This is a genomic window from Exiguobacterium sp. MMG028 (genome assembly GCF_027947425.1).
GTDB lineage: Bacteria > Bacillota > Bacilli > Exiguobacteriales > Exiguobacteriaceae > Exiguobacterium > Exiguobacterium aestuarii_A.
Map to the genome: position 1 here is coordinate 1 of NZ_JAQJIN010000003.1, position 230,686 is coordinate 230,686.

232 protein-coding genes, 1 pseudogene and 1 riboswitch (1 of these 234 cut by a window edge) are annotated in these 230,686 nt (G+C 47.7%); of the genes and pseudogenes, 136 read left to right on the plus strand and 97 right to left on the minus strand.

All coding sequences use genetic code 11. The annotated features are described in order from the left end of the window. Positions 1 to 122: 122 nt before the first annotated feature. From PJK55_RS10635 to dnaA, 7 genes are all read right to left on the minus strand, one after another. The gene (locus tag PJK55_RS10635) at positions 123 to 1,112 is read right to left on the minus strand and encodes an HD-GYP domain-containing protein (RefSeq protein ID WP_271305791.1); all 990 of its coding nucleotides are present in this window, start codon (positions 1,110 to 1,112) and stop codon (positions 123 to 125) included. A 57-nt stretch (positions 1,113 to 1,169) separates the two neighbouring features. Beyond that, positions 1,170 to 3,740 carry a DNA gyrase subunit A gene (gyrA, locus tag PJK55_RS10640; protein WP_214696483.1) on the minus strand — a complete coding sequence of 857 codons (2,571 nt, stop codon included), beginning with the start codon at positions 3,738 to 3,740 and terminating at the stop codon, positions 1,170 to 1,172. A 22-nt stretch (positions 3,741 to 3,762) separates the two neighbouring features. Continuing rightward, positions 3,763 to 5,691 carry a DNA topoisomerase (ATP-hydrolyzing) subunit B gene (gyrB, locus tag PJK55_RS10645; RefSeq protein ID WP_214789921.1) on the minus strand — a complete coding sequence of 643 codons (1,929 nt, stop codon included), beginning with the start codon at positions 5,689 to 5,691 and terminating at the stop codon, positions 3,763 to 3,765. Positions 5,692 to 5,740: 49 nt separating this feature from the next. Beyond that, positions 5,741 to 6,859 carry a DNA replication/repair protein RecF gene (recF, locus tag PJK55_RS10650; protein ID WP_074034078.1) on the minus strand — a complete coding sequence of 373 codons (1,119 nt, stop codon included), beginning with the start codon at positions 6,857 to 6,859 and terminating at the stop codon, positions 5,741 to 5,743. 1 nt (position 6,860) lies between these two features. Further along, the gene (gene yaaA, locus PJK55_RS10655) at positions 6,861 to 7,076 is read right to left on the minus strand and encodes a S4 domain-containing protein YaaA (protein WP_015880213.1); all 216 of its coding nucleotides are present in this window, start codon (positions 7,074 to 7,076) and stop codon (positions 6,861 to 6,863) included. Between the two features lie 126 nt (positions 7,077 to 7,202). Beyond that, the gene (dnaN, locus tag PJK55_RS10660) at positions 7,203 to 8,342 is read right to left on the minus strand and encodes a DNA polymerase III subunit beta (protein ID WP_026824743.1); all 1,140 of its coding nucleotides are present in this window, start codon (positions 8,340 to 8,342) and stop codon (positions 7,203 to 7,205) included. A gap of 196 nt (positions 8,343 to 8,538) precedes the next feature. Next, positions 8,539 to 9,918 (minus strand): chromosomal replication initiator protein DnaA, encoded by a 1,380-nt coding sequence (gene dnaA, locus PJK55_RS10665; protein ID WP_214749500.1) that lies wholly within the window; start codon positions 9,916 to 9,918, stop codon positions 8,539 to 8,541. Positions 9,919 to 10,682: 764 nt separating this feature from the next. Between dnaA and rpmH the strand changes: the two genes are divergently transcribed. The 4 genes from rpmH to PJK55_RS10685 all read left to right on the plus strand — a co-directional run bounded on the left by rpmH (position 10,683) and on the right by PJK55_RS10685 (position 12,929). Beyond that, positions 10,683 to 10,817 carry a 50S ribosomal protein L34 gene (rpmH, locus tag PJK55_RS10670; RefSeq protein ID WP_015880216.1) on the plus strand — a complete coding sequence of 45 codons (135 nt, stop codon included), beginning with the start codon at positions 10,683 to 10,685 and terminating at the stop codon, positions 10,815 to 10,817. A gap of 154 nt (positions 10,818 to 10,971) precedes the next feature. Then, on the plus strand, positions 10,972 to 11,316 hold the full coding sequence (rnpA, locus tag PJK55_RS10675) for a ribonuclease P protein component (protein WP_147537828.1): 345 nt from the start codon (positions 10,972 to 10,974) through the stop codon (positions 11,314 to 11,316). Between the two features lie 105 nt (positions 11,317 to 11,421). Next, a complete protein-coding gene (gene yidC / locus PJK55_RS10680) occupies positions 11,422 to 12,282 on the plus strand; it encodes a membrane protein insertase YidC (RefSeq protein ID WP_214696490.1) in 861 nt (286 codons plus the stop codon). 101 nt (positions 12,283 to 12,383) lie between these two features. Continuing rightward, positions 12,384 to 12,929, plus strand: coding sequence for an HdeD family acid-resistance protein (locus PJK55_RS10685; RefSeq protein WP_214749509.1), 546 nt, complete (start codon positions 12,384 to 12,386; stop codon positions 12,927 to 12,929). 18 nt (positions 12,930 to 12,947) lie between these two features. Here the strand turns inward: PJK55_RS10685 and PJK55_RS10690 are convergent, their stop codons facing one another. Continuing rightward, positions 12,948 to 13,700, minus strand: a complete 753-nt coding sequence (locus tag PJK55_RS10690) for a nucleotidyltransferase domain-containing protein (RefSeq protein WP_271305792.1) — start codon at positions 13,698 to 13,700, stop codon at positions 12,948 to 12,950. A gap of 170 nt (positions 13,701 to 13,870) precedes the next feature. Between PJK55_RS10690 and mnmE the strand changes: the two genes are divergently transcribed. From mnmE to PJK55_RS10715, 5 genes are all read left to right on the plus strand, one after another. Continuing rightward, positions 13,871 to 15,250 carry a tRNA uridine-5-carboxymethylaminomethyl(34) synthesis GTPase MnmE gene (gene mnmE, locus PJK55_RS10695; protein ID WP_214749515.1) on the plus strand — a complete coding sequence of 460 codons (1,380 nt, stop codon included), beginning with the start codon at positions 13,871 to 13,873 and terminating at the stop codon, positions 15,248 to 15,250. Between the two features lie 15 nt (positions 15,251 to 15,265). After that, positions 15,266 to 17,152, plus strand: a complete 1,887-nt coding sequence (gene mnmG, locus PJK55_RS10700; RefSeq protein ID WP_214785436.1) for a tRNA uridine-5-carboxymethylaminomethyl(34) synthesis enzyme MnmG — start codon at positions 15,266 to 15,268, stop codon at positions 17,150 to 17,152. A gap of 4 nt (positions 17,153 to 17,156) precedes the next feature. Next, positions 17,157 to 17,873 (plus strand): 16S rRNA (guanine(527)-N(7))-methyltransferase RsmG, encoded by a 717-nt coding sequence (gene rsmG, locus PJK55_RS10705; protein WP_214696505.1) that lies wholly within the window; start codon positions 17,157 to 17,159, stop codon positions 17,871 to 17,873. Between the two features lie 80 nt (positions 17,874 to 17,953). Then, the gene (noc, locus tag PJK55_RS10710; protein ID WP_074034050.1) at positions 17,954 to 18,838 is read left to right on the plus strand and encodes a nucleoid occlusion protein; all 885 of its coding nucleotides are present in this window, start codon (positions 17,954 to 17,956) and stop codon (positions 18,836 to 18,838) included. A gap of 36 nt (positions 18,839 to 18,874) precedes the next feature. Beyond that, positions 18,875 to 19,657 carry a ParB/RepB/Spo0J family partition protein gene (locus PJK55_RS10715; protein ID WP_074034048.1) on the plus strand — a complete coding sequence of 261 codons (783 nt, stop codon included), beginning with the start codon at positions 18,875 to 18,877 and terminating at the stop codon, positions 19,655 to 19,657. On the opposite strand, the gene yyaC is transcribed toward PJK55_RS10715, so the two are convergent. Beyond that, on the minus strand, positions 19,630 to 20,256 hold the full coding sequence (yyaC, locus tag PJK55_RS10720) for a spore protease YyaC (RefSeq protein ID WP_271305793.1): 627 nt from the start codon (positions 20,254 to 20,256) through the stop codon (positions 19,630 to 19,632). The two genes, PJK55_RS10715 and yyaC, sit on opposite strands and share 28 nt — an antisense overlap. Positions 20,257 to 20,427: 171 nt before the next feature. Here yyaC and PJK55_RS10725 point away from each other — a divergent pair, with 171 nt between their 5' ends. From PJK55_RS10725 to PJK55_RS10840, 24 genes are all read left to right on the plus strand, one after another. Then, complete coding sequence (locus PJK55_RS10725) at positions 20,428 to 21,369, plus strand: mechanosensitive ion channel family protein (RefSeq protein WP_271305794.1); 942 nt, start codon at positions 20,428 to 20,430, stop codon at positions 21,367 to 21,369. Further along, entirely contained in the window at positions 21,359 to 21,562 is a 204-nt protein-coding gene (locus PJK55_RS10730; RefSeq protein WP_047795718.1) for a DUF951 domain-containing protein, read from the plus strand. Before PJK55_RS10725 ends, PJK55_RS10730 begins: the two co-directional genes overlap by 11 nt. 153 nt (positions 21,563 to 21,715) lie before the next feature. After that, the gene (gene ychF / locus PJK55_RS10735; protein ID WP_214696529.1) at positions 21,716 to 22,816 is read left to right on the plus strand and encodes a redox-regulated ATPase YchF; all 1,101 of its coding nucleotides are present in this window, start codon (positions 21,716 to 21,718) and stop codon (positions 22,814 to 22,816) included. A 131-nt stretch (positions 22,817 to 22,947) separates the two neighbouring features. Then, positions 22,948 to 23,235: a 30S ribosomal protein S6 gene (gene rpsF, locus PJK55_RS10740; protein WP_074034039.1), complete on the plus strand. Its 288-nt coding sequence runs from the start codon at positions 22,948 to 22,950 to the stop codon at positions 23,233 to 23,235. Positions 23,236 to 23,272: 37 nt separating this feature from the next. After that, the gene (ssb, locus tag PJK55_RS10745; protein WP_015880231.1) at positions 23,273 to 23,782 is read left to right on the plus strand and encodes a single-stranded DNA-binding protein; all 510 of its coding nucleotides are present in this window, start codon (positions 23,273 to 23,275) and stop codon (positions 23,780 to 23,782) included. A 43-nt stretch (positions 23,783 to 23,825) separates the two neighbouring features. Further along, positions 23,826 to 24,056 carry a 30S ribosomal protein S18 gene (rpsR, locus tag PJK55_RS10750; RefSeq protein ID WP_015880232.1) on the plus strand — a complete coding sequence of 77 codons (231 nt, stop codon included), beginning with the start codon at positions 23,826 to 23,828 and terminating at the stop codon, positions 24,054 to 24,056. Between the two features lie 151 nt (positions 24,057 to 24,207). Beyond that, positions 24,208 to 26,199 (plus strand): DHH family phosphoesterase, encoded by a 1,992-nt coding sequence (locus PJK55_RS10755; protein ID WP_271305795.1) that lies wholly within the window; start codon positions 24,208 to 24,210, stop codon positions 26,197 to 26,199. After that, the gene (rplI, locus tag PJK55_RS10760; protein ID WP_214696532.1) at positions 26,196 to 26,639 is read left to right on the plus strand and encodes a 50S ribosomal protein L9; all 444 of its coding nucleotides are present in this window, start codon (positions 26,196 to 26,198) and stop codon (positions 26,637 to 26,639) included. The genes PJK55_RS10755 and rplI overlap by 4 nt, the downstream gene beginning before the upstream one ends. A gap of 17 nt (positions 26,640 to 26,656) precedes the next feature. Continuing rightward, complete coding sequence (gene dnaB, locus PJK55_RS10765) at positions 26,657 to 28,009, plus strand: replicative DNA helicase (RefSeq protein ID WP_015880235.1); 1,353 nt, start codon at positions 26,657 to 26,659, stop codon at positions 28,007 to 28,009. A 158-nt stretch (positions 28,010 to 28,167) separates the two neighbouring features. Next, positions 28,168 to 29,457, plus strand: a complete 1,290-nt coding sequence (locus tag PJK55_RS10770; RefSeq protein WP_271305796.1) for an adenylosuccinate synthase — start codon at positions 28,168 to 28,170, stop codon at positions 29,455 to 29,457. A gap of 121 nt (positions 29,458 to 29,578) precedes the next feature. Next, entirely contained in the window at positions 29,579 to 30,289 is a 711-nt protein-coding gene (gene yycF / locus PJK55_RS10775) for a response regulator YycF (protein ID WP_214696534.1), read from the plus strand. Between the two features lie 3 nt (positions 30,290 to 30,292). Further along, positions 30,293 to 32,134, plus strand: a complete 1,842-nt coding sequence (gene walK, locus PJK55_RS10780) for a cell wall metabolism sensor histidine kinase WalK (protein ID WP_271305797.1) — start codon at positions 30,293 to 30,295, stop codon at positions 32,132 to 32,134. Then, complete coding sequence (gene yycH / locus PJK55_RS10785) at positions 32,134 to 33,516, plus strand: two-component system activity regulator YycH (protein WP_271305798.1); 1,383 nt, start codon at positions 32,134 to 32,136, stop codon at positions 33,514 to 33,516. Before walK ends, yycH begins: the two co-directional genes overlap by 1 nt. After that, positions 33,503 to 34,327 carry a two-component system regulatory protein YycI gene (locus PJK55_RS10790; RefSeq protein ID WP_214785439.1) on the plus strand — a complete coding sequence of 275 codons (825 nt, stop codon included), beginning with the start codon at positions 33,503 to 33,505 and terminating at the stop codon, positions 34,325 to 34,327. Before yycH ends, PJK55_RS10790 begins: the two co-directional genes overlap by 14 nt. A 13-nt stretch (positions 34,328 to 34,340) precedes the next feature. Further along, on the plus strand, positions 34,341 to 35,132 hold the full coding sequence (locus tag PJK55_RS10795) for an MBL fold metallo-hydrolase (RefSeq protein ID WP_271305799.1): 792 nt from the start codon (positions 34,341 to 34,343) through the stop codon (positions 35,130 to 35,132). A 51-nt stretch (positions 35,133 to 35,183) separates the two neighbouring features. Then, on the plus strand, positions 35,184 to 36,443 hold the full coding sequence (locus PJK55_RS10800) for a S1C family serine protease (protein ID WP_271305800.1): 1,260 nt from the start codon (positions 35,184 to 35,186) through the stop codon (positions 36,441 to 36,443). A 37-nt stretch (positions 36,444 to 36,480) separates the two neighbouring features. Continuing rightward, positions 36,481 to 36,642 carry a CxxH/CxxC protein gene (locus PJK55_RS10805; protein ID WP_214696548.1) on the plus strand — a complete coding sequence of 54 codons (162 nt, stop codon included), beginning with the start codon at positions 36,481 to 36,483 and terminating at the stop codon, positions 36,640 to 36,642. An 83-nt stretch (positions 36,643 to 36,725) separates the two neighbouring features. Then, entirely contained in the window at positions 36,726 to 37,205 is a 480-nt protein-coding gene (rlmH, locus tag PJK55_RS10810; RefSeq protein WP_214749538.1) for a 23S rRNA (pseudouridine(1915)-N(3))-methyltransferase RlmH, read from the plus strand. A 150-nt stretch (positions 37,206 to 37,355) separates the two neighbouring features. Continuing rightward, positions 37,356 to 38,306, plus strand: a complete 951-nt coding sequence (locus PJK55_RS10815) for a hypothetical protein (RefSeq protein ID WP_271305801.1) — start codon at positions 37,356 to 37,358, stop codon at positions 38,304 to 38,306. 27 nt (positions 38,307 to 38,333) lie between these two features. Then, the gene (locus tag PJK55_RS10820) at positions 38,334 to 38,888 is read left to right on the plus strand and encodes a GNAT family N-acetyltransferase (protein ID WP_271305802.1); all 555 of its coding nucleotides are present in this window, start codon (positions 38,334 to 38,336) and stop codon (positions 38,886 to 38,888) included. Positions 38,889 to 39,060: 172 nt separating this feature from the next. After that, positions 39,061 to 39,306 carry an acyl carrier protein gene (locus tag PJK55_RS10825; protein WP_271305803.1) on the plus strand — a complete coding sequence of 82 codons (246 nt, stop codon included), beginning with the start codon at positions 39,061 to 39,063 and terminating at the stop codon, positions 39,304 to 39,306. Then, positions 39,303 to 40,709, plus strand: coding sequence for an AMP-binding protein (locus PJK55_RS10830; RefSeq protein WP_271305804.1), 1,407 nt, complete (start codon positions 39,303 to 39,305; stop codon positions 40,707 to 40,709). Before PJK55_RS10825 ends, PJK55_RS10830 begins: the two co-directional genes overlap by 4 nt. Positions 40,710 to 40,758: 49 nt before the next feature. Next, positions 40,759 to 42,210 carry an MBOAT family O-acyltransferase gene (locus PJK55_RS10835; protein WP_271305805.1) on the plus strand — a complete coding sequence of 484 codons (1,452 nt, stop codon included), beginning with the start codon at positions 40,759 to 40,761 and terminating at the stop codon, positions 42,208 to 42,210. Between the two features lie 21 nt (positions 42,211 to 42,231). Beyond that, positions 42,232 to 43,143 (plus strand): hypothetical protein, encoded by a 912-nt coding sequence (locus PJK55_RS10840; protein ID WP_271305806.1) that lies wholly within the window; start codon positions 42,232 to 42,234, stop codon positions 43,141 to 43,143. Between the two features lie 11 nt (positions 43,144 to 43,154). Here PJK55_RS10840 and PJK55_RS10845 read toward each other — a convergent pair whose 3' ends face one another. Beyond that, the gene (locus tag PJK55_RS10845; RefSeq protein ID WP_271305807.1) at positions 43,155 to 43,412 is read right to left on the minus strand and encodes a hypothetical protein; all 258 of its coding nucleotides are present in this window, start codon (positions 43,410 to 43,412) and stop codon (positions 43,155 to 43,157) included. Positions 43,413 to 43,484: 72 nt separating this feature from the next. On the opposite strand from PJK55_RS10845, the gene PJK55_RS10850 reads away from it, so the two are divergent. Further along, positions 43,485 to 43,979 (plus strand): peptide-methionine (S)-S-oxide reductase, encoded by a 495-nt coding sequence (locus PJK55_RS10850; protein WP_271305982.1) that lies wholly within the window; start codon positions 43,485 to 43,487, stop codon positions 43,977 to 43,979. 19 nt (positions 43,980 to 43,998) lie between these two features. On the opposite strand, the gene PJK55_RS10855 is transcribed toward PJK55_RS10850, so the two are convergent. Then, positions 43,999 to 44,241: a hypothetical protein gene (locus tag PJK55_RS10855; protein ID WP_271305808.1), complete on the minus strand. Its 243-nt coding sequence runs from the start codon at positions 44,239 to 44,241 to the stop codon at positions 43,999 to 44,001. Between the two features lie 19 nt (positions 44,242 to 44,260). After that, positions 44,261 to 44,893 carry an HNH endonuclease family protein gene (locus PJK55_RS10860; RefSeq protein ID WP_271305809.1) on the minus strand — a complete coding sequence of 211 codons (633 nt, stop codon included), beginning with the start codon at positions 44,891 to 44,893 and terminating at the stop codon, positions 44,261 to 44,263. A gap of 268 nt (positions 44,894 to 45,161) precedes the next feature. On the opposite strand from PJK55_RS10860, the gene PJK55_RS10865 reads away from it, so the two are divergent. Together PJK55_RS10865 and PJK55_RS10870 are read left to right on the plus strand one after the other, a co-directional pair. After that, a complete protein-coding gene (locus PJK55_RS10865; RefSeq protein WP_015880257.1) occupies positions 45,162 to 46,355 on the plus strand; it encodes a DUF4317 domain-containing protein in 1,194 nt (397 codons plus the stop codon). Positions 46,356 to 46,369: 14 nt separating this feature from the next. Beyond that, a complete protein-coding gene (locus PJK55_RS10870; protein ID WP_271305810.1) occupies positions 46,370 to 46,798 on the plus strand; it encodes a hypothetical protein in 429 nt (142 codons plus the stop codon). Between the two features lie 195 nt (positions 46,799 to 46,993). On the opposite strand, the gene PJK55_RS10875 is transcribed toward PJK55_RS10870, so the two are convergent. Further along, positions 46,994 to 48,439 (minus strand): DEAD/DEAH box helicase, encoded by a 1,446-nt coding sequence (locus PJK55_RS10875; RefSeq protein ID WP_271305811.1) that lies wholly within the window; start codon positions 48,437 to 48,439, stop codon positions 46,994 to 46,996. Positions 48,440 to 48,548: 109 nt separating this feature from the next. Then, the gene (locus PJK55_RS10880) at positions 48,549 to 48,920 is read right to left on the minus strand and encodes a hypothetical protein (protein ID WP_214696593.1); all 372 of its coding nucleotides are present in this window, start codon (positions 48,918 to 48,920) and stop codon (positions 48,549 to 48,551) included. Between the two features lie 120 nt (positions 48,921 to 49,040). Between PJK55_RS10880 and PJK55_RS10885 the strand changes: the two genes are divergently transcribed. From PJK55_RS10885 to PJK55_RS10900, 4 genes are all read left to right on the plus strand, one after another. Beyond that, a complete protein-coding gene (locus PJK55_RS10885) occupies positions 49,041 to 50,117 on the plus strand; it encodes an alpha/beta hydrolase (RefSeq protein ID WP_271305812.1) in 1,077 nt (358 codons plus the stop codon). Continuing rightward, positions 50,114 to 52,888, plus strand: a complete 2,775-nt coding sequence (locus tag PJK55_RS10890; RefSeq protein WP_271305813.1) for a glycoside hydrolase family 3 protein — start codon at positions 50,114 to 50,116, stop codon at positions 52,886 to 52,888. The genes PJK55_RS10885 and PJK55_RS10890 overlap by 4 nt, the downstream gene beginning before the upstream one ends. A gap of 244 nt (positions 52,889 to 53,132) precedes the next feature. Continuing rightward, the gene (locus PJK55_RS10895; RefSeq protein ID WP_074036883.1) at positions 53,133 to 53,399 is read left to right on the plus strand and encodes a CD3324 family protein; all 267 of its coding nucleotides are present in this window, start codon (positions 53,133 to 53,135) and stop codon (positions 53,397 to 53,399) included. Positions 53,400 to 53,519: 120 nt separating this feature from the next. Then, the gene (locus tag PJK55_RS10900; RefSeq protein WP_271305814.1) at positions 53,520 to 54,170 is read left to right on the plus strand and encodes a FusB/FusC family EF-G-binding protein; all 651 of its coding nucleotides are present in this window, start codon (positions 53,520 to 53,522) and stop codon (positions 54,168 to 54,170) included. A gap of 98 nt (positions 54,171 to 54,268) precedes the next feature. Here the strand turns inward: PJK55_RS10900 and PJK55_RS10905 are convergent, their stop codons facing one another. Continuing rightward, positions 54,269 to 54,712 (minus strand): hypothetical protein, encoded by a 444-nt coding sequence (locus PJK55_RS10905; RefSeq protein WP_271305815.1) that lies wholly within the window; start codon positions 54,710 to 54,712, stop codon positions 54,269 to 54,271. Between the two features lie 157 nt (positions 54,713 to 54,869). Between PJK55_RS10905 and PJK55_RS10910 the strand changes: the two genes are divergently transcribed. From PJK55_RS10910 to PJK55_RS10930, 5 genes are all read left to right on the plus strand, one after another. Next, the gene (locus tag PJK55_RS10910) at positions 54,870 to 55,535 is read left to right on the plus strand and encodes an HAD family hydrolase (RefSeq protein ID WP_271305816.1); all 666 of its coding nucleotides are present in this window, start codon (positions 54,870 to 54,872) and stop codon (positions 55,533 to 55,535) included. 61 nt (positions 55,536 to 55,596) lie between these two features. Then, positions 55,597 to 56,091 carry an LURP-one-related/scramblase family protein gene (locus PJK55_RS10915; RefSeq protein WP_271305817.1) on the plus strand — a complete coding sequence of 165 codons (495 nt, stop codon included), beginning with the start codon at positions 55,597 to 55,599 and terminating at the stop codon, positions 56,089 to 56,091. 13 nt (positions 56,092 to 56,104) lie between these two features. After that, positions 56,105 to 56,647: an NUDIX hydrolase gene (locus tag PJK55_RS10920; protein ID WP_271305818.1), complete on the plus strand. Its 543-nt coding sequence runs from the start codon at positions 56,105 to 56,107 to the stop codon at positions 56,645 to 56,647. Continuing rightward, complete coding sequence (locus tag PJK55_RS10925) at positions 56,622 to 57,191, plus strand: DUF1349 domain-containing protein (RefSeq protein ID WP_271305819.1); 570 nt, start codon at positions 56,622 to 56,624, stop codon at positions 57,189 to 57,191. Before PJK55_RS10920 ends, PJK55_RS10925 begins: the two co-directional genes overlap by 26 nt. 161 nt (positions 57,192 to 57,352) lie before the next feature. After that, complete coding sequence (locus PJK55_RS10930) at positions 57,353 to 59,743, plus strand: carbohydrate binding domain-containing protein (RefSeq protein ID WP_271305820.1); 2,391 nt, start codon at positions 57,353 to 57,355, stop codon at positions 59,741 to 59,743. A gap of 47 nt (positions 59,744 to 59,790) precedes the next feature. Here the strand turns inward: PJK55_RS10930 and mprF are convergent, their stop codons facing one another. Then, on the minus strand, positions 59,791 to 62,283 hold the full coding sequence (mprF, locus tag PJK55_RS10935) for a bifunctional lysylphosphatidylglycerol flippase/synthetase MprF (protein WP_271305821.1): 2,493 nt from the start codon (positions 62,281 to 62,283) through the stop codon (positions 59,791 to 59,793). Positions 62,284 to 62,455: 172 nt separating this feature from the next. On the opposite strand from mprF, the gene PJK55_RS10940 reads away from it, so the two are divergent. The 4 genes from PJK55_RS10940 (at position 62,456) to PJK55_RS10955 (ending at position 65,342) form a co-directional block, all read left to right on the plus strand. Next, the gene (locus tag PJK55_RS10940; protein ID WP_214749608.1) at positions 62,456 to 63,004 is read left to right on the plus strand and encodes a bifunctional transcriptional activator/DNA repair enzyme AdaA; all 549 of its coding nucleotides are present in this window, start codon (positions 62,456 to 62,458) and stop codon (positions 63,002 to 63,004) included. Continuing rightward, positions 63,001 to 63,894, plus strand: coding sequence for a DNA-3-methyladenine glycosylase family protein (locus PJK55_RS10945; RefSeq protein WP_271305822.1), 894 nt, complete (start codon positions 63,001 to 63,003; stop codon positions 63,892 to 63,894). The genes PJK55_RS10940 and PJK55_RS10945 overlap by 4 nt, the downstream gene beginning before the upstream one ends. Continuing rightward, the gene (locus PJK55_RS10950; protein ID WP_271305823.1) at positions 63,881 to 64,363 is read left to right on the plus strand and encodes a methylated-DNA--[protein]-cysteine S-methyltransferase; all 483 of its coding nucleotides are present in this window, start codon (positions 63,881 to 63,883) and stop codon (positions 64,361 to 64,363) included. The genes PJK55_RS10945 and PJK55_RS10950 overlap by 14 nt, the downstream gene beginning before the upstream one ends. Before the next feature lie 115 nt (positions 64,364 to 64,478). After that, positions 64,479 to 65,342: a DegV family protein gene (locus PJK55_RS10955; protein ID WP_271305824.1), complete on the plus strand. Its 864-nt coding sequence runs from the start codon at positions 64,479 to 64,481 to the stop codon at positions 65,340 to 65,342. Between the two features lie 26 nt (positions 65,343 to 65,368). On the opposite strand, the gene PJK55_RS10960 is transcribed toward PJK55_RS10955, so the two are convergent. Continuing rightward, positions 65,369 to 65,911: a histidine phosphatase family protein gene (locus PJK55_RS10960; protein WP_271305825.1), complete on the minus strand. Its 543-nt coding sequence runs from the start codon at positions 65,909 to 65,911 to the stop codon at positions 65,369 to 65,371. Positions 65,912 to 66,022: 111 nt separating this feature from the next. Here PJK55_RS10960 and PJK55_RS10965 point away from each other — a divergent pair, with 111 nt between their 5' ends. Next, the gene (locus PJK55_RS10965) at positions 66,023 to 68,902 is read left to right on the plus strand and encodes a DUF3427 domain-containing protein (RefSeq protein WP_271305826.1); all 2,880 of its coding nucleotides are present in this window, start codon (positions 66,023 to 66,025) and stop codon (positions 68,900 to 68,902) included. Positions 68,903 to 68,921: 19 nt separating this feature from the next. Here PJK55_RS10965 and PJK55_RS10970 read toward each other — a convergent pair whose 3' ends face one another. After that, positions 68,922 to 69,335, minus strand: a complete 414-nt coding sequence (locus PJK55_RS10970; protein ID WP_271305827.1) for a (deoxy)nucleoside triphosphate pyrophosphohydrolase — start codon at positions 69,333 to 69,335, stop codon at positions 68,922 to 68,924. A gap of 218 nt (positions 69,336 to 69,553) precedes the next feature. Here PJK55_RS10970 and PJK55_RS10975 point away from each other — a divergent pair, with 218 nt between their 5' ends. Continuing rightward, complete coding sequence (locus tag PJK55_RS10975) at positions 69,554 to 71,053, plus strand: malate:quinone oxidoreductase (protein ID WP_271305828.1); 1,500 nt, start codon at positions 69,554 to 69,556, stop codon at positions 71,051 to 71,053. 70 nt (positions 71,054 to 71,123) lie between these two features. Here the strand turns inward: PJK55_RS10975 and PJK55_RS15190 are convergent, their stop codons facing one another. From PJK55_RS15190 to adhP, 5 genes and pseudogenes are all read right to left on the minus strand, one after another. Then, a complete protein-coding gene (locus PJK55_RS15190; RefSeq protein ID WP_442899509.1) occupies positions 71,124 to 71,561 on the minus strand; it encodes a methyl-accepting chemotaxis protein in 438 nt (145 codons plus the stop codon). 99 nt (positions 71,562 to 71,660) lie between these two features. Further along, positions 71,661 to 72,038 (minus strand): annotated as a pseudogene (locus tag PJK55_RS15195) (PAS domain S-box protein); the annotation flags it as partial. A 112-nt stretch (positions 72,039 to 72,150) separates the two neighbouring features. Continuing rightward, entirely contained in the window at positions 72,151 to 72,678 is a 528-nt protein-coding gene (locus tag PJK55_RS10985) for a CarD family transcriptional regulator (RefSeq protein ID WP_271305830.1), read from the minus strand. Between the two features lie 107 nt (positions 72,679 to 72,785). Beyond that, positions 72,786 to 73,211: a MarR family winged helix-turn-helix transcriptional regulator gene (locus PJK55_RS10990; RefSeq protein WP_214746526.1), complete on the minus strand. Its 426-nt coding sequence runs from the start codon at positions 73,209 to 73,211 to the stop codon at positions 72,786 to 72,788. A gap of 112 nt (positions 73,212 to 73,323) precedes the next feature. After that, positions 73,324 to 74,355: an alcohol dehydrogenase AdhP gene (gene adhP / locus PJK55_RS10995; protein ID WP_271305831.1), complete on the minus strand. Its 1,032-nt coding sequence runs from the start codon at positions 74,353 to 74,355 to the stop codon at positions 73,324 to 73,326. A 194-nt stretch (positions 74,356 to 74,549) separates the two neighbouring features. Between adhP and PJK55_RS11000 the strand changes: the two genes are divergently transcribed. The 4 genes from PJK55_RS11000 (at position 74,550) to PJK55_RS11015 (ending at position 77,637) form a co-directional block, all read left to right on the plus strand. After that, positions 74,550 to 75,290, plus strand: coding sequence for a hypothetical protein (locus PJK55_RS11000; protein ID WP_271305832.1), 741 nt, complete (start codon positions 74,550 to 74,552; stop codon positions 75,288 to 75,290). A gap of 109 nt (positions 75,291 to 75,399) precedes the next feature. Beyond that, entirely contained in the window at positions 75,400 to 76,146 is a 747-nt protein-coding gene (locus tag PJK55_RS11005; protein ID WP_271305833.1) for a methionine ABC transporter ATP-binding protein, read from the plus strand. Further along, a complete protein-coding gene (locus PJK55_RS11010; RefSeq protein WP_271305834.1) occupies positions 76,139 to 76,801 on the plus strand; it encodes a methionine ABC transporter permease in 663 nt (220 codons plus the stop codon). Before PJK55_RS11005 ends, PJK55_RS11010 begins: the two co-directional genes overlap by 8 nt. Before the next feature lie 20 nt (positions 76,802 to 76,821). Then, positions 76,822 to 77,637, plus strand: a complete 816-nt coding sequence (locus PJK55_RS11015) for a MetQ/NlpA family ABC transporter substrate-binding protein (RefSeq protein WP_271305835.1) — start codon at positions 76,822 to 76,824, stop codon at positions 77,635 to 77,637. A 32-nt stretch (positions 77,638 to 77,669) separates the two neighbouring features. Here the strand turns inward: PJK55_RS11015 and PJK55_RS11020 are convergent, their stop codons facing one another. The 3 genes from PJK55_RS11020 to PJK55_RS11030 all read right to left on the minus strand — a co-directional run bounded on the left by PJK55_RS11020 (position 77,670) and on the right by PJK55_RS11030 (position 79,881). Then, positions 77,670 to 78,506 (minus strand): aldo/keto reductase, encoded by an 837-nt coding sequence (locus PJK55_RS11020; RefSeq protein WP_271305836.1) that lies wholly within the window; start codon positions 78,504 to 78,506, stop codon positions 77,670 to 77,672. A gap of 78 nt (positions 78,507 to 78,584) precedes the next feature. After that, the gene (locus PJK55_RS11025) at positions 78,585 to 79,547 is read right to left on the minus strand and encodes an HAAS signaling domain-containing protein (RefSeq protein ID WP_271305837.1); all 963 of its coding nucleotides are present in this window, start codon (positions 79,545 to 79,547) and stop codon (positions 78,585 to 78,587) included. Continuing rightward, complete coding sequence (locus PJK55_RS11030; RefSeq protein WP_271305838.1) at positions 79,534 to 79,881, minus strand: PadR family transcriptional regulator; 348 nt, start codon at positions 79,879 to 79,881, stop codon at positions 79,534 to 79,536. The genes PJK55_RS11025 and PJK55_RS11030 overlap by 14 nt, the downstream gene beginning before the upstream one ends. A gap of 138 nt (positions 79,882 to 80,019) precedes the next feature. On the opposite strand from PJK55_RS11030, the gene PJK55_RS11035 reads away from it, so the two are divergent. Beyond that, the gene (locus PJK55_RS11035) at positions 80,020 to 80,421 is read left to right on the plus strand and encodes a hypothetical protein (RefSeq protein ID WP_271305839.1); all 402 of its coding nucleotides are present in this window, start codon (positions 80,020 to 80,022) and stop codon (positions 80,419 to 80,421) included. A gap of 38 nt (positions 80,422 to 80,459) precedes the next feature. On the opposite strand, the gene ahpF is transcribed toward PJK55_RS11035, so the two are convergent. The 4 genes from ahpF to htpG form a co-directional block, all read right to left on the minus strand. Next, positions 80,460 to 81,983: an alkyl hydroperoxide reductase subunit F gene (gene ahpF, locus PJK55_RS11040; RefSeq protein WP_074036831.1), complete on the minus strand. Its 1,524-nt coding sequence runs from the start codon at positions 81,981 to 81,983 to the stop codon at positions 80,460 to 80,462. Positions 81,984 to 81,994: 11 nt separating this feature from the next. Then, positions 81,995 to 82,558, minus strand: coding sequence for an alkyl hydroperoxide reductase subunit C (gene ahpC / locus PJK55_RS11045; RefSeq protein ID WP_015880295.1), 564 nt, complete (start codon positions 82,556 to 82,558; stop codon positions 81,995 to 81,997). Positions 82,559 to 82,891: 333 nt separating this feature from the next. Further along, positions 82,892 to 83,689 carry an HNH endonuclease gene (locus PJK55_RS11050; protein WP_271305840.1) on the minus strand — a complete coding sequence of 266 codons (798 nt, stop codon included), beginning with the start codon at positions 83,687 to 83,689 and terminating at the stop codon, positions 82,892 to 82,894. 96 nt (positions 83,690 to 83,785) lie between these two features. Then, positions 83,786 to 85,654 carry a molecular chaperone HtpG gene (gene htpG, locus PJK55_RS11055; protein WP_271305841.1) on the minus strand — a complete coding sequence of 623 codons (1,869 nt, stop codon included), beginning with the start codon at positions 85,652 to 85,654 and terminating at the stop codon, positions 83,786 to 83,788. Between the two features lie 277 nt (positions 85,655 to 85,931). Between htpG and gloA2 the strand changes: the two genes are divergently transcribed. From gloA2 to PJK55_RS11075, 4 genes are all read left to right on the plus strand, one after another. Next, on the plus strand, positions 85,932 to 86,312 hold the full coding sequence (gloA2, locus tag PJK55_RS11060; protein WP_333781803.1) for an SMU1112c/YaeR family gloxylase I-like metalloprotein: 381 nt from the start codon (positions 85,932 to 85,934) through the stop codon (positions 86,310 to 86,312). Positions 86,313 to 86,375: 63 nt separating this feature from the next. After that, positions 86,376 to 87,362, plus strand: a complete 987-nt coding sequence (locus PJK55_RS11065) for a LacI family DNA-binding transcriptional regulator (protein WP_271305843.1) — start codon at positions 86,376 to 86,378, stop codon at positions 87,360 to 87,362. A 128-nt stretch (positions 87,363 to 87,490) separates the two neighbouring features. Further along, the gene (locus tag PJK55_RS11070) at positions 87,491 to 88,876 is read left to right on the plus strand and encodes a PTS transporter subunit EIIC (protein WP_214876023.1); all 1,386 of its coding nucleotides are present in this window, start codon (positions 87,491 to 87,493) and stop codon (positions 88,874 to 88,876) included. A gap of 62 nt (positions 88,877 to 88,938) precedes the next feature. Further along, on the plus strand, positions 88,939 to 90,375 hold the full coding sequence (locus PJK55_RS11075; RefSeq protein ID WP_271305844.1) for a glycoside hydrolase family 32 protein: 1,437 nt from the start codon (positions 88,939 to 88,941) through the stop codon (positions 90,373 to 90,375). A 32-nt stretch (positions 90,376 to 90,407) separates the two neighbouring features. Here the strand turns inward: PJK55_RS11075 and PJK55_RS11080 are convergent, their stop codons facing one another. After that, positions 90,408 to 91,034, minus strand: a complete 627-nt coding sequence (locus tag PJK55_RS11080) for a TetR/AcrR family transcriptional regulator (protein ID WP_271305845.1) — start codon at positions 91,032 to 91,034, stop codon at positions 90,408 to 90,410. 123 nt (positions 91,035 to 91,157) lie between these two features. Between PJK55_RS11080 and PJK55_RS11085 the strand changes: the two genes are divergently transcribed. Beyond that, positions 91,158 to 91,907 (plus strand): SDR family NAD(P)-dependent oxidoreductase, encoded by a 750-nt coding sequence (locus PJK55_RS11085; RefSeq protein WP_271305846.1) that lies wholly within the window; start codon positions 91,158 to 91,160, stop codon positions 91,905 to 91,907. 33 nt (positions 91,908 to 91,940) lie between these two features. On the opposite strand, the gene PJK55_RS11090 is transcribed toward PJK55_RS11085, so the two are convergent. Next, complete coding sequence (locus PJK55_RS11090) at positions 91,941 to 92,267, minus strand: hypothetical protein (RefSeq protein WP_224863094.1); 327 nt, start codon at positions 92,265 to 92,267, stop codon at positions 91,941 to 91,943. A 122-nt stretch (positions 92,268 to 92,389) separates the two neighbouring features. Between PJK55_RS11090 and PJK55_RS11095 the strand changes: the two genes are divergently transcribed. Next, entirely contained in the window at positions 92,390 to 92,803 is a 414-nt protein-coding gene (locus PJK55_RS11095; RefSeq protein ID WP_271305847.1) for a hypothetical protein, read from the plus strand. Positions 92,804 to 92,838: 35 nt separating this feature from the next. Continuing rightward, positions 92,839 to 93,288, plus strand: a complete 450-nt coding sequence (locus tag PJK55_RS11100; protein ID WP_271305848.1) for a hypothetical protein — start codon at positions 92,839 to 92,841, stop codon at positions 93,286 to 93,288. Positions 93,289 to 93,307: 19 nt separating this feature from the next. On the opposite strand, the gene rluF is transcribed toward PJK55_RS11100, so the two are convergent. Beyond that, positions 93,308 to 94,018 (minus strand): 23S rRNA pseudouridine(2604) synthase RluF, encoded by a 711-nt coding sequence (rluF, locus tag PJK55_RS11105; protein ID WP_015880301.1) that lies wholly within the window; start codon positions 94,016 to 94,018, stop codon positions 93,308 to 93,310. 92 nt (positions 94,019 to 94,110) lie between these two features. On the opposite strand from rluF, the gene PJK55_RS11110 reads away from it, so the two are divergent. Beyond that, positions 94,111 to 94,935, plus strand: coding sequence for a hypothetical protein (locus tag PJK55_RS11110; RefSeq protein ID WP_271305849.1), 825 nt, complete (start codon positions 94,111 to 94,113; stop codon positions 94,933 to 94,935). On the opposite strand, the gene PJK55_RS11115 is transcribed toward PJK55_RS11110, so the two are convergent. Both PJK55_RS11115 and PJK55_RS11120 read right to left on the minus strand, forming a co-directional pair. After that, positions 94,901 to 95,551: a C39 family peptidase gene (locus PJK55_RS11115; RefSeq protein WP_271305850.1), complete on the minus strand. Its 651-nt coding sequence runs from the start codon at positions 95,549 to 95,551 to the stop codon at positions 94,901 to 94,903. The genes PJK55_RS11110 and PJK55_RS11115 overlap by 35 nt on opposite strands. A gap of 73 nt (positions 95,552 to 95,624) precedes the next feature. Continuing rightward, positions 95,625 to 96,998 carry a YjiH family protein gene (locus PJK55_RS11120; RefSeq protein WP_271305851.1) on the minus strand — a complete coding sequence of 458 codons (1,374 nt, stop codon included), beginning with the start codon at positions 96,996 to 96,998 and terminating at the stop codon, positions 95,625 to 95,627. Between the two features lie 260 nt (positions 96,999 to 97,258). Between PJK55_RS11120 and PJK55_RS11125 the strand changes: the two genes are divergently transcribed. The 5 genes from PJK55_RS11125 to PJK55_RS11145 all read left to right on the plus strand — a co-directional run bounded on the left by PJK55_RS11125 (position 97,259) and on the right by PJK55_RS11145 (position 103,592). Next, positions 97,259 to 98,251, plus strand: a complete 993-nt coding sequence (locus PJK55_RS11125) for an LLM class flavin-dependent oxidoreductase (protein WP_214778607.1) — start codon at positions 97,259 to 97,261, stop codon at positions 98,249 to 98,251. Positions 98,252 to 98,388: 137 nt separating this feature from the next. Beyond that, the gene (locus tag PJK55_RS11130) at positions 98,389 to 101,559 is read left to right on the plus strand and encodes an EAL domain-containing protein (protein ID WP_271305852.1); all 3,171 of its coding nucleotides are present in this window, start codon (positions 98,389 to 98,391) and stop codon (positions 101,557 to 101,559) included. Between the two features lie 16 nt (positions 101,560 to 101,575). Continuing rightward, entirely contained in the window at positions 101,576 to 102,316 is a 741-nt protein-coding gene (locus PJK55_RS11135; protein ID WP_271305853.1) for a hypothetical protein, read from the plus strand. Beyond that, a complete protein-coding gene (locus PJK55_RS11140; protein WP_271305854.1) occupies positions 102,304 to 103,161 on the plus strand; it encodes an MBL fold metallo-hydrolase in 858 nt (285 codons plus the stop codon). The genes PJK55_RS11135 and PJK55_RS11140 overlap by 13 nt, the downstream gene beginning before the upstream one ends. Further along, the gene (locus tag PJK55_RS11145) at positions 103,161 to 103,592 is read left to right on the plus strand and encodes a GNAT family N-acetyltransferase (protein ID WP_271305855.1); all 432 of its coding nucleotides are present in this window, start codon (positions 103,161 to 103,163) and stop codon (positions 103,590 to 103,592) included. The genes PJK55_RS11140 and PJK55_RS11145 overlap by 1 nt, the downstream gene beginning before the upstream one ends. A gap of 24 nt (positions 103,593 to 103,616) precedes the next feature. On the opposite strand, the gene guaC is transcribed toward PJK55_RS11145, so the two are convergent. From guaC to PJK55_RS11180, 7 genes are all read right to left on the minus strand, one after another. Further along, positions 103,617 to 104,600 (minus strand): GMP reductase, encoded by a 984-nt coding sequence (gene guaC / locus PJK55_RS11150; RefSeq protein ID WP_074036799.1) that lies wholly within the window; start codon positions 104,598 to 104,600, stop codon positions 103,617 to 103,619. 203 nt (positions 104,601 to 104,803) lie between these two features. Next, on the minus strand, positions 104,804 to 106,861 hold the full coding sequence (locus PJK55_RS11155; protein WP_214695630.1) for a PAS domain S-box protein: 2,058 nt from the start codon (positions 106,859 to 106,861) through the stop codon (positions 104,804 to 104,806). A gap of 108 nt (positions 106,862 to 106,969) precedes the next feature. Continuing rightward, positions 106,970 to 108,154, minus strand: coding sequence for an MFS transporter (locus PJK55_RS11160; protein ID WP_271305856.1), 1,185 nt, complete (start codon positions 108,152 to 108,154; stop codon positions 106,970 to 106,972). Positions 108,155 to 108,308: 154 nt separating this feature from the next. Further along, positions 108,309 to 110,318: a catalase gene (locus PJK55_RS11165; protein ID WP_271305857.1), complete on the minus strand. Its 2,010-nt coding sequence runs from the start codon at positions 110,316 to 110,318 to the stop codon at positions 108,309 to 108,311. 133 nt (positions 110,319 to 110,451) lie between these two features. Beyond that, positions 110,452 to 111,105, minus strand: a complete 654-nt coding sequence (locus PJK55_RS11170) for a hypothetical protein (RefSeq protein WP_271305858.1) — start codon at positions 111,103 to 111,105, stop codon at positions 110,452 to 110,454. 45 nt (positions 111,106 to 111,150) lie between these two features. Beyond that, entirely contained in the window at positions 111,151 to 112,353 is a 1,203-nt protein-coding gene (locus PJK55_RS11175; RefSeq protein WP_271305859.1) for an NAD(P)/FAD-dependent oxidoreductase, read from the minus strand. Positions 112,354 to 112,451: 98 nt separating this feature from the next. Further along, a complete protein-coding gene (locus tag PJK55_RS11180) occupies positions 112,452 to 115,958 on the minus strand; it encodes a lamin tail domain-containing protein (protein ID WP_271305860.1) in 3,507 nt (1,168 codons plus the stop codon). Positions 115,959 to 116,333: 375 nt separating this feature from the next. Here PJK55_RS11180 and PJK55_RS11185 point away from each other — a divergent pair, with 375 nt between their 5' ends. The 6 genes from PJK55_RS11185 to PJK55_RS11210 all read left to right on the plus strand — a co-directional run bounded on the left by PJK55_RS11185 (position 116,334) and on the right by PJK55_RS11210 (position 121,444). After that, positions 116,334 to 117,095, plus strand: coding sequence for an alpha/beta hydrolase (locus tag PJK55_RS11185; RefSeq protein ID WP_271305861.1), 762 nt, complete (start codon positions 116,334 to 116,336; stop codon positions 117,093 to 117,095). Between the two features lie 129 nt (positions 117,096 to 117,224). After that, positions 117,225 to 118,880 carry a glycoside hydrolase family 13 protein gene (locus PJK55_RS11190; RefSeq protein WP_271305983.1) on the plus strand — a complete coding sequence of 552 codons (1,656 nt, stop codon included), beginning with the start codon at positions 117,225 to 117,227 and terminating at the stop codon, positions 118,878 to 118,880. A 54-nt stretch (positions 118,881 to 118,934) separates the two neighbouring features. Beyond that, positions 118,935 to 119,273 (plus strand): hypothetical protein, encoded by a 339-nt coding sequence (locus tag PJK55_RS11195; protein ID WP_271305862.1) that lies wholly within the window; start codon positions 118,935 to 118,937, stop codon positions 119,271 to 119,273. 57 nt (positions 119,274 to 119,330) lie between these two features. Beyond that, on the plus strand, positions 119,331 to 119,534 hold the full coding sequence (locus PJK55_RS11200) for a YwbE family protein (RefSeq protein ID WP_015880320.1): 204 nt from the start codon (positions 119,331 to 119,333) through the stop codon (positions 119,532 to 119,534). A 1-nt stretch (position 119,535) separates the two neighbouring features. After that, on the plus strand, positions 119,536 to 119,703 hold the full coding sequence (locus PJK55_RS11205; protein ID WP_015880321.1) for a hypothetical protein: 168 nt from the start codon (positions 119,536 to 119,538) through the stop codon (positions 119,701 to 119,703). A 268-nt stretch (positions 119,704 to 119,971) separates the two neighbouring features. Continuing rightward, complete coding sequence (locus tag PJK55_RS11210; protein WP_271305863.1) at positions 119,972 to 121,444, plus strand: alanine/glycine:cation symporter family protein; 1,473 nt, start codon at positions 119,972 to 119,974, stop codon at positions 121,442 to 121,444. Positions 121,445 to 121,494: 50 nt separating this feature from the next. Here PJK55_RS11210 and PJK55_RS11215 read toward each other — a convergent pair whose 3' ends face one another. Next, positions 121,495 to 122,295 carry a formate/nitrite transporter family protein gene (locus tag PJK55_RS11215; protein WP_271305864.1) on the minus strand — a complete coding sequence of 267 codons (801 nt, stop codon included), beginning with the start codon at positions 122,293 to 122,295 and terminating at the stop codon, positions 121,495 to 121,497. 93 nt (positions 122,296 to 122,388) lie between these two features. Then, entirely contained in the window at positions 122,389 to 122,778 is a 390-nt protein-coding gene (locus PJK55_RS11220; RefSeq protein WP_271305865.1) for a VOC family protein, read from the minus strand. A gap of 80 nt (positions 122,779 to 122,858) precedes the next feature. On the opposite strand from PJK55_RS11220, the gene PJK55_RS11225 reads away from it, so the two are divergent. Genes PJK55_RS11225 through PJK55_RS11235 form a run of 3 tightly spaced genes read left to right on the plus strand, consistent with a single transcriptional unit; the run spans position 122,859 to position 126,145 of the window. Beyond that, the gene (locus PJK55_RS11225; RefSeq protein ID WP_271305866.1) at positions 122,859 to 123,977 is read left to right on the plus strand and encodes a GTPase; all 1,119 of its coding nucleotides are present in this window, start codon (positions 122,859 to 122,861) and stop codon (positions 123,975 to 123,977) included. Between the two features lie 14 nt (positions 123,978 to 123,991). Then, entirely contained in the window at positions 123,992 to 125,134 is a 1,143-nt protein-coding gene (locus PJK55_RS11230; protein ID WP_271305867.1) for a YcjF family protein, read from the plus strand. A 48-nt stretch (positions 125,135 to 125,182) separates the two neighbouring features. Beyond that, positions 125,183 to 126,145, plus strand: a complete 963-nt coding sequence (locus PJK55_RS11235) for a 2-hydroxyacid dehydrogenase (protein WP_271305868.1) — start codon at positions 125,183 to 125,185, stop codon at positions 126,143 to 126,145. A gap of 37 nt (positions 126,146 to 126,182) precedes the next feature. Here PJK55_RS11235 and PJK55_RS11240 read toward each other — a convergent pair whose 3' ends face one another. The 4 genes from PJK55_RS11240 to PJK55_RS11255 all read right to left on the minus strand — a co-directional run bounded on the left by PJK55_RS11240 (position 126,183) and on the right by PJK55_RS11255 (position 128,748). Then, positions 126,183 to 126,788, minus strand: coding sequence for a general stress protein (locus PJK55_RS11240; RefSeq protein ID WP_271305869.1), 606 nt, complete (start codon positions 126,786 to 126,788; stop codon positions 126,183 to 126,185). A 12-nt stretch (positions 126,789 to 126,800) separates the two neighbouring features. Continuing rightward, positions 126,801 to 127,316, minus strand: coding sequence for a general stress protein (locus PJK55_RS11245; RefSeq protein ID WP_214695665.1), 516 nt, complete (start codon positions 127,314 to 127,316; stop codon positions 126,801 to 126,803). A 113-nt stretch (positions 127,317 to 127,429) separates the two neighbouring features. After that, complete coding sequence (locus PJK55_RS11250; protein ID WP_271305984.1) at positions 127,430 to 128,332, minus strand: hypothetical protein; 903 nt, start codon at positions 128,330 to 128,332, stop codon at positions 127,430 to 127,432. A 2-nt stretch (positions 128,333 to 128,334) separates the two neighbouring features. After that, entirely contained in the window at positions 128,335 to 128,748 is a 414-nt protein-coding gene (locus tag PJK55_RS11255) for a methylglyoxal synthase (RefSeq protein ID WP_026824646.1), read from the minus strand. A 222-nt stretch (positions 128,749 to 128,970) separates the two neighbouring features. On the opposite strand from PJK55_RS11255, the gene PJK55_RS11260 reads away from it, so the two are divergent. Both PJK55_RS11260 and PJK55_RS11265 read left to right on the plus strand, forming a co-directional pair. Then, positions 128,971 to 130,722, plus strand: coding sequence for a mechanosensitive ion channel (locus tag PJK55_RS11260; RefSeq protein WP_271305870.1), 1,752 nt, complete (start codon positions 128,971 to 128,973; stop codon positions 130,720 to 130,722). 103 nt (positions 130,723 to 130,825) lie between these two features. Next, positions 130,826 to 132,304 carry an HD-GYP domain-containing protein gene (locus PJK55_RS11265; protein WP_271305871.1) on the plus strand — a complete coding sequence of 493 codons (1,479 nt, stop codon included), beginning with the start codon at positions 130,826 to 130,828 and terminating at the stop codon, positions 132,302 to 132,304. 31 nt (positions 132,305 to 132,335) lie between these two features. Here PJK55_RS11265 and PJK55_RS11270 read toward each other — a convergent pair whose 3' ends face one another. Beyond that, entirely contained in the window at positions 132,336 to 132,638 is a 303-nt protein-coding gene (locus tag PJK55_RS11270) for an AzlD domain-containing protein (RefSeq protein WP_271305872.1), read from the minus strand. Further along, positions 132,635 to 133,366, minus strand: coding sequence for an AzlC family ABC transporter permease (locus PJK55_RS11275; RefSeq protein ID WP_271305873.1), 732 nt, complete (start codon positions 133,364 to 133,366; stop codon positions 132,635 to 132,637). Before PJK55_RS11275 ends, PJK55_RS11270 begins: the two co-directional genes overlap by 4 nt. Before the next feature lie 115 nt (positions 133,367 to 133,481). Here PJK55_RS11275 and PJK55_RS11280 point away from each other — a divergent pair, with 115 nt between their 5' ends. Beyond that, a complete protein-coding gene (locus PJK55_RS11280) occupies positions 133,482 to 134,183 on the plus strand; it encodes a CBS domain-containing protein (RefSeq protein WP_271305874.1) in 702 nt (233 codons plus the stop codon). On the opposite strand, the gene PJK55_RS11285 is transcribed toward PJK55_RS11280, so the two are convergent. Together PJK55_RS11285 and PJK55_RS11290 are read right to left on the minus strand one after the other, a co-directional pair. Then, positions 134,166 to 134,501: an antibiotic biosynthesis monooxygenase gene (locus tag PJK55_RS11285; RefSeq protein WP_074036751.1), complete on the minus strand. Its 336-nt coding sequence runs from the start codon at positions 134,499 to 134,501 to the stop codon at positions 134,166 to 134,168. The genes PJK55_RS11280 and PJK55_RS11285 overlap by 18 nt on opposite strands. Positions 134,502 to 134,577: 76 nt before the next feature. Continuing rightward, the gene (locus PJK55_RS11290) at positions 134,578 to 135,417 is read right to left on the minus strand and encodes a M15 family metallopeptidase (RefSeq protein ID WP_271305875.1); all 840 of its coding nucleotides are present in this window, start codon (positions 135,415 to 135,417) and stop codon (positions 134,578 to 134,580) included. A gap of 174 nt (positions 135,418 to 135,591) precedes the next feature. Here PJK55_RS11290 and PJK55_RS11295 point away from each other — a divergent pair, with 174 nt between their 5' ends. After that, the gene (locus PJK55_RS11295) at positions 135,592 to 135,810 is read left to right on the plus strand and encodes a hypothetical protein (RefSeq protein WP_271305876.1); all 219 of its coding nucleotides are present in this window, start codon (positions 135,592 to 135,594) and stop codon (positions 135,808 to 135,810) included. Between the two features lie 55 nt (positions 135,811 to 135,865). Then, positions 135,866 to 136,333: a hypothetical protein gene (locus PJK55_RS11300; RefSeq protein WP_271305877.1), complete on the plus strand. Its 468-nt coding sequence runs from the start codon at positions 135,866 to 135,868 to the stop codon at positions 136,331 to 136,333. A gap of 17 nt (positions 136,334 to 136,350) precedes the next feature. Here the strand turns inward: PJK55_RS11300 and PJK55_RS11305 are convergent, their stop codons facing one another. Continuing rightward, the gene (locus tag PJK55_RS11305; protein ID WP_271305878.1) at positions 136,351 to 137,454 is read right to left on the minus strand and encodes a glycerol dehydrogenase; all 1,104 of its coding nucleotides are present in this window, start codon (positions 137,452 to 137,454) and stop codon (positions 136,351 to 136,353) included. Positions 137,455 to 137,826: 372 nt separating this feature from the next. Between PJK55_RS11305 and PJK55_RS11310 the strand changes: the two genes are divergently transcribed. The 5 genes from PJK55_RS11310 (at position 137,827) to PJK55_RS11330 (ending at position 141,614) form a co-directional block, all read left to right on the plus strand. Beyond that, a complete protein-coding gene (locus PJK55_RS11310) occupies positions 137,827 to 138,486 on the plus strand; it encodes a type 1 glutamine amidotransferase domain-containing protein (RefSeq protein ID WP_271305879.1) in 660 nt (219 codons plus the stop codon). Between the two features lie 109 nt (positions 138,487 to 138,595). After that, positions 138,596 to 139,021 carry a DMT family transporter gene (locus tag PJK55_RS11315; RefSeq protein ID WP_271305880.1) on the plus strand — a complete coding sequence of 142 codons (426 nt, stop codon included), beginning with the start codon at positions 138,596 to 138,598 and terminating at the stop codon, positions 139,019 to 139,021. A 14-nt stretch (positions 139,022 to 139,035) separates the two neighbouring features. After that, the gene (locus PJK55_RS11320) at positions 139,036 to 139,710 is read left to right on the plus strand and encodes a Crp/Fnr family transcriptional regulator (protein ID WP_271305881.1); all 675 of its coding nucleotides are present in this window, start codon (positions 139,036 to 139,038) and stop codon (positions 139,708 to 139,710) included. Between the two features lie 11 nt (positions 139,711 to 139,721). Next, on the plus strand, positions 139,722 to 140,195 hold the full coding sequence (locus PJK55_RS11325; protein ID WP_224863036.1) for a DMT family transporter: 474 nt from the start codon (positions 139,722 to 139,724) through the stop codon (positions 140,193 to 140,195). A gap of 90 nt (positions 140,196 to 140,285) precedes the next feature. Next, positions 140,286 to 141,614 carry a hemolysin family protein gene (locus PJK55_RS11330; RefSeq protein ID WP_271305882.1) on the plus strand — a complete coding sequence of 443 codons (1,329 nt, stop codon included), beginning with the start codon at positions 140,286 to 140,288 and terminating at the stop codon, positions 141,612 to 141,614. Between the two features lie 10 nt (positions 141,615 to 141,624). On the opposite strand, the gene PJK55_RS11335 is transcribed toward PJK55_RS11330, so the two are convergent. Continuing rightward, positions 141,625 to 142,809, minus strand: a complete 1,185-nt coding sequence (locus PJK55_RS11335; RefSeq protein WP_271305883.1) for an amidohydrolase — start codon at positions 142,807 to 142,809, stop codon at positions 141,625 to 141,627. A 128-nt stretch (positions 142,810 to 142,937) separates the two neighbouring features. Between PJK55_RS11335 and PJK55_RS11340 the strand changes: the two genes are divergently transcribed. Further along, the gene (locus PJK55_RS11340) at positions 142,938 to 143,486 is read left to right on the plus strand and encodes a LemA family protein (protein ID WP_015880351.1); all 549 of its coding nucleotides are present in this window, start codon (positions 142,938 to 142,940) and stop codon (positions 143,484 to 143,486) included. An 18-nt stretch (positions 143,487 to 143,504) separates the two neighbouring features. Then, positions 143,505 to 144,392, plus strand: coding sequence for a zinc metalloprotease HtpX (htpX, locus tag PJK55_RS11345; protein ID WP_074036728.1), 888 nt, complete (start codon positions 143,505 to 143,507; stop codon positions 144,390 to 144,392). A 285-nt stretch (positions 144,393 to 144,677) separates the two neighbouring features. On the opposite strand, the gene nagE is transcribed toward htpX, so the two are convergent. Genes nagE through PJK55_RS11360 form a run of 3 tightly spaced genes read right to left on the minus strand, consistent with a single transcriptional unit; the run spans position 144,678 to position 147,522 of the window. Continuing rightward, positions 144,678 to 146,168: an N-acetylglucosamine-specific PTS transporter subunit IIBC gene (nagE, locus tag PJK55_RS11350; RefSeq protein WP_271305884.1), complete on the minus strand. Its 1,491-nt coding sequence runs from the start codon at positions 146,166 to 146,168 to the stop codon at positions 144,678 to 144,680. Continuing rightward, positions 146,165 to 147,013, minus strand: coding sequence for a PRD domain-containing protein (locus PJK55_RS11355; protein WP_271305885.1), 849 nt, complete (start codon positions 147,011 to 147,013; stop codon positions 146,165 to 146,167). Before PJK55_RS11355 ends, nagE begins: the two co-directional genes overlap by 4 nt. A 20-nt stretch (positions 147,014 to 147,033) precedes the next feature. Then, the gene (locus PJK55_RS11360) at positions 147,034 to 147,522 is read right to left on the minus strand and encodes a PTS sugar transporter subunit IIA (protein WP_214785528.1); all 489 of its coding nucleotides are present in this window, start codon (positions 147,520 to 147,522) and stop codon (positions 147,034 to 147,036) included. Between the two features lie 458 nt (positions 147,523 to 147,980). Here PJK55_RS11360 and PJK55_RS11365 point away from each other — a divergent pair, with 458 nt between their 5' ends. Together PJK55_RS11365 and PJK55_RS11370 are read left to right on the plus strand one after the other, a co-directional pair. After that, positions 147,981 to 149,897: an endonuclease MutS2 gene (locus PJK55_RS11365; RefSeq protein ID WP_271305886.1), complete on the plus strand. Its 1,917-nt coding sequence runs from the start codon at positions 147,981 to 147,983 to the stop codon at positions 149,895 to 149,897. Positions 149,898 to 149,960: 63 nt separating this feature from the next. Next, positions 149,961 to 150,488, plus strand: coding sequence for a hypothetical protein (locus tag PJK55_RS11370; RefSeq protein WP_271305887.1), 528 nt, complete (start codon positions 149,961 to 149,963; stop codon positions 150,486 to 150,488). 181 nt (positions 150,489 to 150,669) lie between these two features. Here PJK55_RS11370 and PJK55_RS11375 read toward each other — a convergent pair whose 3' ends face one another. Then, positions 150,670 to 151,242 carry a hypothetical protein gene (locus PJK55_RS11375; RefSeq protein WP_271305888.1) on the minus strand — a complete coding sequence of 191 codons (573 nt, stop codon included), beginning with the start codon at positions 151,240 to 151,242 and terminating at the stop codon, positions 150,670 to 150,672. 143 nt (positions 151,243 to 151,385) lie between these two features. Between PJK55_RS11375 and PJK55_RS11380 the strand changes: the two genes are divergently transcribed. Genes PJK55_RS11380 through PJK55_RS11390 form a run of 3 tightly spaced genes read left to right on the plus strand, consistent with a single transcriptional unit; the run spans position 151,386 to position 154,032 of the window. Next, a complete protein-coding gene (locus PJK55_RS11380) occupies positions 151,386 to 152,036 on the plus strand; it encodes a response regulator transcription factor (protein ID WP_271305889.1) in 651 nt (216 codons plus the stop codon). Beyond that, on the plus strand, positions 152,033 to 153,301 hold the full coding sequence (locus PJK55_RS11385) for a sensor histidine kinase (protein ID WP_271305890.1): 1,269 nt from the start codon (positions 152,033 to 152,035) through the stop codon (positions 153,299 to 153,301). Before PJK55_RS11380 ends, PJK55_RS11385 begins: the two co-directional genes overlap by 4 nt. Beyond that, complete coding sequence (locus PJK55_RS11390) at positions 153,292 to 154,032, plus strand: AAA family ATPase (protein WP_271305985.1); 741 nt, start codon at positions 153,292 to 153,294, stop codon at positions 154,030 to 154,032. Before PJK55_RS11385 ends, PJK55_RS11390 begins: the two co-directional genes overlap by 10 nt. 112 nt (positions 154,033 to 154,144) lie before the next feature. Here the strand turns inward: PJK55_RS11390 and PJK55_RS11395 are convergent, their stop codons facing one another. Together PJK55_RS11395 and tnpB are read right to left on the minus strand one after the other, a co-directional pair. After that, positions 154,145 to 154,582, minus strand: coding sequence for a hypothetical protein (locus PJK55_RS11395; protein WP_271305891.1), 438 nt, complete (start codon positions 154,580 to 154,582; stop codon positions 154,145 to 154,147). 240 nt (positions 154,583 to 154,822) lie between these two features. Further along, positions 154,823 to 155,995, minus strand: a complete 1,173-nt coding sequence (gene tnpB, locus PJK55_RS11400; protein ID WP_271305892.1) for an IS200/IS605 family element RNA-guided endonuclease TnpB — start codon at positions 155,993 to 155,995, stop codon at positions 154,823 to 154,825. Positions 155,996 to 156,162: 167 nt separating this feature from the next. On the opposite strand from tnpB, the gene PJK55_RS11405 reads away from it, so the two are divergent. From PJK55_RS11405 to PJK55_RS11420, 4 genes are read left to right on the plus strand one after another with little or no spacing between them, the layout of a single operon-like run. Next, entirely contained in the window at positions 156,163 to 156,837 is a 675-nt protein-coding gene (locus tag PJK55_RS11405) for an ABC transporter ATP-binding protein (RefSeq protein ID WP_271305893.1), read from the plus strand. Continuing rightward, positions 156,834 to 157,841 carry an ABC transporter permease gene (locus tag PJK55_RS11410; RefSeq protein ID WP_271305894.1) on the plus strand — a complete coding sequence of 336 codons (1,008 nt, stop codon included), beginning with the start codon at positions 156,834 to 156,836 and terminating at the stop codon, positions 157,839 to 157,841. The genes PJK55_RS11405 and PJK55_RS11410 overlap by 4 nt, the downstream gene beginning before the upstream one ends. Beyond that, a complete protein-coding gene (locus PJK55_RS11415; RefSeq protein WP_271305895.1) occupies positions 157,838 to 158,449 on the plus strand; it encodes an SAM-dependent methyltransferase in 612 nt (203 codons plus the stop codon). Before PJK55_RS11410 ends, PJK55_RS11415 begins: the two co-directional genes overlap by 4 nt. Before the next feature lie 16 nt (positions 158,450 to 158,465). Beyond that, positions 158,466 to 159,128, plus strand: a complete 663-nt coding sequence (locus PJK55_RS11420) for an NAD(P)H-dependent oxidoreductase (RefSeq protein WP_015880376.1) — start codon at positions 158,466 to 158,468, stop codon at positions 159,126 to 159,128. Between the two features lie 38 nt (positions 159,129 to 159,166). Here PJK55_RS11420 and PJK55_RS11425 read toward each other — a convergent pair whose 3' ends face one another. Together PJK55_RS11425 and PJK55_RS11430 are read right to left on the minus strand one after the other, a co-directional pair. Next, positions 159,167 to 159,802 (minus strand): nitroreductase family protein, encoded by a 636-nt coding sequence (locus PJK55_RS11425; protein ID WP_271305896.1) that lies wholly within the window; start codon positions 159,800 to 159,802, stop codon positions 159,167 to 159,169. Beyond that, positions 159,799 to 160,245: a MarR family winged helix-turn-helix transcriptional regulator gene (locus PJK55_RS11430; RefSeq protein ID WP_078146066.1), complete on the minus strand. Its 447-nt coding sequence runs from the start codon at positions 160,243 to 160,245 to the stop codon at positions 159,799 to 159,801. The genes PJK55_RS11425 and PJK55_RS11430 overlap by 4 nt, the downstream gene beginning before the upstream one ends. Before the next feature lie 180 nt (positions 160,246 to 160,425). Here PJK55_RS11430 and PJK55_RS11435 point away from each other — a divergent pair, with 180 nt between their 5' ends. From PJK55_RS11435 to PJK55_RS11455, 5 genes are all read left to right on the plus strand, one after another. Next, entirely contained in the window at positions 160,426 to 162,609 is a 2,184-nt protein-coding gene (locus tag PJK55_RS11435; RefSeq protein ID WP_442899507.1) for a malate synthase G, read from the plus strand. Next, positions 162,606 to 162,902 carry a hypothetical protein gene (locus tag PJK55_RS11440; protein WP_015880380.1) on the plus strand — a complete coding sequence of 99 codons (297 nt, stop codon included), beginning with the start codon at positions 162,606 to 162,608 and terminating at the stop codon, positions 162,900 to 162,902. Before PJK55_RS11435 ends, PJK55_RS11440 begins: the two co-directional genes overlap by 4 nt. A 75-nt stretch (positions 162,903 to 162,977) precedes the next feature. After that, positions 162,978 to 164,246: an isocitrate lyase gene (aceA, locus tag PJK55_RS11445; RefSeq protein WP_214746768.1), complete on the plus strand. Its 1,269-nt coding sequence runs from the start codon at positions 162,978 to 162,980 to the stop codon at positions 164,244 to 164,246. Between the two features lie 216 nt (positions 164,247 to 164,462). Beyond that, on the plus strand, positions 164,463 to 165,788 hold the full coding sequence (locus PJK55_RS11450; RefSeq protein WP_271305898.1) for a PepSY-associated TM helix domain-containing protein: 1,326 nt from the start codon (positions 164,463 to 164,465) through the stop codon (positions 165,786 to 165,788). Further along, positions 165,785 to 166,222 carry a hypothetical protein gene (locus PJK55_RS11455; protein WP_271305899.1) on the plus strand — a complete coding sequence of 146 codons (438 nt, stop codon included), beginning with the start codon at positions 165,785 to 165,787 and terminating at the stop codon, positions 166,220 to 166,222. Before PJK55_RS11450 ends, PJK55_RS11455 begins: the two co-directional genes overlap by 4 nt. A 24-nt stretch (positions 166,223 to 166,246) precedes the next feature. Here PJK55_RS11455 and PJK55_RS11460 read toward each other — a convergent pair whose 3' ends face one another. Further along, complete coding sequence (locus tag PJK55_RS11460) at positions 166,247 to 166,510, minus strand: LlsX family protein (protein WP_271305900.1); 264 nt, start codon at positions 166,508 to 166,510, stop codon at positions 166,247 to 166,249. Between the two features lie 65 nt (positions 166,511 to 166,575). Next, positions 166,576 to 167,772 (minus strand): LysM peptidoglycan-binding domain-containing protein, encoded by a 1,197-nt coding sequence (locus PJK55_RS11465; protein WP_271305901.1) that lies wholly within the window; start codon positions 167,770 to 167,772, stop codon positions 166,576 to 166,578. Between the two features lie 265 nt (positions 167,773 to 168,037). Between PJK55_RS11465 and PJK55_RS11470 the strand changes: the two genes are divergently transcribed. Next, positions 168,038 to 168,787: a FixH family protein gene (locus PJK55_RS11470; protein ID WP_271305902.1), complete on the plus strand. Its 750-nt coding sequence runs from the start codon at positions 168,038 to 168,040 to the stop codon at positions 168,785 to 168,787. A gap of 33 nt (positions 168,788 to 168,820) precedes the next feature. Here the strand turns inward: PJK55_RS11470 and PJK55_RS11475 are convergent, their stop codons facing one another. After that, on the minus strand, positions 168,821 to 170,446 hold the full coding sequence (locus PJK55_RS11475) for an ABC-F family ATP-binding cassette domain-containing protein (RefSeq protein ID WP_214790196.1): 1,626 nt from the start codon (positions 170,444 to 170,446) through the stop codon (positions 168,821 to 168,823). Between the two features lie 187 nt (positions 170,447 to 170,633). Between PJK55_RS11475 and PJK55_RS11480 the strand changes: the two genes are divergently transcribed. Further along, entirely contained in the window at positions 170,634 to 171,275 is a 642-nt protein-coding gene (locus tag PJK55_RS11480; RefSeq protein WP_271305903.1) for a hypothetical protein, read from the plus strand. Between the two features lie 38 nt (positions 171,276 to 171,313). Here PJK55_RS11480 and PJK55_RS11485 read toward each other — a convergent pair whose 3' ends face one another. The 4 genes from PJK55_RS11485 to PJK55_RS11500 all read right to left on the minus strand — a co-directional run bounded on the left by PJK55_RS11485 (position 171,314) and on the right by PJK55_RS11500 (position 174,181). Continuing rightward, entirely contained in the window at positions 171,314 to 171,763 is a 450-nt protein-coding gene (locus PJK55_RS11485) for an SACOL1771 family peroxiredoxin (protein WP_442899508.1), read from the minus strand. A gap of 52 nt (positions 171,764 to 171,815) precedes the next feature. Continuing rightward, a complete protein-coding gene (gene pepT / locus PJK55_RS11490) occupies positions 171,816 to 173,054 on the minus strand; it encodes a peptidase T (RefSeq protein ID WP_271305905.1) in 1,239 nt (412 codons plus the stop codon). Between the two features lie 102 nt (positions 173,055 to 173,156). Next, complete coding sequence (locus tag PJK55_RS11495; protein ID WP_271305906.1) at positions 173,157 to 173,831, minus strand: LrgB family protein; 675 nt, start codon at positions 173,829 to 173,831, stop codon at positions 173,157 to 173,159. Next, complete coding sequence (locus tag PJK55_RS11500; protein ID WP_271305907.1) at positions 173,828 to 174,181, minus strand: CidA/LrgA family protein; 354 nt, start codon at positions 174,179 to 174,181, stop codon at positions 173,828 to 173,830. The genes PJK55_RS11495 and PJK55_RS11500 overlap by 4 nt, the downstream gene beginning before the upstream one ends. A 119-nt stretch (positions 174,182 to 174,300) precedes the next feature. Here PJK55_RS11500 and PJK55_RS11505 point away from each other — a divergent pair, with 119 nt between their 5' ends. Continuing rightward, the gene (locus PJK55_RS11505) at positions 174,301 to 174,786 is read left to right on the plus strand and encodes an AAA family ATPase (RefSeq protein ID WP_271305908.1); all 486 of its coding nucleotides are present in this window, start codon (positions 174,301 to 174,303) and stop codon (positions 174,784 to 174,786) included. 39 nt (positions 174,787 to 174,825) lie between these two features. Here the strand turns inward: PJK55_RS11505 and PJK55_RS11510 are convergent, their stop codons facing one another. Together PJK55_RS11510 and PJK55_RS11515 are read right to left on the minus strand one after the other, a co-directional pair. Then, positions 174,826 to 177,978, minus strand: coding sequence for an efflux RND transporter permease subunit (locus PJK55_RS11510; protein WP_271305909.1), 3,153 nt, complete (start codon positions 177,976 to 177,978; stop codon positions 174,826 to 174,828). A 29-nt stretch (positions 177,979 to 178,007) separates the two neighbouring features. Then, entirely contained in the window at positions 178,008 to 178,574 is a 567-nt protein-coding gene (locus PJK55_RS11515; protein ID WP_271305910.1) for a TetR/AcrR family transcriptional regulator, read from the minus strand. 228 nt (positions 178,575 to 178,802) lie between these two features. On the opposite strand from PJK55_RS11515, the gene PJK55_RS11520 reads away from it, so the two are divergent. From PJK55_RS11520 to PJK55_RS11530, 3 genes are all read left to right on the plus strand, one after another. Next, entirely contained in the window at positions 178,803 to 179,864 is a 1,062-nt protein-coding gene (locus PJK55_RS11520) for a Fe(3+) ABC transporter substrate-binding protein (RefSeq protein ID WP_214876230.1), read from the plus strand. Between the two features lie 133 nt (positions 179,865 to 179,997). Continuing rightward, a complete protein-coding gene (locus tag PJK55_RS11525; RefSeq protein ID WP_214876232.1) occupies positions 179,998 to 181,635 on the plus strand; it encodes an ABC transporter permease in 1,638 nt (545 codons plus the stop codon). Next, complete coding sequence (locus PJK55_RS11530) at positions 181,635 to 182,342, plus strand: ABC transporter ATP-binding protein (RefSeq protein WP_214785559.1); 708 nt, start codon at positions 181,635 to 181,637, stop codon at positions 182,340 to 182,342. The genes PJK55_RS11525 and PJK55_RS11530 overlap by 1 nt, the downstream gene beginning before the upstream one ends. A 49-nt stretch (positions 182,343 to 182,391) precedes the next feature. Here PJK55_RS11530 and PJK55_RS11535 read toward each other — a convergent pair whose 3' ends face one another. From PJK55_RS11535 to PJK55_RS11545, 3 genes are all read right to left on the minus strand, one after another. Continuing rightward, entirely contained in the window at positions 182,392 to 183,291 is a 900-nt protein-coding gene (locus tag PJK55_RS11535) for a class F sortase (protein WP_271305911.1), read from the minus strand. A gap of 19 nt (positions 183,292 to 183,310) precedes the next feature. Next, positions 183,311 to 184,651, minus strand: coding sequence for a copper amine oxidase (locus PJK55_RS11540; RefSeq protein ID WP_271305912.1), 1,341 nt, complete (start codon positions 184,649 to 184,651; stop codon positions 183,311 to 183,313). 88 nt (positions 184,652 to 184,739) lie between these two features. Beyond that, positions 184,740 to 185,519, minus strand: a complete 780-nt coding sequence (locus tag PJK55_RS11545; protein ID WP_271305913.1) for an AraC family transcriptional regulator — start codon at positions 185,517 to 185,519, stop codon at positions 184,740 to 184,742. Positions 185,520 to 185,643: 124 nt separating this feature from the next. Here PJK55_RS11545 and PJK55_RS11550 point away from each other — a divergent pair, with 124 nt between their 5' ends. Both PJK55_RS11550 and PJK55_RS11555 read left to right on the plus strand, forming a co-directional pair. After that, positions 185,644 to 187,293: a glycoside hydrolase family 13 protein gene (locus PJK55_RS11550; protein ID WP_271305914.1), complete on the plus strand. Its 1,650-nt coding sequence runs from the start codon at positions 185,644 to 185,646 to the stop codon at positions 187,291 to 187,293. Positions 187,294 to 187,396: 103 nt separating this feature from the next. After that, a complete protein-coding gene (locus PJK55_RS11555; protein WP_271305915.1) occupies positions 187,397 to 187,903 on the plus strand; it encodes a flavodoxin domain-containing protein in 507 nt (168 codons plus the stop codon). Here PJK55_RS11555 and PJK55_RS11560 read toward each other — a convergent pair. Then, the gene (locus PJK55_RS11560; protein ID WP_271305916.1) at positions 187,867 to 189,465 is read right to left on the minus strand and encodes a glycoside hydrolase family 55 protein; all 1,599 of its coding nucleotides are present in this window, start codon (positions 189,463 to 189,465) and stop codon (positions 187,867 to 187,869) included. The genes PJK55_RS11555 and PJK55_RS11560 overlap by 37 nt on opposite strands. 261 nt (positions 189,466 to 189,726) lie before the next feature. Here PJK55_RS11560 and PJK55_RS11565 point away from each other — a divergent pair, with 261 nt between their 5' ends. The 4 genes from PJK55_RS11565 to PJK55_RS11580 all read left to right on the plus strand — a co-directional run bounded on the left by PJK55_RS11565 (position 189,727) and on the right by PJK55_RS11580 (position 191,521). Then, positions 189,727 to 189,927 carry a cold-shock protein gene (locus tag PJK55_RS11565; protein ID WP_015880427.1) on the plus strand — a complete coding sequence of 67 codons (201 nt, stop codon included), beginning with the start codon at positions 189,727 to 189,729 and terminating at the stop codon, positions 189,925 to 189,927. 117 nt (positions 189,928 to 190,044) lie between these two features. After that, on the plus strand, positions 190,045 to 190,458 hold the full coding sequence (locus tag PJK55_RS11570; protein WP_214760730.1) for a pyridoxamine 5'-phosphate oxidase family protein: 414 nt from the start codon (positions 190,045 to 190,047) through the stop codon (positions 190,456 to 190,458). Positions 190,459 to 190,636: 178 nt separating this feature from the next. Continuing rightward, positions 190,637 to 191,143 carry a DoxX family membrane protein gene (locus tag PJK55_RS11575; RefSeq protein WP_271305917.1) on the plus strand — a complete coding sequence of 169 codons (507 nt, stop codon included), beginning with the start codon at positions 190,637 to 190,639 and terminating at the stop codon, positions 191,141 to 191,143. Positions 191,144 to 191,224: 81 nt separating this feature from the next. Further along, positions 191,225 to 191,521, plus strand: a complete 297-nt coding sequence (locus tag PJK55_RS11580; RefSeq protein ID WP_271305918.1) for a DUF3817 domain-containing protein — start codon at positions 191,225 to 191,227, stop codon at positions 191,519 to 191,521. A 21-nt stretch (positions 191,522 to 191,542) separates the two neighbouring features. Here PJK55_RS11580 and PJK55_RS11585 read toward each other — a convergent pair whose 3' ends face one another. Further along, on the minus strand, positions 191,543 to 192,796 hold the full coding sequence (locus tag PJK55_RS11585) for an MFS transporter (protein ID WP_271305919.1): 1,254 nt from the start codon (positions 192,794 to 192,796) through the stop codon (positions 191,543 to 191,545). Positions 192,797 to 192,906: 110 nt separating this feature from the next. Here PJK55_RS11585 and PJK55_RS11590 point away from each other — a divergent pair, with 110 nt between their 5' ends. Beyond that, the gene (locus PJK55_RS11590) at positions 192,907 to 194,097 is read left to right on the plus strand and encodes a helix-turn-helix domain-containing protein (RefSeq protein ID WP_271305920.1); all 1,191 of its coding nucleotides are present in this window, start codon (positions 192,907 to 192,909) and stop codon (positions 194,095 to 194,097) included. A 4-nt stretch (positions 194,098 to 194,101) separates the two neighbouring features. On the opposite strand, the gene PJK55_RS11595 is transcribed toward PJK55_RS11590, so the two are convergent. Together PJK55_RS11595 and PJK55_RS11600 are read right to left on the minus strand one after the other, a co-directional pair. Beyond that, entirely contained in the window at positions 194,102 to 195,109 is a 1,008-nt protein-coding gene (locus tag PJK55_RS11595; protein ID WP_271305921.1) for a S66 family peptidase, read from the minus strand. Between the two features lie 63 nt (positions 195,110 to 195,172). Further along, positions 195,173 to 195,499: a winged helix-turn-helix transcriptional regulator gene (locus tag PJK55_RS11600; protein WP_214790236.1), complete on the minus strand. Its 327-nt coding sequence runs from the start codon at positions 195,497 to 195,499 to the stop codon at positions 195,173 to 195,175. Between the two features lie 106 nt (positions 195,500 to 195,605). Here PJK55_RS11600 and PJK55_RS11605 point away from each other — a divergent pair, with 106 nt between their 5' ends. Beyond that, entirely contained in the window at positions 195,606 to 196,409 is an 804-nt protein-coding gene (locus tag PJK55_RS11605; protein ID WP_271305922.1) for a VOC family protein, read from the plus strand. A gap of 13 nt (positions 196,410 to 196,422) precedes the next feature. On the opposite strand, the gene PJK55_RS11610 is transcribed toward PJK55_RS11605, so the two are convergent. Both PJK55_RS11610 and PJK55_RS11615 read right to left on the minus strand, forming a co-directional pair. Continuing rightward, positions 196,423 to 197,415 (minus strand): 5'-3' exonuclease, encoded by a 993-nt coding sequence (locus tag PJK55_RS11610; protein ID WP_074034157.1) that lies wholly within the window; start codon positions 197,413 to 197,415, stop codon positions 196,423 to 196,425. A gap of 199 nt (positions 197,416 to 197,614) precedes the next feature. After that, positions 197,615 to 198,937 (minus strand): hemolysin family protein, encoded by a 1,323-nt coding sequence (locus PJK55_RS11615; RefSeq protein ID WP_271305923.1) that lies wholly within the window; start codon positions 198,935 to 198,937, stop codon positions 197,615 to 197,617. Positions 198,938 to 199,126: 189 nt separating this feature from the next. On the opposite strand from PJK55_RS11615, the gene PJK55_RS11620 reads away from it, so the two are divergent. Next, on the plus strand, positions 199,127 to 199,924 hold the full coding sequence (locus tag PJK55_RS11620; protein ID WP_271305924.1) for a glucose 1-dehydrogenase: 798 nt from the start codon (positions 199,127 to 199,129) through the stop codon (positions 199,922 to 199,924). Between the two features lie 33 nt (positions 199,925 to 199,957). Here the strand turns inward: PJK55_RS11620 and PJK55_RS11625 are convergent, their stop codons facing one another. Beyond that, on the minus strand, positions 199,958 to 201,913 hold the full coding sequence (locus PJK55_RS11625) for an ATP-binding protein (protein ID WP_271305925.1): 1,956 nt from the start codon (positions 201,911 to 201,913) through the stop codon (positions 199,958 to 199,960). Between the two features lie 189 nt (positions 201,914 to 202,102). On the opposite strand from PJK55_RS11625, the gene PJK55_RS11630 reads away from it, so the two are divergent. Then, a complete protein-coding gene (locus tag PJK55_RS11630) occupies positions 202,103 to 202,423 on the plus strand; it encodes a PadR family transcriptional regulator (RefSeq protein ID WP_214760747.1) in 321 nt (106 codons plus the stop codon). Continuing rightward, the gene (locus PJK55_RS11635; protein ID WP_271305926.1) at positions 202,420 to 203,451 is read left to right on the plus strand and encodes a DUF4097 family beta strand repeat-containing protein; all 1,032 of its coding nucleotides are present in this window, start codon (positions 202,420 to 202,422) and stop codon (positions 203,449 to 203,451) included. Before PJK55_RS11630 ends, PJK55_RS11635 begins: the two co-directional genes overlap by 4 nt. A gap of 32 nt (positions 203,452 to 203,483) precedes the next feature. On the opposite strand, the gene PJK55_RS11640 is transcribed toward PJK55_RS11635, so the two are convergent. The 4 genes from PJK55_RS11640 to PJK55_RS11655 form a co-directional block, all read right to left on the minus strand. Beyond that, positions 203,484 to 204,176 carry a LutC/YkgG family protein gene (locus PJK55_RS11640; RefSeq protein WP_271305927.1) on the minus strand — a complete coding sequence of 231 codons (693 nt, stop codon included), beginning with the start codon at positions 204,174 to 204,176 and terminating at the stop codon, positions 203,484 to 203,486. Next, positions 204,176 to 205,576, minus strand: a complete 1,401-nt coding sequence (locus tag PJK55_RS11645; protein WP_271305986.1) for a LutB/LldF family L-lactate oxidation iron-sulfur protein — start codon at positions 205,574 to 205,576, stop codon at positions 204,176 to 204,178. Before PJK55_RS11645 ends, PJK55_RS11640 begins: the two co-directional genes overlap by 1 nt. A gap of 2 nt (positions 205,577 to 205,578) precedes the next feature. Next, positions 205,579 to 206,316 (minus strand): (Fe-S)-binding protein, encoded by a 738-nt coding sequence (locus PJK55_RS11650; RefSeq protein ID WP_214695834.1) that lies wholly within the window; start codon positions 206,314 to 206,316, stop codon positions 205,579 to 205,581. Between the two features lie 228 nt (positions 206,317 to 206,544). Beyond that, positions 206,545 to 207,828: an NCS2 family permease gene (locus PJK55_RS11655; RefSeq protein ID WP_214747100.1), complete on the minus strand. Its 1,284-nt coding sequence runs from the start codon at positions 207,826 to 207,828 to the stop codon at positions 206,545 to 206,547. 245 nt (positions 207,829 to 208,073) lie between these two features. On the opposite strand from PJK55_RS11655, the gene PJK55_RS11660 reads away from it, so the two are divergent. From PJK55_RS11660 to PJK55_RS11680, 5 genes are all read left to right on the plus strand, one after another. Then, positions 208,074 to 208,307, plus strand: coding sequence for a hypothetical protein (locus PJK55_RS11660; RefSeq protein ID WP_214876283.1), 234 nt, complete (start codon positions 208,074 to 208,076; stop codon positions 208,305 to 208,307). Positions 208,308 to 208,317: 10 nt separating this feature from the next. Further along, on the plus strand, positions 208,318 to 209,277 hold the full coding sequence (locus PJK55_RS11665; protein ID WP_214695838.1) for a LacI family DNA-binding transcriptional regulator: 960 nt from the start codon (positions 208,318 to 208,320) through the stop codon (positions 209,275 to 209,277). Positions 209,278 to 209,344: 67 nt separating this feature from the next. After that, positions 209,345 to 209,626: a HesB/YadR/YfhF family protein gene (locus tag PJK55_RS11670; protein WP_074034990.1), complete on the plus strand. Its 282-nt coding sequence runs from the start codon at positions 209,345 to 209,347 to the stop codon at positions 209,624 to 209,626. Between the two features lie 97 nt (positions 209,627 to 209,723). Continuing rightward, positions 209,724 to 209,858, plus strand: coding sequence for a hypothetical protein (locus PJK55_RS11675; protein ID WP_256441184.1), 135 nt, complete (start codon positions 209,724 to 209,726; stop codon positions 209,856 to 209,858). Between the two features lie 94 nt (positions 209,859 to 209,952). After that, positions 209,953 to 210,882, plus strand: coding sequence for a manganese-dependent inorganic pyrophosphatase (locus PJK55_RS11680; RefSeq protein ID WP_271305928.1), 930 nt, complete (start codon positions 209,953 to 209,955; stop codon positions 210,880 to 210,882). Positions 210,883 to 210,969: 87 nt separating this feature from the next. On the opposite strand, the gene PJK55_RS11685 is transcribed toward PJK55_RS11680, so the two are convergent. Genes PJK55_RS11685 through PJK55_RS11695 form a run of 3 tightly spaced genes read right to left on the minus strand, consistent with a single transcriptional unit; the run spans position 210,970 to position 214,337 of the window. Continuing rightward, positions 210,970 to 212,094 (minus strand): DUF418 domain-containing protein, encoded by a 1,125-nt coding sequence (locus PJK55_RS11685; protein WP_271305929.1) that lies wholly within the window; start codon positions 212,092 to 212,094, stop codon positions 210,970 to 210,972. A gap of 20 nt (positions 212,095 to 212,114) precedes the next feature. Beyond that, positions 212,115 to 213,668, minus strand: coding sequence for an ABC-F family ATP-binding cassette domain-containing protein (locus PJK55_RS11690; RefSeq protein ID WP_074034179.1), 1,554 nt, complete (start codon positions 213,666 to 213,668; stop codon positions 212,115 to 212,117). Positions 213,669 to 213,728: 60 nt separating this feature from the next. After that, entirely contained in the window at positions 213,729 to 214,337 is a 609-nt protein-coding gene (locus PJK55_RS11695; protein WP_214746901.1) for an NAD(P)-dependent oxidoreductase, read from the minus strand. A 126-nt stretch (positions 214,338 to 214,463) separates the two neighbouring features. After that, positions 214,464 to 214,565, plus strand: a riboswitch (purine riboswitch). Between the two features lie 77 nt (positions 214,566 to 214,642). On the opposite strand from PJK55_RS11695, the gene PJK55_RS11700 reads away from it, so the two are divergent. From PJK55_RS11700 to PJK55_RS11715, 4 genes are read left to right on the plus strand one after another with little or no spacing between them, the layout of a single operon-like run. After that, positions 214,643 to 215,224 (plus strand): xanthine phosphoribosyltransferase, encoded by a 582-nt coding sequence (locus tag PJK55_RS11700; RefSeq protein WP_271305930.1) that lies wholly within the window; start codon positions 214,643 to 214,645, stop codon positions 215,222 to 215,224. Then, on the plus strand, positions 215,221 to 216,525 hold the full coding sequence (locus tag PJK55_RS11705; RefSeq protein ID WP_271305931.1) for a nucleobase:cation symporter-2 family protein: 1,305 nt from the start codon (positions 215,221 to 215,223) through the stop codon (positions 216,523 to 216,525). The genes PJK55_RS11700 and PJK55_RS11705 overlap by 4 nt, the downstream gene beginning before the upstream one ends. Before the next feature lie 34 nt (positions 216,526 to 216,559). Beyond that, positions 216,560 to 217,207 (plus strand): NAD(P)H-binding protein, encoded by a 648-nt coding sequence (locus tag PJK55_RS11710; RefSeq protein ID WP_271305932.1) that lies wholly within the window; start codon positions 216,560 to 216,562, stop codon positions 217,205 to 217,207. Further along, complete coding sequence (locus PJK55_RS11715) at positions 217,204 to 217,596, plus strand: RDD family protein (protein WP_214746912.1); 393 nt, start codon at positions 217,204 to 217,206, stop codon at positions 217,594 to 217,596. The genes PJK55_RS11710 and PJK55_RS11715 overlap by 4 nt, the downstream gene beginning before the upstream one ends. A gap of 21 nt (positions 217,597 to 217,617) precedes the next feature. Here the strand turns inward: PJK55_RS11715 and PJK55_RS11720 are convergent, their stop codons facing one another. Then, positions 217,618 to 218,883: a purine/pyrimidine permease gene (locus PJK55_RS11720; RefSeq protein ID WP_224862935.1), complete on the minus strand. Its 1,266-nt coding sequence runs from the start codon at positions 218,881 to 218,883 to the stop codon at positions 217,618 to 217,620. A gap of 73 nt (positions 218,884 to 218,956) precedes the next feature. Here PJK55_RS11720 and PJK55_RS11725 point away from each other — a divergent pair, with 73 nt between their 5' ends. Further along, the gene (locus PJK55_RS11725) at positions 218,957 to 219,661 is read left to right on the plus strand and encodes an alpha/beta hydrolase (RefSeq protein ID WP_271305933.1); all 705 of its coding nucleotides are present in this window, start codon (positions 218,957 to 218,959) and stop codon (positions 219,659 to 219,661) included. 34 nt (positions 219,662 to 219,695) lie between these two features. Here PJK55_RS11725 and PJK55_RS11730 read toward each other — a convergent pair whose 3' ends face one another. The 3 genes from PJK55_RS11730 to PJK55_RS11740 form a co-directional block, all read right to left on the minus strand. Next, positions 219,696 to 220,874 carry an MFS transporter gene (locus PJK55_RS11730; protein WP_271305934.1) on the minus strand — a complete coding sequence of 393 codons (1,179 nt, stop codon included), beginning with the start codon at positions 220,872 to 220,874 and terminating at the stop codon, positions 219,696 to 219,698. Positions 220,875 to 220,991: 117 nt separating this feature from the next. Beyond that, positions 220,992 to 221,783, minus strand: coding sequence for an endonuclease/exonuclease/phosphatase family protein (locus PJK55_RS11735; RefSeq protein WP_271305935.1), 792 nt, complete (start codon positions 221,781 to 221,783; stop codon positions 220,992 to 220,994). Between the two features lie 53 nt (positions 221,784 to 221,836). Beyond that, entirely contained in the window at positions 221,837 to 223,465 is a 1,629-nt protein-coding gene (locus PJK55_RS11740) for a PTS transporter subunit IIBC (RefSeq protein ID WP_214876304.1), read from the minus strand. 221 nt (positions 223,466 to 223,686) lie between these two features. Here PJK55_RS11740 and PJK55_RS11745 point away from each other — a divergent pair, with 221 nt between their 5' ends. From PJK55_RS11745 to PJK55_RS11755, 3 genes are all read left to right on the plus strand, one after another. After that, on the plus strand, positions 223,687 to 224,451 hold the full coding sequence (locus tag PJK55_RS11745; protein WP_214785593.1) for a TrmH family RNA methyltransferase: 765 nt from the start codon (positions 223,687 to 223,689) through the stop codon (positions 224,449 to 224,451). Then, complete coding sequence (locus PJK55_RS11750) at positions 224,411 to 224,968, plus strand: GNAT family N-acetyltransferase (RefSeq protein ID WP_214785594.1); 558 nt, start codon at positions 224,411 to 224,413, stop codon at positions 224,966 to 224,968. The genes PJK55_RS11745 and PJK55_RS11750 overlap by 41 nt, the downstream gene beginning before the upstream one ends. Before the next feature lie 87 nt (positions 224,969 to 225,055). Beyond that, positions 225,056 to 225,547, plus strand: a complete 492-nt coding sequence (locus PJK55_RS11755) for a hypothetical protein (RefSeq protein ID WP_271305936.1) — start codon at positions 225,056 to 225,058, stop codon at positions 225,545 to 225,547. 26 nt (positions 225,548 to 225,573) lie between these two features. Here the strand turns inward: PJK55_RS11755 and PJK55_RS11760 are convergent, their stop codons facing one another. Beyond that, on the minus strand, positions 225,574 to 226,071 hold the full coding sequence (locus PJK55_RS11760; protein WP_074034204.1) for a hypothetical protein: 498 nt from the start codon (positions 226,069 to 226,071) through the stop codon (positions 225,574 to 225,576). Between the two features lie 111 nt (positions 226,072 to 226,182). Between PJK55_RS11760 and PJK55_RS11765 the strand changes: the two genes are divergently transcribed. Continuing rightward, positions 226,183 to 226,839 carry a TVP38/TMEM64 family protein gene (locus PJK55_RS11765; protein ID WP_214876315.1) on the plus strand — a complete coding sequence of 219 codons (657 nt, stop codon included), beginning with the start codon at positions 226,183 to 226,185 and terminating at the stop codon, positions 226,837 to 226,839. Positions 226,840 to 226,868: 29 nt separating this feature from the next. Here the strand turns inward: PJK55_RS11765 and queF are convergent, their stop codons facing one another. The 4 genes from queF to queC are packed head-to-tail and all read right to left on the minus strand — an operon-like array spanning position 226,869 to position 229,160. Further along, on the minus strand, positions 226,869 to 227,357 hold the full coding sequence (gene queF / locus PJK55_RS11770) for a preQ(1) synthase (RefSeq protein WP_015880473.1): 489 nt from the start codon (positions 227,355 to 227,357) through the stop codon (positions 226,869 to 226,871). A gap of 11 nt (positions 227,358 to 227,368) precedes the next feature. Then, on the minus strand, positions 227,369 to 228,079 hold the full coding sequence (queE, locus tag PJK55_RS11775; protein WP_271305937.1) for a 7-carboxy-7-deazaguanine synthase QueE: 711 nt from the start codon (positions 228,077 to 228,079) through the stop codon (positions 227,369 to 227,371). Further along, positions 228,061 to 228,519 carry a 6-carboxytetrahydropterin synthase QueD gene (gene queD / locus PJK55_RS11780; RefSeq protein WP_015880475.1) on the minus strand — a complete coding sequence of 153 codons (459 nt, stop codon included), beginning with the start codon at positions 228,517 to 228,519 and terminating at the stop codon, positions 228,061 to 228,063. Before queD ends, queE begins: the two co-directional genes overlap by 19 nt. Beyond that, positions 228,516 to 229,160, minus strand: coding sequence for a 7-cyano-7-deazaguanine synthase QueC (gene queC / locus PJK55_RS11785; RefSeq protein WP_271305938.1), 645 nt, complete (start codon positions 229,158 to 229,160; stop codon positions 228,516 to 228,518). The genes queD and queC overlap by 4 nt, the downstream gene beginning before the upstream one ends. 217 nt (positions 229,161 to 229,377) lie before the next feature. Here queC and nhaC point away from each other — a divergent pair, with 217 nt between their 5' ends. Further along, on the plus strand, positions 229,378 to 230,686 hold the 5' portion of the coding sequence (nhaC, locus tag PJK55_RS11790; RefSeq protein ID WP_214746942.1) for a Na+/H+ antiporter NhaC. 68 nt of this gene lie beyond the right edge of the window; only the first 1,309 of its 1,377 coding nucleotides appear in the window; the start codon lies at positions 229,378 to 229,380; its stop codon lies off the right edge, out of view.

A 230,686-nucleotide genomic window follows, 5' to 3' on the forward strand; every position in this document is an offset into this window, starting at 1 on the left:
AGCGACTCATTTATAATAGCATCTGACTTTATATTCGTCAACTATAAAAATAAAGTTTTTTAAAAAAGAATAAATAAAGACGATTCCTATCATTTTTGATGAGAGAAATCGCCAGTCTCTTCTTATTGAAACGATACAATTTTCACTTCAGCCAAACGTGATAAATCATATTCAGTCTCATCCGTATCTTCTATAACAATAGGTCGCTCAATACGATTCGTATAGGCGTGAATCTTTCCCCGCACTCCGCTACTCAATAAAACGGTTCGACCGATTTCATAAAATCCGAGCAACGTAGCGAGAAGCGACAAGGCCTCCTCGTCATAGGCTTTATTCTGCCACATATAGAAGTATGCTTCTTCTGGCGAAAGTGGTTTTCGAAACGTTCGAGGTGCGGTTAACTGACAGAATCGATCAGCGACAATAAATAGAGGAGACGCGGGATTCAACTCCCGCTCGGTTAGACGTTTTGGAAAACCGGATCCATCTAGACGTTCGTGATGCTCTGTGATCAATTGATAGACACGCCCTCGTAGCGTTTGGTTACTTGGAAGCATCGCTGCCGAGACGAGTGGGTGTTGGTATAGTAGCTCCCGTTCCATTTTTGTGAAATAACGCATATGAGACCATTTTCGAATTTTAGCGTAACTTGCATCAGCGAAATAAGAAGCAATTCCGTAATCAAATTGAAGTTGGTGCTCATCCCCTCGATATTTCGATAAGGCGCGTGCGACGAGTGCTCGATAAATCGCATGGTAGATGACATGGTTTTTTCGCAAAGGTTGATTCGTAAAAAAATGAACAACTGCTGAAAGCGGGAGTTCCTGACGAAATAGTTGATGAATGAATTCTAAACCTTCGTAAGGATTCGGGGCGATTCGCTCTTCCCACTGATTATAATGTTTCTCATATTGTAGAACCTGTTCGCAAAGAAGCTTTTCTTCTATAGAAGTGAAGATGAATTGTTCAACAGGTGCAACATCAATTGCTTCAATCTTTAAGAAACGGAGCAAACGTAGATGTTCATTTGTTAAATGAATTCCTGCCTCTAAGGAAGAAACGGGTGACAATAACGTCATACCAACATGTACAGCGGATAAGTTCAAACGCACGCGAATCCCTCCTATATATGAAAAAGGTCGAACGGAAACACCGTTCGACCTCTCGTCTTACTCATTCACATCAGACGATTCGTCGGCTTCAGGTGCTTCTACCTCAAACCCATTCTCCAAATCGACTGCTGATTCCTCTTCTAACTCATCTTTTTTCAATTTTGCGATAGTCGCTAGACGATCGCCATCTTCAATGTTCATCACTTTCACACCACGTGTGCTTCGACCCATCTGAGAGATAGTTTGCGAATCGATTCGAATCGCAACGCCGTGTTCAGTCATCAACATGATGTCATCATCTTCATCAACAACACGCATACCCACGACTGTTCCACGATCTGTCTTAATTCCAATGATTCCGGAACCGCCACGACCTTGTGTACGGAACTGCTCCATAGCCGTACGTTTCCCGAATCCTTTTTCAGTGATAATCAAGACGTCTTGCGTTGTGCGAACGATTTCCATTGAGACTACCAAATCATCGTCTTTCTTCAAACGAATTGCACGAACACCACGTGCCGTACGTCCCATCGATCGAACTTCTCCTTCGAGAGGGAAACGAATCGACATTCCTTGGCGAGTAACAATCAACATTTCATCATCGCTCTTCGCAAGGCGGACGGTGACGAGCTCATCTGTTTCATTCAAGCTGATGGCACGAAGACCGTTTTTGTTGATTCGAGCGTATGCCGAAAGTGGTGAACGCTTAATCAAACCTTCTTTTGTAATGAAGACAAGAGACAATTGCTCATCTGCCACTTCTTCTTCCGATTCATTTTGCGCATCTTCTGCTACCGTTTGGTTTGCCAGGTAACTGTTGAAATCGACAGGAATCATTGTTTCAACTTTTTCACCTTTATCAATTTGAAGCAAGTTAATGATCGGCATTCCTTTTGCGGTACGACTCATCTCAGGAATTTCATATCCTTTAAGACGGAAGACACGACCGAAGTTCGTAAAGAAGAGAATCGTATCGTGTGTCGATGCTGACAGCAAACGAAGTACGAAGTCTTCATCGTTCGTTCCCATACCTTGTTTCCCACGTCCACCCCGACGCTGTGCGCGGTATGAATCGGATGGAATTGACTTGATGTAACCTTCGCTCGTTAACGTGATCATCATGTCACGAACCGGGATTAAATCTTCATCTTCAAGTTCAACGATGTCTGTACGAATCACCGTACGACGTGCGTCACCATATCGCTCTTTGATTTCAAGCAACTCGTTACGAATGATGTCGAGAAGCAACTCCTCATCACCAAGAATCGCACGAAGTTCCTCAATCAACGCTTTCACTTCACGGTATTCACCTTCGATTTTCTCGCGCTCCAAACCAGTCAATCGTTGGAGACGCATATCTAAAATCGCTTGCGTTTGCTCAGTAGAAAGTCCAAAGCGAGCAATCAACTTCTCACGTGCCTCGTCACCAGTACGTGTACTACGAATGATAGCGATGACTTCATCCAAGTGATCAAGGGCAACACGAAGTCCCTCTAAGATGTGGGCACGTGCTTCCGCTTTATCCAAATCGAATTGCGTACGACGACGTACGACTTCTTTTTGGTGTTCGATGTAGTAATAGATGGCTTGTTTGATGTTCAACGTTTTCGGGCGACCACCTACGAGGGCAAGCATGTTCACTCCGAACGTCGTCTGCATCGGCGTTTGCTTATACAAGTTGTTCAAGATGACACTCGCATTCGCATCCCGACGAACTTCGATGACGACCCGCATCCCGTTACGGTCGGATTCATCACGCAAATCTGTGATTCCTTCGATTTTTTTATCACGTACCAAATCGGCAATTTTCTCAACGAGACGTGCCTTGTTGACTTGATATGGGATTTCATGAACGAGGATCCGTTCACGACCGTTTTTCAACGTTTCGATTTCGGCTTTCGCACGCATCGTAATCGATCCACGTCCCGTTTCATAGGCACGACGAATCCCACTACGTCCCAAAATCTCTCCCGCTGTCGGGAAGTCAGGGCCTGGGATGTGTTGCATCAATTCAGCAATCGTGATGTCCGGGTTATGAGTAAGAGCCAACACCCCATCGATGACTTCATTCAAGTTATGCGGAGGAACGTTCGTTGCCATCCCGACCGCAATCCCGCTCGTTCCGTTGACAAGGAAGTTCGGGAAACGCGCCGGAAGAACGACCGGCTCTTTCTCTTCACCATCGAAGTTTGGTTGGTAATCGATTGTGTTTTTACCAATATCTCGTACGAGTTCCATCGCAATCTTAGACATACGTGCCTCGGTATAACGCATCGCAGCGGCCGAGTCGCCATCGACTGAACCGAAGTTCCCGTGACCGTCGACTAGTTCGTAACGATAACTGAAATCTTGAGCCATACGAACCATCGTTTCGTAGACGGCAGAGTCACCGTGTGGGTGATACTTACCGATCACGTCCCCGACGACACGCGCCGATTTCTTATGTGGCTTGTCCGCACGAATTCCGAGCTCGTTCATCGCATACAAAATACGACGGTGAACCGGCTTCAAACCATCTCGCACGTCCGGAAGGGCACGTGATACGATGACGCTCATCGCATAGTCCATGAACGACGTTCGCATCTCTTGGCTAATATTTATATCCTTGATATTTTCTTGTTCTGCCATTCGTTATTGCCTACCCTTCTTATTAAATATCGAGGTTCTTCACGTAATGGGCGTGAGATTGAATAAAGTCACGGCGTGGTTCAACGTTGTCACCCATGAGCGTTTCAAAAATCTCATCTGCTTCAATCGCATCTTGAAGATCGACACGAAGCATCGAACGCGTTTCCGGGTTCATCGTCGTATTCCATAACTGTTCAGGATCCATCTCCCCAAGACCCTTGTAACGTTGAACGCTATAACGTGCATTTTCAGGAAGTTGTGCAAGTGTAGCTTGTAGCTCTCGCTCGTTTTGAACATAGATCGTTTCTTTACCGTGTTTCACACCATAGAGCGGTGGTTGCGCGATATAGACGTATCCACTTTCCACGAGTGGTCGCATGTAACGATAGAAGAACGTCAATAACAGCGTACGAATGTGCGCTCCATCGACATCGGCATCGGTCATGATGATCAGTTTATGGTAACGCGCTTTTGATAAATCAAACTCATCCGCAATTCCTGTTCCGAGAGCCGTGATAATGGTCCGGACTTCTTGGTTGGCTAAAATCTTATCAAGACGTGCTTTCTCGACGTTGATGATTTTCCCTCGAATCGGCAAGATCGCTTGGAAGTGACGATCACGACCAGATTTCGCCGAACCACCCGCTGAGTCACCCTCAACGATGTATAGTTCAGATTTCGAAGCGTCTTTCGACGAACAGTCAGCCAATTTCCCTGGCAATGAACTGACTTCGAGAATACCTTTACGACGTGTCATCTCACGTGCGCGTTTCGCAGCAAGACGTGCGCGTGCTGCCATCAATCCTTTGTCGACAATGAGACGACCGACTGATGGGTTCTCGAGCAAGAATTGTTCGAACGTGTCACTGAATAACGTATCTGTCGCCGTACGAGCATCGGCATTTCCAAGTTTCGTCTTCGTCTGTCCTTCAAACTGAGGAGACGGGTGTTTGACAGAAACAATCGCCGTCAATCCTTCACGCACATCATCCCCAGAGAGACTGCCGTCGGCTTCTTTCATCAATCCGAATCGCTTCGCATAATCATTGATTGAACGTGTGAGTGCTGTCTTGAAACCAGTCTCGTGCGTCCCACCTTCATGTGTCGGGATGTTGTTCGTGAATGAGTAGATATTACTTGCGAAACCTTCGTTGTACTGAAGGGCAATCTCTACCTCAATTCCATCTTTCGTTCCGTGCACATACACAGGCTCTTCATGAATCGATGCCTTCGAACGGTTCAAGTGCTCGACGTAAGACTTAATTCCGCCCTCGTAGTGATAATTGCGTTCAATCGTCTCATCGCTACGATCATCTTTTGCGACAATCCGTAACCCTTTGTTTAAGAAAGCGAGCTCGCGAAGACGTGTTGCTAGCAAATCAAAATCATACTCGAGCGTTTCTTGGAAGATATCGCCGTCCGGGAAGAAGCGGACAGTCGTTCCTGTCGTATCTGTCGTTCCAACGATTTCAAGTTCGCCTTGTGGCACGCCACGTTTGAACGATTGATAATACACGTTGCCGTCGCGACGGACGAACACTTCAAGTTTTGTCGATAGTGCGTTGACAACCGACGCCCCTACACCGTGCAAACCACCTGAAACTTTGTATCCGCCACCGCCGAATTTACCGCCGGCGTGCAATACCGTGAAAATAACTTCAACGGCAGGTCGACCTGTTTTCTTTTGAACGTCTACTGGAATCCCACGTCCGTTATCTTCGACAACGATGGAGTTTCCTGGCTCAACCGTCACTGTGATCGTGTCACAATAACCTGCAAGCGCCTCATCGATTGAGTTATCGACAATCTCCCATACTAAGTGGTGGAGACCGCGAGAGCTTGTGGAACCGATATACATCCCTGGACGTTTACGTACAGCCTCTAAGCCTTCAAGAACTTGAATCTGATCGGCGCCATACGCTTGCAATTCTTTTTCGTTTTCATTACTCATCGGTTATTTTCACCTACTATACATGATTTGGTGTTCCTTCTTACCACGATTACACGGATTCTGTTTCGACTTCGCCTTGTTTCACGTGAAACACTTTGGCTTGTTGAATGGTTTCATGTGCGATTCCATCAATGTTTGTTGTCGTCAAAATCGTTTGTACTTTTCGTCCCATCGTATCGAGTAGATGGGTTTGGCGATGATCGTCAAGTTCAGATAACACATCGTCTAATAACAACAGAGGATATTCGCCCACTTCTTCATGAATCAATTCAATTTCAGCTAGCTTCAATGACAAGGCCGCCGTTCGTTGCTGACCTTGTGAACCGAACGTTTGAACGTTTCGATCGTTTACGTACAATTCAAAATCGTCACGATGCGGACCAAATAAGGTCACACCTCTTCTTCGTTCGTTCTCTCTTATTTTATCAAACTTTTGACGATACGTTTCAAACATCTGTTCTTTTGAGAAACGTTCTTTTTGGAACGTGTCAGAAACGTATTGAATCGTCAGTGTCTCTAACTCACGTGTGATCCCAGAATGAATCGGATTGGCCCATTTTTCGAGTTGATCGATGAAATGATAGCGTCTCATCACAATCTTCACGGCGAGTTCAATCAATTGGTCCGTCAATACTTCGAGTAACGTCTCGTCCCCACCCTTTGTGGATAACTGCTTCAACAAGGCGTTTCTCTGTTTTAACGTCTTCAAATATTGATTGAGCTCATGTAAGTACACGGGACTGACCTGACCGATTTCCATATCTAAAAATCGCCGTCTCCCTTGTGGACTGCCTTTGACGATGGCTAAGTCTTCAGGGGCGAACAAGACGACGTTAAATGCGCCGACATAGTCACTGAGACGACGTTGTTCTAAATGATTGAGCTTTGCTTTTTTTCCTTTAGGAGAAAATGAGAGACTCTGCACCGATTCGCCGGTGCGTTTATGAATCCGTCCTTCGATACTTGCGGCATCAGCTTCCCAACCGATCAATTCTCGGTCTTGTGTCGTCCGATGCGATTTTGCGAGCGCAAGTACGTAAATCGATTCGAGAAGATTCGTTTTTCCTTGGGCATTCTCACCAATTAGAACATTCGTCTGTTCTGAGAAATCTAGCTCGAGGGTTTCGTAGTTGCGATAATTTTGCAATCGGATCGACTTTAAATGCACGTCAGTTTCCCTCGATTTGATATTCCCCGAAGCCTTCGACCTCGATTGTATCTCCATCTCTCAATTTACGACCACGGCGTTGGTCCTGCTCACCGTTCACTTTGATCATGACATCTTCTAAAAAGAACTTTGCTTGTCCCCCACTTGAGATGATGTCTGCTAATTTTAAAAATTGTCCGAGCGTTACATACTCGGTTGTAATCGACACTTTTTCCATGTCGTCACTTCCTTTCTCACATGCTGATCTGAAAAAATCGCCATACATATTAGTTTATCGAAAATCGTCGAATAAGGCAAAAAGAGGGATGACAAGGTCAGACACCTCATCATCCCTATCCGCTGCTTACGATGTGCGGACTGGTAAAATCAGTTGAAGAACGCTATCTTGCTCAACCGGTCGTAGAATGAACGGTCGCATCGAACCCGTGAACTGGATTTCGATTTCAGATGCATCGAGCGCACGAAGCGCATCCATTACAAACTTAGAGTTGAAGGAGATTTTCAATTCTTCCCCTTCAAGCGATAAGATGCTGACACGCTCAGACACTTTACCGACTTCAGGCGAATGTGAAGATACTTCGACTGCTGTCGTATCTTCCGCGACAAATTTAATCACGTTGTTCCGGTCAGCACGTGCTAAGAGTGACGCACGGTCGATGGCTTGTAAGAATTCTTTCGCATTCATACGTACTGCTGTACGATATTCTTCCGGAATGAGGCGTGACGTGTCTGGGTACGCCCCGTCTAACAAACGTGAGAAGAATGAGATATTTTTCATACGGAACAAGATCTGCTGGTCTGTCAGTACGATTTCAATCGGCAACTCTTCACGATCGAGCAATTTAGCGAGTTCGTTGAGCGAACGACCAGGGACGACGACATTTTGGAACGTCAAGTCGTTATCTGTCTCAAAACGAGCACGACGAAGCGCCAAGCGGTGGCTGTCTGTCGCTACACATGTGAGGAAGCCTTTCTCAGCAGAGAAGTTGACTCCTGTTAGAACGGGGCGTGTCTCTTGTGAGGAAACAGCGAAACTCGTCTGACGGATGATGGTTTTTAAAAGATCCGCTGGTAGATAGAAACGACGGTCGCTCGCAAGTTCTGGGAGACGAGGATATTCGTCCGGATCGAGACCGTTCAAATGGAATTCTGCCTGGCCAGACTCAATTCGTGTCATGAAGTTTGGTGACACTTCGAGTGTGACTTCGTTTGTCGGCAACTTCTTCACGATTTCTCCTAAAAAGCGCGCATTTAATACGACACTTCCAGCACGCTGAATTTGAATGAGTTCGATTCCACCTTCTTCGATTGGAATCAAACGTTCAATCGAAATTTCAGTGTCACTTCCTGTCAGTGTTAAACCGTCCGCATGAGCTTCAAGCTTTAAGCCCGTCAAAATTGGAATGGTCGTTCGTGAAGCCACAGCTTTTGATACATCTTGTACGGCTTGCATGAATACATCTCGTTGAATCGTTAAATGCATGTGGATAATTCCTCCTAAGGTGAAATGAGTCATTTACTAATGATAATAATAGTATTAATTAAGTCATAATAGTAATAAGGGCTGTGGATACTGGGGATAAGTCCCCTGAAGCATACGTATGAAGCCATTTCGCCTGTGAATAACTTGTGGATAACTAAGGTGGTTTATCCACAGGATATCCACAGAGAATCCGTCATCAGTTAGACAGTGCTTTTTTCAACGTTTGAATCGTCTCTTGCATTTCCACATCGTTTTTCAGAAGCGTGCTGATTTTCTCATGTGCATGAATCACAGTCGTGTGGTCACGCCCTCCAAACTCTTCCCCGATTTTCGGTAATGAACTCTCCGTCATCTCACGAGATAGGTACATCGCGATTTGACGTGGGAATGCCAACGTTTTTGTGCGTTTTTTCGAGTTCAACTCTTCTACTTGAATGTTGAAGTGTTGACCGACGATTTCTTGAATGTCACGAATGACAATCTTCTTCGCTTCCTGGACCGGCATGATGTTATGAAGCGCTTCTGCTGCTACGTCTGGGTCAATCGGTCGCCCAACTAGTTTTGCGTAAGCGACAACACGTGTCAACGCCCCTTCTAGCTCACGAATGTTCGTATCGATTTGATTCGCAATATAAAGCATGACCTCGTTTGAAATATCGAGACCTTCAGCAGTCGCCTTTTTACGGAGAATCGCAATTCGTGTCTCGAGGTCAGGTGGTGTGATGTCCGTAATGAGTCCCCATTCGAAACGCGAACGTAGGCGGTCTTCTAATGTCGGAATTTCTTTTGGTGGTCGGTCGCTTGAAATGACGATTTGTTTCTGATCATTGTGTAGCGCATTGAAAGTGTGGAAAAACTCTTCCTGCGTTTGTTCTTTTCCTGCTAAGAACTGAATATCATCAATCAGCAACACATCGATGTTCCGATAGCGATTACGGAACTCGCCTGTTTTGTTGTCTCGAATAGAGTTGATGAATTCATTTGTAAACTTTTCAGAAGAGACGTACGCAATCCGAGCTCCTGGTTTTTGTCCTTTTACGTAATGACCAATCGCATGCATCAAATGCGTCTTCCCAAGTCCGACTCCCCCGTAAATGAATAGCGGGTTATATGCACGTGCTGGTGCTTCAGCAACAGCGAGTGATGCGGCGTGGGCAAATCGGTTCCCCGATCCGATGACAAACGTCTCGAAGATGTATTTGTCATTCAGCTGACCGAGATCCCCTTCCTCTTTTGAAGGTAATGGTAAAGGCTGTTCCCTTGTTTCTGTCACGGCAATGGATTCTTGTGACGATCCATCCGCTGGAGCATACTTGTGTGCTTGAGATTCTTCAATAAAATGAATTTCGAGCTTATTGTTTGTGATCTCTTCGACCGTATCTTGTAAAAGTGACAAGTACTGTCGCTCTAACCACGTAACGATAAAACTGGCCGGCGCCGACACAACGAGTGTCGTTCCCATCAGTGATATCCCTTCGGTTGATTTCAACCACATGTCAAAACTAGCTTTTGGAGTTCGTTCCTCTTCTTCAATCACAGATAAAACGTTTCTCCAAATCTCGCGAGCATTCTTCAATGAAAGACCTCCTTTACTCACATGTTTGGTAAAACTTATTCACACGATATACACATACACTATTCTATAGTAGAAACTAGGGTTATCCCCAGAGAACAAAAACTGTGGATAAAGTTATCCACATGGTGTTCATTATGGGGATAACACTTATCCACAGCCTGTGTATATCTCGGAATCACGAATTGTTCATCCACAAGTTTGTGCACATTCAGTTTAGCAAAATAAAATAGACGTGGCAATGCTTTTCGGTATTTATCCACAGATAAAGAAAAGTATCCACACCCACTTATCCACATGCTGTGTGTTTTGTGGATAAACTGTGGATATGTTGTGGATAAAGGTGTTTGGATAGAAAGGTTATTGAAAAAGTTATGCACAAAAGAGGAGGAAGTGAATCGAGAGAAAGTTTTTGTAAAAGAAGAAAATACAAAAATAAAGAATTTGAATATGAAAAAAGAAGAGTTATTCACATATAAATGTGGATAACTTCGTGAATATGTGGATAAAATGGCTCAACATCGCTATTTATAAAGACCGTTTAAGAAATACGTTAAGGTTTCGTGTCAATCTGGTCCCATATAAGCCGTTCTAGACAAAGCTGAATGATCCCAAATGATCCTTCTCAATCACGTGATCGACCCGATTCGAAAACCGTTCGAAAATACATTGACAATTGTTGATTCGATTTATATAATCTTAAAGACTGCCTTAAATGAAACTATAACTTGCTAATAGAGCGTTAATCTTGAGGAGGTGCTGTAACCATGAAACCAACTTTCAACCCTAACAACCGTAAGCGTAAGAAAGTTCACGGATTCCGTGCACGCATGGCGACTAAAAACGGTCGCAACATTCTTGCTGCTCGTCGTCGTAAAGGCCGTAAAGCCTTGACTGTATAATTTCGAATGAAGATTGCCCGGGGATCCTTTCCTCGGGCAATTTTTTAGTTTGTCACAGAAACGTAGCATTTCATGGATTCTCCCTCGTTCAAATGTTGCGGATATGATATGATGTTAGTTGACGATTTTTGAAGCGAAGGATGGAGTGAGAATTTTGAAAAAAGAATACCGCCTGCAAAAGAATGAAGAGTTCCAAGCGGTGTTTCGCGAAGGACGCTCCGTGGCCAATCGTCAGTTTGTCGTCTACACGCTCAAAGCGGATCAAACGCATTTCAGAGTGGGTCTTTCTGTCAGCAAAAAGCTTGGAAATGCTGTAGAACGAAACCGCATGAAACGATTGATGCGTGAGTCGCTTCGCTTGCTTGAACCGAACGTTGCGCCGAATGATTATGTGATCATCGCCCGGAAGCCTGCGACCGCATTGACGCAGTCGGAAGTGACCGAGAGTTTGAAACACGTATTCAAACGAGCGAAGGTTTGGCAAAAACAAAGCCGGTGACCATGACAATCTGAATTTGTTCTCTCATATAATCAGAGTCTTATAAGATTGCCCGATCGACGTGTGCGTTAAAAAAGAATTGATAAAGAAAGCGTAGGAGGAACTATGAGCAAAAAGCTAAAATTAGGATTACTCGCTGCCATGACTGCGGTCATTATGCTGATGGCAGGCTGTGTGGATCCGTCTACCATCCAAGCCGAACCAATCACGGCTGACACAGAAGGTTTCTGGGCGAAGTACTTTGTATGGCCGCTCGCATGGCTCTTGAAGGAAGTTGCTTATTTAGTGGGTGGCCCATGGCAATATGGGATTTCAATCATCATCGCGACAATCATTGTTCGTTTGTTGATTCTCCCGCTCATGATCAAGCAGACGAAGAGTATGGGTGCGATGCAAGTCTTGCAACCGGAAATGTTGAAGCTTCGTGAGAAGTACAGCTCAAAAGACCAAGAAACACAACGTAAACTCCAAGAAGAGATGATGAAACTTTATCAAGAATACCAAATCAACCCGCTCGCAGGTTGTTTGCCAATCTTGATTCAAATGCCGATTCTCTTCGCGTTCTATGATGCGATTCGTCGTACTCCTGAGATTTTCGAAGCGGACTTCTTATGGTTCGACCTCGGTGCTCCGGACCCGACGTTCATCTTGCCGATTTTAGCGGCAATCTTGACGTTCGTTCAACAAAAAATCTCAATGGCGGGTCAAGAACAGAACCCACAATTGAAGATGATGCTTTACATCTTCCCGGTCATGATCTTCATCATGTCAATCAACCTTCCAGCCGCGCTCTCATTGTACTGGGTAGTCGGTTATATCATCTCAATCATCGTCACGATGGCAATCATGCTTCCGATGCGTGAGAAGATGAAGGTTGCAGCAGAAGCGAAAATCGCTGCGAAAGAAGCAGAGCGTGCAGCGCTTGCTGAAGAAGAGAAGAAAAACAAAAAGAAAAAACGTAAATAATCGTTAGGCTGGGTGTCTTCTGACACTCAGCTTTTTTTGTGGGATTGTATGTTGAGAAGACGGGAATAATGAAAGAAACGGGTAAATGGAGGTGTGGAAACATGGAGACATTTATTCATCGTGTAGAACGTTCGACGTTATGGCAAGCCATCCTTTACTTTGTGCTCGGTGTTCTTATTCTACTGTACCCTCGATTTTTCTTTGATGTCATGGTGTACGTGATTGCCGGATACTTGGCGATCATGGGCATATGGATGATTTTTCAGGGAGTTCGCAGACGACAAGGCGGATTACCGCCGGCTTTCTTTATGGGTCTCATCTATTTGATTTTGGCAGCGGTCGTCTTTTTCTTCGCCGAGACGCTGGCTAGTCTACTCCCGATTTTAATCGGGGCGCTGTTTTTATTTGGAGGAATCATTCGCCTCATTCAGGCGCTCGGTTACCGTCAATCGATGGCAGGACGATGGCTCTGGTTTTTGATTGGCAGTCTACTGTGGATTGGTGTCGGGATTCTCATGTTGACGAATCCGTTCAGTAGCCTACTTGTCCTATTCCAGCTTTTCGGTGGAATACTCATCGCCATTGCAATTCTAGAATTGTTCCTCTATTTCACAATTCGTTCGACGAAACGACAAGCACGTTACTAAAAAACAAACCGTCCTCTTTCAAGGGCGGTTTGTTTCTCGTTGAAGCAACTGTTCCATAAACGATCCGAACACATTGTAGCCGGATAAGGATTGGAAGAAAGGGTGTTCTTCTTGAAGTCGCTCGATATAGAGTCGGGCGGCTTTTTCATGATTCGCTGGGGTCAATTGATCATAAAATGGATGTAGGTCGATTTCTTGTCGCTGCGTCATATCCTTTAAACCGAGGGAAGCCCGATCCGGTGTATGGTGAGCGGCTAACACATATGCAAAATGGACCATTCCTTGACGAAGCATTTCGGCTGCCCAAATGTCGTTACCGCGATTTCTTGATTTCGTATATTGGAAAAAGAACCAAACGGTGTCGAATGCATGATCACTTGTCGTCTTTTCCTCAATCTGTAACGAGCTTTCATGCGCTATCAGGAGATGATGCGGGTCGTAGAGAATCTGCATTGAGTCCTGATGGTTCAACGTGTCTTTGGTGACGGTGAATAAGTCCATGTGAAGAAAATCGTCGAATACGACGATGAGTTGTGGGGCGACAATGAAGATGTCGTCTTTCAACAGAACAGGTCGATACGCACGAAGGTGATCGAGTCGTCTTGATAGAAACGATTCTTCTTGATCGGGGTGCACCATGACATAGAGGTCGATGTCTGAATGCTCATCGGCTTCTCCCCTGCCGAAAGAGCCTTTCAAAAAAATTGCTTGAACTGCCTCATCCTGTTTTAATCGTTCCGTAATGAGTTGAATCGCTTCCTGTTGCTTCATGTTCATCCCTCTCGTCTCTGTCAATATATTCCTTTATTGTACGAAAATAATGATAGGAACTGCAATGACTTCATCGGCGGGTGAACTCTTTCGTTCAAGTCGAATATCGTGTATAGTAGGTTCGTTATGCATATGATAGAAGAAGATGGTTTAGGTTTGGAGGGAGAAAGATGCTAGAGTTTGACACGATTACAGCGATTTCGACGCCGATGGGTGAAGGTGCCATTGGAATCGTCCGACTATCAGGCGATTTGGCGGTCGAAACGGTGAACAATGTGTTTTCTGGAAAAGACTTAACAACGGTCGATTCACATACCATTCATTATGGAACATTAAAACGTCCTGATACGGGCGAAGTCGTAGATGAAGTCATGGTCAGTATCATGCGAGCACCAAAGACGTTTACACGAGAAGACGTCGTCGAAATCAATTGTCACGGAGGCGTCGTGGCGGTCAATCGTGTGCTAGAACTCATTCTCGACCAACCCGACATCCGCTTAGCAGAACCGGGCGAGTTCACGAAACGCGCCTTTTTAAATGGCCGCATCGATTTATCACAGGCCGAAGCGGTCATGGACTTGATTCGTGCGAAAACGGATCGGGCGATGAACGTGGCCATGTCTCAAATGGAAGGACGTTTGTCACGACTCGTTCGCGAATTGCGTCAACAACTGCTTGAGACGATTGCGGCAGTCGAGGTCAATATTGACTATCCGGAGTATGACGCCGAAGAGATGACACAAGCGATCGTCGAAGAGAAGGCGGGCGAAGTCAAACGAATCTTGGAGCAATTGCTCGAGACGGCGCGACAAGGGAAAATCTTGCGCGAAGGTTTGGCGACGGCGATCATCGGGCGACCGAACGTCGGAAAATCCTCACTCATGAATACGCTCGTGCAGGAGACGAAAGCGATTGTCACTGAGATTGCGGGGACGACACGTGACACGATTGAAGAATATGTCAACGTGAAAGGTGTTCCGCTCAAGTTGGTGGACACCGCCGGTATTCGCGAGACAGAGGATATCGTTGAACGCATCGGCGTGGAAAAATCGAGGAAGGCGTTAGAAGCGGCGGACTTGGTCCTTCTCGTCTTAAACGGACATGAGGGGCTGACTGTCGAAGATGAGGCGTTGTTTGAGGCCGTCAAAGGGATGAATGCCATCATCATCATCAACAAGACAGACTTGCCACAAAACATGGATTCTTCTAAGCTAGAGAAACTAGCGGCAGGCCGTCCAATCGTGGCGACGTCGCTCTTACTAGATGAGGGGATTGATGCACTTGAAGCGGCGATTGCGAACCTCTTCTTTGCAAAAGGCGTCGAGTCGCAAGATATGACATATATCTCAAACGCTCGACACATTCAATTAATCAAACGAACGATTGGTCAAATTGATGAGGCGCTCGGTAGTGCCGTCATGAATATGCCAATCGATATGGTCCAAATCGATTTACGTCGGGCGTGGGATACGCTCGGTGAAATCAATGGAGATACCGTTCAAGAGAGCTTGATTGATCAGCTCTTTTCACAGTTTTGTCTTGGGAAATAATAAGGAGGAACAAATATGGCTTATACGGCAGGCGAATATGACGTAATCGTCATCGGGGCCGGACACGCAGGGATTGAAGCGGCACTCGCATCGGCTCGGATGGGTGCCAAAACAGCGATGCTGACGATGAACCCTGATATGGTCGGGTTCATGTATTGTAACCCGTCAATCGGTGGACCGGCGAAAGGGATCGTCGTACGTGAAATCGATGCACTCGGCGGAGAGATGGGGCGTGCGATTGATGCGACGTACATCCAAATGAAGATGCTCAACACGTCGAAAGGTCCAGCGGTACGTGCGCTACGTGCACAGGCGGACAAATTCCAATATCAAAATCACATGAAGAAAGTGCTAGAAGACGAGCCGAATCTATTGCTTCGTCAGGCACTTGTTGAACGATTGCTCATCGAAGACGGGGAAGTTCGTGGCGTGGTAACGAACACGGGTTCAGAATATCGCGCGAAAGCAGTCATCGTCACGACGGGAACGTTCATGCGTGGTCAAATCATCATCGGTGAATTGGCATACGAAAGTGGTCCAAACAACCAAATGCCATCAGTCGAGCTTTCAAAACATTTAGAAGAACTCGGCCTCGATTTAGTACGATTCAAAACAGGGACACCGCCACGAATCGATGGGAAAACGATCGATTACTCGAAGACTGAGATTCAGCCTGGAGACGAGAATCCATCATTCTTCTCGTACACGTCGACTGACTTGAATCCAATTGAACAAATCCCGTGCTGGCTCACGTATACGAGTGAACGTACGCATCAATTGATTGATGAGAACTTACACCGTTCACCAATGTATTCGGGTGCAATCAAAGGAACAGGACCACGTTACTGTCCATCGATTGAAGACAAGGTCGTCCGTTTCAATGACAAGCCGCGTCACCAGATCTTCTTAGAACCAGAAGGTCGCGACACGGAAGAAGTATACGTTCAAGGTTTCTCGACGAGTATGCCAGAAGACGTTCAACATCAGATGCTTCGGACGATCCCGGGTCTTGAAAAGTCAGAGATGATGCGCCCTGGTTATGCGATTGAGTACGATGCGGTCGTACCGACGCAACTTTGGCCAACTCTTGAAACAAAGGCAGTTCCAGGACTCTTTACAGCGGGGCAAATCAACGGGACGAGCGGCTACGAAGAAGCGGCTGGACAAGGAATCATGGCGGGAATCAACGCTGCATGCAAAGTGCTCGGCAAAGACCCTGTCATCCTTGATCGTTCTCAAGCATATATCGGTGTCTTAATCGATGACTTGGTGACGAAAGGAACGAACGAACCATATCGTCTCCTCACATCGCGTGCTGAGTATCGCCTCTTGTTGCGTCATGACAATGCAGATTTACGTCTCAGCGACATCGGGCATGAGATCGGCTTACTTTCAGAAGAACGCCATGCACATCTCAATGAGAAGCGTGAAGCGATTGAAAAAGAAGTGAAGCGACTCGCATCACTTGTCGTCAAACCGACGCCTGAAGTGAACGCGATGCTTGAATCGGTCGGTGCACAACCGCTGAAAGAAGCGACACATGCGAACATTTTGTTGAAGCGTCCAGAAGTGACGTATGAGGCGCTCATGACGGCCGTGCCATCTGCGGACGAGTTATCGTTCGAAGTGAAAGAACAAGTCGAGATTCAAGTGAAGTATGAAGGTTATATCTCAAAACAACTCGAACAAGTCGAGAAGATGCGTCGCATGGAAGCAAAACGAATCCCAGAAAACTTGGATTACGATGCAATCGGCGGTCTTGCGACAGAAGCGAAACAAAAATTAAAACAAGTTCGTCCACTTTCGATCGGACAAGCATCACGAATCTCAGGTGTAAACCCTGCAGACGTGTCAATCTTGCTCGTCTATATCGAACAAGGACAATATGCAACGGTGGAGTGAAACGATGAACGAATCTCAATTTATTGAAGCGTTACGGGCGAAAGGGTTTGAACTGAACGAGACACAACTCGCTCAGTTCAAGCGCTATTTCGAGATGCTCGTTGAATGGAACGAAAAAATGAACTTGACGGCCATCACGGACAAAGAGGAAGTGTATTTGAAGCACTTTTACGATTCGCTCAGCGCAGCGTTCCATTTCGATTTCACGAAAGTCGAAACGGTATGTGATGTCGGAGCGGGTGCCGGATTCCCGAGTCTCCCTCTCAAGATTTTATTCCCGCACTTACATGTCACGATCATCGATTCATTGAACAAACGCATCACGTTCTTGAATGAGTTGGCGCTCGCCCTTGGACTTGAAGGTGTCGCGTTCCATCATGGACGTGCCGAAGAGTTCGGGAAAAACAAAAAATTCCGCGAACAGTTTGATGTCGTTACAGCACGTGCGGTAGCTCGCATGACAGTGTTGGCTGAGTACTGCCTACCGCTCGCAAAAGTAGGCGGAAACTTTGTCGCGCTGAAAGCGGCGAAAGTATCTGATGAGATGAAAGACGCCCAAAATGCGTTGGCTGTCCTTGGTGGGAAAGAAAAAGCGACACACCAGTTCCTATTGCCAGGAGAGATGAGTGAGCGTAATATCGTAGTTGTAGATAAACTACGAAAAACGCCCGGGAAATATCCGCGTAAGGCGGGGACACCGGCGAAAGAGCCACTTATCTGATGATGTCGTTTCACGTGAAACAAAAGCAGATTCCAGTGGTGGAGTCTGCTTATTTTTTTACATAAAAGGGGTGCCCGACGTTGAAGAATAGATTTGCGAAATTGTTCGGTGTGAATCGAAAAGACGAAGTTGCCGTGACGCAGATTGCAGAAGTTCGAGCGGATGACACGGTACAGGAGCTCTCGTTGTCACGATTGCGTCCGAACCGATATCAACCGCGTAAAGTATTCGAACCGGCTAAAATTGAAGAGTTGGCAACGACGATTTCGGAACACGGACTGCTTCAACCGATCGTGGTTCGTAAGGCAGACGGGGACTGCTATGAAATCATCGCCGGAGAGCGTCGTTTCCGTGCCGTGAAATCGCTCGGCTGGTCAGCGATTCCAGCAATCGTTCGCGATATGGATGATGATACGACGGCTGCGCTCGCCTTGATCGAAAACTTGCAACGAGAACAGTTGAGTCCGATCGAAGAGGCGGAAGCATACGACCGTTTACTCGCCTTGAATGGCTTGACGCAGGATGCGTTAGCGAAGAGTTTAGGGAAGAGCCAGTCTACGATTGCGAATAAGTTACGACTGTTGAAGTTGCCTGAAGACGTGAAACAGTCACTTCGCGATCGTCGCATCAACGAACGACACGCCCGTGCGCTGTTACCGTTAAAAGAAGAGGGATTACAGCTCCAAGTGCTCGTGGAAGTATTGGAACAGGATTACAATGTTAAAGAGACGGAAGAACGAGTCGCCTTTTTGACAACGCCGATTGAAGAAGAAAAGCGTAAACCGAAAAAACAACGTCGCCGGACGAAAAGTTTTGCGCGCGATACGCGAATCGCCATCAATACGATTCGTGACTCAATCGATTTGATTGGGAAAACAGGGATTGATGTCCAAACTGAAGAAGTAGACGAAGAGGAATTTGTTGAAATTCGAATTCGCATCCCGAAAGCGCGGCCTCAAAAATGAGTCCGTGCTTTTTCATACGATGAAGGAGGTTTGTAGATGGAACGATTAGCATTAAAATTCATTCGCCCAAACCCGAACCAACCCCGGAAACAATTTGAGGTGGAAAAACTAGAAGAGTTGCGCCAGTCGATTGAACGGTATGGCGTTCTGCAGCCGATTGTCGTACGAAAAGCGACCGGTTACTATGAAATCATCGCTGGGGAAAGACGATTCCAAGCGGCAAAACTTGCCGGGAAAGAAGACATTCCCGCTCTAGTCGTCACGGCGGACTCGGATCGCGTCATGGAGTTGGCCTTGATTGAAAACATTCAGCGTGCCGACTTGAACGCCATCGAAGAAGCCGTCGCCTATGAACAATTGATGCAGACACTCGGCCTGACACAACAACAGTTGGCAGACCGGGTCGGGAAAAGCAGAAGTCATGTGACGAACAGTTTGCGTCTGCTTCGTTTGCCGAGCGCGGTTCAGCACGCGGTCATGGTCGGTGATTTGACGATGGGTCATGCACGGGCGATTACAGGCATGAAATCAGAACAAGCGATGGAACAGATTGCAAAAAGAGTGATTGCCGAACATTGGACGGTAAGGCGGCTCGAGCGTTACTTACAAAAAGAGCGCACAGCAAAAAAGACGCTGAAGCAATCGAACGCAGATATCGAAGCGGTCGAAGCAGTACTTGCAGAGCGTCTTCAAATGGATGTGTCGATTCGTCCTCGTCGAAAGGGAGGCGTGTTAGAACTAAAATACTTCTCTCAAGACGATTTAGAACAACTCCTTACGTTGTTGTCGCCTCAAGACTTTGACTCGTCTCGCGACTGACGAAGTTTAGTGATCGCAGCCTCTTCGTGATGAAGGCGTCCGATGCGTGAATCGAAATCGACGAACCCTTCCGTGATGAAGCGTGCGAGTTCATAGACGAGATGGAGTCGTGTATTTTGAAGAATCATCATCTCCATAAAGCCACTGACGTTCACGACGGCTTTGATATTATAAGCGCCGACGGCAGGGAGTTCTTTTTGGACACCTGCACCTGGGGCGAGTGGTCCTTCTGAAAAGAAGACGTAGCCGACGCTCGACAAACGTCCGAGACAAGCATCGATGGCAATGATGAGCGGTTGATGGAAGCGGGTTTGAATCTCATGTAACGTCTCCACTAAATTGAGTGCGTGTACGGGTTTCGTTAACGTACCGTATACGTGTAGGTTGCGGATGCGACGTTCTTCTAAAAACGTTCCGACGAGTGGACCAAGAGAATCACCGGTTGAACGATCCGAACCGATGCAAACAAGGACGATGGGGCGATGGGTTTCATTGACCAACTGTTCATGAAGCTGGTCCGCAAGTAATCTGGATCCACTCCGCTCAGTGTGTTCAATGAAGAAAGAGTATGGTTTATGAGGTTTTAGGCGAAACGGCATGAATCTCATCCTCTCTTCTGAGCTGCCTATTCCTAGTTGCAGTTAGGGGATTGATCTTGTATTAACCCATTCCCAAAAGTGGAAAACTTCTAAACTTCCGAATGCGGCGTTTGAGAAAAGTCGCGAAATATGTTTTGATGATTTAGAATCTACGACTTTTGAGGTGAAAAGATGGCTTCGCAAAATACAGAAAAAGATTTAAATACGGTTGCCGATGAGACAATCGATAGTGTAAACCGATTCGTGGAGTACTTTAAGGATACAGACATGTGGATTGGCTTGGGGATCAAGCTTGCAGGCGTCGCACTCATCATTCTTGGCTTATATATCGCAACAAGAATTTTGACGACGATGGTCGAACGTGTGTTTACGCTTCGGAAGATAAAAGAACATGATATTGTCGCTCAGCGTCAAAACGAGACACTTTTGAAACTCGCACAAAATACGATCCGTTATGTGATCGGTTTGATTATGGTCCTGACGGTGCTCGGACAGTTCGGTGTCAATATCGCCGGTTTAATCGCATCAGCCGGGGTAGCGGGTCTTGCCATCTCGTTCGGTGCGCAAAGTTTAGTGAAGGACGTCATTACAGGCGCATTCATCATCTTTGAAAATCAATATAAAAACGGGGATTACGTCAACTTGAACCAACAAGTCGACGGAACGGTCATTGAGGTCGGCATCCGCACGACGAAGTTAAAGGGATTGAATGGACAAGTCACGATTATTCCGAACGGACAAATCCTACAAGTGACGAACTACTCGCTTGAAAACAGTGTCGCTGTTGTCGATATTGGGGTTGCATATGAGGAAGATATGTCGAAAGTAGAAAAGGCGCTCAAAGAGATCGCAAAGTTGGTCGAAGAACGCTATCACGACTTGTTCATCGAACCAATCAACTTAGCTGGAGTCCAATCGCTTGGACCTTCGGAGGTCGTCTATCGATTAATGGCGGAAGTCCCGCCGACCCAGCACTTTGCTGCCGGGCGAATTTTGCATAAAGAGTTAAAAGCTGGACTCGACGAGCGTGGTATTGAAATTCCATATCCACGTACGGTCATGATGCCACCGAACTCGACTCCTAAAGGAGGAGAAACAGAACATGCAAAGTAAAACTTATGCGTTGAACGATATTGTGGAAATGAAAAAACCACATGCCTGCAAGACGAACCGCTGGCAAATCACGCGTGTAGGGATGGACATTCGCATCAAATGTCAAGGCTGCGGAGCAAGTGTACTCATGCAACGCCGAGACTTTGATAAGCGATTCAAGAAAGTGCTTGAGCAAGGGAACGCCGCAGAATAAGCGGCGTTTTTCTTTAGGTTATGAACGTGAGTTGCGGTTTAATCGTGGACTATCTATAATTGTGAAGGATGTGACGGTGTGGTGTACTGAAGGTACCCACTCCACAGACGGCTTAACATTTCCCGGGAAACACCGGATGAGGAGGAACTACTAGTGGGATTAACAGCAGGAATTGTCGGATTACCAAACGTCGGGAAATCGACTTTGTTTAATGCGATTACACAAGCAGGAGTCGAAGCGGCTAACTATCCGTTCGCGACAATCGACCCGAACGTCGGAGTCGTTGAAGTACCAGATGCGCGTCTTGATCGATTGACGGAACTCGTCAAACCGAAAAAGACAGTGCCGACAGCGTTTGAATTTACAGATATCGCTGGAATCGTCAAAGGTGCATCAAAAGGTGAAGGACTCGGAAACAAGTTCTTGGCGAACATTCGCGAAGTCGATGCAATTTGCCAAGTCGTTCGTTGCTTTGAAGATGAGAACATCACGCACGTCGCGGGACGCGTCTCACCGATTGATGACATCACGACAATCAACCTTGAATTGATCTTAGCTGACCTTGAACAAGTCGATAAACGAATCGCTCGCGTTCAAAAAATGGTAAAAGCAAAAGATAAAGGAGCGGTACAGGAGCTTGAAGCACTTGAGATCGTACGTGACGTTCTTGAGTCGGAGCGCCCGGCACGTGTCGCCGAATTAACGGACGACCAACTCGCCATCGTGAAACACTTCCAGTTGTTGACGATGAAGCCGATGCTTTATGTGGCGAACGTGAGTGAGGATGAAGTGGCGGACGCGGACTCAAACGAGTACGTTCAAGCGGTCCGTGACCATGCGGCAACAGAAGGGGCGAAAGTCATCGTCATCTGTGCACGTATCGAAGAAGAAATTTCAGAACTCGAACCGGAAGAGCGTCTCGAATTCTTACAAGATCTCGGTATCGAAGAGTCAGGACTCGATCAATTGATCCGTGCTGCGTATTCGACACTCGGTCTTGCGACATACTTCACTGCAGGAGAAAAAGAAGTTCGCGCTTGGACGTTCAAACAAGGGATGAAAGCACCACAATGTGCCGGTGTCATTCACTCTGACTTTGAACGTGGATTCATTCGTGCTGAAGTTGTCGCGTATGAAGATCTTTCGGCAGCTGGCAACATGACGACAGTGAAAGAACAAGGGAAACTTCGTTCGGAAGGTAAAGAATATGTCTTCCAAGACGGCGATGTTGTCACATTCCGCTTCAACGTATAAGTTGATTTGCTGAAACGTGTTGTAAAAGTCAAGGAAGTTTGATAGTATATTATGACGTGAGTAAAACAATTGTTTGCTCCTTGCTCCTACAAACCGGTAGGAGCCGTTAGTCCAAGAGGAGGTGAAAGATAATGCGTAAATACGAACTTCTTTACATTATCCGTCCATCAGTTGATGAGGAAGCGAAGAAAGCTTTAATCGAGCGCTTCAACAACGTCATCACTGAAAACGGTGGTACTGTTGAAAAAACAACAGACATGGGTAAACGTCGTTTCGCTTATGAAATCAACAAGATGCGCGAAGGACACTACGTTCTTCTTAACATCGTTGCTGAACCTAAAGCGATCCAAGAAACAGAGCGTCTCATGAAGATCTCTGACGACGTTGTCCGTCAAATGACAACAAAAGACGAGCGTTAATCCTTAACGTCTCGTATCGTGAAAGGGGAGCTTGGAGATGATTAACCGAGTTGTGTTAGTTGGTCGATTGACTCGCGATCCGGAAATGCGTTACACGCAGAGCGGAATCGCCGTAACACGCCTTACTCTCGCTTGCGATCGTCCATTCGCTGGACAAGATGGGAAGCGCGAGACGGACTTTATTGATTGTGTCGTTTGGCGCAAACAAGCAGAGAACGTAGCACAATACTTGAAAAAGGGCAGCATGGCCGGCGTTGACGGTCGCCTTCAAATCAGTAGTTACGAAGGACAAGATGGCCAACGTCGTTACCGGGCAGAAGTAGTCGCCGACAGCGTACGCTTCCTTGAACCACGCGGAGCCTCAGGGCAACGTGAGCAAGCACCATCTGGAGATGTCTTCGGTGGTGGTGAATCAAGTGGATCAGGATGGGGCGCAGGAGCTGCTTCGACTTCATCTCAGTCCTCGAATTCGAATAAAGGTTTTGACGCAGATCCGTTCTCGGGTGGCGGCAAAATCGACTTGTCAGATGATGATTTGCCATTCTAATCATTGTTGACAATAAAAACTAACTTATAAAGGAGGTCTTCACATGGCACGTCGTCCAGGAGGTCGTCGTCGTCGTAAAGTATGTTTCTTTACGTCGAACAACATCACTCATATCGATTATAAAGACGTAGAATTGCTCAAACGCTTCGTTTCGGAGCGTGGTAAAATTCTTCCACGTCGTGTGACTGGTACTTCAGCGAAATACCAACGTCCACTTACTGTCGCTATCAAGCGCTCACGTCAAATGGCTTTGCTTCCATACGTTGCAGAGTAATGTTTGACGAACGGCTTATCCTTTTGGATAAGTCGTTTTTTTGTATTTTACCTCGTTTGTAAGTGTGTAAGTGAAACCGACGAATATGGTATGATAGAGCAGAAACCTTTACGATTCCATGGGTGAACATTACTCATTTTAGGAGGCATACATGCACAGTGGTGAAGCAATAACATCCGTGAAGAACCAATACGCGCGGCACATGATTCCATATGTGATTGGATTTCTTGTCTCGTTAGGGTTGGCGTTCTACAGCATTGTGGCGGCAATCACCCTGTTTACGGGCACGCTGATCTTTTTCATCTATCAGCAAGTGACGATGCGACGGGAGCGTAAAAATTGGGAACAGTATGTCCTTTCACTCTCTCATCAAATCGAAGAGGTCGGAAAAGAAGCGTTGACGACGATGCCGATCGGAATTTTAGTCTTCGATCAAGACAGACGTGTCAATTGGTACAATGAACAATCGCGATTGATCTTTGAACTCGATATGGCGATTGGTGTACCGCTTGATGCGCTCCATTCCGCATTCGATGAATTGATTGAAGAGGAAGAGGATGAAGCCACGATTGAAGTGGGTGACCGCGTCTACCGTGTCTATTACAACCAAATACATCAAACGATCTATTTGTTTGATATGACCGAAGAAGCAGAGATGGAACAAAAATATGTTCAAACGCAAACTGTTATTGGCATCTTGTATCTAGACAACTATGATGAGATGTCGACTGCGGTGGATGAGCAAGTGCGAAGTGAAGTGAACCGTCGTGTGACGGTGCTTCTCAACCAATGGGCACAGCGACATCACGTCTATATGCGCCGTACGGCAGCAGACCGCTTTTTCCTCGTGATGAATGAGCGGACGTTATCCGAACTGGAGAACAATCGCTTCTCGATTTTGGATGAAGTGCGTGATGCAACGAAGGAACAAAAAATTCCGTTGACGTTATCGATTGGCGTTGGATGTGGAGAAACGACGTTGACGGAGCTCGGTAACTTATCGCAGTCGAGTCTAGACCTTGGTCTTGGTCGCGGTGGAGACCAGGCTGTCGTCAAGCGTCATAACGGAAAGGTTCGTTTCTTTGGAGGGAAGACAAACCCGACGGAGAAACGGACGCGCGTCCGGGCACGTGTCATTTCGAACTCGATGCGTGATTTGATTCGCGAATCGAGCCGTGTCCTCGTCATGGGACATAAAAATCCAGATATGGACTCGCTCGGTGCTTCCATCGGGATTATGAAGTTGGCTGAGTTTGTCGGACGTGAGGCGTACGTGGTTGTGCCGTCAGGTGAGACGAGCATCGGCATTCAGCGACTCGTTCAAGAAGTGGAGAACGATGACTCGTTATACAGCCAATTCTTAACCGAATATGAAGCACAACCGCTCATCGATGAACAGACGCTTCTCGTCGTCGTCGACACGCATCGTCCTTCACTTGTCATTTCAAAAGACATCCTGTATCGAGCGGAGCGTGTTGTCGTGATTGACCATCACCGACGTGGTGAAGAATTTATCGAGGATCCGGTTCTTGTGTACATGGAACCTTATGCATCGTCGACGTGTGAGCTCGTCACGGAGTTGATTGAGTATCAGGCAGGAAGTCGCAAGCTCTCGATTTTAGAGGCGACGTCACTTCTTGCAGGGATTATGGTCGACACGAAAGGTTTTACGCTCCGTACAGGTTCGCGTACGTTTGATGCGGCGTCCTACTTACGTATTCAAGGGGCTGACACGGTACTCGTGCAACACTTTATGCGTCAAGACCTCGATGCCTATATCGAACAGTCACAGATTTTAAAAAACACCGAGATTTACGCAGATGGCATGGCGATTGCGGTCGCTTCTGACGATGAGGCCCATCATCAGGTATTGATTGCCCAGTCTGCAGACCAGTTGCTGAACATGGAAGGTGTCAAAGCCTCGTTCGTCATCGCGATTTTACCGGATGGACGAACCGGGATCAGTGCGAGGTCACTCGGTGACGTCAACGTTCAAGTCATCATGGAAATGCTCGATGGCGGCGGACATTTGACGAATGCAGCGACACAACTCGAAATGAGTCGTGAACAAGCAAACGTCTTGTTAAAAGAAGCAATTGATCATTATTTGACAGATGATACTGAAGGAGAGGAATTAGAATGAAAGTCATTTTGAAAGTAGATGTTAAAGGGCAAGGAAAAGCTGGAGAAGTGAAGAACGTGGCAGACGCTTACGCAAAAAACGTCTTGTTCAAGAAAAACTTGGCGGTTGAAGCGACACCTGGAAACTTAAAAGCGTTCGCGGCGAAAGAACGTCGTGCTGAAGAGGCTGCAGAAGAAGAGTTGAAAGAAGCGCAGCAACTTAAGGCAAAACTTGAAAAAGAGACGATTGCCGTCACGACAAAAGCCGGTGAAGGTGGTCGCGTGTTCGGATCGGTCACAAGCAAACAAATCGCGGATGCCCTCAAATCAATGGGCTACAAGATTGATAAGCGTAAAATTGAACTCGAGCACCCAATCAAGGCGCTCGGTTTCACGAAAGTGCCAGTGAAGTTGCACCATGACGTCGTTGCGACGTTGAACGTACATGTACAAGAAGCTTGAAGGTGAGGTAGAGACGGATGAGTGATGCGATTCAAGTCAATACACCACCACATAGCGTGGAAGCGGAGCAAGCCGTCTTAGGGGCGATCATCCTCGATTCGGACCGGTTGATCACGGCCTCAGAGCGGGTCGACCCGGACGACTTTTATCGCGTCAGCCACCAGCGCATATTTGAAGCGATGTTAAAAATCAATGACCGGGGCGAACTTGTCGACTTGGTCACGCTCAGTTCAGAGCTCCAGGCGCAAGGCATTTTAGACGAAATCGGCGGTCTCAACTATTTAGCTGAGGTCGCTGAATCCGTCCCGGCCATCGGGAACATCGGCTATTACTTGAATGTCGTCGATCAAAAAGCGGCACTTCGTCGTCTGATTCGAACGGCAACGAACATCGTTTCAGATGGTTATGAGCGTCAGGACGAGGTCGATTCTGTCCTCTCGGACGCGGAGCGGAACATTCTAAAAGTATCGCAACGGAAAGGGCAGTCCAGTTTCCACCCGATTGGTTCCGTGCTATCGGATGCCTATTCGACGATTGAAAAACTGCATCAGTCGAGCGGTGAGATCACTGGGATTGCGACAGGGTTCACGGATTTAGATAAGATGACGGCCGGTTTCCAACGAAACGATTTGATTATCGTGGCCGCTCGTCCATCTGTCGGGAAGACCGCGTTCGCCTTGAACATCTCGCAAAACGTTGCCGTCCGTACGGGCGAGAACGTCGCCATCTTCAGTTTAGAGATGGGGGCGGAACAGCTCGTCATGCGTATGTTGTGTGCGGAAGGAAATATCGATGCCCAGCGCCTCCGAACCGGACGTCTTGAAGCGGAAGACTGGGGTCGCTTATCACTTGCGATGTCGTCGCTCTCACAAGCGGGCATCTATATCGACGATACGCCGGGTCTTCGCGTCAACGAGATTCGGGCGAAGTGTCGTCGCTTGAAGCAAGAACATGGTCTCGGGATGATCATGATTGACTACTTGCAGCTCATCGTCGGGAACGGCAAACCGGGCGAGAACCGACAACAGGAAGTATCGGAAATTTCACGTACGCTCAAAGCGATTGCGCGTGAACTTCAAGTACCTGTGATCGCCTTGTCACAGCTCTCTCGTGGGGTAGAGAGCCGTCAAGACAAGCGACCGATGATGTCGGATATCCGTGAATCGGGAGCGATTGAGCAGGATGCCGATATCGTCGCCTTCCTCTATCGTGATGACTATTACGATAAAGAGAGTGAAGACGCCAATACGATTGAAATCATCATTGCGAAACAACGTAACGGTCCGACCGGTACGGTCAAGCTCTCCTTCCGGAAAGAGTACAACAAGTTCGTCAATATGGAGACACAAGCCTTCGCGCCACCGATGTAACGTCGGTGGTGTCTTTTTTTATATAGGTGATTCACAAAATAACGAACGAATAGTTACATGTTATATAAAACGTTCGGTATTGGATTGACTTTCTCGCTTTTCAAGTGTACACTTACGGATGGTTTGAACAGAACGTTGATCAATAAGGAGGATTCATTATGTCATCAGTAGTCGTAGTGGGAACGCAGTGGGGCGATGAAGGGAAAGGGAAAATCACCGATTTCTTATCGAAACAAGCCGAAGTCGTCGCGCGTTATCAAGGGGGAGACAACGCTGGTCATACGATCGTCTTCAATGATACGAAATATAAACTTCACCTCATTCCGTCGGGTATCTTCTATTCGGATAAGACGTGTGTCATCGGGAACGGAATGGTCGTCAACCCGAAATCACTCGTGACAGAACTCGCTTACTTACATGAGCGCGGTGTGAGCACGGATAACCTTCGTATCTCGAACCGGGCGCACATCATCTTACCGTATCACCAGCTTCAGGATCGTTTAGAAGAAGATGCGAAAGGTGATGCGAAAGTCGGGACAACACTTAAAGGGATTGGCCCAGCATACATGGACAAAGCGGCGCGAATCGGGATTCGTATCGCAGATCTTCTCGACAAAGAAGTGTTCGCAGAAAAATTAAAGACCGTTCTCGAGTTGAAAAACCGCATGTTCGTGAAAATGTACGAGGTCGATCCAGTTGAATTTGATGACATCTTCGAAGAGTACTACGCGTATGGCCAACAGTTTGCGAAATACGTGTGTGATACATCTGTCGTCTTGAACGATTCACTCGACGAAGAGAAGAAGGTTCTCTTTGAGGGAGCACAAGGTGTCCTGCTCGATATCGACCACGGAACGTACCCGTTCGTCACATCGTCGAACGCAGCGTCAGGTGGCGTATCAAGTGGTGCTGGAATCGGTCCATCAAAAATTCATCACGTTGTCGGTGTTTGTAAAGCATATACGTCACGCGTCGGTGACGGTCCGTTCCCAACACAACTCGATGACGAGATCGGTCATACAATCCGTGAAGTCGGGAAAGAATACGGAACGACAACAGGTCGTCCACGTCGTGTCGGCTGGTTCGACTCGGTCGTCGTTCGTCACTCACGTCGTGTCAGCGGGATTACAGATCTTTGCCTCAACTCAATCGATGTGTTGACAGGTCTTGAGACGCTCAAGATTTGTACATCGTATGAGTACGAAGGAAAGCATCTTGACGAATATCCGCCGAACTTCCGCGTCCTTGAGAAGTGTGTACCAGTATACGAAGAACTTCCTGGTTGGACAGAAGACATTACGGGCGTCCGTAACTTCGAAGACCTTCCAGAAAACGCGAAACGTTACGTGCGTCGCATCGAAGAATTGACGGGTATTGAGTTATTGACCTTCTCGGTCGGACCGGCCCGTGAGCAGACGGTCATCTTGCGTGACATTTACGAAGCATAAGAAAGGGAGCCATTGCGGCTCTCTTTTTCATTTCCACGGAAATGGACCACGCTTTCTAAGCTGTATAAAAAGAGTTACAATGTAGGCATGTACGTTTAATGATAAGAGGAGGACTCACTGAATGGATCGTACGATTTTAGTGGTAGATGACGAACAACCAATCGCAGATATATTGAAGTTTAAACTTGAAAAAGAAGGTTACCAAGTGCATGTCGCCTATGACGGCGAAGAAGCGCTCGTGAAAGTAGAAGAGATTCAACCGGATCTCATCTTACTCGACATCATGCTTCCACTCAAAGACGGCATGGAAGTATGCCGTGAGGTACGGAAGAAGTATGATATGCCGATCATCATGTTGACGGCAAAAGACTCAGAGATTGATAAAGTGCTCGGACTAGAGCTCGGTGCGGACGATTACGTCACGAAACCGTTTAGCTCACGTGAGTTGTTGGCTCGCGTCAAAGCGAACATGCGACGTCATGCGACGGCGCCTGCGCCTGAAGCAAAAGGGGCGAACGCGAACGATATCGTGATCGGCGACTTGACGATTCACCCGGATTCGTACATGGTGACGAAGCGGGAAGAGAAGATCGAGCTGACGCATCGCGAGTTCGAATTGATTCATTACCTCGCGCAAAACATCGGACAAGTGATGACGCGTGAGCATTTACTCCAAACGGTCTGGGGCTATGATTACTTCGGGGACGTTCGTACCGTGGATGTTACCGTACGTCGCCTTCGTGAAAAAGTAGAGGACAACCCATCGACACCGACGTATATCATTACGCGTCGCGGGGTCGGGTATTATTTGAAGGCAGGAGAAGAAGATTAAACGATGAAACGGACGAACTTCTTTAAATCAATCCAGTGGAAGCTCGTCGTCATCTATGCGCTGCTCATTCTCGTTGCGATGCAAGTCATCGGCGTGTACTTTGTGCGTTCTTTGGAACGGCAATACATCAACAACTTCTCGCAGTCACTCGTCGATCGGGCGAACCTACTGAGCTATAACGTCAGTGAGGGGATCGCCGCGAACGAGAATGACTCGACCACGGACCAGCAGTTGAACCAGTTACTGGATCAGCTGCTGTCTGACTTTACCGAGAGCACGACGCTAGCTGACGACATTCGAGAAGTCCAAATCATCGATACGAACAGTGTCGTACGGGCGACCTCGAACCAGAACAATCAAAGTCTTGTCGGACAACGGACGGCAAGTACGTTTATCCAAAAGTCATTCGCGACAGGCGGCGCCCAAGAGACGCTCGTCTATGAAGATTCGAATGACCGGATGCGCGTCGTCGCCGTTCCCGTCAAGTCAGAAGTAGACGGGACCACAATCGGCATGATCTATATCGAGGCATCAATGCAGTCTATCTATAACCAGATGGAACAAGTCATCCGAATCCTCGCAACCGGGACGGTCATTGCCTTGATCATCACATCCTTCCTCGGTATCTTGTTATCTCGAACAATCACACGACCGATTGCCGATATGCGTCGGCAAGCCGTCGAGATGCGAAAAGGGAACTTCTCGCGGAAAGTTAAAGTGTATTCGGATGATGAGGTTGGACAACTCGCCTACGCGTTTAACGAATTGACGGACGAGTTGATGGAAGCGAATGCGACGACAGAGGCAGAGCGTCGTCGGTTGACGAGTGTCCTCGAAAACATGTCTGACGGTGTGGTTGCGACCGACCGTTCGTTACGGGTCATCTTAATGAACGACCAGGCGCGTGACATGATCGGGGTCGATGAAGAAGAAGCGATGGGTATGAACTTGCAGAGCCTTCTCGCATTCGAAGAGGAAATCGTCATCCCTGAGGATGGGACGATGCCGGCAAAACTGATTGACCTCAGTACGGATGAGGAACTGTTCCTCGTTCGAGCCTATTTCTCACCGATTCAAAAACATAGTGGACCAATCACAGGTCTTATCGTCGTCTTGCATGACGTCACCGAACAAGAGCAAGTCGAACAAGATCGCCGTGAATTCGTCGCAAACGTCAGTCACGAGTTGCGCACGCCGCTCACGACGATGCGTAGTTATTTGGAGGTCCTTGCGGAAGGCGCTTATCAGGATGATGAGTTGGCGCCGCGCTTCTTAGAGACGACGCAAAACGAGACAGAGCGAATGATTCGCCTCGTCAACGACTTGTTGCAACTCTCGAAGATGGACAGTAAAGAATATAAGATGCAGAAAGTGAAGTTCGACTTTGTGCAGTTCTTTAACGACATCATCGATCGTCATGAGATGACGAAAGGGGACGCGATTCAATTCCGTCGGAAGCTGATGAAACGTCGCGTGTACGTGCATGCCGACCAGGATAAGATGACCCAAGTAATCGATAACATCATTACGAACGCCATCAAGTTCTCACCGGAAGGCGGTACGATCACGTTCCGGACGATGCTTCGGGCGAAACGCCTCGTCATCGGCATCAAGGATGAAGGGGTCGGGATTCCGAAGTCGAACTTGAAGAAAATTTTCGAACGCTTCTATCGTGTCGATAAGGCGCGGGCGCGTAATATCGGTGGTACCGGACTCGGACTATCGATTGCCAAAGAAGTCGTATCCGCTCACGGTGGAGACATCTGGGCAGAGAGTGAATTTGGCCGCGGCACGACGATTTACTTCACGATTCCGTTCGATACGATTGTGGAGGTGAATGATTGATGAAACGGTTTACGATTGCAAAGCCAGAACTGTGGAAGTCGTTCCTTTTGCTCACGTTAATCGTCACGTCGATTGTTCAAACCATCATTTTGTGGGATTACCATCCCACCTATCAGGCAGTCCAATCGGAGACGCAATTGACGACGGTGGACGAGTCACTTCAACGTCGGGCGAATCAGGTCATCATCCCGGTTCAAGCGGTCGTGCATGACAACAATGCCGTCTTCGCTTCGAAGAACACCCCAAAGCAGTTGATGCGGGTCATTCGGGATACGTTTGAAGCGAGTGAATTCAAACCACTCGCCGCAAAAAATATCCCGAGCTTTTACACGGATATCAACGAAGGACTCGAATTGATTTTACCGGAAGCCTATTATGCGGATACGCTCAGCTATATGCTGCCGGGCACATACAGTCTGTCTGGAAAGATTCCGCAACGTGTGCTCATCTACATGGAAGACAATGCGTTTACCATCCGAACGATCATGAGTGACCAATCGATTTGGGAAGGGAAGTTGACGAAGGTCGGAAACGGCGACGTGAACAGTCTATTCCTAAAAAACTCGAGTCGGACGATGAAGCGAGTGACGTATACGGATGAACGCGTGAACTATATCCCGGTCGTCGGACCGGAGATGAATGAGTTGTTCGCATATGACGTATCGTCGATTCAAATCGATGCGCGCCTCGACTGGATGCGGGACACGTTCTTCCCAGGCGACCCGAACGTCCAGGAAGTCGACCCGGCGAGTTCGGTCGGTGCATTGACGAACGGTGTCAGCGTGGCGGAATATGACGCGAATCTGAACGCGAGTCGCTATCGGAACTTGTCTCGAAACAGCACCGAGCGGGAAACGGCACTCGGATTGGATTCGATTGTCGAATTCGTGAATTTCCATGGTGGATGGGTCGACGAGTCTTCGGAGAATCAAGGACTCTCGCTTCGTTTCGATGCCATCACACCGGCGAACAAAGGCTTTGAAACGACCGTATTCCGTTTTCATGTGAAAGGATTCCCGGTCTTTAGCCAACGTGAGGCGTTTATCAACAATGACGCCATCGACTTATCCACATTGCGTGTGGAAAACGACGGGGCGCAAGTCCGGTCCATCACACGACATCACTTAGAGATTGACCGCTTGATCACAGTCGGCACGACGCAGCTGGCTGACGCGGACGAAGTACTCGGGACACTCATCAACTCTGGACGTTTTGAGAACGTGACTGAGATTCGAATCGGTTATGAGATTGAATATAACGAGGATACGAGCCGATATGTGACGTTCTCACCGAATTGGTTCGTACGTGAAGCGGGACGTTGGGTCCCATATAATCAGTCAGAAGATTGGACAGAAAGGATGATGTATCGTGGATTGGAGTAAAGCGAAAACCATTTTAATCTTCGCCTTCCTCGCCTTGAACATCTATCTGTTGTTCCAATTGGTGACTGAGACATGGGCGACTGAAGTCGTGACGAACGACAACACGTCGATTGCACAAATTTTAGACCAACGAAACGTCGACCCGGCCAAACTGCCACGAATGGGTCGGGATATCGGCTATTTGACAGGGTCGTCTGAAGAGATGTCGGCCGCGATGATCACGAAAAATCGAGAGGCGCAACTGGCGACGACGCTCGACAATATGCAACTCGAAGTCGAGCTGAAACAGCCGGTACCGCTCGATGCAAAAGAATTGAGAACAACGGCTTCAACGTTTGTTGCGGAATATGTCCCGTTCGGAGAAGAATATGCCTACTGGCGATATGATGAAAAGACGAGACAAATCGCTTTCGTCCAAACGTTTGAAGATAATAAGATTTTCTCGGCACCTGAAGTTGAGGGAGATTCGGAGATGTATATTGGACCGTCCCTCATCTTGATTCAATTGAATGAGGCGTTTGAAGTGACGGATTATAAGCAACGTCACTTGAAAGATATCTCATCGAAACCGCAAGACGATCTTGTGTTAACGGCCAGCGAAGCCATCTCTCAACTCGCGTCACGGAAGTATTTCCAACCGAACCAGGAGATGCGGGCCATCAACACAGGGTTTTATAGCTTACCCCTCGACAGCTCTGGCGGTTTGATTATCATGCCACCGCTCTGGTCGGTCGCGATTGACGATCATGTATATTTCGTCAATGCCATCGACGGAACGGTAGAGCGCGTCGAGTTTGAAACGAAAGAATGAAAGGAGTGATGGTGTGAGTTTACAGTATAGTGTGTTAGCGAGTGGGTCGACCGGGAACGCCCTCTATATCGAGACGGAACGGACGAAGCTGCTCGTCGATGCCGGATTGACCGGGAAAGCGATGCAACAACGCATCGAAGCGATCGGTCGGTCGTTTGATGGGATCGATGCACTGCTCGTCACCCATGAGCACTCCGACCATATTAAAGGAGTAGGGATATTAGCGCGAAAGTATAACTTACCGATTTATGCGAATGCGAAGACGTGGGCAGCGATGGAATCACTTATCGGAAAGATTGACCCAGCGTTGAAGTTTCACATCGAGGTCGGGGACATCAAGCATTTCGGTGATATCGAGATTGAAACGTTCAACGTCAGTCACGATGCGGCGGACCCGATGTTTTATCAGTTTGCCCACGACGGGAAACGCTTGGCCCATATCACGGATACGGGCTACGTCTCAGACCGGATGAAAGGGATTATCCGCGGAGCTGACGACTTTATCTTTGAGTCAAACCATGACGTCTCGATGCTGCAGATGGGACGTTACCCGTGGAGCGTCAAACGACGCATCCTTGGGGACTACGGTCACGTCTCGAATGAGGATGCGGCGATTGCGATGAGTGAGGTCATCGGCGACCGGACGAAGCGGATCTATTTGGCGCACTTAAGCAAGGACAACAACATGAAAGAGCTCGCGCAAATGAGCGTCTCGCAAACACTCGGCATGCGGGACGTCGACTTAGGTCGAATCAAATTGTGCGACACGGACCCGACAATCCCCACTTCGCTCGTTTCTTTATAAGGAAACTTGGGAAAAGACAGTTATCACACTGTCTTGAAGGGGGGACGCGTCGTGAACGAAGAGAGACACCATGAGTATGAACCTCAAGACGTCGAACCTGAAGTACACGAAGCAACAGAAGAAAAACCGACGTATCCGTCTCGGAGCGAATGGCGTCCGAAGCAAGAAGAACACGTACGCCACAAGCCGAGACCGAATATAAAACCGTTGTTACTCGGAGGGGTTGGCGGATTCTTAGGAGCGGCTTTGTTTTTTGTCACAGTGATGCTCTGGGATTCGCCGACCTCTCGTTTTGTGACGAATGAACTGACGCGGACCGAGCAAGCCGTGACCGTCACCGAATCCGACGTCACATCGGCAGTTCTCGGAGCGAAGACGTCCGTTGTCAGTATTACGAACATTCAGCGGGCCTTCACTTCGGACTCGCAGTGGGAAGCGGGCGCAGGTTCTGGTGTCATTTATAAAGTGGAAGGAAACACGGCATATATCGTCACCAACTTCCATGTCATCGAAGAGGCAGACGAAATCAACATCGCCTTTTCCGACGGCCAGATCGCGTCGGCAACGATTCTCGGCGAAGACCCACTCAATGATTTGGCGGTCGCAGAAGTTGAGCTGCCAGATAATATCGATGCGAAACCGATCGTGCTTGGTGATTCGACCGTGCTACAAGCCGGTGAGACCGTCATGGCCATCGGAAATCCGCTCGGTGTCTTCTCAAACTCGGTCACCCGTGGTATCGTCAGTGGTGTCGAGCGGACGGTGCCGGTCGATACGAATAGCGACGGCTTGATGGATTACAACGCAGAAGTCATCCAGACCGATGCGGCCATCAACCCAGGGAATTCGGGCGGTGCCCTCATCAATATTCGTGGAGAACTCGTCGGAATCAATTCGATGAAAATCGCCGAAGCGAGCGTAGAAGGAGTCGGTTTCTCGATTCCAGTGAACGTGGCGCTACCGGTCATTGACATGTTAGAACGCGATGGTAAAGTGACACGAGCACAGCTCGGGGTCACGATTCAAGAAGTCATTGCGGTACCCGGTAACGTCCGGGAAGAGTACGGCATCTCATTCGATCAAGAAGACGGTGTCTTCGTCGAAGAAGTGACACCAGATAGTCCAGCCGAAGAAGCAGGACTCCGCGTCGGCGATATCATCACGCAAATCGGAGATCGGGAGATTAAACGATATGTCGATTTACGCGATGCGCTCTATCGAGATGCGACGGTCGGTGATACGATTACGATTGAGTATTTACGTCGCGGGGAAGCAAGTGAAACCGAGGCGACATTAACTGAAGCAACTTAAAGAAGCGGCGACGCTTCTTTTTTAAGGAGGAAAAACTGTGGAAAAAAAAGTATGCAAGGAACATGTTGAAATCGCTTTAGACATCATTGTGGATGAAACAGGGGAGTACCCGTTGTTAGAAGAATTATCCACAAGTGAACAAGTGACATGTGAGTTCTGTGAAGCCGACGCAACATATGTTGTGTCAAGCAAAAACTAATTATCAACATGTGGATTTGTGGATAACTCTGTGGATAACCCTATGGATAACTCCAAAAAAACTGTGGAAAAAGGAAGAATTGGATGAATATTTCAATTATCACGGTCGGCAAACTAAAAGAAAAATATTTAAAGCAAGGAATTGCCGAGTACACAAAACGGCTCTCTGCCTACGCAAAAGTGCAGGAAATCGAGGTCTCAGACGAAAAAGCACCCGAGCATTTAAGTGAGGCAGATATGTTACTAGTAAAACAAAAGGAAGGCGAGCGGATTTTAGCGAAGATATCCCCAGACACGCACGTCATCGCTTTAGCGATTCAAGGGAAGCAGCGGACGAGTGAAGCGTTCGCTCGTGAACTCGATCAACTCGCGACGTATGGAAAGAGTAAAATCGCCTTCGTCATCGGAGGATCGCTCGGTCTGTCCGACGATGTGATGAAACGAGCGGACGATACGATCTCGTTCTCGAAGATGACGTTCCCACATCAACTCATGAAGCTCGTATTGTGTGAACAGATTTATCGGGCGTATCGAATCAATCGGAATGAACCGTATCATAAGTGATTTCAAAACCTGTTTCTCTTGTATGAGATACAGGTTTTTTTGTTACTTAAAACAGAAATACAATTGTTGTTGTAAGAATCAACCAGTACAATATAGATAATTACCACCTGAAATTTATTTTTCATTACATTTGAAGGGGATTCATTACATATGGAATCGAAAAAAGATTCATTGACGAGAAAGCGGACTTCTATGTTTCAGCGGTATTTATTCCCGACTACGCTTATTGCATCGCTTGTTGTATCAGGTTCAGTAAGTTACGTAGTGAGCGAATTAAATCAGTCTGAATCAGAAAAAGTTTTTGCAGATGAAGCCTCTCAAAAGAAAATTGAACAAATGCAACAGGATTCACTCAACATCATTGAACAAGAAACCCCAAAAATTTTGGATGACTTGAAGGAGTACGAGAAAGATTTATCGGAGGTTGTCACCCAAATCGAACTAATAAATAAAAATCTTTTTTCAGTTCGTGATGTTTTAGAGCAAGTTGATTCAGCTACTCTTGTTTTATCGAGTGTGAACAGCGTGGTCAATCATCCGTTATTAGGTAAAATCAGTGGCTATGTAAGTAATGCAAATAGTGCTTTGACTGAACTGGACGCCGTTTTATTTCGATTAGAGCATTTGTCAAAAGTAAAAACAGATATGAAGGAAACTCGTGAGCGAATTGAGCAAGTATATAGTGAGTATCAAACGTCACAAGACCCAGCCATTTTAATGAAGATTGAAAAAGAACTAGATTCTGAATTGATTTATCAGATTGAAGATATTCGAAACTCAACTGTGGAGGCACATGATGCGTTAGAAATCTCTTCAAAAGTTCTTTTATCCGTAAACAAAACAGTCGCCACCTATCATTCTTTTCAATCATCAAGTGAACAAGCTATCCAAGCTCTGCAATTTTGGAAAGAGAAGAAGCAAGTGACAAAGATTGATCAAAGTGAACATGAACAACTGATGAAGGAGATTGATGAATCATCTGAACGTTTGAAAGATTTACCGGAAGATTTGGCTAAACGTTCTAATGAAACAATTTCTTCTATCAATTCGGTGAAGACAGAACTTCAAATGATTCGTCTGACAGAAGTTTTACAACATTAAACGTCTTATCATGACAAGGAGACTACGATGAACGATACGATTCACCTCCTAACAGAACGAATCGCTCCCGATTTTCTAACGACCTTTGAACGTTTTCAGGAAACGCATCGCATCTATGCCGTGGATTCAGATGGTGAGCTTTATCAAAAAGATGAGCATTACATCGATGAATGGGATGACGCGAAAAAACAACAGGTCATTGAGATTCTTAATTACTACATCGATCGTGGCGGCGTTGTTGTGGCAATCCAAAAAAGTGAAACGTTACTTGGCTTTGCCGGACTGGATGGACACCCGCTCGGAACGGAAGGACAGTATTTGAATCTGGGCTTTATTCATGTGAGTCGTCCTAATCGTGGACAGGGGATTGGTAAAGTGTTATTTGAACAGGTCTGTCAGGCAGCGGTCGATCGAGGTGCGAAGAAACTCTATATCGGGGCAAACCCAGCCGTCGATACGTATCATTTCTATGAAGCGATGGGATGCATACTAGCCGAAGAAATCGTGCCAGAAATCTATAAAGAAGAACCACTCGATTTACAACTCGAATATGTTTTATCGTCTCCTGTGACCGCATCGTAACGATGTGGTCTTTTTCATGTACAAAATCGCTCAACTCCAAGCTTTTTCTCCTATGAAGAATTGACCGATTTCAAAAAATTGTGATAGAATCACAAGGCAAATGATTATCATTATCAGTCGATAAGAATAGATGAAATCGAACAGTTGGAGTGAATGTGAAAGGATGAATACAATGAGCACACTTGAAGCATATAACATGGCATTTAAAAACGGATTGGAATTAGAGGACGATGTGGTTCTCGAGGACATGAAGCTCGGAGAATCAACGGAATGGGATTCGATTGGACACATGACGCTCATCGCAGAAATCGAAGATGCGTTTGACGTCTATATCGACTCGGATGAAATGACGGAGTTCCATTCGTATCAGTCTGGCATCGCGTTGCTGCAGCGCCTCGGTGTGGATATCCACTCATGACGCTTTTTCAAACACTCGAGCAGTACACGGATCGTGAGGCGGTCTATGCGGACCGTTCTTACACATATGGCGAGATGTTGGAGGTTGGCGACTCGATTTGTCAAGAAGTCGGCGAACGGTCGCTCGTCTTCTGTTTATGTGCCAACCGGGTCGAGTCACTCTTCGGGTATGTCGGTTTTATTCGAGGACATGTCGTACCCGTCTTGTTAGATGCGGATATCCCAGCCGAGCAATTACAGAAGTTGATGGAACGGTATGAACCGACACACGTATGGGCACCGGAATCGAGAGACGATTTGGCGAACGCGTTGGATGCTTACTATGGTTACGGTGGTTACGCTTTGTTTGAAACAGGAGCAACAGTTCACCATGAACTTCATGAAGAGTTGGCCCTTCTGTTGACGACTTCAGGGAGTACCGGAAGTCCGAAATTGGTCCGTCTCACGTATAACAACCTATCAGCGAACGCCACGTCAATCATCGATTATCTCGACATCGATCAAACGGATAAACCGATCACGACCCTTCCGATGAACTATTCGTATGGGCTCTCGATTATCAACAGTCACCTGTTGAAAGGGGCAACGATTATCCTGACAGACCGCTCGATCGTTCAAAAAGAGTTTTGGGAGTTGTGTCGCACCGAGCAGGCGACCACGTTTGGTGGGGTACCGTTTCATTACGAGATGTTAAAACGTTTGAAGTTTGAGACGTATGATTTGCCGAGTTTGAAGAAGTTGACGCAGGCGGGTGGAAAGTTAGACCCAACGCTCGCGCATCACTTCGCGACGGTGTGTGAAGAAAAAGAGATTCAATTTTTTATCATGTATGGTCAGACGGAGGCGACGGCGCGGATGTCGTATTTACCCGATCGGATGCATGCGAAAAAAGCAGGGAGCATTGGAATCGCCATCCCTGGTGGAACGCTCTCGTTACGAGATGAAGCCGGAAACGACATCAAAGATGCGAACGTGACGGGCGAATTAGTGTATCAAGGTGATAACGTGTCGTTCGGGTACGCGACTTCATTAGCCGACCTTGCGAAGGGTGACGACAATCACGGTGTCTTGCGTACAGGAGATATGGCGTACCGAGACGAGGATGGATATTTCTTCATCGTCGGCCGCATGAAGCGCATGATCAAACTATATGGAAGTCGAATCAGCCTGGACGAAGTCGAGGCCCTCCTTCGAGAGCACGGACATGACTGTGTCTGTGCCGGGGAAGACGACCAACTATATGTGTATACGTTGCAAGATGACGTCGCACGCATTCAAAAAATCATCAAAGAACAAATCAAGGTGAAAGGTGTTCGGGTGATGCAGATTGACGAGATTCCACGTAATTCGTTCGGAAAGATTCGTTATGCCGCATTGCCGAAGCGAGAACTTGTGACCACCTGATTGTCAGGAATCGGTACATCGTCAAGTTTCATAACATCAGGTGGTAAATATGACTTTTATTTCGATTGAATTTCTCTTATTTTTAACAATCATCGTTGGAACCTACTACGTGGTCCCACATCGATTCCGATGGGTACTCCTCCTCTTAGCGAGCTATGTCTTCTACGCCACGTTGAGCGTCCAATTCATTCCGCTCCTGTTGATCAGTACCGCCTTTACTTATGTGATTGGGATTCTGATTGAGAAGCAAGAAAAGAAAGAACAGAAGAAGCGGCTCATGTGGGTCGGTGTCTCCGTTCTCGTATTCTTCCTCGGATGGTTTAAATATTTTAATTTCGTCAATGATTCGCTCCGTTCGTTCGCCGCATGGAGCGGATTTGATTATGATGTGCCGTATAAAGAGATCGTGTTGCCGTTGGCCATCTCGTTCTATACGTTCCAAGCCATCAGTTATGTCGTGGACGTCTCGCGAGGGAAGCAAAAGGCGGAGCGTCATTACGGCTATTTCTCGGTCTATTTCGCCTTCTTCCCGCAACTTGTGGCGGGTCCGATTGAGCGAGCGAAAAAGCTACTTCCCCAGCTGAAGACGGAGCAGCATCTCGACTACGACAATATCAGCTATGGGATTCAGCGCATCATTTGGGGATTCTTCAAGAAGACGTTGATCGCTGACCGGTTAGCTCCGATTGTCGCAAGTGTATTCAACAGTCCAGATCCGACCGGTTCAGAAATCGTGCTCGCAACGATGCTGTTCTCCATTCAACTGTTCGCCGATTTCTCGGCATGTAGTGATATTGCCATCGGCTGTGCCAGATTGCTCGGGATTCGCTTATCGGAGAACTTTAAGCAACCGCACTTTGCCGTATCGATTGCCGACTTTTGGAACCGCTGGCACATCACACTCTCGATGTGGTTACGGGATTATATCTTCATGCCGCTCGCGAAAGGGAAGAAGAAGCGTGAGCAGATTTATGGTGCCATCCTCGCAACGTTTTTAGTGAGTGGAATCTGGCATGGTGCCGCGTGGAATTTCGTCTTATGGGGACTTATTCATGGGATCTATCGCGTCTTTGGAGACCATACGAAACAGCAGCGCGAAAAAATGGCATCATGGGTCGGGTTTGACCGCGTGCCGACACTGCATCATTGGTGGAAAATCGCCATCACGTTCCAGCTCGTCTGTTTCTCGCGCGTCTTCTTCCAATCGCATTCGATGGCAGAAGCGTTCTCGCATGCCAAATTGTACGTGACGCCTTCTTCATGGGCACCGTCAGGCATGATACAGGCGATTCAAATGTTCTCGTTGCTCGATTTAATCATCTTCCTCGTCGTCTTTGTCGTCGTTCACCTGTTCCAACATATTGAACGGACGAAAGGTTCGGCTTGGGACTGGATGGCACGTCAGTCTGCCATGACGAGTGTGGCGATCAACTTGTTCTTGATTGTCTCGGCCTTCTTGTTTGGGGTGTCGAGCCAAGGATTTGTATACGGTGGGTTTTAAGATGTACGGAAAGGAATTAGCATGAAACGTTTAGGAATCAAAATCGTCGTTGTGTTACTCGTCATGATCGCCATCTTTATTCCCGTTAACGAGTTCGTGAAAGAGTCGTGGGAATACAATAATAACCGGCCCGTTCTTGCCTTCAAGGAGGATCCTCACACAGTCGACATCATCAATTTGGGGACGTCCCATGCGATGTACGGGTATTATTTTAAACCGACCGGATTGTCGCATCTCGACTTGGCGTTACCGAGTCAACCGATTGAATATGATTTGAAGATGCTAAAAGAATACGATGAGCACCTGAAGCCAGGTGGGGTCGTGATCGTGTCCTTATCTCAAATCACGTTCAGCAATTCGGACGTTGGTCGGAAGGCGAATTACTATCGCGTCTTGGACCGTAAAGACATCGAGCCGGTCAGCCTGTTTCAATATTATACACATGAACAGTTCCCGGCATTGAATAGTGGCAGTGTTTATGCCGCGATTTCCCGGGAAATCCGGGATTTTCGGTTTGATGCGCATAAGCCATGGGAGAATAGTGGGCTGAATTACTCCGAGCGTAAGTATGAGGAAGTGGCCGCTCAGTATGAAAATGCCGTGAACAATCATGAGATTGAAGAAAACATGGCTCATTTACAAGACATCATCGACTACTGTAAACAACAAGGGTATCGTGTCGTCTTGGCGATGGAGCCGGTCCACGCGTCATACCATACGTATTTTGATGAAGACGTCATGGAACGTCTCGTGTTTCAGCACCTAGATAAACTGGACTTAGATGTTCCGTTCCTCAATTATATGGGGGATGAACGATTCATTCATGAGCAGTCGTTCTTCCATAATCCAGACCATTTGAACGGTGATGGGCGGACGCTATTGTCTTCACTCGTTTATGAAGATTTGAAGCGGTTGGGGTATATTCAAGAATAATGACTTCGTATTCAATCGAAAAGAATGCTGGCAAAAGTCCAGAATACTACGAGCAACGACAGAAACGAGACGAATGCCGTCTGATTCGATACTCGTTGCTCCGCAAAGCGTCGAAATAGTCGTTCGAGGATTGTTTGGCCGATGACGACCGCTATAAAGATGATTGCCATTTCAGCGAATAGAGAATAGTCGTTACGAAAAATAAAGATCATGGCAACAAAGAGGATGATGGAGCTGGTCAATGTGGTGAGAAAACGTTGTTTATTCAATCAAATCCCTCCCTTCTCTCATCATTACGTGTATGCTTTAGAAAAGATTCAAATAGACGGGGAGTGATTCACATCGAAACGATCTATTTAGCGGGCGGATGTCTATGGGGTGTCCAGGAGTTTGTGAAGACGTTACCGGGCGTCCTTTCAACTGAAGCAGGACGCGCGAACGGTGCGACCGATATGTTAGACGGAGAGTATGACGGTTACGCGGAGTGTGTCAAAACAACGTTCGATCCGGATGTTGTGACGATCGAAGATTTAATGCATTACTTGTTCGAAATCATTGATCCATACAGTGTCAACCAACAAGGAATCGATGTCGGGGAGAAGTATCGAACGGGCGTCTACAGTGAGGAGTCACGGCACTTGATGGAGGCGCAAGCGTTCATTGATCGACGCGCGGATGCAGAACGAATCGCTGTTGAAGTCAAACCGCTCACGAACTATGTGCGAAGTGCTGACGAGCATCAGGATCGCCTGACGCGTTGTCCGGACGATTATTGTCACATCCCGAAAGAGTTGTTAACGAAATATCGGAAAGACGAAACATCGCCAACCCCTTAATTCGGAGTTGGCGATGTTTTTAAGTCCGCTCGAGAATGTTCACGAGCATCTGATGGATGACGTCATGATCGTTTGTGTCATGCAGTTGATATGGACTCCCGGGGAGCGTGTACACATCTTTCGCTCCGACGTACGTGATGTGGAGTGTCAAGGAACCATCTTCCTGACACGCCGTCGTCAATTCCAACTCGCCACTGATGACACCGACTTCTTCCGTCATGACACCGTGGGTTGCCTTGAATGTAGAAGTAAGTTTGTTCATGAATGACTCCTTTTCTGTCTCAATAAATACAAGCGTTGATGGCTGTCGTGAGTGCTGACTTCTCTGACGATTGAAGGTTCAAGCCCCAACGGCTTTTCGTCTCGACCCACATCTTCGCATATGCACAACGCGCGCCGGTGCGAGGGGGTTGCCATGTCGACGGGTCTTGATCTCCTTTTGAGCGGTTCGATGAAGCGGACACCGCGATCAACTGAGGACCGTTCAAGTCGTTCGCAAAGCTCTGACGTTTGGTTGTCGTCCAGCTGCTTGCGCCAGAGCGCCATGCTTCAGCGAGCGGAACAACGTGGTCGATATCGATGTCAGATGCCGACGTGAACGTCAAACCGTCATAGTAACTGTACCATGAGCCGGTCGTTACCGGACATTGGTCGACGACCGAGTCAGCGTCCCGTTTCAAGACGATGTGACGCGTGTTACAACCACTTCCTTGACTCGACCAGTGCGGGAAGAGGTCCCGACTGTATCCTGTCATCGATCCTTCATTTTTGACGGTGAGCGCATTCAGTTTCGTGAGCGCATCCGCTTTCGAAGGGATATTCGGCGGGAATGCAGAGACCGGTGTCGCGTCAAATGACGCGGCCACCCAAACAAGCAATGTGACGAGTGCGACAGACATGAGTTTCTTCAACATAAAAAGCCTCCTACTATGTATTTGGAATGAACACTTGTCGAGCAAGTGGGCAACCTTTCGTGAGACAAATATCACGCAATAAATTCAACTTGATCATACACAGGACGATTTTGAAAAAGTGTGAAAATCTGCAAAATGATTAGAAAGACTATCGCAAATCCTTCTCTAGCATTAGCGAACGATTTCGTGTTATTTCTTTGGAACTAGTGAGCGATCAGGACTGGTATAATGAATGACATGGATCGAGAGAAAAGAAGAGGTGGATGGAATGAACAAGAAAGAGATTGCGGCGATTCGCCGACAGTTTAAAGTGAATGCGACGAAGCTGAAGATTGCTGACTTATATACGATTTACATCCGACAGGAAACGAATGAGATTTATTACGAAGAGTTGCGTCCGTTCCCGTTCTTAGAAGAAGAACAGCAAGAACTGTTTTTGACGAACTTCAAAAAAGTGCTCGGTGGGAAACTTGATGAAAAGTTATTCGAAGTGAAGTTCCAATATCCTGAGGAAGGTCAAGTCGACCATACGCAAGGATTGCTGTATGAAGGACTTCGTACGGAAGAGACAGACGTATGGACGGACTATATGCAACGCATCGCCTTGAAGATGGTGAAAGACACGCCATTTGAAAAAGACATGGTCGTGACGTTCATCCGGGGGAATTACAATAAGCCGACGAACCGATACTCGGAAGAGTCTGAGATTCACGCGAACGATGAAGTGTATACGACGAAGTTCATTCTCGGCAGTATCAGCCCGACAGAACTTCCGAAAAAGTCACTCGTCTTTGACTTCGTCGAGCGTGAATTCAAAGCGAGTTTGATTGTAAATCCAATCATCAAACTCGAGGCGCCAATTGGTGGATTCTTATTCCCGTGTTTCACGGATAATGCGGCCGATGTGAACCATGTCCTCTATTCGGCACATAAAGCGCATCAACCGGATATGACGTTCATTGAGAACGTGCTGAACGGTTCGGAAATCGTTACGGCAGTGGAAGAGAAGGCGGTCTTCGAAGAAGTGGTGAAAGCTGTCATCGGGGAAGAAGTCAATTCCCGGACGCTCGCGACCGTTTATGATGAGATCAATCAAATCATTGTCGCCGAAGAAGAGAACGAACAGGAAGAAGAGCGGGTAGCGATGCTCGACTCTCGTGCGGTCGAGGTCGTCCTTCGGGCGAGCGGTGTGGAAGATGTGACGACAGAAAAAGTCGAGCAGGCGTTCAAACAAGTCGTCGACGACACGAAATATGAGATGAAAGCAACGAGTGTCGTTCCGAAATATACGTCGAAATCGATTAAAATCAATACGAAAGTCGCCAATATTTCTGTCAGTCCACAAGATTTGAAATACGTGAAGCAAGTGAACTATAAAGGAAAACCATGTCTGTTGATTGAAGTGGAAGAAGAGACAGAGATTGAAGGATTCAAGCTCATCTCTGAAGAGTCGCTAGACTGACTGGAGGAAAATTGATGCATCCGCTTGAGTTGATTGACCTGTTGATTGTATTCGCCATCGTGGTTGTATTGGCTTTGCTGTCGTTTCAATTTCATGGGAAATGGCGCAGGCGTATACGGGTCGCGACGATGTGTTGTATATTAGCGTACGGAATATTCTATGCAGTTCGTCCTTATTGGGTGAATCAACAGGTGCAGGAAGAAAAAATAGTGCTCGAAGCGTATCTCAAGGACCGATATCCGACCGAAATCATCACCGTCCGCTCTATTCCTTATGGGGAGAACGGATTTGAGAGTATGAATCCTCATACATTGTTCGTGAAATTTTCGACAGAACCGGATGCTGAGTACACATATCTCGTGAGTCGTGACGAATCGATTCATCAAACGAGCCACAGTTCAACCATCGACTCAAAATTTGATTTTCTTCACTTGGAAGACTGAGCCCAAACGACAGATTGGGCTCTTTTTTGACAATCGAGTGAGGAAGGTTGAATTTGAGATTTGATACAGGTATGATGCAGGTGAAAACGTTTTCCGAAACCCATATTTTTTTAATGTTTATCGAAAGCGCTTTCGATTGTTGTGAGGTAATAAAAAACCTCAAAGACGAATATCATCTTTGAGGCTGAATCTGCATTATTTACGTGCTTTGCTCACTTTAAGTTTCTTCCCTTTGACAGGAGTCGTTTCCATCGCTTGAAGGACAATCGAGCCTTTTCCGTTAAGGATATCGACGTATGTCATTTGGTCATTGATTGTGATGATGCCGATGTCGTCAGCGGATACGCCAGGAATTTTGGCAATTGTTCCAACGAAGTCGACAGCACGAAGTTTTTTCTTCTTCCCGCCACTGAAGTGGAGCTTCATGATGTCCTGGTTAATGCGAGCTGTCTTGTTGTTTCGAACGACGCGTCGTCCGCTCAACTTTTGCTCAAAGGCATCTTGGTTAGCCGCTACGTCCGCTTCCGTCGGAGCATCGATCATCGGAATCTCGAATTGAACGTATGATTCAATAGCTCCGATGAGACGTTCTTCCTGACGGGTCATGAGCGTGATGGCTGTTCCTTGTTTGCCGGCACGTCCAGTACGACCCGTACGGTGCACGTAACTTTCCTTTTCGACAGGAACGTCATAGTTGATGACGAGTTCGACGTTGTCGACATCGATTCCACGTGCTGCGACGTCTGTCGCCACGAGGTAGCGGAAGTTACCCATCTTGAAGCCGTTCATGACGGCGAAACGGTCCTCTTGCTCGAGTCCGCCGTGGAGACGTTCAGCCGAGTAACCGGCTTTGTCGAGTTCAGCGTACACCGTATCGACGTTCTCTTTCGTACGACAGAAAATCATACAGCTATCCGGGTTTTCGACGACCGTGATGTCTTGAAGGACAGCAAGTTTCTCGTTCCGATGAACGGGAAGTAAACGGTGTTCGATTGTCGAAGCCGTCATACCTGTCGACTCGATTGCGACACGTGCCGGAGCATTCATATGCTTCTGACAGAGCCGTTCGATATCTTGTGGGAATGTTGCGGAGAAGACCATTGTGACGCGGTCTTTCGGCAACTGTTGAAGAATCTTCTCGACGTCTGCGAGAAAGCCTCGATTGAGCATTTCGTCCGCCTCATCGATGATTAAATATTCGATGCGGTCGAGTGAGAGCGTCTCACGCTCGATGTGGTCCATGACGCGACCAGGCGTACCGACGACGATATGCGTCTTTTGTTTCAATTCTTCACGCTGTTTCGAGAACGGTTCTTTCCCGTAGACGGCAGTCGCTTTGATTCGTTTGAAACGTCCGATGTTCGTCATGTCTTCCCGTACTTGAACGGCGAGTTCGCGTGTCGGTGTCAAGACGAGCACTTGCGGTTTGTTTTCGGCCCAGTCGATGAGCTCGATGACCGGAATCCCGAAAGCAGCCGTCTTTCCGCTTCCCGTCTGTGCTTTGACAATCAAGTCTTCGCGTTCGAGCGCACGGGGGATGACGTGTTGTTGTACTTCAGTCGGTGATTCGTATTTCATAATGCCTAATGCGCGAGTAATCTCATCGCTCAGGCGATAATCAGTAAATTGCTGTTTGTTCATGGGTAACCTCATTCTTTCGTGAAAACTTCTGCTTCAGAAAATTTCAATGTCTATTTGCAATACAGTCCATTATAGACCGAAAGACGGTAGGAAAGCGAATGAGAATCCATTATCCGAAGTCAGGCAACGTCGGATCGGGTTGAATCACATAAAAAATAAACTGGTCATGAACATCTTCTAACTGTTCGATCAGCTCTTCATTTTGTTGTTGATACGCTTCTAGCATTTGAGGGCATATGTAATGAACTGTTCCATCTTCACGAGCCAGGCTAGCGGTTTCTTCCTGATCAAATTGTAAAACTAACGGTTGTTGGCATGCTGTGCAGCAACCAATCTCCATCTTGTGAAAACCGATTTTTGCTCCCTCGATGAAACAAGCATCGCAATAATGCTTGATTGGATCACCGAAATGACCGAGTTCATCTGTATGGATGACTTCATGTTCGTTCAATGATTTATTGCAGCTGACGCAGTTATACATCAATAACACTCCTTTAGTGGTCTGTTCCAAAAACGTATCACGCGATGAGCCGATGTACAACTTTATCCAATAACAATATTTTATCAGGTTTAGAAACGTTGAAAGAAAGGGGCTTACATAATGGAATCCGATTATAAATATCTCGTCCAACACCTTCAACAAAGCCAATATCGAACGCACGCGAACCATCTCGAAACCACCATCAAACCCATACCGGATTCAGACCGCACCGGCGACCTTGATCCACGCGTGTTCGAAACGCTGACCGCAAATCATTCTTCACACGATGAACCGGATACAGCATTTGACCTCGAGGCGGCACGTGCCAGTATGGGTTGGCCGAATCAGGATCGGACGACGACTGATATCAAAACCGAGCATCTCATGATTCCCAGTGAGGACGGGGATATTCCGGTCCGTCTGTATCGCCCGCATCACACTGAAGCCATCCCGGCGATTCTCTTCTTCCATGGAGGTGGCTTTTTCGGAGGGACGCTCGATACGGTCGAGAATCCTTGTAAATTGCTGGCGGAACAGGCGAACGCGGTCGTCATCTCCGTCGATTATCGTCTCGCCCCGGAGCATCCGTTCCCGGCCGGATTGAACGATTGTTACCGAGCCTTTGAATGGGTGTATGACCATGCGGGTGAGTTGAACATTCTCCAAGACCGAATCGCGGTCGCCGGTGACAGTGCCGGTGGCAACTTGGCGACCGCTTGCTGTCTGATGGAGAAAGAACGAGGGGAGGGGCGCATTTGTTATCAAGCGCTCGTCTATCCCGTCGTCAATCTAGCATCCATTCCGACAAATGATTTTGAATGGACACTCGATGCGTACGATATCTCACACCATCACGACCTGATTCGAGGTGTCGTGCTCGCTCTTGCAGATCCAGATTCGCTACTAAATGACCTCTATCTTCAAGGGAAGACGGATGTCACGCATCCACTCGTCTCACCACTTTTGGCAGAGGACATCACGACTTTACCGCCAGCCTTGATTGTGACAGCCGAGTACGATTACTTACGACTTGAAGGGGAGGCGTATGCCCGAAAACTTTCAGAAGCTGGTATTCCGACTCGACTGATTCAATATCGGGGTATGGATCATGCCTTTATGGACAAATTAGGAGACTACCCACAGGCAGAAGATTGTATGAATGAAATCGCAAAAGGACTTAAGGAGCTGACGAAATGAAACAGTATACATTGGATTGGAAACGTTATGAGGAATTGGCACGTCAAGCGGTCGCGGAAGGGGTCGTGTTAGTCAAAAACGAACAGAAAACCCTCCCGTTGCAGTCTGAAACGAAGCTTGCCGTATTTGGGCGTAGTCAGTTCCATTACTATAAGAGCGGTACCGGTTCAGGTGGGATGGTGAACGTCGGATATGTCACGACACCGCTCGAAGCACTACGTGAACGTACAGACATTCATATCAATGAATCGCTTTATGCGACGTATGAGGAATGGGTGAAAGAGAACCCGTTCGACCAAGGTGTCGGTTGGGCCGGTGAACCGTGGTCGCAACAAGAGATGGACGTAACGGACGAGCTCGTCGAACAGGCGGCACAAGAATCGGATGTCGCCCTCATCATGATCGGACGTACGGCAGGGGAAGACCGTGACAATACGGCCGACCCGGGCAGTTACTTATTGACGGATATCGAACACGCGATGATTGAGCGCGTGACGAAGCGCTTCAACAAGACGGTCGTCGTGTTGAACGTCGGAAACATCATCGACATGAAGTGGGAGAATGAGCCGAGTGCAATCCTCTATGCATGGCAAGGTGGGATGGAAGGCGGAAAAGGACTCGTCGACGTGCTTGTCGGTGACGTGAGTCCTTCCGGGAAACTGACGGATACGATTGCCCGATCCATCGAGGATTATCCGTCGACAAAGAACTTTGGTCACGCGGATAAAGGGATTTATCAAGAAGATATCTATGTCGGTTACCGCTACTTTGAAACGTTCGCGAAAGACGACGTCTTGTACCCGTTCGGATTCGGATTGTCTTATACGACATTCCATACTGAAGTGAAGCGTACGGCAGAAGTCGATGGCGTTTTAACGGTTGAGGTGGAAGTGACGAACACGGGTGAGTGTGACGGGAAAGAAGTCGTCCAACTCTACGTCGAGAAACCGCAAGGAAAACTCGGAAATCCGCTCCGGTCTTTAGTAGCGTTTGAGAAAACATTGCTTCTTGAACCGGGTGAGCGACAAACCCTTTCGTTTAACGTCCAGATGACTGATTTTGCGAGCTACGACGACTCTGGCGTGACGGGTCATGAATCGAGCTTCGTTCTCGAATCAGGAACATATCGCTTATATGTCGGAACGGATGTGCGTTCGGCTACACTCGCTTTCGAAGTCGAGCAGCAGGAGCAACGCATCCTCGAGACGTTAAGCGAAAATATGGCGCCTGTCCTCCCGTTCGAACGGATGAAACCGATTCAAGGCGAACAGGGATTTGAAGTGGGCTACGAGTCGACACCGCTTCGCGCCGTTGACGTCGAGACACGTTATTTGGAAGAACGCCCTGAGACGCGAGTGTTCATGGGTGACCAAGGGATCAAATTGAGCGATGTATATCACGAGAAGACATCACTCGACACATTCTTGGATCAATTGACGGATGAGGACTTGGCGACAATCGTCCGCGGACAAGGGATGAACTCACCACGTGTCACGCCGGGTACGGCAGCTGCGTTTGGTGGCGTGTCCGACCGATTGAACGCGCTTGAGATTCCAGCTGCGTGTTGTGCCGATGGTCCATCAGGCATTCGCATGGATATCGGGACGAAGGCGTTCGCGCTTCCGAACGGGACTCTCTTGGCTTCTACGTTCAACGTCGACCTTGTTGAAGACTTGTTCGAGATGACAGGGCTTGAGATGCGGAAAAACCGCGTCGATACGTTGCTCGGACCAGGGATGAACATTCATCGCAACCCGTTGAACGGTCGGAACTTTGAGTACTTCTCGGAAGACCCGCATTTGACAGGGAAGATGGCAGTTGCTCAGTTGAACGGGATGCATCGTGTCGGTGTGACAGGAACGCTTAAGCACTTCAGCGCCAACAACCAGGAGGCGCATCGTCACGATATCGATTCGGTCGTCTCGGAGCGGGCATTACGCGAGATTTATTTGAAAGGGTTCGAGATGGCCGTGAAAGAAGGTCGGGCATCGTCAATCATGACGACATATGGTGCGGTCAATGGGATTTGGACGGCCGGGTTATACGATCAAAACACGCGCATCTTACGTGACGAGTGGGGCTTTGAAGGGATTGTCATGACGGACTGGTGGGCAAAAGTGAACTTCCGTGAGGACGAGTCCGCCAACCGTCAAAACACAGCGGCGATGGTCCGCTCGCAAAATGATTTGTATATGGTCGTCGACCGTCCAGACCTCAACTCATTCGAGGATAATACGATGGCATCGCTCGAAGAAGGCGTTGTGACACGAGGCGAGTTGTTGCGGAGCGCGCGCAACATTTGTTCATTCATCTTGAAATCGCCAGCGATGGAGCGTCTTCTCGGAATTCATGATAGTTCGGTCGAGGTGCTCTGCTTTGAAAATGAGACGAATCAACAGGATACCTTCGAGTTGGACTATCAACATCTCGAAAACGGGGAACACGTTGATTTGTCAGGAATCGACACCTCGACAGGGAACACGCACGTCTTCGCCATCTCGGTCGACCAGACCGGGACGTATGACATCACGTTGACGGCCCGTTCAAACGCTGGGGAGTTGGCGCAGATGCCGGTGACGTTGTTTGCGAACAATATCCCGGGTGCGACGTTCACGTTTAATGGGACGGACGGAGAATGGGTGACACAGACGAAGCAGGTCTTCTTCTTGAACCAGCATAATTATCTCCAACTCTATTTCGCATTGAGCGGACTCGAAGTGAAGGACGTATCTTTCACCCTTGCGGATGAGTTCAGTATGAAGAACGGATGAGCCTTACTTTGATAGGTGCATCGCATCCGTTATAATCGAAGGAACGACACATCGCAAAGGAGGCGCATACCCGTGGAAAATCGGCTTCGATTTTCTAGGTCTTCACGCACTCATGCAAAGCCATTTGGACGAAAGGCGATCACTTGCATGGGGCGAAACGAATACCTTGATCGCTTGATTTAACGTAACCACTTGGCTTTGCTCCCTTATCGGATTGGATTCATTCAATAAGGAGCGAGGTACGATGAAGTACGTCAATGCGCAACACATCCTGCCAGAACATTTGCTGCGAGAAGTGCAGCAGTATGTACAAGGTGAAACGTTATATGTACCAACCCCGACCCATACGAAACGGAAGTGGGGAACGGTAAATGGAGGCAAGCAATTGCTCGAAGAACGAAATGAAGCTATACGCGCAGCGTTTCGGAATGGAGAGCGAATCGACAGTCTAGCCATGTCTTATCATTTGGCAACGCATACGATTCGAAAGATTGTGTATCGATCGACATGAAGGAGGTACGACTAGCTCGCTAGTCGTACCTTTTTAGGTAGACTATGCTTCTCAATCAAAGAGTACACAGTAAAGAAGATCTGTTTCCTGTAAACTGAAGATTGAGGAAGGGGCGACAAAATGTCACATCCATTTATTCAAAACGAACAATATAATCTTATTAAAGAACAGGTGACGCTCGTCAAAGAGAGTCGAATGCAAAGCCTGCCGCCTTCTGTTTTGCGGGCGGTCATCGATTTGGCTCAGTCGAAAGTGATCTATGCATTTCCTGAGGCGACGGCTGAACAAGTAGAGTTGTTACAGTTTTCGACGTTACAGACGAACGAGGCGTTCGACGAATACATTCAACAATTACGAGAATGGGTTCAACCATTCCCTGTCATTACGGGCGAACAGCTGAAGGGTTTATTCCCGAAGCAGAAGAAGCTTCGCTTACCTGAGTTATCTGATGTTGATTTTGGGCGACTCACTTATTTGAGTTGGAATGATGGACGTTCTAATCAAAAATTGATGATTTGCCAGTACGAAGATCAATTGATCGGGATTGCATGTAAACCGAGCGTGAATAGTAAGAAAAACACATGTGCCTTCTGTAATCAATTCACGGATGTGGCGTATTGCGTCACAATTACGAAAGCGAAACAAGCAAAGAATCCGGACTATTACAAAGCGATTGGCACATATATGTGTGTCGACAGTAAAGCGTGCAACGAACACATCACGAGCCAAGAGGCTTTGCATACGTTTGTTCATACAGCACTGCAGGCCTGACGAGGGAGTCAGGTCTTTTTATGTTGAATCAATAAAATCAGTCAAGCGTCATCGTTTTCAACTTGTTCAAGTGTAATATTTTTATCCTACATATGGATTCAATAGGCTTCTAATGACTTGATTGCGTGTCTGAGTATGTCCACTTCTTCATTTTCCCACCCTAATCGGTCTACTGCATTGATGAACTGTCGTGTTGCTTTAATAAGAGAGGCTTTCAATTCTTCAATAGAAACGATACCAATTTCTGTCTTCATTTGACCATCTTCCATAAACGATAGCTCAAGCTCGGATAATGTTATTTTTTGTGCCGACATCGAAAATGGGCCATCCATAAATACAAACGAATAAATGGATGCAACTGGAGCGAATAAAAGAGCTCGACAGCTATCAATCCACCATTTTAGAAGAACAGCAACGAAATCAGACCATCCCACTCCCGGGAAATAATCGTATGTATCAATGACAAAGTTGATTTCACCAATAATTTGACCGGAGTACGTTAATGAATCAAGATCAATCTCGATGGAAATTTGATGACACATCAATGTTTCACCTCGTTTGTTTGTATGTTTTGACGTTCTAATATCATTAAGAACATCTTACTCGAGCGATAAGAAGTATGAAAGAATGAGCCGAACTTACAGAAAGAGTCGTATGATAGACAGACAAGCCATGATTCAATCAACGAGGGGGAAGCAGATGAAACACGCAGTGATTTTTGACATGGATGGAACCTTGTTTCGGACAGATTTAATTTTGGAACGGGCGCTAGATGAAACGTTTGATCACTTACGCAGTGAAGAAAAATGGATAGGCCCGACACCGATTGATCAATATCGGAACATCATGGGGGTGCCGTTGCCTGTTGTTTGGACCACGTTGCTCCCACAATACGATGAGCAAGCTAGAGAAGAGGTCGATGCCTATTTCTTAAAACGACTCATCAAAAACATTCAAAACGGGAATGGTGCATTATATGCAGGGGTACTCGAGTTGTTTGAACAATTGAATCGTAGGGGCTGCCCAGTCTTCATTGCGAGCAATGGCTTGGTTGACTATTTACAAGCGATTGTCGCTCACTATGGATTGAATCGTTGGATCACCGAAACATACAGTATTCAGCAAATCGACACGTTGAACAAAGGGGATTTGGTGGCTGAAATCGTAAAGAAGTATGAACTTCAGGATGGCTTCGTAGTCGGAGACAGATTATCGGATATCATGGCTGCGCGAGCGAACGGACTCATTTCAATCGGCTGTCGTTTTGACTTCGCACAAGAAGTAGAGTTAAAAGAAGCAGATTATGTCGTGAATCACTTGTCGGACATTCTCGATATTGTATCAAAGAAGACGACTTCGCTATAAGTGAATCGATTTCGGGGTTGGACTCGTAAGTAAAGGACTACACAAAATCGGAGGGATCATCATGCATACACTCTATATGAAACAAAAAGTGTTCAGTCTACGCGGACGCTTCACCATCAAAGATTCTGATGGACATGATCAATACTTCATCGAAGGTAGCTTTATGAAGTTTCCAAAGTCGTTTGAAATTAAAGACGTGAATGGTCAAACGGTCACAACCATCACGAAAAAGACGTTCAGCTTTTTACCGAAGTTTTTCGTAGAAGTGGATGGTACGGATATGATGACCATCTCAAAAGAATTTTCATTCTTCAAACCGAAGTATTCCATTGATGCGGCTGGAATTGATGTCCAAGGGGACTGGTGGGACATGGACTTTGATGTGACGAAGAACGGACATTCTATCGGAAGTGTGCAAAAGAAATGGTTCTCATGGGGCGACAGTTATGAGATTCGTGTCGAAGAACCGGAGATGGAGCACCTTCTCATCTCAATCGTCGTAGCCATCGATTGCGCGAAAGCAGATCAAGCAGCGGCATCAAGTGCAGCAACATAAAGGGGAGTATCTAATGGAATTTTGGGACGTCTATACCGTCGACCGAGAAAAGACCGGTCGTACGTGGCAACGGGGAAATCGATTGCTTGAAGGCGAATATCATCTCGTCATCCACGTATGTATCTTTAACGAGAAGGGTGAGATGTTGATTCAACAGCGCCAACCGTTCAAGGATGGATGGGCCAATATGTGGGACATTACAGTCGGAGGGAGTGCGACTGTAGGAGATACGAGCCAACAAGCCGCCATGCGTGAGCTCGAGGAAGAAATCGGGTTGAAACTCGATTTATCTCAAACACGACCGCACCTGACCGTCAACTTCGACGAAGGATTTGATGACATTTACCTCGTCGAAGCGGAAGTGGACTTGAATGAGTTGACGCTACAAGAATCTGAAGTGCAGGCCGTGAAATGGGCGGATGAAGCAACGATTCTGCAGATGATTCAACAGCATGAATTCATACCGTATCACATGCCGATGATACCGTTACTTTTTGCCATGCGAGGACAATGGGGAGGGATTGATCGTCATGCATACGTACAAGTGGATGAATGAACCGAAAAGTGTGAACGGATTTGAACCGCTCAATTTCCGCACACTGCCAGATACGGACTTTTGGCGAAATACACATTACGGATTTAACCGCATGACGGCGCATGCACGACTAACAGACGTCAAAGCCAAACGATTTACATGTCGGGCGACAATCCAAATGGAACCGAGCCATACATATGACCAGGCCGGGATTGTCTTATATGTGAATGATGACCATTGGATCAAGACGTCTGTCGAGTACATTCCGGACGGACCGTCCCATCTTGGCGCAGTCGTCACCTCGTTTGGCTATTCGGATTGGTCGACACGTGATTTTTCAAATGAGATGATTCATCAACCATTGACGTTTGAAATCGTGTATACAGATGGAGATGTGGAAATTTTTGTTGCGTATGATGATGGTACGCGTGAACAGCTTCGCATTGCCCATCTTCATGACGTATCGACATTACGCATCGGGCCATATGCGTGCAGTCCGGATGTGAATGCGACAGGTTTTGATGTGACATTTTCAAATTGGGAACTGCGTGAAGCATCGACATGAGTCGGTGCTTTTTATATGTCAGTTTGATTTCACTTCGGCAAAGTGGTTGAAGTTTTAGCGAAGAAAAATCTATAATGATGTTAACGAAAGCGCTTTCGGAAATCGCTTTTAAAAGAACGGACTGACAGATTGCCATCACTTATCCTGAAGGAGGACACATGATGAAGAAATGGGTTGCACTCGCACTTGGAACAGGTCTCGTCTTGTCATTGCCACAAGAAGTACCTGCTGAAAAGAGCTCAAAAGCCGACGACGCCAAGTGGAAACTTGTCTGGTCAGATGAGTTTAGTCAGGCGGAAATCGATCATTCGAAATGGAACTTTGAAACGGGGAACTGGATTGTCGACAAAGACGGAAATCCGGTCGCTGCCGGGTGGGGAAACAATGAGAAGCAATTTTATACGGACAAAAACGAAAACGCTTTCGTAAAAGACGGGAAGCTCGTCATCCGTGCAAAAAAAGAGCAAGTATCCGATCAATTCGGAACATATGATTACACGTCGGCGAAGTTGACGACGAAGGGCACGTTCAGTAAGACATACGGTCGTTATGAGATGCGAGCGAAACTTCCGACAGGCAAGGGACTCTGGCCAGCATTTTGGATGCTCCCGGAAGAGGACCGCTACGGTGGTTGGGCCGCATCTGGTGAGATTGACATCATGGAGTCATGGGGCAGTCAGCCGGACAAAGTCGCTGGAACGATTCATTACGGAGAAACATGGCCGAACAACAAGTACACGGGGAAAGACTATCACTTCGCAGAAGGTGACGGCATCGACAAATGGCATACATATGCGGTCGAGTGGGAGCCGGGTGAGATTCGTTGGTATGTAGATGGTCAACTCTATCAGACACAAAATGACTGGTATGCGAAAGAAGCGAACAAAGCTTCGAAATATAGCTATCCTGCACCATTCGACCAAGATTTCTATTTGATCATGAACTTGGCAGTCGGTGGATGGTTTGATGGGGATGTCGATGAGACGACACCATTCCCGGCGGAGATGGAAGTCGATTACGTCCGCGTCTTTGACTTGAAGAACGGGAAGTATCGCGATGCTGTCGAGCCGACGTACTCGGATGAAGAAGTCGTATTGCCAGAAGGGGCGAAGCAACCTTTAGAAGACGGGAACCTCGTCTATGATGAAGACTATGTAGAACCAATTACGACGGTGACGAACGGTGCACAGGCGCTCAACCCGACGTATTGGAACTATGTGGCGCTTCCTGACTTTGGTGGCGTCGGTTCAGTCGATGTAATCGATTTGGCGGGATCACGTTTTGCCGACATTTCGATTGATCAGGCGGGAAGTCAGCCGTACTCGCATCAATTGATTCAAAACGTATCGCTCGGACAAGGCGGGCATTATAAAGTGACGTTTGACGCTAAGGCAGACGCGGCGCGTTCGATCGCCGTTAAAGTCGGTGGTGGTCCAGACCGGGGCTATGCGAAATATTCAGATGAAGGGTCATTCGATTTGACGACAGACGTCCAAACGTACTCGATGACATTCGATATGACCGAAGAGACTGACCTTGCGGCACGTCTTGAGTTCAACGTCGGACTCAGTACGTCTGGTGTCCAAATCGGGAACATCCGTGTCGAGCAGACGCCTCGTGAGGCGTTCGATCCGAATGCGACAAAACCGATGCTTGGAGACGAGAACCATGTGTATAACGGTACGTTCGACCAAGGCGCGATGGACCGCATGACGTATTGGACGTTCGACCCAGGTGTCACGAAAGGGACAGGAACGGTCGACCCGGTAGAGCGTCTCTTCCGTTTTGAAACGAACAAGAAAAAAGAAGCACCGGCCACATTGGTGCAGCAAGGCATTCAATTACAAGAAGGACATGAATACGTTCTCCGCTTCAAAGCACGGGCAGAACGTGTAGATGGTCTTCAAGTAAGATTGAACGGAGCGAATGGAGATGCCTATCTTCCGCTCCAGCGTGTCGCTCTATCTGAAGCGTTCGATACGTATGAAATTCCGTTCACGATGGAAGCCGGAACTGACCTCATGAGTCAGCTTCAGTTCATTCTCGGTTCTGAAAAAGGTGTGATTGAAATCGATGACGTCGAATTGCGCGATGTCACACCGGTTTATATCGATCCATCTCCACTTAAAAATGGAGCATTCACAGAAGGTCTCACAAACTGGGGCTCATACGTACACTTTGACGCACAGGCTGCAATCGAAGCGGTAAATGAGGCAGCACGTATCTCGATTGCGCATGAAGGGAACGAGGCGTGGAGTGTCCTCATGGAACAAGGCGGTCTCGAGTTACAGCAAGATCAAACGTACGTCTTACAATTCGATGCATCTTCTACAGTCGCTCGTTCATTCGAAGTGACATTAGAGAATGCCGGGTACTATCGCTATTTGAGCGAAGTCGTTTCAGTTACACCTGAAACGAACACGTACACGTTTGAAGTGACGATGCCAGTGACGGATATGACAGGATTGAAGTTCTTGATGGGACGCACAGAAGGATCACCACTTGGTGCCCATGACATCACAATTGATAACGTAAGTGTGACGTTGAAATAAGATGATACGTAAAACAGGAATTTCTCCTTGTGAGAAATTCCTGTTTTTTAACGTTTGCGACTAATTAGTCGTGCTGTCCGTAAGATTGATGGCAGTAGTTTACGACGTTGACGGAACGCGAGATAACGCCCTTCCCATGACGGTTTGAACTTTTGCTTAAATTGTCTTAATCCGCTGAACGGATAGATGTAGCTGATGTTTTCAAAAATATCGGCGGCAACGCGCTCTGGCCAATGGGAGAACGTCTGCTCACCAACGGCGGCAAGTGGTGCCACGCCGAGTCCGACGTGTTCATAACCTTGCGCACGCGCCCATTCGATGATGTGAAGGATCAACACTTCGATTGCTCCAGATGGCGCTTCATTTTTCGAACGCATCAAATCGATTGAAAGGGCCCCGTTCCCTCGGAGTAACGAAATGAAGGCGACGACGACACCGTCCGTGTCCCGTAACAGAGCGATCGGATAACGTCTTAATGTTTCGTAGTCAAAGAAACCGAGAGAGAATCCTTTCTCATTTCGATTTCCAATCCATTCATCTGAGATATCTTTTAACTCCTCTAATAACAGGAGGCTCGGCTCACAGACGATCTCGAATGTGATTCCTTTCTTCTCAAATTGATTGTAGAGGGAGCGCATATTTGCACGCTTCTTGCCGGACAACGTGAAGGTCGATACGTCAATCGTCGCCTCTTCCCCAAGTTTGAAGAACGTGAAGCCGGCATCGTGAAGGCGCGGCATCCAATTCGGTGTGATTTGATAAAATAAAGGAATATACCCAATCCGGTCCGCATCTTCAATGAAACGCGTTAACAGTTCAGTTGCGGCCTGTCGTTCACCTTGGATGTCTCCAAGAACAATCGCGTGGTTCCGCGCTGTCGCAAATAAGAGACACGCGTTTCCAGTCTCGTTCATATAGAAACGCTTATCTGCCATATGGGCCAAGTCAAAGCTACTCGATGTGTGCTGTGTTGATTGAAACTGTCTGATTCGATCTTCATTGTATGCTTCGCCAAGCGCCGGACGCTTCCAGCGGTCGAACAAGAGCAGGAGTGCACTTGCCACGAGCGACGTGAAGAGGAGAAGGAACACCGTCAACCAACCGGCCTGATGTGATGTGAAGAACAAGTCGTCGGTACCTGCGAACGACTGCAGCAAGAGGGCGTGAGAACCCACATACAGCAAAACGTAGAACAGGTTTCGAATGAGACGACCGGTCGTTAAAATTGAGCGGTATCGGACGTGGCGTTTTCGTGTCAACCAGACGAAAGCAGCGAAACCGATGACGACGAATGTTTCGAATAAGTTCAAGCCTCGAGCGATGACCCCGATGGTCGCCCAGATGAACGCCGTATTGAGTAACCAGAGCGTTCGCTTTGTCCGCACATACATGCCATATACGGACAGGAACATGAGAAGTCCGGCACTCAATAAGAAGAGCGTCCCAATCCATTCGAACCAACGATTTACTTCATAGAGTGGTGTCACGCTCGGGAGAAGTGTCTGGAACCAAATCAATAGACTGCTCATCAAGGCAATAAGACTCCCGGTCAAGCGCCCAATCTTCGCGAGTGTCCGAGAAACGATACGCCATACGACGGTCCCAATCTCATAAGAAGATCCGATGATCGGTCGATATTCGATTTGTTTGACGACCTGGTCCCCGAACGCGATGGCCGCGAGAAACAGTCCGATCAAAAAAGGAACGACGAAATAGACGAATCGGTAGATGATCAAAGAGGAGAGGACAATGTCTTGATGAATCCCCAATTGTGTCATTCCGACAAGATATAGTAAATCGAACGTTCCGGCACCCCCTGGGACGAGGGAGACGACACCGACGACCGTGGCGACGATAAATACTCCAAAGAGTTGGGTGAACGAAGCTGACCCGTCGAGTAACGATAACGCGTAGATGGCGACAAGTCCTGCGGTGACCCATTCGGCAAGTGAAGTCAGCGTGTATCCGATCAACGTGGACCAACCGACGTTTGAGCGGCGTGAGGTGACGAACAGGTAAAACGGGAGCATTGCACTCACAGCGAGCAACACTGGCCAAATCCAAGGTTTCGTCCCGACGAGTGAACCCGCCGGAAAAATTCCAAGAAGCACACCGATGGAGAGGATAGAAAGACCGCTGATGAGTGTCGGTGTCATCCAGCCGATTGCACGGAGTAGGCGTTTCGTATCTGTGTAAGGACGATACAGGGAAGTACGAAGGGCGATCCCAATCACCCCGCCGAATCCGAGCATCCCGTTCATCGAGTTCGTGATCCACGCCGTTTGCACGACTTTTCGCTTCGGCAACTCAATATGTAAAGATCGAAGCAGGAAGTAATCGTATCCCGTCATCGTCAGGACGGCGAATCCACCGAGTAGAATGAGCGTGAACTGTTCCCACCCGGTCAGTTGTTTCAATGTCGTGAAGGCGGTCGCGAGCGAGAGGTCTTTTAACTCCTGTCCGCTCTGGATTAAAATCAATCCGATTAACGCTATAGGGACGAGCCATTTTAATTGTTTCCATGAAAAACGAGTGCGCATGAGATTTTCTCCTTATCTGTCATATGACTGACAGCGTCTTCTAACTAAATCGTACTATAGGATACGACTGAAATCTGTAAAACGTTTCAAAAGAGGGGATTGTAAGCGCAAGAAAGAGGACGAAAAGTTGATTTTATATTTGCTACAGTGAGAGTAAGAGAGGGGTGTGGACATGCTGACATTTGAAGAAAAGTGGGCGAAAGTGCTCGCTTGTGACGCAACGTATGATGGGTTATTTTATACGGCCGTGAAGACGACAGGAATCTATTGCCGACCCTCGTGCCGTTCCCGCAAACCGAAAAAAGAGAATGTTGATTTTTACATCACAAGACAAGAGGCAGAAACGAACGGCTTCCGACCGTGCAAGCGATGCCAGCCGGAAGTCGAGCATGCCCCACATCGAGCGCTCGTACAACAAGTGACCGTGTATTTGATGGAACATTATAAACAGCCGATTCGCCTCGAACAGATTGCCGAACATGTCCAACTGAGCCCGTTCCATTTGGAGCGAACGTTCACCCAAGCGACAGGAGAGACACCAAGGCAGCTATTGGAACGACTTCGTATCGACAAGGCGGCGTATTTATTGCGAACGACCACGATGAGCAACCTGACAGTCTGCTATGAGGTCGGGTTTCAAACGCCGTCGAACTTTTACCGCGTCTTCCGTCAAGTGAAAGGGTGCACACCGAATATGTATCGAAAAGGAGGGGACATATGAACGATCTGCTACTAGACGTTCCACAACCGTTTGATTTTCATGAATGTCTCGTCTTTTTAAGTCGGTCCGAACAAGAAGTGCTCCATGTCACGACGGACAGGGTAGTTCAAAAACTGATGCGAATCGGGGAACGCCTCATTCTCGTCGAACTTCAAGGAGAGCAAGACCACATTCGTATCCTGTTCCCGGTCGATGACGTCTCGGATACGGAAACAGAAAGCATTGAACGTGAAGTGCGTGACTGGTTAGACCTTGATCGTGACCTCACACCGTTTGAAGCGATGGGTGCAAAAGATGAATTACTGGCTCCTTTGGTTGAAGCGCATCGTGGGTTACGGATGATTGGCTTCCCAAATTTGTTCGAGGCGCTCACATGGGCCATCATCGGGCAACAAATCACGCTCTCCTTCGCCTATACCATCAAGCGGCGGTTCGTGGAACGATATGGCGAACAGCGAGTCATCGAGGGAAGAACGTACTGGACGTTCCCACGTGCGGAACGAGTCGCCCTGCTTGAGCCGGAAGCGTTACGAGAGCTTCAGTTTAGTCGAAGGAAAGCGGAGTATGTTATTGATATTGCACGGGAAATAACAGGTGGGACATTATCAAAATCGGCGCTACAGTCGCAATCTTCATCTGATATTCGTCAACGCTTGCTTTCCATACGAGGTGTCGGGGCTTGGACGGCGGACTATGTATTGATGAAGTGTTTTCAGGATGCATCAGCCTTTCCGGTCGCGGATGTCGGATTGCATCAAGCGATTCAGCATCAATTAGGTACGCCTAAAAAGCCGACGATTGAAGAAGTGAAACGATACGGGGGGCGCTGGCAAGGTTGGGAAGGATACGCGACATTCTATTTATGGAGGTCATTATATGGAGACGTATAAATTAGACATGGAGACGCCGGTTGGCGTGATCGAAATCGTTGGAACCGAGAAAGTCATTCAATCGATCTTATTCGTTGAACGCGAAGTGGCACAATTACCTGAACCGAATGTACCTGATGTGTTGCGACAGTGTAAGGAGGAACTCGATGCTTATTTTCGAGGGCAGAGGATGACGTTCACCTTTCCTATTGAACAAGTGGGCACGCCGTTTCAGCGAGATGTATGGAGTACGTTACAGACAATTCCTTATGCGGAGACGACATCATATCGTGAACTCTCTGAACGAGTGAAGCGACCTGCGGCTGTTCGGGCAGTCGGTGCGACGAACGGACGCAACAAACTGAGCATCGTCGTGCCTTGTCATCGTGTCATCGGGTCGAATGGGAAATTGACAGGATATGCCGGCGGATTATGGAGAAAAGAATGGCTCTTACACCACGAGAAACAAGTCGCACATCAAACCCAGTAAAAAAACATTTCCCCATCCAAATCTGCTACACTAAAGAAAGTCCTATCGTGGCGTCGGAATCGACGAAATTGTAGGATGATTCCCGTCACTTATGGAGAAGGTTTTGGAGGAATGTATGATTAAATTACTAGCAGATTCGACGTGTGACTTATCAGATGCAGTGCTTGAACAGTACAACATCGGGGTCGCGCCGTTGATCATTACGATGAACAATATGTCTTACCAGGACCGGGTGGATATCCAGCCGGATGATTTTTATGGAATGTTGGAAGCGCTACCGGAATTTCCGACGACGGCGATGCCAAGTCCGGCGACGTTCTTAACATTGATGGAAGATGCGGTCGCTGCTGGTCACGAAGAGATTTTATGCATCTGTATGTCGAGTGGAACGAGCGGGTCTTATCAGTCAGCGGTCATTGGGAAAGAGTACTTCGAAGAGGCGCATCCTGACTCAAACGTGAAAATCCATGTCGTCGATTCCCGATCGATGAGTCACGGCAGCGGCTGGTTGCTGCTAAAGAGCGCGCAAATGCGTGAAGCCGGTGCGACGTTCGAAGAGCTCGTCGATTTTAACGAGACGTATAAGATGAACGTGAAGCACTTCTTGTCCGTGGATGACTTGGATCATTTGATTAAGAGTGGACGCATCTCGAATGCGAGTGCCATCATCGGAAAACTACTCATGGTGAAACCGATTATGAGCATGAAGAACGGGAAAGGTGCCATTGTTGCCAAAGAGCGAGGCACACGTAAAGTGTTGAAGCATTATACGGACGAGTTCGTGAAGCGCGTGAATCCAGACATCACGAATTTTGTGATCATCGGGTACACATCCGATCAGCGGATTGCCGAGAACTTAAAAACGAAGCTTGAAACCGAAACAGATTTCACAGGCGAGATCTACCTCATGCAGATGGGGGTCTCGGTCGGGACACACGTCGGTCTCGGAGCAATCTCGATGTTCTTCGTGGAGAAATAACAAAAGCCGTCTCATGTTGAGGCGGCTTATTTATGTGGCCATATGTGTTTGATGACTGGCTCTTCGTCACTTAAATCGAGACGATAGACGTCTGGATTACGCATCGTGCGCCATGTATCAAAGTCACACTTAGGATCAAGCCGTTGTAAGAGGAGCGCGAGCAGGTTGCCGTGTGTCACCAATAGAGTCGCGGCATGTTGAGATCGAGCACGCTCGATCACTTGCATGATTCGATGAGTCGCCTCCTCACCAGATTCAGCACCGGGCAGTTTGAACGTCGGGTCGAGGAACGACTGACGTAGCGGTGTCAGCCAGTCTTCGAGCGGTTCATGAGACAAAATCCGCTCTCTCAGTAACGGTTCACGCTCGATTGGGAGTTGATGCATATCGGCGAGCGGCGTGACCGAAGCGACCGCTCGGGTGTAGTCGCTTGAGATGATCCGGTCAATCGGGATTTCACGTAAGAAGTCACGGAGCAGGTGTGCTTGTTCGTGACCCACTTCCGTGAGTGGTGCATCAGGTTCTTGACCGGAGGCAGAACAGTGTCGAATCAGATAGAGTGTGGGCATGTGGATTCTCCTTGATCATTTTTAGTGAAAAGCCAATAATGAAATATATGTAAAACTATTTCATATCATAGAATATATTTTAATTTACTTAGTGATGAGTAGGAGGAACAAATGGATCATTTAAAAAGACACTTAGAAAACTCTCTGTATACTGGGTTTATAGATAAAGATCATTATCATTCTAGTCCGTTTAAACCAGAACTTTTAGTAAACGAACGAGTTAAAAGACAGGATGTATTGACCGCGTTACTCGATGAATTAAAGATTTGTAAGAAGTTTCGATTTGCTGTTGCATTCATTACAGAATCAGGTTTGGCAACACTTAAATCAACATTATATGATTTAAATCGAAAAGGTATTCGAGGCGAGATTATCACTTCTACATATCAACTGTTTAATCAGCCAAAAATGTTTAAAGAACTTTTGAAAATTTCGAATGTTGACGTAAAAATTGCAGATGTGAATGCATTTCATTCAAAAGGATATATTTTTCAACATGAAGGCTACTATTCATTAATTGTTGGTAGTTCGAATTTAACTGCAGGAGCGTTAAAAACAAACTACGAATGGAATATTAAACTAACATCTCATGAAAACGGTGAAATTGTTCAACACTTTTTCAATCGATTCGAAACAATGTGGAATGAATCGATTCCGCTAACATTAGAATGGATTAAAGCCTATGAAAATGTATATCGTCCAATGATTAGAGATCGAGTTGCTGAGTTTCCAAGTATGCACGATTTTAATCAAGTTAAGCGGGATCTTGAAATTAAGCCGAATAACATGCAGCGTTCTGCTTTAGACGGCATTGAAGCGGTTCGACAGCAAGGTCATCAACGCGCACTTGTTGTATCAGCTACGGGGACTGGGAAAACGTATTTAGCTGCATTTGATGTTCGTCGATATGAACCGAAGCGAATGTTATTTGTAGTGCACCGTGAACAAATTTTAAAAAAAGCAAAAACTGATTTTCATAGAGTAATTGGTGGTAATATTGAAGATTTTGGTATTCTGTCAGGAACGAGTCGAGCAGATGATGCTAAATATGTTTTTGCAACGATTCAAACCATCTCAAAAGATAGTACTTTGTATCAATTTGCACGAGATACTTTTGATTATATTTTGATTGATGAAAGTCATCGAGCTGGAGCGAATACATATCAAAAACTATTAGAATATTTCACGCCGAAGTTCTTACTTGGAATGACCGCTACTCCTGAACGGTCAGATGGATATGATTTGTTCAGACTATTCGATTACAACATTGCATATGAAATTCGTTTACAAGAAGCACTTGAAGAAAATATGCTATGTCCGTTCCATTATTTTGGGGTAACAGATCTTGAAATTGATGGGGAACAAAAAGAAATTGAAGTGTTTCAAAAACTTGTATCAAATGAGAGAATCGATCGGATTATTGAAAAGATTAATTACTATGGTTATTCGGGGGAAGCGTTGCGAGGACTAATGTTCTGTAGCTCTAAAAAAGAAGCAATATATTTATCTGAGCAATTAAATGCACGAGGCTTTAGAACATGCGCTTTAACCGGGGATGATACTCAAGCAAAACGAAAGCAAGAAGTAAATAATTTAGAACAAGGATTACTAGACTATATTCTCACTGTGGATATATTTAACGAGGGGATCGATATACCAAGCATTAATCAAGTTGTAATGCTTCGACAAACTGAATCAAGTATTATCTTTATTCAACAATTAGGAAGGGGCTTACGAAAGCATCAATCTAAGCGTTACGTAACAGTAATTGATTTTATAGCAAACTATAAAAATAACTATTTAATTCCAATTGCTCTCTCAGATGATCGATCTCAAAATAAAGACTCTATTCGTCGTAAAGTAATCGATCAAAGTTATATTTCAGGTACATCTACTATTAATTTTGAAGCGGTTGCTAAAGAACGAATTTATGAATCAATCAACCAAGCAAGATTAACAGATTTAAAAACTTTAAAAGAAGCATATCAAAACTTAAAAAATCGATTAGGTAGACAACCTATGTTGACTGACTTTATAGAAAATCATTCAATGGATCCAGTTGTTATAGCAACTAAAAATGGACATTATGGTGCTTTTTTAAGAGTTGTTGAAAGTGAAGTGCCTTCTCTTTCGAAAGAGGAAGAGCAAATTTTACTTATGGCAACCCAAGAACTTTTATCAGGTAAAAGAATACATGAAATTTATTTGTTAAAACTTTTGGCATCTGATCTCTCTATAAGTAAACTCAATTTTATTAACTACTTACATGATCATCAAGTTCGAGTAGATGATGCAACGCTCAAATCAGTAGAGAATGTATTATCATTAAACTTCTTTAACGATGCAGACCGAAAGAAATATGGTAATAAGCCGTATATTGAATTAGATCATGACACGTATCGATTACCTTCACATTTACAAACTATGTTACAAAATGAGTGGTTTGCTAAGTTATTAAACGACTTACTAGAAGCATCAATCCTAAGAAGTAAACGATATAATCAAACAAAACCTTTAACGAGATTGGAAAAGTACACGAGAAAAGATGTATGTCGATTATTAAATTGGGAAAAAGAAGAGCAATCTACGATGTATGGTTATAAAGTTAAGCATCATACATGTCCTATATTTGTAACGTATCATAAAAGTGAAGATATTGAAGCAAGTGTTAATTATGGTGATTCCTTTATTAGTCCAGAGGTATTTCATTGGTATACTCGAAGTCGAAGAAGCACAAAGTCTGAAGAAGTACGCAAAATTATTGATTCAGAGAAAGAAAACATTGATATTCACCTATTTGTGAAAAAAGATGACGATGAAGGCGGAGATTTTTATTATTTAGGTGAAGTGAAACCCGATCAACAATCTATACAAAACACAACAATGCTAGATAAAAATGGTCAAGAACTTCCTGTAGTCACGATGAATTTAATGTTAAAAGAGAGTGTCGATCAACAAATCTATGATTACTTACACGAGCAGACTCATTAATAAAAAGTCGAGGCGTAATTTATACGTTCTCGGCTTTAGTTATTTGATTGATCACATCATTTACTGCAGGTATGTCGGCTGGTGCCCAGACAAGAGAATGTAAATTTTCACGCTTTAGCCAGACTAACGCATCATGTTCTGTTGCTACGGGATTGCCTGATTTTAATTCAGCACGTAGTGAAATCAATTGAATTATAAAAGTTTCATATTCATGAACGTGTTCATTAATGATTTCATGCGCAGTAATTTCGCATTGTAGTTCTTCGTATATTTCACGCTCGAGTGCTTCTTGTAGATTCTCACCATCCTCGACTTTTCCACCGGGAAATTCCCACATGTTTGGAATGAGCATGGTTGTTGAACGGAGTGCGCAAAGAATTTCCTGCTTTTCATTTTCAATAACTGCTGCTACCACTTTTACTGTTTTTTTCATTGGTACTCCCTCATTTTTGAGATTTAATTATATCTATCATAACATTCGTCTTTTCATTATGAATTCAAACTTCACTTAAAGAATTTTTTCGCCCTAAACCCCTTATCATTCATCACAAAAGAGTTATAATCGGTATAACGATTATAAAATATATGATTGAGGAATGGGGATTCTTCGGTTGTATGACAAAAAATTCAGGGGATAAGGATGGGGTTTTCATGAGCAGTACGCAAACGAGAACAGACGTCATTTTAATTGGGGCAGGCATTATGAGCGCAACGCTCGGTTCACTCTTTAAAGAGCTCGTACCGGAGTGGAACATCAAAGTGTTCGAAAAGCTCGATGCAGCAGGGGAAGAAAGTTCAAACGAATGGAACAACGCAGGTACGGGACATGCCGCACTTTGCGAATTAAACTATACAACGGAGAACTCGGATGGGACGATTGATATTTCCAAAGCGGTCAACGTCAACGAGCAATTCCAAATCTCACGCCAGTTTTGGGCACATCTCGTCAAGCAAGGATTGATTGAAAATCCGGGTGCCTTCATTCGTTCGATTCCACATATGAGTATGGTCCAAGGGGAGAAGAATGTCGATTTCTTGAAACGTCGTTTGGAAGCGCTCACAACGAATCCGTTATTTGAAGGCATGGTCTTATCGGACGATCCGAATCAGCTACGGGAATGGTTCCCGCTCATCATGGACGGACGGACATCGGACGAACCGATTGCCGCGACGAAAATCGATTCAGGGACGGACGTGAACTTCGGCGCGTTGACACGGATGTTGTTTGACCATCTCACATCAAACGGAGTCGAGGTCAACTACGGCCATAGCGTCGAGGACGTGAAGCGTCTCGATAACGGTCTTTGGGAAGTGAAAGTGAAAGACTTGTCTGCGAACAAGATTGAGACGCATACGGCACCGTTTCTCTTCATCGGAGGCGGTGGCGGAAGTTTACCACTCTTACAAAAGACAGGGATTCCGGAGTCGAAACAAATCGGCGGGTTCCCAGTCAGTGGACTCTTCCTCGTCTGTAAAAATCGTGAGGTCATCGAGCAACATCACGCGAAGGTCTATGGAAAGGCGAAAGTCGGGGCACCACCAATGTCGGTACCGCACCTCGACACACGCTTTATCGATGGACGAAAAGAGTTGTTATTCGGACCGTTCGCCGGCTTCACGCCGAAGTTCTTGAAAACAGGATCGAACTTGGATTTGATTCGTTCGGTCAAACCAAACAACGTCATCACGATGCTTGCGGCAGGGGCAAAAGAGATGCCGCTCACGAAATACTTGATCGAACAGGTGCTCTTGTCACACGACAAGCGCATGGATGAACTTCGTGAATTCATCCCGAACGCCAAGAACGAAGATTGGGAAATCGTTGTGGCCGGGCAACGGGTTCAGGTCATCAAAGATACACCGCAAGGAAAAGGGACACTTCAGTTCGGAACAGAAGTCGTCAGCGCGGAAGATGGTTCCGTTGCGGCACTTCTTGGTGCTTCTCCAGGCGCATCGACAGCTGTTCATGTCATGTTGAAGGTGCTCGAGCAGTGCTTCCCGCAACAGTTACCGGAGTGGGAAGAGAAAATCAAAGAGATGGTTCCGTCATATGGCTTGAAACTTTCGGAACATCCGGACCTGTTCAAGACGATTCACGAATCGACAGCGGTCACGCTCGGTTTAGAAGAAAAGGACATGGTCCACAACTGAAGAGAATGAGGCGAGTATACAATCGTATGCTCGCTTTTTGTATAGAAAAAAGCGACCATCATTCGATCGCTTACACCATTTTAAGAAACGTCTTCGCCTGTTGTTCGAGTGTAGCGGCTGAATCCGCTAATTTCTCGAACTCTTGGACCGTCTGTTCGAGCTGTCCAGAGCTATCTTTCACTTTGTGAGAGATGCGTCCGATGCTCGTGGACACGTCATCAATCCGTTTGACGATTCCTTCGATATTGTGATTCACTTCTGTGATCGAGAGGGACACTTTATTCGACAGATTACGCACTTCCGTGGCGACGACATTGAACCCGCGCCCATGCTCGCCTGCTCGTGCCGCCTCGATGGCCGCATTGAGTGCGAGCAAATTCGTTTGAGCAGCGATTTCGCGAATCGTTTGGACGATGTCCGTGATCGTCTTTGCCTCTTGTTGGAGTGCAAGAAGGTGTTCCCTGTTTTGAATCGATTCTGCTTCAATTTGTTTCACATTTTCTAGCACATGTTCTCCGTCCTGCTTACCAACCTTAGACTGTGCGGATAAGTACTCTGATGTTTCTTGAAGGTTGTTTGCTAGATAGAGAACATCCTGTTGACGTGATGTGATATCAGCTGCAATCTTAGAGACACCAATGACACGTCTGTTCGTATCATCAAAAATGGGCATATAGGTGGCTTCTAACCAAACACTATGACCATCGGCCGCACGTCGCTCGATTTTGTCGTGATAGCTCAAGCCTTGCAACAGCTTTCGCCAAAACAAGTCATATTGAGGACTGTTCGCAAACTCGGGTAAGCAAAGATCACGATGGTGTCGTCCTATCAATTGAGTGACTTCATAGCCCATCGTTCTTGCGAAAATTTCATTGACGTAAGCGACGCGACGACTTTCATCGAAACGAATGATTGCTAAATTGTTTTCGATTGCCCGAACGACATGCGTGTCGGTGACATGGGTCGTACTAGAGTGCAGTTGCATCCTAACATCCTCCCTATATCATAAGGTTTATTTGTTTTAGGATACCTGAAAATTGTAAAAAAAAGTATATTATTGTAGCAGAACAAAAAAAGACCTCTTCCACGTGGAAGGGTCAAGGTGTGAGTGTCGCCATGCTTTCATGTAAGTATTCACCGATTTGACGTTCGATGTCGCTCTCTGAACGTTCAAGAGCGAGCGAGAGTTCTTTCACCAAAATGGTTTTGGCGTTCTCTAAAATTTTACGATCTTGTTCGTACAGCTTTTTGTTTGCCTGTAGCGCCTCGATTTGACGACGGCTCAACGTATTCACGACTTGAGCGATCTCATGACGGTTCCCTGAATGGACAACATTTAAAAATTCACGATTGCGATTGTTCGAATGCGGATTCCATTCAACGCCAGGCGAGCGGAACGACTCTAAAATCTCTAATGCTTCGTCTGCTTCGAGCAACGTCAACATCATCACATTGTCATTATCGACCGGGATGCTAATCTGCAACTTCTGTGAGTTGTTGATGGGGTGAAGCGTATAGTACGATTTCGTTTCTCCTGCGACCGTTTTGTCCGAAATGTCGTCGATGCGACATACGCCATGGGTCGAGTAGATGATTAAGTCTCCAGCTTTAAACAAGTCGATCACCTCTTCCTTACCTATAAGCATAGTCATTCAGAAGGTGAAATGTCAACTCGGTTGACGTTTGGTGCAAGGTGTGCATATAAAAATCGTGACGAGTTAACCCGACACGATTACAGTTTCCAGTCCATCCGTAGAATGGTTTTCAGTTGATCGAACGCCTCTTGTCCGATGCCTTCTTGAATCCGTTGCTCAAGTTGCGCTTTGAGCGCCTCATTTTGTTCATAACAAGTGTGACCGAGAGAGGTCAGCTCGATGCATTTGTCCTTTCGATTTTGCGGATGGTCCGTCACGAGGACGAGCGCCTTACCTTCTAGATTCTTAATCAGTTTATGAATCGCTTGCCGCGAGATATGGACGTCTCGTGTGACCTCGGCAATGGTCGTCTTGGCTTGATAAAGTGTAGCGAGAATATACCATTCGGAGTTTGAGATGTGGATGTCACTCTGCTCATTCCAGGATTGTTCACTTATGCGTCGAACTTGATCGTTTCGTTCTGTCAGTAAATCAAGTAGACGTGTTGACGTTGATGGAGTCAAATCAAGTCACTCCTCTTTCGTTTCCAGGTTTTAAGACGTTCCTAACTATACAAAAGCAACTATACCCCGTCAACGTCAATCTAGAACAAAACGAGGCACAAGGCCTCGTTTTTTACTGGCAGTCTTTATTTTTGAAATCGATGACCATCCGTCCCTGAATTTTCCCTTGTTCCATCTCTTCGAACACGTCTTGCACTTCGTGAAGGCAACGCTTGTGAACGACCGGGACGACGAGTCCTTCGGCTCCGAACTGGAAAGCCTCTTCTAGGTCTTTACGTGTCCCGACGAGAGATCCGACAACTTCAATCCCATCGAGAACGAGACGTGGGATGTTCAAATCCATCGTTTCAGAAGGAAGACCAACGGCCACGACTTTCCCGCAAGCTCGAACGGCGTTGACCGCTGAATTGAAGGCGATTTTAGAGACGGCCGTGACGACTGCGGCGTGTGCTCCGCCGAACTTCTCTTGAACGATGTCCGCCGCATCCCCCTCGTTCGAAGGGTTGATCGTCAAATCGGCGCCACTTTCTTTGGCGAGCTCGAGCTTGTCGTCGTTCAAATCGACAGCGATGACGTGCGCGTTGAAGACGTGTTTCGCATATTGGATGGCTAGGTTGCCGAGTCCACCACAACCGTAGATGACGACCGTCTCCCCAGGCTTCACGTCTGCGACTTTGATGGCCTTATACGTCGTGACGCCCGCGCATGTGATACTTGAAGCTTGCGCAGGGTCCAAGCCTTCTGGCACTTTGACGGCATAATCTGCCACGACGATACTTTGCTCGGCCATGCCACCGTCAACGCTATAGCCGGCATTTTGAACGTTTCGGCAGAACGTCTCGCGTCCCGTCGTACAATATTCGCAGCGACCACACGCATGGTACATCCAGGCGATGCTGACACGGTCGCCGATTTTGAGACTCGTAACATCGTCCGCGATTTGCGATACAATCCCAATCCCTTCATGACCGAGCACACGTCCTTGGACATTCCCGAAGTCACCGGCCGCGACGTGAAGGTCCGTGTGACACACGCCACAGTACTCGACATCGACGAGCGCTTCCCCGGATTGTAATGGACGAATTTCCTTTTCCACGACTTCAATGTTGGCTTTGCTTGCTGAATTGACAACGACTGCTTTCATGTTTGAACACACTCCTTGTGAGAAATTAGCGAATCTGCCTAAACAACACTCTGAATCACACCGTCAGAATATCACAAAAAATGGAATGAAATCGCTTTATTTTTGGATAGCATTTGTCTGAAACATGAACTTTTGTCACATGAAGATTTAGGGAAATAGAGATGAATAAAGCAAACGAAAGGAGTGTCAGTTACATGACGCGGACAGAGTTATTTCACACATACAAATCGAAAATTTTGCAGTTATCAAATTTAGAAGAAGAAATGTTAAAAAGTGAAGACTTTTTGTTAGACCGTGATGAAAAGAAACAACTCGACATCTATTACGCACCATTCGAATACATCAATCCAAACGCGAAAGTCGTCATCGCGGGAATCACGCCAGGCTTGTATCAAATGCGTCAGTCGTTCGAGGCAATCCGTGACTTGAAGGATGCAACAGACGAAGAGGCGCTTCGAGCCGTCAAACAACGTGGCAGTTTTTCCGGTCCGATTCGAAAGAACTTAGTGACGATGCTGGACGATTTGGAGTTACATCATCATTTGGGAATCGAATCATCCCTCGATTTGTTCGAATCAGCAAATCATCTCGTACAAAACACGGCGGTCCTCCCTTATCCGGTCTTTTATAAGGGCAAAAACTATAACGGGTCGAGTCCGGATATGATTCGGACGGATTTGTTTCGACCGTACGTGGAAGGAACGTTCGCTGAAGAGATGGCACATCTTCAAGATGCACTCATCTTACCGATGGGCGTCAATGTGAGGCGAGCTGTGGAATTGTTGGTTCATCAGGGTCTCTTGGATCAGGAGCGCGTAGTGAGTGGGTTTCCGCACCCATCCGGTGGGAACGGTCATCGCCATCGCATCTTCGCCGAAAATCGAGACGGCATGAAGCGACACATTGCCGAACATTTCAAACGACATCCACTCTGAACCGCACTGCGGTTCTTTTCATGTGAGCACATGACCTGACATCGACTCTTTACTTCGCTAAAATGGTAAACGGTTGACTCACTCACGAGATATAGAAAGGATGTCCGCCATGATCACATTGTCGTCCGTCCATAAGCATTATGGACAAGAGATGGCCGTTCGTGATGTATCGCTTCACATTCGAAAAGGAGAGATTTACGGCATCATCGGCGCAAGTGGTGCCGGCAAGTCGACGCTTCTTCGATTGATGAATGTATTGGAGCGACCCGATAGTGGAAGTGTCATAGTCGATGGCGACCAGTTGACCGAGCTTTCCAATCGGGAACTCCGCAAGAAGCGACATCGGATTGGTATGATTTTTCAACAATTTAATCTTGTCGCGAATAAGACCGTCTTTGATAACGTCCTCGATTCCCTGAAGCTTGCCAAGCGCCCGAAAGCGTCGTGGGAAGCACGCGTGATGGAATGTCTCCAGTTCGTCGGACTCGAAGCGTATCGCGATAAATATCCTTCCCAGTTGAGTGGGGGACAGAAGCAACGCGTCGCCATCGCTCGGGCACTCGCAAGCGAACCGAGCGTGCTCCTATGCGATGAACCGACCTCTTCCCTTGACCCGAACACGACGGCAGAAGTGCTACGTGTCCTTCAGTCGGTCAATGAACAACTTGGCGTCACCGTCGTCCTCGTCACACATGAGATGGATGTCATTCGTCAAATTTGTCATCGCGTCACCGTCATGGCAGATGGGGCCGTTCATGAGACGATTGAACGGGAACCGACGGGTGTGGTCGCCATCGATCAGAACCCAAGTTGGTTCGTCGAACAGCTACGGAAGGAGGGCGAACCTAATGCCTGATATCCTATTACGCTATCAATCGGAGATTTGGCAGTCCATCGCTGAGACGTTCATCATGGTCGGGGTATCGATTCTCGCTGCGCTTCTAGTTGGACTTCCGTTAGGCACGTGGCTTTATCTTTCGCGTAAAGGACAACTGTTAGAGAACCAAGTCGTCTTCTCTGTCCTCAACTTAGTCGTGAACATCGTCCGGTCTTTCCCGTTCTTGTTACTCGTCGTGTTTTTGATTCCATTTACACGGCTCATCATCGGGACGGCCATTGGAACAGCGGCAGCGACAGTGCCACTTTCCATCATTGCGATCGCGCATTATGCGCGTCTCGTCGAACAGTCATTGATTGACGTTCCACGCGGTGTCATCGAAGCGGCGCTCTCGATGGGGGCGTCAGTGAAAGACATCATCTTCAAGTTTCTCTATGTAGAAGCTAGATCCGGTCTCGTACTCGGATTGACGACATCTATCATCAGCTTTATCTCGTACTCGACGATTATGGGGGTCGTTGGGGGAGGTGGCATCGGTGACTTTGCCATCCGTTATGGGTATCAGCAATTTCAGACAGAACTCATGCTCTATATGATTCTCATCATGCTCGTCTTCGTACAGCTGATCCAGTTCACGGGCACGACCGTGGCACGAATTATCGACAAACGCTAAACAGAAAGTAGGAAATGAATATGAAAAAATTGATGGCACTTCTTGCCTCGCTCACACTCGTCCTCGCCGCATGTGGGAACGACACAGAAACACAAACGGAACAATCGAACGAACCACAGACGTTGAAAGTCGCGTCACTCATCCCACCGATGACAGATATGCTTGAAATCGCGAAAGAACAGCTTGCAGAAGAGAACATCGAACTCGAAATCGTTGTCCTCGGAGACAACGTCCAGCCGAACTCGGCACTTGCGGCGAAAGAAGTTGATGCGAACTTCTTCCAACACGTTCCGTACATGGAAGAGTTCAATCGTAGCAATGATGCGAATCTCGTTCCAATCGAACCGATCTATTTCGCAAACTACGGCGTATACGCGAAAAACTATGACAACATGGAAGACATTCCGGAAGGCGCGACAATCGCCATCGCCAACGACGTATCGAACATCGACCGCTCGCTCTCCCTTCTCGCACAACATGATGTAATTGAACTCGGAGAGAAAGAGGGCACGTACTATACACAAGCCGACATCACATCGAATCCGAAAAAATTCAAGTTTGAAGAAGTCGACTTGTTGATGCTCGCTCGTGCATACGATGATGTCGATGCGGTCTTGATGACACCGGCTTACGCGGCACCGCTCGGTTTGACACCGAAGAGTGACGCACTCTTGACAGAAGGTGTCGAGAACGACTTCGCCATCACGCTCGTCGCACGTGAAGACAACCAGGAGGACGAAGCAATCCAAAAACTCGGTGAGGCGCTCACGAGTGATGAAGTTCGTGCATTCTTAGAAGAAAACTATGCAGAAACGGCGATTCCAGCGTTTGAATAAAAAAAGATTGAGCCTCGTCGGCTCAATCTTTTTTAGTACTCTTCGTATTCACGAGGGTCCTGGTCATCGATGCGACCGTCCGGCTTCGTCAACGCATTGAGCGTCTCCATCTCTTCCTCGGTCAATTCAAAGTTGAAGACATCGAGGTTCTCTTTCTGATGCAACTCGCTAGATGAACGGGCGAGCGGAATCACACCGAGCTGGATATGCCAGCGCAAGATAACTTGAGAGACGCTCTTGCCTTTTTGTTTGGCGAGTTCGGTGATCTTCTCGTCATGGATGACTGTACGGGCGCGACTGAGCGGGCTCCATGCCTCTGTGATGATGCCGCGTTCCTTATCGGCTTGCCGCTGCTCGACTTGCGAGAAGTACGGGTGTAATTCGATTTGGTTGATGACCGGTGTTTCTCCCGTCTCCTCAATCAAACGGTCGAGATGTTCCGGCATGAAGTTCGATACCCCGATGGAGCGGATCCATCCATTTTTCTTCGCCTGAATCAAGGCACGCCATGCCTCGACGTACTTGTCTTGTTTCGGGTTTGGCCAATGCAAAAGGAACAAATCCCAATAGTCGAGGTTGGCCCGATACAAGGACTCCCGAATCATCTCGAGTGCCTGGTCGTAGTCATAATATTGCGCGCGCAATTTTGATGTTAAGAAAAGTTGTTCGCGCGGGATGCCGGATTGACGAACCGCCTCACCGACCGCACCTTCATTATCATAACGAATCGCCGAATCGATGAGTCGATATCCGTTTCGGATGGCGCACGTGATGGCGTCGACCCCTGCTTCACCTTTCAAATAAACTGTTCCGAGTCCAATGGCCGGAATCTCATAACCGTCATGTAACTTCATTGTTGGAATACCCATCAAATGCCTCCCCATTCAAAATCCGTTCTCTTCTCCGCTATTCCACTTTCCTCGGAAATGAAACGTTTGAATGTGAGGTCAACGACGAAAGGCTTTGATTAAACCTTCGGCCAGGTCGAGGATACACACGACGATGATCGTGAACAAAATACTCCATACACCCCAGAGACTGATTGTTTCGATGTCGATATTCGTTTGTTCAGCAATCAAAGAGAGCGCTTCGGTCGAAATTAGATCAGGTTGCAGTAAAATGAGTGCCGTGACGACAATCCATACGATATTAAAGAGGGTGTTCCATAAGGCGAGCGGCTTCGTCCAGTGTCGAACGATCCATTTGTAAATGGCGATCGCGATGCCGAAAGCGGCCAAAGCGATGATGAGCGGTAAGAATCGATCCAAGACAGACGAATTGAGTAGCGGATAGGATTCGCCATCCGCGACGACGCGAATCAACTGCTCGGCATTGACGTACAATACGACCATCAAAACGGTGGCGACAACATCAAACAGGTTAGAACCAAAAGAGATTGAGGTCGAACGAGGTTTCACTTTTTTCAGTTGCTCAGGTTTCCAACTCGAGAAGGGGACTTCGCCCTCAGGTACAGCCCGTTCGATGATGAAGAACGTGAGGGTAATCCAGAATAGTGTTTGAACGACAACATTGAAGATGGCAGCCCCGGTTTGAAGGAATGCTTGAATCAAGAATTGACTCCAAGACGTGTCGTCAATCGGGTTGGTCAAATAACCGATGATGGAGAGAATTGTGATGACCGTGATGGCGATCGGTAAGACAATCTTGATGATGTTCACGTACTGTGTGAAGAAAGCTGGTCCGATGAGATGGAGGGGACGATTCGCATAACGAGCAGCGAGAACATGAGGGTCGCCGAGTTCGCGCAACGCTTCAAATAAGGCAGTTTCAGACGGGTCATTTCCAGTCATGTCATCGATGGTCGATTCCAATTCAAGGGCGACATCTTGCCGCATCGATTCAGGGATTCGAGAAGTGACTTCATCGATATACACATCACGAAGATTCATGATCATTTCCTCCTTCAATGAGACGGGTCAACGTTTTCGACATCTTCATCCATTCTTCGTACAATTCATTCAAAATAGCCATTCCATCGGGGCTGAGCACATAGTACTTTCGAGGTCGACTCTCCGTCGTATCCCAGGAGCTTGTGACGAGTCCTTGTTTTTCCAGTCGACGTAAGAGCGGGTAGAGCGTGCTTTGATCAATGTTGATCTCGGTATCAAGTAATGCTTGGACGAGTGAGTAACCATACTGTGGTGTCTTCAACTGACTGAGCACCGCAATCGTCAACGTACCACGACGCAATTCCGTCACCAACGAGGCTTTGACATCGGACATTTTTTCGCCTCCTTCATTCGTTCATCTTTATACTGTATATCATACACTATAACTCTTCATACATCAATGTAGTTAATTATCTAAAAAACAAATTGAGTCTTTTCCTGATTCTGGGATAATGAAGGGGAGGTGATGTTCATGAAATGGTGGTGGATGGTTAGCGGCGTGGTGATCGCCAGTTTATTGACGATCAATGCACAATGGTATGGGAATGCAGGGACGTTCGGGGTGCCGATTGGATGGATGATCACGCTATTGGTCATGACTCATTTTCGAAAGCCGACATCAACTCGATGGGCTGTGGCGTTTGGGGTGATTAGCGTAAGTATTGGAATCGTGTTATCTGTACCGAGTTATTCAGTAGCGGAAGCACAAGAGACGCTGAATAAAACGTACAATGACGTGACGTACATGGAAAGCGTACCGACGACCGGGGGAGAATGGAATCCATTCACGCCTCGAGTGGGCTATCGGTTTGAGACGGGGAGCGGAGACTCGGTCTTGTTCATCCCGGACTCCGGGAAAACATTTGAACTGTAAAAAAGACTCGCTCTCATGATAGAGGGCGAGTCTTCTTATTAGTTGCGAATCATGTAGTCGAAGGCGCCGAGTGCGGCTGTCGCACCAGAACCCATCGAGATGATGATTTGTTTGTAGGCGCTGTTCGTGCAGTCTCCCGCTGCGAACACACCTGGGACGTTCGTCGCGCCATGACGGTCGACAACGATTTCCCCGAAGTTGTTGCGTTCGACCGAGTCGAGCCAGTCCGTGTTCGGGACGAGACCGATTTGGACGAAGACGCCTTCGAGTTCGACATGGTGTGACTCGTTCGTTTCACGAGACACATACGAGATGCCGTTCACTTTGTCCGTACCCGTGATTTCTGTCGTCTGAGCGTTCGTGATGACAGTCACGTTCGGGAGGCTGTGGAGACGGTCTTGAAGCACTTGGTCGGCCTTGAGTTCAGGAGCGAACTCGAGGACTGTTACATGCTTGACGATTCCTGCGAGGTCGATAGCCGCTTCGATTCCGGAGTTACCGCCACCAATGACCGCGACACGTTTTCCTTCGAAGAGAGGACCGTCACAGTGCGGGCAGTAAGCGACCCCTTTGTTTTTGAACTCCGCCTCACCTGGTACGTTGACGTTACGCCAGCGTGCACCGGTTGAGAGGATGACACTCTTACTCTTCAAGACAGCACCGTTCTCGAGTTCGATCTCGACGAGGTCATTTTTCTCAAGACGCTTCGCGCGTTGGAGGTTCATGACGTCGATCCCGTACTCTTTGACGTGCTCTTCTAGACTTGCGACAAGCTTTGGACCTTCTGTATAAGCGGTACCGATGAAGTTCTCGATGCCCATCGTGTCCATCACTTGGCCACCGAAGCGCTCCGCGATGATTCCGGTACGGATTCCTTTACGAGCCGCGTATACGGCCGCACTTGCACCAGCTGGACCGCCACCGACGACGAGGACGTCGTACGGGTCTTTGTCCGAGAACGCAGACGCGTCAGGACCTGTACCGAGTTTCGCTAAGATCTCTTCGAGTGACATCCGACCGTTACCGAACGATTCTCCGTTCAAGAAGACCGTCGGGACAGCCATGATCTCTTTCGCTTCCACTTCATCCTTGAACGCGGCTCCATCGATCATCGTGTGGGTGATGTTCGGGTTGAGGACGCTCATGACGTTTAGCGCTTGCACGACGTCAGGACAGTTGTGGCAGCTGAGGCTGATGTATGACTCGAAGTGATACGTGCCTTCGATATTTTGGATCTGTTTGATTGTGTCCGCATCGACTTTCGGTGCACGCCCACTCACTTGGAGGAGGGCGAGGACGAGTGATGTGAACTCATGTCCGAGTGGAATCCCCGCGAAGACGATTCCTGTTTCTTCAGACGGACGGTTCACGCTGAAGCTCGGTGTACGCTCGAGTGTCGCACGTTCGACTGAGATGCGTGATGACATGCTGGCGAGTTCGTTGACGAGCTCGAGCATCTCGTTTGAGACTTTGTCTTCCCCAGCGCTCACACGGAGGACGACATCGCCCTCCATGAGCTGGAGATATTGGTCGAGCTGTTGTTTAATCGCTGCTTCTAACATGCAATCGCTCCTTACAATTTACCGACGAGGTCAAGGCTTGGGCGGAGTGTTTCAGAACCCTCTTCCCATTTCGCTGGGCAGACTTCGCCTGGGTTGTTGCGTACGTATTGTGCTGCTTTGACTTTGTTGACGAGCGTGCTCGCGTCACGGCCGATGCCGCCAGCGTTGATCTCGACAGTTTGGATGACGCCGTCTGGGTCGATGATGAACGTACCACGGTCTGCGAGGCCGTCTTCTTCGTTCAAGACATCGAAGTTGCGTGAGATGACGTGTGATGGGTCACCGATCATGATGTACTCGATTTTTCCGATTTTCTCAGATGTTTCGTGCCAAGCTTTATGTGTGAAGTGTGTGTCTGTTGAGACAGAGTAAACTTCTACACCGAGGTTTTTAAGTGTAGCGTACTCGTTTTGAAGGTCTTCGAGTTCAGTTGGGCAGACGAATGTGAAGTCAGCTGGGTAGAAGCAGACAACGCTCCATTTACCTTTGAGGTCGTTCTCTGTAACTTCGAGGAATTCACCTGTTTGGAATGCTTGTGCTTTGAATGGTAGTACTTCTTTGCCGATTAATGACATGGGTTATGTCCTCCTTGTTTTTTACTCTAGCGTTTCTATCTCGACTAGAATAATTATAATGTAATACTAACTTCATATAACGAGCTAGAATTGTCAAGGCGTTTGCATGCTTTGAAAGTATAAGGCATATCAATAGATTGTCTGAATTTGGCTTAACGAAAGTAAAGAAAACGATTACATATCAATTGGTATTTTTCTCTCGATTTTCTTATTTCGATAAATAAACATGTTTAATAGAGGTGCTAATATTTCGGAAAGGGTTCTGCATTTTCTCGTCGAAAATTAGACGATTATCAATTACATCAATAAAATAACCTTAATCACAAGTAGCGATTAAGGTTGAAGAATTTTCTGTATAATCTTTTCTCGATACAAGGCACGATCTTTACTTTTCCGAAGTCGAGCATGACAGTTAGGGCAAGTAGCTATTACTTGTTCAGGGAGAGCCAATCCTTCATCGGATTCTTTATATAATGAGTAAAGTTCTAAATATGGCCCTTGTTCAGTATCAAATGGTGCGGCTTGACCGCATGCTTCACAGTGATTGTTTGCTCTCGCAAGTACGTAATAGTATAAGGCAGCTGTCTGTTCCCTCACTTGACACTTTCGAATCGACATACTTAATCCAGTCGCACGCTTAGGGTCACGATTAGCAATTTGTTCGAGCTCCTCAATTGACTTGTATCTCATAGTTGTTGCATATTCGTGAGATTCTTCCTGTACGACGTGGAGCGGTTCGAAAGCAAAAACGATGACTTCTCGCTGATTCTGATGCTTGTCGATTCCAAATTGAATATCATAACCAATCAAAACAAGTTGATCTACGAAGCGATAATTTCCTTTTCCAAGAGACTCAAATAAGTAAACGTCCTCACCATTTTCGATGTGGTGGAGAAGCGCTTTATTTCCGAAAGAGAAGGTTTGATTTCCTTCTTGTCCTTCGCCGCTATAATAGAACAAACCATCTTCTTCGCTCCAGCCATTCTTATAACCAAATTCTTGATCCATCCCACTATCGAAAATAAAAATAAGTTTATGCTTGTTAGGTGTACTGATTCCTCGTTGACGGCTTCCACCATATTGATCATGAATAAAGGAACGTCTATACACTTTATTTTTTTCGAACAGCATAAAGCACCTCATTTCCAGGTTTTTCTTTTAAATAAAGTGTAGCATGCTTTATTGCTAAAAACGAAAAAGACAGAGGATGTCCTCTGTCTTCACAAGTCACTCCGCCATCAACGCACACACCGCATTCGAATACGCTACCGGATCTTCAATCGGTAACCCTTCAATGAGAAGGGCTTGTTGATATAAGAGGTCTGTATATTGTTTCGCTTTCGCTTCATCTTCTTTATACACTCGTTGGAGTGTCTGGAAGATGGCATGCTCAGCGTTCACTTCGAGCACTTTCTCCGCTTTCATGCCGCCACCATTTGGCATCGCGTTCAAAATCTTCTCCATTTCAATCGAGACGTCACCTGCGACCGTCAAGCAGACCGGATGTGACTTGAGGCGTGTCGAGGCACGCACTTCTTTGACGCGGTCTCCTAGCTCTTCTTTCATGAAAGCAAACAGGTCTTGGTTGTCTTCGTTGAGCGACTTCGCTTCCGCGTCATCGAGACCGAGGTCGCCGCTCGCAATCGACTTGAACTCTTTGTCGTCATACGACTGAAACATCTTGATTGCGAACTCGTCGATTTCTTCTGTGAAGTAGAGGATTTCATATCCTTCCTCTTTCAAGCGCTCTGCTTGTGGTAAGAGATCGATGCGATGGATTGATTCGCCTGTCGCATAATAGATGTATTTCTGATCTTCTTTCATCCGCTCGACGTACTCTTTGAGCGAGACGAGTTTCTTCTCATGAGAAGAATGGAACAGAATCAAGTCTTTTAATTCGTCTTTGGCTGCGCCGAACTGGTCGTACACGCCGAACTTCAATTGGCGACCGAACGACTCGTAGAACTTCTCGTAGTCCTCGCGCTCGTTTTGGAGCATCTTCTCGAGCATCCCTTTGATTTTGGACTTCACGTTCTTCGCAATCACGCGAAGCTGACGGTCTTGCTGCAACATTTCACGGGAAATGTTGAGGGAGAGGTCTTCTGAGTCGACCATCCCTTTTACGAAACCGAAATAGTCCGGCAAGAGGTCGGGTGATTTCTCCATAATCAACACGCCATTCGAGTAGAGCTCGAGCCCTTTCTCGAATTCTTTCGTGTAATAGTCGAACGGAACCGTTGACGGGATGTAGAGGATCGATTGATAACGAATCGTCCCGTCGACGTTCAAGTGAAGGTGCTTGAGCGGCTCATCAAAGCCGTAGCGCTTCTCATGATAGAACGCTTTGTAATCTTCGTCAGTCAACTCGCTCTTACGCTTCCGCCAAATCGGCACCATGCTGTTGACGGTCTCTTCTTCCTTGTAGTCCTCATACTCTTCTGAGCCCTCTTTTTGACGATGTTTCGTCACATCGAGTTTGATAGGGTAACGGATGAAGTCCGAATGTTTCTTGATGAGCGAACGAATTTCATACTCTTCAAGGAATGACGAGTACGCGTCATCTTCTGTGTCTGCTTTCAAGTGGAGCGTGATTTCTGTACCGATGTCCGCCTTGTCTGTCGGTTCGATTGAATAGCCGTCTGTGCCTTCTGACTCCCATACGTATCCTTGATCACTGTCAATCGAGCGAGTCCGTACCGTCACACGGTCAGCGACCATGAACGCGGAATAGAATCCGACCCCGAATTGACCAATGAGGCTATGGTCTTCTTCCATCTTCGTTGCCTGTTTCATGGCGAGTGAACCGCTCTTTGCGATGATTCCGAGGTTCGTTTCAAGTTCTTCTTCTGTCATCCCGATGCCCGTGTCGCGAATCGTAATCGTCCGTGCCTCTTTATCGAGTTCGATTTTGACGAAGTAATCGTCTTTATTGAACTCGATGCTCTCGTCGGAGAGGGCGCGATAATACATCTTGTCGATCGCGTCACTTGCATTCGAGATGAGCTCGCGCAAGAAGATGTCCTTATGTGTATAAATTGAGTGGACCATCAACTCTAAAATTCGTTTCGATTCCGTTTGAAACTGTTTCTTTGTCATGATCGGTCTCCCTTTTTGTCTGTATTTTGGCACTCTGGTATAAAGAGTGCTAACACTATTGATTATCCTAAAAATTAGGAAGATGTCAACCGGATTTGAAGAAAAGATTGACGAGGACGTACGTTTCGCCTATAGTTGAGTACATGCGATGAGCTGGTCTATGTAAGACGGCGGACATTCCCTTGAGGAGCACGTTGTGGAGCGTGGTCCGTCGCGGTAGACTTTCGAGAGCACCTCTAGTGAGAGGTGCTCATTTTTTGTATACGGGGGTAGAATGATGAACTTACATACGATTCACCACGTCGCAATCATTGCGTCGGATTACGATCAAGCCAAGCAGTTTTATGTCGAGGCACTCGGATTCGAAGTGATTCGAGAACACTACCGCCCGGAGAAACAGGATCACAAAATCGACTTACGCCTTGGTACATACGAGCTCGAGCTGTTCATCAAACCGAACAGTCCCGAGCGTCCAAATTTCCCAGAGGCGCGCGGTCTTCGACACTTGGCGTTTAAAGTCGACGACATCGAGTCCGTCGTTGCCGAATTGAATGGACATGGAATTGCGACAGAACCGATTCGTCGTGATGATTTTACAGGAGAGAAGATGACTTTCTTCTTCGACCCGGATGGACTACCGTTAGAACTGCACGAATGAATCCCATCTTCATTCTTTAAACGTTATACTAGATATAGATAAAGAAGTTTGGGGGTATAGGATATGCCGACCATGAAAGATGTTGCGCTTCGGGCAAATGTTGGTGTGGGGACTGTTTCTCGATACATCAATCAGCCAGATTCTTTGAAAGAAAGTACACGATTAAAAGTCGAACGAGCGATTCAAGAATTGCGGTATGAACCGAACGAAGCGGCACGAAATTTTAAAAAGCGACAGTCTCAATCGATTGCATTAATCATTCCAACAGTATGGCATCCGTTCTATTCTGAATTTGCCTATCATGTGGAGCGAGAATTATTTCGTCGTCAATTTAAATTAATTTTATGTAACTCTCGTAATGAAGCCGAGCGAGAAATCGAGTACATTGATATGCTGAAGAAAAACCAAATCGATGGCATCATTGCAATCACATACAGTGAAGAAATTGATTCTTACGTGACGAGCAGTTTGCCGATTGTCAGTATCGATCGACATTTCCAGGAAGACGTCGTATATGTATCAAGTGATCACTTGCAGGGCGGCCGGATTGCAGGCGAACAACTGGTCAAACGCGGATGTCGCTCGATTGCATATGTTGGAAGTAAATCGAAAATCGAAAACGAATCGATGTTGAGAAAAGTCGGATTCGAACAATACGCATCTGAACATGCGATTTCATATGAAATTGTGGAAATGAATGAGCCGATTACAGACAAACATCATGTCATAAGAGACTTTCTTCAACAGAACGATTCAGTCGATGGGCTGTTTTGCATGAATGATGCATGGGCCATCGCTGCACTTGAAGTCTGTAACGAGTTGAAAAAAGAGGTACCACGTGATTTACAGATTATCGGTTTTGACGGAACTCGCAAGAGTATGGAAGATCGTCTAACACATTCTACAATTAGGCAATCGATTGAAACGTTGGCTTTGACCGCGGTCGATGCGTTGTTGATGCAAGTGAATCAAATGGAAACGAATAGAAAATATATCATTCCTGTTGAATTCTTCGAAGGGAATACAACAAAGCTATTGACATCTGAATGAAAGCGGTTTATTTTTGATTTAACGGATCCGCTTTCTTTTTTTAGAACGAAAATGGAAACGTTTCAATTTTAATTAATTTTGGAAACGTTTCAATTCAAACAATAGCTTTCTGACAGGAGGATATTCACATGAGTAAGAATGTCGAAATGGTGTCATCGAAAGTATTAGATGCCTTAGGGGGCAGAGATAACATTCAGTCAATGACACATTGTGCTACGAGATTGCGAGTGGTTGTAAAAGATCAGAATCTAGTCGACCAGAAAAAATTAGAAGATATTGATGGTGTGAGTGGCTACTTTTATCAATCCGGTCAACATCAAGTTATTTTAGGGACAGGGTTCGTTAATAAGGTATATCAACATCTGTTAGAGAGTGGTGTCGATGAAGGAAATCATAAAGAGGCGGCGAACGAAAAGCTGTCGAAGCCTCAGCGTCTTGTAAAGTCGCTAGCAGATATTTTTATTCCAATCATTCCAGTCCTTATTGCTACAGGACTATTGATGGGGTTACGGGGACTCATCGTAGATGGATTTGGAGTTGAATTGTCTCCAGAATTGTTAACGCTTTCTCAAGTGTTGACGGATACGGCATTCATCTTTATTCCTGTCCTCGTCACATGGTCAGCCATGAAGAACTTTGGTGGTACTCCAGTCATTGGGGTCGTACTCGGTTTAATGTTGGTAGCACCACAATTACCAGATAAATGGGCTGTCGCTTTCGGCGAGGCACAGCCGTTAGTAGTTTCTATCTTTGGTCTTGATTTATCAATTACAGGCATGCAAAGCTCCATTCTGCCAGCCGTGTTTATCGGATGGTTAGCCGCTCGCTTGGAGCGAACATTTAGAAAGATTGTTCCGAACGTGCTGGATCTCATTTTAACGCCTTTCTTAACACTGTTGACATCGTTAGTGCTAGGACTCGTCTTAGTTGGTCCATTTATTTTGTTAATCGAGAACATGCTAACGGACGCTATCATGTATTTCTTTGAATTACCGTTTGGAATTGGTGGTGTCATTTATGGAGGATTGATTCAATTCTTGGCAGTCACAGGCATGCACCATACTATCGTACCTGTAACGGTTAAAATGGTAGCTGAAACGGGTTATGACATCATTAATCCGATTGGAACTGCTGCCATTGCTGGACAAGCTGGTGCAGCCTTGGCAATCGTGATGTCCATCAAAGATAAAGTGAAACGATCAACGATGTTCAGTTCTGTCATCCCAGCTTTCTTCGGTATTACAGAACCCGTTATGTTCGCCATTAACTTACCAAAAGGTTCTCCATTCTTGTTCGGTTGCATCGGTGGTGCAGTTGGTGGTGGACTCGCATCAGTTTTAGGGTTAGCAGCGGCAGGGACAGGATCGACCATGATTCCGGGTATGCTTCTTTACATCGGAGACGGTCTCTTACTCTATGTTCTTGTGATCATGGTCGCATTACTCACTTCGTTCACGATTACAAAATTGGCATATAGAGAGAAAGAATCGAAAACAGAAAAACAGGTCGCGTAAGTGATTGATGAGAGAGGGAGGAAACTCCTTCTTTCACATTGTACGAAAAGGAGAGTTTACCCATGGTTATTGATTTTTCAGATAGAGCAAATCGTTTCATCGCGTTAGATGAAATCGAGGACACATATATTTCGGATATTCAGCAGAAAGCGCAGTTAGATCCTTACTATCCATCCTTTCATATTGCGCCGCCACATGGATTATTGAATGATCCAAATGGACTGGTATATCACAATGGAAAACATCATATTTTCTATCAATGGTTTCCGTTAGGTCCCGTCCATGGATTGAAACATTGGTATCATGTGTCTACTGAGGATTTCGTAAATTATCTGAACCATGGAGTAGCGTTAACGCCTGACATGCCATACGATCAACATGGTTGTTTTTCAGGCGGTGCCATTTCTAAAAATGATGAGCTTCATCTGTATTACACGGGTAACGTTAAAAATAGTGAAGGTGAGTTTGTACAATACCAGTGTTTAGCGAAACAAGATACGAATGGCATCATTTATAAAAAAGGACCATTGATTGAACCTGATTTGACACTAACGACCTATAATTTTAGAGACCCCGTTCCGTATCAAAAAAATGGGCAGACTTATCTACTGGTAGGTGCGGAAAGTGTGAATCACGAGGGAATGATTCTGTTGTATAGGCAGGAAGATGAAAAAGCGTCTTTTGTTGGTCCTATACAACTTAACGTACAAAAGTTCGGATATATGTGGGAATGTCCATCTTATTTTGAACTTGATGAGAAAGGTGTCTTCATTTTTTCACCACAGGGAGCATACTCCGAAGATCCTTACGAGTTTCAAAATGTGTTTTCCGTTGTTTATCTGATTGGGGAGCCGCTAACATTTGAATCCGGTCAATTCAAACATCAACCTTATATCGAAATGGATAAAGGTTTTGATTTCTATGCACCGCAAGTCTATCAAGATGATTTAGGGAGACAAATTATGTTTGGATGGCTGGGAAACTCTAAAAGTACGTACCCAACTGATCGAAACATGTGGGCGCACATGTTAACAATTCCTCGTGAATTGACAGTGCGTGGGAATCGATTGCTACAGACACCACTTTCTGAATTAAAAGCACTTCGACAGCAATCATACTCATTCATGCCATCAATGGATATGGTCCAAAAGTCATTTGAATTAGAGGGTACGTTACAACAGACATTTCGCTTCATGATTGCGAATCAGCAAGGAGAGGCGATTGAATTCTATTCTGATGGAGAAACCTATACGTTAAATCGATCGGGTATGTCTGAGTTGTATGCAACAGACTACGGAACAGTGCGCAAAGCGACACGCCTTACAGAGATGAAGCAAACGTTCAGAGTGTTTGTGGATGCCTCAAGTATCGAAATTTTTGTGGATGAGGGAGCGACGGTATTTACGAGTAGGTTCTTTTTAACTGGGGATTGGAAAATGGAAGTCGACGGAATCATAGGGATGGTTCATGAGCTCTCTCCAATTCAGAAATCAAAGTAAATGAGTGACCCCTTCACAAGGAAGGGGTTTTCTTATGCCCGAATGGATGCGAGCAACACCTCTTTTAATGCGTTGATTTGCACAGCCGGTTCGATATCGTCCTCTAAATAACTGATGTGCGACTTCAACACGATATTGTTGCCGAACGTCCCGAATGCATTGATGATCGTAACAATTGTCACTTTCACATCGATATCTGGTCGGAACGAGCCATCACGCTTTCCGTCTTCGATCAACGGTTCAAGCGTCTGCATGATTCGTCGTTGTACGTCAATGTATGTCTCGATGTCGGGAAGAGGCGTGGCGACGAACGATGCATAGCTCTCGAACGCCTCACGAAAACGGGCGTGGTCCGTCCGCTCCAACTGCATCTCGAAAAAGTGGTTCAAGATGATCTCGAGCCGTTCATAGGCGTTGCCTTCCTCATTCACAAACTGTTCAAATCGCTCGAGTGTCGGCTGTAGATTTTTGACGGCCGCTGCGACGATCAATTGGTCTTTCTTCGGAAAATAGCGAAACAGTGTCGCTACCCCAATCCCTGCCGCATCCGCAATGTCCTGCATTTGAACTTTCTCAAAGCCATTCTCTAAAAATAAGTGTTCGGCCTCTTGGATAATCAGCCGGATTCGTTCTTCTTTGTTTTGTTGTCGTTTACTCAATTCCATCACCTCATTGTCTGTCATAAGTATATCGTCTTCGAGCAGTTTCGTTGAGATTAATGTCACATCCAATTATCATTATGATAGTTAGACTATCATAATTTAACGAATGGAGCTGGGACAATGCGTTTAGTGGGGAAAGTAGCGGTCATCACAGGGGCAGGAAGCGGTATGGGAGAGTCGACGGCACGTCTATTCGCCAAAGAAGGAGCGACGGTCGTCGCAACAGATATCAATGAACAAGGGGTACAAAGCGTAGTCGAGTCGATTCGTGCACAAGGTGGGGAAGCCATCGCGGTGAAGCATGACGTGACCTCACGTTCAAGTTGGGAAGACGTGTTTGCAGAAGTGGAAGCGACGTGTGGAAAATTGGATATCCTCATCAATAATGCCGGAATCGCACTCGCGAAACCGTTCTTGGAACAGACAGAAGAGGACTGGGCGCGCACGTATCGCATCAACATCGATGGGGTCATGTTAGGGACGCAGTATGCGATTCCGCTCATGACAGAGAATGGCGGAGGATCAATCGTCAACATCTCCTCCATCTCAGCACTGACAGGTATGGCAGGTGCCGGGGCATACACGGCCTCAAAAGGTGCTGTCCGTTCTCTCACAAAAGCAGCGGCCGTCGATTACGGGAAGCAAAATATTCGGGTCAACTCGGTGCATCCGGGGTATATTGTGACACCGATGAGTGCGCCGCATATGGAACATCCGGACTATAAGCAGCACTTCTTGAATCAAATCGCTTTGCCGAATCTCGGACAAGCGGATGAGGTGGCAGCAGCCGTCCTATTCCTCGCGTCAGACGAAGCGAATCATATTAGCGGAATCGAACTTCCGGTAGACGGTGGCGTGACGGCGAAATAAAACTAGGGTCTCTATGGAGGCCCTAGTTTTTGATTACTCTAAGATTCCGACTAACTCCATCACGAGTAGCATGACTAGACCTGAGCTGAGCACAGCGGCAAAAAAGACGAGCACAGCATACTCTTTCTGCTTCAGAATAGCCCACCATCCTGTCACAAACGCTCCGAGCCCGAGGACGGAGAATGTGGTCATATAGCTGAGTCGAAGCATGTTTGCAGTATTGTCGCTCCAAAGCGTCGAGTGGAAGATTGTATCAAATTGATTGAGCAGGAGAAACGGCACATACATGGCAAGAAACAAGGCAATCAGGATTATAGACCACTTGCCGACCGAGGTGTGTGGAAAGATTGCACCATTCATGACGAATCACCTCTTTTCGTTTGAAAATCATCTGTACCATTCATATTCCCGTTTTGAGTAAAAAATTTAAATGATTCATCAAATTGACATGATATAGTCGAAACGAAAGCGTGGGGATGAGGATGGTAGAACAGTTCAAAATGATTCGAATATGGGAAGACGATTTCGCAATCGAAGTGATGATGACACTAAAAGGAAAGTGGTGCGAGGTTACCGTGAACGAGTATGTCACAGCATCCGATATCAACGCCTTCATCTCTTCGTTACGAGCGTTCAATGAACGGAATGGGAAGTCTCCGGAGATGTGGATACTCAACCTTCCACTCGTCCGTCTCTCCTTGACGTTCGCGCTTGCGAATGCAAGAGGGGTTGTTCAAGTCAGCGCCGCAATCGAGCAAAATAAAGGTGATGGCGGAGATATGAAGGCGACGTTCTCGTTCGAGACGACGATGGGACAGATGGATGATTTGCAGCGACAACTGTCGGCATTCTTAGGACACGAAACCGATTCGGTCGAATCGCTTCGCCCAGAATAAGTGGTCTAATTAAAACGAAAAGGCGGGTTAGGAGAGTGAAAACTCAATTCGAGATGGAACGGATTTGGATGGATGAGACTGAGCTGTTCTATCAGGTTAGGCTTCAGCTCCATGCATCCGTCTGTTCGAGCAATCAAGATGTATATATACAGGACGAGACGTTACAAGAACTGATTGACTCAATCGATGGATTCAATAACATATGGGGAAAGAATCCCGTGATTTGGGAGTTGTTGGACTCAGATTTGGACTTGGATGCGGATGACCAAAAAATCAGCCTCACGTTCACATTGATTGATCGGACAGGCACGATTCAAGTCGACGTCTTCATCCATGACGAGTGGCCACACGATTCGTTCGATCACTTCCATGCGACTTTCAAGTTCAGAACGACAATGGGCCAGCTCGATGACTTGAGCGCTCAACTCAAACGTTTCATTCGCCGTGAGACCGATCACTTCGACCAGAATAAAAAACAAGCCTAGACGCGCGTCTAGGCTTGTTTTAGTACCATTCTTTCGGCTCGTAATTCAATTCGCGGAACAACTGCTCGCGCTCTTTTTTCGAAAGGTCGCGCCATTGTCCAGGCGGGAGTTTTCCGAGCGTGATGTTCATGACACGCACGCGTTGGAGGCGGAATACTTCGTATCCGAGTGCCTCACACATCCGACGGATTTGACGGTTGAGTCCTTGTGTGAGGGTGATGTTGAAGTCGAATTTCGAGAGCGGACGAACTTTACACGGAAGCGTCTTCTGCCCGAGGATTTTGACGCCGGCTTCCATCTGTTCGACGAACTCTGGTGTGATCGGCTTATCGACCGAGACGATGTATTCTTTCTCATGCTCGCCTTCTGCGCGAAGGATTTCGTTGACGATATCGCCGTCGTTTGTCATGAGGATGAGACCTTCCGAGTCTTTATCGAGACGACCGATGTTAAAGATGCGGAGCGGGTGGTTGACCATGTCGACCAAGTTTCCTTTTACTTTCTTCTCTGTCGTACTCGTGATCCCGACAGGCTTATGAACGGCGATATACACGTTGTTTCGTGCGACACGTGCGACCGAACCGTTGACGAGGACTTCATCCCCCGGTTTGACCTGGTCGCCGATTTTTGCTTTTTTCCCATTGATGGTGACGCGTCCCTCTTCGACGAGACGATCGGCTTGGCGACGGGATGCCTTGCCTGATTCACTGATGAATTTATTGATGCGCATTTGTACACGTCCTTTATTTGGCTTCGTCCTATCACTATAACGCATTTTATGAACTCTCGAAAGCGGGAAACGAACGGGAGAGGAGGGATGACATGGAGGCAGTACAATTGTTACAAGATGCAATCCGATTTCAAGCAACGTTATGTGAGACATCGTTTGGTCAAGAACTGATTTCGGAGGCATCGCCTGTCCTTTGGTACGGTCGTCCTCGTGCGAATCAATGGCTGACTATTGGGACGAACCCGTCACGCGGCGAGTTTTTACATCGAGACGGGACACCGAGAATGGGGCAACACCAAAAGTTCTATTGGCGGAACGCGCTCTCGTTTGAAGATTACCTCGGAAATGAAGAGGCGCTGCAAGAAACGATAGAACGAGCATCGTCTTATTTCGAATCGGGTCGCGCGACAACGAGCTGGTTCGGGAAACCGGGTGGCGCCAAACTTGAGGCGCTGTTGAACGGGATGGGGCGTTCGTTCTATGATCATACGGCAGCTGTCATCCACGTTGATTTTTTCAAGTTTGCGACATATGAACAGATGGGAAAGATGAGGACCGGGCGCCACTGGATGGAACATCCGACCTCAATCGAATTGTTGGAGCGCACGATTACAACCATCAACCCAACCCGATTGATCGTGCTCGGACGGGATAACTGTCGTGCCTTGAACGGTTTTTCAACAATCGGAAGACTGTCTGCATATCCCGCCGTCACCTATGAAATCGGACGCCATGAATCGGGCATCCCGATGATTGGACTTCATATGAAGCCGTCTGAAGTGTTCGTCGGGCTCGGGAATGGTCATGATTCAAACGGGCTGCATTACGGGTCATATGCCAAGCGCGAACATCTGTTACGAATCGGACAAGCGCTTGAAACGATTATGGACGAGTGGCTGGCGGATGGACGCGCGTGATACTTCCCCAGAAATTGAATTCATTGAAGTCGATGTAGCGCTCGTCTTTTGAACGGTTGTCGAGCACGGCCAACAAGATGACGTCCGGGAACCCTCGTTTTTCAAACTGTAAATAACCGATTCCCGTGACGGAATGGTTTTTATAAAATCCGTTCGCCATATTCAACACAAACGGGTGACCTGCTTTCAACTCACGCTCGAACGTCGACCATTTCCATAGATAGCGGGAACTTCCTCGACCTTCATATCCATAACGCTTCCACAGTTTCGTAATGATGGTGGCGATTTGAGTCGGAGGTGTCCCTTTCTCATCTTTGAAATGATGCATGAAGGCGATCTCGCGCACATCTTCTTGAATTTGTGTCACATCATCTGGGATATTCGTATACCCATGGTCTCGATAGAAACGAAAGATCGCGGTGATGGACGTCAACGTACAGTTGTTCTTTCCGTTTTCGAACTGGCGTTGGAGTAAGACGGGCACGCCTTCAATCTGTACAGAGCGCTTTAATGTCCAGCGTCCGTGATAACGATCGTTTACATAAGCTTCCGGGGCGATGATTCCAGCATAGCCGTTGTTCGCGACCTCGAGTTGTCCTGCAAATGGGTGCTCCATCTTGATCTCCCTCCTTTTCTTTTAGTATACAAAGGACGCCCCATCTCATAAAAGAGAAAGGGCGTCGTTTTCGTTAAAAGACAAGATGTGCGATTCCAACAATGATCGGAAGCGTGATGAATGTGCGTAACAAGAAGATCAAGACGAGGTCGAGGAATGAAATCGGTAGTTTTGAACCGAGCAGTAAGCCCCCGACTTCAGACATGTAGATAAGTTGAGTGACGGACAGTGTGGCGATGACGAAACGCGTCAACTCGCTCTCAATGCCACTTCCGAGGACGGCCGGTAAGAACATATCTGCGAAACCGACGACCATCGTCTGAGCAGCCTCCGAAGCCTCGGGTACTTGCAGGAGCATCAGGATTGGTTCGAACGGCTTTCCGATAATGGTAAAGAACGGCGTATATTCTGCGATGACGACCGCAATCGTCCCGACCGCCATGACGACAGGGAGAACACCGATCCACATGTCGAGGACATTCTTGAAGCCGTCTTTGAGTGTCTCTAGGAAACTTTTGCTCGAACGTGACTTTTGTAGCGCTTGTATCAATGCCCACTTCCCAAGTGAAACGTTCGACGGCACGTCTTCTTCTGGTTTGAGCTCTGTCTTCTCATAGGCCGTATCTGCTTTTTTAGATAGTGGATAAATTCGCGGCATGATGAGCGCTGCGACCAAGCCAGATAAGACGATCGCTCCGTAGTACGGTAGGAAGTATTGATCGAGTTCGACGTATTGTAAGACGACGATAGTAAACGTGATGGAGACGACGGAGAAGGTCGTCGCAATGATCGATGCTTCCCGTTTCGTGTAATAGCCTTCCTCATACTGTTTTGTCGTCAGTAGAATCCCAATCGTCGCATCCCCGACCCATGAAGCGAGCGAGTCGAGTGAGGCGCGCCCTGGCAAGCGGAAGAGTGGGCGCATGATTTTCATCAAGAACGTCCCGACGAACTCGAGAAGTCCAAAGTTCAAGAGGAGCGGTAACAACATACCTGCAAAAAAGAATGTCGCAAATAAGATTGGAATCAAATCAAAGAGCAACAAGCCCCCAGTAAATTCTGACGTAATCATCTCTGGTCCGAGTGTGAGTAGCGTCATGACACCGGCGACAAAACCGATGATGCGCATGACGAACCAAAACGGTGTCACGCTAAAGAGTGCGTTGATGGACGGTCGTTCCGCCATAAAAGCTGGACGTACTGTAAATAACAACAAGGACCCGACAATTGAAACACCCATCATGATGACAGCGAGTGTCGGGACGAACTCGCCAATCCACTCAATCAATAGATTGGACAAGAAGGCAACCGGAATCGTAAAGCCTTCTTCTGATGAGATTGGTACGATGAAAAACATGATGCCGATGAGCGATGGAATCAAGAACTTAAAAAAGTCTCGACTCGAAAAAGAAGTTTTCTTTCCGTCTGGTGTTGATGAACCATTCATGATGCATTCCCCATTTCCCCGAAGTGTTTGTGCTGTCTATGTATCCCCATTACACATCCAGCCCTAATTAAAACGTATTTCTTTATTAGTATAAAAAATATGACCAGGTGCTATCAACCGAATGCGTAAATTTTCTGAAAAATATAAAGCAGACACTAGGCAAATCATTCGTATTCCCTTGAAGCATTTAGTATGATGACGGCGAGTCCAACAAATTCAAGATATTTAGAAACTTCATTATAGAGATAGGAGAATGCATCATGAGATTGAGTGTGTTAGACCAGGCGCCGGTCACGTCGGGTCATACAGGCGAGCATGCGCTGAACAGCGCGGTCGAGCTCGCACAAGTCGCAGAGGAGTTGGGATATTACCGCATGTGGATGGCGGAGCACCATGGCGGCATGTCGTTCGCGAGCTCGGCTCCGGAAGTCATCACGGCCTATCTGGCAGCTAAGACGAACAAGATTCGTCTCGGGTCCGGCGGCATCATGATGATGCACTATTCGCCATTGAAGATGGCGGAAGTGTTCAAGACGCTCAGCGCCCTTGCGCCAGGACGCATCGACTTCGGTGTCGGACGCGCACCAGGCGGGGACGCGAACGCCATCTATGCGATGTCACAAGGGCAGAAGCCGATGATGGACGGTCTATACGAGAAGCTCGATACGACGCTTCAATTAATTAAAGATGAAGCACCTGAAGAGAGATGGTATAAGAACACACCGGCCGCCCCGACAGGCGTCACGCTTCCGGAAGCGTGGTTACTTGGGTCGAGCGGAAACAGTGCCGTGCAAGCCGGTCGGATGGGACTCGGCTATTCCTTCGCACAGTTTTTCAATGGTCAATTGAGTGCCGACACGCTTGATACGTATCGCCACCACTTCACCCCGTCTGACTTTATGGAGAAGCCGGACATCAGCGTCACGTATTTGGTCACGACGGCAGAGACGGAGGAAGAGGCCGAATATTTGGCTCGACCGTCTGATTTGTCGCGACTCTTTTTGATGCGCGGACAGTTGAGACAGCTGTTGAGTCCGGAAGCGGCCCATGACTATCCGCTCACGGAAGTCGACAAGATTCATATCGCCAACAACCGGGCGATTCACCTTGTGGGGACGCCAAAACAAATCGCAGAACAGTTGCGAGATGAATCGGAACGCTATGGTTTCGATGAAGCGATGATTTGTAGCATTCAGCATAAACAAGAAGATCGCTTGAACGTCTATCGCCTACTCGCGAACGAGTTGCTTTGATTCGACGAACACCTTCTCAGATTGAGGAGGTGTTTTTGTATGAATGAAAAACGTTTTCCCATTTTTTCAAAGGTTTTCTCCCTAGTCGGAGCGAAACCAACTACACTATAAGAAAAAGGAACAGGTGGAGGTATACGATGCAACGGATGAAAGGCGACCCATATTATCTATTCGAGCTGTTCACACGCTTGTATCGAATGGTATTTCTAATGGAAGTGACGGATGAAGGCTATCGTTACGTTCATGTGAGCGATCAGGGGAAAGTCGCTTCCTCACTTCCGGATGATGTGGAAGGTCAGTATTTACATGAGATGTATCGCTCAGAAGTGGCGAATGAATTGATTGGACATTACGATGCGGTCGTCGAAACAGGGGAACCCGTCTATTTCATGTCAAAAATGAATGTCGAATCCAATACGGCCCGATTCGCCTCCTCTATGCTTGTGCCAATCGAAGATGAATCGGGTGTCGTGCGCTATGTACTCAGTTTGACGACGGATTTGTCAGAAGAGGCGGAAATCAAGTTGTTACGTAGTATCGAACATATGGACTATTTGACGGGGATGCCGAATTTGATGAAAGTCAAATTAGATCTTGATCAACTGTTTGAGCGACAGAGCACGGAAGAAACGAGTGTGATACGTCTACATATCAATCGTTTCAAGATGATGATGTCGCTCCAAGGGGTGGAGCGCTCGAATGAATTGATTAAAGACATCACGCGTCAATTGGCAAATACACTCCCGCAAGGTTCCATTATCGGTCGGGTCGATGGCGAAGATTTTATCGCGGTCTTGCCCCATGTCCCGATGAAGACGGCCTATATGTATGCGGAACATTTACTTGATGTCATCGCGGGTCATTCTTATAAAGTGGCCGATGCAGAATTTCCGTTATCAAGTTGTATCGGCATCAGTTCGGGAGTTGCTGACGCCGATCGCGTCATCATGAACGCCTCAACGGCTTTACTCGAGGCACGTCAGAACGGTAACCAAACGATTCATCTATATGAACATGATGAGTATGTTCAGCGTTATATTGATGAGATTATGATTGAGACGGAGCTTGTGAAAGCAATCAAACAAGATGAACTATATATGGTGTATCAACCGAAAGTGTCGATGGATGGGTCGATTCATTTTGAGGCGCTCATTCGTTGGAATAGTCCGGTGCTTGGGTTCGTCTCTCCTGAAACGTTCATTCGTGTGGCGGAACAGTCACTGCTTATTGAAGACGTGACACAGTTCGTCATGAATCGAGTCTGTCAGGACGTATCTGCACATGCAGAGCAATTCGAAGGTCGTCGTGTCGCCGTGAATGTGTCACCGAACTTGTTTCATGAGCATCACATGAATGAATTGGTGACCATCATTTCGTCATATGACCTGAAGCCGGAGCAGTTTGAGTTCGAAGTGACGGAGCATACACTCATGCATGAACCGGTCGCTGCCATCAAAACGGTTGAATCGTTGAAGCAGCAAGGATTCCGATTGGTGATTGATGATTTTGGGGTGAGTTATTCTTCTTTAAATTACTTGAAGCTATTTGAAATCGATGGCATCAAGATTGACCGATCATTCGTCGCGCAACTCGATCAAGAGAATGGGATGAAAGAGTATGAAATCGTCAAACTGATTGTGTCACTCGCTAAAAAGTTAGACCTCGAAGTGACAGCTGAGGGCGTTGAGACGGAAGAACAGTATCGGATTTTACGTCAGCTCGGCTGTGATGAGATTCAAGGCTATTTCTTTAGCCGCCCGATGGCGCTCGAAAACCTACATGAGGCACTCGAAATCTTGTATTCTCACCAGATGGTCTTATCGAAAATCGAACAGCCATCACAGTTACTCGATCCTTCACTCGATGAACGCGAGATGAAGCGATTAAAGGCCATCTTACGATTGGAGATTTTGAACACGCCGCAAGAAGAACGTTTCGATCGGATCTCTCGCTTGGTCGCACAAACGTTTCAGATGCCAATCGCTTTCATCTCCATCATGACGACAGACCAACAATGGTTCAAGTCGTGTGTCGGGATTGAACTCGAGTCTTCTCACCTCAAGCGAGAGTGGACGTTATGCACGCGAGTCGTCACGTCGGAACGTCCGATTGTGATTGAAGATGTGGCAGCTGAAGCATTCGAGAGTGACAGTCCATGGCTCGAACAAGTCGGGTTCTATGCCGGGGTGCCGCTCCGGACGAAACAAGGTCACGTCATCGGTACGCTTTGTGTGGCAGATGCCCAGGCGAGAACGTTCACTGAAGAGAATCTACATGCGCTCGAGTCGTTCACACACTGGGTCATGGCAGAGATTGAACATACAGAAATGTCACGGCGACAAATCAAACGCCAACAAGTCGTAGAGGCGTTGTATGAAGCGACGGCACTTCGCATGCCGTTTCATGACCAGTTGGCACGTGTTCAAGAAGTTTTGTTGGAATGGGTCGGTTACTCGCATGCCGTGATCTTCTCAAGTGAATCCTCACATCGTCTCTTGGTCGAGAACGGGGTGTCTCGTCTGATGTGGGAGGAAGAAGAGCTGCGCACCCTCCATCAACTGACGACGGTCGGTTCACAAACTCTTCAAGAAGGAGAACTGATTGTAGATGGAATTGAGTTCACAACGATTGTCAGCTTCCCTTTGACACATAAACACCAGGTTTTTGGGTGGATCGTCTTATTGGCGGAGCAAGGCAATTTAAACGATCAACTCGACGAAGAAACCCTGCAAGAGTTGGCAGACACGATTCGATTGCTTGCAAGATGGTTAGAGAACGGCATTCGGAAAGAGCGGAAACAACGCGAAATGATTCGAATTGCGACACAGGATCAACTAACAAAACTCTGTAATCGATATACACTCATGACCGATCTATATAGACAGATTCAGCGTTCACAAACAGTCACATTGTTGTTGATCGATATAGACGACTTCAAACGGATTAATGATCAATATGGTTACCTGATCGGAGATGAGTTATTGATTGAAATCGCACAACGATTGAGCGGATTCGTGGAAACGTTCGGAGGTCAAGCATATCGATTTTCAGCTGATGAATTCGTTGTCGTACAAGAGGATGGACCTGTTGGCTTAAAGGAGATGAACAACGTTATTTCCCAGGGAATAAACGCGTCAAATGGTGAAACCATACGTCTTACAGTAAGTATCGGGGTCGCCACAATCCAATCTACCTCAACGATTGATTCGATTCTTCAGCAAGCGGATGCGGCCATGTATATTGCGAAGAACAATGGTGGCAACCAATGGTTTCAATACGATGGATATTCAAATGGCGAGGGGTTTTAAGTATGGGAAATTGTGGTTGATTGAGGGGTTGCCGGGAAGTGGAAAATCCACATTTGCTGAAAAGATATGTGCGTTGAAAGAAGGTGTCTTCTATTCGGAAGTGGACGCTGCTCACCCCGTCGATCTGCATGAAGTCTACTGGATATCAGAACAGCCTTCACATGGTACGATTCTTGATGAGATTGAAGAGGGATGGCTCGTTCGTTACGATGAAGGGGAAGAGCGCGTAGGAACGGATGTCTATGAGTTGCCCTTTGCACTCCACACACGAATCATGTGCGAACGATGGCGACGTTATGTAAAAAAACTCGAGCGACAAGAATGTGACGTCATCTTTGAATGTGCGTTGCTTCAAAATCCGTTCACGATTGGTATGATCGCCCAAGACGTTTCGTTAGAGGCGATTGAAACATACGTTCAAGAGGTTTCGTCGATTCTAAAACCAATCGAACCGACCATCGTCTATTTGGAGTTAAACGACGTCGCCCGCATATTTCCAGTCGTCTACAACGAACGACCGATTGAATGGAAACAGGGATTTGTCGAGTATTACACGACAGGATCCTATGCATCGAAACGTAACTTTGTCGGTGTGCCGGGAACGATTGCGATGTTAGTGGACAGACAGCGACTTGAACTCGAATTACTTGAACGGATCCAGCTTCGTCATGTTCGAATCCAAAATGATGAGCGCTCTTCGTTTGAAAGGTTAACCAAATTGATAGAAGAGGAGTCGAGCCGTTCATGCAAACCTTGATCAAATATTCGGAACGTTTTTGGTATATGACGCCGGTTGCGCATACAGACCGTCCGATTCTTGGAGCCGTTATTGGTGACACACATACGTTACTCATTGACGCGGGCAACTCCAAGGCGCATGCCTCAACCTTTTTAGAACAGCTTCAAGAGCGTGGCCTCCGTACGCCTTCGATGGTCACATTGACACATTGGCATTGGGATCACATCTTCGGGTTACCTGCCTTAGAAGGAGTGGTCTCCATCGCAAGCGAAGCGACGAAACACGAGATGGAGAAACTCGTCCCTTACGCTTGGGACGATGCATCATTGAATCAACGAGTTGCTGAAGGAATTGAAATCGAGTTTTGTGCCCAGGCGATCCGCGAAGAATATGGTGATTCGCGAGACATTCAAATCGTTCTGCCGACACTTACGTTTCAGGAGTCGTTGACGCTTGATCTTGGTGGAGTCCATGTCATATTGAGGCATGTCGGTGGCGACCATGCAAGAGATTCGGTCGTTCTCTATGTCGTGGAAGAACGCGTCTTATTTTTAGGAGACGCGTTGTATGCAAATTTGTATGCTCCGACATGGCGAATGACACCAGAGGAGACACTTCGATTGTTACATGTACTAGAGACATTTGATGCACAACAGATCGTCTGGTCACACGGTGAGATGGTAAGTCGTGAAGCGTTCGCAGCAGATTGCCTTACTTTGAAAAGAATCGCCACGATTTCAAGTGATTTCCCAGGAAATATTGAAGAAATCACTCGATCATACGCTGCACTTGTCAATCGTGAATTGAACGAAGAAGAGCAGGAATTGATTACGTTTTTTGTGAATGGGACGGTGGAGAATTAATGCATACAATTGTACGAATCCATGAAGAAGACGAGTCATTTCAACAGTTTTTGACTGGGAAGCTACGTGATTATAACAATGTTCACTCTGCGCATCATCGCGAGATTCGCAAGGCGATCGTACCGGCCGTTCAATTGAAAATCGAGCAAGAAGGACGGATCATTGCTGGCTTGTACGGGAGTGTGTATTGGGGATGGTTCGATTTAGACCGTTTATGGGTGGAGTCGAACGTTCAGGGACAGCGGCTCGGGAGTCGGTTGCTCGAAGAAGGGGAGACGATTGCGAGATCGCTCGGTGCGACGCGTGTGAAGTTGACGACGTTCTCGTTTCAGGCGAAATCATTTTATGAGCGCTTTGGCTATACGGTCGCCGGTGTGCTACCGGACTACCCACCTGGATCTGACTATTACATGATGATGAAGGAACTATAAAAGGCGACACGAGGTCGCCTTTTTTTAGTATACTTTATCCCCATTGAAGATTGAGTTTTTCACCATGACATAGTCTACCGTGCGCAATGCTTCGAGACTGTCGCCACCCGCGTAAGAAATCGCCGACTGGAGATCTTGCTCCATCTCGGTCAATGTATCTTGTAATGCCCCTTTGTGTTCGACAAACATCTTTTTCCCCTCGACGTTTTTTCGCTCACCTTTTTGGAACTCGGAAGCAGAGCCGAAATACTCTTTTAGTTGTTTGCCGTCTTGCTCGAACGTTTCCCCTGGAGATTCGTCATGGCCAGCGAACAATGAACCGATCATGACCATCGAAGCGCCAAAACGAATCGACTTGGCGATATCCCCATGTGTACGGATTCCCCCATCCGCGATGATTGGCTTCGTCGCTGCCTTGGCACACCAGCGGAGCGCCGCTAATTGCCAGCCGCCCGTGCCGAATCCCGTTTTGATTTTCGTGATGCATACTTTCCCTGGTCCGATTCCGACTTTCGTCGCATCCGCTCCGGCATGTTCCAATTCACGAACGGCCTCTGGCGTCCCGACGTTCCCTGCGATGACAAATGAACCAGGAAGATGGTGCTTGATATGTTGAATCATTCGGATGACCGCGTTCGAGTGTCCATGTGCGATATCGATCGTAATAAATTCTGGTGTATGACCAGTCGACTGAAGCATCTCGATAAATGCATACTCCTCTTCTTTCACCCCGACGCTGATTGAGGCATAGAGACCTTTCTCATGCATGTCCTGGATAAACGCGAGACGCGTCTCGGGATTGAAGCGATGCATGATGTAAAAGTAACCGTTCTCGGCCAACATGAGCGCCACTTTCTCATCAATAATCGTTTGCATGTTAGCGGGGACGACCGGTAAACGGAACGTGAAGCCCCCGAGCTCGACGGTCGGGTCACATTCCGAACGACTGTCGACAATACATTTTGCAGGAATTAATTGAATATCTTCATAATCAAACACTTTATCCATAAGTTGCACCCCTATTCACGAACATTAACATCTTGAACTATAAAAAAACTTCGCCCATTCGGTAATATAACGTGAACAGCTTTCAAAGTCAAAGGGAAACTTCGAAAAAACGGTCTAAAAATGAATGTATTTAGATTTATGAGTATTTAATGTTCGTGTTTAAGGGGTAATTAGATGTTTCACGTGAAAAAAAGGACCTTGATTCACAGGTCCTTTGCGAGTACATATTGGTTTCGACCGTCTGCTTTCGCCTCATATAAAGCGAGGTCGGCGCGTTTCAACAGCTGTTTAGTCGACAATCCTTTTGTATAACGAGCGCCACCGACGCTCGAAGTTGTGATGAATGTATGCTGGTCGATTTCCCAAGGTCGTTGTAACGCTTGGATAATCTTTTCGGCGACACGATGGAGAGAAGAAGGATCGGTGAATCGGATGAGGACGGCGAATTCATCGCCCCCGAGTCTTGCCACCATATCTTGTTTTCGGAGTACCGACGTCAATCGGCGCGCCAATTGACGCAAGAGCTCATCCCCGACATCATGGCCGAACGTGTCGTTGATTTGTTTGAAACGGTCGACATCGAGCGCGAGAACGCCTAATTGCTCTTTCTCATATCTCGTCTCTTCGATGGCTTCTTCAAGATAGGCGAGGAAGTAGCGTCGGTTCGGCAAATCAGTCAGCGTGTCGTGATATGCCAAGTGCTTTAAGCGCTTCTCAAGCGCCTTTCGCTGCATGATTTCTCGGCTGACCGTCAAGTAGTGCAGAAGATGCCCTGATTCGTCATAGATAGCTTGAATTTTTGTCTCGAGCCAGATCCAGCGTTGGTCCGCGTGAAAGTGTCGGAATTCAAGAGTCAGCGAGACGTCTTGCTCTTTCAAGTCCTTCAATTGTGAACGGACGATTTGAATGTCATCTGGATGAATATAGTCGAGCGTATTCTTCCCTTCATAGTAATCGGCTGCAAAGCCGAGAACCGTACGATGAGAAGGGGAGGCGTAACGAACCGTCCCATCCCGTTCTAATATGCAAACGAGATCACTCATGTTTTCCGTGATCAGTCTGTATTGTAACTCACTTTGTCTCAAGGCCTGTTCCATTTCTCGTTTTTCCGTGACATCGCGCAAAATCGTCAATATGGCCAGCTGTCCTTCATAGTCGATGAGGAGACTGCTGATGTCCATATGAAGCCGGTCCCCGCTCGGCGTCACAACGACCATCTCGGTATCTTGAACAGGTCCACCTAGTTCAAGGGTAGCGAGACGTGTCCGAGTGGATTGGTGATATTCTTCTGCAATAAAAGAGAAGATGGATTCACTCTCGAGATAAGTCTCTCCAATCGTTTCGAGCGCCATTGCGTTCGCATATAAAATCTTCCCATCTTGGTGAACGATGATGCCTTCCGGAATCGTCTCGATCAATTGGCGATAGCGACGTTCACTTTCGATTGTGGCCCGTTCAGCGTTCTTCTCAGGCGTTAAATCGATGATGATGGCAAACAATCCAGTGATGTTTCCACCGACTTCGATCGGGATGTTCAATACGGACAAATCAAGCCGCTCCCCAGACTCATGAGTGGCGTAAACCGAATACTTGTGCGGAATGCCGGATAACGTGAACTGCAACCCTTTCCGTACACGAGAACGTTCGTCCTCGGGAAGCCAGTAAAGGAACGGTTGATGGAGCATCTCCTGCTCGGCATATCCAGTGATGCTCATGACGGCCGGATTGACCGATTTGATATTCAGATGATGATCAAGTACAAAAATGCCGTGAGGCGAGTAACGTCTTAATGACTCATGATGATCTTTCAAAATGGATAATTCCAGTTCGCGACGCTTGCGTTCCGTCACTTCGCGGACAACCGAGACGATATGTGTACATTGTCCCTCGTCATTAAAAATAGGAGTCACCTCTGACTCGAAGTAATGAAGGGGAAGCGTCAATACATCATTTGCTTCTACCGTATCGGTGTAGAACGAGTCAGCAAGACGATAGTCTTCATAGACGACACTTTTTTTCGTTCGAATCGCTTCATCGTAATAGGTTGTGATGAGCGCAGCCGTTTCAGCGGGGACGAGTTCGTCAATCTGTTTTCCGACATCTGCGTCCGACCAGTTGATCGCGCGTTTTGCGGGTTCATTCACAAAGACGTATCGATAAGCTGAACCATCGACTTCCATAAAGAACACATAGTCTGAAATTTTATCGAACGTCCGTAATAAAATCGATGCGTTGTATTGAAGTGTTTGGTCAGCCTTCATCTCGTCTCCCTCATTTCGTTCTATTTTTTACACGTCATTTTTATCTTAACGTATCCTTCGATAAAATGTGTGAACTTTCAAAAAAAGACAGGATGTAAGAACATCCTGTCAGGCAGCTTCTTTCAGTTGTTTTTGTTCGCTTCGACCGTTCATGAGGTAATACAAGAAAATGGTAAAGAGAACGACACCGGAAAGCATCAAGTATAGCGTCGAAAATCCAGTCAACGGAATGAGTAGACCGATGAAATACGGACCAAACCCGAGACCTGCATCGAGTGCAATGAAGAACGTCGAAGTAGCCATACCCATCCGGTGGGGTGGGGAAGCCTTGACGGCAATCGCTTGTGTACCGGACTGGATATTCCCGAATCCGAGTCCAATCAGAGCACCTGCGAGTAACAGCATCCAGCTGCTATTCGCTTGACTGAGCACGAGAAGCCCGACGGCGAAAATCGCGATTGCTGGATACATGACGACATTCGCCCCGCGCGCGTCCATCAATTTCCCGGTAATCGGACGAGACAACAGGACGGCGACGGAGTAGACGAGGAAGAAGATACTCGCCGCTTCAATCAAATCGAGTTCACTCGCGTAAAAGTTGATATAGGACAAGACGCTCGAGTAGCTGAGCGCGGCCATCCCGATGATGAGTGCGATCGGTAACGCCTTCGGTTCAACGAATGATTTCAATGAGAAACCACGAACGACTTCCGGTGCGTCTACTTCTGGTACGTTGACGAAAAACGTACTCGCCAAACTGATCAGTCCAATTACGAAACAAAGTCCGAAAATGACGGTGAAGCTCGTATATTGGCTAAGTAGCAACCCAACGAATGGCCCGATGGCTGTCGCTAAGGTAGAGCTCATACTGTAGTAGCCAATCCCTTCGCCTTTTCGAGTCGCGGGAATGACCTGTGCCACGATTGTTCCGGTTGCGGTACTTGATAATCCCATCCCGAGACCGTGTACGAAACGAGTGAGCAATAAGAAACCGACGCCCCAATGGACGAAGTACAACAAGATCGTTGCGGTGAAAAAGACGAGCCCGATATAAAGTGTCTTTTTCCGACCGATTGAATCGATGAGTCGACCGATGAACAATCGTCCGGTCAACGTTCCAATGATAAAGATACCGGTGACGAGCCCTGCTTGACTCGTCGTCGCCCCGTACGACTCGACGGCATGTACCCCGATGGTGACCATCAATAAGAAAAAGATGAGCGTCAGGAAGAAGTTGATGAGCGAGATAATCAGAAAGTCTCTCGTCCACAGTTTTTGGATAGGTTGTTGCATCGAACACGACGCCTCCTTTTCTTCAAATTCGAATAGTTAATAAACATAACTAAAAGAGTATACCAAATCAAAACAAGATTGTCTGAGATGGTGCATTCCATGAGTTCATGGAGCAAATAAAAACTCGACTCGTGAATCGAGTCGAGTGGTATCGTTAAGCGCGGTCCCAGAAGCGGGCGGTCGCGATTCCGTCGATGAACGTATCGAATCCATCGAGGTTATGCGCATCAAACGTGAAGACGCCAGGCTGGTCTGTCTTCACGCGACATGTTGCGAGTGCTTCTTGATGATGCACGTGCAGGGCGAGCGGTTTATAGTGCTTATACGTGTTCTCGATGAACTCGAGGACGTCATCTTCGACCGAGGTTGCGGCACTCACCAAGAAGGCGGCGTCGAAGAGGCTCGAGTCGACCGTGTCATACGTCTCTTTTACTTTCAAATCACCGAGCATATAGGCTTTCTTACCGACGAGACTATAGTTGACGTTGTGGTCGGCGAGACGCTTCACCCATTGCTTCACTTGATTCGCATCCACGTCACCGGCGAGGAGAATGGCGACGCTCTTCGTGTCTGGTTTTTTGATCGTGTTCGCCATCGAGAGGGCAGGGGACGTCTTGTCTGACTGGACTTCATTGTTTTCTTCAGGTACTTGCACGCCTAAATTATCCGCGACTACCTCGGCGAGATGGCGGTCAATCCGGTTTAATAAATCGACAGCGTTCTCTTTCACCATATCCGACTCACATTTCCCGAGTTCGAAACTGCAGGCGTCTTGAATGTGCTGCTTCTCGACATCGGTCATGCTGTTATAGAAGAGTTTCGCCTGTGAATAGAAGTCTAGGAAGCTGTCGCTGCGTCCTCGAATCTTATGTCCATCGACTTTCTCTTGATAATGCTCAAATCCGCCTTGGTCAGCTGGTACGGGTTCAGGCTGATTGTTATTGAGCGCATTTTTATGATAACTCGTCTGTCCTTTGTGGACGGCCATTTGATGCATGCCGTCACGCTGATTGTTGTGGAACGGACAAACGGGTTTGTTGATCGGAATCTGGTGGAAGTTTGGTCCACCAAGACGCGAGAGTTGCGTATCTGTATAAGAGAACAAGCGCCCTTGTAAGAGCGGGTCGTTCGAGAAATCGATTCCTGGAACGAGGTGTCCCGGATGGAAGGCGACTTGCTCGGTTTCGGCGAAGAAGTTATCGACGTTTCGGTTGAGTGTCATCTTCCCGACAAGTTTCACAGGGATTTCTTCCTCGGGCCACAGTTTAGTCGGGTCTAAAATGTCGAAGTCATAGTTGAACTCATCTTCTTCAGGGATGAGTTGGAGTCCGAGCTCCCATTCCGGATAATCGCCTTTGTTGATGGCTTCATACAAATCGACACGGTGGAAGTCCGCATTTTTCCCGACTGCTTTTTGAGCTTCGTCCCATACTTGTGAATGGACACCGAGCTTCGGTTTCCAATGGAATTTGACGAAATGTGCCTTTCCTTCCGCATTCACGAGACGGAACGTATGGACCCCGAAACCTTCCATCATGCGTAGACTACGTGGAATTCCCCGGTCACTCATCGCCCACATGACCATATGAGCGGTCTCGTGGTTTTGTCCGACGAAGTCCCAGAACGTATCGTGCGCGCTTCCCCCTTGCGGTACTTCCGTATGCGGTTCAGGTTTTACAGCATGGACAAGGTCTGGGAATTTGATGGCATCCTGAATAAAGAAGACAGGGATGTTGTTTCCGACTAGGTCGTAGTTCCCTTCGTCTGTATAAAACTTCGTCGCAAAACCGCGTACGTCACGGACTGTATCCGCAGACCCACGCGAGCCTTGGACGGTCGAGAAACGGACAAATACCGGTGTTGTCTTCGAAGGATCGTTCAAGAAATCAGCTTTTGTGATGTCGGCGAGCGGTTCATATACGTGAAACTCTCCGTGTGCCCCAACGCCGCGAGCGTGGACAATCCGTTCTGGAATCCGCTCATGGTCAAAGTGGGTCATCTTCTCCCGGAAATGAAAATCTTCAATCAAGGTCGGACCGCGGCGCCCTGCCTTCAGTGAGAATTCATCTTCCGCCATCTTCAATCCTTGGTTCGTCGTCAAGCCTGCTTGTTGTTCGTTATCAATCGTATGTTGTTTTAACTGCTCTTCTTTCTTGTTCCCCATGTGATTGCCTCCCTTAAGTATGACTGACCGTTGTAAGTCACGTTTTGACCTACTGTATCGGTGTTCCCTAACCCAAATAAAAAAATCCCTCTTTTTTTAAAAAAGAGAGATTTCACACAAACGGGTAACTCACTTATAGCGCGGCCCATACGTGCTGCTTCAAGACGATTTGTTGCACGATTTTTGGGTCAAGATCATATTCACTGGAGACGATTCGCGTCACTTTTGATTTCACGTCCGGGTCGTCTGGGTCCTGTTTCGTATATTGTTCCTGCCACAACGCCCAGATTTGAATCTCTTTTCCAGTCAGTTTCGTCGACCACTCTTTCTCACGAAGCTGCCAGCCGAACATCATCTCGTCTGTTTGACCAGGTTCGACCCAGTCGGCAAGCGCATAGTCGCCTTCAGGAGCGAATACGGCCTCACCGAGTGGAGGTTCTGTCCCGATATAGGCGGCGTCATCATAAAATCGTAACAAGGCGGCCTGGAATTGGTCGGACTGTTGGACGTTCTCGATGACGTCATGGCTAATGGATTGAAGTTCATCCGTACTTGGTTCACCATGCACCACAACATCATATTCATATCGAGTCACATCATCTTCTACAACAGGTGAACGCTTTTCGATCGTGTATATTTCCTCGGAAATAGAGACTTGTTCAGACTTTAATTGCGTGGTGGGTGTCGACTCGTTTGGCCAAAACCAGATGGCGCAGCCAAGAGGGACGAGAAACACGATCAGTCGGCGAAACGTGTACACCCATCTTGCTTTTCTTTTTTTCTTCAATCCAAAAACACTCCTTCAATATGTAACAACCCCCAAGAATAGGGGTTACGTTCGATCTAGCCGAACGAGATCAGCGTCTGGATGATGCTGACCACGAACGAGGGCGCTCAGGATGCGAGAGCCGAGCATGCTGTACACCGTCCCATTTCCCCCATATCCGAGCAAGTAAAACAAATTCGGTCGATTCGGGTGCTCTCCGATGAACGGGAGTTGGTCCACCGATTCTCCAAACAAGGCGACCCAGGCATAATCGACTTCAAGGTCATACATCGGGAAGAGTTCTGCAACTTTCTCCTTCACTCGTTCAGCCCGGTCGTTCATGAGTGCCTCATCGTGAGGCGTCTCTGCCTTGTCTTCGTCGAGGCCACCAGCGATAATCCGACCGTCCGGAGTCGTACGTAAATATAGGTATGGTCGTTTCGTCTCCCAAATGAGTGCGCGTCCTTCCCAATCGCTGAACTCTGCAATCGGATTCGTTGCGATGGCGTATGAACGGTTCAAATCGATCCGATGAGAATCGAGTAGGGGAGCAGGACCGTAACCCGTCGCAAAAATGACTTTGTTTGCTTTGAATGTACCGTTTGAAGTGAGGACAATCCATCCTTCGCCTTCTGAAACGACTTCATCTACCGATGTTTCTTCAAAAATCGGGACGTTTTGTTTCGATAAGTGACGAATGATTTGACGACTGAGCGTGAGCGGATTGACTTCGGCATCACCTTTTGTGATCAAGGCCGCCGGTTTGTCGAATGGGAAACGTTCACGCAATGTATCGCGATCGAGCCATTCCACTTCAAAACCATGCTTCGAAAGCATCTCATACTCAAGTTTCAATTTGGCAACATCGGCCTCTTCACTCGCAAAACAAAGGCTATCCCGGCGAATATAAATATCGGCTGCCCCCACATCTTCCGCTACTTGATCAAGTGATTCGACGGCATCGAGACAAAGACGATAGAAGCGTACCGCCGCGTCTTCTCCGATTTTTTCGGCGAGTTCATGTAACATAATGTCATTTGAATATTGAATAAGACCGGTGTTGGCCGACGTGCTGCCTGTTCCGACTTTTCGTCCGTCGAGCACCGCGAAATCCACACCATCCTGTTGCAACGTGTAAGCTGTCAGCGTTCCCGACATTCCGGCTCCGATGACGAGCACGTCATACTGCTCTTTTTTCTCAGGTTGTTGCAACACCACGTCATCTGATTCGGTCGTTGGCCAATATAAATCTCCGTTATACAATTCCATCAGTTTCATCCTCCATGATTCAGCATCTTCCTTTTTATCCCCGCTTCAAGGGAGCTGAAACCAAAAAAACGCAGACGATGTGTCTGCGTTTCAACATGTTATTTCTTGATGATGATGGATGATGGAGAAGCACCTTTCGCATACGTGATGCGCTGGACATTTTTCGCCCCGCGAATCTCGGCAAGGTTTTTTCCGTCAACGATCACTTCTTTCACTGTTGCGCCTTTGAAGTCGATGATGGCACCGGCTTCTTTCGGTTTCACTTGAACGACGACATTTTTCAACGCATCACCCGTCAATTCCGTGTAAGCGCCACGGACAAAGATTCCGTTTTTAAAGTTTGTTCCTTTTCCAATCGTCACACCGATAAAGTCCTCTTGAAGGACGAGACGAGCGGCTGGATGATTTTCTACCGTGTAACGCGTCAATTCCACTTCAGGTTCTGGAGTGAAGTCGATTTGTGCGAGAACCGGATCATGGTCACTCGCGCGACCTGACATCTCGGTGAAGTCCGCATTGACGTGAATCATGTCAATCTTCGTAGAAGCGGCCAAGCGATTCGACACGAGGATGTGGTCGAGTACTTGTGAGTTTCCTTGATAGACATATGAGTAGCGGTCAACAGCAGGGACTTTCTCGACCATGTTCGTCATCAAGTCACCTTTAAAGATTTGAAGTGCATCCGAGAATTCGAAATCGTTAAAGTCTCCGAGTGCGACAACGTTCGCTTCAGGGTTCTTCGTCTTCACGTCCGCCACGAAGTTGTGGACGACTTGTGCAATCTTCTTACGTTGTACTTCACTTCCGAGTACGACCGGCTGTTGTGAACCGAAGAATCCAGTATCGCCGCCTTTTGAGTTCCAGTGGTTCGCGATGACAATCACGTTCTCACCTTGGAAATCAAATTGAGCTGCCAACGGTTTACGTGAGCGATTGAACGCTTCGTTCGTCGGGTCGATACGTCCCGGGTTGTGCGTCAACTTCCCGTCAACATATCCGACTGCCGTCGTCGCGTCACCAGCAGGCATTCCATCCGTCAACGATACACGCGCAGGGTCATACAAGAAACCGACACGAATGTTGGCATCCGGTGCACCACCGTCTTGGTTGTTCTCAGGGTCGATGTTGACGTACTTATACGTTTTCCCGCCGACAGCGACGATGTTGTCGATCAAGCGTTGATAGCTTTGATCAGCGGCAGAACCCGCACCTTTGTCTTGTCCATCGTTGTCCTGTACTTCTGTCACGCCGATGATGTCAGGGCTGTTCAATTCATTGACGAATGCTTTTGCCAATTTGAGCGCCTTCTCATCTGATGTTTCTTTAATGTTGTTCGAGAAGTTTTCTAAGTTGTAAGACGCAATCGTCAATTGATCTTCTTCTGCTTCGATGAACGTCTTCTCACGCTGCGCATCCCCTTTGACAAAGGCAGCTTTCATGTCTTCGAGCGATGCTTGAATCTTATAGTTTCCGAATGAGTAGCCGACGACACCTACGATTGGTCCGTTGAAACGGTCGCCAGTCGCGACATCGAAGTCACGCGCTTCTGCGTTCGGTTCGAGACGGAATTGAATGCGTTCCGGGTTTGCGTCGTTCTTTTTCAATAAGACACCACCATTGTAAGTCTCCGTTGGCGTATCTTCGAGCACGGTCACGAGGTCACCGTATTCTTGTGGTCCGACTGATTTCAAGTTGGTCGTTTGAACGCGCATGCCTTCGAGGCTTTCCCAGAAGTCAATCGCGTCCTTCTCCGGGTTGAAGACAGCGAGGTTATCACTATCGATAAACGCTGTCGGTAGGTTTGAAGCATCGATTGTAATCGGAGTCGGGAGTGTCACACCGCTCGCGACGACTTCAACTTTTCCGTTGCGTGTATCGATTTGCGTCATCTTCATGTCCGTCTGTTGGCGATCGCTATATCCTTCAATCGCGTATTCGCTCACTTTCCCGTTCACCTTGACGAGGTCACCGACTTGAATACCAGCGATTGAACGTCCACCGTAAAGGACAATCCCTTCAGATGTGCGTGCATCGTTGTCGGCTTCAGCATCCGGTGTCTGGATGAAGTAATACGTCGTCCCGCTCGAGATGAAAGTAGACGTGACGATTCCTTCGACGCCCTCAACCGTCTGTCCGTTCATCGGAGCGGTATGGTTCGCTCCTTGGATGTCGTGAATGCGAATCTTATCTGTGATCTTGTATGAGAACGTCGAGACAGCGCTGAACGTGTCGCCTGTTTTCACGACCGTCTTCAGCGTCGTCGAGTTTTCGATGCGAATCGAACCTTCGTAACGAGTCCCGTTCTCTTTCGGATCAGATCCGTCGAGTGTATAGAAAATTTCGGCGTTTGCCGTCGTCGTTGAGAGCGTGATGTCTTGCGGTCCGACAAACGTGCCGGCACCTGGTTTTGCGACGGCCGGGCGAAGGACCGACGTATCGATGACCGTGTCCGCTGGGTCACGCGGGATGATTTGATAAGCATCGTCAAACTGCTGAACGATTCCTGTGATAGATGAATAGTTCACATCCGTCTGTAAATCGAGGATGCCCCGTTCGTCACGAACGATGAACTCTTTCGTTCCGTCCGTTGCCGTCAAGTTTTGACCGCTCCCTGTGAGCGTGACATTGTTGACGGTTACGAGTTCTGATTCGACGTCTTCATTGATTTGTTCTCCCGTCACTACTTGTGCAGCAGGAAGCGTCGCTGCTTGTTTCGAGACGACGACCGCGCTGTTCAATTGCAAGAGTTCACGATACGAACCGACAACGCCTGTGACGACGACTTCATCCCCAACGTTGACCGCAAGGGACGTCGGTCGGATAGAAAGACCGCCTGTCGCATCTTGAATCGAGATCGTGTTCGCGAGTTTTCCAGTGACGACTCCTTTTACAGTGACCGTCTCATTTTCTGCTTTTGTCCGTGCGTCTGCGATTGAAATCGGTGTGACCGGTGCAGGTGGCTCTGTCGTACCGCCATCGCCGTACTCGACGCCTTGGAACGTATGCGCCCCGAGGTTATCGAACGAGTCTTGTGGTGTCGATGTCCATTCGACAGCAGGATCGAAAGCATCGCTTCCGTCACTGTCGCCACGCGTGACCGTATCTTTACGGATGAGTGACTGGTCTGCAGTCGCAACGGTCGTTCCCCATTTCGTACCTGGGTCGACACCGAGTTGACCGAAGACATCGAGAACAGTGTCTCCTTTTTTCAAGACGATCGTGTCATCTCCGTTGAAGTTCGTCACAGCGCTCGTCGTATCCGATTTCGCTTTCAATGCGTCTGACGCACTACCGTTCACAATGACATATGTAGCTCCTGGTGCGAGTGTTCCCGTCAAATTCAATGTGTTTCCGGCAGTCGTGCCACCGTTTGAATAGAGTTCAATCTTGTAGGCAGAAAGGTCGATTGTCGCGTTCGTTCCATTAAACAACTCGATGGCTTTATTGTTGCTTGAGCCTTCTACATACTCTGAGATGAAAAGGTCTGAAGCATTCAACGTCTCGGCATGTACATTTGCCGCGATCGGCGTCATGCTACTGACGATGAGTCCTGCCGACAAAGCGAGGCCAGTGACTGTCTTAAATGATTGTGTTGGTTTCCCCATGTGTAAGTCTCCCTTGGATGTAATTATGTAACCCGATTTCCCCATTGTGCGCCATCATAATTTGAGTACAAATACCCCTCCTTTTTATCAAAAAACAACATGATAACGCTTACATTACTTTCCTTTTAACGAATCGCTTGAAAAATTATTCGTGTATTGTCAAAAATGACAAACACATTTCCCAAGTTTTTAACTACATGTTAAACATAACCAAGCAGACGTCAGAACTCAATCCACTAAATACGAAGTTATGATTACAGTTTAATGACAAGGTAAACGAAACATGAAGAACTTGACGGTTGGGTCGATAACTTTTACACTCTTCTAATACGAATTAATTATATCGGTTAAGTGTGAATTAAAAAGGAGGCAGTAATGAGAGCGATCAACTATCCAGTCATTCCTGGAGCAGGCGCATTTTATTATGAAGGAAACGAAATTGGTATTTTGCTTTGTCACGGATTTAATGGAACGCCTCAAAGTGTGCAAGATGTCGGGATCGAGCTGATGAAACAAGGCTTTACGGTGTATGCTCCGCGTTTGAAAGGGCATGGGACAGATCCGGAAGATTTTCGATGTTCAACGCATCGATGTTGGTATAAGAGCGTCATCGAAGGTATTGAACGATTGCGCGAGTCGTGTCGGACGGTCATCGTCGTCGGTCAATCAATGGGTGGGACGCTAGCGCTCAAAGCTGCGCTTGAAGAAAAGGTAGATGCCATCGTCACAATCAATGCAGCCTTATCCGTACCTGGGTATGCGTGTCATGCGTCTGATACCGAGTGTCGATTCATCGATGAGGACGCGCCCGACATTCTAGCAGAGGATGTATACGAGATAGTCTACGACCGCGTGCCGACAAAGGCGATTCGGGAATTGCTGGCGTTAATTGACGAGGTACGCCCGCACGTCGGGGCGGTTGATGTGCCGGTATATGTCATCCATTCGGCAGTCGACAACGTCGTGCCACCGACCGATTCGATTTGGTTGTTCGATCAATTGCAAGGTACAAAAGAATATGCGGTGCTCTCGAACTCGTATCACGTCGCGACGATGGACAATGATTGGAAACACTTATCGAAGCTCATCGCCACTTTTTGTGAACAAGTTGGGGCGCTTCATTCAAATGCAGTGTAAACTGCATTTTTTTGTGAGCTGATTCTTTGCAAACGCTTGCACTAGTGCTATGGTAGATGTGAATCATACCTTATTGTAGGAGGCACGTGCCGTATGGAGACGTTGTTCAGCCAAACAAAACAAACAGAAGTGAGTCGCGTATGGTGGAAAGAGGCGATTGCCTATCAAATCTATCCACGAAGTTTCAAAGATTCGAATGGGGATGGAATCGGGGATTTACGTGGGATTATCGAAAAGCTCGATTACTTAGAAGACCTTGGCATTGACGTGATTTGGATTTGTCCGATGTATAAGTCGCCAAACGATGACAACGGATATGATATTAGTGACTATCAAGACATTATGGAAGAGTTCGGAACAATGGAAGATTTCGATGCGCTATTAGAGGCCGTACATGCACGTGGCATGAAACTGTTGCTCGACCTCGTCGTCAATCATACATCGGATGAGCATCCGTGGTTCCTTGAATCGAAAAGCTCTAAAGATAATCCAAAACGGGATTGGTACATTTGGCGAGATGGAAAAGACGGTGCGCCACCGAGCAACTGGGCGAGTATCTTTGGTGGCTCAGCTTGGGAATACGATCAACAGACCGATCAATACTACTTACACGTCTTCTCGAAGAAGCAACCGGATTTGAACTGGGAGAACCGTGAAGTTCGGACGGCTATCTATGACATGATCAACTGGTGGCTCGATAAAGGGGTGGACGGGTTCCGTGTCGATGCCATCAGTCACATTAAAAAGATGCCGACCGGGACAATGCTTCCATCTCCGGACGGCAAGCCGGTCGTTACGGCGTTCTCGATGTATTCAAACATCGACGGCATCCATGACTATCTTCAAGAGATGAAGCGGGAAACGTTCTCGAAATACGATATTATGACGGTCGGTGAAACGAACGGGATCGAGCCGGAAGCAGCGGATCTTTGGATGGGTCCAGAAAACGGCGCGATGAATATGGCGTTTCATTTTGACCATGTCGACATTATGCGGCGGTCACGTCTGGCCCCACTCGATGTCGTCGAGTTGAAACGAATCTTCGATAAGTGGCAACAAGGTTTACGTGAGACGGGTTGGAACGCGCTATATATTGAAAACCATGACATGGTGCGGGCGGTCTCGCTCGTTGGGGATGAGCATCATTATTGGCGGGAGAGTGCGACCGCGCTCGCGATGATGTACTTCTTTATGCACGGGACACCATTTATTTACCAAGGACAAGAGATTGGGATGAAGAACGTACCGCTTCCATCCATCCATGATTACGATGACGTCGCGACGAAGAATGAATACTTCGAACGGATTGCGAACGGGATGAGTGAAGTCGACTCGATGCAGCAAGTATGGGGCACATCCCGTGATAACGTGCGAACGCCGATTCAATGGGATGCGTCACCGCATGCCGGTTTCTCGACGACAACCCCATGGATGCCGATTCACGAAGAGTATGAGACACTCAACGTCGAGGCACAGCGAAACGATCAGCACTCGATTCTCTCGTTCTACAAGGAAATGATTCGTCTTCGCCGGGCCGAAGATACGTTTACGTACGGTCGTTATCGTGATGTCTTGCCAGAGCATAAGCAGGCTTTCGTCTATGAACGTACATTTAAGAACAATCGATTCTTCGTGGTCGTCAACTTGACCGCGAATCCGGCAGAAGTGACCATTCCAGAGATTGCGGGTGCGACACTTGTCATGACGAATGAAATCGATCCGGAGACGATTGATACTGAGACATTCATGCTACGACCATTCGCAGCGCGATTATATCGTTTATGATAGAAGGGTACCTTCCTAGGGAGGTACCTCTTTTGAATGAGAGGTGGGGTGAGGATGCATACGATTGAATTTTCGAATGGGAATGATTCTGTATACGTCGTGATCGAAAGTGCCACTCGTGAACGATTAACCTTAAAGATTGGGGAAAGCTGGATTGTAACATCCGTGACAGCGTATCTCAGCTTTGCGGAAGCGTTCGCGGAAGCTTTTCATGCTCTTCGAGGAACAGCGACACTTCGCGATATAGACGGAAACGAGGTTATTGATGTCATCTTCTCACATCGGGGAGTCCGTATTGCGTTTCATGATCCTCTTCCGGAGAAGACGCTACAGACCGATCAAAGTTACATGACGGAACCGATGCGACAAATCGGGATCTGGAATAGGCTGTGACAAATAAGGGAAAAGAGCATATGATAGAGATTGACTAAATGGAAAGGGGTGTCGGGTATGGATGGAACGAAACGTGCTGACATTCGCCCAGGGCTCCATGTCCAAATCGTTTTGAAACAAGATCAACGAAGCGGGAAGCTGACGAAAGGCGTCGTTCAAGATATATTGACGAACTCGCCACGTCATCCGCACGGAATCAAAGTGCGTTTGAGCGATGGACAGGTCGGTCGTGTGAAAGTGATCGAAGCTGGAGGTGAGTAAGATGAGTGAGAAAAAACTATCTTTTCAAGAAGCGATGAAACAAAAGCTGGCAGAAAAGAAACAGAACCAGACAAAGGTTCCGACGGGTTTACATGGTACAAAACAAAAACCGTTGACGAGCCAATTGACGAAAAAACCAAATAACCAGAAGAAACGTACTGGTATTTAAGCTCACAGCCACTCGAAAAGAGTGGTTGTTTTTTTGAATATGCGTTTCATCATCAATAAATATATTCATGATTTAATATTTCTAAACATTTTTATGTAAGCGCTTTAAATGCTTATAAATAAGGAATCTTGCTTAAATCATGTGAAAAAATAGTGAAATCACCTATAAAAAAAATATTGCTAATTGTCAGAATCTTTGTATAATTCAGAACTAAGACATCATAAAAAATTCTCAACTTCAGATTCACACAACAGGGAGGAACTTATTCATGGAAGCGATTCAAAGTATGTTACAGGGAAGCGTCGACTTTTTGAACAACATTTTATGGTCGTACGTATTGATTGCCGTGCTCGTCGGAGCCGGGATCTACTTTACGGTCAAAACACGATTTATGCAGTTCCGTTACTTAAAAGAAATGTTCCGGACGGTTACAGATAAATCGGACGTGACACCATCGAAAGATGGAAAGAGTATCACGCCAATGAAATCGTTCTTCATCGGTGCAGCGACTCGTATCGGTACAGGTAACCTTGCAGGGGTTACGGTAGCCGTCACACTCGGTGGACCGGGAGCGGTCTTCTGGATGTGGATCGTTGCCCTTCTCGGTGGAGCAACAGCCATGATCGAAAGTACATTGGCTCAAGTGTACAAAGTGAAAGACGATGTTGCGTACCGCGGTGGTCCAGCTTACTACATCGAAAAAGGATTGAACAACCGTGCACTCGGAATCGTATTCGCGGTTCTCATCGCTGTCACATTTGGTCTTATCTTTAACTCAGTTCAATCGAACACGATCGCTGCAGCATTCGATAACGCGTTCGGCGTCGATGCAGTCATCGGTGGAGCAGTCTTAGTTGTTCTTACTGGTATCGTCATCTTTGGTGGTGTACAACGTGTCGCGAACTTCTCGGCAATCGTCGTACCTGTCATGGCTGTCTTGTACCTTGCAATCGCACTTTACGTTGTCGTTGTAAACTTTGCTGAACTTCCAGCTGTTTTCGCGATGATCTTCCAAAGCGCATTCGGTTTAGACGAAGCGGTCGGTGGTTCAATCGGTGCTGCAATCTCAATGGGTGTCCGTCGTGGACTCTTCTCGAACGAAGCTGGTATGGGTTCTGCACCAAACGCAGCAGCTGCTGCTGAAGTATCGCACCCAGCGAAACAAGGTTTCCTTCAAGCTCTCGGTGTATTCTTGGATACATTGATCGTTTGTACGGCAACTGCAGCAATCATCCTTCTCTCAGACAGCTATGCTTCAGGGAACGGTGAAGGGATCGTCCTTCTTCAAAACGCTTTGACTGAACAAATCGGGGCACTTGCTCCAGCATTCATCGCCGTCAGCGTCTTCTTGTTCGCATTCAGCTCAATCGCAGGAAGCTACTACTACGGTGAAACGAACATCGAATTCATCAAGAAGAGTAAAGGTGCAGTCCTTGGATTCCGTCTTGCAACAATGGCATTCGTCTTCATCGGAGCGGTCGCAAGCCTCGGATTTGTATGGAGCCTCGCTGACCTCTTCATGGCAGGGATGACATTGATCAACATCGCGGCAATCACATTGCTCGGTGGCGTTGCCTTCAAAGTTCTTAAAGACTACGAAGAGCAACGTGCTCAAGGTCTCAACCCACGCTTCTCTGCTCGTAAACTCGGCATCGAGAACACAGAGTGCTGGGACGTGGAAGAAGACGAAGTGGCACAAGGTTCTGTTCAGGCAGCCGCTGCTGATTCTTCAAAATCTTAATTCGTGAAATGCAACAAACAGGGACCCTGCTAATCGGGGTCCCTGTCTTTTTATGCGCGTTGACGAATCGGTTTGACGGCTTGCTCCGTCACCGATTTATTTAAATATACGTAACTTCCGGCAACGAACAACGCACCACCGACAATATTACCGAGTGTAGCGAAGAATAGATTGTAAAGGGCACCGCTGAAGTTAATAAGGTCCGACGGTACATAATGTAGCGCAAGCGCGAAAACGCCCATGTTCGCAATCGAGTGCTCGAACCCGGCAGCAAAGAATACGACGACTGGAATCATCGTCAGCATGATCTTCGCAACATCGTTGTTTGTTTTGAGCGGCATAAAAATGGCCAAACAGACGAGCACGTTACATAAGATGCCTTTCAGGAAAATCGCGATGGCATCTCCACCGATTTTTTTCGCTGCGACGACGGCTAGTAAATGGTCACCCGTCACTTCTCCCATGCTATGGGCACCGATGACGAGTAAGGACAGGATGACAGCGCCAATCAAGTTACCGAACCAACTGAGTCCCCATATTTTTGCTAAGTCTAACCAAGCGACACGACCTCGTTTCGCCCCGGTATAGAGATACATCGTGTTACTCGTAAACAGTTCTCCACCCATCCAGACGATGAAGACGAGCGCGACCGAGAAGCTCGCACCGGCGATGAGCATCGTGCCTGGCACGTTGATGAACATGTTTCCGACCGTGAACGAAAAGACGACCCCGATCCCAATCAAAAAACCAGCGATAATCGAACGTAACATGTATTGCGAAAATGATTGCTGAAGCAATGACGATTTTTTAAATGCGGCTTCTTCCATATAGTCGATGACTTGTTTTTCCATGAGAAGACCTCCTTTAGACATTTTCAGTCTAGGAGGTTGCCATAAAGTTTGCAATTGTTTTCACAAACTTTCAAGAAGTTCTCAAGAAACCGTTCACATCGTTGCCACGAGTTCAACTTTGATGCGGTCTGGGTCTTCAAAAAACAGTGCGGTATAGTTCGGACCCCCTGCATGAGGGAAACGGTCAGCATACAATTCACGAAAACCGTGTGACGTGAGTTGTTGTCGGATTTCTTCTAATTGTGTGAGCGATGAGGCATGAAACGCCAAGTGATTGAGTCCGGTCTTTTTTCGATGGTAGGACGGAGTGAGGTGGTCTTCCTCTGTCTGAACGAACACGAGATATGTATCGCCGTAACGATAGCTTCGACCCTCTGGCCACGACTGATAAAGCGTGTACGCTAGCTGGTCACAGAGAAGCCATTCCCAAGCGCGTACACTGTCATCTAGGTTGGATACGTATAGTTCGATATGGTGTAGCATGAGAATCATCCTTTCGATGGACGTTTGAACTTGCTCCATTCGGTATAATTGAACTATACAACGAATGGGGGAGGAAGCGTATGGATCGGACAGGGCTCGTCTCAAATATTTTGATTGCCGGGAAAACTGGCGTCGGAAAGAGTGCGTTCATCAATTATATATATGGACATGACGTCGCCGAATCGCGTGCCGGAAGTCCGGTCACTGCAGAAGGGCTTCATGAGTACGAGTATTACGATTTAGAACGGGGGATCTTGTTTCGGTTCTTTGATACGTGGGGGCTCGAGGCAGACCGTTCCGAAGAGTGGCATCAAGCCATCCTATCCATCGTTCATCAGCGCGAAGGGGCGCTCGATATCGCAGAATGGTTTCACACCATCTATTACTTGTTGTCCGTGCAGTCAGGACGTGTTGAGGCATACGAGCTTGAGGCGATTTTAAAGCCGTTATATGAACGGGGGAGCAACGTCACCCTCATTCTGACCAACTTTAATGAAGAAGACCCGATGAGTGTGCAGAAGGCAGAAGCGATGGAACGGGTATTGTTACGTGAACTGCCAATCGATGAAGGGGACATCATTCGTGTCAACAGTGTCGAGAAGAAGTTACTGACCGGGAAACGTGTCCCGGTAAGAGGCTACGAAGACGTATGGAAACGGAATCGAACGAACCTTTGGAAAGACATTGAACGAAAACTTCCCATCAATTTGACGAATCATCTTTTAGAAGAGTTGGAAGATTGGCGGATTCGAAGTATCGACTCGGCAGAAAAAATCCGTATGCTCACCCCACAGGCGATGATTAGTTGGAAAGCCCGTAACATTGAAAAAGATTTAGAGAAAACGCTCGAGCAGGCGGCCGTGACGACAGAAGATGCGATGGCAGAAGGGGTACGTCACTATATTCAACTCATGCAACGGTACCCATTAGTCGGTGAGCAAGCAGACCATTTGTTTAGAACGAGACGAGTCGAACTTGGATTTGACTATTCGTTCGGAAAAACGGTCCGAAAGATGGTTCTCGGAATGATTCCTGGAGTGCATTTTATTTACTGGGCATTCAAGCGCCGAACAGCAGAACGAGGTATCAAAAAGGCCATCGACCAGCAATACACATCTGTGAAACAAACGATTGAAGAAGAGGTTCGACGTGGCTTTGAGCGCGAGATGCGTCAGCTAGGGCAAACGCTCAACTCATAAAGGGGGAAACGATAATGGAATCGACAAAACGGTTTGATTTTAAGGACTATGATTTGAAAGCAGAGCTCGAGCGACTTCGTGGAAATGTAAAGAAACCAAACATCCTCATCGCAGGGGCGACGGGAGCGGGAAAAAGTTCAGTCGTGAACCATGTGTTTGGTCGAGATTTGACAAAGGTGGCTGCCGGGGAGCCTGTCACTCGGGGAATTCATCAATATAAGAGTGACGATATTGCGGTCACGTTGTTTGATAGCGAAGGGTACGAGATTGGGAGTGCACGCCAACAACATTACGAGGAAGAAGTCATCGGATTTGTGGAGAACGCAAAGCAACAAGAAGCATCCGAGCGAGTCCATCTCGTTTGGTACACAATCAACGCTGCGACAAAACGTGTCACGCCACTCGACAAGGCGCTCATTCGTCGTCTCCATGAATCGACCGCTGTCGCCGTCTTATTTACACAAATCGATCAGGTCGATTTAGATGAACTAACAGCATTACGAAATGAACTAGATGGGGTCGTATCGGAGGAATCCGTGTTTCAGGTCAGTATCGCCCCGGAAATATTGAACGATGAAACGTTACGACAGTTTGTCGATTGGGAACGATTGATTGTATGGTCGGTTGAACAGCTAGACGCTTCTTTGCAGGAAGGACTCCTGATGGAGATTCAAGCAGAGAGTGAGACGATGCTCAAGTTGAAACGGAAGAAAGCCAATCGAATCATTTCAGGGTATGTGGCGAGCGCAGGAACGGCCGCTGCAGTCCCGCTTCCGTTTGCAGATGCCGTGGCCTTGACACCGATTCAAGTGACGATGAGCGTCCATCTGTTTCGCTATTGGGGCGTGAAGGCGAGTGATGATTTACTGAAGACGCTCATTGGAAGCACGATTATCCCACAAATCGGACGTACTTTATCGAAAACGATTCTATTGAATGTCATGAAGTTCTTCCCGGGAGCGAATGCGGCAGCCGGTGTCATCAATGCGACGGTTGCCTCAGGGATCACGTGGGCAATCGGACTCGCCATCAACGAAATTGCCTATCGAAATGCGATGGACTCCTCAAAAACAATCGAGCAGTTGTTGAATCAAGAGTTCGGTTCGTTGTTTGAACAGTTCTTGAAACAAAATCCGAAGTCGAATCAACCATCCTAACGATTCCCTTTTGTTAGACTACAAGTAATCGTAGAGAGGGGGAGAAAGATGAAAAAACGAATCTATATTACGCGACGCTTGCCGGAAGAAGCGGTCGCGCCGCTTCGTGAACACTATGACGTGCGTATGTGGGAGCATGAGGGGCAGAGTGTTCCTCGTGAGGTGCTTCTAGAAGAAGTCTCATCTGCGCATGCGCTCTGGACGATGCTTAGTGACACGATCGACGGTGAAGTGTTTGAGCGTGCCACGAATTTAGAGGTCGTCTCTAACTTGGCTGTCGGCTATAACAACATCGACTTGAAGGCAGCGAAAGAGAAGGGTGTCATCGTGACCAATACACCGGACGTCTTGACGGAAACGACAGCTGACCTGACGTTTGGACTCATGATGATGACGGCGCGACGTCTCGGAGAGGCCGAGCGTGATTTACGTGCCGGTGAGTGGAAATCGTGGCTTCCGATGGGATATGTCGGGATGGACCTCTATCAAGCGAAACTTGGGATCATCGGAATGGGACGAATCGGTGAAGCGGTCGCACGACGGGCGCGAGGATTTGACATGGACGTCTTGTATCATAATCGGACGCGTCGTCACGAGTCGGAGTCGATGTATGGCTTCACCTATGCGGAGCTCGATGAACTGTTAACGCAATCTGATTTCGTCGTCGTTCTCGCACCGCTCACGGACGAGACGCGTGGAATGCTTGGGGCAGATGAGTTTGCCAAGATGAAAGAAACAGCGATTTTCATCAACGTGGCTCGTGGAGAAATCATCGACGAACAGGCGTTGTATGAGGCGCTCAAGGCGAAAAAGATTTGGGGGGCTGGCCTCGACGTGTTCACGAAAGAACCGGTCGACTTGGATCATCCACTATTGACGCTTCCGAACGTGACGACACTACCGCATATCGGGAGTGCCTCGATTCGGACACGTCTCGCGATGATGGCGTTGAACCGAGACGCCATCGTGAACGTGCTTGAAGGAAAAGAACCGAAGAATCGTTTGACATAAAAAAGAGCCTGACGCGCGCGTCAGGCTCTTCTTACAATTAAAAGCGTCGAATGTTATCTGGGTCTTCTACGTCATTTCGATACGCACGATCATCGAGACCGCGTAGTTTTTCTTCTCGGTCAGGATTCTTTGTTTCTTTATCAAGCTTGTCTTGCTCCGGGTCCACCGGGTGACTTGGGTCAACAGGTTGGGCCTCGCGATATGGTTTCGAGTCGATTTCCAAACCATCGTCCGTGTGACTACCGAGATGGGTAGATGATGCGTCTTGATACGGTTTCGCGTCGACCGTCACCCCGTCTTGATGACGACGCTCGAAGTCCTCATCAACATAGACGAGAATCTTACCGGCTTCAACATCGTCATAGTGACGTTTCACTTCATCTTCACTGAGTCCCATGTTTCGTAAGCCGGCATGAACATCTTCATGACCACTTAAGAAAGCCCGAACTTTATCGAACCAACTTGCATGATGTGCAGCTTCTGTATGAACATCTGTGTCCCGTCTCAAAATCGATACGTTGTCTTCATGCTTCGTGACGACGTAAATGTGTGAGTCTTCGTACCCTTTTGCCCGCAACTCTTCGATTTTTCCAAACGCTGCATCTTGTGTATCATGCATACTGATGAATCGTTTCTCGTTCATAGTAATTCCTCCTTATAGTCTTCGATGGTCTTCTAAGCCAGAATGTCCACGAACAATCGGGTCATCCTTTGTACCTTTTGGTTCCTCGTCATGATCGTTGAACGGCTTGGCATCAAAAGCAATCCCATCCGCCTTCTCACCTTTGTCATGATCGAGTTCACTATCTTTCTTGTACATATTCGGATATCGATCATAAGAATGACGATCGACATAGAGTAAGATTTGACCTTCATCGATGGCATCATAGTATTGTTCTGCCTCGGCGTCGCTGAGTCCCATGTTGCGAAGTTCATCGCGGATACGGTCACTTCCATGTAGGAATGCTTTCACGCGATCGAGCAAGTTTACGTCTCGAACTCCAGCCTCGGCGTTTACATCCGTATGGTCACGCAAAGCAGAGATTTCCCCATCTCGCTTGGCAACGACATGCATATTCTTTTCGGCTTCCCCTGCAGCCCTCAACTCGTCTACTTTATGCATGACTTCTTGTTCCGTCTGAAACAGACCAATCATTTTACGTTCTGACATCGAATACCCCCTTAAATTTTTGCCAATCTTCAAATAGCGTCACAATAGGAGTAATTTCCGTTCTATCCAAAATTGAAACAAAAAACGCCATCCCCTGAAAGGAGTGGCGCAGATTAATAATAAAGCATGAGCGTGTCGTCCCCGAGTGAACAACGTGTACTCTTCCAGACGAACTCAATCAACGTCCAAATGGCCATAAAGCCACTGATTGCTAACAAAATGAGCGCATAGAGTGGAGTCAATTGAATGATGAACGACCAACCAAGGGTCATGAGGAGCGGTTGAATCAAAAAGATGGACGTGATATAGACGACCACGATGAGTAAAGCGAAGGCAATCCGTCGTCCGAGCGTATGAATGTGGTGCCGAAAACGGGTCAAGATACCGAAGATGGCACCGGTCACGAGGACAGGTAACAGGAAGGCCAGATAGTCGATTGGATATGTCGACATCGGTGCAGTGAACAACCGTCCGCTGAACACATCGTCAATGACGAGCAGTAAGTTGGCGTATGAAAATGCCAAAATCATACCGAGCAACCAGCCGAAACGGTTCCAAATCGTCCGTGATGATTTGAGCGCTTCGATTTTCGTATAAGCGAGGAATGCAAGATCACGAACTTCAATCTCTTTCAATGAGAGTTTGGCTTCGTCCAGTTGATTGACCGCCCAATCGAAATCTCGATTCGCTTGAGCTTTTTCATGAGGTTTTAATTCATCCGAGGCATCGATCAAGACGTGGTAGCGACGGCGATATTCTTCATTTGTTTCTGGTTGTTCGATGAGGAAACGAGCGTACTCATGCGGATCTTGGTTTAAGAGACTGTCTAACGACTGTCCACTTTTCTCCGCATGGCGGATATAGCCGGCGAGAGCCAGCAAGAGGCGGTCCGCTTCCGCCTCATCTCCAATCAGTTCAATCAAGCGCTTGCGCACTTCGTTGAAAAACTGTTGGACGTTCGGGTCATGAATCATATTCGGTTCCAGGGAGATTCCTCTCCTTTCTTGGTTTGTCATGGTCACGCAGGTGGTTCGTCATTATGAGAAAGTTTAAGCGACTCGAAATCACCTTGTTCGATGCTGCGAATCAAAATCTCGCTTCCTCCCATATTTGTCGAAAGGGGGATGGAATAAACGTCACAAAGACGCATCAATGCGCTCACGTCTGGTTCGTGAGGTTGGGCAGTCAATGGATCCCGGAAGAAGATGATCATATCCATCTCACCGCGTGCGACGGCAGCTCCAATTTCTTGGTCCCCTCCAAGCGGTCCTGAGCGGAAACAATGCACGGGTAAGCCGGTCGCTTCCGCAATTCGCTTACCGGTTGTACCTGTTGCGAACAATTGATGCTTTTCTAGAATATGTGCATACGTTTTAATGAGAACAATCAAATCGTCTTTCTTTTTGTCGTGAGCCACTAAAGCGATGTTCATTCGAATTCCTCCTAAAATGACTTCTCATGTTATTCGTATCATATCTCAAGGGATTTGACACGATTTCTCTCTTAACTTACGTACCCATTTCCATTGAATCGTAATAGTGATGTAAAAGAGTTGTCATGTGCATGATGTTTGATGATTTTGAAATATAGGTATTTAAAGAAAGAGCACTGTTAAGGAAAAGCAATCATTTCATAAAAAAAGGAGGAAGATTCGATGAACAATACAACGTATAACTTCAATTCGTTCATGTCATGGCTACCAGAGCTTTTGCTGGCAATTGTTATTCTCGTAGTCGGTTATATCTTGGCGAAAGTATTGGAAAACGTGACACGAAAAGCATTGAAGAAGGCACGACTCGATGAGCGGGCCGGTATCAAAAAAGAGGGGGAAAAAGGAGATAAGTGGACACCTGAACGCATTATTGCAAAAGTGGTGTTCTTTGGGGTGTTACTTCTCGCATTCCTGATTATCTTTGAATTCATGAATGTCCCTGCAATCACGGAGCCGTTCAGTCAGATTTATGAAGGATTATCTGGATTGATTATCGGTGTCATTAAAGCAGGTTTGATTTTACTCGTTGCGTGGGTCATCGCTACCCTTTTGAAAAAAGGGATTCAAATGGCGGGACATCGCTTGAATTTAAGCAAGTTGATGGAAAAGACGGGACAAGAATCGACAAGTGTCAACCAAACGAAATGGGTCGATACGGTCGCAAATATCGTCTTCTACCTCATCCTCTTATTGGCGTTACCGGCTGTACTTGACGCACTTGGACTTCGTGGGGTCAGTGGACCATTCGAAGACTTGTTGAACAGTTTCCTTGGATTTATTCCGAAACTTGTCGCAGCGGCGCTCATCTTCGCAATCGGTTATGTCGTCGCGAAGATTGTACGTGATATTTTGACGAAGTTCCTTGAAGCAGCAGGATTAGATCGATTGGCAGAGCGATTCCACCTTTCTGACTATGTGAAGGGATCGAGTCTTGCGAAAGCGATCGGTACAATTGTCTTCATCTTCATCATGATTCCAGTAACGATTTCGGCACTTGAAGCGTTGGATATTCGAGGCATCTCGGAACCAGCGATTGCGATGCTCAATGACGTCCTTGTCATGATTCCAGACATCCTTGTCGCAATCGTCCTCGTCCTCGTTGGTGTATTCGTGGCAAGATGGTTGAAGGGTGTCGTTGTATCACTCCTTGAAAACCTTGGGGTCAATTCATTGGCTCATAAAATGGGCTTCGGGGAACGAGCATCTTCGATGTCGATCGCCCAAGTGGTCGGTGTCATTGTACAAGTGATTGTCATCTTACTCTTTGTATCTGAAGCACTTCAGGTGGCGAATCTCGAGTTCATGGCGTCTCTTGCGACAGCAATCTTCGCTTACTTGCCAATGGTGATTGCGGCACTCATCATCTTGGCGGTCGGCTTCTGGTTAGCTAACATGGCAGAACGTTTGGTCGGAAGTGTTCTTGTCGATGGAGCAGGACAACCGAGCGCGCTTCGCTACGTAGCGAAATATGCGATTCTCGGACTTGTTTTCTTCATGGCAATCAGTCAGCTTGGCATTGCGCCGATGATTGTCAATACGGCCTTCCTTCTTATTCTTGGAGCCGTTGCCCTCGCCTTCGGTCTTGCTTTCGGGCTTGGCGGTCGCGAGACGGCAGCGCGCTACTTGAAAAAAGCGGAGCAACGCATTGATGAGACGGAAGTTTCAAAAGAAGGACTCGAACAAGAAAAAGAACAGATGAGTCGCGAAGCGGAAGCTGCGAAACAGCAAGCCAAACAAGGTGTTGAGCAGTCGAAGCAGGAAGCGGAACAATCGAAGAGCGAAGTGAAGCGAGACGTTCATGATTCAACGGGAGATCACGTAGACGGACCGGAACCAAATCCGTTCCACGACAATATCACTCCAGATCAAGACAATCGTTCACTTGACGACAACGATGGTCCGTTACGACCTTAATTGATTCTTTCACGGATCTCCCATGTGGAGGTCCGTTTTTTGTGTTCAACTTTGAAAGGAATCTGGTCGATAGATAAAGAAAAGAGTGACAGAGGTGAGAGGGATGTTTGAACGATTTCAACGAACACTCGTTGTGAACTATGTGATTGGCTCAGGATTAGCGGTTTTTGGTGTGGGGGGCGTTTTCATTTTTCAGACGCTTGATTTGTCAGTTCGTGAAATCGGACTACTTCTGGCCATTATGTTCGGTTCGGGAATTGTCATGATTACGTCAGAACTTCTATTGTATCGTAAACATATCCGACCAATCCGCCAATTTTTTAGGACGGAGTCTCCAACAAGTCAAGAGTTGACGTCGGCGTTCGAACAGGCGAGTCGCTTCCCGACTTTAACGGTACAGCGAATTTTAGGTCCTCACTTGTTTGGACTATCCATTCCGTCAATCGCTTTGACGACACTCTGTATTTATCAAGGCTGGATTGAATTACCGTATCGTTTGATTGGTCTCGCTGCGATTGGTGCTATCATGATTGCCGTGTTGCACGCGTTGATTGAGTACTTTTTGACGGTACGGTCGGTGGAACCGCTACTCGTGTATATGAAAGAAAGACACTACGAACTGTATCATCAGCCTATCCATGCAACGTATCGGTCATTCAGTGTCCGAACTAAATTATTGATCAGCATGCTCATTACGGGTGTCTTTCCTATCATGCTGTTTATGTTGGCCTCGAGCGTTCAACTGTCGACCTCGACTCGGACGGATACATATTGGAATTGGGCGTTCGTGATTCTTGTCATTATCGTTGGGATTGCAGTGTTATGTAGTTTCTTACTCTATGACAATATCAAACGTCCGATTGGGCTCTTGACGTCAGGTATCGAGCAGATGGAATCAGGACGACTCCAAAAAATCGAAAACCCCTATTTAGATGAGTTCGCTCAATTGATTGGTGGGTTCAACCAAATGGTCGAGACGGTGAATGCTCGTGAACAAGAGAATGCGCAACTGCTGGACAGCCTCTTCATCTTATTCGCGGCAACCCTCGATGCACGTGACCCTTATACGGCCGGTCATTCAGAACGTGTGGCGATGTACTCGGTAGAACTTGCCCGTGCGCTTCATTTGCCTAAGGAACAAATCGATTTACTCAATAAGTCTGCACTTCTTCACGACATCGGAAAAATCGGGATTCGTGATGATGTCTTGCTGAAGGAAGGGAAGTTGACAGACGAAGAGTTTTCAAAAATTCAGGAACATCCGACGATAGGCATTCATATATTGAGTCAAATTCATTTACCGGCATCCCTTCAACCGATTTTAGCCGGAGTTCGGTCTCATCATGAACGAATCGACGGCAAAGGGTATCCGGACCGTTTAAGTGAGGTCGATATTCCGCTGTTCGGAAGAATCATGGCGATTGCCGATGCTTATGACGCCATGACGTCAGATCGACCTTATCGCTCTGGGATGCCTGTGGAAAAAGCACTCTCTATTTTAGAGAGCGGACGTGGCACGCAATGGGACGCCGAATTTGTAGACGTATTCGTAAGGCTTCGTCGACAAGCGATATCTGCATAAAAAAGGAGCGGCACCTCGTGTGCGGCTCCTTTTAGGATAGGGTTTGGAAGGCGTACACACCGAATACGGCTCCGATGACGACAATGACGAGATTGACCCGGAGTAGCGCAAGCGTCGTAGCAACCACTCCTCCGAACAAGGCGGACGTCGTAGTGGTCGTCGAAGACAAGACTCCCGGAAAAATTAAACTAGCCAATACAGCATACGGGATGAAGGAAAGAAATCGTTTCATGTATGCCGGTAACGCCAATTCCTTTAACCAGAGTAACGGGACGAGGCGAGGGAAGTACGTGACAAGCGCCAACCCTAGGACGAGCAAAAATAAGGACATCATGAGACTTCTTCCTCCTTAAATAGAAAAGCACCGATTCCGGCTGCGACGACAGTCGCGATGATGATCCGAATTCCATCTGAAATCGGAAAGAACGGCGTGATCATCCAATGAAGCACCGCTTGCATGACGATGGCGAAACTCGCAACAACGAAGACAGGGCGATTCGTCAAGGACGGGACGAGTAACCCGATGAACATCGCATATAGCGCAATGCCCATGCTCGCTTGTAACGTGCCGGGAAGACCGAAAGCGAGAAAGACACCAATCCAAGTACCGATGTTCCAAGCGAGAAAGGCAATCGTATTCAATCCGAGAACGAACAGACCAGAACGTGCCTCTTTTCGGGTGGATGCGATACTGAATGTTTCATCGGTGACACCGAACGCAATGGATGCTAAAAGCTTGCGAGACGTTGTATCGATTCGTTGCGACAACGAGGCGGACATTAAAAAATGACGAGAGTTTAGAATGAACGTCGTCAGAATGATTTCCCAATACATCGAACCGGTCATCAGCAATTGCACGGTGATGAACTGACTGGCACCGGCGAAAATGAAAAACGACATGGATAACGTGATCACGTTTGGCAGATCAAACGATTTTGCCAAAAGACCGAAGGCGATGGCAATCGGGATATATCCAATGGCAACGGGAATACCTGCTCGAAGTCCTGCACGAAATGTTGACTGTTGTGAAGATGGGGATGTGGATTGAACTGAAGTCGCCATGACAGCCCTCCTTGATGGATCAAGATGATTTCTATGTCATTCGGGATGAATGGACGGTTTCCTGCTGAAACGATGAAAAAGAGGGTATACATGTATCGTTAAGGAGGGTGGTCACATGAGTCGTGCTGAAGAATTTTTGGCATCCTATCATCGAATCGAGGACTACTTGAGTCGAGAGATGGGAGACGGACAGCATTTCAGTTTTAGCAATATGGTGAACCGATTAGCGAAACAAAATCCAATCATCGATCGGTATAAAGAAGATTTACATCAAATGAGTCAACTTCGAAATGCGATTGTTCATGAGCGGCGTGAACCCGATTTCATTATCGCGGAACCCCACGAGTCGCTCGTTGAATTGATTTTAGAGGTGGAGCGTGAACTGCTTCATCCACGTCTCGTCATCCCATTGTTTGCGAAATCAGTGGTGACGTTTCAGTCCGAAGATTTTTTGACAGAGGTGCTCCGAGAGATTCGCGATAAAAACTACTCGCAGTTTCCCGTGTATCACGACAACGGCTCTTGGCGTGGTCTTCTGACGAAAAAAGGAGTGACCAGTTGGTTGGCCGAGACGATCGACGGAACCAACTTATCACTCAAAGGAGTTCGCGTGAAGCATGTTCTTCATCATGACCCGCATATGCATCGGTATCGATTCATTCGAAAAGATGCGACGGTGATTGAGGCACAACATTGCTTCACGCAAATGAAAGAGGGCGCCCGATACGACGCCCTCCTGATCACGGAGACTGGTAGTCCGAATGAAACGCTACTAGGAATCATCCGTCCTCAAGATTTATTAAACGCGCTCCGTTGAGGCGAGGTGTTCAATCGCGACCTCATATTGGGTCACGGTGTTGCCGAGGACAATCGGTTTTACTTCCGACGTCCCGTCATCTCGTTTCTTATGGGCGTGCTTGTAGGCATTGCTGTCGCGCCAATTTTCAAAGCTTGCCGCATCCCGCCATGTGGTCATGATGACCACATGGTCCATTGCTGCATCGGACGTATCCGTCAACACTTGCATCCGGACAAAGCCATCCATCGCTTCGATTCCTTTTGTCGTCTCGAAACGCGCTTTGACCGCATCGACTTTTCCTTTTTCAACGTCTAGTTTATTCATGACAATCCACATCCCGCATGTCCCCCTATACGAATAAGATGATTCCATTATACCGTGAACAGGGAAATGCCTGAAAAAGGATGCTCACTCAACGTTTGCTCCACCATTCTTCAAACGCCCAGTTCTTCTGCTTCATCATCGTCGCTTCGGTTACCCCGACATAGCGCAAATGCCATGGTTCATAATTATAACCAGTGATGTTTTCTTTTCCTTTCGGATAACGGACGATAAAGCCGTAACGATGGGCGTTTTGAATCATCCACTTTCCTTCAGGCGATTGGTCAAAGGAGGCGTATAACCCTAGACGCATACGTTGACTCGTCATATCCACCGCTAGACCGGTTTGGTGTTCACTGTGTCCGGGACGGGCGACATATTTTGAAGCGTATGCGACCCCGCGTGTATTGACCCAGTAGGCATATAGGGATTTTTGAGTCGAATAGGAGCGATAGGCGCTCAGTGCGTATAACGTATGACCTTGCTTTCGACCTGCGTAATACAGTTTCGCTAGCGCGTAAGCGGCTTCCGCTGTCATCAGTGTCCGTTCGCTTCCTTTTTGATAAACAGTTGGGACGGTTAAGGTCACAAGTTGTGGGGAACGATAAGTGGACGGGAGTCCATTTGTTTTATTGACGAGTCGCAATCGGTCAGCCGTTGGCATCTTCGGGATACCGGCTTTCAGGTTCGCAGTCGGAGTGAAGTACTTTGTACTCCCGATATAGACATTGGACCAACTTCGGTTATACGTGGTGTAACGAACAGGGACATTCGTTCGTAACGTCTTCAACACAGGAGAAGATTGCATCGCACGACCGTATAGGTAGGTTGTTTTGATGGTATAACCTGGTTGTGGGGACGATGATGCGGCTGTCACCGGCGAGGTTTGCAACAGGAGCAGACAAATGATCAAGATACGCAGGGACTTCATGGCAAAACGCCTCCTCGTGGGTTAGATGATGTTCCTTTTCCCGTTTTCTTGATAGACTGAGCATCTTTTATCCATCCTCAGGTCGGATGAGGATACAGCTTGGGTCCGATGAAGCGAGGAGTCAAATCCGATACAATAAACATAACGAATGAGATCGTAGAAAGGAGTGAGCGAATGGAAGTCTTATTTGGATTACCACTGTTGTTGCTCGTCCTGTTCTTTGCCTTTTTATACTTTAATATTAAAGGGCTATCGAATATGTGGAAGGACTACAATCGAACGAAATCGATGATTCCGCTTGGGTTCTTCATCATCGGGATTATCGGGATTTTCACAGGAGTCTGGACGTGGCTCGTCATTTTGATTTACTACGTCGTCCGCCCGAAAGACTAAACACTGTATGCAGACGCATACGGTGTTTTTGCTATACTAAGGACGAGGTGTTGAGATGGAGAAGTTAATAAAAGCATGGTTTATCGTAACGTTGATTACGTTTGGAATCTTTAAGCTTGGTGAAGTGATGACGACCCCGTATTCGGAAACGCCGAATGAAGGGAATGTATACTGGATCGTGCTCTTGATTGGGTGGCCGTTTTTGTTATTGTTCATTTGGATTACGGTTCGTATGACACGTCGGGTCACGGCATCCGTGCGACCGATTGGGAGAGTCGTATTAGGTTTGGGTAGTCTCATCATGGCCGGGATTGCCTGGGTGACCAATCAATCGCAAGCGACGTCTCTTCGGGAAGGAATTCGTCTATCTACGAACGAGTCTTTCGCAGAAGGATGGAACCAGTTCACGAATATCATCTATATGAATCAGCTGACTTTCTTTTTCCTGACAGTCAGTTGCATGGGGGTGGGGATTGTCCTTTCGTTCATCCCGACCAAAAAACAGCGAGAAGAAGCCGTGTAAGCTTCCTCTCGCTGTTTTTATAACCGCTCTTGATAAAGACGGGCATATCGATCGGCTGCGATGATGGCGTCTGCAACTTCTTCTGGCGTGACATCGAAACCACTATGAATCGTTTCGCCTTCTGCCGTGGCGGCTTTTCCGACTTTCAAGATATCTTCTCGAGATGCATTTTTCAATTTAATATCTTCGAGTGTGACCGGCAAGTCGAGTGCCATATAAAAGGCAACGTACTGCTCGAATTCTTCTTGAGGACGTCCTTCGAGTGCGAGTTGCACAAGTGTTCCGAAGGCAACTTTTTCACCGTGCGTCAAATGGTGGATGTCCCCTTCTAACGCGGTAAATCCATTGTGAATGGCATGGGCTGCAGCCAAGCCACCACTTTCAAAGCCGAGACCGCTCAATAGGGTGTTGGCTTCAACAATGGCTTCGAGCGCAGGTGTGACGACTTTTGCTTTGACGGCTTCATACGCTTGAATACCATATGTGAACAATACTTCTTCACAACGTTCAGCAATCGCTTCCGCCGCAAGCGTTGGGACACCACCGGCCATCGTCTTTCCTCCGAATGAAAGGACACTTCGCACTTCGACCCACGTCGCCAAAGCATCAGCAATGCCTGATGCAAGGAAGCGTGGCGGTGCCTGTGCAATCAATTCGGTGTCCACCAGAACGAGATCTGGATTCTTTTTATAAAAACGATAGCTTTCGAAATTACCTTCATCTGTGTAAATGACTGAAAGTGCACTTGTGGGTGCATCTGTCGAGGCGATCGTCGGTACAATGACGATGCGCGCATTCAATTCATCTGCGACCGCTTTTGCTGTATCAAGCGTCTTACCGCCACCGAGACCAATCACGAACGCTGTGCCACTTTCTTTGGCATCTGTGGCGATTCGAGTGATCTCATGCTTCGATGCTTCTCCGACAAAATCTGCTTTCGTCGCCTCAATATTGCTCGCCTGCAGTGAATGTGTCACACGCGAACCTACCAATTCCCAGACGACGTCATCCGCGATGAGTAAAGCGCTCGAACCGAAGTGAGCGACAAACTCTCCGATGCGATCAATCGTTTGTTTCCCTTGCACATACTTAGCCGGACTGATGAAAATACGTTCTGACATAGTGAACTTCATCCTTTCATATCGGGTTTAGTGTAAGTGCTTACAACGACATCATACTACAGTTTGTGAAGGAATACCGTGAAGATTACATGAAGATTGGCAACTGACCGAGCAAAAGCAACATGATGATGATGGCGACAACAATGAGAAACCCCCAGTCATTCATTCGTTTCGTCATACGAGATATCCCCTTCATAGGTCTAAGTGTCGATTCATCTACAGTATAAAAGGATGCGGAAAAAAGGTAGGACGAATAAATCACCAGGTCAAAAAAAGAACTACCTGATGACGGTGAGGCAGTTCATCAGGTTTAACGGATGATGAATCGGGAACAATAGTGTCGTATGTTCATTATTGAAGGAGGAATTGAGTATGTCGAAACATGTACTGATTGTCACGACGTCAGCGAATCAATTATCAAATGGTCACGCAACGGGACTTTGGCTTGAAGAGTTTGCCGTGCCTTACTTGTTATTTGAAAAAGAAGGATACAAAGTGACGGTCGCGAGTATCGAAGGTGGAGACGTGCCAATCGATGCGAATAGTTTAGAAGATGGTTTGTCAGAAGACATTCTAAATACGCGCGAGTTGCTCAAAGACACAGCGCGACTTGATCAAGTCGCAGACGAGTCGTATGACGCAATTTATTTGCCAGGTGGTCATGGGACAGTCGTCGATTTCCCAGAAAATGAAACGCTACAACGCGTTATTCGGAACGTCTATGAGAGTGGAAATATTGTCGGTGCGGTGTGCCACGGACCGATTGGATTGGTCAACGTGAAACTGAGCAACGATGAACCACTCGTCAAAGATAAACAAGTGACAGGATTCACGGACGCAGAAGAAAAAGAAATGCAACTCGATTCTGCTGTACCGTTCTTACTTGAGACGGGACTACGCAATCAAGGTGGACAGTTCAAAGGAGCCGACAACTGGGCAGTGAATGTGGCAGTCGACGAGCGACTCGTCACAGGTCAAAACCCGCAGTCTTCTGAAGCGGTCGGGAAAGAACTTGTCAAATTGCTAGGATAAATAGATGAAGCAACTTCGGTTATTCGAAGTTGCTTTTTATTTTTGGACATATGTCCTATTCAAGCGGTCATTCTTTTTGTACAGTCAGACGAAGAGAGAGGGGAATGACATGGGAATTATATTTGCCATACTATCTGGCACGTTTATTGCTTTACAAGGAATCTTTAACGCCAAACTAGGAGATGCGGTAGGGGCATGGATGTCCGTCACAATCGTCCATTTTGTCGGACTGCTGTTAGCACTCGTCATTTACTTTTTCAAACGAGATGCAGACATGACGGCCTTCAAACGTGTGCCTTGGTATTATAGTCTAGGTGGACTATTCGGTGTATTCGTCGTCTTCGGCGAACTGACAGCGATTCAACAACTAGGAGTGACGTGGGCAATCTGTGTCCTGCTTGTGGCACAATTGCTAGGCGCTTTTATCATCGATTTGAACGGTTGGTTTGGTGTTAAACGGAAGCCGATGAATACGGGACAGGTCACGGGACTCGTCTTGATGGTCGTCGGAATCGGAATTTATACATTCGCGTAAGGAGTTCAATTCTCATGATCAATATGATGGATGCATTGACACGATTGCAGTGGAATCATCTTTTTTCTAACGAAACGCTTGAAGCTTCTTCTTTAGTCACTTATGAATCCGGTACAATGCTTTGTTCGAACAATCAGCATATTGAATCCTTGTTTGTGGTGCTCGAAGGACGCGTCAAAATCTATACACTCAGTGAAGAAGGGAAGTTGCGCTTGCTTCGTTTGAAAGCTGCGCCGACGCTCATTGGGGACATCGAATATGCGAGTGGTCGTAACGTATTGCATACTGTCGAGGCGGTTGGTTCGGTAACCTGCTTACGGATTCCGTTCGAGGCACTTCGTCGTCATAATCGGACGGTCGAATTCACGGAACATCTATTGCGTGGGGTGTCCGAAAAACTGTTCATCGAGGCGAACGCCTCATCCAATCATCTCATGTCGACACTTGAAGAACGGTTGGCGGGCTATTTGATCTCCCTTAGTGAATCGGGTAACGAGCTGTTTCAAGCTGAGATGAGTCAACTGAAGCGTAAAGAAGTCGCCGAATGGCTTGGGACGAGTTATCGTCATTTGAATCGAACGTTGCAGGCGTTCGTCGATGAAGGATTGGTCACGCGAACGAGAAAAGAAGTTGTCATATTAAATAGTGAGCGATTAAAGGAACGTGCGAACGGTATGTTTTATGAGTGAGGAGAGATTATATGATTTTTGGGATCATCTGTTCAGCAGTGGCTGGAGCATTCATTAGTGTCCAGGCAGCGGTCAATGCAAAAATGAATACCAATTTAGGAGCCTGGGCGACGACGGTATTGGTCTTTATCGTCGGTCTGGTCGGTTCCATCATCCCGTTATTATTATTCGGAGGCAATCTTTCCGGATTGCGTGATGTGTCGCCAATCTATTGGCTCGGTGGATTGCTTGGCGTCGGTGTCGTGTATTGTGTCATGCGGAGCATCCAGCTGCTTGGACCGACTTTGTCCGTGTCACTCATCCTCGTGTCACAACTCATTTGGGCGTTACTCGTCGATTTGTATGGCGCTTTCGGGATGCCTCAAATTACATTATCAGCTGGACAAGTCGTTGGGCTTACGGTCCTGCTCGTCGGAGTTATTCTCTTTAAACAGTCTCAGACCGCAGCCGTCGCCAAACAAGCTGTCAACGAAGCCACTTCTTGAGGAGTGGCTATTTTTCTGAGCAAAACGGGTACAGGTTGGTAACGATTTTTTGTTAAAATGAAGCAGTATGGTTTAAAAATAGCTGAGGTGATGAAAAAAGTGGATTCTTCCATAGTGATTGATTTGTTGATTGTTTTGTTTTTGATTGTGTTGAACGGGATTTTTGCGATGACAGAAATTGCGCTCATCTCATCGAAGCCTGCAAAACTTGAGGTTGAAGCAAATCGAGGGAAACGAAGTGCAAAGATTGCGCTTCATTATTCGAAAGACCCGACAGATTTGTTGTCGACCGTTCAAGTCGGAATCACATTGATTGGGATTATTAACGGGGCCTACGGGGGGGCGCGCTTCTCGGCACCGCTCGCATCGACATTTGAACAAGCCGGAATGAGTACGCAGTATGCCGGAACCGTTGCTTATGTGGCTGTCGTTACGATTATTACGTATCTGTCGCTCATCATTGGTGAATTGGTCCCGAAACGGATTGCGCTCGTCTCGCCTGAGAAAGTCACGATGGCGATCATTCCGTCGCTCGATCTATTTAGCAAGTTGATGCGCCCATTCATTTGGATTTTATCGAAATCGACACTCTTCTTATTCAAGCTTCTTGGATTAAAGGCAGAACAAACGAGTGGAGAGACTGAGCTTGAGATTAAACAGCTTCTCTTTGAGGGAGCTCAGCAAGGTCAGTTCGCCCATGAAGAAGTGCAACAAGTCGAACGCGTCTTTGCGTTCCACGATCAATTGATTTATGAGCTCATGCAACCTCGGACGACGCTTGAATGGGTCGACTTAGAGGATGACATGGATGACATGAAAAAATCGATTTACGAGAGTAAGCATAACAAGTTACCAGTCGGTCGCGACTCACTCGACGACTTTGTCGGATATATCGATGTGCGTGACATTTTGACGTTACCGACATTGCGTGAACCGTCACAAATTTTAAAGCGCATCAAGCAACCGCTTATCGTGCCAAAACAACGTGAAGCGAGCCAAGTGCTTCAGATGATGCAGAAAAATGGTGTCGAGATCGCATTCGTCTTAGATGAATACGGTGGATTCCTTGGGATGGTCACGTTGTTCGATATTTTAGAAGAAATCGTCGGGGAAGTCATGATTGAAGAAGATACACCGGAAGTGGTTCGTCGTGAGGACGGATCGTATTTAGCGGACGGGTTACTCGGGATCGAGGACTTGAAACGAACGTTCGAGATTCGAGATGACCGATTCGATGAAGGGCGCAATTCGTATCATACGCTTGCTGGACTTGTTATTTACGCATTAGGTGATTTTCCGAAGCGGGGCGATGTGGTCGAAGCGTACGGTCTTCGCTTTGAAGTCGTCGATATGGACGGAAAGCGTGTCGACCAAGTACTTGTATCGGAATTAACAGAACCAGTCAAAAAAGAGGATTGATGCAATTGCATCAATCCTCTTTTTCATGTGTCATCCATGTTCGTTGTAAAGCGCCTAGCAAAATGTGAGCCGTGTGGAGCATCGCTCGTTCATCCACATCGAAACGAGGATGGTGGTGAGGGAAAATCGCTGAAAGTTCAGGGTTTCCAGCGCCTGTGAAAAAGAAGCTGCCTGGTACTTGTTCTAAATAGTAAGCGAAGTCTTCGCCGACCATGAGTGGTGCCATCTCGATGACACCGTCTTCGCCGACGGTCTCTTTCGCGCTTTGGCGGACAAATTCTGTTTCTCTCACATGGTTGACGACGGCTGGGTAACCTTTTATATAGTCAAGCGCGTACTCGGCATCGCTCGCAGCACAGACAGAACGAATCATGCGTTCCATATCCGTAATGATTTTATCTTGCGTCTCTGAAGTGAACGTACGCACGGTTCCAGATAACTTGGCCTCTTCGGCAATCACATTGAACGCTTGACCGGAATGGAGAGTCCCAATGGTCAAAACGGCTGGTTCGAGCGGGTCGATGCGTCGACTGACCACTTGTTGGAGATGGTTCGCCACATTCACGGCGACCATGAGGGCATCGACCGTATGTTGCGGAATCGCACCATGACCACCTTTTCCTGTGATGGTCAATTCAAAGCGATCGGCTGCCGCCATGACGGGACCTGTTTTGACGCCGACTGTTCCGAATGGGAGGGGTGTCCAGATGTGCGCACCATAAATATAATCCACATTGTCGAGACAGCCATCCTCAATCATCGGTTTAGCGCCACCGGGAGCCAATTCTTCGGCAAACTGGTGAATCAGCACAACGTCTCCCGGAAGGTCCAGCTCGGTCAATACTTTCGCTAGAACCAAAAGCGTCGCTGTATGGGCATCGTGTCCACAAGCATGCATGACCCCATTTACTTTTGAACGATACGGGACGTCTTTCACATCTTGGATGGGAAGCGCGTCAAAATCGGCCCGTAACGCGATGGTCGGGCCATCTCCGCCTTTGATTCGACTGACGACTCCATTACCGCCAACGTGTTCACGTACTTCAATCCCAAGTTCGCGGAGATAAGAGGCGATCATCTTCGGCGTTTCAACTTCTTGAAAAGATAGCTCTGGATATTGGTGAAAATGGCGTCTTAGTGACACCATCTCTTCGAACAATTCGGTCAAACGTACTTCGGCATTCGTGACAACCATTGCGTACACTCCTTTGTGATCAACGCATTAAGAATTGCAACCATTTGCTAATTTTTATGAAAGTTAAGCTTATCTTATACGAGTAAAGGGAATTAATACAGGAGAAAATGAAGAAATGAGGTGCCAACATGGGGTGGATTATTGCGATTGTAGCGGTTGTCGTGCTCGTACTCATCTATTTTTCGATGTACAACGGGCTCGTCAAATATCGAAACTGGGTCGATGAAGCATGGGCTCAAATCGATGTGCAGTTGAAGCGGCGGTATGACTTGATTCCAAACTTGGTCGAGACGGTGAAGGGTTATGCGAAACACGAGCAGGAGACGCTCGCGAAGGTCGTCGAACTGAGAAACCAGCTCGGGGAGAAGTCGAATCGCCAAGATCAGATGGCGGTGAACGATCAACTGAGCGGGGCGCTGAAAAATCTGTTTGCGCTTCGTGAAGCATATCCGGATTTGAAGGCGAACGAGAACTTCAAGATGTTGCAGGAAGAATTGACGCAGACAGAAAACAAGGTCGCGTATTCGCGTCAGCTCTATAACAATACGGTCATGAAGTACAACACAAAAATCGAATCGGTCCCGACGAACATCATTGCCTCTGTGCACCATTTTGAAAAGCGCGACATGCTCGAGGCGCGTGCCGAAGAGCGCGAGAACGTTCGCGTCTCGTTTTGATGAATCGAGGTGGCAAGTATGCTCCTCTATGAACAGATTCGAAAGAATAAAGTGAAGACGGTCTTCATCGTCACAGGGTTTGTGTTGTTCGTCCTTCTCGTCGGGGCGGCCATTTCCTATGTGAACTATGGAGACGCGATTCCAGGTTTGATTTTCACACCAATCTTCTCCTTGTTTTATGTCGGCATCGTCATCATGTCGAGCACGAATATCGTCATGAAGATGAATCGGGCGCAAGAGGTCACATCGGTGGAAGAACACCGCTTTTTATGGCACACGGTCGAAAACATGGCGATGGTCGCGCGAGTGCCAATGCCCCGTATCTTTATCATCAACGATCCGTCACCGAACGCATTTGCAACCGGACTGAAACCAGAAAAGGCGGCCGTCGCCGTCACGACGGGGCTACTAGAGCGATTGTCTCGTGAAGAAGTGGAAGGTGTGATTGCGCATGAGGTCGCACACATTAAAAACTATGACGTGCGTCTCTCGACGGTCACACTCGCACTCGTCTCTGTCATCGCCATTATGAGTGATATCGGCTCACGGATGTTATTTTTCCGAAGCATCAGTGGGGGACGACGTGACCAAAATCAGAATCCCATCTTCCTCATCATCGGACTTGTTTTATTGGTGTTAGCTCCGCTCATCGCGATGCTGATCAATATGGCGATTTCACGTAATCGCGAGTTTCTAGCAGATGCGAGTGGGGCGGAACTGACCCGTAACCCGGATGCACTCGCCTCAGCGCTTGAGAAGATTGCCAACGTCGAGACACCGGTCGAGCAAGCGTCGAGTGCCTCGGCCCCACTTTACTTCTCCGATCCACTCAAGAAGAAAGTGAGTGGTCTGTTCTCGACGCACCCTGATCCAGTCGAGCGGATTTCCCGACTTCGTCAAATGTGAGCAGAGCCTGTCCGGTTGCGGCAGGCTCTTTGTGTTACACTGAACTGGGAAAATAAGGGGGTGGATGAGTTGGATAAAAAGATATACATAGGTTTAGGGGTCGCTTTATTAGTCGCACTATTTTTATTGGGACTAGGACCATATATTGTACATACAGTACTCAAGATTTTTATGTGGCTTACGCAATATATCTTGCCATGGATTTTTCTCTACTACTTCATTCAATTCTATAAACACTATGCACAAAAACAAGAAAAGCCACCTGAATGAGGTGGCTTTCGACGTTCATCCGGCGCGGTGACTACGGATTTTTTCAATCTCATCGAGGACGAACTGAACGTTTGTACCGACGATGACTTGGATATGATTCGGGCTGACCACTTTAATTCCCGGAATACCGGCTTTTTTGATTTGATCTTGGTTGACAGTATCCATGTCTTTCACATCGACGCGTAGGCGTGTGATGCAAGACTCGATTCCTGTGACGTTTCTGTCACCACCGAGACCGTCATAAATCATGTTCGCCATCGCTGAGAATTCGTTACCTGAAGCCGAGGCCACCGGTGCGACTTTTGTGTCACCCTCTGTCGTCTCACTCGAAACGGCATCAACAACTTCATCCGATTCACGACCTGGAGTCATCAAGTTAAACTTCACGATCATAAAGCGGAAAATCGCATAGTAAATGACTGAGAAGAATAAACCTTGCACAATGAGCATGTACGGCTGATTGGCAAGAGGTAATCTTGAACTGAGGAAGAAGTCAACGAGACCTGCACTGAATGTAAAGCCAGCTGTCCATTGAAATGTTGCTGCGATAAAGAGCGAGATTCCTGTAAGGACTGCGTGTACAAGGTAAAGAACAGGTGCGAGGAACATAAATGAGAACTCGAGTGGTTCAGTTACCCCTGTAAAGAATGAAGCGAACGCAGCTGCGAATAGAAGGGAAGCAGCTTGTTTTTTTCGTTTCGTTTTCGCTGTATGGTACATTGCAAGAGCTGCGGCAGGAAGACCGAACATCATGATTGGGAAGAACCCGGCTTGGTACATTCCCGTTACACCTTTCTCACCTTCACCCGACCAGAACTTTCCGATATCGTTGATGTCAGCGACATCGAACCAGAATACCGAGTTGAGAGCGTGGTGAAGTCCGGTTGGGATCAAGAGACGGTTAAAGAATCCGTAGAGCCCGGCACCGAATGCACCAAGTTTTGAAATTGATTCCCCGAATCCGACGAGTCCTGTGAAGACAATTGGCCAAATGAAGTAAAGCGCGACCGATACGAGAATCATCGAGAATGCCGTCATGATTGGAACGAGACGCTTCCCACTAAAGAACGCGAGGGCATCCGGTAGTTTGACATGACTGAACCGGTTATACATACTAGCAGCAATCAATCCTGATAAAATACCGATAAATGCATTTTCAATTCTTGAGAATGCCGGGTTGACGGCTTCGACATCCACACCTTGGAACAACGCGACCGTGCCAGCCGCTAAAAGTGTCGTGACGGTCAAATAAGCTACGAGTCCACTCAGTGCTGCCGAACCATCGCGGTTTTTTGACATTCCAAGACCAACCCCGACTGCGAAAAGAATTGGAATGTTATCGATAATGGCCGCACCCGCTTTAATTAAGAATGCAGCTGCGACGTTTCCTGACCCCCAACCAGACGGGTCGATCCAGTAACCAATCCCCATGAGAATGGCTGCAGCCGGAAGTACGGCAACCGGTAACATGAGGGAACGTCCGAGACGTTGTAAATAGTTCATCATTGTTGATTTCCTCCTTTTTGGTGGTGTTGATCTTGTAGACGTTGAATGTGGAGCGTAATATAACCAAGTTCTGACTCGGGCAAGACGACGCCATATGTCTCTTCCATTTCTTTTGCGACATCAGATGCGCACGCATAAGCAGACGTGAATTTCGTCTGAATCATGCGAAGCATGTCTTCATCAATCGTGTGATGGTCGTAATGGTTGACCCGATCCATGACGAACCGTAAATGAGTTAATAATCGTTGGTAGGATAAGTCATCTTCTTCAATGGATACATCGAGTCGTCGTGAAATCGATTGAATCATGTCGCGGACAATCGTTGTCTGTTTGACCGTCTTGCGTAAATCACCTCCTTTCACTTTCATCGTATGGATATGAAGCGCGATGAACGCGGCTTCGTCTTTTGGCATTTGGACGTTCAATTTTTCTGCGATGTGTTCAATCGCCCATAGTCCAATCTCGTACTCATTCCGATAAAGGATTTTAATCTCGTTCAACAATTTGTTCCGGAGTGAAATGCCTTCCATCTCCCGCTCGATGGCAAATGAGATATGGTCGGTCAAGACGATGTGGATATGTTCATTGAACGATGTCTCAAGCCGTTTTTCTGCGTACGAAATAATGTCTTCGGAAACGGTAAAGTGTTCAACAGGAATCCGACTTAACAACTGTTGAAACTTGTCGTTTTCCGGCATGATGAACAATTTTTCAATTTTATGGGGATTTACGATGTCGTTCTTCGTTTTTTGAAAGGCGACGCCTGGTCCAATCGCAATCTTTTCTTCCCCATCGTCTGAGACGATGACCGCATTGTTGTTTAGAATTTTTTTGATCTTAATCATGTGTCCTCCTTGTTCCGGAGTCACGCTTCCACTCGGGCGACAATCGTCTTACCCGGGACGGCTTCCTTCGTGAATGTGAAGGCGTAATGATGGGCAAGCGCGCCACCATTCGTCACGACCATTGGCGTGACCGTGTCTTTACCAGCTTGATGGATTTGTACTAAGTCGGCTGTCATTAACAGCTGTCCTGTTTTCACGTGGTCACCTACATCTACACGGAGATCGAACGGTCGACCTTCGAGTTCGACGGTGTCGAGTCCGACGTGAATCAAAATCTCAGCCCCATCCTCGGTCCGAATACCGATGGCGTGCTTGGTCGGAGCGATTTGTACAATTTCTCCGTCAGCTGGTGAGACGACTGCTCCGTCTGTCGGTGTGATGGCAATACCATCACCCATCATCTTTTCACTGAAGACCGGGTCCGCTACTTGGTCGAGTGGAATAACGTCTCCTTCCATTGGCGAGTGCAGTGTCGGTTTGTGTCGATTCATTAACTTATTCCATAGCATATCTTCTACATCCTTTCTTAACGCAAAACGAGGAAAAACAAAACAGGCATGGAGTATAGACGGGTGGCATGCACCGTACGTCTTACCCCATGCCTGATCGAATCAGTCACATGTGATCGCTATTCGTTTCTTCACGTTCAACATAACATGTGTGGATTTGAGACACAAGTCTTTTTTTGAAAGCGTTCTCTAAAATTTTACACGGTGATGAATCTGTTGTATAGTAAGGGCGAATCTATTGAAGAAAGGTGTTGCATGTTGATGAGTGAGGTTGTATCTGCCTAACGAACTGAAAAATGTCGGATGACACGTCTTTTTGTCATGCCGTCATGTTCCGTTACAGATACCGCCCATCAAAAACTGCCAGACACCGGTCTGTCTTTTTGCGTTGGTCGTCATCGACTGACGCTTTTTTGTTTGCGCGGTATCTCGATTCTACAATTTGAGGAGAGAGACACATGAACGAACAAACATTTGAAAAATTACAATACAATGAATTGATGACAAAAGTAGAGCGTTTCTGCATCAGCGGATTCGGAAGACGACTACTCAGACAGCAACATCCGACGAGCCATATTGCGACGGTGAAGAAGCGTCTGCAAGAAACGTCTGAAGCACGCGCGATTTTAGATGCGACGTCACACGTGCCGTTCATCGGCGTATCTGATATGGAGACCATCATCGGCAAACTACAACGCGGAATTCAACTCGAAGCAAAAGAGCTCGAAGCGGTCGCTGAATTTTTACGGGGCGCGCGCAAGCTGAAGCGATTCATGCTTGAACATGAATTTTTCGCACCGCTCTTGTCCGCATATGCTACCGGAATGGGCGAATGGCGAACACTCGAAGAAGACATCACACAAGCGATTCGAGCCGGTCAGGTCGTCGATGAGGCGTCAAAAGAGTTGAAGCGAATTCGAAAACAAGTCGACATTCTCGAAGGACGCATCGAGGAGCGGTTGGCCAAGTTTTTGAAGAGTGCCGCCAATCGCGAGATGATTCAAGACGGATTTGTTACGAAAAAACAGGACCGTTTCACCATTCCGATCAAAGCTTCATACAAGCATAAAGTGGCGGGTACGATTGTGGACACATCGAATCGCGGCACGACGGTCTTTATTGAGCCGGAAACCATTTCGAAGTTGAACGCCGAACTCGTCGTCAAACGGACGGAAGAAGCGGTAGAGGTGTATCAAGTACTAGCGACGTTGACGGGAGCCGTGGCAGAAGTCCTTCCTGACATCGAGGCGACGCTCGACGTCATCGCCCAGTACGATATGGTCTTCGCCAAAGGGAAGTACAGTCAGTCAATTGATGGCGTGACACCGCATGTGAATGCGACCGGGCGCATCCAATTGAAACGAGTACGCCATCCGCTTTTAGAAAGCGCTGTGCCACTCGATTTTGCCATCGGTACGGATTATCGCGGCTTAATTATCACGGGACCGAACGCCGGCGGGAAGACGGTGGTATTGAAAACGATTGGACTCCTCAGTCTGATGACGATGACGGGTCTGCATATCCCGGCCCATCCTGATACGATCATCTCGACATTCGATGAGGTGTTCGTCGATATCGGAGACAATCAGGATCTGGAGTCGGCGCTCAGTACGTTCTCGGCGCATATGCACAATGTGGCGAAAATCATGCAAACCGCTGGAAAGCGGTCACTCTTGTTATTCGACGAAATCGGAAGTGGGACGGAACCGAATGAGGGGGCTGCTCTTGCGATTGCCATTTTAGAAGCGGCATATAAACGGGGCGCGATCGTCGTGGCGTCGACGCATTATGGAGAAATCAAATCGTATTCTGAAGCGCATCCGGATTTCATGAACGCTGCGATGCAGTTTGACCCGGAAACGCTCGAACCGAAATACCGGCTGCTCATGGGGCAGTCTGGCGACAGCAACGCCTTATTTATCGCTCGCAAGATGAAGTTACCGGAAGCGATTCTCAAACAGGCATCTCGTTACATGAACGAGAAAACGTATGACACTACGAAAGTCGATGAATCTAAAATAACGCGAGAAGTGGAAGTGGTACCACTTGAAGAAGCAGAGCGTTTTGAAAAAGGTGACCGTGTTCGTCTACTCGAGACGAATCAAGTCGGTCTTGTTTATTCGTTTGATGCATCGCGTCGGCATGTACGAGTGTTTGTGGATGCAGAGTATATAGAGTTGCCGAGTCGTCGTGTCCGGTTAGAAGCACGGGCCACGGAACTTTATCCGGCTGATTATGATTTGGATACGTTATTCACGACGTATCAGGAGCGTAAGGAAGCACACGACTTTGCACGAGGATCGAAAAAAGCGTTACGACGAGTGGAGAAGGAGATTCGGGAAAGAAAGAAACAAGAGCACTCTAACCGAAAATGAATGTAGCATACGCTGAAAGGGTAAGAGCACATAAAGAGAAGTCTTAATCTGGGAGGGGCTTATGTGTTCGAGTTAAGTTTTTGGTTTGCACTCGGTTTTGCCGTGATTCACTTTTTTTCAGGAAAGCTCATTCACGTGCGTGAAGTGCCGAGGAGCCGTTTTTTGTCAGTGGCTGGCGGGATTGCCGTTGCTTATGTATTTCTTCATCTCTTACCAGAGTTAAATGAATATCAACGTGAACTCGAAGGAGAGATTGGAAATAACGTCTTCGCTTCCCTTGAGAACCATATCTTAATTATCAGTATGTTGGGGCTGGCTGTCTTCTATGGACTCGAACGTTTCGCGACGGCGAATAAACGCAAACAAAAACCGTATGTATTTTGGATTCACATCGGTTCGTTCACGCTTTATACGTTTAGCATCGGTTATGTACTCGCAGAAAGTGAGTTTCAATCGAATGGCACGATGTTCCTTTACTTTGTGGCGCTCGGCATACACTTTGTCACGGTCGATCAAGGATTGCGTCAGCATCTTCTTAGCGCTTGCCGTGCTTATAGGATGGGGAGTCGGTACATTTGCAGAAGTAAATGAACTTGGCTTGTCCATCGTTGTCGCCTTTTTAGCGGGAGGGGTGATTTTGAACGTCATGAAAGAAGAGTTGCCTGCTGAACGTGAAAGTAGTTTTGGTGCGTTTTTAATCGGATTGTTGGGTTATGCGTTGTTATTACTCGTCATATGAAAAGGCAGCCACTTGCGGTGGCTGCCTTTTGACTTATAAGCTGTTGCTTTGGTTTTCTACGTTGCTGTCGCTCTCTGTTGAAGCATCGTCATCTGAAGAGGATGAATCGTCATGATGTGAACCGTGCCCATGCCCATGGCGACCACCTTCACGTCCGCCACGCATGCCTCGAGCATCTTCTAAGTCATCGTAACTCGTCACATCCGCAAAACGTTCTTCGTGATCTGCAAGGATTTGATCGGCTTCTTCTTGCGTCACGTTACCTTCCTCCACAGCGGTTGCCAGTTTTTCTTCATGCGATGTCATGATGGCATCGATGAACGCTTCGATCGAGATTCCTTTTTCTTCTGCAAGCTCAGGAAGTGATTGCCCGTTTTCGCGAGCAACATCCACTTCTTCTTCCGTCAGTCCAAGTGCCCCGATGAGGGCTGTACGTCCCGCTTCCCGGTCACCGAACATACCGGGACCTCGTTCACCACGTTCGCATTGTGTGGATGCTGTCGTTGTCGATTCATCTGTCGTCGTGTCATTCGTCGCGGCATATACGCCTGTGCCCGAGACGGCTAAAAGACCCGCTAAGGCGATTGCAAGTTTTGTTGATTTCATGTGTATCTCCTCCTTTGTTACTTCAAGTGTAGAACTGAAGGCTTCGGAAGTTGTGAGGGAGTTGCAAGATTTCTGCAAATTGTCTTTGGGAAACGGTGGGACGTTCGATGTGTGCGATATAATGGATGTGGAGGCGATAGAAGATGAACGTACTCGTTGTGGAAGATGAACAAAAACTGGCGGACGGCATGTCCCGTTTTTTAACGTATGCAGGATTTGATGTGACCGTGGCGATGACCTTGAGTGAGGCGAAACAACAGCTGCATCAACGGTTTGATGCGATCTTATTGGATGTTCGCTTACCGGACGGAGAAGGATGGACCTTGATTCCGACATTGAAAGCGCAACAGCCCGCACCTGCCATCATCTTGACGACGGCGCGAGGCGAGGCAGATGATCGCGTATTCGGATTGGAGCTCGGGGCAGACGATTACTTGGTCAAACCGATTGTCTTGAAAGAGCTAGAGATTCGTCTGAAACGTCTCGTCAAACAGACCGATTTGATTCAATTCGGAGCGCTCACTATCGACATCAAATCGAGAATGGTACAAGAGAACGGACATCCGCTTCGACTGACGAACAAGGAGTATGAACTACTTTTGTATCTATGGAAGCACGTCGGAGAGGCGTTAGACCGGAATCGCCTGCTCGACGACGTATGGGACTACACGTTTGTCGGAGATACGCGTACGGTCGACACTCATATTAAACAATTACGTGATAAATCACCCACACTGAAAGAACAGTTGAAGACCGTTCACCGGGTCGGTTATCGCTTAGAGGGACTGTCATGAATCGCTTGATGAAGAAATTACTGTGGACGGCTGTTCTACCACTTGCTGTGATGGCACTCTTAACTTTCGGACTCACGTCATTATTGATCGGACGCTTCGCAGAAGACGAAACATATGCACAATTGGAGCGCGAGGCAGCGATTGTATATGAGGCCGTTCAAGAAGGTCGTGGGATTCCAGGTCAACTAGATGTGCTCCTATTTCAGAACGGGCAACGGATCGAGCTAGAACGTGGTGGACGGATGCATCGCATGATGCCGATCAACCTCGACCCGAATGACTTAGCGGTTCAGGACGAAGTGAGTGTGAACGGCACCCGCTTCTTGACGTATTTACAAGAAGAAGGGGATATTCAAATCGTGACGTACAGCCCCGTACCGTTTTCGAATCCACAGTTTCAGCAAATTTATCTCATCTTAGCAGGTGGATTTATCCTGGCACTGTTGGTTGCCATCGGCGTCACATTTTGGATGAGTCGTCGGCTCACGCAGCCGCTCGTGGAGTTGAAACAAGCGACCGCATCGATCATGGAGGGGCGACACGACATCACTCTACCGAATGTGACGAATGACGAGATTGGAGATTTGACCGTCACGGTCGGTCGTATGAATGAATCGCTTCAAGAAAAAGAAGCACTTCAAAAATCATTTATATCCGGGGTGACGCATGATGTGCGTACACCACTCGCCATCGTTCGGAACGAGGCGGAGATGCTGGAGCTAGGTGTTGTGGAGACATCGGATATTTCGATGACCGGGAAAAGTATTACCGAGGAAGTGGACCGGATTGACCGACTCGTCAACCAGATGCTCGAATATTCAAAGTTGTCGTCGGGTACGATTCCGCTTGAAATAGAGTCGCTTCAACTAGATGACTTGATTCGTCGACTGACTTCACGCATGTCCGAGTGGTTCCGACAAAAAGACGTGACGCTCGACTTACAATTGGAACCTGTAACGATTCAAGCCGATCGACTAGCGATGGAACGGGTTCTCTCGAACTTCTTGAGAAATGCGTATGAAGCGAGTCCTTCTGGGGGATGCATCACCATCAGACTGACGCCAAATCGATTAGAAGTGACCGATGAAGGGAAGGGAATTGACCATACCATCCAGCACTCCATTTGGGATATGTATGTGAAAGGAGACCGCTCGAACGGACATGGTCTAGGTCTCGCCATCACGAAACTACTTCTTGAAGCACAAGGACTTTCTTACGGGGTTGATTCAGAGAAGGGGGCGACATTTTGGATCGAATGGACATGAGGTTATTTTTGCGTGGGGTACGGTTAGAGAGGGAACGAATCCGTTCGACAGGCTATCCGTATACGTTACCGATTTTTCAGACACTCGATGAACTATCGTTTCATCATCCTGTCACGTTTCTTGTCGGAGAGAATGGGAGTGGGAAATCGACGTTGATTGAAGGGATGGCCGTGGCGGCCGGATTCAATCCAGAAGGCGGAGCACCTTCCTTCCAATTTGAAACAGAGTCGACGCATAGTTCCTTGTTTGAAGCGCTTCGTCCGATTCGAGGCCCGTATCGTCCGAAAGATGGCTTTTTCTTACGTGCCGAGACGGCATACCAGCTATCGAGTTATGTGGACGAAATGGCGAAATCAGGGCGAAATCCTGAACGGTTTTATGAATCATACGGCGGACGTTCTCTTCATGAACAATCGCACGGTGAAGCGTTTCTCTCCCTCATGCTACACCGATTTCGTGGAGATGGTCTCTACATTTTGGATGAGCCAGAGGCCGCATTGTCACCGATGCGCCAACTGACGATGCTCGCGCGCATGCATGAACTCGTACAATCCGGCAGTCAATTCATCATTGCGAGTCACTCACCCATTTTGATGTCGTATCCAGGTGCGATGATTTTGCAAGTCGAGACGGGGCTTACTCCGACAGCGTTTGATGATCTGGAACATGTAAAGGTCATGCGCGACTATTTGGATGCGCCAGAGCGGATGCAGCGGGTCTTGTTCGACTAAAAAAGCGGCCTCGGCCGCTTTTTTCATGCTTTCGTAATCTTTCGCAATAAGATGATTGCGAGGCTAACGCCCCCGTCAATCAACATATACAAAACAATTTCCATCCATGTGCTCATTCGTCGTCTCCATCTGCAAACACAGCAAGTTCACCTTGCGGCATCGCGACCAACAGATAGGCATCTCCGCCGAGCGGTCGCGCGTCACCTGCTTGCCAACATTCAAATTGTTCTTGAAATCCATTGATGAATAGGAGAGAACCTGATTCAAATTCGAGTTCGAGATGGGGATGTTCGTGACCGAGTCGTACGTGATGGATGCGCTCACGACGAAGCCGCATGAGTTGTTCGAGTTGTTCACCTTCGTCAAACGTGTTTTGTGTGGCGTGAACGTGCCACGGGCCCTCAATCGAAATCCAGGATTCTAACCCCTGGCGACTGAAATAGAGGAGATGGTGATTCGGACCAGAACCGAAATCGATTCCGACAAAGGAAGAGGCGGTAAAGAGGTGATGCAAAATAGATGTCGCTTGTTCGTACTCCGTGGTAGACACACCGTCACCTCACTTTAAAAGAGTTGTTATGATTATCATTTCACGTTACCACGCTAAAGTAAACGAATCACACTCAATCTTCAGAAAAAAATGTGGATGTCACATCAAAATACGGCTTCAACCGAAGCATTTCCCAATCGTTCAGATTGTTTGGGTTATACTGGATTGAACTACCCCCACCTACGCTTTTCTTAGAGGTGGAGGATTCCTGAGTTATCCTCTCTAACGAGAGAAACCTGATCAGGCTAGCCCCGTCGTCCCGACGGTTGAAGAAGCCAACAGGCGCTCGGCTTCTTGTTTGAGGTTCAGTCCTGCGTTCACATCACGATCATGATGGATCCCACAGCTCGGGCATGTCCATTCACGCAATGCGAGATGCTTTACGTCTGTGTGTCGATGGCCGCAACCCGAACAGAGCTGGCTCGAGGCGAAGGTCTTCCCGACCTTCACGACGGTCTTCCCGTACCAGTCGGCCTTATACTCGAGCATGCGAAAGAACTCCGACCAGCTGACCTCGGAGATCGACTTGCTCAACTTGCGGTTCTTCCGCATGTTCCTCACCTGCAGGGTCTCTATGCCGATGACGTCGTGGTTTTTGACGATCTCGGTCGACACATTGTGCAGGAAGCCGGTGCGTCTGTTGGCGATCTTCTCATGGATGCGGGCGACCTTCCGCTTCTGCTTCTGGTAGTTCTTCGCCTCGGAGAGTGTCACCTTCTTGTTCAGGGCGATGCGCTGACGACGGGACAACTTACGTTGCTCGCGGGCGAGTTTCTTCTCGAGCGTACGGAAGTAACGGTCGTTTTGGTACACCGTGCCGTCCGATAAAATGGCGAAGTTCTTCAGCCCGACGTCCACGCCGACCGATGAACCGGTCTTCGCCAGCTCACCGATCTCCTGCTCTACGAGAAGGGAGACGAAGTATTTACCCGAAGCCGTGCGTCGGATCGTGGCGCTCAGGATGCGACCCTCGACCTGTCTCGAGTTGGCGAACCGCACCCATCTCAGCTTGGGGAGTTTGAGCTTGTTCCCGACGATCGAGACCTCGGGGAGCTGGGACTTTCCTTGGATGTTCGTCTTGTAGGATTGGACGGGGTTTCGCTTCGACTTGAAACGGGGATGATTTCCCTCATTCTTGAAGAATCTCTTGTACGCGTCGGCCAGGTGTTTGACACTGTTCTGGACGGCCGTGCTGTCCACTTCCGTCAACCAACTGAATTCCTGCTTGAGCATGGGAAGGTCTTTCGAGCAGTCATCATACGACAGTCCCTTGCCTGTCGCTTCATGGGCCGTGTCCCATTTCGACAGGAAATGGTTGAAGACGAAACGCGAACAGCCGATCGTCTTGGCGATCAGGACCTCCTGTTCCTTCGTCGGATAGATCCGAAACTTATAGCCCTTGTGCTTCACCATAAGGTTCACCTCCTTGAAGGAATCATACCCGAAAGAGAGGTTGGCGATTCATCTCCCACTTTCACGTAAGCCCTGTCCTTAACGTTTAGAAGTGGGCGTATTCTCGCCTAATTTTGATAAAATCAAGGAGAATACGCTCGATTTCGTTTTGAATAGGGGGACATGAGATGATCGTATCAATCGACAAAGCAGGATATGAGGTAAACGAGCCAGTCATTCAAAGCATTTCGTTTGATGTGCGGTCAGGTGAGATTTTAGGGGTGATTGGGTCGAACGGTGCGGGAAAAACGACCACCATTGCCTGTCTGACAGGAACGATTCCATGGATGAAAGGAACCGTCGAGATGGAACGCTATGCGTACATCCCGGAGCAACCGGTTTACTACGATTATTTGACATTATCGGAACATATTGCGCTCGTACAAGAATTGACGGGTGTCGAGTCGAAGGAAAAGACGAAGGAGTTGTTGCAGCTTTTCCGACTCGATCATGTGACAGACCGGTATCTCTCCTCTTTTTCAAAAGGGATGAAACAAAAAGCGATGATTTTATTGGCGCTCATTCAAGAAGCGCATGTATTGATTGTCGATGAACCGTTTATCGGATTAGATGCAACGACCACCATCCAATTACTTCGATTGTTAGAAGCGGAGCGCACGAGGGGAGCCGCTGTTTTACTAGTCACACACGTTCTTGATACGGCCGAGCGGTTGTGTGACCGGTTCGTATGGATTGATGACGGGCAACTCTTTGCGAGTGGGACGAAAGCAGAGATTCGTGAAGCACTCGAAACAGAGGGGATGACCTTGTTCGATATGATGGAAGATGTGGCGCTCCGATGATTGCGAAACGATTGTTTTGGATGCGTGTCTCCCGTTATATGAAACAACAGTGGAAGACGGTCCGACTGATTGTCGACTGGACGATTTTTTTATACGGCGTCATTCCTCTTCTCATATGGGCAGGGTATTCTTACTGGCTCGTATGGGAAGGGAATATCGATTGGTTGCGTGATGTGCCTTACCTGTTATGGGCAATCCTGTTCGGATGGGTGATGTGGCAGGACCGCATGTTTGTATGGGTGGAACGCGCCGACCTCATCCTTGTGGCAGATCGTCATCTCATTCGACAGTTGAAATGGTATTCTGTCGCATATCAGATGACTCAACACCTGATTCAATATGGATTCTATCTTCTATTATTCGCACCGATTCTACATGTGGAGGGAAAGACCACTGTCGAGATCCTCGCATTCGGAGCGGCGCTTTTCTTACTCTCCTGGTGCCATGCATGGATTCAGTATCAACTTCGCCTCCGACACGTCCATCTCATGAAACGATTATTGATCTTATTGATTGCTTTTGTAGGCGTGTATGCGCTATTGATTGAGTCGGTGTTACTCGGTGTGTTTATTGGAAGCATGATGGTCACATTTGCGTTATACGTAGGGGAAGGATGGGTGTGGAAACATCCGAATATCGGTCGCGAGATTGAAATCGGGGAACGTGAGCGTGCCTCATTCGACCGAGTCCTGCTGACAACCTCAGGTGCCATCGAGAAGACGAGTGAGCGGACACGTCCACTATATCGACCGAAACCGAATCGCTTTGGCACCGTCAGACGGACGATGGCAATCCTCATCTATTTTAGGACGCCGAGCCACCGCAATATGTGGTTTCGACTCATTCCACTTGGCGTGACAAGCTTCATTTTACTTCCAAGCTGGTTTAAAGTATTGGTTCCGATTTATGTCATGTATGTCGCCTATCAGGAACAGACGTCATTTACGAGAGAGATGGAGCGGCATCCATTCTTCCAATCCATTCAAGAAAGAGGTTCATCATGAACGAACAGCAATATGAGCAACTGTTACAAATCGAGACGGCCAAACCGCAGCAAGGATTTCCATCTTCGGCGGAATATCACCGTTATGAACCGACTCCTTACGAGGCACTCGATTTGCTTCGGGACGCTTATCCGTTAGAGTCCACAGATACGATTGTTGATTTCGGTTCGGGCAAAGGACGTCTGCCGTTTTATTTGGCGTATACGTTTCGCGTGCGGTCAATCGGTGTCGAGATGGACGGTGGATTTCACGAGGAGGCACTCCAGAATTGGGTGTGCTATACGAAGAAACATCGTAATCGGGGAAGTGTTCAATTGGAACAAGGACTCGCGGAGGAATTCACGATTCCATCGGATGCGAATCGATTCTACTTCTTTAATCCGTTCTCCGTGAACGTCTTCCGCCAAGTGATTGCCAACATCATCGAATCTGTTGAAATAGATCCTCGCCCGGTCGATGTGATTTTATATTATCCGGCGGATGAGTACCTCCATTATTTGAACGACGAGACGCCTTTTCAGTACGTACAAACGGTGCGATTGCCGCTGAAGAATCTTCATGAGCGATTTTTGATTTATCGGTTTGATATGATGGAGTCATCTTGGTAATGGAGGAGTGAACACGATGAAAAAGAAAGACATTTTAGAGGCGTATCGTTGGCGTCAAGCGACGAAAGCATTCGATGCGGATCGTAAAATCAAAGAAGAGGACATGGAGTTCATTTTAGAGACAGGACGTCTTTCACCGAGTTCATTCGGATTTGAGCCATGGCAATTCGTCGTGGTTCGTCGGGAAGATTTGCTCCAAAAAATTAAAGATCACGCATGGGGGGCGCAAGGTCAGGCTTTGACTGCGAGCCACTTCGTGTTGATTCTCGCAAGAACACCGAAAGCCATGCGTTACGATGCGGACTATATTCGTCATATCGTGACGGGCGTGCAAGGTCGGACGGAAGAAGAATACGCGCAACGCGTGAAACGGGTACAGGAGTTCCAGGAGAACGACTATCGTCTCTTGGATGATGAACGTGTCTTCCAGGAATGGATCAAGCGTCAGACATACATTCCACTCGGGAATATGATGACGGCTGCCGCGCAAATCGAAATCGATTCATGCCCGATTGAAGGGTTCAATCAAGAGGAAATCGATGAGTTGCTCATCTCAGAAGGTGTGATGGAACGAGGCGAATGGTCACTTTCGGTCATGGTTGCATTTGGGTATCGGGCGCGTGATTTCGCACCGAAAACACGCCGGGACTTCAACGAAGTCGTCAAATATATCGGATGAAAAAAGGGTCAATCGCTTCGGCGATTGACCCTTTCGAATTATTTCCAGTCTGTGATGCGGTCGACTGGGAAGCGGACTGATGGGTAACCTTCTTCTGCTGCTTTCCCGATTGAGAGAAGCATGACTGGAAGGTAACGTTCTTTGTCGAGACCGAACGTTTCAGCGATGTTCGCTTTGTCGTATCCGCCGATTGGGTTTGTGTCATACCCGTGTGCACGTGCGACGAGCATGAGTTGCATCGCAACAAGACCTGAATCGAGCATGATGCTGTCTTTGACCATTTCTTTCGGTGCGTCTTTGAAGATGCCTTTGATCATGTCGACTTGACGGTCACGGACCTCAGCCGGCATCATACCGCGCTCTACCGCTGTATCGAAAATCTCTTCTGTGTAATCTGCCATTTGATAGTCAGCGAAGAGGGCGATAACAGCTGAAGACGTTTCCACTTGGCGTTTGTTGAAGCTTGCGAGTGGAAGGAGTGTTTCTTTTCCTTCTGCGCTATCGATAACGACGAAGCGCCATGGCTGTAAGTTGAGTGATGAAGGAGCTGTTGTCGCTTCTTCAAGGATTTGTGTCATTTCTTCTTTTGAGATCTTCACGTTCTCGTCGTATACACGAATCGAGCGGCGTCCTTTGACAATCTCCATAAAGTCTTTTTGTGTAGCAGTGTTCATATTGTAGTCTTCCTTTCATGGTCAATAGTATCTTGTAACATCGTTAGGGATGCTAATAACTGTTGTTGATCCTCTACCTTCATGTTGACAAAAAGTCGGTCCGTTAAGCACTCTTTTTGCTCAGTCCAATGTGCAATTTGCTCACGACCATCGTCTGTCAACTCGACATAGATGACACGGTTGTCCTGTTCACAGCGTCTCCGCGTGATCAGTCCTTGTGTCTCTAATTGTTTCAGGTGTCGGGTGATGGCGGCATGGTCGACATCGACGCGTTGTTGCAATTCACGTTGCCGCAATGGACCGACGTGATACAGGTTGCTTAAAATGTCGTAGCGACTCAAGCTGAGCCCGTCCATTTCAGAGTCGAATAATTGCCCCAATTCTTTTTGTACGGTGATGATGTGATAGAGAATTTGATCACGGAGCGAGCAAGAATCTCGCATGCACATCGCCTCCTCAAATCATTGATGACTCAATCATTGATGGGTCACACAATGTATAGTAAACCCATCCTGACTAGATTTCAAATAAAAAGTTTTAAAAATGGGTTGTCAAACTGTTATATAATAGTCTATATTGTAATCAACTGATATATAACAATGGTTGAGGGAGGATGTGAACGCTTGGAACACTATGAACGACTAAATACGTATCATGTTCATGAAAAGCTGTTTGAATTTGTGAATAAGAACGTACTCGAACCCCAGGAAATCAACGTTTTTTGGGAAGGCGTTGAATCGCTTCTAAAGCGTTTCATTCCAGTGAATCAGACACTTCTGGAGCAGCGCATGACATATGAGCGATTGTTACAGGAGTGGTACAGTCGCCAAGAAGAAGTCGATCCAATCGAATATGAGACATTTTTAACGTCAATCGGCTATATCGAACCGGTCGTCGAAGATTTTAACATCGATGTGTCGGGTGTCGATCGTGAAATCGCGCATCAAGCGGGACCGCAACTCGTCGTACCGTTAGACAATGCCAGATATGCACTTAACGCCGCCAATGCCAGATGGGGAAGTCTCTACGACGCCCTTTATGGAACAGATATGATTGAAGAGGCGGACGGTATGGAAAAGGGACGGGGATATAATCCCGTTCGCGGTAATGAAGTTATTCGGTTGGCGAAACAGTTTCTAGATGACACGTTCCCGCTACCATCAGGGTCGCACAAGGAAGTGACACGATACGTCGTTCGTGACGATGTCGCCTATGCGGTAATCGGGAACGACGAGTATTCATTCGCAGATGATTCTTTCGTCGGTTACACCGGAGAACCGAACGAGTTGAAGACGTTGATGCTCAGACACCATGCCTTGCACGTTGAACTGCAATTTGACCGCGAGCATCCGGTCGGAAAAGTCGATCCTGCTGGACTGATGGACATCGAGCTCGAATCAGCCCTATCCGCAATCGTGGATTGTGAGGACTCAGTCGCAGCCGTTTGTGCGGAAGACAAAGTTCATCTGTATCGTAATTGGCTCGGCTTGATGGATGGGACGCTTGAAGCCTCATTCCAAAAGAACGGGAAGCGACTCTCTCGACGTTTAAACGAAGATAAGCGTTTGATTGGAAAAGGTGGAGTGGAAGTTGTCCTCCCAGGACGCGCACTCTTATTCATTCGAAATGTCGGACACTTGATGACGACGGACTTGATCCTTGATGCAGAAGGTCGTGAGGTACCAGAGGGGATCGTTGATGCCATCTTCACTTCATTGATCGCGAGTCGCCATCTACATCGACGCCTCAACTCTCGGGAAGGATCGATTTATATCGTCAAACCGAAAATGCACGGGTCTGAAGAAGTAGCATTCACCAATGACTTGTTTGACGCTGTAGAAGATCTATTGAACATTCCGCGCCATACGTTAAAAGTCGGCGTGATGGATGAAGAGAGACGAACGTCGCTCAACTTGAAAAGTTGTATCGCTCAAGTGAAAGAGCGGGTCGTCTTCATCAACACGGGATTCCTCGACCGGACGGGGGACGAGATTCATTCCTCGATGACACTCGGACCGATGCGTCGAAAGGGAGAAATGAAGACGTCACCTTGGCTCGCTGCATATGAACGGTTGAATGTATCAACTGGTCTCGAGAGCGGGTTCCATCATCAAGCACAGATCGGAAAAGGGATGTGGGCGATGCCCGACCGGATGCGGGACATGATGCGTGAGAAAATTGCACACGTACAATCCGGGGCAACGACGGCTTGGGTGCCTTCGCCAACAGCGGCGACGCTCCATGCGATGCACTATCATCAACTCGATGCTTTTGATGTACAGCGAGAATTGATCAAGCAGCCTCATTCGAAACATGAGCGACAACAGCTCCTCGACATTCCGCTCGCGACGCGCATCTATTCACAAGACGAAATCAAAGAAGAGCTCGAGAACAACTTACAAGGATTGCTCGGATACGTCGTTCGTTGGGTCGAACAAGGTGTAGGTTGTTCGAAAGTGCCGGATATTCATCATATCGGACTGATGGAAGACCGGGCGACACTCCGGATTTCGAGCCAACACGTGGCCAACTGGCTGTATCACGGCATCTGTTCAGCAGATCAAGTGGAAGTCACGCTTTATCGGATGGCACAAGTCGTCGACGAGCAAAATGAGTCAGACCCGAATTACCGACCGATGACACCGAACGTCGATCAGTCAATTGCCTATCAAGCTGCTCACGAACTCGTGTTTCATGGGTTGAAACAGCCGAACGGGTACACGGAACCAATCTTGCATCGCCGCCGCCGTGAATTTATGAAACGACAAACCGTGGAGTTCAATTTAAAAGGAGGAACCTCATCATGACAACGAAAAAAATGGAAAGCGAACAGTTGATTGAACGTTGGGTCGTCCGCCGCATCGTATCTGGAGAATCGACAGCATCACTTGCGAATACAGCATTCGTATATGGCAACGACTTGATGCGCCTCGTCTTGGACCGTGCCGACGGCTCGCTCCAAATCATGAAAGAGCCGATTGATGAAGTTGTCGTCTTCCGCAAACCGGAAGATCGGGACGAAGAGAACGTATGCCGTTGTTGCGGGATGGAGCATTCGACGTTCAAAGCAGCGTTGGAGTGCTGTGCTTACCTCGACTAAAGTATTTAATTTGCACTATCTGTTATATAACAAATTGAATTAATTAAAATTAATATAATACAGGAGGGTTTGTTAATGAAACAACGCGAAGAATTGGTGAACAGCTGGAAGTCAGAACGATTTGAAGGGGTAGAACGTCCATACTCCGTAGAAGATGTTATGAAATTACGAGGATCGATTGTGATTGAACAAACGCTTGCGACAAAAGGAGCGGAACGCTTATGGCAATTGATGCACGAGCGTGACTACGTGCATGCACTTGGTGCATTGACAGGGAACCAGGCGATTCAGCAAGTAAAAGCAGGACTCGAAGCCATCTACTTGAGTGGTTGGCAAGTAGCGGCAGACGCTAACCTGTCGGGTCACATGTATCCGGACCAGAGTTTATATCCGGCCAACTCGGTTCCGAGTGTCGTCAAACGAATCAATCAGGCGCTTCAACGTGCCGATCAAATTCAAACGGCAGAAGGAAAAGGCGATACGCATTGGTTCGCACCGATTGTCGCGGATATGGAAGCAGGATTCGGTGGGGTGCTCAACGTATTCGAATTGACGAAGGCAATGATCGAAGCAGGGGCTGCCGGCGTTCACCTCGAAGACCAGCTCTCGTCTGAGAAGAAATGTGGTCACCTCGGTGGGAAGGTGTTACTCCCAACCCAGACGGCTGTGAAAAACTTGATTTCGGCTCGGCTCGCGGCAGACGTCATGGGTGTCCCGACCATCATCGTAGCACGGACAGATGCGCATGCGGCGAACTTGATCACGAGCGACATCGATCCAATCGATCACCCGTTCATCATTGGAGAGCGTACACCGGAAGGCTTCTATCGTACGGAAGCTGGTATCGAGCAAGCCATCGCTCGTGGTCTTGCTTATGCACCATATGCAGACCTCGTCTGGTGTGAGACGTCTGAACCAGATTTGGCAGAGGCACGTCAATTTGCCGAAGCGATTCATGCGAAGTATCCAGGGAAGCTACTCGCTTACAACTGTTCGCCATCGTTCAACTGGAAGAAGAAGTTGTCAGACGAAGAGATTGCGACGTTCCAACAAGAAATCGGCGCAATGGGATACAAGTTCCAGTTCGTCACACTCGCTGGATTCCACGCGCTCAACTTCGGTATGTTCGAGCTCGCACGCGGATACAAAGACCGTGGCATGGCGGCGTACTCGGAGTTACAACAAGCAGAATTTGCGGCTGAAGTACATGGTTACACGGCGACACGTCATCAGCGTGAAGTCGGGACGGGGTACTTCGATGAAGTTTCACTCGTCATCTCAGGTGGGCAATCATCAACGACTGCATTAGCTGGATCGACAGAAGCAGAGCAATTCACAAATTGATCATATTTTGGAGACGCCAGCTTGTTGGTGTCTCTTTCTTTATGTGAAAATGTGTGAGATAAATTGATAAATATGTGAAAAAAAGATGAACCAAAGTTCATTTCTACTTCTCCAATTCGACGAATAGTTGTCACAACTAGAGAGAATAAAACGTTTCCATTCCTTGTATACTCAATCTGTTCACAAGTTGGACACAAAAAATAAGGGGGAAGCGTTATGCAAGGGGAACGATTGAACAAACGCAACGCTTGGCATCAAGCAATTTGGCGTTGGCACTTTTATGCAGGTCTTATATTTGCACCGATTTTCATTATCTTGGCTGTGACAGGAAGCATTTATTTATTTGAACCACAAATAACGAAGATGCAATACAAAGACATGATGACAGCATCTTTCACGGAAGAACAACCAATAGAAATCCAAAAGGAATCATTCATGACAGAATATCCGGATGCGATGATTACATCGATTCGATTGCCGGATGAAGGTGAATCGACTCGAATCGGTTGGATGAACAATGACGAGATGATGTATACATATATTCATCCAGAAACTGCCGAAGTTTTAGGGACACGAACTGCTGAAAGTAGTATGGATTTGTTAGTTGTGATTCATGGCACACTATTAGGCGGACAAATCGGGAACTGGATTGTCGAGCTCGCAGCGTCATGGGCGATTATTCTACTCATCACGGGAACGTTCTTATTCTGGCCACGTGGCAAAAATCCGCTTCGGATGCTCATGCCGAAGCTCGGGAAAGGTCGGCAGTGGTGGAAACAAATGCATGGTAGCGTCGCCTTATGGTCATCGTTAGGTCTCGTCATCATCATCAGTTCAGGTCTTGCATGGTCATCCGTGTCAGGGGCGATGTTGCAGTGGGTCTCCTCGTCGACAAATACGGGAGCACCGATGTATGCCTATGCGTTTGGCGCTAAACCGGAATCAACTGTGACCACAAAAGATGTGGCAGAAGACGTACCTTGGGCAACACAAGCAGATCTTGTACCGGCATCTTCACCAAGTACACTGTTGCCAATTGACTTGAATCTGGTCGTGAACAATACGTCGATCAATCGACCGTACACAATCTCGCTTCCGGAAGGCGAAACAGGCGTCTATACCGTCACATCAGCAGCAGGACACCCGTTCAAAGAAGCAACGGTGAACTTAGATCAATATAGCGGTGAGACACTTAGTTCTGTAACGTATGCGGATTATGGGATTCTTGGAAAACTGATTACGGTCGGAATCGCCTTCCACGAAGGTCGTTTGTTTGGATTACTGAATCAATTGGTCGGAGTCGCACTTTGTCTAGGTCTTATTTTTGTGGTCATCAGTTCGTTCGTGATGTGGCGCAAACGAAAAGTCGGATCCATCGAACAGATGAAGCGGTTCGAAGACGAACGGATCAAACGAATCGTTGGGATCTCGATTTTACTGCTCGGTGTGACATTACCGCTCGCGGGAATCAGTATCCTTATCGTTCTCGTATTTGATTGGTTGGTCGGACGCCGAAAGTTGAAAGCGGAGGTGGCAGCATGAGACGATTCAAAACAGTCCTTCCTGTCATCCTAGCGACAATCTGGTTAGGCGCGTGTCAGCTTCAACCGATTGAACGCACCATTGATCCGATTGGGATTCAATTGATTGTACCTGAACGCGTGGAAGTCGGATTGACGACACTTGCGATGAAAGTAGCGAATGACGAACGCGTGACAGAAAGCCATATCCAAGTCACACCTTATGCCACCGAGGACACACGGACATACGAAGTGACGGAAAGGGATGGCTACCTCGTAACGAGCGTGAAGCTCGATCAAGGAATTTATCGAGTGAACGGCATGGTGCATGAAGGGCAGAAAGTGTATACCCCAACTGCATGGATGATTGTCGGCGATGTACCACAAGACCAAATCGACCAGATTGAACAATCGACAGTTCAGTCACATGATCACGATGGTGGACATCATCACTAAAAATAACCGCTGCACGTGCAGCGGTTATTTTTGTTTGAGGCGTGCCCCGATTTCTCCGATGAGAATAGCGATTCCCATAAAACCTGCACCAAGTATGGCCATCTGATTCTGATTGGCCACCCCGACCTCGTTTTCGAATTGATAAATGTCACGAGTGAAGAATTGGATCGGCTCACCGGATGTGAGTGCTTGTTCATAACCGAGCCAAATCAAAATCGAGAATGTGGCAATGGAGACACCAAGTCCGATGAGTGCAGCGATACTAACGCGGATTGCGATTCGAGTCATAGCGATTCCTCTTTTCCTGTTTGCATACGATACGTCACAAGTAGAGGAAAAGATTCACGGTTCACTCATTTCGGAATGGTCAACACTTGCCCGACAGTGATGAGATTGATGTTCGTGATGTTGTTAGCCGCTGCAATTTTCGCGACGGTCGTATTGTACATCGTCGCAATCTTATACAGTGTGTCGCCCGACTTCACGGTATACTTCACGGTCGTTGTAGGTGGAGGTGTGACGGTTGTTCCTGGAATGATGAGCACCTGACCGACAGTGATGGAGTTGACGTTGGTGATATTGTTAGCGGCTGCAATCTTCGCGACGGTCGTATTGTACATCGTCGCAATCTTATAGAGCGTATCGCCCGATTTCACGGTATATTTCACAGTTGTTGTAGGTGGAGGTGTGACGGTTGTTCCTGGAATGATAAGCACTTGTCCGACAGTGATGGAGTTGACGTTGGTGATATTGTTAGCTGCCGCTAAAGCGGATACGGTGACGCCATACGTCCGTGCGATGCTGTACAACGTGTCACCGGACTTCACAGTATACGTTTTGTTCGTTGACGTGTTTTGATAGGCGAGTAATTGCGAGACCGTGACGAATTGGTACCCTTTTGCTTTGAGTTGTGAAATCATCGTTGGGAGTGCAAGTGGAGTACCCGGTGCACCCGCACCTGTATGCATCAAGACGATTGAACCCGGTTTGATATTGGTTTGTACTTTCGTATTGATTTGGCTCGCGGTCAACCCTTTCCAGTCAATCGTATCGATGTTCCATTGAATCGTGTAACCATATCCGGCAGCACCGACGCCGTTCAACACAGTACTATTGACGGCTCCGAACGGGGCTCTGAAAATCGGTTTTGTCGTTTTTCCGGTCAACGACTTGATCAAAGCTTCCGTGCGGTCGAGTTCGGATTTCATTTGAGTGGCAGTTAGTTTCGTGAAGTCTGGGTGTGTGTATGAGTGATTACCGAGCTGATGCCCTTTTGCGGCGATGTTTTTAATGTATTGGGGATGGTTGTTTGCACCGGATCCTGTTAAAAAGAAAGTGGCTTTGACGTTGTTTTTTGCCAAAATGTCTAAAATCTTGTTCGTGTTTGCCCCGTCTGCCCCATCATCGAACGTCAACGCGACGACTTTGCTCGTCGTATTCACGCTCGTGATAAATTTTGAAGCGGCGGCACTGACGGAGATCGATTGCGTGATCACCATCGCCAATAAGATGAACAATGCCATCGCCCCACGAATGACCCTACGTTTCATCTGAATTCGCCTCCATTCATGATGTCATCCTCTTGATGTTAAGACTTTCCAAATGTACGCCTTATATATATTTTATATACCCCTTTTTAGAAATGATGGACTAATATTCGGAAATGAATGAAACAAATTTTGATTCAACTATATGTGTGAAATTTGTGAGAACGTATCGTGGGATATCTCACAGAATGCTCACACTCTTTTTGGAAAGAGATGGTATCATGAACAATGTGTGAATGATGTAAGCGATTTATAAGGAGGATTTATGATGAAAAAGATGATGACACGGTTTGGGGTCGTGTTTGGACTCATCGGCCTGTTCGTACTCGGTGCTTGCGGCACGGAGAAAGAAGCAGAAAGTGCAACTGTTCCACAATCGATGGAGCCGGTAGAGGCAGAGTTGACGGTTGCTGCGACGGCAGAAAAAGAAGAAACAGTACCTTTATCTGTAAAAGTTACGCAAGATGGTCAACCCGTAGACGATGCGGATGAGATCAAGTTCGAAGTATGGAAGAATGGTGCGAAAGAAGAGAGTGACATGATCAAGGCGTCACTCACGAAAGACGGTGTCTATGAAGCAGAGACGACGTTTGCGGAAGAAGCGGTCTATACGGTCCAAGTTCACGTGACAGCGCGTTCGATGCATACGATGCCGACGACGAATGTGACGGTTGGACATCCAGAAACGATAGCTGAAGCTGAGGAAGATAGTGACCACCATCACCATGCAGGAGCGGACATTACGCTCGATCCGAAAGAGGCGACAGCAGGTGAGGAACAACCGTTCATGGTACACGTCATGATTGAAGACGAGATGTTAGCGGGGGCAGACGTACAACTCGAAATCTTCCAAGACGGAGCGGAGAAACATGAGTGGGTGAAGTTAGAGGAAGCAGATGCTGGGATGTACAAAGGAATGTACACCTTTACTGAATCTGGTGCATACAACGTTCAAGTTCACGTCACGAAAGGTCATGACATTCATGAGCACGTGATGGAAATGGTAGACGTCAAATAAAAATGATCGGCTCACGCGAGCCGATCATTTTTATTATGCATTTTGATAGAGAGATTCAACTTGTTGTTGAAGCGCTTCGTTCTCCAAGTACTCATCGTACGTTGCTTCTTTATCCACGATGCCATTCGGTGTCACTTCGATGATGCGTGTCGCAATCGTCGAGATGAGCTGATGGTCATGTGAGCTAAAGAGGAGTACGCCTTTGAATGACTCGAGACCGTTGTTGAGTGCTGTGATTGATTCGAGGTCCAAGTGGTTCGTCGGATCGTCGAGGACGAGCACGTTCGAGTTTGAGAGCATCATCTTCGAGAGCATGCAGCGTACTTTTTCTCCCCCTGAGAGGACAGACGCTTTCTTCATGACTTCTTCACCTGAGAAGAGCATGCGGCCAAGGAATCCACGAAGGAACGTATCTGACTCATCGGCTGGTGAGAACTGACGCAACCAGTCGAGGATGCTCTTTTCCGAGCCCTCGAAGTATTCCGAGTTGTCTTTCGGGAAGTACGACTGAGTCGTCGTCACGCCCCATTTGACCGATCCAGTGTCTGGTTCCATCTCACCCATGAGAATTTTGAAGAGTGTCGTGATCGCAACGTCAGAACGACCAACGAATGCAACTTTGTCCGTCTTGTTGAGTGAGAACGTGACGTTGTCGAGCACTTTCACGCCATCAATCGTCTTCGAAACGTTGTCGACATAGAGAACATCGTTCCCGATTTCGCGCTCCATCGTGAATCCGACGAACGGATAACGACGTGATGACGGACGAATGTCGTCGAGTGTGATCTTATCGAGCAACTTCTTACGTGACGTCGCTTGACGCGCTTTCGAGGCGTTCGAGCTGAAGCGTGCGATGAAGTTTTGAAGTTCTTTGATCTTCTCTTCTTTCTTCTTGTTCTGGTCTGAAGCCATACGTGAAGCAAGTTGGCTTGACTCATACCAGAAATCGTAGTTCCCGACATACAATTGGATTTTTCCGAAGTCGAGGTCTGCCATGTGTGTACAGACTTTGTTCAAGAAGTGACGGTCGTGGGAAACGACGATGACTGTGTTTTCAAAGTTGATTAAGAACTCTTCCAGCCATTGAATTGCTTTGAGGTCAAGTCCGTTGGTCGGCTCGTCCAAAAGCAAGATGTCTGGCTTACCGAAGAGTGCTTGGGCAAGAAGGACTTTGACTTTCTCGCCACCTGTGAGTTCGCTCATTTGTTTCTGGTGAAGCGCTTCTGTGATCCCAAGACCTTGAAGAACCATCGACGCTTCTGACTCTGCTTCCCAACCGTTCAACTCAGCGAACTCACCTTCGAGTTCAGCTGCGCGCATCCCGTCTTCGTCTGAGAAATCTTCTTTCATATAGATGGCGTCTTTTTCTTTCATGACGCTATAAAGACGCTCGTGACCCATGATGACGGTCTCGAGAACAGCACTGTCCTCATACGCGTAGTGGTCCTGCTTGAGGACCGCGAGACGCTCACCCGGTGTGATGCTGACATCACCCGTCGTCGTATCTTGCTCACCTGATAAAATCTTTAAGAATGTTGATTTACCGGCACCGTTCGCACCGATCAATCCGTAACAGTTGCCTGGTGTGAACTTGATGTTCACGTCTTCGAACAACTTGCGACCGCCAAATTGTAGGCTGACGTTATTTACTGTAATCATGTATGGTATCCCTCATTTTTCTGATTAGTTTACGACGTGTATTGTATCACGTTTTTAAAAATCGCGCAGTGTCACGTCATGATTCACAAACGCTAAAGATAAACTTGTGCATCAGATAGAGGATTCTGCACCGTAAGATGGAAATATTATGTAGAACAAAATGCACGTGAATCAAATGGGGGGTACTATGAAACAAATTAGACTCTGGTTGATCATCATATTCATTGCGGTTAGTTCAAGTGTGCTGAATTCAATGTTAAAGAATGAGCTTCAAGCGTTTGAGTTAGAGAAGTTTGAGTTTGGGAAATTTGATGATTTTGACGAGGCGTTGGCTAAAGGTCTAACTTATGACATGAATAAATTGATTTATATAACACGACACGATGGGGTGACCATCGTCATGTACACGACGATTCCGGATCCTGTAGAGTTCCAAGATGTCATGGAGTTTCAAGATGATATTGATTTTCAAAATGAGATGGAGGCATTAGTCGTCCAGTTCTTTGAGGGGAATGATGAAGAAGGGTGGGAGCTTTTAGGACCAGCAGGATGGACCCACTATGAAAATGACAACCTCACCGTGTACGACACCTTTTTAAGAGACTATGACGATGAAGGCAACGTCGAATATGCTTTCGATGTGACATTTGGAGAAGTGAACAATCCAAAAATCGATACAGTTGAAACGAAATCCCATCACGACACTATGTTCACCGAGGCAACGATGATTCGAAAGGGTCTGGGTCGATATTATTTTCAAATCGGGCAAGGAGCGATTGTACGAGGGATTTCTGTGGACGGTGAGATCATCGATCAACAAGGTAGCTGACACTTCGATGCACAGAAAAAGCCATCATCATGATGGCTTCAGTCGACTCGTACAACAGTCGTATTCAATTCGAACGCTACATTTCCTGCGAGCGCGCGTGAAATCATACATTGATCTTTCGCTTTTTTCGCAATGCGCTCGACTAGCGTAATCTCTCGGTCGGTCATCTCTGCAGGTACTAGAATCGTTGTCGCATAGCGAATCGTCTCGTAGGTGAAGATGCCGTTAGTCACATCGACGATTCCTTCTGCGTCAATCGTGATGCCACGGTGAGTCAGGTCGCTTCGCCCGAGTACGGCTGCGAGTGTGATGATATAACACGTGGCCGCTGCTCCGAGTAACATTTCATCCGGATTCGTGCCGACTCCGGGACCGTCCATTTCGGGTGGAATCGAAATCTGTGTCTTTAATCGCTCAGCCTCGAGGGTACCGACGTCATTTCGTCCGCCATCCCAGCCGAGGTTCATGCTAAATGTATGTTTCATCAAAAATCGCCTCCAATGTCTCTAGTGTAAAAGAGAACGATTGGAGGCGCATGTGTTATGCTTGTGCACGCTTCGCGAATGTGCGAAGTGTTTCGATGATGACGGTTGTTGCTTTTTCCATGTTGTTCACAGAAATATATTCGAACTTCCCGTGATAGTTCTCGCCACCCGTGAAAATGTTCGGTGTCGGAAGGCCCATGTAAGAAAGTTGCGATCCATCTGTCCCACCACGAATCGGTTCAATCTTCGGTTCGATGCCAAGGCCGCGCATGACGTCAGCGACGGTATCGACGATGTGTTTCACCGGTTCGATTTTCTCGGCCATGTTGTAATACTGGTCTTCCATTTTGAGCTCAATCCGCTCTTCCCCGTATTTTTGTTTCCATTCGAGGACAAGTTTCTCCATCAACGCTTTACGCGCTTCGAACTTCTGTTTGTCGTGATCGCGGATGATGTATTGAAGTGTCGTCTTCTCCACATCCCCATTAAAACCGTTCAAATGGAAGAATCCTTCATAGTTGCTCGTACGTTCCGGTGCCTCGTCAGCCGGTAAACGGTTTTGGAACGCCATCGCGAGCTTCATTGAGTTCACCATCTTGTTTTTGGCGCTACCTGGATGCACGTTCGTCCCGTGGAAGGTGACGGTCGCACCGGCTGCGTTGAAACTTTCATACTGTAACTCTCCAAGTGGACCGCCGTCCATCGTGTAAGCGAAGTCCGCGTTAAAACGAGCGACATCGAATTTATGTGGTCCGCGTCCGATTTCTTCATCCGGTGTGAAGGCAATGCGGACTGGCCCGTGTGGAATCTCAGGGTGAGCCAATAAGTATTCGACGGCTGTGACAATTTCGGCGATCCCTGCTTTATCGTCCGCACCGAGGAGTGTCGTTCCGTCCGTTGTCATGAGCGTATGTCCGACATACCCGTCAAGTTCTGGGAAGTCTTTTGGTGACAAGACGACATGAAGCGACTCGTTCAAGACGATGTCGCCACCTTCATAATGCTCAACGAGTTGAGGTGAAACGTTCGTACCCGTGAAATCGGTCGCCGTATCCACGTGAGCGAGGAAGCCGATTGTCGGGACGTCATGATCGACGTTACTCGGAAGTGTGGCGAAGAGATAGCCGTATTCGTCCGTCTCGACGTCTGTCAGCCCAAGTTCTTTCAGTTCCTTTTCCAAATGACGAATCAAATCCCATTGTTTGGCCGTCGATGGTGTTGTCGTACTCGTGAAGTCAGACTGTGTATCAATCTTCGCGTATGTCATTAAGCGTTCAATTAGTTTCTCTTGCATGGATTGCCCTCCTCTAAAAAGTTTCATCTTCATTAGTTTATCACGCGCGCTCGAAGTCGAAACAAAAAAGTCACGCCCATCGATGAAATGAGCGTGACCTGTTCAAAAGAGAAACGGATATAAAATCGGCAAGATGAACGATGTGAAGATGGCCGTCAATCCCATCGCGGCACCGCCTGTGGCGCCAGACAACGGATGTTCCGTCGCCGCTTGAGCGGTCCCGATCCCGTGACTGATGGTGCCGAGTGTGAGTCCACGCGTGAACGGGTCGTCTATACGAATCCATGTCAATAGTACCGGACCGAGCATCGCACCTAAAATACCGCAGGCGACTGCAATCGAAGCCGCAAGCGTTGCATCACCTTCTAGTTGTCGAGCCAATTCAAGGGCAATCGGGGACGTGGCCGATTTGACCGATAGCGCAATCAATACGTTTTCGGTGAATGAAAACAATTTGCCGAAAAGGACAGCCACAAAAATCGTGGACAGTGACCCAAGTACGATGGCACTCAGGGCCCGTTTTGCCCGGGCGAGTAACACGGGTAAGTTGCGATAGAGCGGTAACCCGAGGGCGACTGTCGCCGGACCGAGTAAGATGGTGATGAGATCGGTAGCCGGTTTATACGTATCATAGGACTGTCCTGTCACAAGTAACAGAAGAATCAGAATCGCTGTACTTAAGAAGACGACATTAGTGAACGGAGATGCCCACTTTTTCGAAAGTTGACGACTGAGCGAATACACGAAAATCGTCAGTCCGATCCAAACGTATGTCATGATGTCTCACCTTCTTTCCCGGAAACAAACGCTGTCACGACCATACCGACCGCCATGCTGATGAGTAACGTGACGAGAAGAGGGACGCCAGCGGCTTTTAACAACGTACCGTATGCCATGAGACCGACGGCAATCGGGATGAAGAAGAATGCGAGGTGCTTCGTCAAAAATCCAGCGCTGTCTTCAATCCATTCCACGCGGATGACTTTTGTTACTAAGAGAACGAGCAACAGCACCATGCCGATGACGCTGCCCGGTACTTTCCACGAGAACGTCTCAACCATCCAGTTGCCGAGCGTGCTCAGTCCGAATAAAAGAGCGAGCCCAATCATCCATTTTAATAATTTCATATACATGACTTCCTTTCACGTCATTCAAAACGTATGAATCTTCTCAAATTCAACGAGAGAGGTCAAGAAAAGGGTATGATACGTTTATTCTACTTGATGAAGAGGAGGAAGATAGCGCGATGGAAGAAAAGGGAACACTTTATTTTTTATGTGGAAAAATGGGGGCTGGAAAATCAACGATGGCCAAGCAAATGGCTGCTGAACAACGAGCGGTTCTCTTATCTGAAGATGAATGGCTGTCTACGTTATATCCGAATCAAATTCATACGTTTGAGGACTATCAAAAGCATGCTAGGCTATTGAAGCCACTAATTGAATCTCATGTCCAACAGTTGCTGCGACTCGGGATACATGTAGTGATGGATTTCCCGGCAAATACAAAATCGTCACGATCTTGGTTTTTACAATTGTCAGAACACACTGGGGCGAATCACCGTCTGATTTATCTCAACCGAAGTGATGAACAATGTCTTCGACAGATTCAGAAACGTCGCATCATGGAACCAGAACGAGCCGCATTTGATACGGAAGAAGTCTTTCATCACGTGACTTCATTCTTTGAAGCTCCAGATGATACGGAACACCTACATATCATTGAAAAATAAAACATGCGTAGCGGATACACCGCTACGCATGTTTTAGGCTTACGCTTGTTTTTTCTTACGGAATCGTGCAAAGAACTCATAGACAATCGGTACGATGAGCAACGTGAGAAGCGTCGAACTTGTAAGTCCGCCGATCACGGTGACTCCGAGACCTTTCGAGATGAGTGCCCCACCTTCGAGACCGAGTGCGAGCGGTGCGAGTGCACCGATTGTCGCAAGTGCGGTCATCAAGATTGGGCGAAGGCGTGTGCCTGCTGCCTCAAGTAACGCTTCACGTGTTGATAAACCAGCTTCTTCTTTATGAATGACACGGTCAATCAAGACGATGGCGTTCGTGACGACAATCCCAATCAACATGAGTGCCCCGATCAAAGCAGAAACCGAAATCGTTTCACCAGTGATGAGGAGGGCGACAAGTCCCCCGATAATCGCATACGGGAGTGAGAACAACACGACGAATGGTGTGAGTGCCCCTCCGAATGTGATCACGAGAACCAAGTATACGATGGCGATTGCGGCGAGCATCGCAAGACCAAGCTGTGTGAACGATTCTTGAATCTGTTCCGTTACACCGCCTACATCATACGATACGCCAGACGGGAGCTCGATCTCTGATACGCGTTCTTCGATCGCAGCAGACGCTTCTGTCGCTTTATCTGTGCTGAGTTCAATACTTACTTGTGCGAGCAGTTTTCCGTCGCGCTCGACGAGTGTGTCCGGCGTTGTGCCTTCTTCGATTTCAATGAAGTCTGAAATCGGGCGTGGTCCGAACGGTGTCGTGATTTCTTGTGCTTGCAGGTCATCGACACTATCATACGTCACTTGCTCGTTCGGGATGACGACGTCTAACTGTTTGTCATCCACTGTCACGCTCGCAAGTGGGCTTTCTGGTGCCTGGAATTGGCTGATGACTTGTGCGATTTGACCTGCAGATACACCAGCTTCTGCTGCGGCTTGTTGGTCGACGTTGAACGTGTATTGAACATAGGACTCACGTAAGTCAGATGTCGCTTGACGGACGTAATCCGTTTCTTCTTCAATCGTTTCGATGAAAGTCGGCACGATCGCTTCTAAATCTTCAAGCGAGTTGGCGTAGACGTTATACGTGACACCGCTCGTTGCGCCGCCACCTGAGAAGTCTTGTTCTTTCCACTCCCCGTTTGAGGCGAGTTCGTTCAACTTCTCGATATCAGCCAACTTCACATCTGCGAAATCTTCCGTGTCCGGGTCATACTGGACGATAAAGATTCCTTGTTTATTGTTTCCTGGGTTCAGCGGGTTCTCTCCACCGACCGTGAACTGAACGTCTGTTGCGTTCGGTTGTTCTTCCATGAAGTATTCTTCTGCCACTTCAGCTGCAGCAATCGAATCTTCAAGCGTTTGACCCGGTTCTGGGTCGAATGTGACGAACAACGTCTTCTCCGAATCTTGGTTCAAGAAGTTGACCCCGATCGCTGGGACGAGGGCAAAACTACCAATCAATAGGGCAGTCGCGAGTCCGAAGACGACGAGTTTATGGTTCAGTGACCAGTTCAAGACGCCGCGATACCATTCCGCGAGCTTTCCTGGACCTTCTTCTGGCTTCAACTTATCGCGGTTTTTAAAGAATGAGTCGGCCATCATTGGGACGACCGTAATCGCGACGAGTAACGAAGCGAGTAGGGCGAAAACGACAGTCAATGCGAACGGCAAGAACAATTCACCGACAAATCCTGTGACAAATCCGAGCGGTAAGAATACCGCGATTGTAACGATTGTCGACGAAGCGATCGGGATGAATACTTCTTTTGTCGCCGCGATGATCAATTCTTTACCGCGAAGTGGTTCGTTCGATCGTGTGAGTCGACGGTAAATGTTCTCGATGACGACGATGGAGTCATCGACGACGCGTCCAATCGCAACGGTCATCGCACCGAGTGTCATGATGTTCAATGTGATATCCAATTGCTTCAACACGATAAGTGCCATGAGAAGCGATAACGGGATCGAGATGACAGCGATGATCGTCGATCGGAAGTTACGTAAGAACACTAAGATGATAAGGATGGCAAATAAGCCACCGAGCAATGCTTTCGATAACATCGTCTCGACCGACTCTTCAATCGGTTGTCCTTGGTCGAGTGTGATCGATACATTCGCCGTGTCATACTCTGCTTCGAAGTCACTCAACACTTCTTTGACGGCGTTGACGACATCGACCGTGTTCGCATCTTGTGTCTTCGTCACTTGTACGCCGATGGAACGTTCACCGTTCGAGCGAGAAATCGATTCTTCAATTCCTTTGTCCTCGATCGTCGCAAGCTCGCTCAACGCGACAGTCGGCACCGTCGTTGGAACGTTCGGTGGTAATGCCGATGGTGTTTCCGTCGGGACCTCTGTCGGCACGTCTGGTGTTTGACCAGGTGGCAATTCAGTCGGAGCAGACGGTGTTGTCGGCGTTGATTGTGCTGGTGAGTAAGGGATTTGGATGTCGCGGAACGCTTCGAGCGTCTCAGATTTTCCATCGATGACGACCGCTTGCTCCGTGTCACCCAATTCATATAGTCCGAGCGCGATACGGGCGTCATTCGCTTGAATCAATTGTTTGACCGTGTCTTCTGTCAAATTGTATTCAGCGAGCGCTTCTTGATCGAATTGAAGTTCGACGCGACGAATCTCTTGTCCGGCAATTTGGACGGTTTGTGCGCCTTCTACGCCTTCAAGAGCGGGTTGGACTTCTTCCTCGACGAGTTTCGTCAATTCCGCCAAGTCAAGACTTTCATCCGAGATGGCAGCTCCGATGACCGGGAAAGCGTCGAAGCTGAGACGCGACACTTGAGGTTCTTGTGCTGATTCAGGTAGTTCGACGTTACTTAATGCGTCTTTGACTTGCTGTTCTGCTTCATCCATATCTGTACTGAAGTCGTAATCGATTTGGATGTTCGAAGCGTTTTGGAATGATGAAGAACGGACTTGTTCCACACCATTTAGACTTTGCAGGCGTTCTTCGAGAACGGTACTGACTTCTTCAAGCACTTGCTCAGGGGATGCACCTGGATAGATGGTTGTGACCGAGACGGTCGGCGTCGTGATGTCCGGTAGCGTCTCGAGCTTCATTGTCAGACCGGCGAAAAGACCGGCGGCGGTCAAGATGATCGTCATCAACCAAACCGCGAACTTATTGTTGACGGAAAAGGACGTGATTTTCTGCATGGGTTCTTAATCTCCTCTATATGTTGTTTTTATGACTGGCTGTCGATGGCGTGCGCTCGTTCAATCAAGCGGGCGATGATCGCTTGTTTGAGTTCGGCAGGGGGAACACCGACACCGAAATGTTCTGACATCATCATACCTTCGAGTGCATAACGAATGATCATCGTTTCAACCGGATCGGCTGTTTGTTGGAACTGTTCGAAAAACGTATCTAAATCATGCTTCCATCGATTCGCATACTCTTGGTCGACGGCAAACAGTGTGAGAAATGCGATCATTTTCTCGACGTCGATTTGGATGGCTGCTTTCTCAGGGTGTAACTTCGTTTCATCAAATAGACGAACGAATGCTTCAATAGGTCCATGACCCTCTTGTTGCAACGAAGCATACAACTCGTTTTGTTCTTGCTGTAACCGTTCAACCATAGCGGTCAGCAACGCTTCTTTTGAGGCGTAGTGATAAAGAAGTCCACCTTTTGAAACGCCCGCTGTTTTGGCGACTTCATCTAATGTAAGTTGATGCACACCTTGATTCATGATGATGTCTGTTGCCGCGTCGAGTAGTTTTTGTTTCGTGACGTTCGATCGGTTTGTCATACCTTCACCCCTTTCTGTACCGACCAGACGGTTTGTTTGATTTCACTATATCGTCTGTATTCTTTTGAAGTCAAGAAATGATGCCCTCAAAACTGTCACAAATTAAGCATACTTATTGATAGCGATTGCAGAAAACCCTTGACGTGAGAATGATTATCAGTGATGATAGGTACTGAGAGTAATTATCATTACCAGAGAGAGAAATCATTGAACGTGGGGGAATGACAGATGAACAAAAAATATGCAGCTTTAGGAATTTCAGCAGCACTAACGACATCGCTCCTTGCCGCTTGCGCAAGCACAGATGAAACAACTTCAAATGAAGGCTCGGACGATTCGAACGTCGTCAATGTTTACTCGAGTCGCCACTACGATGTCGATCAACAGTTATATAAACAGTTTGAAGAAGAAACTGGTATCAAGGTAAACGTCGTGGAAGGTAAGAGTGACGAACTTCTCGAGCGTTTAAACACTGAAGGCGAAAGCACAGAGGCTGACCTCTTCATTACGGCAGATGCCGGGAACTTGTATCAAGCAAAAGAAGCAGGACATCTCCAAGCGGTCGATAGCGATGAGCTTGAGTCAAACATCCCTGCGAAATATCGTGACACGGACAACGAATGGTTCGGTTTGACGAAACGTGCACGTGTCATCGTGTACTCAAAAGATCGCGTGAAACCAGAAGATTTGTCGACGTACGAAGCGTTGACAGAAGAACAGTGGAACGGCAAAGTACTCGTCCGTCCATCTGAAAACATGTACAATATCTCACTCCTCGCATCGTTCATCGAAGTGAACGGTGTCGATGAAGCGAAAGAGTGGGCGAAGGGCTTAGTGAACAACATGGCACGCGACCCACAAGGGAACGACCGTGACCAAGCGAAAGCGGTCGTCGCCGGTGAAGGAGACGTGGCCATCATGAACACGTACTACATGGGGCTCATGTTGAATTCTGAAGACGAAGAAGAGAAGAAAGTCGCTGAACAGCTCGGTGTCTTCTTCCCGAACCAAGATACGACAGGCACACACGTGAACATTTCTGGTATCGCGATGACGAAAGCGTCGAAGAATACAGAAAATGCTCAGAAATTGATGGAGTTCATGTCAGAGCCGTCAGCTCAAGAGAAATTTGCGAGTGTGAACTACGAATACCCAGTCAACGAGTCGGTTGAGCCGAATGAGCTTCTTCAATCATGGGGCGAGTTCAAAGAGCAAGACATTAACCTCTCTGCACTTGGAGAAAACCAACAAGAAGCAATCCGCATCTTTAACGAAGTAGGTTGGAAGTAAGATGACTTCGGCTTGAACGAGAGTTCAGGCCGGAGGTTTTTGCGTTTCATACACCCTAAGCGCTACACGGAATGCGTAGAAACTGATATGATGGGACAGGAATTGATTGTTTACAGAACGGGAGCGGTACGACATGAACTGGCACGCGGTAAAACGACAACTGAATGGATGGGCGATCCTAAGCTTTCTCGCGATTTTATTGATCGTCTTGCCGGGGATTGTCGTGCTCGTGGAATTATTTGCGCCAGTCAATGACAACTGGCAGCATATTCAAGAGTATTTGTTGCCCCGTTATGTACGGAACACGTTGTTCATCATGGTGGCTACTGGTCTCTTGACGACGGTGATTGGAACGAGCCTCGCCTGGTTCGTGACCGTCTATGATTTTCCGTTCCGTCGCTTCTTTAAATGGGCACTCATCTTGCCGCTCGCGATTCCGCCTTATATCGGGGCGTATACGTATCATGGCATTTTAAATTACACGGGAGTGATCCAAACGACGCTACGGAATCAGTTCGGGATTACTGTCGATCAGTCGTACTTCAATATTATGTCGATTCAAGGGACGGTGTTTATTTTCACCTTGTTCCTCTATCCATACATTTATACGATCACACGAGCGTTCCTGCATAACCAATCGTCCTCGATGATTGAGAACGCACGGATCCTCGGTCGTGGGTCGTGGGATATTTTCTTCACCGTCGTCATTCCGATTTCCCGAGTCGCCATCATCGGCGGTGTCAGTCTCGTCTTGATGGAAGTACTCAACGACTATGGCGTCGTGAAATATTTCGGGATCCAGACGTTCAGTACCGCTATTTTTAGCACATGGTTCGGGATGAAAGACACGTCGTCGGCGCTGAAGCTGGCGGGTACTCTCATGATTCTCGTCATCGCCATTTTGACGATGGAGCGACTCGTGCGAGGACGGAAGCAATTCAGTTACGCTTCAACGAAAGTGAAACCGCTCAAACCGAGACCGCTTCAAGGCTGGCATCGCTACGCGGTATTCGCTTATGTCTCCATCATCTTTGCCATCGCATTCGTCATTCCGTTCACGCAGTTGACGGCCTGGACGTTCCTGACGTTCGATACGGTCTTCACAGAGGAATTTTGGCAACTCGTTTGGAATACGGTGCGTGTCGCCTTTATCGCGACAGTGATCATCCTGTTGTTCGCACTCATCATTGCGAATTACACGCGGCTCTTCCCGTCGAACATGACACGCGTCATTTCAAAGGTGACGACGCTTGGGTATTCGATTCCGGGGGCAGCGATCGCGATTGCGGTCATCACGCTTTTCTTATGGCTCGATGGCAAAGTGCTCGACATGGCTAAGGCGCTCGACTTGAGTCAGACGTTCGTGTTTCGGACGACGCTCATCATGCTCATCTTTGCCTACGTCATCCGCTTCCTCGCCATCGGCTACAACTCGATTGAGAGCGGGTTCGAGAAGGTCGGGAAATCGTTCACGGAAGCATCCCGCATGCTCGGATGGAACACGGTCCAAACGTTCTTCCGCGTGGATATCCCGATGATCAAAGGCGCCATCATGAGCGCATTTATCCTCGTCTTTATTGATATTATGAAAGAGTTGCCTTTGACGCTCTTTTTACAACCATTTAACTTTTCGACGCTTGCGACACAAGCGTTCAAATACGTGAGTGATGAGAAGATTCACGAAGCGGCACTCGCTTCTATCGTCATCGTCCTCATGAGTGGACTGTTGATATTCGTTTCCCACAAGGTGCTTGATAAGGAGGCCGACTAATGTTCGTTCAAATCAACGATTTACATTTTAGCTATAAAGGTGCACATGAAGAGACCATCAAAGGGTTCTCGATTTCGATCACAAAAGGTGAAATTGTCTCGCTTCTTGGGGACAGCGGTTCTGGGAAAAGTACGATTCTCCGATTGATCGCAGGGCTCGAGATGCCGAACCAGGGCGTCGTCGTCGTGAACGACTGCGTCTGTTGCGACGATTGTCAGTTCATGCCACCAGAAGATCGTGGCGTCGGGATGGTCTTCCAAGATTACGCACTCTTCCCACACATGACCGTTGAAAAGAACATTCGGTTCGGTCTTCATAAACTAAGCCGGAAGGAACGGAATGCGCGTGTCGAAGAGATGCTCGCGCTCGTCAACTTGGCGGAGTTCCGTCACCGTTACCCGTACGAACTCAGTGGGGGACAACAACAGCGTGTCGCGCTCGCGCGTGCACTCGCACCGAAACCAGCACTGTTGATTCTAGACGAACCATTCAGTAACCTCGACACGTCACTTCAACATCGGATTCGTGACGATTTGCGTCGTCTCTTGAAGCAGACAGGTACGACGACGATCTTCGTGACACACGACGAGGAAGATGCAGAGGCACTTGCTGACCGCATCGTCTACCTCGGAGAAGGCAAAATTAAAAAGCAAGTCATGACGGAGAACAACAAGACATTCAACCCGCAGATTCCTTGCTTTGTATAACAGAGAAGACCCCTTATTCACACATTAGAAGTGAGTAAGGGGTCTTTTGTCATTTGGTCATCTCGGAAGGTTTCGACTCATTTCCAAGCTGGTCAATCGCAGTCACATAATAAGAAACACCTGTTTTACTTGCAACTTCGATACTCTTTCGTGCATGGGATGGGACGCTTTCGATATGAGTCGCTTTTCCGTCGACGACTTCATAGATGCGATATCCGATCACGCTCTCTTGACGCACGGCGTGCCAGGTTAACAAGTTTCCTTGTCGCTCGACTGCCGTTGGGATCTCGAGATCGACAGTTTCGTTCAGTTCGGTATCCACTAGCTCTGTATACACGACGAATCGTTCATCATAGCCCCCGTCCCCGAACGTACCCGAACAGGTGATCAAATTTAAATTGCGATTTGATGTGGCACCGAAAATCTCTTCGATTGGCGCGGTTTTCGTATCATAGCGTTCTGTTTTTGTGACGCGGAACCGAAGTGTGTTTCCGGCTTCGTCTAGAATCAGAACGTCATCGCCTTCTTTAAGTTGATCGAGTTGATAAAAGACGGCCGGGCCGGTCTTGCTGTCGACGTGACCGGCGATCACGGCATTCCCTTTACTTCCCGGTGTGACACCGGGTTCGAACCACCCGACCTGATTTTCATCTTCTGGAACACCCATCTGTCCGTTTTCCAGTACCCCGACTTGTTCGATGGCGGTATCGACATCGATTTTCGGAATTTGGATTTGAACGGGGGTGACGGCCTTCGCGTTTTCTTCTTCCTCCGCTAATCGTAACTTCTTCACCTCTTCCTGTAGAAGTGAGAATTCAGCCGTTAAATCCGGGCTCTCCTCTATTTGTTTTTCTTCTACAGGTGGTGACGACGATTCTTGGGCGCTCGTCCACGTCCAGAAGCTAAAACAAAAGAGAGAGAGCGCCAGAAACAAATGGCGCTTGTTCATGGGGCTCCCTCCTTATTGATTATTGTTCAGACACTTTACGTTTGCGAAGCGTTACGAAGGCGAGTAAGATTCCGCCAAGTACAGCTAATCCAGCGTAGAGCGTGTTCATTGATTGTTCTTGTGCACCACCGAGACCTGTTTCAGGCATCTCTTCAGGCATCATTGTTTCTTCAAACTTGTCAGGCATTTGTGTCACGATCGCGTTACCGAGTGTTTCACCAACACCGAACATGAACGCATATCCTTCACGGAATGACATCCAAGCAGCTTCTGCATCGCCTGCGACATATTGATCGAATGTGTCGAGTACGAGTGTCTCATGCTGTTTGATGGCTTCTTCACCAGCAGCTTGTGGCAAGTTACCTTCTGTTGCTGCATCGAGGAATGTGCTGAAGTCGACAGCGAATTGGTCGAGTTTCATACGTGCTTCTTCGATTTTCGCTTCGTCACCTTCAAGTGTAGCAGCTACGATATCACCTTGTGCTGTGATGTGATCTGAGTTCCAGACTTTTTCGAACTGTGCAGCACCTTCGTCACCGTATACAGATGCGATAGCCGCTTTGAAGTCGAGTGTATTCTGATCTTCTGCCCATGTGACGTAGTCATAGTCCTCTGCTTGGTCATATCCTTTTTGCATACCGATTGCAGCGAGGGCGAAGTGCTCACCTGCAAGACTGTTCAATGTTGAGCGGAGTTCAACAGCTGGTGTATCTGCTCCAGTCGTGAATTTGTCAGGCATTTGTGTGACGATTGCACCTGAGAGGGCTTTACTGATGTTGAACATGTGCTTGTAGCCTTCACGGAACGTCATGTAAGCTTCTTCGTAATCTCCTTCGACATAGTTATCGAATACAGAGAGGACTTGGTCTTCATGAAGTTCAAGTGCATCTGCTGCCGCTTCTTTCGGTAAGTTACCTTCTGTCGCTGCATCGAGGAATGTTGAGAATTCTTCTACGAACTCATCGACTTCAGCTTCAGCTTCCATGCGTAGTTCTTGGTTGTCTGATTTTGCAGCTTCTACGAAATCATCTGAATAGTCGTTATGGCCACGGAAGATGTCTTCAAATTGTGCAGCACCTTCTTCACCGTAGATGGAAGCGATAGCTGGTGTCATGTCGAGCGCGTTTTGATCGAGTGCTTGATCCGCGACCTCAGCATCTGCTGCCTCGTCGTATCCTTTCATCATCGATGTGACCGCTAATACGTAGTGCTCAGATAAGAGTTGATCGAGTGTGGCGCGAAGGTCACCTGCTGGTGTGCTTGCTGTCGGTGTGTGATCCGCTGCCTGTGCGTTGACCGGTACGAGTAGTCCTAAGGCTAGTGCCGGTGCTACGATTTTGTTTAACGTCTTCTTCTTCATGTGTAATCGCTCCTTTTCGTAAGTGAGTGTTGTTGTCGTTATTTACACCCATCTAACGGAGCGGTTCAAAAAATGGATCACTCTTTTTTTATTTTTTTTCGTTTTTTTGTTGAAGAGTGCGATAAACCCCTGGTGCTACGCCATATTTCCGTTTAAAAATTCTGTGGAAATATGGATAACTTCGAAATCCAGACAGTTCTGCAATCGTTTCTAACGAATGTTTTGTATAGCGCATTTGCTCTTCGGCAAGCTGTAAGCGAATCGATTGTGCATATTCGATGATCGTCATCCCAGTCTCTTCTTTAAAGAGATGAACGGTTCGTGAAACGCTGAGTCCGACCGCTGCGGAGACGTCGGCCACTTTGAAGTCACTCGTGACGTGCGATTCGATAAAGCGCATCATACGAGAGACGACTGGAGGTCGCGCCTGGGAATGCACATCTTGAATCGAACGATCCAGCATGAGTAGAAGCGCTTTGACGAGAGTTTCAATTAGTACGGCACTTTGTTCAGATGGTGGACGGCGCACTTCCTCTGTAATGTGTTGCCATAGCGAAAGTAGGCGGGAATCGATGGTGATGGCATACATTCGCTCCCGTGGCGTCGCATGCCACCATGTATCCATCGCATGTCCGGAGCAAAAGATATGATAGTCTCCGCTCGCAGGTGTATCGACGTGCATTTCATAGAAGTCACCCGGACGGACAATCAATACGTCACCAGGTCGTGTGATCATCATTTCCCCATTAACCACAATCCGAGCCGTCCCCTCTGTCTGTAAGCGAATCAGATACGTATCGAGTAAGTTAGCGAACGGAAAAGTGTAGGTCGTTGTATGATACGAATAGCCACAAAAGCCGATTTCCATAATAGTCTCCTCATTTTATAGCAAAATTGTACATATCCTAATCATATCATGGATGGTCATGAATCCTTGAAGACAGTACGATGAAAGCGTTGAAACGGAAATGAACTTTCAAGGAGGATGTAACATGAAACAATGGTGGAAAGAATCAGTCGTGTATCAAATTTATCCACGGAGCTTCAATGATTCGAACGGGGACGGAATTGGTGACATCCAAGGGATTACGGAGAAGATGTCTTACTTGGCAGAACTCGGGATCGATGTCATCTGGCTCTCGCCGGTATACGATTCGCCGAACGATGACAATGGATACGACATTCGTGATTATCGTGCCATCATGGACGAGTTCGGTACGATGGACGACTTTGATGCGATGCTTGAGGAAGCACACCGTCACGGGATTAAAATCATGATGGATCTCGTCGTCAACCACTCTTCTGACGAACACCAGTGGTTCATGGAGTCACGCTCTTCAAAAGAGAGTCCGTATCGTGACTACTATATTTGGAAAAAAGGAAAAGACGGTCAGCCACCGACGAACTGGGGAGCTTTCTTCGGCGGCAGCGCTTGGCAGTATGACGAAGCGAGCGATGAGTACTACCTTCACCTATTCAGTAAGAAACAACCGGATTTGAACTGGGAAAGCGAGACGCTTCGTCGTGAAGTGTACGATCTCATGACGTATTGGCTCGATAAAGGGGTCGATGGGTTCCGGATGGACGTGATCAATATGATCTCGAAAGACCCGAGTTATCCGGATGGTCAAACGCAAGGAACAGGTTACGGTGACGGCACGCCATTCTTCTTTAACGGGCCACGTATCCATGAATTCATGCAAGAGATGAATCAAGAAGTCTTATCGAAATACGACACGATCACGGTCGGTGAGATGCCAGGGGTCAGTGTGGAAGAAGCGAAATTGTATACAGGGGAAGACCGTAACGAACTGAACATGGTCTTTCATTTTGAGCATGTAGACGTCGGGAACGGCAGCTTCGGAAAATGGAATCCGACGGACTGGAAACTCACAGAGTTGAAGACGATCTTCTCGCGTTGGCAAGAAGGACTAGAAGAAGAAGGGTGGAACAGCCTGTATTGGAGTAATCATGATCAGCCCCGTGCCATCTCGCGCTTCGGGAACGACTCTCCGGAATATCGCGTCCGTTCCGGGAAGATGCTTGCGACACTTCTTCATCTATTGAAAGGGACACCTTATATTTATCAAGGGGAAGAGTTCGGGATGACAAACGTCGCGTTTGATTCGATTGATCAGTACCGAGATATCGAAACGTTAAACGCCTACCGTGACTACACATCAAAAGGGTTGTTGACGCACGATGAGATTTTCCGTGGAATTCATGAGCGAGGACGTGACAATTCACGAACGCCGGTACAGTGGTCGGACGAAGCACATGGTGGCTTCACGACAGGGACACCATGGATTGGGGTCAACCCGAACTATGTCGACATCAATGCGGAAGCGGCACGAAAAGACCCGAATTCGCTCTTCCATTACTACCGTCAATTAATTGCGCTCCGTAAAGCCAATCCGCTCGTTGTCTATGGAAAGTATGAGCTGTTGTTACCGGAAGATGAGGCAATCTATGCGTTCACACGTTCGTTCGAAGGAGAGACATGGCTCGTGCTCTGTAACTTCTCAGCTGACACACAACAACGTGACTTACCGTATGACGTAAAAGAACGCGTCATCGGAAACATGGAACCGATTGAACCGTTCACCCTTCGTCCTTACGAAGCACAAGTGTATAAACTGTGACGAAAAGCTCGCCAGACGGCGAGCTTTTTTGAGCGGTCACGTATCTTCTCTCGATGATTCGGGAATAGTGTAAGTAACGTCTGACATGAAAAGAGGGAACGACATGGGTACTTTAATCGCGTACTCTTCCAGATATGGAACGAGTGAAAAAGTGGCGTCTTTACTCGCTGAACGGTTATCGGGAGACGTTCATGTCCAAAATATCGTAGAAGAGCCGAACGTCATGTGGGAGACGGTGGATCACGTCATCGTCGGCAGTTCGATTCGGATGGGTACCATCCAGGACGAGATGAAGGAATGGTTGTCGCTTCATGAGGCACACTTGCTGGAGCATCCTCTCGCTCTATATTTGTGTGCTGGGACACCGACAGAGTCGGAGCGGATTCGTGAGCTAGAAGAAGCTTATCGTGACAAGTTGCGCGAACATGCTTATTTCGTCGAAGTCGTCGGAAGTGGGTATGACTTTGAACGAATGGGCTTTTTAGACAAAGCGATCGTCCGCATGATGGCCAAACAGAAAGAAAGCTCGCTTGAACTCGATGAGGACAAACTGGATCGGCTTGTCGAGGCGGCTCAAACGTCCGAACGCACTCGGTCCGAGAATCCGTAAGCAAGTATGTCTTTCACATCGATTGGACTTTTCGTGGAGATGAGTACATCTCCGCTTTTTTTCTGTCCTTCGATGTGATGAAGTGCAATCTTCTCCAGTTGACGTCCTATTCTTAACGCGATTGGCGCAGATTCATGGCATCGTAAGTTTTCGATGGTCACTTCATCGGTCCGATTATCCCCTCCGAACAGTTCGAGATCAGCTCTCGAGGTTGTAAATCCACGAACGGAGATGCGATGTAATTGAACGCGTCGAGACTTGTATTGAACCGCCAGTGCCGGATGTTTTTCATAATCGTAAGTCGGATCACCAATCGCGGTCAATCCATGAATCAAGACGTCTTGATAGGCCGATACGACCAGGCTTCGTGGAGAGGATTTCGCGTATAGCGAGCTTCGAACCGGTTCGACGGATACTAAATTCGTACCAGATAGAAAGCGTGCTGTCGTCGAATCGGGATCGTCTGCTAAATGATGACCGATGTGACGGAAATTAAATGAGCGATTGTCATGAAGTGAAAGGTGTCCAAAAATATGAACGTCATGAGCTGCTGACGAAGTTCCATGTGCTTTTACTTCGATTCCGCCAAAACATCCTTCACTTTTGTTATTCACGAGTGTGACGTGCCGCGATCCATCGTCGATCTCAATGCCATTCGAGTTTGAGAATCCGAGGGCGTGTGTTCGGCCATGAGGGTGATGACAATAACAATCAGTGATATAAATGGCATCGCTATGGTGTGTCGTGATTCCGTCATCCCCATAGTTCGTCGCCTCGAGATGATCAAGATGAATATACCGACTGCCGTTTGCGGCTCGCAGTCCATCCCCTAAGTAATGATAGTGTGGAGACGTGATGTCGAACGCATGAAGACCGGCATTTTTAGCCGTCACATGATGCACCCAACCATACGTCACATGCGCAAACGTCAGGGCACTCGATGTCGTGTCACCGCTCGTCGTTCGTTTCACATCGCCTAATCGTGCGACGTTCCAATCGAGTGTCAGGTGACATACCTCGATATGATGGTTTCCCGCAAATGGGGTGGCGTTTCGTAACAGTCTTCGATGCTTTGGCGCACGATCCGATAGTTTTAGAATGGTGACGTCCTGTCCGGCACCTTCTAACACGCAGTTCGAAGGAAGGCGAATGCCCCGAACGATATACACACCTGCCGGGACAAAGACGCGGCGGTTCGAGCGGAGGGCGAGACGAAAAGCGAGCGTGCAATCCGTTTGTCCGTCCCCGACGGCGCCATAGTCTGTCACATCAACACGTTGTTTTGTGACCTGCATTAGGTTCAAATATTCCGCATCGAGGCGGCGCATCCAAACAGGACGAACCATTCCGTCCATTTGTTCGAGCGGGAGTGACGTTTGAACAGGCGTAATGCGCTCAGTCATTGGAATTCGGCAAGGGATGGATTGTTGCTGCTCTGAGTAAGATGTCTCGCGCGTGGAGCGGTGCCATTCGAGTGTTCGCTGGATGAGGTCTTCTTCCGACCAATCAGAATATGAGGCAATCATCGAAGCGATTGATTGCGGGTCCTTTGCATTTTTCATAATAAATCCTCCTCGCATCATCTTCTCTAGCATGTACCCGTTTCGCCTTGTTTTTTAGCAATCAGAAGTATTTACTAGACAGAAGCATCTAGTCGTGTTATATTCAATATGTGCTTAATTAAGAATAGCTGGAATCATAATTCACAAGTGCTTGGGATTATTTTTCATTAGATAATCCAGAGGCTTGTATTTTTTTTGGTCAAGTTTTTTCTAGTAAGGCACTACTATAACGCATAGCGTTTATTTCAGGAGGGTTCATTCATGAACACAGGTAAAGTAAAATGGTTTAACTCAGAAAAAGGTTACGGCTTCATCGAAATGGAAGGCGGAGACGACGTATTCGTACACTTCTCAGCAATCCAAGGCGACGGCTTCAAAACACTTGAAGAAGGCCAAGAAGTAACTTTCGAAATCACAGACGGAGCTCGTGGACCACAAGCTTCTAACGTTGAAAAAATCTAATCTTCCTTTCTAAGGAATATGATACCTGCTCGCATCGGCGAGCAGGTTTTTTTGTGTTTAATCGTGTGGTTTGAGGGAACAGTATACGAGCGACAAACCATGAAGGAGGAATTCGGAATGAGTGCAAAAGAAACAGCATTAAAGATTCTAGATTCAAGTAATGTAGGGACGATGGCGACCGTATATAAGGTGAAGCCACATAGTCGTTACATGACATTTTTCCATGATGATTTCACACTCTATACAGCAACCTCGAACGATACAGATAAGGTGGAGGAATTAGAGAAGAATCCATATACGCATATTTTGATTGGTTATGATGGCGATGGGGTCGGCGACACATACTTAGAAATTTTAGGGAAAGCGACTGTGTCAGATGATGAATCGATGAAAGAAAAAGTGTGGAACGACAAACTCGAAGGCTGGTTTGATGGACCAGACGATCCGAAGCTTGTCATCCTCAAAATCGAGCCGGAATCGATGCGTGTGATGAACAAGAAAGGTCAGCCACCTCAAGAAGTGACCTTGTAAAATCCTCAAAGGCGCCTCAAGTAGGCGTCTTTTTGATGGATATGAATAGAGTGTGACGTACATATGGACGAATCATGAACAAACAAAAATACATATGTGAAATAGTGAACATAGATGGTATATTGTGAATGTAATCACATTATTCATTTATTCAATTTCTTGAAAGGGAGGAATCATCATGTTCACGAAATTTTGGCAAAATCATAACATCGCTACGGCAATCTTGACGGTGTTACGTGTATGGCTCGGTTATCATTGGTTAACAGCAGGTTGGGGTAAAATCACAGGTGGCTTTGGAACGGAAGGATTCTTAAACAACGCGGTGACACTCGCGACTGGAGAACATCCAGCTGTCGCAGGATGGTGGGCTGCATTCTTAGAAAACGTTGCGATTCCAAACGCTGGATTGTTCGATATCCTCATTCCTTATGGTGAATTTTTGGTCGGGTTAGGGTTATTGCTCGGTGCACTCACACGTAGCGCGGCGTTCTTCGGTCTTGTCATGAACATGGCTTTCTTGCTCTCAGGAACGGTCAGTACGAACCCAACGATGTTGATTGTCTCTGTATTGATTTTGGTTGCTGGACATAACGCAGGGAAAATCGGGGTCGACGGTTTGTTCCTTCGCACCTTCGTCGAAACGAAAGTATTGCATCGTTCACCAAATCGTCAAATAGCTTCGTAACTTTTGTGCACTCTCCTGTGACAAATCGCTCACCTTTCGGCTACGATAGACATAGCCTACAAGTCAAAAAGGAGAACGATTATGAACACGACTCATTTTAAATGGATTGGCTACACAGAAGGCGTATCCTTCTTGTTGTTACTGTTTATCGCGATGCCACTGAAGTATTTGGCAGGGATGCCGCTCGCCGTCAGCATCGTCGGCGCAGCACACGGATTCTTATTCGTGGCATACGTCTTGGCTGCGATGTATATGGCATGGCGTTACGGATGGGGATTCAAAGTACTGACGCTTGCCGTCATGGCATCTGTCATCCCATTCGGACCATTTTTATTAGAAAAACGGGTACTCCCGTCAACAGAGAAGACATCGAACTGATTTGTTCGATGTCTTTTTTTGTTAAGACGCTCGTTCAATGGACTGAGCTGCTGCTCGTTCCGCTTGGATGTCATGGCGAATCCGATAGGTGAGTGTGAATGTACATAGGAGTAGGCCAATCATACATGCAGTGTATAGATGTGCGACTGGCACGAGATCACTCAATACCCCGAATAGAATAAAACCGATTGGCGTGATGCCCATCGCAAGTGACTCGAGTACACCGATGACGCGACCTAAATAATTCGGATCCGTATTCGTTTGAAGGAGCAATTGAATCGGAATGTTGACACGTACGATAAAGAAACCACTCAATAAGGCGAACATTGCGAAAAAGAAAATCGAAGTGAGGACGTTGAAGTTCAAATATAATGGAATGGCAGGGCCGACAAATAGAACACTGAGTATGGTCAGTGCAGATCGCATGGTCGACAGGCGATGTTTGATTTTAAATAGTGGCAAGGCGTGAAGTAAAGAAGCGATTAAGAATCCAATGGCAACCATGCTTTCAAGTAGTCCAAACTGAAACGGAGACACGCCAACCTCTTGTAAAGCGGCTATCGGGAACAACACTTCTGTCGCGACGAAAAAGAAGTTCAAGAAGGCAGCTAGAACGGCGACTGTCCATAAAACGCGTTGCTGCTTCAAATAAGAGAGACCAGACCGTACATCTTCCCAAGTGGATTGTTCGGTTGGAGCAATCTCTTTCTGATGAAATGTGAGTCGAGAAGCAAGCAAGGCGGCAATCATGAAGAATAGGGCTGAGCTGAATAAAAAAGCTGGAATCGGTATGAGTTTAAACAGTGCTCCGGCAAGAAGCGGAGTGCCGATACTTGAGATGGAGATGATGCTCTGAATGAGGGAGTTGGCACGTTGAAGCTCTTCCTCTTCAAAAAGCAGTGGAATCGAACTCGATAATGTGACCGATAAGAAGGTGGAGACGATGGATAGGAAGAATGTGATGACATAAAAGGCAGGTGCTTCGAACGTCCAAAGCAAACTTGCGATCCCTGCGAGTAAAAATAATCCTCCATTCAAAGACTCCATCTTGATAATGACTCGTTTTCGGTCAAGTTTGTCCGCATAAGCGCCTGCAAATGGGGACAAAAGAACGCGTGGCAATGTGCCTGCCAGTAAGACAAATGCGAATTGTAATCCAGATCCAGTTGTCGTCAACACCGTTAATCCTGCTACGAACGTAAATAAGTTGGATGCGAACAGTGACATGAATTTACCGAGTAATAAAATCGATAAATTGGAAGAAAAGAATTTCATAGAGAACACTCCTTTGCAAATTAGTTAAATGTGATTTAACATTATCATAAAGGCAATCGAGTGAAATGTAAACATAAAGTTCAATATAATTTAACTTATAGAGGTGGCATATGATTGGTGAACGAATTAAAACGTTACGAAAACAGAAGAAAATGACCCAAACGCAGTTGGCGGAAGGGATCGTCACGAAATCGATGCTCAGTATGATTGAAAATGGGAAAGCGGAGGCATCGATGCGTAGCTTACGAGAACTCGCAAGTCGGTTAGATGTGTCGATGCAGCAGTTATTGACTGACCCGAAAGAAGCTGAACTACAGACGATGGTCGAGCAGTTAGAATATGAAGAAATGACACTCGTTTCGCGGCCAGATCAAGAAATACGACAGATGCTTTCTCCATACTTAAAAGAAGAAATGAACTCCGTGTGGCAAGGTAAAGCATACATGTTGTATGGAGATACGTACTTTCAAGAAGGAGAAAATGAGAAGGTATTGACCTACTACGATCGTGCCATTGAAATTTTTGAGAAGCTAGGTGAGTCTGAGGAATTGGCAATGGGACGAATCAGCCAGGCTTATTATTTATTGATGTGGAATCGATTTGAAGAATCGCTTGAACGGATTGACGCGATCGAACTTCTTGATGCGAAATATATGAAAACGAAAACGAGAACTGAGTATGTCATGTTGATTGTATTTAAAAACCTTCTTTGTGACGAGGATTTGGAAGATTCGATTCGACAGCTTGAAGACGTGCTCGAGTATATGAAACGAACAAGAATCTACTACCGTGCGGACGACGTGTATCGCACCATTTCGATTTGTGCGCTCTATTTGAACGATGAAAAGCAAGTTGGTGAGTCTTTACAAAAGGCGAAGCAATACATTCAATTCACGGAAGACCGCTTGGCAGAAATCAAAGTGGCACTTTCCGAAGCGCTCTATGCGATGGAATATCGACATATTGATCTGTTAGGGGAAAACGTCAAGTTGATGGAATCACTCACGACAGAGATTGAGCCGTTCATTGCGGGGATTTCGATGGCGAAAGGTGTGTACTACGCTTTTCGAGGGGAATCGGAAAAAGGAAGAGAGTGTTTATTGGCACTATGGGAAAACAGAGACGAGTGGAAAGCACATAGTTTAGTCGATATTGCGATTTACTACGAAGGTTTATTAAGGGGAACGCTGAACGGATGCGGAGACGACTGGGTATCGGTCATCGAAGAACAAGTAGCGAAATTCCCGCAAGGACTGTTTCGCAAACGTTTAGAATTATTACTACAACAAATCAAGGGCTGACGAATCAGCCCTTGAACGTTTGAATCAATGTCCCTTGACCATGCTCGACTTGGACGGAAGCGTGTGCTCCATTGACGAGCGTCATTTGCGGCGGAACGTGTCCGAAATCGATATCGAAAAAGATAGGAACCTCTAACATGTGGTGAAGCTCCTCATACACCATCTCGGTCGTATAGTCTTGATGCACTGATGGGGCATCACTTCGTCCGAACAGAATACCAGACGTCTGATTGAACCAACCGGCCCACTTCATTTGAAGAAGGGTCCTTTTTAATGCCGGAACGTTCATCTCGACGTTCTCAAAATACCAAAGAATCGGTTCATCATTCAGGTGCTCGTGTTGGAACGTCTTAACGTCTCCATACGGTGTCCCGATTGTATGTAAGAGCACGTCAAGACATCCACCGAGCAATCGACCTGTTGCGTGTTGACCACCGATTGCTTTCCATTCAGTCGCTTCCGTCAAATGAAACAGATGTGGCGTCGGATTGTCAAACTGCCATTCTTTTTGGAACTTCTCGGACGAGCGTTGGATGACCGTCTCGTCGACCCGCGTTGACAATACATCGAGCCAGCGTGAACTCGTTTCGTCCCAAATATCGGCACGTAAATCGACCAGGTTCGGACCATGGGCCGAGGCGATTCCGGTTTTTAATGTATAGACGAAGAGTAACAAACTCGTATCCGAATAACCGAGCATCCATTTCGCGGGTAAGGATTGCCAATCGATTTGATCGAGGATTTCCATTAAGAGTTCCCCACCCCAGGGCGGGATGATCAAGTCGACATTGTCATCTTGAAGTAGGGATGTCAGTTCATGTGCACGCACCCGAGCCGGAGCAGATTTTCCAAATCGTTGTTTCCACGCATTCGGAGTGAATTGCAACGTGAACCCTCGATCGGAAAACTTCTGTTCCGCTTGATGCAATAAATGGTGTAATTCTGTTGGTATCCCTGACGAGGGAGCGGTGACACCGATTTGATGACCGGTGAACTGTGGATAACGAATCATGATGACCTCCTGTGGATAAGTGATAAATGAAATCGGTTAAAACGGTTATCCACATGTGGACAACTAGTTGGAGCGCATCCGTTCCGCGTGACGCATTCCCCATTCGTTCATCGCTTCGAGAATCGGGATCAGTGTTTTCCCATACTCGCTTAAGCGATAATCGACACGGGGAGGGACTTCTGGATAGACGGTCCGGATGACGATATCTTGTTCTTCTAAATCACGGAGTTGTGCGGTCAGTATCTTTTGACTGATCTTTGGTAACGCTCGTTTCAACTCACTGAAGCGTAACGTATCCCCATTGATCAGGACGAGGAGGATGGAGTGCTTCCATTTTCCTGTAATCAGTTCGAGTGCCGTATCGACTTCGCAGCTTGTTATCTTGGTCACATCGTTCTTCCTTTCCATTAGTATCGTTGAAGTAACTATACCACCTTTTTGTGCCTACTTCTGCAATGTGAGCCGAGCGGGTATAGTGAAGGTGAGGTGATTGTATATGAAAATCGAAAATATTGAACTAGGACCGGTGACGCTACGCGTCCGTGACATCGAACAGATGAAACAATTTTATGTAGACGTGATTGGGATGAGTGTCCTTGAAGAAACCGAAGATCTTGCCACGCTCGGAACGAAAGAGCGTCCGCTCGTCATCTTGCACCATGTTCCGCAGGCGAAGACGAATCCGCGAGCGGCAGGGTTGTTTCATTTAGCGATTCTATTACCGGATCGTGTAGCGTTGGGAAGCATCTTGGCGCATCTTATCGAACAACACATCGAAGTCGGACAAGGCGATCATTTAGTGAGTGAGGCGTTCTATTTGAGTGACCCAGAAGGGAACGGGATCGAGCTATATGCCGATCGTCCGAAGGAACAATGGAGTTATGAATCGAACGGGCATGTGAAGATGGCGACTGAACCAGTCGACTATGAATCGATGCTTCAAGCTGCAGTGAATCGACCATTCACTGGGTTACCGGTCGGCACGACGATGGGACATGTGCACTTTAAAGTCCGGTCGATCGAAGCAGCGAAACGCTTCTACCATGACCGACTCGGATTTTCTGTTACGACGGATTCTTATCGGGGGGCACTGTTCTTAGCGGCAGACGGGTATCATCATCACATCGGCACGAACGTGTGGGCACGTCCGAGTGAGGTTCTAGGAGTCGAAGCAGGACTCGAAGCGTGGACACTTCTTGTCAACGAAGAGACAAACCAGGCGTTAGGTGGAATATCGTCTGAATGGACGTTGACGGATGAAGATGGAATTACCGTGCATATAAAAAGAACGGGCGCATGAGCGGCCGTTCTTTTTAACGTGCGGATGTTTTCTTCTGACCTGCGTTGAAGGAGAGACGAAGTCCGCGTTTTTGATACGCTTGCTCGACTCGCTTCGGGTTGAGGCTGAGCTCGAGATGAGCCAACTTCAAATGGTCAAGTGCCGGCACCGTGACATCAAGACGAACGAGCTCCATGTTGCGCTCTGCTTTTTTGCGTGTTCGTCTCAAGTTACGGGGCACCTCCTCTGACGTCAGTGCCGCGATCGTTTCATTTACTTGTTGTCGTTTATCACCTTTGATACTCAAGGCAGAATACAGCTTATCGAGCGAACCGAATCGTTTGATCAGTTGGACCGATTGGTTTTCGTCAAGTCCCGCAACGGGTGGAATTCCGTCTGAACGGTCTCCCGTCAACGCTTTAACGGCTGACAGCTGTTTCGGTTTCAACCCTTCGTATAACGCCGCAATCTCTTCTGGTCGAATTTCTAAATGACGTTTGAGCGGTAACGGACGGTTATCACGAATGTCACAGCGAGCCTGCATTTGCTGAAGCTCCTGTGTTTGCAACCAAACGGTGATTCGTGGACTGACAAGCTGTAACAAGTCTTTGTCTTTTGTCATGATGACCACAGGTGCACTGCAACTGAATTTACGTGCGATGTGGGCGATTAAATCTTCCCCTTCATAGCCTTCTACTTGGAATTGTGGAATTCCACTATCCTCAAGCAGTTGGCGCATGAGTTCCATCTGCGCTTTCAATTCAGGCGGTGTTTGACGTCTGCGGCGTTTATAGCCCGGATAGAGTTCTCGACGCCATAATGTTTCACGTGAGACGTCCCAGACGACGACAAAGTGAGTCGGACGATGTCTGCGTAGAATCGTCCGGATGAGGCCGGTCATTCCGATGACGGCACTCCGATCGTTTTTGGATACCTCGCGTCCTTTTTTTGTTCGGCTCGCGGCGGCACCATAGTAAGCACTGGCCAGCATGGAGTTACCGTCAATCAAAAATAGTTTGCGTTCCATGCGTAACCTTCTTTCTATTTCTTTCTGTTTAAACCGAACATCTCGCCATGTTTCGGTGATGTTGTGTCATTGAGTGCGTGACACTCAAATAAGCAACATATGTGCAGTATATCACGGCAAGAGGCGAAAATATAGCGACAGTTCGGTTCACACATGAAAAACCCTTCTCCAAATCAAGGAGAAGGGTTTGATAGAAACCTTATTCTGAGAGAGGCTCTTCCTCTTCATGTGAGGCCAAAATCAGGTCGACGAAGACGATCCGGTGGTTATCGACTTCACTGACAATCAATTCATGATCGCCAGGTAAGAGGAAGCGTTCGCCCGTCCGAGCGTTCGCTTTTTGCGATAAGACAAATCCGCCGACTGTATCGACATCATCTTCGATTTCGATCCCGAACCGTTCCTCGAGTTCTTGTGTTAACACAAGTCCAGAGAGACGGTAATGTTTCGGAGCAATTTCTGTAATTTCTGCTTGTTCATCTCGGTCGAACTCGTCGCGAATCTCACCGACAATTTCTTCTAGGATGTCTTCAATCGTTAAGAGGCCGGCAGTACCCCCATACTCATCGATGACTAAACACATCATCGTCTGCGCGTTTTGCATCTTCACCATCGCTTCTTGAAGCGGTGTGAACTCGGTGACGAGTGGCAATTGATGAATGAATGACTCGAACGGTGCGTCATTTTTCGAAAGTTGAGCAGTGAAGAGTTGTTTTGCATTCACAAATCCGAGCACATCGTCACGGTCGCCATCTCGTGTGACCGGATAACGCGTATACTGGTGCTCTTCGACAACTGAAATGATCTCTTCAATCGTATCTTCTTCATCGATTGTGACCATGTTCATACGTGGAACCATGGCATCCTTGGCGATTCGTTCGTCAAACGAGAAGATGTTTTGTACATATGCCAACTCGTTTTCGTTGATTTCACCACTGCGGAAACTTTCCGTCATGATGATTTTCAGCTCTTCTTCTGAGTGTGCCGTCTCCTGAGCCGTCGTCTGCACCCCAAATAAGCGGAGGGTGAGACGTGCCATACTGTTCAAGGCACGAATGAACGGATAGAAGATTTTCGTGAACACGTAGAGCGGACGTGCGACAAGGAGCGTCAACTTTTCGGCTTCATGGACCGCAAGTGTTTTCGGCACAAGTTCTCCAATGACGACGTGCAGGAACGCAATGAGTAAGAATGCGATCAGGAACGACAAGAATGTCACGAGAGATGGCGATAAGTCCAACTGGTCGACCCATGTGTGGATATATGTTTCGATTTGGTCGGCACCAATCCAGCCGAGCCCGAGTGCAGAAAGTGTAATCCCGAACTGAGATGCAGAAAGGGAGTCGTCGATATTCTCGATGACTTTTTTTGCGCTGACCGCTTTCTTGTTTCCTTCAAGCACGAGCTGGTCGAGTCGAGCGCCACGCACTTTCACAATTGAAAATTCGGCTGCCACGAAAAAGGCAGTCAAAAAGATTAAGAGCGCAACGATGAGTAAGCTGAGTAACATGGGACTGTCCAACAATTCCCCCAAAAATCGGGGAGTCACCTCCATTGAGTATAAGATCAAACGTCTTTCAGGCATTTCCTGAAAACGAATAGTTTGTTTCAGTATAGTTGATTTGTTTCAAATATTCAAAATGCAGCCAATCATGTTTGATGAAGAGGGGAATGTGGGAACTAAAAACGAGAAGATGAAGGAGGAATTCACATGGCAAACTATCCAGAGTTAAAAGGAAAAGTCGCGGTCATCACGGGAAGCTCGAAAGGTCTCGGTCGCGCAATCGGTGAGCGTTATGCGAAAGAAGGGATGAATGTCGTCCTGAACTATCGTAGTAGTGAAAAAGAGATGGAAGAAGTCATCCGTGGCATCGAGGCAGGTGGTGGGAAAGCCGTCGCCGTAAAAGGGGACGTCGCGGAAGAAGGACTCGCGGAGAAGATGATCGAAAAAGCCATCTCTGAGTTTGGGAAGATGGATATTTTCGTGAATAACGCTGGCGTTCAAGTCGAGGCGAAAACACATGAGATGGAATTCGACAATTGGAAGAAGATTATCGACGTCAACTTGAACGGTACGTTCCTTGGTGTACGTGCTGCCTTGAAGTACTTCGTTGAGAACAAAATCGAAGGCAATATCATCAACATGTCTTCTGTTCACGAAGTCATTCCACGTCCAGGTTACACACATTACGCAGCAAGTAAGGGCGGCGTAAAAATGTTTACGAAATCAGTCGCTCTCGAATATGCACCGAATCATATTCGTGTGAATGCGATTGCACCAGGGGCAATCGATACACCAATCAACGAAGAGACGATGAGCGACCCAGAAGAGAAGAAAGGGTTAGAGGCACTCATCCCATCTCACGTCATCGGGAAACCGGAACAAATCGCCGCCGTTGCCGCATGGCTCGCGTCGGATGAATCGTCATATGTCACAGGGACAACGATCTTTGCGGATGGTGGACTATCACTTTATCCATCATTTGGTCCAGAGAATAAAGTACAGTAAACAAGAGGGTGCGCTGACGCACCCTCTTGTTGTTTAACTACTCATTTGATTCGACAAATCCATTTTCGGAAGACTAACAGTAAAAATAGATCCTTTACCGATGTTCGACGTGGCGTGAATTGTGCCGCCATGACCTTCTGCAATCTCTTTACAAATCGCGAGGCCCAGGCCGGTTCCTCCGATTTTGCGGCTAGCGGAATTGTCGACGCGATAAAACTTGTCAAACAACTTCGATAGTGCGGTCTGAGGAATCCCGATTCCATGGTCTTCAATCGAAATATCAATCCAATCGGGTCGCTCGCATGCGACACGGACATGTATGTCCCCACCATGAGGAGAATACTTCACAGCATTATGAAGTAGATTTGCGAATAGTTGCCCGAGTCGCGTTCGGTCTCCATATACATAAAAATCTTCCTGACAATCAAACGAAATATGATGATGTTGACTTGCCCCTTGATGCACCGCGATAGCCTGGTTCAGGATGTCGGACAGGCGCTCGGATTCGTTGTGATACGTCTGTTGTCCTGATTCCATCCGTTGGACATCGAGCAAGTTTGAAATCAAGTCTTCGAGACGCAATGTCTCTTGGTGAATCATCCCCAAATATTTCTCCGAACGTTCGTCTGAAAGTTTTCGGGAACGGAGAAGCTCGGTGAATCCGATGATACTTGTGAGCGGGGTACGAAGCTCGTGAGAGACGGTTGAAACGAGTTCGGTTTTTAAACGGTCGACCTCAGTCTCATGGGTGACATCACGGAAGACGAGCATCGTGCCGTGACGTGTTCCTCTCAAGTAAATCTTCTCCGCATACATTTGAATGAATCGCTCTTCCTGATTCATCGAAAACGTGACGCTCTCTTCTTTACACTGTCCGTCAAACGACCGCTCCATGAACGCGAAAAAGGCATCCTTTTGGTCGACCTGCAGTCCAAGTTCTTCGAGACTGGCATCTAAACGATATAAGTCGACTTCATTTCGCTTTGTGATCGGTTGGTTAAACAAGACGAAGAGTGCTTGGTTGGCCACTTTTTCGCTTGTTGCGTGCTCGACATAGATGACGGCATCGCGGATGGAGTGAAGGAGACGCGCTGTCTTCTCACGTTCTTCCTCGATTCGATGGCGTTGTGACGTGAGTGACGAAGCCATCTGGCGGAAAGATGTCGTCAATTGTCCGACCTCGTTTTTAGATTGAATGGTAGCCGGTGTAACCGGCTGCTTCTCTCCGGCAAGACGCTTACTGTTCTCAATCAGCTCCTGAAGTTGACCCGTTAAGCGTCTGACGTAAGGGCGAGCGACGATGAAGAGAACGAATAGGACTCCAAGTAAGGAGAGGAGCCAGAGAGCTTGTGCCCATTTTGTATGTGTCGCAAGTTGAGCACGGAGCGCATCCTCTTCTGCGTTCAGTGAGTTGCGATATTCCGTAAAGACGCTCTCCATATCGACGATGCTCGCGCTCATATCCGCAGCACTTTTCGAGTTGATTTTAAATTTACGGTCTGCCGGCGGCTCTTTTTGAGGGTTTACCTTCCCGAGCGTCGGCATTTTTAAAAAAGGTTCGGTTACACTTCCGTTCCGTTTTCCGTCTACATAACGTTCAAGGCTTGGCATGACGCGTTCTTGATAAGCAACAAACAGCGTACGGGCATCGCGTGCATACGTTTTTTCTTTATCGGTTACGGCGTTCTGTTCGAACCAAGTCGTCTGTTCGTCAATCAAGATTTGTTTATCTTCTACGCGTTCTAGCATCGCATCGTCTCCGAGGAGTACGTAGCCGCGCATTTCATATTGCATCGACTGCCAAGTCTCGAATAATTCGGTCGCATTTGTGCGCCGTTCACTGATGTTCTCGAGCGATGACGTCGTCTGTTCGATTTGGTTTTCCGTATACACATATACGGCAAGTGATGTGAGGAGGATCAGTCCGATGAATAGGTAGAAGACGAATAAAAATTGTCTTCCGATCCGCTGGTCAATCCATGACTTCATAAAGACCGTTCCTTCCTAGAATGATGAACATTCCGACTGTGACAAATATCCTACGAGTGTCGTTCTTTTATTGTACAGATTCACCTCCTCAGAAGCTAGATATTGAGAAATCAGGGGGATGGCAACTATTGCATATTGAATAGTAGTGATTGATATGCTATTGTTCTATGTATAGTAGGGGGTGGGATGATGAATCCTCAATTCAAGAAGGGCGTACTCAATCTTTGTGTACTGGCGCTTGTAGCGGAACAAGACCGCTACGGCTATGAGCTCGTCCAAGCGATTTCGGCCAAAGTAGCCATTTCAGAAGGCGCCGTCTATCCATTATTGCGTCGGCTGACGATAGAGGGGTATTTCACGACATATTTAATGGAGTCCGGGGAAGGGCCGCCGCGGAAGTACTATCAGATCACGGAACAAGGGCGAACACATTTGGCTGAGTTGCGAACGGAATGGGATGTATTCACGAACGGCGTCAATGACTTAATCCGAGGGGGAGACGACAGATGAATGAAGAACAGTACTTGTCAGAGCTTGAGCAATTATTGATGAACGTGAAGGTGAAAGATCGACTCGATATTTTACGAGATGTGTCGGAGTACTTCACGAGCGGCCGGTTAGAAGGAAGAAGTGATGAAGAGATGGCGCGTGAGTTAGGGGAACCGAGCGTGCTCGCATCGGAACTACTTGCTTCTGTCGATTTTGAAGTAGCGGAGTCGACACGACCGCCTGCAGTTGTCAAAAGTTCGACCGTAGCTTTCCAAAGTGTCCTCATTCAAGTTCAAAATGCGCAGGTGTTTGTGACACCATCACAAGATGGGTATGCGTATGCGACGCTTGAAACAGAGACGGATCACGGAGTCGTCATGGATATCGTCGGGGACACGTTAGAAATCCGGATTGAATCCGAACGTCGTTTCGGTCTATCTGATCTGTTTTCGTGGTTTGGGTCAAAAGCGCCGGTCCTTCGGGTCGAGCTACCCCATCACGCCTATCATCAAATTCAATTGAAGAATCGCCACGGTTCGAGTGATGTACAAGATCTTCAAGCGGAACGTTTACTCGTAGAGAGCGAGAATGGGCGAATCATCGCACATCACATTCAAGCACGTCATGGCGAACTTCGCACATCGAACGGGAAAGTGCTCGCATCAGACTGTCGTGGTCACGATTGGGAGCTTCATTCCTCAAACGGTCGTGTTGAAGCGAAGCACTCTCAGCTAGAGCGCATCAACATCCATTCCTCGAACGGTCGAATCGATGTTGATCACGTCACAGGAGCCATTGATGCCAAGACTTCGAACGGCCGGATTGACTGCCTCGTTCAATCGATTCAAGCACCGATTCGTTTGAAGACAAACAACGGAAAGATTGACTTGCACGTGGATGAACGTCCGGAAGATGTGACGATTCGGGCGAAGTCACGGAATGGAAAAGTCAATGTGTTCGGAGAACGGTCGAAAGAGTGCGTGTTCGGTGAAGGATCTATTGAAGTGAAACTAACAAGCTCAAACGGAAGCGTCACGGTATCAGGATAAACATAGCCCCTCCATCGATGGAGGGGCTATACTTATAAATCATGCACCAACACATAGGCAACCCGGACAGGTCCATGAACACCGACGATGAGGTTCATCTCGATGTCGGCCGAGTTCGACGGACCGGAGATGAAATTGACGCCGTTCGGGGAATGGAGACCATCTCGATCGAGTGCCGCAAGCTGTTGTGCCGTTTGCGTCATACGTGGGACAAGGACAGATTTCGGGATAATCGCAATATGGTCTTGTGGTAATAGACTGATCGTCCGTGAATTACCAGGCTTCGCGTATTGGACGATTGTCGCACTTTCCGCAAACGCCGCATCCGCGATCGTGATTCCGATGTCCGCACGTGCGGCGAGCTCTCGGCTCGTGTCCGGCTTTGTCGAATCCCACCATGCGAACGTCTCACTCGTAGAGGGAGCCCAAGCGGAAATTCGGTCATCGTTTTCCGCGAGGATCCGTGTTCCTTCGTAACGTTCAATCAAGAGGCGGAGCGTATCATCGAGATGCGTGGATTCGCATTCCACCAAATCAGTATGGATTCGTGTCGCGACCATGCGAAACGTCTCGAGTAGCTCTTCTTCGCTCGCATCTTTTAACACGTCGTCTTGTGGGCGATGTTTGTATTCGCGTTTTGGTGGGGTGAGGTCGACCTCACGCCCGAGCTGTTTGGCGATGCGTTGTAAAAAGTCTTCACGGTTTGTGATTGTACCAGGATTCATCAGGCGTTCCCCCGCTTCTTAAACCAATCTCGGACAGTTTGTTTGTTCGGTTGCGGCAAGTCTTTCGAGTCCGTCCAAGCCGGCAGTCCTTTTTCAATCTGACCAGATGTGGCGAACGGTGATGTCGCAAACGGTGCGACGTGTTCCGCTGCTTCGAATAAGAACGGACTTGATGCTGTGACGGCAAAACCTTTCATCGCAATCCGTTCCACGAAAGGTGATTGTTTCTTTTCCTCTACGATGACGCGGCGGTGTTCAATCAACAGCTCGTGTAACGGAATCTTCACGGGGCATGCCTCTGTACAGGCACCACAAAGACTCGACGCATAAGGAAGTTCTTTATAGTTCTCGTATCCATCTAGGAGTGGGGCTAAGACGGCACCAATCGGACCAGGATAGATTGAACCGTACGCATGACCGCCGATGTGACGATAGACAGGACAGACGTTGATACAGGCCGCACAACGGATGCATTGCAGGACCGATTGGAACTGTGTCCCGAGAATGCCAGAACGCTTGTTGTCGACGATGACGAGGTGGAACTCTTCTGGTCCATCGACTTCCCCGACTGCGCGCGTCCCAGCGAACGTCGTGATGTATGACGTGAGTCGCTGACCGACTGCGCTTCGACAAAGCATGTTGACGAGTACCTCGAACTCTTCATAAGATGGGACGACGCGTTCCATGCCCATGACAGAGATGACCGTATCAGGAAGCGACGTCACCATGCGTCCGTTCCCTTCATTGGTCACAAGCCCGACGGCTCCACTCTCCGCAATGGCAAAATTACAGCCGGTGATGCCGACTTCTGCCTTCAAAAAGTCTTTCCGTAGTTCTTGTCGTGCATAGCGTCCGAGTTCGGTCGGGTCATTCGAGCCGGTATAGCCGTGAGCCGTGAACGTCTCATGGACAGCGTCGCGGTCTTTGTGCAGGGCAGGAGCGACGATGTGAGACGGTGGATCTTCGTCGAGTTGCAAAATCCATTCCCCAAGGTCGGACTCGACGACGGTACATCCTTCTTCCTGGAGCGCCTCGTTTAATCCAATCTCTTCTGTGACCATCGATTTTGATTTCACGACATGTTTGGCTTGTTTCGAACGAACGACTTCCCGAATGTAACGGTTCGCTTCTTCTGGCGTCTCTGCGAAGAAGACGCTCCCACCTCGTTTTGAGACATTCTCGCTCAATTGATACAAGTAGTAGTCGAGATGCTCGAGTACGTGTTGACGAATCTCTTCTGAGTGGTCGCGGAACGCTTCCCAGTCTCCGAGTTCACCCGCAGCATCCAACCGTCCATCCCGCAGCCGGTTTTGAGCTGAACTGACGGCTTGCCGCATGAACGCATCCTCAATCCCGTCCTTCCGACGGTCCTGAAACTTCTCATCTAACCGAATCCCCATGCTCATGCTTGCTTCACTCCCTCATTCAAGACTTCGGCAATATGCATCACTTTGATCGGATGTCCCTGTTTATGAAGACGTCCACCGATGTTCATTAGACATGATGCATCTGCCCCAATCAAAACGTCTGCACCGGACTGTAAAATCGATTCGACTTTCTCGTCCACCATCTGCACCGACACGTCCGGCATCTTGACGGAGAACGTCCCGCCGAACCCGCAACAGTTATGTACGTTCGCGAGGGGGACCATCGTCAAGCCATCAACGTTTCCTAGCAACTTTCCAGGCGCCGCTTCAATTCCGAGAAGGCGGGTCATATGACAAGACGCATGATAGGTCGCTTTGGCGGAGAATTTGGCGCCGACATCAGTGACTTCGAGCACATCGACGATGAACTGCGTCAGCTCAAACGTTTTGGCGGCATGTGCCTCTGCCCGAGGACCCCATACCGGATCACCTTGGAACAAATGCGGATAGTCGCGCATCATCATGACACATGATCCCGATGGTCCGACGATATATTCCGCATCTGCTTGTTCGAACGTTTCAATCATATGCTTGGCAATCTTTTTCGTTTCCTCATGATAGCCGCTGTTATAAGCAGGTTGCCCACAACACGTCTGTTCAAAAGGGAAGGTCACCTCACACCCTAAATGTTCGAGCAGTTCGACTGTCGCTTGTCCGACGGATGGAAACAACGTATCAGATAAACAAGTGACGAATAAAGCTACATTCGGCATAGCCATTCCTTCTTTCTTCTCATGATAGCGATTTCACCGTCATTATTTCATAATACGTAGAAAAGTGACAGAAAAATGGGGAGAAAAACTGATTTATTTGTAAAATCCTGTCTAATTGATAATGTATCTCACTGAACAGATATTCATCTCTTTTCTGATATAAAACAGGAAGGAAGAACGTATAACAGAAAAAGACCCTCGTCATATGACGAAGATCTTGTGTCTAAATTATAGGAAGAACATTTCCAAGATGAAGAGTGCGCCGAACAAATAGATGAGCGGGTGAACCGTCTCTTTGTTCATCGCTTTGAAGATCGGGTACAAGATGAACCCGAATGCGATCCCGCGTTCGATACTTCCTGAAAGCGGCATGATCAAAATCGTCATGAAGGCCGGGAAGTATTCGCTAAAGTCGCTCCAGTCGATATAACGTACGTTCGTCAACATGAGCGCCCCGACGATGATGAGTGCAGGAGCTGTGATCGCCGCAACGCCAGAGATGGCACCGATGAGCGGGCTGAAGAAGAGCGTCAATCCGAACAAACCAGCGACGACGGCCGTTGTGAGACCCGTACGTCCACCTTGTGCGACACCGGCTGCAGACTCGATGTATGCCGTCGAAGGACTCGTCCCGACGAGTGAACCACCCATTGTGGCAAGTGAGTCGGCAAAGAGTGCACGGTGACCATTTTCAATCGTTCCGTCTTCTTTTAAGAGACCGGCTTGTTTCCCGACACCGACAAGTGTACCTGTCGTATCGAACAATGTGACGAGGAAGAACGAGAGGACGGCACCGAATAATCCATATTGAATGACATCACTAAATGCTGTTACCGGGTTGACCATGAGCCCTTCTGGAAGTGTCGGCATTGCCGTGACACCGTTGATTTGTAAGATGTCCATGAAGTAAGCCGCGATTCCGGTGAGTACCATCCCGATGAGTAAAGAACCGGGTACGTTTCGTGAGAAGAGAAGTGCCGAGACGATTAAACCACCGAGTACGAGTAACACTTCTGGTGAGGATACGTCACCGAGACGCACCAAGTTTGCCTCATCTGCGACAATCAATCCCGATAACTTCAATCCGAGCGAAGCGATGAAAAGACCGATTCCGGTCGTGATCGCATGTTTCAGCGAAGTCGGGATCGCTTGAATCAGTTTCGTCCGAATCGGAGAAAGCGACAAGATTAAAAAGAAGACGGACGAGACGAAGACGACGCCGAGTGCGGCGGATGGTGCGATTTGTTCTTGGGCGACGAGCGTGTAAGCGAAGAAGGCGTTGAGCCCCATCCCGGGTGCCACAGCAATCGGCAAGTTCGCATAAAATGCCATTAAGCCTGTCCCGATGAGGATGGCAATGATTGTCGCCGTGAAAGCTTGAGCGAACGGGATCCCAGCGTCAGATAGGATGGCCGGGTTGACGACAGAGATGTACGCCATCGTCACGAACGTTGTGATTCCGGCTGTCACTTCTTGTTTAACATTCGTACCATGTTGTTTCAGTTGAAAAATATTCATCGATAAAACTCCTTATTTCGGTCTATTTCCGAACATTAATTGAGAAAAATGTGTAAATTAACGTTATCAACTTGATGACTATACAAAAATGTTTGATTCCCGTCAATTGTTTTGAGTAAAAAACATAAAAAATGAAAGTTACAAATAAATAATGTTCGGAAATAAACTTTTTTCAAAAAAGACCTTGCTCTGAAACGCGTTTCAGAAGATACGGTATAGACAAAGGGAGGGGAACCGATATGAAACCGACAACGTGGAAGACATGGTGCAGTGGAATCGTATACGAACTCGTCATCAATCAGTTGTATACGCCGTTTGGAAAAATGTTGTGTACCCGTTTCCAGGAAGAGTTTCTTCATTTACCGTTAGAGGAGCGCTTCCGTCTCGTTCAAGCGATTCGAAGTCAAGTCGTCGAAAGAGGTGACAGTCAGCAAGCAGAGTGGGTACACTATATGCAAAGACTGACAAGTTGAGGTGGGGCGAATGGCAAACATTCGAGATATCGCGAAGCACGCTGACGTATCGGTGACGACGGTCTCGCGCGTGTTGAACGAGCATCCGTATGTATCGAAGGAAAAACGGACCCGTGTCCATGCGGCGATGAAAGAACTCGGGTATTTGCGAAATCAACAGGCGTTGACGTTGTCGACGGGGAAAACACAACGCGTCGTCGTCATCTTACCTTATATGGATCATCCGTATTACGGTCTCTTCGTCAACGGGCTCGCGAAAGCGGCCCTCGAGCACGATTACCGACTCGTCATGTGGCAGACGGAGTATAAGCTGAGTGAGGAGCGACAAGCACTCGATTTACTGAAGCATCGCGAAGTCGATGGGGCGATCGTCTTGTCGCACGAAATGTCCTTTAAGGAAATGGAGACGTATCGTGCGTACGGACCGATTGCCGTAGCGACCGTAGGCGCACCGGAGACGATCTCATCCATCCATGTCGACCATTATGCATCGTTCGTGTCAGGTATTCATGTGCTACAGGAGCATGGATATGAAGAGATTGGAATCATCTTGTCAAGAAGCCATAGTCCGAGCTCCCTTGCGCGTCAGCAAGCCTATTTCGATGAAGTAGCGCATGCGCGTGAGCAATGGATTTGGACCGGTTATTTGACGAGTGAGGATGGTATTCGGTTAGCAGAAACGTTCCTCTCTCAAAAAGAGCGTCCTCGAGCGCTCTTTTTCTCGTCTGATTATGTCGCTCTTGGATTTTTAGGGGAGATGCAACGACGGAACATCTCTATTCCTGAGGAAGTCGCCATGCTAGGGTTTGACGGACATCCGATTAGTCGGGCATTCGGACTGTCGACGATGCTTTCTCCGAATGAACAGATTGGTCGTCAACTGTTTGAAACGACACTCGCTGAAATGAACGGAGCCATTCCAGAGATTCACGGGATGACCGTCAGCTATCAAGCGGGAATGACACTTTAGGCAACATCCTCGCTCGACTCTTTTGAAACGTTTAGAATGAAAGAAGTAGTCGAGAGGAGGAAATGTGATGAAGATTCAAGTAACAGAAGAAGCGCTCCAATGGTTTAAAGAAGAAATGGAAGTCGAAGCGGGTCAAACGGTTCGTTTGTTTGCAAAATACGGGGGTTCGACAGACTTGACGCACGGTTTCTCCGTGGGAGTCATCACAGAAGACGTGAACAATGCGGCTGTTGAAACCGAAGAAGACGGCATTCGTTTCGTCGTAGCGGAACAAGATGAGTGGTTGTTCCAAGGACAAGACGTGAAAGTCGAACTTCGCGGAGAGGAAATCGTCTTCGTTCAAGCCTGACGTTTCAGTTTGTTTACGTTTGATGAAATGTCGTTTGACGAAATCTAGCTTGGGGAACAGATTACGACAAGTCGGATTTTCGAAAGGATGACACAATATGTCAGACAAAGAAAAGCGTGAACAAGAAGAAAAAGAGAAGTTGAAACGAGATCAACCGGATATCTCCCACGAAGAAGATTCAAAAGGAGATCATTCCGACCTCGAGGAGACAGATGAAGACGAACAATCTTAAGAGCCGAAACGGCTCTTTTTGTTTGGGGAATTGAAAGAAATGCCGTGGACGTTATAATGGATAAGGGAAAACTATTTAGTGAGGAGAATGAGACATGAGTACAGTACTAGTCTTCGGACATAAAAATCCAGATACCGATACCATCACATCAGCGCTCGCCTATGCCGAGTTGAAAAAGAAATTAGGGATGGACGCAGAAGCGGTCCGTCTCGGTGAAGTGAACGGAGAAACACAATATGCACTCGATCACTTCCGCGTAAAAGCACCACGTTTGATTGAAAGCGTAACAGGTGAGGCAGAAGAAGTCATCTTAGTCGACCACAACGAGTTCCAGCAAAGTGCAGACGGCATCGAAGACGTGCGAATCCTTGAAGTCATCGACCACCACCGCATCGCAAACTTCCAAACGGCAGACCCGCTCTACTATCGTGCGGAGCCAGTCGGATGCACAGCGACGATTTTGTTGAAGTTGTATAAAGAACACGGTGTCGAAATCGCAGCGGACATGGCCGGTTTGATGCTTTCAGCCATCATCTCGGACTCGCTTCTCTTCAAATCACCGACATGTACGGACGAGGATATCAAAGCAGCGAAAGAACTTGCTGAGATCGCTGGCGTCGATGTGGAAGAATACGGGCTTGAGATGCTCAAAGCCGGTGCGGACCTTAGCCAAAAAACGATTGAAGAGCTCATCTCACTCGATGCGAAAGAATTCGCAATGGGTGACTATCGTGTCGAGATTGCACAAGTGAACACGGTCGATGCGAATGATGTCTTGAACCGTAAAGCGGAAGTCGAAGCAGCGATTGCGAACACGGTTGCGGCGAAAAACTTAGACTTGTTCGTATTCGCCATCACAAACATTTTGACGAACGATTCAGAAGCCATCGTCGTTGGACCAAAACCAGAACTCTTCGAGCAAGCGTTCAACGTGACGCTTCAAAACGGATTGGCGACACTTCCGGGCGTCGTCTCGCGTAAGAAGCAAATCGTGCCATTCTTAACGGAAGCGGCGACAAAATAAAAACTCGAAGCCTTAGCCTCGAGCGGAACTGCAGACGTTCATACGTCTGCAGTTTTTTTTTTAAAGACCGGACGATGAAGTCCGATCTTAGGATGATTTTGTTTGTCTTCCATAAGTCCCTAAGCGCCATAGCTTCTCAAACGGTCCGTAACGGTGATTTTTTAGCCACCACATCGAGAAGAAAGATTGGGCAATCAAAATGGCGATGCTGAGGAATAGGCCATCGGTTAAGGAAAGACTTCCGTATGCGCCAAGGGCAATCACCGGAATGACGACAATCAGCGTATGCGTCAAATAATTCGTGAGCGCCATCCGCCCGAGCGCTTGGAGCGGGGCGAACGTGCGACCTTTTCGAACGGCTACCGTGAACAGGCAGACGTATGTTGTAGCGAGTAACTTCCCAGAAATCCATACAGCTGCTGAGTTCGTAGATACATAAGAGGCGCCATCACCGTAATGATGCCAGATGATGATTCCCCAAAATGGAATGGCTACAATTGCGCAAATAGCAGCAGTCCGGGTCAATCCTTGGATGCTCCAAGTCAGAAGCTTTCGTTCCCGTCCGATGAAGAGACCGAGTAAGAATAGACCGAGAATCTCGATTCCGACAAACAGTGAATTTTGAATCATCGTAAATATTTCGTTGTCGAATCGATAGTCTAGCCAAGGGCCGAATCCTGAATTAAAGACCGTCGGGAACGATTCTCCTAAATACATGTATCCAAAAGCCCACTCCACATAGATAGGGGCAACGTTGAAGAGTAAGAAACTCACAGTCAACAGTCCCCATGCCCACGTCAAAATCGCGCGGTTACTCAACCCATAAAAGAGTGGAAGCAACAAGCCCCACATCGCATACGTATGAAGGATATCACCTGACCAAATCGCCAAGTGCGCGAGACCGAACAAGAAGAGGATCAAAATCCGGCGTATGTAACGACTGATCGATTCGCCTCGGGCGTAAGAACGCTCGAGGAAAATCGAAAAGCCAATCCCAAACAAGAGGGAGAAGATCGTATAAAACTTCGTCTGCACGAACAAGTCGAAGAGGGTGCGGACGAACAAGTCGCTTCCCGCATAGTCGGGGCGGCCGAACATCCAGTCGCTCCCGAGCATGGTAGGAATGTTGACGAGGAAAATGCCGCAGAGGGCAAACCCTCGGATAATGTCATACAAAATAATCCGTTCATTCGTTTGAATTGGGCCAGCCATACGACACGTCCTTTACTGAATTAAAATACTTTCGTTGTCCACGATTCACAGTTCCAGACGTCTGTGACGATATCTTCATAGAATTCCGGTTCGTGACTGATGAGAAGGACGCTTCCTTTGTACTCTTTCAACGCACGCTTCAACTCTTCCTTCGCATCGACGTCCAAATGGTTCGTCGGCTCATCGAGTAAGAGAAGGTTTGTCTCGTTGTTGAGGAGTTTACAAAGACGAACTTTCGCTTTTTCACCACCACTGAGGACGGAGATCTTACTTTCGATGTGTTTCGTCATGAGTCCGCACTTCGCGAGCATCGCGCGTACTTGTTGTTGGTTGAGTGATGGGAACTCGCTCCAAATCTCTTCGATACATGTGTTGTTGCTCGTTGCTGCTTCTTGTTCGAAGTAACCCATCTCCAGAAACTCACCGCGTTCGACGGTTCCTTCAAGCGGATTGATCAATCCGAGCAAGCTCTTTAAGAGCGTCGTCTTCCCGATTCCGTTCGCTCCGACGAGGGCGATCTTTTGACCGCGTTCCATCTGAAGGTCGAGCGGACGTGAGAGCGGCTCATCGTATCCGATGACGAGACCTTTCGCATCAAAGATGAGGCGTCCCGATGTACGGGCCTGCAGGAAGCGGAATTCCGGCTTCGGACGCTCTGCACTCAATTCGATGACATCCATCTTATCGAGTTTCTTCTGACGTGACATCGCCATGTTTCGTGTCGAGACGCGCGCCTTGTTCCGGGCGACGAAGTCTTTCAAGTCAGCAATCTCAGCTTGTTGACGCTTATAAGCGGCTTCAAGTTGTGAGCGTTTCATCTCGTACACTTCCATGAACTTGTCATAGTCCCCGACGTAGCGGTTCAACTCTTGGTTTTCCATATGGTAGACCAAGTTGATAACGCTATTTAAGAACGGAATATCGTGTGAAATCAAGATGAAGGCATTGTCATAGTTTTGGAGGTAGCGTTTCAACCACTCGATATGCACTTCATCCAAATAGTTGGTCGGCTCATCGAGGAGTAAGATATCTGGCTTCTCGAGAAGCAACTTCGCAAGCAATACTTTCGTACGCTGCCCACCTGACAAGTCTGTCACGTCACGGTCGAGACCGACATCTAAAATACCGAGACCGCGTGCGACTTCTTCTACTTTCGCATCGATGATATAAAAGTCGTTCGAGTCGAGCGTCTCTTGAAGTTCACCGACTTCAGCGAGCATGTCTTCCATCTGTTCAGGTGTCGCGTCACCCATCTCCATGTAGAGTTCGCCAATGCGCGTCTCCATGTCGATCAAGTATTGGAAAGCACCTTTTAAGACGTCACGAATCGTCATCCCGCGCTCGAGCACCGCATGTTGATCGAGGTAACCGACACGGACATTTTTCGCCCATTCGATTTTCCCTTCATCCGGTTGCAGTTTGCGTGTGATGATGTTCATGAACGTCGATTTTCCTTCACCGTTCGCTCCGACTAGACCAATGTGCTCTCCTTTTAAGAGGCGGAAAGAGACATCGTTCAAAATAGCGCGGTCACCAAAGCCGTGGCTCAAGTTTTGTACCGTTAATATACTCATAATTCGTTTTCGTTCCTTTCAAAGTAAACTACCCGATATTGTAGCATGAATCCAATCAAATTAGTACGCCAGTCCGACTGACTCCCGTACGTGTTCATTCTCTTCGATGGCGTGAAGCATGAACTGAGCGACATCTGCCCGTGAGATGTGTTTCCCGTTATCCGGTACCTCGTCGATGGCCATACGATAAGTCGAGGTGCGAGGACCGTCCGTCAATTGCATCGGGCGCACAATCGTATAATCGAATGACGAATTGCGCCATAGGTCCACGGCTGCCCGATGATCACGGAGGGGTTTCCGGAGCATGAACGTAATGGCTTTCCCTGCAAGTCCCGGGATCTCATTGTCGATTCCAGCTGAGGCCAAATAGACGACGCGTGAGATGCCATTCGTCTTCATCGCAGGGACGAGCTTGTCCGTGACACTCGCTAAAAAGTCCGGATCGCTCAAATCCGTTCCGAGACAGCTGATGACCGCATCATGACCGTGCATCGCTTCTGTTAACGCATCGATGTCATATAAGTCGCCTTCGATGATTTCAAGTTGTGGGGTCCGAATCAACTTTTTCTGTTCACGTACGAACGCGGTGACGTCATGACCGTGCTCGATGGCTTGGTCAATGAATTGATGTCCGGTCCGACCGGTTGCGCCTAATACGAATAACTTCATAAGGGCAAGGCTCCTCTCTCATATCCAATACATACAGTATACAGCAGTTTCAGAAAAATCGAACATTTCACCGTTTCATTCCAACCTATTGCATTTCTCGTCAGCTCGTCTACAATAAAGTTTATCTTATATAAATAGATTCGCACTCGTATATCAGCGGAAATATGGTCCGCAAGTCTCTACCGAACTACCGTAAATGGTTCGACTACGGGTGGCGCTTGTCGTATGCTGTCGTTGATTTCCATGCGGTTCGTTGCCTCCCGATGAGGGGTGACGAATCGCATTTTTTATTGGAGGGAACAACAATGAAGCAGTTAGAAGACAAAATCCGTAAAGAGGGTCGGGCCTTATCCGACCAAGTGTTGAAAGTTGACGCTTTCTTGAATCATCAAGTCGACCCAGTACTCATGCAAGCCATCGGCAAAGAGTTCGCAGAGCGTTTCAAAGACGCTAACATCGACCGAATCGTTACACTCGAATCGAGTGGAATCGCGCCGGCGATGATGACGGCGCTTGAGATGGGCATCCCGTTCGTATTCGTGCGCAAGCGGAAATCGCTGACGCTCCAAGATGATCTCGTGGAGGCAGACGTGTATTCGTTCACGAAACAGGAGACGAATCGCATCAGCTTGAGCCGACGTTTCGTCTTACCAGGCGAACGCGTTCTCGTCATCGATGACTTCCTCGCGAACGGGGAAGCGGCACTCGGGCTGACACAACTCGTCGAAGCGGCAGGTGCAGAAGTCGCAGGTGTTGGCATCGTCATCGAAAAATCGTTCCAACCAGGGCGCGATAAACTGATTGAGCGTGGTTATCGCGTCGAATCGTTGGCACGTATCGCGAAATTAGAGAAAGACCACATCTCATTCGTGGAGGTCGTTCGATGAATACATTTAAGACGGCAAGTCTCGGGTTTCAGCATCTGCTCGCCATGTACACGGGAGCAGCCATCGTCCCGCTCATCGTCGGTGGTGCCATCGGGCTTGGTCCAACCGAGCTCGCTTATCTCGTCGCAATTGATTTATTCATGTGTGGGGTGGCGACGCTTTTACAAGTATGGACGACACGCTTTACGGGTGTTGGATTGCCGGTCGTCCTCGGATGTACGTTCACGGCGGTCGGTCCGATGATCGCCATCGGAAGCGCAAATGGGATTACGGCCATTTATGGCGCTTTGATTGCCAGTGGGCTCATCGTCATTCTCATTTCCGGATTTGTCGGGAAGCTCGCACGTTTCTTCCCGCCGGTCGTTCTTGGTTCGGTCGTGACGATCATTGGTCTCTCACTGATTCCAGTCGCTATCAATGACATCGGTGGCGGGATGCCAGGTGAGCCTGGATTCGCATCGATGCAGAATCTCGGATTAGGTGGTTTGACGATTTTACTCATTCTCATCTTGAACCGTGTTGGTACTGTCTTCACACGCGCCGCTGCTGTCCTCTTTGCCGTACTCATCGGAACAGGGGTTGCTGCTTCGCTCGGTCTCGTGGACTTCAGTCCTGTCCGTGAAGCGGGATGGTTCCAAATGGTTCAACCGTTCTACTTTGGGATGCCGACATTCGATGTGTCTGCCATCCTCGTCATGACGCTCGTCGCCATTATTTCGATGATTGAATCGACAGGTGTATTCTTGGCGCTCAGCGATATCACGAAAAAGCCGATTGGTTCGAACGAATTGACGAAAGGGTATCGTGCGGAAGGCGTCGCAACGATTCTTGGAGGAATTTTCAACAGCTTCCCATACACGACGTTCAGTCAAAATGTCGGACTCGTTCAATTGTCAGGTGTGAAATCGCGCCGTGTCATCTTCTGGACAGGTGGGTTACTCATCTTGCTCGGATTCCTTCCGAAAGTCGCCACGTTCACGACATTGATTCCAAAGCCTGTTTTAGGTGGAGCGATGCTCGTCATGTTCGGAACGGTCGCCGCTTCCGGCATTCGGATTCTGAGTCAGGTCGATTTTTCGAAAAACGAGAATTTGATTACCATCGCACTCTCGATTGGTGTCGGACTCGGTATCACCGCTAACCCGGCAATCGTCGCCAATATGCCGGGATGGCTTCAATTGTTCACAGATAGTGCCATTGTGGCAGGATCGTTCACGGCGCTCCTGTTGAACGGATTCTTCCGTATGATGGACCGTTTCCGTCCCACGACGATCATTGCCGAAGAACGGCAAGTCAGCTAGACTGTAGGAAATAGTAGTCTAGGAGGAGTCACGAATGGGGAAAACTGCACTTGTCGTAGGCGCGACCGGCTTGATTGGCCGCGAATTGGTAGAACAGCTGTTAGAGAGTGACCGTTATGAGTCGGTCTGGATTGTCGTCCGTCGCTCGAAGCGATGGAGTCATCCGAAACTACACGAGGTCGTCGGATTCGAGGAGATGGATGCGGCACTTCCACACATCGATGACGTCTATTGTGCACTCGGCACGACGATCGCGGTCGCTGGCTCACAAGAAGCGTTCAAGCAAGTCGATTTAGAGCTGCCGCTTGAAGTCGCTCGTATCGCCAAGGCACATGGTGCGACACGCTATGCGGTCGTATCGGCACAAGGCGCATCGTTACGTTCGTCTTTCTTTTATAATCGGGTAAAAGGGGAGCTTGAAAACGGATTGCGCATCTTCAACTTCCATCATCTGATTATCGCGCGTCCTTCGTTGTTACTCGGTGAACGTGATTCATTCCGACTCGGGGAAAAAGCGGCTGAGGTCATCAGTCGCCCGTTCCAGTCGCTGTTAGTGGAAAAGGCACCAGAAGTCGCACCGATTCAAGCGCTGCATGTCGCACGTGCGTTGATTATGGCGTCTGAAGAAGGCGAAGGGATCGAAGTGTTGACGTCAGGGATGATGCAGAGGATGAGCCGATGAATCCATTGACGAAGAAACGAACGAAAGCGGTCTTGATTGACAGTGTCATCGCAGGGCTCGTCAGCTATGGCGTGGAGCAACTCGTGCGCAAGAAAGTGAAGAGCGAGTTCGTGCATGCAGTCGTCACACCGACACTGCTCACATACGCGATGGAAGCTTGCCAAATGAGTCGAGGCGGACAAACCATTGGCTATAAGTTGATGGGACTCGAGTTAAAAAATGATGACGACACCGCTGTCACGGCGAAACAGGCACTGCAGCGTGCTCTTTACCGTGATACGTTGTCGGGGGTGCGATACTGGAAAGACCGCGCACATTTTGAACAAGAAGAAGGTGCTGTGTTACCGCACGATGCCCATTACCATATGCATGTACGTGAAAAGAACTGACCGTTATGGCCAGTTCTTTTTTCAATCCTTGATTTTACTTAAGATAGCTGTCGTCAAAGCGACAATCGTTCCGAGGACGAGTCCGTTAGAGAAGACGGTCGCAAGGAGCGGCGGTAAATCATTCATCGAACCTGGTGGCAAGAGCATCGCCCCGGCACCGATGACGAGCGGGAGACCGACCGTAAGAGAAGCCGTCGATTGTTTTAATTCGAAGGCAGCCTCATTGATTCCGATGATGATCATCGTCGCGATAAGTGGTGTCACGATCGCATAGCCGACAGCGGCTGGGATACTCGCAATCAACGAGACGAATGGACCGATGAGTGCTAATCCCATCATGAGGGCATGGGCGATTAAATGAGGGGCGCGCTGGACGCTCTCCGTCGAAGAGAGGAACCCGGCCGTCCCTGAGATGGCGACAGGACCCGGTGTTCCGAACAGACCGGCCACGATTTGACTGACTCCACTCGCGACACCAGAAGCGGGAACGTTCCCTTTGATTTCTCGTTTTTCACGAGAGCTGACAATGCGTTCGATCAACTTGATGTTCGCGAGGACGTTTGTCATGAGTAGCAAGGTGATAACGAAAGCCGTCGGCAACAAGTTCCAATCCCACACCCAACTTCCGAAGGGAAGAAGTTCCGGTACGAGGAAGAACGATTCTGAGCGGACGATTGGATTTCCGAGGTCGAGCAAGTGGAATAAACCGAACCCGACGAAAAGCGTCATGACGAGCCCGTATTGTTTAAAGCGACTTTGTTCAAGCGTGAGTGCAAACAAGACGAGACCAGCCGTTGCGACGGCCTGGACGATATTGATTCCGTCTTCCGTCACTCCGAAGCCACCCTTAATGACGGCTCCTGATAATTGAAGGACGAGCAAAATCATATAGACGCCGAGTACTTGAGGTGTAAACAGGGCAAGCATGCGTCTTAAGATACCGGTGACGGTCAGCAACACGCCAAGGATTCCGCTTAAGAACAACATAAATCCAAGTGCCTGCAACGTCTCTTGTTGACTTCCGTATAAGGCGGGACCGATGGATGCGTATAAGGTGAAGACGCCCCACCAAATGCCGGCGGGTCCTTCAAGTATCGGGAGGCGATGTCCGAGCAACGTCTGGATGATGCTGAAGAGTGCGAAGATGAAGAGTGAGCGGGATATGAAGGTCATCGTCTCATCTGGTGACAGTTCAAACAAGGCGGCGATGGAGAGTGGTGGTACAATATTTGTAGCTAAAATAAAAATAAACCACTGAATGGTCGTGGTTACATTACTTCTGGTCATGGTGTCCCCCTGATCATGCTTTTTCTTATTAGTGTAACGTTATGAGGAAGTGGATGCAAATGGAGGCTATATAATGAAGAAATTCTTCAAGTGGGCCGCACTCTCAATCGTAGGGTTGCTTGTTGTCGCGGTAGCAGGCTTTTTGATTTGGACACAGTTCACGTATGGACCGACCGATGAAGCGACACAGTATGCCGAAGAGGGGAAAGTGGTCGACAACCGTCTCGAGTTTGGAGATCCGACGAGTGAGGTCGGCGTCATTCTCTATCCAGGGGCGAAAGTCGAGAAAGAGGCGTATGCCTATTACGGAACACAATTAGCGGGAGAGGGTGTCTTTGTCGCGATTCCATCGCTTCGTCTCAATTTAGGCATTTTAGATATCGATGCAGCAGCCCCAATCATCGAGGCACATCCGGAGATTGAACGCTGGATCGTGGCCGGTCATTCACTCGGAGGTTCGGCGGCATCGGGGTATGCACTTGAGCATCAAGAATTGGTGGAGGGTGTCATTTTCCTCGCTTCGTATCCGATCAGTTCGATGGTCGATAGCGACTTACGTGTACTATCGATTTCCGGTGAATTGGATGGATTGGCTGTCCCAGAAGACATCGAGGCGAGTCGAAGCGACCTCCCTGAAGATAGCCAATTCGTACAAATTAAAGGCGGGAATCATGCAAACTTCGGAATGTATGGTCCACAAAAAGGAGATCAGGAAAGTCCGCTCACATCAAAAGAGCAATTGGACGAAGTCCTATCAGCGATTCTCGAATGGTTATAAAAAACGTGTGCACCTCGATGAAGGTGCACACGTTTTAGCGTTGATCAAGCGAATAACTGACTGCGGTCAACGCGGCTGTGACGAGGGCGACCAGACCGCCGACAAGTGCGAGCGTCATGATGGGGCTCGTCGCATAGACGACACCACCGAGAGCGGAACCGAGTCCAATCCCGACGTTACTCGCCACGGGCATAAGTGACGAGGCGAGACCTTTGGCGTTCGGGTTGAACTTCTCTGCCAAATCAATCAAATAAATCTGAGTCGATGTCGTCAATAAAATCGCCATGAACGACATGAGCGCGATATTGAGAAGACCGAGCGTCACATTCGACGTCGTCACGAATAAAGCGGCCAAGACGAACGCTTGGACGAGAAAGACGAACCGTAAGCGTCCGATTGGATTGTGACTAGCAATCTTTCCGGCAGCGATATTACTGAAAATCGAAATGAATCCGTATGCGAATAAAATCGGACTGACCCAAGCGACCGGTACACCGAGTACATCTTTTAAAATCGGCACGAGATACGTATATACGACATACGTTGCCCCGAAGCCGAACGCCGGAATCAGGAATGCGATCAAGATGCGCGGATTCGTCAGCAATGTCAATTGTTCACGAAGTGATGCTTTTTCTTGAGACAATTGGTTCGGCAAGACGCGGTAAATGGCAATCCAGGCGACTGCACCGAGTGCAGTCGTTAATATAAATGTGGATTCCCAACCTGCCTGTTGTCCGATGAATGTCCCGATTGGAACGCCGAACACGTTCGCCATCGTGAATCCACCAAAAATAAAGGATACGGCGACCCCACGCTTTGTCGGTGGGACACTTTCACTTGCGACGAGCATGGCAAGCGAGATCAACACGCCAGTGACGACGGCCGTCAACATGCGTAAGACGAGTAACCACTCATATATCGGTGCCAGGCTGCTCAACAAGTTCAGGACAGTGAAGAGAATCGTCAGGCCAAGCATCAATTTACGTTTCGGAAGATGGCTCGTCAATGACATGGTGATTGGCGTGCCGATGGCAAAACTGATGGCGAATGCCGATACGAGACTACCGGCCGTCGCAATCGAGATGGCTAAACCGGTTGCGATGTCAGGCAAAATTCCGACAATGACAAATTCACTCGTTCCGAGAACGAAGGTTAATAAGGATAAGGATAAAACTAAAGTCCAGTCGCTTCGACTGAGCGAGCTTGTCTTCATGTTCAAACACTTCTTTCTATTTCATTCATTAGTAGTTAGACATCAGTCTTCTCTCACGTTACAAGATTTTCCCCAAAAGAAAAACCCTTTTCTCCCAAGTCGGAAGAAAAAGGTGAATCAGCGCCAAAACACGGTCGCTTCGACACCAGCGTGGTCAGAGACGATAGGACCGTTCTCTCCGTCAAAGACGACGGCATGGCGTGAAACGTGAATTGGGGCGTTCGTCAGCATCAAATCGATGCGAAGTGATTTTTTGTTTTCGTCCCATCCGGCGATTTTTCCTTGTACCGTCGCATCGCCTTCCCGTTCTGTTGCGAGGTGGAACAAATCTTGGAGTCCATTCTCCATCAAGTAATCGTATCCTTCTCCTCGAATGAAGGCATCGTTATTGAAGTCGCCAAGTAGAAGGGCATGGTCGTCATGCTCGACGCGACGAATCAGTTCATCGAGTTGGTGTTTCACCGGCTCCTCTTCATCATGCCACCATCCGAGGTGACACGAGTAAATAGTCGTTGGAGCATCTGCGCCTGCAATCACAGCTTTAACAATCTTACGAGACTTGTAGTTGTCTGGGTCCGTCGTCATCGATACGAAGAACGATTCTGTCGATAAGAACGGTTTACGTGACAGGATAGCGACACCTTCTTCATAGATGTCATATCCGTAATGGGCAAAATCCCATGTCATGTGATAGTGAAGGTCCAACTCTTTTAAGCGCTCGACGAGGACGTGTGCGAAGTTGTTCTCACGGATGTTTCCGTAGATCAGTGGGGCTTCTTTATGTTGATTGACCTCTTGAAGCGCGATGAGATCGTACTCTTCACTCGCGATGCGTTCGACGATGGCGTCAATCTTTTCTTGTTGGCGGTCTTCTAACCAGGCGTGACAATTAAGCGTTAATATATTCACGATAGTCCTCCTTTAGAAAAAAAGGCCAACTCTTGAGCGAGTTGGCCAGTAGATTATGCACCGATGACGTCTTGAATGTCTGATTTCAATACGTCGGCTTTCGGGCCATAGATGGCTTGGACTCCACGGTCTTTCACGATGAGACCCATGGCGCCATTTTTCTTCCAATCTTGTTCGTCAGAGACGAGTGTAACGTCTTTAACGGTCACACGAAGACGAGTCATACATGCATCGACATCTTCAATGTTTTCTTCCCCACCGAGAAGGGCGATAATCCCCATGACTTGTTCGTTACCTGTCACCGATGACTTCTCTGTCGTCTCTTCCATGTAGTTGCCGTTACGTCCTGGCGTCGGCAAGTTCATCTTCTTGATAAAGAAGTTGAACACACCGAAGTTGAGGAAGAAGAATGCTACAGAGACGAGAACGAAGTTGATCAAGTCTTGAAGTAGTCCTGCTTTGACAATCATCGGGATGCGCGTCAAGAGTTCAATCGCACCGAAAGCATGGACACGTAGGTCGATGATATCTGCCAATGCGAAGGCAGCACCGGCCATAAGCGCGTAGACCACGTAAAGGACTGGCGCGACGAACATGAACATGAACTCGATTGGTTCTGTGACACCTGTCAAGAAGACAGCGAGTCCAGCTGACAAGAACATCGGCTTGTATTGTGCTTTCTTCTCAGCGTCGACATTACGATACATCGCATATGCGGCACCGATCAAAGCAGCGAATGACAAGATGACTTGACCGACTTTGAAGCGGGCCGGAACGACATCAGCGAGAAGGGCGTTGTATGCAGCCGTATCACCAGCGGCACGCAAGTTGACGAGGTCTGTTACCCATGCCAACCAGAGCGGGTCTTGTCCGGCAACGACTGACCCAGCTGTCGCGCCTGTTAAAATTGTGTACGTTCCACCAAGTTCCGTGTAGTTCATTGGAACAGTGAGCATGTGGTGTAAACCGAACGGCAAGAGGAGACGCTCGAGCGCACCATAAATGAACGGAGCGAGGACTGGAGCTGTGTTGCGTGATGTGGCAATCCACTCACCAAAACTGTTGAGCGCACCTTGAATCGTTGGCCATACAATCGATAGAACGATGGCAGCAACGACTGAACCAAGGATGACGACGAATGGTACGAAGCGCTTCCCGTTGAAGAACGAGAGGGCGTTCGGCAATTTGTTGAAGTTGTAGAAACGGTTGTATAGTGCACCACCAAGGAAACCGGCGATGATCCCGACGAACACACCCATGTTGAGGGCAGGTGAGCCGAGTACAGATGTGAAGTAGTCAGCGACAACAAGGTTTGCACCGAAGAGTGACTCGATTGTCGCTTCCGGATCTTGAAGCATGGCACCGTTGACACCGAAGATGGCACCTGTGACACGGTTGATCAAGATGAAGGCGAGAAGTGCTGCGAACGCACCACCTGCACGATCTTTTGCCCACGAACCACCAATCGCGACTGCGAAGAGGATATGTAAGTTGACGATGATGCCCCAACCTAAATCTTCAATGATGCGAGCTGTTGTTAATAAAATACCGACATCTCCGGCTGACATTCCAATCAATTTACCGATGGAAATCATTAAACCGGCAGCTGGCATAACGGCGATGACGACCATCAAGGCCTTACCGAGTTTTTGCCAGAAATCGAATGAGATCAATTGTTTCATGCTATACGCTTCCTTCCTGTGAGGGAGTTTTATCTATTTTTGTGTTTGCCAATAGTGCAATCGCTTGCATAAATGATTGTAATCGATTGCATAAATTCATGCAACCGTTTTCGCTATTTTCATTTGTTTTCATTTTCAAAGCGACAATGGAAGATGTTAGGTGAACTTGTCAGTCGAATCGAATCTAGCTACAATATGATAGGTTGAAGGGAGCGAGAAAGATGGGTTGGAGACAGACCACATCTGCTTTGACGAAGGACGAGCAGATTGAATTAAAAGAAGAGTTATTGCAGAAGGGTGTATTGCAGGAGGACGATCTTCCTCTCTATGAAATGCTCATGCCAGACCGCATCAAACGGATGTATGAAGTGTTGAATACACGAACGAATCATATCACGATTTTGACGGAAGGTGTGGACGATCCGCACAACCAATCCGCCGTGTTGCGTTCAGCCGATGCGTTCGGGGTACAAACGTTGCATGTCGTCGAAGGGCGGGCAAAGTTTAAACCGAACTCGATTATCGCCAAAAGCGCCGATCGCTGGGTGGACGTCGTGGAGCACGGATCGATTGAAGAAGCGATTGACGCTTTAAAAGAAAGTGGTTACCAAGTATATGCGACGGCGCTAAGCGAGGAAGCGATTCCGCTCGAAGAAGTGGATGTGTCGAAGCCGACGGTTCTTCTATTCGGGAACGAACATAGTGGCGTCTCGGAGGCAGCGCTCAACAAGGCGGACGGGAACTTTGTCATTCCGATGCAAGGATACGTTCAAAGTTTGAACATCTCGGTGGCGGCTGCGATCTCTTTGTATGATGTCACGACACGGTCACGTCATATCGTGACGGATGGCTATGAACTGCCTGTCGAAGATCAAGCGCGCATCTTCAAAGACTGGATGGTCAAGAGTTTACCGAAGCGTACGCTCGGACTATATAAACAAAAAGGTGTCACAGCTTTCGAACGGGAGACAGGAAATTCGGAATGAACGGCGAAAAGAACAGACGTACGGAATCTTTGTCCAGAAACTGAAAGGGGATGGCACGATGAGTACGACGAGTTCATTTATCGTAAAAGATGTGACGAACAACTTTAAAGATTTTGAAGAGGACTTCTTCCGACTGTACCGCACGTTATACGGTGACCTCGATCAGCTGCGATTTAAAGAGCGCCTGTATCGACATGCCAATCCGTTGGTGCTCTTAGCATTCTCGGAGGAGCAACTGGTCGGCTTTAAAATTGGTTATGAGGCAGAGCCTTATCGATTTTATAGCTGGGCGGGTGGCGTACACCCAGACTTTCAAAAGCATGGTATCGGTCGCAAGCTGATGGACACGCAACTTGAATGGGTCGAAGCGCAAGGATTCCATTCGATTCGGACGAAAGCGCGCAATACGAACAAAGGGGTCATCATCTTGAACCTCCTTTGCGGATATGACATCATGGGCGCCTACACCGAAGACGGCGAGCCGCGTATCATGATGGAGAAACAATTGAACAGTTGAATGGATACCGCGGTCGAATGATCGCGGTTTTTTGATGAAACCGATTCGACTGAATGAACGTACATAAAGAAAAAGGGGGAATTTGAAATGACAGTGTTTGGATTTGGCGGAGATCCGTTTAGTGACTCTATGGGGGACTCATTCTTTACCGGGATTGTGTCGATCTTCCCTATCGTGTTCATGGTTGTGTTCGGTCTGATTATTTTTGCGTTCGTAAAAACGATTTTTCAACATTCCAAAACATCGAGCACGTTGAAAGACTTACAACAATTCGCCTCGCAGCTCGCCGATGACCCGGACGACGATACGGCTGAGCGATTGGCAGACTACTTACGGGGTGTCGATTCCTTCTCCGTTGAACGGACACGGATGGAACCGTTCCGAGTAGCACTCGGGTGCTATCAATTGGTGATGGAGTCAAGATCCGTTCGTGAGGAGACGAAAGAGCGGGTCGATCGCCAATACAAGCGTCTCGGGATTTTAGACGGGGAAAAATTTGCGGATGAGGCCCCACCACGCCACCGCTCTTCTTCATCGAACCATCATGACATCCATCACAATCACCATGATCATATGTAAAAAAGCGAAGGGATCCCTTCGCTTTTTTACATATATCGTGAAGCATCAAAGTCAATATCGGTCTGATAGCGGACGGCCTGGATGGCACTTTCGATTCGAATAGCCCGTTTCTTAATATCGCGTGCTTTCAAGCGGTATAGCTCCGGGTCATATAAGGCGTGTTTGATCACGGAAACCCCGTGCACATATTCCTTTTTCGGACGTAATGACAATTTCTCATAAAGACGTGCTTGGACACGCAATTGAATGGCGAGTTCGATTGCCTCTACGAGCGGGAGCGGACCGTCATGCGTTTCAACGACGGCTTGGACGTTCGCTTCTTGAATGAGACGGTCGAGCTGACGTAAGTCCAGACGGATGTGCTCAAGTTCCATCTCGATATCTTGAAGGGAGCGGGACTGAATCGTCGGAATGGAATCATTCACTTCGAGCGAGATGAATGCCACGTGCTCAATCTCTTCTGTCAATGTATCGATTTGCTCATGGAGCAACTGTTTTAATGTTAGGGCATCTGCAAGGTTCATATCGATTTCCTCCTTCTGCTTTCTCTAACCGTACCACATCGGGATGGCTGAAAAAAGATGGATGACATCTCGGATTGCGGGAATAAAACCAAATAGGAAGGAGGGAGGACGATGAAAAAATGGAAGGTACAGTGGATGATTGCACTCGTCCTACTCCTGTTCGGGACAGCGACGTTCCTCTATCAATGGATTGATGTCAGTCCAGGGGACATCCGGGATTATATCATTCAATTCGGTTGGTTGGCTCCTTTGATTTATATTCTCTTATTCACGGTTCGCCCGCTCATCCTGTTTCCGACGTCCGTCTTATCGGTCGCCGGCGGTTTGGCGTTCGGGATGTTACCAGGTGTCGTCTATACCGTTATCGGAGCGACACTGAGTGCCCTCGTCGCGTATTATGTGGCCGTTTATTTCGGCGACCGTTTCTTACATCACTTCGAATCGAAGAACTATGAAGCGATTCAGCACAAAATCGAAGAGGACGGATTCTTTTATGTACTCATCCTACGTCTCATCCCGCTCGTCAATTTCGATTTGGTCAGTTATGCTTCTGGTTTGGCAAAAGTAAACGTACCGGCGTATCTGTTTGCGACCGTCGTTGGTATGATTCCTGGGGCGTTCGCGAACAATTTTCTCGGAAGCAGCATCGCGAGCGGAGATTGGACGCTGATTGCGTTGGCGTTCGGGATCATGCTCGTATTGACGCTCATCGCGACCGTGTTCCGTGAACCGATCAAGCGACAGATCCATCGCTATCAAAAAAAGTAGGCGACTCCAATGGAGCGCCTACTTTTTAATTAACGGTTGTCGACCGTCTCTGGATAGAGGTCATGGTTGAACAGACGATGTTCTGCCATCTTCTCATACTTTGTGCCAGGCTTTCCGTAATTGTAGTACGGATCGATCGAGATGCCGCCACGTGGTGTGAATTTGCCCCACACTTCGAGATAGCGTGGCTCCATCAATTTGACGAGGTCCTTCCCGATGACGTTGATGCAGTTCTCATGGAAGTCACCGTGGTTACGGAAACTGAACAAGTACAACTTCAACGATTTCGACTCAACGAGTTTCTCATCCGGGATATACGAGATGTAGATCGTCGCGAAGTCGGGTTGGTTTGTGATCGGGCAGAGAGAAGTAAATTCCGGCGCGTTGAATTTAACGAAGTAGTCGTTCTCCGGGTGACGGTTCGGGAACGCCTCGAGGACATCAGGTGTATATTCAAAAATATAAGGGACGCTCTTCTGTCCGAGGAGCGAGAGGTCTTGTAAGTCTTCTGGTCTCATGTTTATTCTCCTTAGACGCCACGTTCGTTGGCGTACAGTAATGTGTGTAGTTGTGGTAGGACGCGGACGCTTTGCCATGAAGGGTCGCGTGCGACGTCTTCCCACAATTGTTTTAAACGACGGAGCTGGGCATCGGTGATATCACCGTCAGCACCTGGCTCTGGGTTACCGGCAGATAAATACATGACGTCCGGTGCATAGCGTTGTTGTACTTCTTTCGCGTAAGCGAGGTCCACTTCATCAAAGACAGCAACTTTGAATGTCGTCTGCTCCGGGCGCAACCGTTCGACGATGGCGTCGAGTTGTTCCCAGTTTGTCTTCATGCCAGACGAAGGAGGCTTCGGGCTGAGGGTCACGTCATCGATTTGTGTGAGCCACTCTTGATAGCGGCTACCTTGCGTCTCGACGGCGAGTGTGACGCCACGCTCTTTCAATTTCACGACGAGGTTCTCCATGGCCGCGATGAGGAGCGGGTTTCCACCCGAGATGGTGACGTAATCGTACGCACCGAGTGCGTCAAGACGAGCGATGACCTCATCGGCCGTCAGCATGTCCGGTTTTTCTGAACCGTCCCATGTGAAGGCAGAATCGCACCACGAACAGCGATAATCGCAACCGGCGGTCCGGACGAACATCGTCTTCTGTCCAATGGCACGTCCTTCTCCTTGGAAGGTCGGTCCGAACACTTCTAAAACAGGGATTTTCACGATTCCACCAACCATTCACGGCGGAACTCAGCGTACGACGTCGGCGTTTCATACAAACGGACGAATTCGACGCGCACGTCGCGTTCATTTGGCAAGTGTGTCGCCAACTGTTCGAAAATCCAATAACACATATTTTCTGCAGTTGTATTCATATAAGGGAGTGACTCGTTCAAATAGCGATGGTCGAGATATGGCTCAAGCTCTTCTTTGAAGATTTTTTTCAAGTCACCAAAGTCGAGCGTCATCCCGCGATTGTCGAGAAAACCGCTGACACCCATCTGGAGTTTATACGTATGACCATGAAGGGCACGACATTTGCCGTCATAGTCAAATAAATGGTGTGCCGCGTCGAACGTCACTTCTTTGACGATTTGAACGCGATGCGGGCAGTAGATGAGCGACCCTTCTTGTTTCGATTCGACACTGGTCGGGGCGAGGAATGGAGCATGTTTCATACGCGCACCTCCTCGTAAGCTGTGAGTCCGTTTTGGCGAAGCTTACACGCCGGACATTCTCCACAACCTGAACCGATGATGCCGTTGTAGCAAGTGAGCGTGCGTTCTTTGACGTAGTCAAAGGCACCGAGCTCGTCGGCGAGTGCCCACGTCTCTTTTTTATCGAGCCACATGAGCGGAGTGTCGATGACGAATGGATAATCCATCGCTAAATTAAGTGTCACGTTGAGTGATTTAATGAATTGGTCTCGGCAATCCGGGTAACCTGAAAAGTCCGTTTCACATACACCGGTCACGATGTGATGCATACCGAGTTGTTTGGCCATGACAGCCGCAAATGATAAGAATAGATGGTTGCGTCCATCGACGAACGTGTTTGGGACGTCCGCATTGTCGATGTCAAGATCGTGTCTCGTGAGCGCATTTGATGTGAGTTGTCCGAGTAGGGACAAGTCGAGGATGTGGTGTGGGACATCGAGTTCTGCCGCGATTTCTTTTGCGACCTCGATTTCCGCATCATGGCGTTGACCATATGCGAATGTCACCGCCTCCACATGGGAGAATTGTTGTTTTGCCCAAAATAGGCAAGTGGTTGAATCTTGGCCACCACTAAAGACGACCAATGCTTTTTCGTGTTGCATGAAGCACACTTCCTTTTCGCTAGTTTTGATGTCGGAGGAGGTTACGAACTCCGGAGGTCACCCTCAAGCATATAATTTATCATAAAAAGACGTTTGACAGGGAGAAAGGAAGCGAGTATAGTAAAAAACATCACTGACGTGCTTTTGTGCATAAAAGCGTTTAAGCGGTTAGGCGAAATAATAAATAATCATGATATAACGAAAGGAGGGGACGTCGATGCAGATGAAAGGAAAAGAAGCTGTATTCGTCGTGTTGATGAGCGGGATCACCTTGCTCGCACTGATGTTTTTGGCCAAAGCGACGCCGCATATGGCGATTTTTGGCACAATGGTAATAGTAGGTGGATACGCGTATTATCGTTCACGCGACTTCAAACAGATTGAGACGGCGATGATCAACGGGATTCGTGAAGCCATCATGCCGGTGTTAATTTTGTTATTGATCGGGATGCTCATCGGAGTATGGCAAATGTCCGGGACGGTCGCGACGATCCTCTCCATCGGATTAAATACAATCTCTGCTGAATGGTTCTTACCAAGTGTCTTATTGATTACGATGATCGTCTCAACATTCACAGGAAGTGCGTTTACTACAGTTGGAACGGTCGGTGTCGCCTTGTTCGGAATCGGGACGGCACTAGGCATCTCGCCAGCTCTCGCTGCAGGTGCCATCGTATCGGGTGCGCTTTTCGGAGACAAGATGAGCCCGTTGTCGGACACGACAAACTTTGCGCCAGCAGTGGCGGGTGTCAAACTATTCGACCACATTCGCTTCATGATGGGGACGACGATTCCAGCGTTCATCATCACACTGATTTTATTCACGTTCCTCGGACGTAGCGGTCAAACTGCTGATACGACTCAAATCGCGGAAGCACAAGCTGCGCTCAGCGGACGTTTTGACCTCTCATGGCTTACGTTAATTGCCCCTGTGCTCGTCGCAGTGCTTGCGTTCCGTCGGATGCCGGTCTTGCCGACGATGCTCGTTGGGATGTTCGCTGGTGTCTTGACGGCAGGTTTTGTTCAAGGCAACTGGAGCATCTCGAACTGGCTCGGTGTCATGCAGTCTGGATTCAAGTCAGGTGTGGAGAATGAGACGATTGCGACGGTACTCGATCGTGGTGGTCTTGAATCGATGCTCTGGTCGGTCAGCCTCGTCTTGATCGCCCTTGCATTCGGAGGCTTGTTACGTGAACTCGGTGTGTTCCAAGCAATCGTTGAATCGTTGCTCGAGCGCTTGAAGTCACCAGGAAGTTCGGTTCTATCGGTCGTCCTCAGCTCAATCGGTGTCAACTTGCTCGCAGGAGAACAGTACTTGTCGATTCTCTTGCCAGGACAGGCGTTCAAACAAGGGTTCATCGATCGCGGGATCGACCCACGCTACTTGTCACGTGCGCTTGAGGATGGCGGGACTGTGATTAACCCGCTCATTCCTTGGGGTGTCTCCGGAGCGTTCTTCGCAGCGACACTCGGTGTGCCTGTATTGGAATACGCCCCATTTGCGTTCTTCCTTTGGCTCAGCCCGG

Bases quoted from the DNA above. Each gene is read 5' to 3' on its own strand.
- gyrA (WP_214696483.1), bottom strand. From the start codon at position 3,740: ATGGCAGAACAAGAAAATATCAAGGATATAAATATTAGCCAAGAGATG.
- gyrB (WP_214789921.1), bottom strand. From the start codon at position 5,691: ATGAGTAATGAAAACGAAAAAGAATTGCAAGCGTATGGCGCCGATCAG.
- yaaA (WP_015880213.1), bottom strand. From the start codon at position 7,076: ATGGAAAAAGTGTCGATTACAACCGAGTATGTAACGCTCGGACAATTT.
- dnaN (WP_026824743.1), bottom strand. From the start codon at position 8,342: ATGCATTTAACGATTCAACGAGATGTATTCATGCAAGCCGTACAAGAT.
- rpmH (WP_015880216.1), top strand. From the start codon at position 10,683: ATGAAACCAACTTTCAACCCTAACAACCGTAAGCGTAAGAAAGTTCAC.
- yidC (WP_214696490.1), top strand. From the start codon at position 11,422: ATGAGCAAAAAGCTAAAATTAGGATTACTCGCTGCCATGACTGCGGTC.
- PJK55_RS10685 (WP_214749509.1), top strand. From the start codon at position 12,384: ATGGAGACATTTATTCATCGTGTAGAACGTTCGACGTTATGGCAAGCC.
- PJK55_RS10690 (WP_271305792.1), bottom strand. From the start codon at position 13,700: ATGAAGCAACAGGAAGCGATTCAACTCATTACGGAACGATTAAAACAG.
- mnmE (WP_214749515.1), top strand. From the start codon at position 13,871: ATGCTAGAGTTTGACACGATTACAGCGATTTCGACGCCGATGGGTGAA.
- mnmG (WP_214785436.1), top strand. From the start codon at position 15,266: ATGGCTTATACGGCAGGCGAATATGACGTAATCGTCATCGGGGCCGGA.
- rsmG (WP_214696505.1), top strand. From the start codon at position 17,157: ATGAACGAATCTCAATTTATTGAAGCGTTACGGGCGAAAGGGTTTGAA.
- PJK55_RS10715 (WP_074034048.1), top strand. From the start codon at position 18,875: ATGGAACGATTAGCATTAAAATTCATTCGCCCAAACCCGAACCAACCC.
- yyaC (WP_271305793.1), bottom strand. From the start codon at position 20,256: ATGCCGTTTCGCCTAAAACCTCATAAACCATACTCTTTCTTCATTGAA.
- PJK55_RS10725 (WP_271305794.1), top strand. From the start codon at position 20,428: ATGGCTTCGCAAAATACAGAAAAAGATTTAAATACGGTTGCCGATGAG.
- PJK55_RS10730 (WP_047795718.1), top strand. From the start codon at position 21,359: ATGCAAAGTAAAACTTATGCGTTGAACGATATTGTGGAAATGAAAAAA.
- rpsF (WP_074034039.1), top strand. From the start codon at position 22,948: ATGCGTAAATACGAACTTCTTTACATTATCCGTCCATCAGTTGATGAG.
- ssb (WP_015880231.1), top strand. From the start codon at position 23,273: ATGATTAACCGAGTTGTGTTAGTTGGTCGATTGACTCGCGATCCGGAA.
- rpsR (WP_015880232.1), top strand. From the start codon at position 23,826: ATGGCACGTCGTCCAGGAGGTCGTCGTCGTCGTAAAGTATGTTTCTTT.
- PJK55_RS10755 (WP_271305795.1), top strand. From the start codon at position 24,208: ATGCACAGTGGTGAAGCAATAACATCCGTGAAGAACCAATACGCGCGG.
- rplI (WP_214696532.1), top strand. From the start codon at position 26,196: ATGAAAGTCATTTTGAAAGTAGATGTTAAAGGGCAAGGAAAAGCTGGA.
- dnaB (WP_015880235.1), top strand. From the start codon at position 26,657: ATGAGTGATGCGATTCAAGTCAATACACCACCACATAGCGTGGAAGCG.
- PJK55_RS10770 (WP_271305796.1), top strand. From the start codon at position 28,168: ATGTCATCAGTAGTCGTAGTGGGAACGCAGTGGGGCGATGAAGGGAAA.
- yycF (WP_214696534.1), top strand. From the start codon at position 29,579: ATGGATCGTACGATTTTAGTGGTAGATGACGAACAACCAATCGCAGAT.
- walK (WP_271305797.1), top strand. From the start codon at position 30,293: ATGAAACGGACGAACTTCTTTAAATCAATCCAGTGGAAGCTCGTCGTC.
- yycH (WP_271305798.1), top strand. From the start codon at position 32,134: ATGAAACGGTTTACGATTGCAAAGCCAGAACTGTGGAAGTCGTTCCTT.
- rlmH (WP_214749538.1), top strand. From the start codon at position 36,726: ATGAATATTTCAATTATCACGGTCGGCAAACTAAAAGAAAAATATTTA.
- PJK55_RS10815 (WP_271305801.1), top strand. From the start codon at position 37,356: ATGGAATCGAAAAAAGATTCATTGACGAGAAAGCGGACTTCTATGTTT.
- PJK55_RS10820 (WP_271305802.1), top strand. From the start codon at position 38,334: ATGAACGATACGATTCACCTCCTAACAGAACGAATCGCTCCCGATTTT.
- PJK55_RS10825 (WP_271305803.1), top strand. From the start codon at position 39,061: ATGAGCACACTTGAAGCATATAACATGGCATTTAAAAACGGATTGGAA.
- PJK55_RS10830 (WP_271305804.1), top strand. From the start codon at position 39,303: ATGACGCTTTTTCAAACACTCGAGCAGTACACGGATCGTGAGGCGGTC.
- PJK55_RS10835 (WP_271305805.1), top strand. From the start codon at position 40,759: ATGACTTTTATTTCGATTGAATTTCTCTTATTTTTAACAATCATCGTT.
- PJK55_RS10840 (WP_271305806.1), top strand. From the start codon at position 42,232: ATGAAACGTTTAGGAATCAAAATCGTCGTTGTGTTACTCGTCATGATC.
- PJK55_RS10855 (WP_271305808.1), bottom strand. From the start codon at position 44,241: ATGAACAAACTTACTTCTACATTCAAGGCAACCCACGGTGTCATGACG.
- PJK55_RS10860 (WP_271305809.1), bottom strand. From the start codon at position 44,893: ATGTTGAAGAAACTCATGTCTGTCGCACTCGTCACATTGCTTGTTTGG.
- PJK55_RS10865 (WP_015880257.1), top strand. From the start codon at position 45,162: ATGAACAAGAAAGAGATTGCGGCGATTCGCCGACAGTTTAAAGTGAAT.
- PJK55_RS10870 (WP_271305810.1), top strand. From the start codon at position 46,370: ATGCATCCGCTTGAGTTGATTGACCTGTTGATTGTATTCGCCATCGTG.
- PJK55_RS10875 (WP_271305811.1), bottom strand. From the start codon at position 48,439: ATGAACAAACAGCAATTTACTGATTATCGCCTGAGCGATGAGATTACT.
- PJK55_RS10880 (WP_214696593.1), bottom strand. From the start codon at position 48,920: ATGTATAACTGCGTCAGCTGCAATAAATCATTGAACGAACATGAAGTC.
- PJK55_RS10885 (WP_271305812.1), top strand. From the start codon at position 49,041: ATGGAATCCGATTATAAATATCTCGTCCAACACCTTCAACAAAGCCAA.
- PJK55_RS10890 (WP_271305813.1), top strand. From the start codon at position 50,114: ATGAAACAGTATACATTGGATTGGAAACGTTATGAGGAATTGGCACGT.
- PJK55_RS10895 (WP_074036883.1), top strand. From the start codon at position 53,133: ATGAAGTACGTCAATGCGCAACACATCCTGCCAGAACATTTGCTGCGA.
- PJK55_RS10900 (WP_271305814.1), top strand. From the start codon at position 53,520: ATGTCACATCCATTTATTCAAAACGAACAATATAATCTTATTAAAGAA.
- PJK55_RS10905 (WP_271305815.1), bottom strand. From the start codon at position 54,712: ATGTGTCATCAAATTTCCATCGAGATTGATCTTGATTCATTAACGTAC.
- PJK55_RS10910 (WP_271305816.1), top strand. From the start codon at position 54,870: ATGAAACACGCAGTGATTTTTGACATGGATGGAACCTTGTTTCGGACA.
- PJK55_RS10915 (WP_271305817.1), top strand. From the start codon at position 55,597: ATGCATACACTCTATATGAAACAAAAAGTGTTCAGTCTACGCGGACGC.
- PJK55_RS10920 (WP_271305818.1), top strand. From the start codon at position 56,105: ATGGAATTTTGGGACGTCTATACCGTCGACCGAGAAAAGACCGGTCGT.
- PJK55_RS10925 (WP_271305819.1), top strand. From the start codon at position 56,622: ATGCATACGTACAAGTGGATGAATGAACCGAAAAGTGTGAACGGATTT.
- PJK55_RS10930 (WP_271305820.1), top strand. From the start codon at position 57,353: ATGAAGAAATGGGTTGCACTCGCACTTGGAACAGGTCTCGTCTTGTCA.
- mprF (WP_271305821.1), bottom strand. From the start codon at position 62,283: ATGCGCACTCGTTTTTCATGGAAACAATTAAAATGGCTCGTCCCTATA.
- PJK55_RS10940 (WP_214749608.1), top strand. From the start codon at position 62,456: ATGCTGACATTTGAAGAAAAGTGGGCGAAAGTGCTCGCTTGTGACGCA.
- PJK55_RS10945 (WP_271305822.1), top strand. From the start codon at position 63,001: ATGAACGATCTGCTACTAGACGTTCCACAACCGTTTGATTTTCATGAA.
- PJK55_RS10950 (WP_271305823.1), top strand. From the start codon at position 63,881: ATGGAGACGTATAAATTAGACATGGAGACGCCGGTTGGCGTGATCGAA.
- PJK55_RS10955 (WP_271305824.1), top strand. From the start codon at position 64,479: ATGATTAAATTACTAGCAGATTCGACGTGTGACTTATCAGATGCAGTG.
- PJK55_RS10960 (WP_271305825.1), bottom strand. From the start codon at position 65,911: ATGCCCACACTCTATCTGATTCGACACTGTTCTGCCTCCGGTCAAGAA.
- PJK55_RS10965 (WP_271305826.1), top strand. From the start codon at position 66,023: ATGGATCATTTAAAAAGACACTTAGAAAACTCTCTGTATACTGGGTTT.
- PJK55_RS10970 (WP_271305827.1), bottom strand. From the start codon at position 69,335: ATGAAAAAAACAGTAAAAGTGGTAGCAGCAGTTATTGAAAATGAAAAG.
- PJK55_RS10975 (WP_271305828.1), top strand. From the start codon at position 69,554: ATGAGCAGTACGCAAACGAGAACAGACGTCATTTTAATTGGGGCAGGC.
- adhP (WP_271305831.1), bottom strand. From the start codon at position 74,355: ATGAAAGCAGTCGTTGTCAATTCAGCAAGCAAAGCCAACATTGAAGTC.
- PJK55_RS11000 (WP_271305832.1), top strand. From the start codon at position 74,550: ATGACGCGGACAGAGTTATTTCACACATACAAATCGAAAATTTTGCAG.
- PJK55_RS11005 (WP_271305833.1), top strand. From the start codon at position 75,400: ATGATCACATTGTCGTCCGTCCATAAGCATTATGGACAAGAGATGGCC.
- PJK55_RS11010 (WP_271305834.1), top strand. From the start codon at position 76,139: ATGCCTGATATCCTATTACGCTATCAATCGGAGATTTGGCAGTCCATC.
- PJK55_RS11015 (WP_271305835.1), top strand. From the start codon at position 76,822: ATGAAAAAATTGATGGCACTTCTTGCCTCGCTCACACTCGTCCTCGCC.
- PJK55_RS11020 (WP_271305836.1), bottom strand. From the start codon at position 78,506: ATGGGTATTCCAACAATGAAGTTACATGACGGTTATGAGATTCCGGCC.
- PJK55_RS11025 (WP_271305837.1), bottom strand. From the start codon at position 79,547: ATGAATCTTCGTGATGTGTATATCGATGAAGTCACTTCTCGAATCCCT.
- PJK55_RS11030 (WP_271305838.1), bottom strand. From the start codon at position 79,881: ATGTCCGATGTCAAAGCCTCGTTGGTGACGGAATTGCGTCGTGGTACG.
- PJK55_RS11035 (WP_271305839.1), top strand. From the start codon at position 80,020: ATGAAATGGTGGTGGATGGTTAGCGGCGTGGTGATCGCCAGTTTATTG.
- ahpF (WP_074036831.1), bottom strand. From the start codon at position 81,983: ATGTTAGAAGCAGCGATTAAACAACAGCTCGACCAATATCTCCAGCTC.
- ahpC (WP_015880295.1), bottom strand. From the start codon at position 82,558: ATGTCATTAATCGGCAAAGAAGTACTACCATTCAAAGCACAAGCATTC.
- PJK55_RS11050 (WP_271305840.1), bottom strand. From the start codon at position 83,689: ATGCTGTTCGAAAAAAATAAAGTGTATAGACGTTCCTTTATTCATGAT.
- htpG (WP_271305841.1), bottom strand. From the start codon at position 85,654: ATGACAAAGAAACAGTTTCAAACGGAATCGAAACGAATTTTAGAGTTG.
- gloA2 (WP_333781803.1), top strand. From the start codon at position 85,932: ATGAACTTACATACGATTCACCACGTCGCAATCATTGCGTCGGATTAC.
- PJK55_RS11065 (WP_271305843.1), top strand. From the start codon at position 86,376: ATGCCGACCATGAAAGATGTTGCGCTTCGGGCAAATGTTGGTGTGGGG.
- PJK55_RS11070 (WP_214876023.1), top strand. From the start codon at position 87,491: ATGAGTAAGAATGTCGAAATGGTGTCATCGAAAGTATTAGATGCCTTA.
- PJK55_RS11075 (WP_271305844.1), top strand. From the start codon at position 88,939: ATGGTTATTGATTTTTCAGATAGAGCAAATCGTTTCATCGCGTTAGAT.
- PJK55_RS11085 (WP_271305846.1), top strand. From the start codon at position 91,158: ATGCGTTTAGTGGGGAAAGTAGCGGTCATCACAGGGGCAGGAAGCGGT.
- PJK55_RS11090 (WP_224863094.1), bottom strand. From the start codon at position 92,267: ATGAATGGTGCAATCTTTCCACACACCTCGGTCGGCAAGTGGTCTATA.
- PJK55_RS11095 (WP_271305847.1), top strand. From the start codon at position 92,390: ATGGTAGAACAGTTCAAAATGATTCGAATATGGGAAGACGATTTCGCA.
- rluF (WP_015880301.1), bottom strand. From the start codon at position 94,018: ATGCGCATCAATAAATTCATCAGTGAATCAGGCAAGGCATCCCGTCGC.
- PJK55_RS11110 (WP_271305849.1), top strand. From the start codon at position 94,111: ATGGAGGCAGTACAATTGTTACAAGATGCAATCCGATTTCAAGCAACG.
- PJK55_RS11115 (WP_271305850.1), bottom strand. From the start codon at position 95,551: ATGGAGCACCCATTTGCAGGACAACTCGAGGTCGCGAACAACGGCTAT.
- PJK55_RS11120 (WP_271305851.1), bottom strand. From the start codon at position 96,998: ATGAATGGTTCATCAACACCAGACGGAAAGAAAACTTCTTTTTCGAGT.
- PJK55_RS11125 (WP_214778607.1), top strand. From the start codon at position 97,259: ATGAGATTGAGTGTGTTAGACCAGGCGCCGGTCACGTCGGGTCATACA.
- PJK55_RS11130 (WP_271305852.1), top strand. From the start codon at position 98,389: ATGCAACGGATGAAAGGCGACCCATATTATCTATTCGAGCTGTTCACA.
- PJK55_RS11140 (WP_271305854.1), top strand. From the start codon at position 102,304: ATGCAAACCTTGATCAAATATTCGGAACGTTTTTGGTATATGACGCCG.
- PJK55_RS11145 (WP_271305855.1), top strand. From the start codon at position 103,161: ATGCATACAATTGTACGAATCCATGAAGAAGACGAGTCATTTCAACAG.
- guaC (WP_074036799.1), bottom strand. From the start codon at position 104,600: ATGGATAAAGTGTTTGATTATGAAGATATTCAATTAATTCCTGCAAAA.
- PJK55_RS11155 (WP_214695630.1), bottom strand. From the start codon at position 106,861: ATGAAGGCTGACCAAACACTTCAATACAACGCATCGATTTTATTACGG.
- PJK55_RS11160 (WP_271305856.1), bottom strand. From the start codon at position 108,154: ATGCAACAACCTATCCAAAAACTGTGGACGAGAGACTTTCTGATTATC.
- PJK55_RS11165 (WP_271305857.1), bottom strand. From the start codon at position 110,318: ATGGGGAACAAGAAAGAAGAGCAGTTAAAACAACATACGATTGATAAC.
- PJK55_RS11175 (WP_271305859.1), bottom strand. From the start codon at position 112,353: ATGGAATTGTATAACGGAGATTTATATTGGCCAACGACCGAATCAGAT.
- PJK55_RS11180 (WP_271305860.1), bottom strand. From the start codon at position 115,958: ATGGGGAAACCAACACAATCATTTAAGACAGTCACTGGCCTCGCTTTG.
- PJK55_RS11185 (WP_271305861.1), top strand. From the start codon at position 116,334: ATGAGAGCGATCAACTATCCAGTCATTCCTGGAGCAGGCGCATTTTAT.
- PJK55_RS11195 (WP_271305862.1), top strand. From the start codon at position 118,935: ATGCATACGATTGAATTTTCGAATGGGAATGATTCTGTATACGTCGTG.
- PJK55_RS11200 (WP_015880320.1), top strand. From the start codon at position 119,331: ATGGATGGAACGAAACGTGCTGACATTCGCCCAGGGCTCCATGTCCAA.
- PJK55_RS11205 (WP_015880321.1), top strand. From the start codon at position 119,536: ATGAGTGAGAAAAAACTATCTTTTCAAGAAGCGATGAAACAAAAGCTG.
- PJK55_RS11210 (WP_271305863.1), top strand. From the start codon at position 119,972: ATGGAAGCGATTCAAAGTATGTTACAGGGAAGCGTCGACTTTTTGAAC.
- PJK55_RS11215 (WP_271305864.1), bottom strand. From the start codon at position 122,295: ATGGAAAAACAAGTCATCGACTATATGGAAGAAGCCGCATTTAAAAAA.
- PJK55_RS11220 (WP_271305865.1), bottom strand. From the start codon at position 122,778: ATGCTACACCATATCGAACTATACGTATCCAACCTAGATGACAGTGTA.
- PJK55_RS11225 (WP_271305866.1), top strand. From the start codon at position 122,859: ATGGATCGGACAGGGCTCGTCTCAAATATTTTGATTGCCGGGAAAACT.
- PJK55_RS11230 (WP_271305867.1), top strand. From the start codon at position 123,992: ATGGAATCGACAAAACGGTTTGATTTTAAGGACTATGATTTGAAAGCA.
- PJK55_RS11235 (WP_271305868.1), top strand. From the start codon at position 125,183: ATGAAAAAACGAATCTATATTACGCGACGCTTGCCGGAAGAAGCGGTC.
- PJK55_RS11240 (WP_271305869.1), bottom strand. From the start codon at position 126,788: ATGAACGAGAAACGATTCATCAGTATGCATGATACACAAGATGCAGCG.
- PJK55_RS11245 (WP_214695665.1), bottom strand. From the start codon at position 127,316: ATGTCAGAACGTAAAATGATTGGTCTGTTTCAGACGGAACAAGAAGTC.
- PJK55_RS11250 (WP_271305984.1), bottom strand. From the start codon at position 128,332: ATGACAAACCAAGAAAGGAGAGGAATCTCCCTGGAACCGAATATGATT.
- PJK55_RS11255 (WP_026824646.1), bottom strand. From the start codon at position 128,748: ATGAACATCGCTTTAGTGGCTCACGACAAAAAGAAAGACGATTTGATT.
- PJK55_RS11260 (WP_271305870.1), top strand. From the start codon at position 128,971: ATGAACAATACAACGTATAACTTCAATTCGTTCATGTCATGGCTACCA.
- PJK55_RS11265 (WP_271305871.1), top strand. From the start codon at position 130,826: ATGTTTGAACGATTTCAACGAACACTCGTTGTGAACTATGTGATTGGC.
- PJK55_RS11270 (WP_271305872.1), bottom strand. From the start codon at position 132,638: ATGATGTCCTTATTTTTGCTCGTCCTAGGGTTGGCGCTTGTCACGTAC.
- PJK55_RS11275 (WP_271305873.1), bottom strand. From the start codon at position 133,366: ATGGCGACTTCAGTTCAATCCACATCCCCATCTTCACAACAGTCAACA.
- PJK55_RS11280 (WP_271305874.1), top strand. From the start codon at position 133,482: ATGAGTCGTGCTGAAGAATTTTTGGCATCCTATCATCGAATCGAGGAC.
- PJK55_RS11285 (WP_074036751.1), bottom strand. From the start codon at position 134,501: ATGTGGATTGTCATGAATAAACTAGACGTTGAAAAAGGAAAAGTCGAT.
- PJK55_RS11290 (WP_271305875.1), bottom strand. From the start codon at position 135,417: ATGAAGTCCCTGCGTATCTTGATCATTTGTCTGCTCCTGTTGCAAACC.
- PJK55_RS11295 (WP_271305876.1), top strand. From the start codon at position 135,592: ATGGAAGTCTTATTTGGATTACCACTGTTGTTGCTCGTCCTGTTCTTT.
- PJK55_RS11300 (WP_271305877.1), top strand. From the start codon at position 135,866: ATGGAGAAGTTAATAAAAGCATGGTTTATCGTAACGTTGATTACGTTT.
- PJK55_RS11305 (WP_271305878.1), bottom strand. From the start codon at position 137,454: ATGTCAGAACGTATTTTCATCAGTCCGGCTAAGTATGTGCAAGGGAAA.
- PJK55_RS11310 (WP_271305879.1), top strand. From the start codon at position 137,827: ATGTCGAAACATGTACTGATTGTCACGACGTCAGCGAATCAATTATCA.
- PJK55_RS11315 (WP_271305880.1), top strand. From the start codon at position 138,596: ATGGGAATTATATTTGCCATACTATCTGGCACGTTTATTGCTTTACAA.
- PJK55_RS11320 (WP_271305881.1), top strand. From the start codon at position 139,036: ATGATCAATATGATGGATGCATTGACACGATTGCAGTGGAATCATCTT.
- PJK55_RS11325 (WP_224863036.1), top strand. From the start codon at position 139,722: ATGATTTTTGGGATCATCTGTTCAGCAGTGGCTGGAGCATTCATTAGT.
- PJK55_RS11330 (WP_271305882.1), top strand. From the start codon at position 140,286: ATGAAAAAAGTGGATTCTTCCATAGTGATTGATTTGTTGATTGTTTTG.
- PJK55_RS11335 (WP_271305883.1), bottom strand. From the start codon at position 142,809: ATGGTTGTCACGAATGCCGAAGTACGTTTGACCGAATTGTTCGAAGAG.
- PJK55_RS11340 (WP_015880351.1), top strand. From the start codon at position 142,938: ATGGGGTGGATTATTGCGATTGTAGCGGTTGTCGTGCTCGTACTCATC.
- htpX (WP_074036728.1), top strand. From the start codon at position 143,505: ATGCTCCTCTATGAACAGATTCGAAAGAATAAAGTGAAGACGGTCTTC.
- nagE (WP_271305884.1), bottom strand. From the start codon at position 146,168: ATGATGAACTATTTACAACGTCTCGGACGTTCCCTCATGTTACCGGTT.
- PJK55_RS11355 (WP_271305885.1), bottom strand. From the start codon at position 147,013: ATGATTAAGATCAAAAAAATTCTAAACAACAATGCGGTCATCGTCTCA.
- PJK55_RS11360 (WP_214785528.1), bottom strand. From the start codon at position 147,522: ATGCTATGGAATAAGTTAATGAATCGACACAAACCGACACTGCACTCG.
- PJK55_RS11365 (WP_271305886.1), top strand. From the start codon at position 147,981: ATGAACGAACAAACATTTGAAAAATTACAATACAATGAATTGATGACA.
- PJK55_RS11375 (WP_271305888.1), bottom strand. From the start codon at position 151,242: ATGAAATCAACAAAACTTGCAATCGCCTTAGCGGGTCTTTTAGCCGTC.
- PJK55_RS11380 (WP_271305889.1), top strand. From the start codon at position 151,386: ATGAACGTACTCGTTGTGGAAGATGAACAAAAACTGGCGGACGGCATG.
- PJK55_RS11385 (WP_271305890.1), top strand. From the start codon at position 152,033: ATGAATCGCTTGATGAAGAAATTACTGTGGACGGCTGTTCTACCACTT.
- PJK55_RS11390 (WP_271305985.1), top strand. From the start codon at position 153,292: ATGGACATGAGGTTATTTTTGCGTGGGGTACGGTTAGAGAGGGAACGA.
- tnpB (WP_271305892.1), bottom strand. From the start codon at position 155,995: ATGGTGAAGCACAAGGGCTATAAGTTTCGGATCTATCCGACGAAGGAA.
- PJK55_RS11405 (WP_271305893.1), top strand. From the start codon at position 156,163: ATGATCGTATCAATCGACAAAGCAGGATATGAGGTAAACGAGCCAGTC.
- PJK55_RS11410 (WP_271305894.1), top strand. From the start codon at position 156,834: ATGATTGCGAAACGATTGTTTTGGATGCGTGTCTCCCGTTATATGAAA.
- PJK55_RS11415 (WP_271305895.1), top strand. From the start codon at position 157,838: ATGAACGAACAGCAATATGAGCAACTGTTACAAATCGAGACGGCCAAA.
- PJK55_RS11420 (WP_015880376.1), top strand. From the start codon at position 158,466: ATGAAAAAGAAAGACATTTTAGAGGCGTATCGTTGGCGTCAAGCGACG.
- PJK55_RS11425 (WP_271305896.1), bottom strand. From the start codon at position 159,802: ATGAACACTGCTACACAAAAAGACTTTATGGAGATTGTCAAAGGACGC.
- PJK55_RS11430 (WP_078146066.1), bottom strand. From the start codon at position 160,245: ATGCGAGATTCTTGCTCGCTCCGTGATCAAATTCTCTATCACATCATC.
- PJK55_RS11440 (WP_015880380.1), top strand. From the start codon at position 162,606: ATGACAACGAAAAAAATGGAAAGCGAACAGTTGATTGAACGTTGGGTC.
- aceA (WP_214746768.1), top strand. From the start codon at position 162,978: ATGAAACAACGCGAAGAATTGGTGAACAGCTGGAAGTCAGAACGATTT.
- PJK55_RS11450 (WP_271305898.1), top strand. From the start codon at position 164,463: ATGCAAGGGGAACGATTGAACAAACGCAACGCTTGGCATCAAGCAATT.
- PJK55_RS11455 (WP_271305899.1), top strand. From the start codon at position 165,785: ATGAGACGATTCAAAACAGTCCTTCCTGTCATCCTAGCGACAATCTGG.
- PJK55_RS11460 (WP_271305900.1), bottom strand. From the start codon at position 166,510: ATGACTCGAATCGCAATCCGCGTTAGTATCGCTGCACTCATCGGACTT.
- PJK55_RS11465 (WP_271305901.1), bottom strand. From the start codon at position 167,772: ATGAAACGTAGGGTCATTCGTGGGGCGATGGCATTGTTCATCTTATTG.
- PJK55_RS11470 (WP_271305902.1), top strand. From the start codon at position 168,038: ATGAAAAAGATGATGACACGGTTTGGGGTCGTGTTTGGACTCATCGGC.
- PJK55_RS11475 (WP_214790196.1), bottom strand. From the start codon at position 170,446: ATGATTACAGTAAATAACGTCAGCCTACAATTTGGCGGTCGCAAGTTG.
- PJK55_RS11480 (WP_271305903.1), top strand. From the start codon at position 170,634: ATGAAACAAATTAGACTCTGGTTGATCATCATATTCATTGCGGTTAGT.
- pepT (WP_271305905.1), bottom strand. From the start codon at position 173,054: ATGCAAGAGAAACTAATTGAACGCTTAATGACATACGCGAAGATTGAT.
- PJK55_RS11495 (WP_271305906.1), bottom strand. From the start codon at position 173,831: ATGACATACGTTTGGATCGGACTGACGATTTTCGTGTATTCGCTCAGT.
- PJK55_RS11500 (WP_271305907.1), bottom strand. From the start codon at position 174,181: ATGAAATTATTAAAATGGATGATTGGGCTCGCTCTTTTATTCGGACTG.
- PJK55_RS11505 (WP_271305908.1), top strand. From the start codon at position 174,301: ATGGAAGAAAAGGGAACACTTTATTTTTTATGTGGAAAAATGGGGGCT.
- PJK55_RS11510 (WP_271305909.1), bottom strand. From the start codon at position 177,978: ATGCAGAAAATCACGTCCTTTTCCGTCAACAATAAGTTCGCGGTTTGG.
- PJK55_RS11515 (WP_271305910.1), bottom strand. From the start codon at position 178,574: ATGACAAACCGATCGAACGTCACGAAACAAAAACTACTCGACGCGGCA.
- PJK55_RS11520 (WP_214876230.1), top strand. From the start codon at position 178,803: ATGAACAAAAAATATGCAGCTTTAGGAATTTCAGCAGCACTAACGACA.
- PJK55_RS11525 (WP_214876232.1), top strand. From the start codon at position 179,998: ATGAACTGGCACGCGGTAAAACGACAACTGAATGGATGGGCGATCCTA.
- PJK55_RS11530 (WP_214785559.1), top strand. From the start codon at position 181,635: ATGTTCGTTCAAATCAACGATTTACATTTTAGCTATAAAGGTGCACAT.
- PJK55_RS11535 (WP_271305911.1), bottom strand. From the start codon at position 183,291: ATGAACAAGCGCCATTTGTTTCTGGCGCTCTCTCTCTTTTGTTTTAGC.
- PJK55_RS11540 (WP_271305912.1), bottom strand. From the start codon at position 184,651: ATGAAGAAGAAGACGTTAAACAAAATCGTAGCACCGGCACTAGCCTTA.
- PJK55_RS11545 (WP_271305913.1), bottom strand. From the start codon at position 185,519: ATGGAAATCGGCTTTTGTGGCTATTCGTATCATACAACGACCTACACT.
- PJK55_RS11550 (WP_271305914.1), top strand. From the start codon at position 185,644: ATGAAACAATGGTGGAAAGAATCAGTCGTGTATCAAATTTATCCACGG.
- PJK55_RS11555 (WP_271305915.1), top strand. From the start codon at position 187,397: ATGGGTACTTTAATCGCGTACTCTTCCAGATATGGAACGAGTGAAAAA.
- PJK55_RS11560 (WP_271305916.1), bottom strand. From the start codon at position 189,465: ATGAAAAATGCAAAGGACCCGCAATCAATCGCTTCGATGATTGCCTCA.
- PJK55_RS11565 (WP_015880427.1), top strand. From the start codon at position 189,727: ATGAACACAGGTAAAGTAAAATGGTTTAACTCAGAAAAAGGTTACGGC.
- PJK55_RS11570 (WP_214760730.1), top strand. From the start codon at position 190,045: ATGAGTGCAAAAGAAACAGCATTAAAGATTCTAGATTCAAGTAATGTA.
- PJK55_RS11575 (WP_271305917.1), top strand. From the start codon at position 190,637: ATGTTCACGAAATTTTGGCAAAATCATAACATCGCTACGGCAATCTTG.
- PJK55_RS11580 (WP_271305918.1), top strand. From the start codon at position 191,225: ATGAACACGACTCATTTTAAATGGATTGGCTACACAGAAGGCGTATCC.
- PJK55_RS11585 (WP_271305919.1), bottom strand. From the start codon at position 192,796: ATGAAATTCTTTTCTTCCAATTTATCGATTTTATTACTCGGTAAATTC.
- PJK55_RS11590 (WP_271305920.1), top strand. From the start codon at position 192,907: ATGATTGGTGAACGAATTAAAACGTTACGAAAACAGAAGAAAATGACC.
- PJK55_RS11595 (WP_271305921.1), bottom strand. From the start codon at position 195,109: ATGATTCGTTATCCACAGTTCACCGGTCATCAAATCGGTGTCACCGCT.
- PJK55_RS11605 (WP_271305922.1), top strand. From the start codon at position 195,606: ATGAAAATCGAAAATATTGAACTAGGACCGGTGACGCTACGCGTCCGT.
- PJK55_RS11610 (WP_074034157.1), bottom strand. From the start codon at position 197,415: ATGGAACGCAAACTATTTTTGATTGACGGTAACTCCATGCTGGCCAGT.
- PJK55_RS11620 (WP_271305924.1), top strand. From the start codon at position 199,127: ATGGCAAACTATCCAGAGTTAAAAGGAAAAGTCGCGGTCATCACGGGA.
- PJK55_RS11625 (WP_271305925.1), bottom strand. From the start codon at position 201,913: ATGAAGTCATGGATTGACCAGCGGATCGGAAGACAATTTTTATTCGTC.
- PJK55_RS11630 (WP_214760747.1), top strand. From the start codon at position 202,103: ATGAATCCTCAATTCAAGAAGGGCGTACTCAATCTTTGTGTACTGGCG.
- PJK55_RS11635 (WP_271305926.1), top strand. From the start codon at position 202,420: ATGAATGAAGAACAGTACTTGTCAGAGCTTGAGCAATTATTGATGAAC.
- PJK55_RS11640 (WP_271305927.1), bottom strand. From the start codon at position 204,176: ATGAATCCTGGTACAATCACAAACCGTGAAGACTTTTTACAACGCATC.
- PJK55_RS11645 (WP_271305986.1), bottom strand. From the start codon at position 205,576: ATGGGGATTCGGTTAGATGAGAAGTTTCAGGACCGTCGGAAGGACGGG.
- PJK55_RS11650 (WP_214695834.1), bottom strand. From the start codon at position 206,316: ATGCCGAATGTAGCTTTATTCGTCACTTGTTTATCTGATACGTTGTTT.
- PJK55_RS11660 (WP_214876283.1), top strand. From the start codon at position 208,074: ATGAAACCGACAACGTGGAAGACATGGTGCAGTGGAATCGTATACGAA.
- PJK55_RS11665 (WP_214695838.1), top strand. From the start codon at position 208,318: ATGGCAAACATTCGAGATATCGCGAAGCACGCTGACGTATCGGTGACG.
- PJK55_RS11670 (WP_074034990.1), top strand. From the start codon at position 209,345: ATGAAGATTCAAGTAACAGAAGAAGCGCTCCAATGGTTTAAAGAAGAA.
- PJK55_RS11675 (WP_256441184.1), top strand. From the start codon at position 209,724: ATGTCAGACAAAGAAAAGCGTGAACAAGAAGAAAAAGAGAAGTTGAAA.
- PJK55_RS11680 (WP_271305928.1), top strand. From the start codon at position 209,953: ATGAGTACAGTACTAGTCTTCGGACATAAAAATCCAGATACCGATACC.
- PJK55_RS11685 (WP_271305929.1), bottom strand. From the start codon at position 212,094: ATGGCTGGCCCAATTCAAACGAATGAACGGATTATTTTGTATGACATT.
- PJK55_RS11690 (WP_074034179.1), bottom strand. From the start codon at position 213,668: ATGAGTATATTAACGGTACAAAACTTGAGCCACGGCTTTGGTGACCGC.
- PJK55_RS11695 (WP_214746901.1), bottom strand. From the start codon at position 214,337: ATGAAGTTATTCGTATTAGGCGCAACCGGTCGGACCGGACATCAATTC.
- PJK55_RS11700 (WP_271305930.1), top strand. From the start codon at position 214,643: ATGAAGCAGTTAGAAGACAAAATCCGTAAAGAGGGTCGGGCCTTATCC.
- PJK55_RS11705 (WP_271305931.1), top strand. From the start codon at position 215,221: ATGAATACATTTAAGACGGCAAGTCTCGGGTTTCAGCATCTGCTCGCC.
- PJK55_RS11710 (WP_271305932.1), top strand. From the start codon at position 216,560: ATGGGGAAAACTGCACTTGTCGTAGGCGCGACCGGCTTGATTGGCCGC.
- PJK55_RS11715 (WP_214746912.1), top strand. From the start codon at position 217,204: ATGAATCCATTGACGAAGAAACGAACGAAAGCGGTCTTGATTGACAGT.
- PJK55_RS11720 (WP_224862935.1), bottom strand. From the start codon at position 218,883: ATGACCAGAAGTAATGTAACCACGACCATTCAGTGGTTTATTTTTATT.
- PJK55_RS11725 (WP_271305933.1), top strand. From the start codon at position 218,957: ATGAAGAAATTCTTCAAGTGGGCCGCACTCTCAATCGTAGGGTTGCTT.
- PJK55_RS11730 (WP_271305934.1), bottom strand. From the start codon at position 220,874: ATGAAGACAAGCTCGCTCAGTCGAAGCGACTGGACTTTAGTTTTATCC.
- PJK55_RS11740 (WP_214876304.1), bottom strand. From the start codon at position 223,465: ATGAAACAATTGATCTCATTCGATTTCTGGCAAAAACTCGGTAAGGCC.
- PJK55_RS11745 (WP_214785593.1), top strand. From the start codon at position 223,687: ATGGGTTGGAGACAGACCACATCTGCTTTGACGAAGGACGAGCAGATT.
- PJK55_RS11755 (WP_271305936.1), top strand. From the start codon at position 225,056: ATGACAGTGTTTGGATTTGGCGGAGATCCGTTTAGTGACTCTATGGGG.
- PJK55_RS11760 (WP_074034204.1), bottom strand. From the start codon at position 226,071: ATGAACCTTGCAGATGCCCTAACATTAAAACAGTTGCTCCATGAGCAA.
- PJK55_RS11765 (WP_214876315.1), top strand. From the start codon at position 226,183: ATGAAAAAATGGAAGGTACAGTGGATGATTGCACTCGTCCTACTCCTG.
- queF (WP_015880473.1), bottom strand. From the start codon at position 227,357: ATGAGACCAGAAGACTTACAAGACCTCTCGCTCCTCGGACAGAAGAGC.
- queE (WP_271305937.1), bottom strand. From the start codon at position 228,079: ATGGTTGGTGGAATCGTGAAAATCCCTGTTTTAGAAGTGTTCGGACCG.
- queD (WP_015880475.1), bottom strand. From the start codon at position 228,519: ATGAAACATGCTCCATTCCTCGCCCCGACCAGTGTCGAATCGAAACAA.
- queC (WP_271305938.1), bottom strand. From the start codon at position 229,160: ATGCAACACGAAAAAGCATTGGTCGTCTTTAGTGGTGGCCAAGATTCA.